Here is a 230,686-nt window from a genome sequence, read left to right as displayed (position 1 = left end):
CCAGACTGGCCGTGACGCTGACGTCGTGGCCGGCAATCGCTTGTGGCAGGCGAATGGCGGCCAGCAGTTTTTCCGCGAGGCCGTGGGTTTGCTGGGGATGGTTGATGTCGCCAAGGATCACCACGAACTCGTCCGAGCCATAACGAAACACCGAGTCGGAATCACGTACGCAGGACAGCAGTTGCCGGGCGACCCGTTTGAGCATCTCGTCGCCCGCCGGATGGCCCAGTGCATTGTTGATGCGCTTGAAGCGATCCAGACCGAGGAACATCACCACCAGTTGCTTGTCATGGCGCCGGCATACGGCGATGGCCTGGCTCAGGCGATCGCCCAGCAGGGTGCTGTTGGGCAGCTCCGTGAGGCTGTCGTATTGCAGCAGATGCGAGACTTTGAGCAATTCGTGCACCCGCGCCTCGATGGTCTGCTCAAGGCTGAGCATCTTCAGCGCCGCGTCCTGCGCCAGCTGCCATTTCCAGGTCAGCGCGTTGGCCATCTGGCGGATTTCCAGACTGTCGAACGGCTTTTTCAGGATCAGCAACTGGTCGCCGAACTCCAGCCGTTCGGCCATCGCCTCCCAGCTGTAGTCGCTGTACGCGGTGCACAAGGCAATCTGCAGGTTCGGATCGACCCGCCATAATTGTTCGATGGTTTCCAGGCCATCCCAGCCGGGTGGCATGCGCATGTCGATGAAGGCGAGGGCATACGGGTTGCCGCTGACCAGCGATTGTTTGACCAGAGCCAGAGCTTCCTGGCCCTGATAAGCGGAGTCGAGCTGGAAGCTCAGGTGCGGCGTCTGCTGGGTGCCGAACAGCGTCTGTTCCAGTTGATTCAGATCGACGGCGTCCTGAACCTGTGGGGCAAGGATCTTGCGAAAGTCGTCGTGAATCGCCGGCGTGTCGTCGATGATCAGGATGCGCCGGTTGGTCTGGGGGAACGGCGTTTTCATCACTCGTCCTCCTTCGGTGCCGGGTGAGCACTGTCCTTGAGCAATTGCCCGGCCTGTTCGGCGTTGACCGCCGCGCTGAAATACAGCCCGCGCGCGCTGGGCAGCGCGGTTGCGGCAGGTGGCGCGCACGGCTGATCCGGCGACGGCTGGCCTTCAGCGATGATGCCGATGTCCAGGTCCCGGGCGAAGTTGACGATGGCGCGCAAGGCGTTGGCGCCGGCCACATCGTGGGCGGCATTGTCGATGACGCTCTGGGCCAGCTTGAGCTGATTGACCCGGTAGGTTTTCAGGTAATCGAACGAGGAATACTCGGTGCCGAAATCATCGATGGCGATGGTCACGCCCAGTTCACGCAGGCGCGGCAACGCGTCGTTGTGCGTCCACTTGGTCTGGGCCAGTGTGGCCTCGGTGACATCGAACCGCAGGTCCCAAGGGGCGAGCTCCCAGCGGGCGGTGGTGCGCAGCACGGTGTAGATCAGTTCCGGGCCGCTTTTGAGTTGCGCCAGGGAAATCTTGATCGCCATCACGGGCGGCGCCACCCCTTGATTACGCCACAGATGCATCTGATGACAGGCGTGATCCAGCACCCAGCGTCCGAGCGGAATGATTGCGCCGGTTTTCTCCGCGATCGGCACAAAGTCCGCTGCCGGCAGCAGGCCGCGCCGGGGATGCTGCCAGAGGACTTGTGCCTCCATGCCCAGAATCCTGCCGCTGTGCAGATCAACTTCCGGTGCGTAATGCAGCCGCAGTTGATTGCCTTCAAGGGCGGTCATCAATTCGCTGACCAGGGTCATGCGCTCGGCCACTTCCCGTGAGATGTCCTCGGAGTGGAAGTGATACTGGTTGCGGCCCATTTCCTTGGCGCGGTACAGCGCCATGTCGGCCTGCCCGAGCAGGCTGTCGGCGTCGAGGCTGAGCTCGCTGTAACTGCTGATGCCAATGCTCACCGAAATGTGCAGTGCATTGCCGGCCAGGTTATACGGCGCCAGCAACGCGTCGCGGATGTTGGCGGCCATCGCCGCCGACTGGGTCGGGTCACTGACGTCCAGTTGCAGGACCGCGAATTCATCGCCACCCAGACGCGCCACCACGTCGCTTTCGCGGACACCGGACTTGATGCGCCGGGCGACCTCCTGCAGCAGCAGATCGCCAACCGGGTGACCCAGCGTGTCATTGATCCGCTTGAAGTGGTCCAGATCCAGGTAAAACACCGCAAACGGCATCGCGCCGCGTCGCGCAGCGGCAAACGCCTGGTGCAGGCGTTCGATCAGTGTGGCGCGATTGGCCAGGCCCGTCAGGCCATCGGAGCGGGCGAGCAAGGCCAGTTTGTCCTCGGCCTGACGACGTTCAGTGATGTCGAGGATGATGCCTTCGACTTCCAGCAGACGGCCGTCCTGATCGCGTACCGGGATGTAGCGGTTCTCCACCCAGCGCCAGGTGCCCTGGCCGGTGCGCATGCGGAATTCGATGGACGCGCCCGACGCATGCCGATCCAGTACCCGGGCCATTGCCGCGTCGACGCTGGCCTGATCATCCGGGTGAATCAGGACCTTCGCCCAGTCGGGCGAACCCACCAGGTCGGCGGCGACATGGCCGTAGCGGGTGATGTTGTGAGAGATGTACATCAGCGCGAATGAGGGCTCGCCTCGCAAGCGGTAAAGGATGGTCGGACTGTTCTGCACGATCACGTTGGCGTCCGACAGCTCCCGGGTCCGCTCCTGCACTGCGTGCTCCAGCAGGCTCATTTTCAGCTCGGCGTCTTCGGTCATTTGCCATTTGACCGTGAGGGCGCTGGCCATCTGCCGAATCTCGATCGCGTCGAAAGGCTTTTTCAGAATCAGGAGCCGGTCGTTCAGTGCCAGGCGTTGGTCGATGTCTTCCCAGGAGTAGTCGGAATAGGCCGTGCACAGTGCGACTTGCAGCTTGGGGTCGACTTGCCACAGCCGTTCGATGGTCTCCAGGCCATCCCAGCCTGGCGGCATGCGCATGTCGATGAAGGCCATGGCGTAGGGGCGGTTTTCAGCCAGCGCGGCTTCGAGTTTTTCCAGGGCTTCGTGGCCCTGAAAGGCCGAGTCCAGTTCGAAGTGTGGGGTGTGCCGGACAGACGGGGTGCCGAACAACAGATTCTCGGTTTCGCCCAGGCCATCGTCGCCGGGAACGACAGGGCTGAGAATCTTGGCAAAGTCGTCATGGATCGCCGGACTGTCGTCGACAATGAGCACGCGGCGATTGACCGGCGCGGTGGGCGGGTTCATGCCGCGCCCTCCTCGGGAAGGCGTGTTGTGATCATCCGGGGCATCCTTTTCCCTCGCCATTGCCTGTTTTGTAAGCCGATGGAGTTCTTTGCCGTGTACAGCATAGTCGGCCCCTCGGTACTGCGCTGGCGGCGCCGGACGAAGATTTACGTGAATGCACGGAAAAATCATCTAGCCTTGGACTCAGGCGCGGGCCAGTGGGGCGGTCGGTCGGTGTGTCGTTAACCCTGTTTTCGCGTGAGGCCATGCCATGCAAGAGCAATCCGCGCCGATGCCGTCGCATCGCCCCACGGTGCTGCTGGTCGATGATGAGGAAGCGATCCTCAACAGCCTGCGCCGCCTGTTGCGGGGGCAACCCTATGACGTCCTGTTGGCGACCAGCGGTGCCCAGGCGCTGGAGATGCTGGAGCAGCAGCCCGTGGACCTGGTGATGAGCGATGCGCGCATGCCGAACATGGATGGCGCCTCGTTACTGGCGCATGTCCGCCAACGCTATCCGGCGACCGTGCGCATCATGCTCACCGGTTATGCCGACCCTTCGGCCATCATCAAGGCGATCAACGACGGGCAGATTCATCGCTACATCAGCAAACCGTGGAATGACGAGGAGTTGCTGCTGATCCTGCGCCAAGCGCTCGACCATCAGCATTCCGAGCAGGAGCGTCAGCGTCTGGAGCGCCTGACCCAGGTGCAGAACGACCAGCTCAAACTGCTCAACAGCACCCTGGAAAAGCATGTCGCGGCGCGTACCGCCGAACTGCAGCAGACCGCCGACATGCTCGATCTGGCGTACGAAGAGCTCAAACACAGTTACGTCACCGGCACCGAAGTGTTTTCGCTGCTGGCCAATCTGCGTCTGCCGCCTGCCAAGCAGACCAATCGGCAGATCATCGAGCTGGTGCGCAGCTACTGCAAACAGCATGCTCTGGACGAGGCCACCAGCCGCGACCTGACCATGGCCGCCGCGCTGTACAACATCGGCAAACTGAGCTGGACCGACGGCATGATGACCACGCCTTCGGATTTGCTGCGCCATACCGATCGCGAGCGTTATCGCAGCTACCCCAAGCAGAGCGAATCGCTGCTGATGACGCTGGACCCGATGAAGGACGCGGCCCGTCTGATCCTGCATCACCAGGAGCGCTGGGACGGCAGCGGCTTTCCCGACCGGCTCAAGGGCGAGGCCATTCCGTTCGGTTCGCGCCTGCTGAAACTGGCGGTGGATTTCGTCGAGTTGCAGCGCGGCCTGATCCTCGAACGGCATTTGAACAGCGATGAAGCGCTGCTGTACCTGCGGCAGTACGCCGGGCGTTTGTATGACCCGCAACTGATCGAAGATTTCATTCAGGTGTGTGCGGCATTCCTGGGCGACATCACCCTGGTCGACCCGACGGTCAAGGTTCTGACCACCCGGGACCTGGCAGCGGGGATGATTCTGGCGCGCAACCTCAATGCCGATAACGGCATGTTGCTGCTCAACGCCGGCAAAGTGCTCAGCGCGCTCTTGGTGGAAAAGCTGATTGCCTTTGAAGCCATGGAGGGCGGCAAATACCAGATTTTCGTCAAGCTGCCGGAGGCGGATGAAACTGCGCTCAAGGCGTTGGGGGAATGACCTGTGAGGTGACGTGATCAGCCCGGGCATGGGATCCTTGCGCTTTTTCCAGGCCGGTGGCTGACCCATGACCTCTGCATCCGTTGTCGCTCCAAACCTCATTCGTATTGCCGCTGCGCTGTTGCTCAACCCTCAAGGCCAGACCCTGCTGGTGCGCAAGCGTGGCACCACGGCGTTCATGCAACCGGGCGGCAAGATCGAGGCGCATGAGTTGCCGGTGCACGCGCTGGCCCGCGAGCTGGAAGAAGAGCTGGGGCTGACGATCGATCCGGCGCAGGCGTCTTTTCTCGGCCAGTTCTCGGCGCCGGCCGCCAACGAGCCGGGGTTTGTGGTGCAGGCGGAGATTTTTCAACTGACCATCGATGCCGATGTGACGCCCGCTGCCGAAATCGAGGAAGTCATCTGGATCGATCCGGTCAGTGATCCTGCTGTCGTTCTGGCGCCATTGACACGCGACCTGATCCTGCCGTTTTATCGCCACTCGCTGACCGCGATCGCCTGATCCCCCACGCACAGGACGTCCACCATGATCCCGCTTCAAGACCTGCTGATCTTCGCCGCCGCCGCGCTGTTGATGGTACTGACACCGGGACCGAACATGATTTACCTGATCTCGCGTTCGATCTGTCAGGGACGCAAGGCCGGGGTCACCTCGTTGCTCGGTGTGGTGGGTGGTTTCTTCGTGCACATGTTTGCCGCGGCTGCCGGTTTGAGCGCGGTGTTTCTGGCGGTGCCGATGGCCTACGAGGTGCTGAAGTGGGCTGGTGCGCTGTATTTGTTGTGGTTGGCCTGGCAAGCACTCAAACCCGGCGCGCGCTCGCCGTTCGAGGCGCAGCAATTACCCCCGGACTCGTCGCGCAAACTGATCACCATGGGCTTTCTCACCAGTGCGTTGAACCCGAAGATTGCGGTGTTCTACCTCTCGGTGTTTCCACAATTCATCAGCCCCGAACACGGCTCGGTATTCACCCAGAGCATCCTCCTTGGCCTGACCCAGATCAGCGTCAGTTTCAGCGTCAATCTGCTGATCGCGCTGTTCGCGGCAGGCATTGCTTCCTGGTTCGTGCGCAACCCGACATGGCTGGCGCTGCAACGCTACTTCATGGGTTTTGTACTCGCCGGTCTGGCGGTGCGCCTGATGCTTGAACAACGCAGGAACGCCTGAGCATGTGGATCGAACGCCTCGACGCCAGCCATGCGCTGGCTTACCGCGAGCTGATGCTCGAAGCCTACGACCGCCATCCGCAGGCCTTCACCTCCAGCGTGCGCGAGCGCGCGGTGATGCCGCTGAGCTGGTGGGAGGCGCGGCTGACCAGCAAGCTGGATGTGGTGCTCGGTGCGTTCGAGGCAGGCACACTGGCCGGCATCGTCGGCCTGGCGTTCGAACCGCGAGAGAAGGCCCGCCACAAGTCGACCTTGTTCGGCCTGTACGTCTCAGCCGATTTTCGCCAGCACGGCCTGGGCCATCAGCTGGTCGAGGCTGCCATCGCTGAAGCCCAAATCCATCCCGAACTGAAAGTCCTCCAGCTCACCGTCACCGCCGGCAACGACGCCGCGTTCAACCTGTACCAGCGTTGCGGCTTCATCCAGTTCGGCCTTGAGCCATTGGCGGTGCGGGTGGGCGAAGACTATTTCGACAAGATTCACATGTGGCGCGAACTCTGATGCCACACTGAACCGGCGCTCACAAGTGGATGTGAATCAACGCACCGCACTGACCCCATCCAGTGTCGAGAACGAGGTGTCCTTGGCGGTCAGCAGGAAATCGCGCATGTACGGCGCATCGAGCATGTCGGCGCGGATCGCCGCGTACAGCGTGGCAAACAGACCTTTCTCGCCCAGGCGCTTGGCTTTCACATAGCCGCGCGAGCTGTATTCGTGCAGTGCCCAGTGCGGCATGCCGCACACGCCACGGCCACTGGCGACCAGTTGCATCATCATCACCGACAGCTCAGAGGTGCGAACCTGTGCCGGTTCGATGTCGGCCGGTTCGAGGAAGCGGGTGAAGATGTCCAGCCGGTCGCGTTCCACCGGGTAGGTGATCAGCGTTTCAGTCAGCAGGTCCTCGGGAACGATGTACGGTTTGCTCGCCAGTGGATGCTGGTTCGCCACTGCGAGCATCGCTTCGTAAGTGAACAGCGGCACGTAGGTGATGCCGGCGATGTCCAGCGGATCGGAGGTCACCACCAGATCCAGGTCACCGCGGGCCAGCGCCGGCAGCGGGGCGAAGGCGAAACCCGAGGCGAGGTCGAGTTCGACTTCCGGCCAGGCGTCACGGAACTGGTCGATGGTCGGCATCAGCCACTGGAAACAGCTGTGGCATTCGATCGCCATGTGCAGGCGTCCAGCGGTGCCGCCGGCCAGACGACTGATGTCGCGCTCGGCGGCGCGCAACAGCGGCAGGGTCGCGTCGGCCAGTTGCAACAGGCGCAGACCGGCGCTGGTGAAGCGTACCGGTTTGGTCTTGCGCACGAACAACGGCATGCCCATGCGCTCCTCCAGTTCCTTGAACTGGTGCGACAGCGCCGATTGGGTCAGGTGCAGACGGTCGGCGGCATCGACCAGACTGTCGGCCTCGCGCAGGGCATGCAGGGTTTTCAGATGACGGATTTCAAGCACGGCATGGCCCCATGAGGAAAACTTGTGACAAATTCAAAGGCGGTGAGTTTGTCTCATGTTGACAGTGCTGTCGACCATTCGAGCAGAAGCGGGGCATCGCCATGCCCCGCTGCTTTTTGCCCTAGAGGTCTGCGAAATGCCGGATACCCAGCGGTTTACCGATATCGCCGCGCCAGATCGCCTCGACCTGTGCCCCGCTGGCGGCCTGAACCTGCTGCCATTGCAGGCCGAGGTTGCGTTGCTCCGGCAATTTCAGGTGCGCCTTGACGAAGTCAGCGAACGGCACCTTGTCCGAGGTGTAGTGAAAGTGCGCGTACCACAGCGTGCGCGGCGGCGAGGAGGTGAGGTCGCGCACGGCGTATTCCTGAAGGAAATCCTTGCGCCCGTCAGCCCTTTTGCCCAGTGCCCGCAGCGGACCTTCGCGGCGGATGTCCACCACTTGTTGTTGCAGCAGATAATCCAGATAGCCTTCGGTGGGCGTCTTGCTGCGCAGTGACTGATCAATGCGCAGCGTACGACCGGTACGACGCAGTTCGCGGGCCTTGTCGTGCAGTTGCAGTACCACCGGTTCGGTCGGCGACAGTCGCTCGATGGCCTGGGCACGGGTGCTCAACTCCGTCGCTTCGCTGTTGAACATGTGTTCCAGATCTACCGGCAGCATGTCCTGGCGGGCATAGCTCTGTACCTTGTTGCTGTAGGCCGGAACAGCTGCCAGACGTCTGCGCGCTTCGACCAGCAGCGGCTGAACGTCAGTTGGCAACGTTGCTGCCGTCGGGGCGGTGCGCACTTGCAGATGGTATTTGCCACTGGAGCGCGGCAGCCAGGTTTCGCGGAATCCGTCGATGCCTTCGATGGTGATGCGTTTTTCCCGGGTGCCGGCGTCGATGCTTTCCGTGCCGATCAGCAACTGGTTGTCCTCGGTTTCGAACAGTTGCTTGCCGCCTGGCTCTTTCGGCTTGATTGGCGCACGGTGCCTGATCGCGTGCCGCGCCTGCGCTTCGACCTGGGTCAGCCCCTCGAGGAACAAGCCGACCTGTTCCAGATCCAGATGCTGTGCATAACCCAGCATCCAGGCGTTGAGCTGACGACGAAAACCGGCATAGATCTGCAGGCAATCTTCGAGGATCCGATTGTGCTGGACCACGCTGGCGCTGACCTCTGGCAGGTGATGCTGGGTCAGCAACGCGCGCCCGACCTTGACCCGGGCGTCTTTGAGCTGGGTATGGAAATACGCCCAGGACAGGTCAGTGACCGCGTCGTAGCGGGTAATGATTTCCAGCAGATGCGCAGTCCTCAGGTAGTGATGGGTGTTGTCACCCAGGTTGCGGTTGATAGCGGCCATGTCTTTCGCCATCCGGGCTTTCTGCGCGCGGTTGCTGATGCGGTTGTTCCACAGTCTGGCCTGCTCGGTGATCGCGTGCAGTTGATCGAACTCCTTGAGGAAATCCTCGCGCACCCGCTTGCGCCGGGCCATGAGTGTGATATGGACAGCGGTCTGGTCGGAGGGGACAGCATCGGACTCGGCGACCAGTGCGTCGATCCGGTTCAAGTGCTCCAGCAAGCGATCGCGGGCAACGGTGACGCGCTGCACGGCGCGGTCGACCACGATCCAGGCGCAGCGGCTCTGGATGGCTTCAATCTGCAGACGTTTGCGGCCGTGGCTCAGGGGCAGCAATTCGACAAGGTTGTCGTATTGGGCGATCGCGACGTCGATATCATTCAGGCAGGCTGCGTCAACGGCTGTCTGTAGAGGCTTGCGCCCGGCAAGATCGAGGTTCTGGTAGTTTTCCAGCAACTGGTTGGTGGCGCGGGTCTGAGCATCGAGGCGGCGGGTGTAGTTGTCGGCGGTGTTGGTCAGGGTCATTTGCCGGCGCAGTTGCCGATCGGTCCACCAGCGCGGTAACCACTGGCGGATCGGTGCAGGCCAAAGCGGTTCCAGGCCGTCGGCCAGATGCCCGAGTACCGCGCCGCCGCCAGCACCGCCACCGTCCATTACAGTGCCATGCACCGCATAGTGAGTGTTCCACTGGCCGCTGTCGTCGAGGGCGATCGGTTGTTTGTAGCTGCGCAGCCGTGTGCCGTAAAGCCTCCAGCCACGCGGCAGATCGCTGAGCTGAACCCGATAGATGCGCCCCTGACGAACAATGAAGTCGCCATCGGCGTGACGATAGACGTTGCGATAGACACCGTGGGTGGCCGGGTGCAGGCCGGCCAGGGAAATGTCGGATTCGTACTCGTAACCCTTGAAGCGGTCGAGCCATTGCCGGGCCCGTTGCCAGGACGACGACATGGTGGCGAATCCGCCCAGTGCCGTGCGTTGTCGCTGACGGGTGACCAGACGTGCTGCTGCGGGGGCCGAGACGGTTCCGGGCAGCACATCCATTGCCGCGTCGATCAGTGACAGCAGCACCGCCTCCACTTCCGCCAGACCATGCCCGAGCTCGCCGCGCAAGAACGCCGCGACGGCCAGATTGGCGCTGTTCCAGGCGTCATACAGGGCCACTGCCGTACCCACGAACGGCACCATGCCGATGGCCATTTTCAGGTAGTTGAACAATGCCCCGGATTTCAGTGCGCAGCGTTCCAGATACAACGCATCGTTGGAACGCGAACTGCTGCGATGGGCCTCCAGCAACCGGCCCATGTGCACGTTCAGTAGATGAATGGCCAGCGATGTAGTCGCCGGCCAGGCCATTCCGACGCCGATCAGGGCATCGAAATTGCGCAATTGCGCCTGGTTGATGCGACTGACATGGCTGGCAAAATCGCCGCCCACGGCACGCCCGGCCAGGTAATTGACCATGTTGCTGTCCACACAACGCCTGAACAGATCCACCCGTGCCTGCTCCAGCGATTCGTACTGCCGCAGGAAGAGAGCGTCGGTGCTGTCAGGCAGGTAGAGCAGGGTCAGGCCACTGTTTTGCTCGACAATGAACGTCAGCCCGGCAAGCGTGCTCGGTCCCTGATGCGCGGTGTCTGCGCCACCGACCTTCAGGTGCACCGGCCGCAGCGCGATGCGTTGTCCATCAACGGCATACGCCTGGGGTGAAGTCGCATCAATGGCAACCTGCAACACGGCATGGCCGGCACTGTCGATGTGCCGTTGCAGCAGGGCGCATTCACCTTGCAACCGGAGCATCAGCCGCCACGGTTCGCTCAGGCATTCGCGGCGCCAGGCCTGCTGAAACGCAGGTTCTGTCGACGCGCCGAAAAACACCTGGCGAATCTGTTCTTCGTAACGTCCGGGCAGATCGAGCTCTGTCACCAGTTTGCGCAAGTAGACCGGGTTGAGACCGGCCTCGACACGCTGCCGATCGGTTTCGTCTTCGGCGCTGATCCTGGCCTGCATGAACGACAGGCGCCACCACATGGCTTGATCGATGTTGTTCAGGGCCAGTTGTTCGAGGGCGAGATCGCTGCGCTTGTCGCTCGCGGTCAGGACATTGCGTTGCGGCGTGCCAGACGCGGCGCCTTCCATCACGGTTTTTTGCCAGACCGTCGAGTCGGGCAGATCGAGGTTCACGCTCACGCTTTGTTTGAGTGCGAAGTCCGTGCGCAAGCGGGCGTCGATGCGTTTTTCGGCGAAGGCCTGACGCGACGGCAACTCCCGTTCGAGCAACGCATTGGCGCGATGCATGGCGCCGAGGAAGTGGCTGATCAGCGCCTTGAGCGTGGTACGGTGCGCCGCGTCGAGGTTGTCGAGCCACTCGGGCAGGCTGCCGGCCAGCGCAGCGCTGCGATCTTGCGCCTGACGTTCGGCAACTGCCCGTTCGCGGGCCTGCGCGATCGGCACGGTCAGGCGTGGCAAGTGTTGTTCGCGCAGCTTCTCCATCTCGGCCTGGCGCTCGCCGGCACGGCCGGGCAGCGGGTTGTCGCGCAGGATCTGTGCGGCCTGTTGTTCGCATTGATAGAGCTGCTGATCGAGTGACCAGGCGAGCGGGTCATCGGTCAGTGGTGTCAGGTGCAGGGTCAGCCCGCCGTCATGGAGCGAGCGTTTGAACACGTTCTGCTCCAGTGCCGCACGCGAAGCAAAACGTTGCAGGCCGCCGAACTCGCCGGGCCAGTAAAGCAGCAGGCTGTCGGTGGAACCGGGGGCCAGCGCTGCCGGGGGGGCGATGATCAGTACACCTGGCAGCTCCTCGACGGCGCTGATGTTGTCATCTGAAGTGGCCAACGATATGCAGGCGATGACCCCCTCCGTTGGCGGCAGGTGGTGTCCCGGTGCGTCCAGCATTGCGATGACTCGCCGATGTTCGGCGACGGACAGTTGCTCCAGCGTCCGTTGCAGTTCGACCTCCGCGCGCAGTCCTGCGATGCGGGCCTGCAGCAGGGCCCGGTAAGGCTCGTTCGAGCGGCGGCGTAATTCGAGCAGGGTCAGCGGAGTGGGGCTGTCGAGCAGGGCCGATGCGGCGTCATGACTGGCCTGCTGAGCCTCGCTCAAGGCGTCGAGTCGTTGTGCCAGTTGTTGACGCTGCGGACTGTTCGGCTCGGCGTCGCCGAACAAGCGGTCAAGCGCATGCCGTTCAAGCGCCAGCGTCTGCCGGCGCAGATCCAGGGGAATGTCGGCCACCAGCAAGCCGAAGGGCGCAACTTCATCGATGCTTGGTCCGGCGCTCTCCGGCTGGGCGGGCGTGATGGGGAAAAACCTGTCGAGTGCGATTCCGTTGTCGCCAGTGACGGGCGAACCCGACAGCAGCGGTTCAACGCCGCGCTTGAGCGGATCACTACCGAATTCGATGAAGTCCAGCGAAGAGACTTGCAGTCGCTCCGGTTGCTGATCCGTCAGCCAGCGCTCAAGGTCGGCTTGTTTTTCGAAGCGGAGCAACGGTTGTGGGTGCACGGGCAGGTAGAGCAGCAGCGTTTCCTCCAGTTGAAGCAGCAACGTGCCGTGCAGGCGCAGCCGGCTTTTATCGACACGATTGAGTACCGGTTGCGCGACCCGCAGATCCGCCGCGACCTGGCTCGACGGGGTGAGAAGCGGCTCAAGCCTGTGGCGTTGTGAGGTGTCGAGCTTGCCTTCGGCAGCCGCCCATTGAAGCGCGGCCTCAAAGTGCAGTTGATAGAGACTCAAGGCATGCTCGCGCCGTGACAGCGCAGTGCCGGGCGCGCGGGCATCCCACCAGGCGCTTTCGGGTTGCCCGGGATGCCGGGCCATGAGGTCCAGCCATTGCCGGTGACAGTCGTTCAGACGAGCCGTGGCCAACAGGTGCAGATGTTGATCGACGTTGGGCTGTAGCCGCTGATCAAGGCCGAAGTCGGCGGTTACAAGGGGAGGCGAATGGGTCATGCGACAGGGCTCCAGAGGGCATGCGGTCCGGGTAATTCCGGTTTTCATGCCTATTAGAGGCGCGCTGTCACGAGCCCATGCGGTACATGGTTATCGCTGGTTAATGGTTTTGTTGCTGAGGATGTACAGACCGTTACGGCCTGATTCGTTGTCGGAGAATGACCGCTCGGCAAACTTCATCAAACTGTCACGCAACTGTGGCAGCGCGCTTGAACAAACTTCATCAGACTCGCGCTCTACTGGGGTTCTGCGTTTCGGTGTTTCTTCATGCGTTTATTTTTTCTGTTGGCCGCGCTGTTGTTCGGCCTGCCGTCGATGGCGGCTTCGCGTTGTGACGTCAATGTACCGACTGAACGGGTCGATCTGGCCCAGGTGAGCCTGGCGTACCAGAGCATCGGCCGTGCTTCGGATCCGGCGCTGTTGCTGGTCATGGGTTTGGGCGGCCAGTTGATTCACTGGCCGGACGAGGTGGTGGTTGCGCTCTGTCAGCAGGGTTTTCGGGTGATCCGTTATGACAACCGCGATGTCGGTCTGTCGACCTGGCGGCAGGCCCCGGCCGACGCCAACCTGACCTTTGAAGTGCTGCGCTACAAGCTCGGATTGCCGGTGTCGGCACCGTACTCGCTGAGCGACATGGCCGACGACGCGCTGGGTTTGATGGACGCGCTGCACATCGAGCAGTTTCACGTCCTGGGTGCCAGTATGGGCGGGATGATCGCCCAGCACCTGGCGGCAATGGCGCCACAACGGGTGGAGAGTCTGACACTCATCATGACCAGTTCCGGCGCCGAAGGTTTGCCGGCACCGAGTGCGGCGCTGGTGCAACTGCTGGCGCGGCGTGGCGCGCCGAATCGCGAAGTGGCGCTGGAGCAGCAGGCCGATCTGCTGGCAGCGCTTGGCAGCCCGGCCGTCGCGGATGACCGCCAGGCGTTGCTGCATCAGGCAGCGGTGGCCTACGACCGGGCGTTCAACCCGGAAGGCGTGAAGCGCCAGATCATGGCGATCCTTGCCGAGCCGAGCCGGGTGGTGCTGCTCAATCAGCTGCGGGTGCCGACCCTGGTGGTGCACGGCACGGCGGATCCGCTGTTGCCGGTGATGCACGGCGTGCATCTGGCGGCGCATATCCGTGGCAGTCAGCTGAAGCTGATTCCGGGGCTGGCCCATCGTTTTCAGGAAGCGTTCAAGGCGCCGTTGCTGGCAGCGGTGTTGCCGTATTTGCAAGCGCGTCGTGAAGACACATCGCACTGGGCGCAGATCGAACCGGCGGCGAGCGGTAACCTGCTGTAGCTGAGGTTTTAAGGGTGTTGATTCGGGCCTCTTCGCGAGCAAGCCCGCACACAAATTGGCAGGCATTCTCTGTAGGAACTGCCGAAGGCTGCGATCTTTTGCTTTTGAAGATCAAAAGATCGCAGCCTTCGGCAGCTCCTACAGGTGTATCTTTCGGACTTCTGTCCGCGAGGTGTGTGATGAGTTCCGCTTTGAAAATCGATTTTGTCAGCGACGTCTCCTGCCCGTGGTGCGTCGTCGGTCTGTATGGCCTGCTGCAGGCACTGGAGATTCTGCGCGATGAAGTGCAGGCCGAGATTCATTTCCAGCCGTTCGAACTGAACCCGAAAATGGGCCGGGACGGGCAGAACATCACCGAACACATCAGCGAAAAGTACGGTTCGACCCCGGAGCAGTCACAGAAAAACCGCGAAGCGATTCGTGCCCGTGGCGCCGAGGTCGGGTTCGCCTTTCGTACCGATGGTAACAGCCGCATCTACAACACCTTCGATGCTCATCGTCTGTTGCATTGGGCCGGGCAGGAAGGTGTGCAGCTGCCGTTGAAAGAAGCGTTGTTCAAGGCCTATTTCACGGATGGCGGTAATCCGTCCGATCATGCGCAACTGGCGCAGATTGCCGAAAGCGTGTGGCTGGATCGACAGCGTGCCGAAGCGATTCTGGCCAGCGACGAATTTGCCGATGAAGTGCGCGAAGAAGAGCAACTGTGGCTGCAACGCGGCGTGAGCTCAGTGCCGACCGTGGTGTTCAACGGTCAGTACGCGGTGACGGGCGGGCAACCGGTGGACACCTTTGTCGGAGCGATCCGGCAGATCATGAGCGAAACCCGGGGCGGCAGCGTCAACAACTGAATGCCAATTCGGGGCACCGTCAACAACTGAATACCAACCCTGTAGGAGCTGCCGCAGGCTGCGATCTTTGCCTTTAAAGAGCAGGATCAAAAGATCGCAGCCTGCGGCAGCTCCTACAGGGATCAAGTGTGCAGGCGCACCCACACCGAGACCAATACGCTGGCGGCAATCAACCACGCGACAACCGCCACCGCCAGTGACGCCTCCAGGCGCATGCGGTCAACCATCACGTACAGCGTCGCCAGATAGATGAAGTACGGAATGATCGACCACATGCCGAACACGATGGTCGCCTTCAGATCATCGACCGAACGGCCCTTGCCGACGATGTAGTGGGCAATCAGCGCAAAGGTCGGAAACAGCGGCACCAGCCCGGCGATGTAATAGTTTCGGGTCTTCGACAGCGCGGCGAGAATCACCACCACTGCTGCGCCGAGGGCGGCTTTGAGAATCAGATCCATCAGTGGCTCAACCCGTATTTTTTCACTTTGTCGAACAGCGTGGTCTTGGCCATGCCCAGCTCCAGACTGGCTTGAGTCAGGTTGCCGCCGCTGCGTTGCAAGGCATCGTTGAGCAGGTTGCGCTCGAAGGCTTCCACCGCTTCGGCGAACGCCAGCCCCTGACCGCCGCTGCTGGCGCCGGACTTCTTGAACGCCGGCAGGCCGAGGGCAAAGCGCTCGGCGACGTTACGCAGTTCGCGCACGTTGCCCGGCCAGTCGTGGCTCATCAGGTTTGACAGGGTCTGGTTGTCCAGCTCGGGCAACGTGCGGTCGAAGCGCAGCGCCGACTGCTGGGTGAAGTGTTCGAACAGTTGCAGGATGTCCTCACGGCGCTCGCGTAGCGGCGGCAGTTCCAGCGTCACCACGTTGAGGCGGTAGTACAAGTCGCTGCGAAACTCGCCGGCCTTGCTCGCTTGGTCGAGGTCGGATTTGGTCGCCGCAATCACCCGGCAATCCACCGCGACGCTCTGGTTCGAGCCGAGGCGTTCGAGGGTGCGTTCCTGCAATACACGCAGCAGTTTGATCTGCAACGGCAGCGGCATGCTTTCCACTTCATCGAGGAACAGCGTGCCGCCGTCGGCGTGTTCGATCTTGCCGATACGCCGTTTGCCGGCACCGGTGAAAGCGTTGGCTTCGTGGCCGAAAATCTCGCTTTCGAACAGGTTCTCCGGCAGGCCGCCACAGTTCAGCGCGACGAATTGCTTGGTGTGGCGGCGGCTGAAATCGTGCAGGCAGCGCGCGACCAGTTCCTTGCCGGTGCCGGTCTCGCCTTCGATCAATACGTTGGCCGAGGTGTCGGCGACGTTGGCGATCAGCTCGCGCAGGTTCTGCATCGCGGGGGAACGACCGATGATCCGGCCTTCGAGGGAGTCGCGTTCGGCCAGTTGCCGACGCAGCGACGAGACTTCGCGGGCGAGGCTGCGTTGCTCCAGTGCGCGGCGGGCGACGTCGACCAGACGCTCCGGCGAGAACGGTTTCTCCATGAAATCGTAGGCGCCTTTCTGCATCGCACCGACCGCCATGGAAATATCACCATGACCGGTGATCAGCACCACCGGCAGACTGCGGTCGCGTTGCTTGAGGCGGGTCAGCAGCTCCAGGCCATCGATGCCCGGCAGGCGGATGTCGCTGATGACGATGCCGGCGAAGTTGTCGCCGACCTGCTCCAGCGCTTCTTCGGCGCTGCCGACACCGATGCAGGGAATGTCTTCCAGGGTCAGTGCCTGCTGGCAGCCGAGCAGCACATGGGGGTCGTCTTCGACGATCAGCACACTAAGGTCGTGGTTCATATTGGCTCGGCAGGAGTAGGGCTTACCAACGGTAAACTGAGGACGAAGGTGGTGCCACCGCTGGCCGGATGTTCGACACCCAGGTGCCCGCCGGTGGCGGCAGCGAGGCTGGCGGAGAGGGTCAGGCCGAGGCCCAGGCCCTGTTCGCCGGGTTTGGTGGTGAAGAACGGCTCGAACAGATGCTTGCGCGCCTCGGCATCGACGCCGTGGCCGTTGTCGCGCACCCGCAGACGATATTTGCCGTTGAACTCTTCGCCCTCCAGCCACAGTTCCGGCTGCGGCTGCGCCTGCATGGCGTCGAGGGCATTGCCGATCAGGTTGACCAGAATCTGTTCGAGGCGGGTCTGGTCGATTTGCACTTGCACGTCGATGAATTGCCGATGCAGTTGCAGTGACGCGCTCTCGACCCTGGCACCCAGCACCTGCAGCGCGGCGTCCACCGCTTTGCCGAGACTGGCCTGGCCCTTGTCGTCCCCGCGTCGGGCGAACGAGCGCAGGCTGGCAGTGATCCGGCCCATGCGGTCGATCAGGTCATTGATGGTCTTGAGGTTGGTGCTGGCGACGTCGAGCTGGCCGCGTTCGAGGAATCGAATGGTGTTGCCGGACAGGGTGCGCATCGCCGCCAGCGGCTGGTTCAATTCGTGGGCGATGCTGGTCGACATCTGGCCGATGGCTGCGAGTTTGCCGGCCTGCACCAGTTCGTCCTGAGCGCGGCGCAGGGTTTCTTCGGCCTGCCGTCGTTCGCGGATCTGGCTCTTGAGGCGTTCGTTGCTGGCGCGCAGGTCGCCGGTGCGTTCGGTGATCCGCCGTTCGAGTTGACTGTTGGCTTCCTGCAAGGCTTCGCGGGCGGCGAGGCGGGTGGCGATGACCTTGCGCCGCTCGTTCCAGGCAATCAGCAAAAACGCCACCAGAGCGAACGCCACGGCCACCAGAATGCCTTGGTTGATCGCTTCGCGGCGCAGGTCCTGCAACGGCGTGAGCAAAGTGAAATTCCACGGTGTGTCGCTCAGTGGCCGGGTCTGGGCCAGATAGCTGATGCTGTCGTCATCGGCGCTCACTTCGCTGTTGGCAGGAAAGGTCAGTTTCTCCACGCCTTCGGCCAGGGTTTCGCGGGCCAGGGGTTGCAGTTCGTTGAGCGGGAACCAGTAATACTGCAGGCTGCGGGCGAGCTTCTCTTTGGTTTCATCGCTCAGCGGGACCACCGATTTCAGGCGCCGCGCCGGATCGCTGGAAAGAATGATGATGCCGTTCTCGTCGCTGACGAAGGCTTCCAGACGGGCGCGCTGCCAGCGTTCTTCCAGGGCTTCGAGACGCACTTTGACCACGGCGACGCCGATGATCTTGCCGTGCTCTTCCAGGCCGTGGGCCAGGTAATAACCGGGTTCGCCGCTGGTGCTGCCGATGCCGTAGAAACGTCCGGGCTCGCCGCGCACGGCTTTCTGGAAATAGGCGCGGAACGACAGGTCTTCACCGAGGTAACTGTCGACGTCGCGCCAGTTGCTGGTGGCCATCACGCGGCCGGTGGTGTCCATGACATAGATGGCCCGACTGCGGCTGCGCCGGTTCAGGCCTTCAAGGTAAGCATTGACCGTTTGCCGGTGTTCCGGGGTTGGATCGGCCAGCAATTGCGGGACGCTGGTTTCCAGTTCCAGCAGGCTGGGCAGGTAGGTGTATTTGCTGATCTCGCTTTCGACGGTGCGCGCGTGCAGTTCAAGCTGACGTTGGCCGTTTTCGCTGAGGCTGCGGATGCCGAAATGTTCACTGGTCCAGAAACCGGCGTAACCCAGTCCGATCATCAGCACGATGATCAGCGGCGGCAGAAACAGATGGCGAATCAGACGAGGCTTCACGGCAAGTGATGGCGGCGCTGCGCGATAGAGATTGGGGTCGCATTTCATCACAGTTGCCTTGGGTCAACCAGCATGGTTAAAGCATCCTGGTTTGTTCGAGCGCGGAACCTGTGGTGAGGGGATTTATCCCCGATCGGCTGCGAAGCAGTCGTCAAACCGGCAGATGCGGTTCGAGTTTGAAATGCTGGGGCCGCTTCGCGGCCCATCGGGGATAAATCCCCTCGCCACAAAGCTCCCTCGCCACAGAGTTCAGTGTGTTGCTTTTAGTGCTGCAGGATTTTCTCGAGGAAATGCTGCGCGCGTTCGGAGCGGGCGCTGATGTCGCCGAAAAACTCCTCTTTCGGGCAGTCTTCGATGATCTTGCCGGCATCCATGAAAATCACCCGGTCAGCCACTTTGCGGGCGAAACCCATTTCGTGGGTCACGCACATCATGGTCATGCCTTCCTGGGCCAGTTGCACCATCACGTCGAGCACTTCGTTGACCATTTCCGGATCGAGCGCCGAGGTCGGTTCGTCGAACAGCATGACGATCGGGTCCATCGCCAGCGCGCGGGCAATCGCCACACGCTGCTGCTGACCGCCGGACAGTTGCCCCGGGTGCTTGTGGGCATGCGCCGACAGGCCAACGCGTTCCAGCAGTTGCAGACCTTTTTTGGTCGCTTCTTCCTTGCTGCGGCCCAATACCTTGATCTGCGCAATGGTCAGGTTTTCGGTAATGGTCAGGTGCGGGAACAGCTCGAAATGCTGGAACACCATGCCGACGCGCGAGCGCAGTTTCGGCAGGTTGGTCTTCGGGTCGGCAATCGAGGTGCCATCGACGACGATGTCGCCTTTCTGGAACGGCTCCAGCGCGTTGACGCATTTGATCAGGGTCGACTTGCCCGAGCCCGACGGGCCGCAGACCACGATCACTTCGCCTTTCTTGACCTCGGTGCTGCAATCAGTCAGCACCTGGAAGTCGCCATACCACTTGTTGATGTTCTTGATGGAGATCATACGGCAAACCTTTTTTGCAGACGCTTGACCAGCAGCGAGGCGGAAAAGCTGATGATGAAGTAAACGACACCGGCAAAGATCAGGAACTCGTTGGAACGACCGATGATGTCGCCGCTGGAGCGGGCGGAGTTGAGGAAGTCCACCAGGCCCACGGTGTAGACCAGCGAGGTGTCCTGGAACAGGATGATCGACTGCTGCAGCAGCAACGGGGTCATCTTGCGGAACGCCTGGGGCAGGATGATCAGACGCATGGTCTGGCCATAGGTCATGCCCATCGCTTGTGCAGCGGCCATCTGGCCTTTGGGGATCGACTGCACGCCGGCACGGACGATTTCACAGAAGTACGCGGCTTCGAACATCATGAAGGCCACGACGCAGGACGTGAACGCGCCGATCGGGGTGTCTTCGCCGGTGATCCAGCGCAGCACGAACGGTACCGCCAGGTAGAACCAGGTGATCACCAGCAGCAGCGGGATCGAGCGGAAATAGTTCACATAGGCGCCGGCCACGCGAGACAGCAGTTTGCTGGACGACAGGCGCATCAGCGCGAGGATCGTACCGAGCACGATGCCGCCGATCACGCCCATGAGCATGAGCTTCAAGGTCATGAGCATGCCGTTCCACAGGCCCGGGATCGCGGGGATGATGCCGCTGAAATCGAAGTCCATTATTTACCCCCCACGGAGATCAGGCCAGGCACCGCGACTTTCTTCTCGACCATGCGCATCAGCAGCATCAGGCTCATGTTCAGGGTGAAGTAGATCAGCGTGGCCAGGGTGAACGCTTCAAACAGATTGGCCGAGAATTCGGCGGTCTGTTTGGTTTGCGCCAGCAGTTCCATCAGGCCGATCAGGGACGCCACGGAGGAGTTCTTGAAGACGTTGAGGAATTCCGAGGTCAGCGGCGGAATGATGATGCGGTAGGCCTGGGGCAGCAGCACGTTCCAGTAGATCTGCGGCAGCTTGAAACCCATGGCGCGGGCGGCGGATTCCTGGCCCCGCGGCAGCGCCTGGATACCGGTGCGCACTTGCTCGCAGACCCGGGCGGCGGTGAACAGGCCCAGGCACACGACGACGCTCAGGTAGGCCGAGGTGGTCGGGTTCAGATCCTGTTTGTACCAGTCCTGCAGGTTCTGCGGCAGCAGGTCGGGCACCAGGAAGTACCAGATGAACAGCTGAACCAGCAGCGGCACGTTGCGAAACAGCTCGACGTAGCACGTCGCGATGCCCGACACGAGGCGGCTCGGCACGGTGCGCATGACCCCCAGAATGGAGCCCAGCAGCAAAGCGATGATCCAGGCCACGACGGCGATGGCAATGGTCCAGCCCAGACCGGAAATGAACCAGTCGAGATACGTCTCGCTGCCCACGCCGGTGGACTTGAAGAACACGCCCCAGTCCCAGTTGTAATTCATTAGGGTCTCCCCTCGAAATCGATCGATGTACAAGCACCCGCTTGGGGAAGATCCTTTCCCGTCCGACGTTGAACGTCGGGCACACGCGATCGGCTCGGAAACCGCCTGGTCGAGTGTTCCACAGTAAAGCCAGCAGGTAGTAACAGGCGTCTGAGGGAGGTTGCTCCCTCAGACGACAGGTTAGTCAGGAATCAGATTTTTACGTCAGGTGCAGGCTTGTCGCTCGGATTGGCGATCAGCTCTTTCACCTTGTCGCTCATCGGGAAGTTGAGGTTCAGGCCTTTCGGTGGGATCGGGCTTTCGAACCACTTGTTGTAGATCTTGTTGATCTCGCCGGACTTGTACAGGCCAACGATGGCGTCATCCACCGCTTTCTTGAACGCCGGGTCGTCTTTACGCACCATGCACGCGTAGGCTTCGAAGGACTGTGGCGTACCGGTGATGACCCAGTCAGTCGGCTTCTTGGCCTTGGCTTCTTCACCGGCCAGCAGGGCGTCGTCCATCATGAAGGCAACGGCGCGGCCGCTTTCCAGCATGTTGAAGGATTCGCCGTGGTCCTTGGCGGAGATGATGTTCATGCCCATCTGCTTGTCGGCGTTCATCGCTTTGATGATGCGCTCGGACGTGGTGCCAGCGGTGGTCACGACGTTTTTGCCCTTGAGATCGGCGAAGTCTTTGTAGGACGGGTTGCCATCCTTGTCTTTCTTGACCAGCAGACGAGTGCCGATTTCGAAGATGTTGACGGTGAAGTCGACCTGTTGGGCGCGTTCGGCGTTGTTGGTAGTAGAGCCGCACTCGATATCCGCGGTGCCGTTCTGGATCAGCGGGATACGGGTTTGCGAGGTCACCAGGTTGTACTTGACCTGCAGGTCTGGCTTGTTCAGGTCTTTTTTCAGGGCTTCAACGATGGCCACTTGAATGTCGTGGGAGTAGCCCACTGGCTTGCCGGAAGCATCCGCGATATAGGAAAACGGGATGGAGCTGTCGCGGTGAGCGAGGGTGATGGTGCCGGAATCGTTGATTTTCTTCAGGGTGCCGGTGAGTTCGGCGGCGAAAACTGGTGTGCTGATCAGAGCGGCCGCAATGGCTGCGCCCAGGATAGGGGGAACGATGCGCATCAAATTTTCCTCGAATTGTTTTTTTTATGGAGCCAGTTCGTCGGCCCTTTTGTGCTTCGAATGCCTGACGGCTCCTGAAGTGTTGGCACGGCAGGCATTCGTCGAGAGAGTGTAGAGCATGAGTCGTGCCAGACCAGTCGATAGTGGCTAATGGCTTGATTTATAAGGTGATTAAAGTTTTGTGTCGGTGTTTTTCGATGAAACTGATCCGGTTATCCGAATTGACCGAGAGGTCGCGTTCGGAAATCCGAACGATCTTTAATCGCTGCTCTCGTATAGATGATCGCTCGAACCCGCATAACCTTGTAGCGAGGGGATTTATCCCCGATAGGTCGCGAAGCGGCCTTCTTCAAACGCGAGGACCGCTTCGCAGTCCATCGGGGATAAATCCCCTCGCCACAGGGTTAGTGTCAGGCAAAGTAAGTCACGCAGCAAAAAGCCCCTGAATCTCTCAATTCAGGGGCTTTCGTTTAAGCGAGGTTCAATTCACGCCGCTTCAGTCTTGCGGTTCTGCTCGACCTTGCCCAGGTAGGCCGCCAGTTTCTCCTGCTCGGCCGGGGTGGTGAACAGGCCCAGTTTGCTGCGACGCCACAGAATATCGTGCGCCGTGGTCGCCCATTCTTCGCTGCACAGGTAGTCAACCTCACGGGTATAGAGCCCGCCGCCGAGGTGTTCGCCCATGTCGGCCAGCGTTTCCACGCCTTCGAGCATGCGCCAGGTGCGGCTGCCGTAGGTGGTGGCCCAGCGGCGGGCGATTTCGCTCGGGACGAAGTCGAACTTGTCGCGGATCTGTGCGCTCAAGGCTTGCGGGGTGGTCATGTCTTCACCGCCGGGCAGGGTCGCGGTAGCGGTCCAGCTTGGGCGCATCTGGGTGAAGTACGGCATCAACTGGGCCATCGCCGACTCTGCGAGCTTGCGGTAGGTGGTCAGCTTGCCGCCGAACACCGACAGCAGCGGTGCCTCTTCACCGCCGCCAGACAGGGCCAGGGTGTAGTCGCGGGTCACGGCCGACGGGTTGTCGGATTCGTCATTGCACAGCGGGCGCACGCCCGAGTAGCTGTGCTGGATGTCGTCGCGACTGATCTGCTTCTTGAAGTGGGCGTTGACCACTTTCAGCAGGTAATCGGTTTCGCCGTCGGTGATTGCCACTTTCGCCGGATCGCCGGTGTACTCACGGTCGGTGGTGCCGATCAGAGTGAAGTGGTTCAGGTACGGAATGGTGAAAACGATGCGCTGATCTTCGTTTTGCAGGATATGCGCGTGATCGCCTTCGTACAGCTTCGGCACAATGATGTGGCTGCCCTGAATCAGGCGAATGCCGTACGGCGATTCCATTTTCAGGTCGTCACGGATGAACTTGGCGACCCATGGACCGGCGGCGTTCACCAGCGCTTTGGCGGTGATCGAAAACAGGCTGCCATCGGCGCGTTCCAGGTTCAGGTGCCACAGGCCCTTGGCGCGGCGGGCGCTGACACAACGGGTCTGGGTGTGAATGTGCGCGCCGTGTTCACGGGCAGCCATCGCATTCAACACAACGAGGCGGGCGTCATCGACCCAGCAGTCGGAGTATTCGAAGCCTTTCTTGATTTCGCTTTTCAGTGCGCTGTCGGCGCCGAACTTCAGGCTTTTCGAACCTGGCAGCTTTTCGCGCTTGCCGAGGTTGTCATAGAGGAACAGGCCCGCGCGGATCATCCACGCCGGACGCAGGTGCGGGCGATGCGGCAGCACAAATCGCATCGGCTTGACGATGTGCGGCGCCTTGGCCAGCAGCACTTCGCGCTCGGCCAGCGCTTCACGCACCAGACGGAATTCGTAATGTTCGAGGTAGCGCAGGCCACCGTGGATCAGCTTGCTGCTGGCCGACGAAGTGTGGCTGGCCAGGTCATCCTTTTCGCAAAGGAACACCGAAAGACCGCGACCGGCGGCATCCGCTGCAATCCCCACGCCATTGATCCCGCCGCCAATCACGGCAACATCGTAAATCTCGGCAATCGGGGGCGTACGCAAGGTAGAGGTGGACATCGGCTGGCCTCGGGCTCTTTTGATTTTCTGTCTTGGAAATCGAACATAAATGTTCATTTGCGAAAATGGTAGCCCATAAAGACGCGCGCAGCCAGTCGCCTTCGATTGAAAAAACTCATCGAAGGGCGGCTAAAAGAAAATTTCCGAACATTATTGAGGCAGGGATGCTCTCTGTGGCGAGGGGATTTATCCCCGATGGGCCGCGTAGCGGCCCCTCAATGTTGGATATCAGGCACACCGCATTGGGTGGTTTTGGGACTGCTTCGCAGCCCATCGGGGATAAATCCCCTCGCCACAGGGGAATGTCGACGGGGTTAAACGACTTCCAGACGAATCTTGTGCTGGCTCAGCAACTGCGCCAGCGCCGGCACGGGTTGCTGATCGGTCACCAGGCAGTCAATCAGGCTGATCGGACCGAGGCGGATCATCGCGTTACGCCCGAACTTGCTGGAGTCCGCCGCCAGAATCACCTGCCGCGCGTTGGCGATGATCGCTTGCGACACGCGCACTTCCTGATAATCGAAGTCGAGCAGGCTGCCGTCTTCGTCGATGCCGCTGATGCCCACCAGCGCAAAATCGACCTTGAACTGATTGATGAAATCCACGCTCGCCTGACCCACCACGCCGCCGTCACGGCGCACGTTGCCGCCGGTCAGCAGCACATCGAAATCATCCTTGGCACTGAGCATCGAGGCGACGTGCAGGTTGTTGGTGATGATCTTCAGATGGTTGTGATTGAGCAGGGCGCGGGCAATCGATTCGGTGGTGGTGCCGATGTTGATGAACAGCGAAGCGTGATCGGGGATCTGCGCGGCGATGGCTTCGCCGATGCGTTGTTTCTCGTCGCGCATCTGATCGGCGCGCATCGCATAGGCGGTGTTTTCGACGCTGGAATCGTAGGCCGCGCCGCCATGGTAGCGACGCAACAGATTGGCTTCCGCGAGCTGATTGATGTCGCGGCGGATGGTTTGCGGGGTGACAACGAACAGCGTGGCCATTTCCTCGATGCTCACATAGCCGCGTTCGCGGACCAGCTCGAGGATTTGCTGCTGACGGGGAGGCAGATTCATGGGGCTTCCTTTGGGCTGCCGTGCAAAATTTGCCCATGATGACGCAGGAATCTCCTCCCGACCAGTTTCCAAACAACGTGAAAGCTACTGCGCTCGGCAATCCTGCGTTAAAAACAGGCTCGGACTGCTCATTTACAAACCCGTAAACTCCGCGTCCTCGCCTGTTTTTGCCTTGTCTTGCCTTCGCTCGCTACGCTTTCACGCTGTTTGGACAGCTTAAGTCAGTCCTCAGACTGGCTTATTCAGCGTCTTCACGCGCCCAGTCACGGGTGCGGCTGACGGCTTTTTTCCAGCCTTTGTACAGTTTCTCTTTCTCGACTTCGTCCAGGCTCGGTTCGAACTCGCGCTCGATTACCGCTTTGCCGCGCAGTTCTTCCAGGCTGCCCCAGAAACCGCACGCCAGACCGGCCAGATACGCCGCGCCCAGTGCCGTGGTTTCGCGCATTTGCGGGCGCTCGACCTGGGTGCCGAGGATGTCGGCCTGGAACTGCATGAGGAAGTTGTTCGCCACCGCGCCGCCGTCCACGCGCAAGGCCTTGAGGCGTTCACCGGAGTCCTGTTGCATGGCGTCGAGCACATCGCGGGTCTGGTAGGCGATCGATTCCAGCGCGGCGCGGATGATGTGATCCACGCGTACGCCGCGCGTCAGGCCGAACAGTGCGCCACGGGCATACGGGTCCCAGTAGGGAGCGCCCAGACCGGTGAACGCCGGTACCAGGTACACGCCGTTGCTGTCCTTCACTTTATTGGCGAAGTATTCGGTGTCATGAGCGTCGTTGACGATCTTCAGTTCATCGCGCAGCCACTGCACGGTCGAGCCACCGTTGAAGACTGCGCCTTCCAGGGCGTAAGCCACTTCGCCACGCGGGCCGCAAGCGATGGTGGTGAGCATGCCGTGCTGCGATTTCACCGCTTTGTCGCCGGTGTTCATCAGCAGGAAGCAGCCAGTGCCGTAGGTGTTTTTTGCCTGGCCCGGCTCGACGCACATCTGGCCGAACAGTGCCGCTTGCTGGTCACCGGCGATCCCGCCGATGGCGATCCCGCTTTTGGTGCGACCGTAGATTTCCGAAGACGCTTTCACTTCCGGAAGCATCTCGCGCGGGATGTCGAGGATTTCCAGCATCTTCGAATCCCACTCCAGCGAGTGGATGTTGAAGAGCATGGTGCGCGAGGCGTTGGTGTAGTCGGTGACGTGCACTTTGCCGCCGGTGAATTTCCAGATCAGCCAGCTGTCGACGGTGCCGAACAGCAGTTCGCCGTTGCGCGCACGTTCGCGGCTGCCTTCGACGTTGTCGAGGATCCACTTCAGTTTGGTGCCGGAGAAGTACGGGTCGGTGACCAGACCGGTGTTGTCGCGGATGTAGTCTTCATGGCCATCGCGCTTGAGCTGCTGGCAGATCTCGGTGCTGCGGCGGCACTGCCAGACGATGGCGTTGTACACCGGACGACCGGTGGTCTTGTCCCAGACCACAGTGGTTTCACGCTGGTTGGTGATACCGATGGCGGCGACCTGATCGTGATGCAGACCGGCCTGGGCCAGCGCTTCGACCATCACCGCGCTCTGGGTGGCAAAGATTTCCATCGGATCGTGTTCGACCCAACCGGCTTGCGGGTAATGCTGGGCGAATTCGCGCTGGGCGGTGCAGACCACGTTCGCGTCGCGGTCGAAGATGATCGCGCGGGAGCTGGTCGTACCCTGATCGAGGGCAATGATGTAGTTCTTATTCTGAATGTCGGTCATGTCGATTGCCTTGGACGAAATAAGGGAGAGTGGGCCGTGGCGCGGGTTCTGAATGGGCAGGAATCCGCGCCGACTGTTTCAAGAAGTTCTTGGTTTGCCGTCAATGGCCGGTTCTGCATCCTTTGTAGCAGGTGTGGCGCCGGTCAGGTGACGGGCAATGAGCCCGCGATACCCGGCAGCGCCGAGGCAGGCACCGACAATCGGTGCAAAAATCGGTATCAGGAAGTACGGAATATCGCGGCCGCCAGTGAAGGAAATTTCACCCCAGCCGGCGAAGAAAGTCATCAGTTTCGGACCGAAGTCACGGGCCGGGTTCATCGCAAAACCGGTCAGCGGGCCCATCGAACTGCCGATCACGGCAATCAGCAAACCGATCAGCAGCGGGGCCATCGGGCCTTTCGGCAGACCGTTGTTGTCGTCGGTCAGGGCCATGATCACGCCCATCAGGATTGCGGTGATGATCATCTCGACCAGGAACGCCTGGGCGGTGGACAGCACTGGATTGGGGAACGTCGAGAACACCGAGGCCAATTCGAGGCTGGCAGCGGTGCCACGCGCCATGTGATGGGTTTGTTCGTAATCGAAGAACAGGTTGCTGTACAGCGTGTAAACCAACAGCGCGCCACAGAAGGCGCCAGCGATCTGCGACAGGATATAGAACGGCAGTTTGCGCTTTTCGAAGTCGGCGAAAATGCTCAGGGCGATACTCACGGCAGGGTTCAGGTGCGCGCCGGAAACACCGGCGGTCAGGTAGATCGCCATGCTCACGCCGACGCCCCAGATGATGCTGATTTCCCACAGACCGAAGCTGGCGCCCGCGACTTTGAGCGCGGCGACACAGCCGGTGCCGAAAAAGATCAGAAGTGCAGTCCCCAGAAACTCGGCCAGGCATTGGCCGGAAAGCGATGGTTGCTGTAAAGCAGTTGTCATTGAAAACCTCGGTTTTTGTTGTTGTCTGGCGCGTTTGCCGTCAGGGCAAGGCGCGATTTTCCCCGGGGCAGGATCCCCATCCTGTTCCCGGTTTACTGCTGGGTGCTGCGGTGACGATAATTCTTACATTATTCAGATTCGAAAAAATATAGACAAGAAACAAACCTGTCAAAGGTCGAAAGTGAACCGTCGGTCACAATTCAACTATCAACCTGCTGAATGGTGCTGCCGATGGCGGCGGCGATAGCCTGGCGGCTCACGCGCAAAGCCCGGAAAACGGGGCTTGCGCTAGAGCCTTTTGCGCTGTGATGACCTAGAATCCGGCGCAGGATTTTTCTGTTGATGCCGAGCCTGGAGCTGCCATGACCCCTGCGTTGGACTTGTTGAAAAAAGTTCGTGCCGAACATCGCGTGCACAGTTACGAACATGACCCAAAGGCTGCGTCCTACGGGCTGGAGGCCGCAGAGAAACTGGCGCTGGAGCCGGCGCAGGTGTTCAAGACGTTGCTCGCTGCCAGCGAAAAAGGTGAATTGCTGGTGGCGGTGGTACCGGTCGTCGGAAGCCTTGATCTCAAGGGGCTGGCTCACGCGGCGGGCGTGAAGAAAGTCGAAATGGCTGACCCGGCGGCGGCGCAGCGCTCCACCGGTTACCTGCTGGGCGGGATCAGTCCGCTGGGGCAGAAGAAGCGTCTGCGCACCTTCATCGATAACTCGGCTCAGGGTTTTGCGACTATTTATGTCAGTGCTGGCCGACGCGGCCTGGAGGTCGAGTTGGCGCCCGCCGTACTCGCCGAGCACACCCAGGGCAAATTTGCCGACATCGGTCGGGTGTAACGCTGAATTCTGTATGAAGAAAATTGGCCGGTTCTGTCACTGGCGCTGATCCGGCCCGCGCCGCATGCTCTGCCCACGGACTTAGGGAGAAGGTTATGCAGCTTGAGTTTCATCAGGTCGACGCGTTCAGCGACCGACCGTTCAGTGGCAATCCGGCGATGGTGTATCGGCTCGACGCATGGCTTGCGGATGAGTTGATGCAGAAGATCGCCGCCGAACACAATCTGGCGGAAACCGCGTTCGTGGTGCGCGAAGGCGCCGCGTGGCACATCCGCTGGTTCACTCCGACCACCGAAGTGCCGTTGTGCGGGCATGCGACGCTGGCCAGTGCCTACGTATTGTTCGAGGTCTACAAGGAAAACGTCGAGCGTCTGGACTTCACCTGCAAGTCCGGGCCGTTGAGCGTCAGCCGCGAAGGTGATCGCCTGTGGCTGGACTTTCCGTCGATCGTGCCATCAGCGATTGGCGTGACGCTGGATGTCGAGCGGGCGCTGGGTGTCGAGGCGGTGGATGTGCTCGGTTCCAACGAGTTGTTCGTGGTACTGGAGTCGGAGCAGGCAGTGCTCGACTGCAAACCGGACATGGTCGCGCTGGCGAAACTGCCGTGGCTTGGCGCCATCGTGACGGCGCGCGGCAATCAGCATGATTTTGTCTCGCGTTATTTCGCCCCGGCAATCGGCATCAACGAAGATCCGGTGACCGGCTCGACGCATTGCAGCTTGATTCCGTACTGGTCGAAACGTCTGGGCAAGTCCAGTTTGACCGCATGCCAGCGTTCGGCGCGGGGCGGGGAGTTGTTCTGTCGGCTGGAGGGGGAGCGGGTGAAGATCGGCGGCAATGCGACGCTGGTTGCCAGCGGCACGCTGATCCTCGGTTAACGCAAAACTTTGTTGGAGTGAGCCTTTGTAGTGAGGGGATTTATCCCCGATGGGCTGAGCAGCAGCCCCAAACCATTACTTGCACAGTGCCAGGCACTCCGCGGTGCAGGCTAAAGGGCCGCTTCGCGCCCCATCGGGGATAAATCCCCTCACCACAAAAAACCTCCACACTCCGATGTTCTGTTTGATCAGAGGGCGGTGCTGTAGCGGCGGACGCCGTTTTCCACTGCCGGGATTTGTGCGGCGGTGCTGCCCGATGCCTGGAACAGGACCAGGTGTTCTGCAGCAACCCGGATCCCGACATCCGCGCCCATCTGATGGTCGGCATGGCTGGGGAAGATCGATTCCAGCTGCGCGCCGGTCGGCAATTGCAGGCGATACAGGGTCGAGGCACCGAGGAAGGTCTTGCCGACGATGCGTGCTTTCAACGCGCTGTCCGGCGCATAAACTATGTCATCCGGACGCAGCAACACATCCACCGCGCCGCCTACTGGCCAGGTATAGGCCCGGTTGCCGCGCAGTTCGCCGAGTTCGGTCTGCACCGATTCCGGGCTGCCGAGCTGGCCGCGAATGAAATAACCCTGACCAATGAAACTGGCTACAAACGGCGTCGCCGGCTCGTGGTAGAGATTGTAGGGTGTGTCCCACTGTTCCAGCCGACCTTCCTTGAATACGCCAACGTGATCGCTCACGGCGAAGGCTTCTTCCTGGTCGTGGGTCACCAGAATCGCACTGGTGCCACGGGCCTTGAGAATGTCGCGCACTTCGTGGCTAAGCTTGCGCCGCAGTTCGCCATCGAGGTTGGAGAACGGTTCGTCGAGCAGCAGCAGTTGCGGTTCCGGCGCCAGGGCGCGGGCGAGGGCGACGCGTTGTTGCTGGCCGCCGGAGAGCTCGTGCGGGAAGCGTTTGCCGAGGTTCTTCAGGTTGACCAGTTCCAGCAGCTCTTCGGTAACGCGCGCCTTGTTCGGGTGCTTGCGGATGCCGAAGGCGATGTTGTCCGCGACGCTGAGGTGCGGGAACAGTGCGTAGTCCTGGAACACCATGCCGATTCGGCGTTTCTCCGGGGCCAGAGTGAAACCGGCGCTGGAAATGGTTTCGCCGCCCAGAGTGATTTCCCCTTCGTGCACCGGTTCAAAACCGGCAATCGCGCGCAGGGTGGTGGTCTTGCCGCAGCCCGAGGAGCCGAGCAGGCAGCCGATGTCGCCGGCGTTGAGGTGCAGATTGAGGTTCTGCACCACGCGTTGATCTTGGTAGCCGCAAGCGAGGTTGCGCAGGTTCAGCAGTAATTCATGACTCATGCGTGGTGATATGCCGGTTCGACGAGGAACTCGAGCAGGGCCTTCTGTGCGTGGAGACGGTTTTCTGCCTGATCCCAGGCAACGGAGCGCGGGTCATCGAGCAGGTCGAGGCTGATTTCTTCACCGCGGTGCGCTGGCAGGCAGTGCATGAACAGCACATCTTCAGCCGCCAGATCGAGCAGGGCGCGGGTCACCTGGAACGGTGCAAACAGCTTCAGGCGCTTGGCAGTTTCCTCTTCCTGACCCATCGAAGTCCAGACGTCAGTGCTCACCAGGTGCGCACCGCGCACGGCGTCTTGCGGATCACGGACGATGGTTACGCGATCGCCGGCGCGGGCGACGAACTCAGGATTGGGCTCGTAGCCTTGCGGGCAGGCAACGCGCAACTGGAAGTCGAACTGGATCGCCGCTTCTATATAGCTGTTGCACATGTTGTTGCCGTCGCCGATCCACGCCACGGTCTTGCCCTGAATCGAGCCACGGTGTTCGAGGAAGGTCTGCATGTCGGCCAGCAACTGGCACGGGTGCAGGTCATCGGACAGGCCGTTGATCACCGGCACGCGCGAGTTGGCGGCGAATTCGGTCAGGGTGCTGTGGGCAAAGGTACGGATCATCACCGCATCGAGCATGCTCGACATGACGATGGCGCAGTCGCCAATCGGTTCGCCACGGCCCAGTTGGGTGTCACGCGGCGACAGGAAGATCGCCTGGCCACCGAGCTGGATCATGCCGGCCTCGAAGGAGATCCGGGTACGGGTCGAGGATTTCTCGAAAATCATCCCCAGGACGCGGTTTTTCAGCGGCTCGAACAGTACGCCGCGGTTACGCAGGTCCTTGAGCTCAACGCCTCGACGGATCACGCTGACCAGCTCTTCGGGCGTGCAATCCATCAGGGAGAGAAAGTGCCTTGCGCTCATCATTGACTACCTTTTTGTTACAAACCGCAGATGCTCAAAGCCTTGTTTAACGGAACAACGGGCGAGACCTGCGGCGTAAGCCGCACGGGGCGACGAAATAGGGGAAGGCGCGATATTGACACTAAATGTCGCGTTACGCCAATAGGCTACGGATTTTGCGGGACTCGGAGGATGTTTCGTATCTTGCTGGCGGACATTTGAAGACTGGTTCAAGGCCGCAGCGAGGCTCTTTGTACACCGGCCTTGCAGGGCTTGGCAATTGAGTGTGGCGGGGATCGAGTCGCCTGAGTCGGTTTACGACCGTGGCGCCATGCCATCACTTGGTCGGATGCTCGGACTGAAACATTTGCTAAAGCAAAGTGCTGGGTTATAAATAAGTTTCGAGCGACGCAGGAAGCCTCCGCATGGAATCGAAAGAAAAACTGTTAATGGAACTGCTGGGTCACACGGCTCGCTCATTGACCCATCTCACCGCGTCGGTGACTTCAATGTCCTTCGAACTGCTGCGCAGCGAAGACGAAGTGGTCAAGACCGCCGGCCGTCACATGATCGATCGCATGGCGACCATCAGTGCCGGGCTCGACGAGCACTGGCGGCTGATCGGCGAACTCACCGGCGTGCACGTCGCTCACGAGCAGATCGAGACCATTCAGGAAATCCAGTTGCAGGCGCCGCCGCAGCTGCCGTCGAATTGATCATGGCGGCTTATCGGCTCGCCTGATAACCGTCGATTCACAGGACAAACGTCGCTGGCGCAGGATCTGCGCGGGGGCCATAGTTTTGTTCCCGCAGGCATGCCCGTTGCCTGCCCAGAACAAGACAGAGACTGGCCATGACCAAGACTCTCCATCACCGTGCCTGCCACCTGTGTGAAGCCATTTGCGGCCTGACCATCGAGACCACCGAAACCGATGGCAACGTTGCGATCACCTCGATCAAGGGTGACGCGCTCGACACCTTCAGTCGCGGGCACATCTGCCCCAAGGCCGTGGCCCTGCAAGACATCCAGAATGACCCCGATCGCCTGCGTCAGCCGATGCGCCGGGTCGGCAGCGAATGGCTGCCGATCGAGTGGGACGAGGCCTTTGCACTGGTGGCCGAGCGTCTGGCGGCGATTCAGGAGCGTCACGGGCAGAATGCGGTGGCGGTCTACCAGGGCAACCCGAGCGTGCACAACTATGGGCTGATGACTCACAGCAACTACTTTCTCGGCCTGCTGAAGACGCGCAACCGCTTCTCGGCGACTTCGGTCGATCAGTTGCCGCATCACCTGAGCAGTTACCTGATGTACGGCCATGGCTTGCTGCTGCCGATCCCGGACATCGATCACACCGATTTCATGCTGATCCTCGGCGGCAACCCGCTGGCGTCCAACGGCAGCATCATGACCGTGCCGGATGTCGAGAAACGCCTGAAGGCGATTCAGGCCCGCGGCGGCAAAGTGGTGGTGGTCGATCCACGGCGCAGCGAAACGGCGGCCATCGCCGATCAGCACCTGTTCGTGCGTCCCGGTGGCGACGCGGCGTTGTTGTTCGGGGTGCTCAACACCTTGTTCAGCGAAGGCCTGACCCGTGACAGCCACTTGCCGGTTGATGGCCTTGATGAAGTGCGCGCAGCCGTCGCAACCTTCACCGCCGAAGCCATGAGTCCGCTGTGTGCGGTGCCGGCCGAGCAGATCCGCCAACTGGCGCGGGATTTCGCTGCGGCGCCGAGTGCCGTGTGCTACGGGCGCATGGGCGTTTCGACCCAGGCGTTCGGCACCTTGTGTCACTGGGTGGTGCAGTTGATCAATCTGGTCACCGGCAACCTTGACCGGGTGGGCGGCGCGTTGTGCACCGAGCCGGCGGTGGATCTGGTGGCGTCGACCTCGGGCGGGCATTTCAACAAATGGCAGAGCCGGGTGTCCGGACGGCCCGAATACGGCGGCGAACTGCCGGTGTCGGCGCTGGCCGAAGAGATGCTCACCGAAGGCGAAGGGCAGATTCGCGCGCTGATCACGGTGGCCGGCAATCCGGTGTTGTCGACGCCCAACGGCCGGCAACTGGAGCAGGCGCTGGACGGTCTGGAGTTCATGCTCAGCATCGACCTGTACATCAACGAAACCACGCGTTACGCCGATTTGATCCTGCCGTCGACCTCGGCGCTGGAGAACGATCACTACGACACTACGTTCAACCTGTTCGCGGTGCGCAACGTCACTCGCTTCAACCGGGCGATTCTCGCCAAACCAGAGGGAGCGTTGCACGATTGGGAGATCTTCGTCGGCCTGGCCAAAGCCTTTGCCGAAAAGACCGGCAAGGAACTGAAGCCGACCCTGCCGCCGGCGCAGATGATCGATATGGGCCTGCGCATGGGGCTGTATGGCGATACGTCCGATCGGAAGCTGTCGTTGGCGACATTGTTCGATCATCCGCACGGGATTGATCTTGGGGCGTTGAAACCGAATCTTGCCGCCCGCCTCAAGACGCCAGATCAACGGGTGCAGGCTGCGCCGCCGGAGATCCTCGCTGATCTCGCACGCTTTGCGGCCTTGCAGGCGCCGGCAGCCGATGAGCTGTTGATGATCGGCCGGCGCCATGTGCGCAGCAACAATTCGTGGATGCACAATTACCATCGTCTGGTGAAGGGCAAGCCGCGTCATCAACTGCTGATGCACCCCGACGATCTGGCCAGTCGCGGGCTCGACGACGGGCAATTGGTGCGCGTCAGTTCGCGGGTCGGACAGATCGAAGTGGAGGTGCTCGGCAGCCTGGACATGATGAAAGGCGTGGTCAGCCTGCCCCATGGCTGGGGGCACGCGCGCCCGGGCGTGCAGATGGCGATTGCCAGTGGTCAGCCGGGGTCGAGCGCCAACGACCTGACCGATGAATGCCAGCTCGACGAGCTGTCGGGCAACGCGGCGCTCAATGGCGTGCCGGTGACGGTGGTGGCGGCTTGAATATGCCTGTCGGGGAGACCGAGCAGCGCGCTCGGGATTCCGTTACAATGCGTCACCGTGCCGACCCATGAGTCGGAAAGTTCAGCCGAGGTGCTCCATGGATATCATCGAAACGATTAAAGAGCAGATTGCCAACAACACCATTCTGCTTTACATGAAAGGCTCGCCGAATGCCCCACAGTGTGGCTTTTCCGCGAAAGCTGCGCAGGCTGTAATGGGCTGTGGCGAGAAGTTCGCCTACGTCGACATCCTGCAGAACCCGGAAATCCGTGCCAATCTGCCAAAGTACGCCAACTGGCCGACTTTCCCGCAACTGTGGGTTGGCGGTGAACTGGTCGGCGGCAGCGACATCATGGCTGAAATGTTCGCCAACGGTGAGCTGCAGACTCTGGTCAAGGAAGCATCGGCCAAGGCGGCTGCGGCCAAGTCCGAAGCCTGATCCGGCTTTCACTCGGCACATGCTTCTGCTGTAGGAGCTGTCGAGTGAAACGAGGCTGCGATCTTTTGATCTTCAGCCAATAAAAAGCCCCGCACCTCGAAAGAGGGCGGGGCTTTTTAGTGCGCTGGAAAAGTTAACGCGAGTTGCCGGTGCAATCTGAAAAGATCGCAGCCTGCGGCAGCGCCTACTCTTCGCCCATCTGCGATTGCAGATAGTTCTCGAGACCGACTTTATCGATCAGGCCCAGTTGGGTTTCCAGCCAGTCGATATGCTCTTCTTCGGATTCGAGAATGTCTTCAAGCAGTTCACGGCTGCCGAAGTCGCCAACCGATTCGCAATGGGCGATGGCGGCTTTCAGGTCGGCGTGGCCGGTCTTCTCGATGCGCAGGTCACACTCCAGCATTTCCCGGGTGTGCTCGCCGATGTGCAGCTTGCCCAGGTCCTGCACGTTTGGCAGGCCTTCGAGGAACAGGATGCGCTTGATCAGCTTGTCCGCGTGTTTCATCTCGTCGATGGATTCGTGGTACTCGTGCTTGCCCAGCTTGTTCAGGCCCCAATCTTCATACATGCGGGCATGCAGGAAGTACTGATTGATCGCGACCAGCTCATTGGCAAGGATCTTGTTGAGATGCTGGATGACTGTAATGTCGCCTTTCATGATGGGAGTCCTGCCCTGTAATAGCTGTATATACGGCGGAGTTTGAGCCGGGTACTTATAAGTGTCAAACCTAAGTTATTGAATAATAAATGAAATTAAATCTGAATAAGAATGTTTGTGTTCCGCGTCTGGCACCTAAGCACTTGATTTGCGGACATAAAAAAACCGGACATAAGTCCGGTTCTTCGAAATCTGGGTAATTACGCAGCTGTAAATTCTACCGGATAGGGGATCGCAGCCTGAGCGGTTTGCAGCTTGGTCAGGGTTTCGCGAACCACTTCCTTGGCCAGGCAGGCACATTTGCCGCATTGGCTGGCGACGCCGGTGGCCTGGCGGACTTCTTTATAGCTGCAGCAACCTTCATAGATCGCTTCGCGGATCTGTCCGTCGGTGACGCCAGTGCAGAGGCAAACATACATAAGTGAGAACCGTCGCTGGTTGTGACTCAATTGCGATGGATCTTAATGTTAACGAGAATGATTGTCAAAGTGCTTTCTGAATGGTTTTCGATCGAAAGGCGGGTGACTGACGAACGGTGATTAATGGCGAATTGCCTGGCCCCGAAAATGCGGGTCCGTTACCTGCATTGGGCAAAAAACCGTTAAGGACAGGCGAAAAACGCAGTGTATGATGGTCAGCCCTTGCGAAGAGGGTTCGTGTCACAGGGCTGTCGCCTGAGGGTGGCAGGCTGGCCCGGACCCTGAACTTCAAAGTTATTCACCAGGAGATATCCATGAGCGTACTCGTAGGCAAACAAGCCCCTGACTTCACCGTCCCGGCCGTACTCGGCAATGGCGAGATCGTTGACAGCTTCACCCTGTCCTCGGCCATCAAAGGCAAATACGGCCTGGTGTTCTTCTACCCGCTGGACTTCACCTTCGTCTGCCCGTCCGAGCTGATCGCTCTGGACAACCGCATGGCTGACTTCAAGGCGCGCAATGTGGAAGTGGTCGCCGTGTCGATCGACTCGCACTTCACCCACAACGCCTGGCGCAACACTCCGGTCAACAACGGCGGCATCGGCCAGGTGAAATACACCATGGCTGCCGACATGAAGCACGAAATCGCCAAGGCCTACGACGTTGAATCCGAAGGCGGCGTGGCTTTCCGTGGCGCGTTCCTGATCGACGACAAGGGTGTCGTCCGTTCGCAGATCATCAACGACCTGCCGCTGGGTCGTAACATGGAAGAGCTGATCCGTCTGGTCGACGCTCTGCAATTCCACGAAGAGCACGGCGAAGTTTGCCCTGCCAACTGGAAGAAAGGCGACAAAGGCATGAACGCTTCGCCAGAAGGCGTCGCGGCTTACCTGACCGAGAACGCTGCTGCCCTGTAAGGCGCAACGTCGAGGTACAAAAAAACCGGCCCAAGTGGCCGGTTTTTTCATGCGTAGGAAATACCCGACGAGGATCAGTCGTCGAAGTCTTCCCAGCCGCCCATCTGCTTCCAGCGGTTGACGATGCCGCAGAACAGCTCGGCGGTCTTCTCGGTGTCGTAACGCGCCGAATGCGCTTCACGGCCATCGAAGTCGATGTCGGCGGCCTGACAGGCTTTCGCCAGAACGGTTTGCCCGTAAGCCAGGCCGGCCAGCGTCGCGGTGTCGAAGCTGGAGAACGGATGGAACGGGTTGCGCTTCATGTCCAGACGCGCCACGGCGGCATTCAGGAAGCCCAGATCAAAACTGCTGTTGTGGCCGACCAGGATCGCCCGTTTGCAGCCGTTGGCTTTCAGTGCCTTGCGCACGCCACGGAAGATGTCGGTCAGCGCGGTTTCTTCGCTGACCGCCATGCGCAGCGGGTGATCGAGCTTGATCCCGGTGAACTCCAGCGCGGCTGCTTCAATGTTCGCGCCTTCGAATGGCTCGACGCGGAAGAAGTAGGTGTGGTCCGGGTAAACGAAACCCTTTTCGTCCATGGCGATGGTGGTCGCAGCAATCTCCAGCAGAGCGTCGGTGGCCGAGTTGAAGCCACCGGTCTCTACGTCGACGACAACCGGCAGGTAGCCGCGAAAACGCGCTGCCATTGGATGACGGGAACCGCCGCCGCCACCTTGACCGTCCAGTTCGTCGTCGAAATGGTCTTCACTCACGCGTGTTCCTCCAGCAGGCGCCAGCGCAGTTTTTCACCGGCGCGCAGCGGGATAACGTTCAGCTCGCCGAATGGCAGGCTGGTCGGGGCGGTCCATTCTTCGCGAACCAGGGTGATGCGATCGGTGTTGGCCGGCAGACCGTAGAAGCGCGGGCCGTTGAGGCTGGCAAACGCTTCGAGCTTGTCCAGCGCATTACGCTGTTCGAACGCTTCGGCATACAGCTCGATGGCGGCGTACGCGGTGTAGCAGCCGGCGCAGCCGCAGGCAGCTTCCTTGGCGTGCTGGGCGTGCGGCGCCGAATCGGTGCCGAGGAAGAACTTCGCGCTGCCGCTGGTGGCGGCGTCGAGCAGGGCTTCCTGATGGGTATTGCGCTTGAGGATCGGCAGGCAGTAGAAGTGCGGCCGGATCCCGCCCACCAGCATGTGGTTGCGGTTGTACAGCAGGTGATGCACGGTGATGGTCGCGCCAACGTTGGCCGAGGCTTCGTTGACAAACTGCACGGCGTCGCCGGTGGTGATGTGTTCGAACACCACTTTGAGCGTCGGGAAACGCTCGACCACACGGCGCATGTGTTCATCGATGAAAATCTTTTCGCGGTCGAAGACATCGACATCGCCACGGGTGACTTCGCCGTGGATCAGCAGCGGCATGCCGACTTCGGCCATGGCTTCCAGCGCCGGGAAGATCTTGTCGATGCTGGTCACTCCGGAATCGGAGTTGGTGGTGGCGCCAGCCGGATACAGCTTGGCAGCGTGCACGAAACCGCTGGCCTTGGCCTCACGAATTTCTTCGGGCTGGGTGCGGTCGGTGAGGTACAGCACCATCAGCGGTTCGAAACGACTGCCGGCCGGGCGGGCAGCGAGAATCCGCTGGCGATAGCCATCGGCTTCAGCGGCGTTGCGCACCGGTGGTACCAGGTTGGGCATGATGATGGCGCGGCCAAAGGTGCGCGCCACATCGGCAACGGTATTGGTCAACACGGCACCATCGCGAAGATGAATGTGCCAGTCGTCGGGACGCAGCAGGGTCAGGCGGTCGGACATGAGGGGATTCCAGGCGGGTCAAACTGAGGGGAATGCTACCGGAAAAGACTCTTGCAGGCACTCGCTATCAAGTTTTGCCGGAACCTTCCGATAGCCCGTAGGTATGCCGTAAACATAGTGTGAATCGGTCTTTGTGTGACAGAAGCCAATGGAGCCTCCCGTGCGCCAGCGATATTTAGCCTTGCTCAGTGTGTTTGCCAGCCTCCCCGCGATGGCGCTCACCTACCAGACGCGTCTGGAGAACATTGAGTGGACGGTCGAGGGCGACAAGTTCGAGTGCCGTCTGACCCAGCCGATCACCGATTTCGGCTCGGGCCAGTTCGTGCGCAAGGCCGGCGAGCAGGCGATCTTTCGTCTCAATGCCTACAACGCCATGCTCGGCGGCGGTTCGGCGACGTTGCTCGCGGCGGCCGCGCCCTGGCAGCCGGGGCGTAACGACATCAATCTGGGCAGCGTCAGGATCGGCACCGGCAACGTGCTGTTCAACAGTTCGCAATCCCAGGCCGGCGGACTGATCAGCGGTTTGCTCGACGGTCGCAGTCCGGTGGTGCGTCGTGCGTCCGGCGATGGCCGGGTTTCTGAAGTGCGTCTGTTGCCGGTGAAGTTCAGCAAGGCGTTCAACGAATACCAGACCTGCGTGGCGAAGCTGCTGCCGCAGAATTTCGATCAGGTCAAACACTCGCAGATAGGCTTTCCTGGCGAAGGCACCGATCTGGATGCCGACGCCAAGGCCAGGCTGCAGGTGATGCTCGAGTTCATGAAGGCCGACCCGACGGTCAATCACATCGAACTGGATGGCTATTCCGACAACAGCGGTAATCGCCTCACCAATCGTGAACTGTCACGCCGGCGCGCGCTGGCGGTGGTCGACTTCTTCAAGGCCAACGGCATCGCCGAATCGCAGATCACCGTGCGCTTCCATGGCGAGCAGTACCCGCTGGTGCCGAACAACAATGCGGCTAACCGGGCGAAGAATCGCCGGGTCAGCGTGAAGCTTGCACGAGTGGCGCCGACCACCGCGCCAGCGCCGCAAGCCAGCACACCCGCCAATGCTGCGGCGACTTCCTGACCCGCCGGTCATCGTCGCGCTCTCGACAGATTCTGTCGCTTTGTCGTCTTAAGCTGTCGCGCCTCTGTAAATTATCGGATTTGAGCGGTAGACTCCTCGGCTTTCCGTAGAACCCCGTGGAGTGATGGCATGGCGGACGTAAACAAGGTCGTTCTGGCGTATTCCGGCGGCCTGGACACTTCGGTGATCCTCAAGTGGCTGCAGGATACTTATAACTGTGAAGTGGTGACTTTCACCGCCGACCTGGGTCAGGGCGAAGAGGTCGAGCCGGCTCGCGCCAAGGCTCAGGCCATGGGCGTCAAAGAAATCTACATTGACGACCTGCGCGAAGAATTCGTGCGTGACTTCGTGTTCCCGATGTTCCGCGCCAACACCGTTTACGAAGGCGAGTACCTGCTGGGTACTTCCATCGCACGTCCGCTGATTGCCAAGCGCCTGATCGAAATCGCCAACGAAACTGGCGCCGACGCCATTTCCCATGGCGCCACCGGCAAGGGCAACGACCAGGTGCGTTTCGAACTGGGTGCCTACGCCCTCAAGCCAGGCGTGAAAGTGATCGCGCCATGGCGTGAGTGGGACCTGCTGTCGCGCGAGAAGCTGATGGACTACGCCGAGAAGCACGCGATCCCGATCGAGCGTCACGGCAAGAAGAAGTCCCCGTACTCGATGGACGCCAACCTGCTGCACATCTCCTACGAAGGCGGCGTGCTGGAAGACACCTGGACCGAGCACGAAGAAGACATGTGGCGCTGGACCGTCTCCCCGGAGAAGGCTCCCGACACCCCGCAATACCTGGAACTGACCTACCGCAACGGCGACATCGTTGCCCTCGACGGCGTCGAAATGACCCCGGCCACCGTATTGGCGACACTGAACAAGATCGGTGGTGCTCACGGCATCGGCCGTCTCGACATCGTGGAAAACCGCTATGTCGGCATGAAGTCCCGTGGTTGCTACGAAACCCCGGGCGGCACGATCATGCTGCGTGCACATCGCGCCATCGAATCGATCACTCTGGACCGCGAAGTCGCTCACCTCAAAGACGAGCTGATGCCGAAATACGCCAGCCTGATCTACACCGGTTACTGGTGGAGCCCGGAGCGTCTGATGCTGCAACAGATGATCGACGCTTCGCAGGTCAATGTGAACGGTGTGGTTCGTCTGAAGCTGTACAAAGGCAACGTGATCGTTACCGGCCGCAAGTCCGACGATTCGCTGTTCGACGCCAATATCGCGACCTTCGAAGAAGACGGCGGCGCATACAACCAGGCCGATGCGGCGGGCTTCATCAAGCTCAACGCGCTGCGCATGCGCATTGCAGCCAACAAGGGCCGCAAGCTGTTTTAAGTCACGCAGGCCTGTATGAAAAATGGCGGCTTGTCTCTGGACAAAGCCGCCATTTTTTTGTGCTCGTCTGGCGCTCTCCTGGATTGTCTGTCGCTACGGCCCATTCCGGGGTTTTCTTGAATACCCATTTCAGGCATCTGCCTTGCGTTTCATAGTTCTCTCAGAACCGTAGTGCTTTGCGTACTCACGTTATAGGCGACAAAGAGTTTCGCGCCGCCGCTTTTCTTCGACTGTCTGATAAGGCTGAGCGTCCTTTGCTTGAGCAAAACTTCGGATACGGGATCGGTCAAAAACAGCACTGCCTTGGTTGATTGCTTGCTCAGGCGCGGAAAGTGTTCGACCAGAATATTGAACGCCTGTGAATTGTTCATCGGACGTACATCTATGGCACGCAACGTGCCCACGGGTTTAGGGAACTGAATGTTGTGTTCAATCCACGGTTCCTCCGGGCAGGCTATTTCAGCAGACCGATGGGAGTGCGTCTGGTCAGTACCTTGTTTTGGTAGCGTTCGTTCTGGCTTATTCGAATTTGATTTCTTGCCGCTTGCAATTGAAGTGTCTGTCGGAGACAAATCAGGGGTGCTCTCGGTGGTCTTGAGTTCCTCAAAGGTTTTTAGAAAGCTGTCATCTTTCTCGAAATCCGAGGGGGCGTACAGAGAGCGGTAGTTGAAGTTCAGTGTTAGAAAAAACAGCAGCAACAAGTAAAACGGGAAGCTGATCAGAAACCAGACATAGACCTCCCTTTCGTTGTTATCTAAAAAAGGCAAGGAAATGGCGGCTGATGATTCGGAAATAAATGCAAATATCGCAATTATAGTCATGGGGTTGGTTATCTTTTTTCTGACTTTTATCATGGGAAGTGCTCATTAAATGTGTGTTTCCGATAGGTGGAGTGGTTGGCTGTGGGTTGAAGTTTATGCTTGAGGCTATTTTTATATTAAAGAAAATCAATTGGGTAGAAGTATCTTGTTTCAGACATTGATTGTTAAAGTGCTCTGAATGGTTTGTATGTTGTTTTTTACAATTGGTCATCTGCCAAGTGCCGATGGCGGGCGAGTCAAAGGTACTCATCGAACAGGAATATTCTGTCTGCATTCGATGAGCAACTTGCTCTTAAAGCGAGTGCGCAAGGGCTTCAGGGCGTAGTATTTTTCACGTCGGTGCAGGGGGTGGAAAAACAGTCGTGTCATGGAAATAGTGCGTCAGTGGGTTTTTTTGTAGGAATAGTCTTTATTTGTTGTAGGGAATGTCTTTCGCTGGGAGTGCGATGGAACTCTCTTGTGCCATGTCGGAAGTGACTGGGCTATTGTGCGTGCTCTAAAAATTCGAACAGCGAAACTGGACTTGCCCATGAATAAAGTGCTGATCGTGGATGATCATCCCGTCATTCGTCTTGCTGTGCGTATGCTGATGGAACGTCATGGCTACGAAGTCATTGCAGAAACGGATAACGGTGTAGATGCTTTGCAACTTGCGCGTGAACAGATGCCGGACATCGTTATCCTGGATATTGGAATACCGAAGCTCGATGGTCTTGAAGTTATTGCGCGCCTGAACTCGACACCGATGCCCCTGAAAGTATTGGTGTTGACTTCCCAGGCCCCAGGGCATTTTTCAATGCGCTGCATGCAATCGGGGGCGGCAGGGTATGTCTGTAAACAGCAGGATCTGACGGAGCTGCTCAGTGCGATCAAAGCCGTACTGTCCGGATACAGTTATTTTCCCAATCAGGCCCTGCATACCGTACGTACCAGCCTCGGTAATGCCAGCGAGGCCGATATGGTAGACCGCCTGTCAGGGCGGGAAATGATGGTGTTGCAGCAGTTGGCGCGGGGTAAAACGAACAAGGAAATCGCCGATGGCATGTTTCTCAGCAACAAGACGGTCAGCACTTACAAGACCCGCCTGCTATTGAAACTCAATGCCCGGTCGTTGGTGGATCTGATTGAACTGGCGCAACGCAACGGGCTTGTCTGATGTTCCTGAAGCCCGGGGCAGCGTGGGCCGCGCCATGTCAGATGCTGCAGAAAGTAAAAAGCCTCCGGTCAGGGAGGCTTTCAGGTGTCAGAGATCAAAATCGTAATCGGCCAATTGCTTTTGCAGTCGGCGCTCCTCAAGCAGGTTGTCGATGGTGCGGCGTTTGCTCAGATTGGTCTTGGCGACTTCGACCACCGGTTCGGCGTCGTCGGTTTCTACAGCGGTGAAATCGTCATCTACATCCAGTTGTTCTTTGCTGTCAGTCATAAGGTGAACTCCAGGCTAAGACTGCCTTTGGCGCTCCTTATATCGATATTCCTGCTGCGGGTAAAAAAGATTTTTTCAATCGGTAAATCAATTATTCCAATAGCCAATCAATCGTCCGAGGTTTTGTGTTTGTACTCGCACAAATCTTCGATCCGGCAGCTGCCACAGCGTGGCTTGCGCGCCAGACACACATAGCGACCGTGCAGAATCAGCCAGTGGTGAGAATCCAGCAGGTAGTCTTTTGGCACAAATTTCATCAGCTTCTTTTCAACTTCAACGACATTTTTACCCGGGGCAATACCGGTGCGGTTGCTCACACGAAAAATGTGCGTGTCGACCGCCATGGTCAACTGACGGAAAGCGGTATTCAGGACCACGTTGGCCGTCTTGCGGCCGACGCCGGGCAGCGCTTCCAGTTCTTCGCGCGTCTGCGGGACTTCGCCATTGTGCAGTTCGACCAGCATGCGGCAGGTCTCGATCACGTTTTTCGCTTTGCTGTTATAGAGACCGATGGTTTTGATGTATTCGGACAGCCCTTCGACGCCCAGTGCGTGGATCGCAGCGGGGGTGTTAGCCACCGGGAACAGTTTGGCCGTGGCCTTGTTGACGCCGACGTCGGTTGATTGCGCCGAAAGAATGACCGCGATCAACAACTCGAACGGCGAGGAATAGGCCAGCTCGGTCTTCGGCTCGGGATTGTCTTCATGAAGTCTGCGGAAGATTTCCAGACGTTTTGCGGCATTCATGGATGATGTGTTTCCTTGGAGAGAGCGTTCGAACGGGTCCAGGCCTGGCGGGCGGCGAGCAGAAGCCCAAGCACGATAAAGGCGCCGGGAACCAGGGTGAACAGGTGCAGCCCTTCGTTGAGCAGCACCAGGCCTTGCCAGTGCTCAGGCAGGCCATGGCCGATATGGCCCTGACCGAACAGTTCACGCAGTCCAGCCAGCGCGATCAGCAACCCGCTCGACAGGCCAAAAAACTTCAGGCGCAGGCCAAATGCCTGGGCAAAGAATCCATTGTATTCCAGCACCACGCATTGCAAGGCGATCAGCCCGGTATAGATTCCGAGTGACTGTTGCCACTGCAACGCCCAGCGTTGCGCGAGGATATTGGCGCAACTGGTCAGGGTGGCGGCCAGCAGCAGACTGGCCAGCATCCGGTCGCGGTCAGACAGTCGCGAGCGCAATGCGCCGAAACAGACACCGTAAACCGCCACGACGACGCCCGACATCAGCAGCATGCCCAGTGCGCTAGCCAGTGTTGTACTGGTGCCAAGCAGCACAACCAGCATCAAAGCATTCGTCAGGTTTGTCGGCCGGTTCATGATCCGATCCCCAGCAAGGTTGCCCGGTGCTCATCAAAGTAGCGCAGGGCGTCGTGGATGGCATTGACGGTGGCCCGGGAGGTGACGGTTGCGCCCGCCAGTTGATCGAACTGTCCCTGATCCTTTTTCAGCGCCCAGCCTGCGTCGTCAGGCGCGTGACGCGATTGCCCGGTAAATGTCGCCAGCCAGTGGTTCGGCCAGTCACCAATAAGTCCGCCGAGCGCAGGCGTTTCGTTGTGCCGCAGGGTTTTTATCCCCAGCAGTCTGCCGTTGGCATCGATGGCGATCAGCAGTTCGATAACGCCGGCATAACCCTCGGTCTGCGTGCGCAACAGCACGGCCACCGGCTGCCCGGCTTTGCTGGCGCGGTAACCCGCCAGCAGTTTGCTGTGGCTCAACGTCGCATCAGTCAACGCCAGTGGCTGCTCCAGCGGCTGATTGTCGTATGCATCGGCCGCGAGCACATCGAGCAGCTTGCGGCTGTCGAGCAGGGCTTGCTCGCTGGCAATCTGCGGCGCACTGGCGCGTTGCACCACATAAGTCAGGCCGAGCCCTGCGCCGGCCAGCAGCGCAAGCATCACGACAGAAACCGTGCGGCTCATGATTGCACCTGCGTCTGGCGGGCGGCGGCAAAACGTTCCAGCGCTGGCACGCAGAGATTCATCAGCAACACCGCAAACGCGACACCGTCGGGGTAGCCGCCCCATGTGCGAATCAGGTAGGTGAGCAAGCCGACGCCAACGCCGAACAGCAGCCGGGCCAACGCACTTTTGGCGCCGGATACCGGTTCGGTAATGATGAAAAAGGCACCGAGCATGGTTGCCCCGCTCAACAGATGAAACAGCGGTGAGCCGTGGGAATCGGAACCCGAACCGTTCCAGCAGAGCAGGCTGACAACAAACAGGCTGGCCAGCATGCCGACCGGCGCTTGCCAGGCGATTACCCGGCGCTGCAACAGCCACAGCCCGCCGGCGAGAAACGCCAGATTGATCAACTCCACGCCACGTCCGCCGAAGCGGCCGAACGCCGGGTTGGCGGCGAACAACTCATCCATGGTCAGGCTCTTGTTGATGCGCAGACTGTCCAGCGCAGTGGCCTGCACCCAGGCGTCCGGGGCCTGGCCCAGATTCAGGACTTGGGCAAAAGCGGCCTGCAGATTCATGCCGTGTGCCGGCCAGTGGGTCATCGGTTGTGGGAACAGCAGCATCGCCAGGGCGAAACCGAGCATGGCCGGGTTGAACGGATTCTTGCCGACACCACCGTACAAATGCTTGCCGAACAGCAGACCCGAAGCCACCGCGGTCACGGTCAGCCACCACGGGCAGTAAGGCGGCAGGGCAGCGGCCAGCAGTGTCGCGCTGACCAGCGCGCTGCCATCGCTGAGCGTCAGTTGCAAAGGTTGGCGCCGCAGGCGGGTGACGCCGGCCTCAATCAGCAGCGCCGTGCTCGCCGCCAGAATCAAATTGATCAGCACGCCCCAGCCGTAACACCAGAACAGTGCCAACAATCCCGGCAGCGTGGCCAGCAGCACCTGCTTCATCGCCTGTTGCAGGCGATCATCCGGTGCCTCACGGGGCGACATGGTCTTGCACCTGACGCTCGGCGGCCAGCAGGCGAGCGCGGGCCTTGTCGAGGATGTCATTCGGTGTGTCGGCGCGGCGTTCGAGTTTGCTCAGGTCGGCGCGGGCGTAGGCCAATTCGGTTTTCAAATGGCGGAGTTGGTTGTCGATCGGGCGCTTTTCCACCCGGACCCGATCAGGCACAGGCTGCTCACTGGCCGCCTCGGCCACATGCAGGGCTTGCTCGGCATCACGCAGGGCCTGTTCCAGCGTGGCAATCTGCTGCGCGTGTGCTTCGGCGGTCTGAGCCTTTTTCAGTTCGGCGCGACGCATGGCCAACTGGATTTTTGCCCGTTTCAGATCCGCGTCTTTCGCTGGAGCCGGAGCCGGAGCCGGAGCCGCAGCGGCTGGAACGGCGGCGCTGCTTTCGAGTTTCGCCAGCGCCTGTTCTGCCGCTTCGAACTGCTGCTGCAGCACGATCAGTTGCGATTGCTGTTCGAAGGTCGGTGGATGGCCGAAGGCTTTCAGCGATTTATGCAATTGCGCGCGGCTCATGGCGACATCGATCTTGGCTTTCTTCAGCGCCGCATCGGCGGTTGCGGCTTTCTGCGCGCGCACCCGTTCCAGAGCTGCCTGCACCGGGTCGAGAGTGGTCGCCGCCGGTTGCGCCGCCCGTTGCGCGCGGGCTTCGCGCTCGGCCTGTTTGTGCTGTTCTTCACGTTGCAGGCGGACGTGGCGGCGTTCAAAACGCTGGCGCGCATGATCGCGTTTGGCCGTGCGTGCGCGTAGCTCTTCAAGGCTGGTCGCCAGACCACCGACCACCGGCAAGGTGCCGAGCGGCAGCGGGTGCATCTCGATGCAATCCACCGGACACGGTGCCACGCACAGGTCGCAACCGGTGCATTCGTCGATCAGCACGGTGTGCATCAGTTTCGCCGCGCCGACGATGGCATCGATCGGGCAGGCCTGGATGCACTTGGTGCAGCCGATGCACTCGGCTTCGCGGATGTAGGCCACTTGTGGCGGTGCCGCGCCGCGGCTGACGTCCAGTTCCAGCACCGGTACTTTCAACAGTTCAGCCAGGGCGGCGATGGTTTCGTCGCCGCCGGGCGGGCACTTGTTGATCGGTTCGCCGTCGACGATGCCTTGCGCATAGGGCTTGCACCCGGGGTGGCCGCATTTGCCGCACTGGGTCTGCGGCAGGAGGGCGTCGATGAGTTGAATCAGACTCATGTTTTGATCAGTCCACTGAATCCGAGAAAAATCACTGCGATCAGTCCGGCGCCGATCAGGTCGATCGGCAAGCCGCGAAAGGGCAGGGGAATGTCGTTGTCCGCCGTGCGTTCACGCAAGTCGCTGAACAGGCTCAGCACCAGCCAGAAACCTAGCCCGGCGCCGAGGCTCAGTGCCGCCGCCTGCAACAGGCCATGATCATTTTGCGCATTGATCAAGGCCAGCCCCAGCACGCCGGCATTGCCCAACAACAATGGCCATAGCCCATCGAAGGGCCAGTCAGGCAGCGCACGGGTCAGCAGTTTCAATACTGGCGCGATCAGCAGCACGTTGAGCGGCAAGAACACGAACAGGTGCAGGGCCTGCAGTTGCAGCGGTACCAGCAGCCAGTGCCAGATTGCGTAACCGAAGATGCCGACGCTCAGCATCAGGCACCCCGTCGCCAGCCCCAGCGCATGCACCAGGCGCCGACTGCCGGCCAGCAACGGATCGACACCCAGCGGCCAGTGCAACACGAAGTTGTTGAGCAGGGCGGCACTGATCAGCGTAAGCGCAAGTTCGGTCATGGTTCTGCCGGCAGCAACGGGCGGGTGTCACTTAAGGTTAGGCATTATCCGGCACCCGCGAAGGGTGGGCCAGATATGAAAAATCCCACAGGCCTGCAGAACATGCCTGTGGGATCGTTTTACCGCTGGGTCTTACTTGATGCGTTGACCCGGCTTGGCGCCGCTGTCCGGGCTCAGCAGGTAGATTTCTTCACCGCCAGGGCCGGCGGCCATCACCATGCCTTCGGACATGCCGAACTTCATTTTCCGGGGCTTGAGGTTGGCGATCATCATGGTCAGGCGACCGTCGAGTTTCGACGGGTCCGGGTAGGCGCTCTTGATTCCGGAGAACACGTTGCGCTGCTCATCACCGATGTCCAGGGTCAGGCGCAGCAGCTTGTCCGCGCCTTCCACGTGTTCGGCCTTGACGATCAGGGCCACGCGCAGGTCGACGGCGGCGAAGGTGTCGAAGTCGATTTCCGGCGACAGCGGATCCTTGGCCAGTTCGCCATTGCCCGCAGGTGCGGCAGCGCCGGTGTCGGTCTGGCTGGCGGTCAGGTCTTCTTTCGAGGCGTCGGTCATGGCTTGCACCTTTACCGGGTCGATGCGGGTCATCAACGGTTTGAATTCGTTCAACTGATGGTTGGCCAGCAGGGTGGTGTGGTCGTTCCAGGTCAGCGGGGCGACATTGAGGAATGCCTCGGCGTCGGCGGCCAGCAGCGGCAGCACCGGTTTGAGGAAGATCACCAGCTGGCGGAACAGGTTGATGCCGGTGGCGCAGATCGCCTGGACTTCATCCTGCTTGCCTTCCTGCTTGTTCAGCGACCATGGCGCCTTGTCGGCGATCCAGGCATTGGCGCGGTCGGCCAGGGCCATGGTTTCGCGCATGGCGCGGGCGAAGTCGCGGGCTTCATAGGCGTCGGCAATGCTTGGCGCCGCGGCGAGGAAGGCCTCGGTCAGCTCTGGCGCAGCATTGTTGTCGACCAGCAGGCCGCCGTTGCCCTTGTGGATGAAACCGGCACAACGGCTGGCGATGTTGACCACTTTGCCGACCAGGTCGGAGTTGACCTTCTGCACGAAGTCTTCGAGGTTCAGGTCGAGGTCATCGACACCACGGCCCAGTTTGGCCGCGTAGTAGTAACGCAGGTATTCCGGCGACAGGTGATCCAGGTAGGTGCGCGCCTTGATGAACGTGCCACGGGACTTGGACATCTTCTGGCCGTTAACGGTCAGGTAGCCGTGCACGTTGATCCCGGTCGGTTTGCGGAAACCGGCGCCTTCGAGCATGGCAGGCCAGAACAGGGCGTGGAAGTTGACGATGTCCTTGCCGATGAAGTGGTACAGCTCGGCGGTCGAGTCCTTGCCCCAGAACGCGTCAAAGTCCAGCTCCGGCGTGCGGTTGCAGAGGTTCTTGAAACTCGCCATGTAGCCGATCGGCGCATCCAGCCACACATAGAAATATTTGCCCGGCTCGTCCGGAATCTCGAAACCGAAGTACGGCGCATCGCGGGAGATGTCCCACTGCTGCAGGCCGGCGTCCAGCCACTCGGCGATCTTGTTGGCCACGGCGTCCTGCAGGGTGCCGCTGCGGGTCCAGGTCTGCAGCATCTGCTGGAAGTCTGGCAGCTTGAAGAAGAAGTGCTGGGAATCCTTGAGCACCGGAGTGGCGCCAGAGATGGCCGACTTTGGATCCTTCAGGTCGGTCGGGGCGTAGGTCGCACCGCATTTTTCGCAATTGTCGCCGTACTGGTCTTCAGTGCCGCATTTCGGGCAGGTGCCCTTGATGAAGCGGTCGGCCAGGAACATTTTCTTTTCCGGGTCGAAATACTGGGTAATCGAGCGCTGGGCAATGTGCCCGGCATCGCGCAGTTTCAGGTAGATCTGGCTCGACAGCTCACGGTTTTCTTCGGCGTGAGTGGAGTGGAAGTTGTCGAAGTCGACCAGGAATTCGGCAAAGTCGGCGCTGTGTTCAGCCTGCACATTGGCGATCAGTTGTTCCGGAGTGATGCCTTCCTTTTCCGCGCGCAGCATGATCGCCGAACCATGGGCGTCGTCGGCGCAGACATAAATGCATTGATTGCCGCGATGCTTCTGGAAGCGCACCCACATATCGGTCTGGATGTATTCCAGCATGTGGCCAAGGTGGATCGAACCGTTGGCGTAGGGCAGGGCGCTGGTGACGAGGATCTTGCGTGGTTCGGACATGTGGGGCTTCGCTACTTGATGAAACGGAGGTCGGCCACTATAAAGCGCTGGCGCATATTTTTCACCCTGTGCCGCTGGGTACTTTGAGAGCATTTGTGGCGAGGGGATTTATCCCCGATGGGTGGCGAAGCCGCCCCCAAACCCGATATCAGGGCCTGTCAGACACACTGCGGGTGATGGTTTTGCGACTGCTGCGCAGCCGATCGGGGATAAATCCCCTCGCCACAGGGGTTAACGGGTTGAAGTAATCAGTTCGCCACAAATCAGCGTCCAGCGTACGATACCCGCCATCTTTTCCCAGTCTTGTTATCGGAGTTGCCCATGAGTGCCGTCACTCGCGCAGCGGTGGAAGCCGTCCTCAGCCAATACACCGACCCCTACCTGAACCAGGACCCGGTCAGCGCCGGTTGCGTGAAACACATCGAGATCGATGGCGACCGCGTCAAGGTTCAGCTGGAAATCGGCTACGCCGCCGGCCTGTTCAAGAGCGGCTGGGCGCAGTTGCTGCAACTGGCCATCGAAAACCTCGATGGGGTGACGATCGCCAGGGTCGAGGTCGACAGCGTGATCGCCGCGCACAAGGCCCAGGCCCAGATCCCGGGCCTGGCCAACGTCAAGAACGTGGTCGCCGTGGCGTCGGGCAAGGGCGGTGTGGGCAAGTCGACCACTGCGGCCAACCTCGCACTGGCGCTGGCCCGCGAAGGCGCCAGGGTGGGGATTCTCGACGCCGACATCTATGGCCCGAGCCAGGGCATCATGTTCGGCATCCCCGAGCGCACTCGCCCCGAGGTCAAGGATCAGAAGTGGTTCGTGCCGCTCAAGGCCCACGGTGTCGAAGTCATGTCGATGGCGTTCCTGACCGACGACAACACGCCGATGGTCTGGCGCGGGCCGATGGTCTCCGGCGCGTTGCTGCAACTGGTTACGCAAACCGCGTGGGGCGACCTCGATTATCTGGTCATCGACATGCCGCCAGGCACTGGCGACATCCAATTGACCCTGGCGCAGAAAGTCCCGGTGGCCGGTGCGGTGATCGTCACCACCCCGCAGGATCTGGCGCTGCTGGACGCACGCAAAGGCGTGGAAATGTTCCGCAAGGTCAACATCCCGGTGCTGGGCGTGGTGGAAAACATGGCGGTGCACATCTGCTCGAACTGCGGACATGCCGAGCATCTGTTCGGTGAGGGCGGTGGCGAGAAGCTGGCGACTCAATATGGTGTCGAACTGCTGGCCTCGCTGCCGCTGTCGATGCTGATCCGCGAGCAGGCCGATGGCGGCAAGCCAACGGTGATCGCCGAGCCGGACAGCCAGATCGCCATGGTCTATCAGGAACTGGCCCGCCACGTCGGCGCGCGCATTGTGTTGCAGGAAGCGGCGACGCCGGCAATGCCGAATATCAGCATCAGTGACGATTGATCGGCGTCGTTTGCTAAAAGATCGCAGCCTGCGGCAGCTCCTACAGAAAAGCTCTGTGTAGGAGCTGCCGCAGGCTGCGATCTTTTGATCTTGCTTTAGATGCGCAACCCGCCATCCATCTCCAGAATCCGCCCGGTGTAGTAGTCGTTTTCGAAGATGTACGCGGCCGAATGGGCGATCTCTTCCGGCTTGCCCATGCGCTTGAGCGGAATACCCGAGGTCATTTTTTCCAGCGCTTCGGGCTTCATGCCCAGGGTCATCTCGGTTTCGATGAAGCCCGGCGCAATGCCCGCCACGCGAATGCCGTAACGCGCCAGTTCCTTGGCCCAAGTCACGGTGGCTGCGGCCACGCCTGCCTTGGCGGCGGAATAGTTGGTCTGGCCGACGTTACCGGCGCGGGAAATCGAGGAAATGTTGATGATCGCGCCGCTGGTCTTCAGCTCGACCATTTTCGCCGCCACTTCACGGGTGCACAGGAACACGCCAGTCAGGTTAACGTCGATCACCGCCTGCCACTGGGCCAGGCTCATTTTGCTCATTTCGCCGTCTTTGACCTTGAGCAGCAGGCCATCGCGCAGGATTCCGGCGTTGTTGATCAGGCCGTGGATCGCGCCGAAATCTTCGGCAACCTGCGCGACCATGTGTTCAACCTGTTCTTCATTGGCCACGTTGCACAGATAGCTGCGCGCCTCGACACCCTTGGCCTTGCAGGCTGCCACCGCGTCATCGAGTTTTTCCTGATTGAGGTCGACCAGTGCAAGCCTGGCGCCTTTGCCGGCGAAATACTCGGCCATGGAACGGCCCAAACCCTGGCAACCGCCGGTGATAATGATTACTTTGTCGTTGAGTTGCATGCGCATGCCCCGATAGCCGGTCTGAGTGGTTTTTGTTATTGGCGACGCTCGATCCGTACCGGTATGGCCAGATTGCACATGAGCATTGCCCGATGGCGTTACAGGGACTTATCCCCAGGCGCCTGTCCGTTTTTTTGACGGATTCTATTTAAGGAGTCATAAATTGAGCGTTGAAGCGGCCAAGAATGCCCGAGAATTGCTTCTCAAGGAATACCGTGGCGTATTGTCGACCCACTCCAAATCGATGCCCGGTTTCCCGTTCGGCTCAGTGGTGCCGTATTGCCTGGACGAGCAAGGCCGCCCGCTGATCCTGATCAGCCGCATCGCCCAACACACTCACAACCTGCAGAAGGACCCGAAGTGTTCGCTGCTGGTGGGCGAGCGTGAGGCCGACGACGTGCAGGCCGTTGGTCGCCTGACCTATCTGGCCGAGGCGCAAAAGCTCGAAGATCCGGCGGCTATCGAAGGCGCCGCCGAGCGTTACTACCGTTATTTCCCCGATTCGCAGAACTACCACAAGGCCCACGATTTTGATTTCTGGGTGCTCAACCCGGTACGTCACCGCTACATCGGCGGTTTCGGCGCGATTCACTGGGTCGATCAATTGACCCTGGCCAATCCGTTCGCCGGCAAGGCGGAAATCAGCATGGTCGAGCACATGAACAGCGATCACGCCAAAGCCATCGCGCATTACGTGGAGCTCAGCGGGTTGCCGCAAACCGTGCCGGCGCAACTGGCCGGAATCGACAGCGAAGGCATGCACCTGCGCATCGGTCAGGCACTGTACTGGTTGCCCTTTCAAGCGCCTTGTCATACGCCGATACAAGTGCGCGAAGCCTTGGTTTCTCTGGCTCACGCCGAGGTCTGGCCAAAAAATGCGGTGGCCGACGCTTGAATTCACGAAAGGGCGACGTCATCTAAGGCTTACTGCAAGGCATTTCTTGCGTTGAGGAATCTTTGATGCGCCCTTTTTTGTTGCTCTTTCTGCTGTTTCCGGTGCTGGAGCTGTTCGTATTCGTCAAAGTGGCAGGGGCGATCGGGTTTTTCCCGGCCCTGCTGCTGATCATTCTCGGCTCGATGTTCGGTGTGTTCGTACTGCGCGTCGCCGGTCTGGCAACTGCGCTGCGTGCCCGTGAAAGCCTGAATCGCGGTGAGTTGCCCGCACAGACCATGCTTGAAGGCTTGATGCTTGCCTTGGCTGGCGGCCTGTTGATCCTGCCGGGTTTCGTCAGTGACGTGGTCGGTCTGGTGATGTTGTTGCCGTTCACCCGTCGTCTGCTGGCCAATAAAATGCGTCAGCGCGCCGAAGAGCAGGCGATGCGTCAGCGGGCCTTTGCCGATGACCTGCAACCCCGTGGCGGTCCTGCACCGCGCCAGCCTCTGGGCCGCGAGGGTGATGTGATCGAAGGCGAGTTCGAACATCGCGACAGCCAGTAACCCCTGCATTGACACGGCACCTTCGGGTGCCGTTTGTTTATGCGCGGCATTCAAGGGGCACATGATGAAAAATTTTCTGTCCCCGCCCTTGTAATCAGCTTATGCGCCCTTATGTATCGGTCACCGAAAGGTTTCCGGCATTCAAGCCGGACAGACTTCCGCGGTTCGCTCGACGAACCGCAACCGGCGCAGGCCGGATTTGTTAAACCCGCCGGGACTACACCGGCCGATGAAAACCACAATTAGGAGAGATCGACAATGAAGCTTCGTCCTCTGCATGACCGCGTCGTCATCCGTCGCAGCGAAGAAGAAAAGAAAACCGCTGGCGGTATCGTCCTGCCAGGTTCGGCTGCTGAAAAAGCCAACCACGGTGTGATTCTCGCTGTAGGCCCGGGCAAGGCTCTGGAAAACGGTGAAGTGCGTGCACTGTCCGTGAAGGAAGGCGACAAGGTTGTGTTCGGTCCTTACTCCGGCAGCAACACTGTGAAAGTTGACGGCGAAGACCTGCTGGTAATGAGCGAGAACGAAATCCTCGCTGTTATCGAAGGCTGATACCCCCGTTCATTTTCCCGTTACTACAAAGTATTTAAGGAATATCGATCATGGCTGCTAAAGAAGTTAAGTTCGGCGATGCCGCTCGCTCCAAGATGCTCAAAGGCGTCAACGTTCTGGCTGACGCGGTAAAAGCGACCCTGGGCCCGAAAGGCCGTAACGTGATTCTCGAGAAGAGCTTCGGCGCTCCGACCATCACCAAGGACGGCGTTTCCGTCGCCAAGGAAATCGAACTCGAAGATCGCTTCGAAAACATGGGCGCGCAGCTGGTCAAAGACGTTGCCTCCCGTGCCAACGATGACGCTGGTGACGGTACTACCACTGCGACCGTTCTGGCTCAATCGATCGTCAACGAAGGCCTGAAAGCCGTCGCTGCCGGCATGAACCCGATGGACCTGAAGCGCGGTATCGACAAAGCGACCATCGCCATCGTCAAAGAGCTGAAAGCCCTGTCCAAGCCATGCGCTGACACCAAGGCCATCGCTCAGGTAGGTACCATCTCCGCCAACTCCGACAACTCCATCGGCGACATCATTGCCGAAGCCATGGAAAAGGTCGGTAAAGAAGGCGTGATCACCGTTGAAGAAGGCTCGGGCCTGGAAAACGAACTGTCGGTTGTAGAAGGCATGCAGTTCGACCGTGGCTACCTGTCCCCGTACTTCGTCAACAAGCCGGACACCATGGTGGCCGAGCTCGACGGCCCGCTGATCCTGCTGGTCGACAAAAAGATCTCGAACATCCGCGAAATGCTGCCAGTGCTGGAAGCCGTTGCCAAAGCCGGCCGTCCACTGCTGATCGTTGCCGAAGACGTTGAAGGCGAAGCCCTGGCGACGCTGGTCGTGAACAACATGCGTGGCATCGTCAAGGTTGCAGCCGTCAAGGCGCCAGGCTTCGGCGACCGTCGCAAGGCCATGCTGCAGGACATCGCCGTTCTGACCGGCGGTACCGTGATCTCCGAAGAGATCGGCCTGAGCCTGGAAAGCACCACCCTGGAGCACCTGGGTAACGCCAAGCGCGTGACCCTGTCCAAGGAGAACACCATCATCGTTGACGGTGCTGGCGTACAAGGTGACATCGAAGCACGTATCGCTCAGATCCGCGCCCAGGTTGCCGAAACTTCCTCGGACTACGACCGTGAAAAACTGCAAGAGCGTCTGGCCAAACTGTCCGGCGGTGTTGCAGTGATCAAGGTTGGCGCTGGTTCCGAAGTTGAAATGAAAGAGAAGAAGGCCCGCGTTGAAGACGCCCTGCACGCAACCCGTGCAGCCGTTGAAGAAGGCGTGGTACCTGGCGGTGGCGTTGCGCTGATCCGTGCTCTGGAAGCCCTGACCGAACTGACCGGCGACAACGCTGACCAGAACGTCGGTATCGCTGTACTGCGTCGTGCTGTTGAAGCACCGCTGCGTCAGATCGCTGCCAACTCCGGTGACGAGCCGAGCGTAGTGGTCAACGAAGTGAAGAACGGCAAAGGTAACTTCGGTTACAACGCCGCTTCCGGCGAATACGGCGACATGATCGAGATGGGCATCCTGGACCCAACCAAGGTCACCCGTTCCGCTCTGCAAGCTGCAGCCTCGATCGGCGGTCTGATCCTGACCACCGAAGCAGCTGTTGCTGATGCACCGAAGAAAGAAGGCTCGGCTGGCGGCGGTATGCCAGACATGGGCGGCATGGGTGGCATGGGCGGCATGATGTAAGCCAGCCTTACCCTGTAACGAAAAACCCCGCCTGCGATGAGCAGGCGGGGTTTTTTATTGCCTTCGATTTGTCGTTGGCGCTATACCGAGGTGCGCCCATCGCTGGCAAGCCAGCTCCCACAGGTTTAGCGCAATCCTTGTGGGAGCTGGCTCGCCAGCGATGGCGTCATGTCAGTCAACACAGAGGCTGACTGACACAACAACGTCCGTCTTCAGTTAACGATCACTGACCTGCGGAGCCTCTTCTTTCACAGGCTTCCAGCTCAGCAACTGCTGTTTGAAGCCATAACTGGCGGTCTGGTAATAGGTGATCGCGCGAGTAATCAGCGGGTCGTCGCTGCTGACCCGCGACTCGCGGCTTTCGGTCAACGCATCGTCATGCCGGCGCAAGCCCTGGCGTGGGCTGAGGATCGCCAGATCCTTGCCATCGAACAGGCCCAGATGCTGGTAGTTGCCGACCACCACGCGCGGTGGCAGCGGGTTGTCCTGCAACAGGTTGCGGCCGAAGAACGTCGAGGTGTAATCCAGGTTCAGCAGGCCCAGCAGTGTCGGGGCCAGATCGATCTGGCTGGCCAGTTGCGCGCTTTCGCGAGCCTCGATCATTTTCGGCGCATAGATGAACAGCGGGATCTGATAGTTGCTGATCGGCAAGTCTTCCTTGCCGGCGCTGCCCGCGGTGTGGTCGGCGACGAAAATGAAGATCGTATTGTCGAACCACGGCTTCTGCCGCGCCTGCTCGAGGAACTGGCCAATCGCATAGTCGGTGTACTTCACCGCGCCATCGCGGCCGTTACCGGACTTGATGTCGATGCGGTTGTCCGGGTAGGTGTAAGGGCGGTGATTGGAGGTGGTCATCAATTGCAGCAGAAACGGCTGTTGCCTGGCGTAATCGGCGTCCGCCAGCTTCAGGGTCTGGCGATACAGATCCTCGTCAGCCATACCCCAGGCGTTTTTGAAGTGGATTTCGGCTTCATCGACGCTGCTCTGATCGACGACGCGATAGCCGTTGCCGCTGAAGAACGCGTTCATGTTGTCGAAGTAACCGCGTCCGCCGTAGACGAACACGCTGTCGTAACCTACGGCGCTGAGCTGTTGGCCAAGGCTGGCGAAACCGCTCTCACGACCGATGCGCTTGACGATCGAGCGGCCCGGCGTTGGCGGGATGGCCAGGGTGATGGCTTCCAGACCGCGGTCGGTGCGGGTGCCGGTGGCGTAGAAGTTATTGAAGTACAGGCTCTGCTTGCGCAAGGCGTCGAGGTTCGGCGTCAGGTTGCGACCGTCGCCGTTGCTGCCCAGGTACTTGGCGCTCAGGCTTTCGATGGTCACCAGCACGATGTTCGGCTTGCGCGGGGTGCCCGGGTTGTCGATCACCCGGCGAATGTCCTGTGGATCTTTGCCAATGAAGCGCGCGTCGCTCTCACTCAGCTCGGAACGGATCTGGCTGGCGACTTTTTCAGCCGGCAGGCTTTTGTAGAACTGGGTGTAGTCCAGTTCATTATTACGGAACGCGGCGAAGAACTGATACGGACCGTTGCTGGCCAGCTCGTTCTGGTAGGCGTTGCCGCCCTGGGCACGTGGGGCGTCCTGACTGAGCAGTTGCAGACTCAGACCCGCGACGATCAGCAGGCCCAGTGCACTGAGCAGACGTCCGCGCAGCGGTGGCAGCGGGGCATTCATGGCGGCATTGAACGGCTTGCGCAAAGCGAAACTGATGACCACGGCCAATACGGCGAGAAGGCTCAGCAGTTTGCCGATCGGGTAGGATTCAAGGACGTTGTTCAGCACTTCGTCGGAGTACACCAGGTAATCGACGGCGATGAAGTTGAAGCGCACGCCGAACTCGTCCCAGAACAGCCATTCGGCCACCGCCACGAACAACATGGCGAACAGGCTGATCGTCAGCAGGACGCGCAGGAACCCGCGATGTCCGCGACGGTGCCACATGCCCGGCGGGCAGAGCAGCAAGTACAGGCCCATTGGCAGTGCCGCGTAGGCAAGAAACCCCAGGTCATACAGCGCGCCGATGCCGAACGCGGAAAGGGCGAAGCCACCGGCCTCATCCAGGTGAGTCAGCAACAGAACCGCGCGCGTCAGGAGAAAAATAACCAGCCAGGCACCGGTGATCAGCAGCAGAAGGCGCACGGGCGCTGTCTTGAAAGAGTCCATCGTCTCGTTTTCCTCATAGCAATGGCGCGCGAGTGTCGCGATGCCACTGTGATCAGGTTGTGAATCGATAGTGAAAACCTTGTTAATGAATTAATTTGCCTGGGCAAATGGACTTGCGCGCGTGCCGGCCCTAGCCCTGAACCGGCGTAGGCCTTAAGCTGCGCGGGCCAAGACGGCCGTCACCGTGTACGGAGGAAATGCCAATGCGAATTCTATTGGTCGAAGACAACCGCGACATCCTGGCCAATCTGGCCGATTACCTGGGGCTCAAAGGCTATACCGTCGATTGTGCCCAGGACGGTTTGTCAGGCTTGCATCTGGCGGCCACCGAGCATTACGACCTGATCGTGCTCGACATCATGCTGCCCGGGATCGATGGCTACACCCTGTGCAAGCGTCTGCGTGAAGACGCGCGGCGCGACACGCCGGTGATCATGCTCACCGCCCGCGATCAACTGGATGATCGTCTGGAGGGCTTCAAGTCCGGGGCCGACGATTACCTGGTCAAGCCGTTTGCCCTGTCCGAACTGGCGGCGCGCGTCGAGGCCGTCATGCGCCGGACCCAGGGTGGCGGACGCCGCGCGTTGCAGGTCGGCGACTTGAGCTACGACCTCGACACCCTGGAAGTGACCCGCGAGGGCAAGCTGCTCAAGCTGAATCCGGTCGGCCTCAAACTGCTGGCGGTGCTGATGCAGAAAAGCCCCCACGTCCTGCGTCGGGAAATTCTCGAAGAAGCATTGTGGGGTGACGACTGCCCGGACAGCGACAGCCTGCGCAGCCATGTCCATCAATTGCGTCAGGTGATCGACAAGCCCTTCGCCAAACCGTTGCTGCAAACCGTGCACGGTGTGGGTTACCGCCTGGCCGAGGGGCGTGATGGAGTTTAAGCAAAGCCTTTCCCAGCGGATCATCATCGCCTTTGCGCTGATGAGTGCGCTGGTGGCCGGGGCCTTCGCCATGGGTATTGTGGCGACCGTGCACCTGGTGGAGGAAAAACTGATTTCGGCGGGGCTGGGCGGCGACCTGCAGCGTCTGTTGCTGATGGACAACGTCTCGGACTGGAGCCATCGCCCGGAACCGGATCAGTTGTTCTATTTCAGCGGTGGGCCAGGCGATTTCGAGCTGCCCAAGGATCTGCGTCACCTTGATGCGGGCTTCCACGAAGTGTTCCGCGAGCAGTTGTCTTATCACGCGATGGTCGAGATCGTCGACGGCCGTCGTTATGTCCTGCTGCAGGATCAAAGCGATTTCGAAGAACGTGAACGCGTGCTGTTTGCCGTGGTGCTGGTGGGTTTTGTACTCAGTCTGGCGCTGGCGGTGTTTCTCGGCTGGGTGTTGGCGCGCAAGGTCATGGCGCCAGTGGTGCGCCTGGCGCGGCAAGTGCGCCACCGCGATCAATTGCTGGGGCTGGCGCCGCCCCTGGCGCCGGACTATGCGGCCGACGAAGTCGGCGAACTGGCGGTGGCGTTCGATGCCACGCTCGGGCGTCTGCGACAGGCACTGACCCGCGAGCGGCTGTTCACCAGCGATGTCAGCCATGAACTGCGTACGCCGTTGATGGTGTTGGCCAGTTCCTGCGAGCTGCTTCTGGAAAACCCCGGGCTGGATCAGCGCGGTCGGGCCCAGGTCGAGCGAATTGCCCGAGCCAGCGAGGAAATGCGCGAACTGGTGCAGACCTTCCTGATGCTCGCCCGCGCTCAGCGGGAAGACGCCGGTTCCGCGCCGCAGCAGACCCTTGCCCAAGTGGCTGACGGACTACTGGGTATCTGGCGTGAACCGATCGAGTCGAAAGGGCTGCGACTGATGTACGAGTCGGGCAACCCGCCGGACACCTGTTTCAATGCCACCCTGCTCAGCGCGGTCATGGGTAATCTGTTGCGCAATGCCTGTCACTACACCGAACACGGATTCATTCGCCTGACACTCAACGACAACGGTTTCATCGTCGAAGACTCTGGCGTGGGCATTCCCGAGGAAAAACGCGAGGCCATGTTCCAGCCCTTTGTGCGTGGCAATGAAAAGCGCGGTGAAGGCTTGGGGCTGGGCTTGTCACTGGTGCAGCGAATCTGTGAAAACCAGGGCTGGGAGGTGACGTTGAGTACCATGGAGCCTAATGGTTGCCGCTTCGAGGTCACGCTGGGCAAGCGTTGAGAATCGTTGACCGGCCCGCGCTATTGCTTTTCGCTTGTAAAACCCTGTAATAATTTGCCGGTTTACCTGACGTAATTTTCACATAGGGACGACCTGACGCTGACATGCCACTACCTATGGTAAGGGTATCAGTCAATCAGGAGCCCCCATGATGAGCAGACCGATCAAGCTCGATTTTTCCGAAAAGTATGATGACCAGCATGCACAAAAATATTTGCGCAAGCATCAGGACGGTCTAGGTCGTCGGTTGTCTCACTGGCGGGACGAGCAGTTGGCCCGCAAGGCGTTGACGCTGGCCGGCGAGCCGGGGCTGGTTCTGGATCTGCCGTGCGGTGCAGGGCGTTTCTGGCCGTTGCTGGCGGAAAAGCCCAACCGGGTGATCATTGGTGCGGACAATTCCGAGTCGATGATCAAGACCGCGATGCAAGCGCAACCGGCTGACGTCGTGAAACGGGTACAACCTTTGCACACCTCAGCGTTCGACATTGCTTTGCCCGATAACGCCGTCGACAGCATTTTCTGCATGCGATTGCTGCATCACATCGGTGAAGCCGAGCACCGGCGGGCGATTCTGCGCGAGTTCGAGCGCGTCACCCGTGATAGCGTCATCATTTCGTTGTGGGTGGACGGTAATTTCAAGGCCTGGAAACGCAAGCGCGCCGAGCGGCGTCGCGGGCAGGAAGGTTACCAGAACCGGTTTGTGTTACCGGCTGTGACAGTTGAAAAAGAATTCGAAGAAGCAGGTTTTCGCATTCAGGAACAACTCGATTTTATCCCGCTCTATGCCATGTGGCGGGTTTACGTATTACGCAAGAGGTAACAGGATGGTGGTGCAAACAGCAGCAGAAACGGAAGTCGCTCCCCAGGATCGCTTCGATTACTACTGGAACCAGCGCGGTGAATGGGTGGAAGAGCCCAACGTACGCCGTGGCGGGGAAAGTGGTGTGCAACGGGTCGTGGGCCGTGACGGCCAGTTACTGTATGCCAAGCGCCAGACCGGACATATCTATCGCAGCTGGCTGCATCCTTTCGGCCGTCCGACGGTCTTGCGCGAGCTGGATGCACTGACCGGCGTCAGCCGTCTCGGTGTCCGCGTCCCGCAAATCGTCTTCTGCGGCGCGCAGCCCGATCCGCAATACAAGTGGCGTGCGCTGTTGGTGACCAAGTCACTGGACGGCTTCGACGAACTTGAAAAGTGGGAAGCCGCCGGTGGTCGTGCGCAATACGGCGAAGCCGTCTACGAGCGCGTGCTCAAAGACCTGGCAGAAAACCTGGCGCGCATGCACAAGGGCCGCTGGCAGCACAGCTGTATCTACATCAAACACGTATTTGTACGGGTGACCGGTGAGGGCGACGCGGCGCAGGTCGAAGTGGCATTGATCGATCTGGAAAAATGCCGCCAGCGTCTGACCGCTTATCGCGCGGCCTCCCATGACATGAAGCAATTGCGTCGCCATTCGTCGTTCAGCGACACGGACTGGAAAAAACTCGTCTACTTTTACGAGACGGCGTTTGGCAGCGCTATCAAAGGTTTATAGCGATGAAACTCGAAATTGCACGAGGTTTGTTTTTGGTTGGAGCCTTGGCAGTTGCTTCATTGGCGGTGGCGGCCTGGGAGCAGCCCCGCATGCAGGTGATCGGTGCCACGACCGGCGATGCTCACTGCGCAGTACCACGGGTGGCGAAAGCCACCGTGGCGACTAAACCCGACCATGATCTGTTGTTGTTCATGTTCGGACTTTCTCAAGGGATGAGGCCACAGAGTTGAACCGATTGAAGCCAAAATGAAAGGCCTCGCAGATGCGAGGCCTTTTTTATGCATGAATGAAAATCCCCTGTGTAGGAGCTGCCGCAGGCTGCGATCTTTTGATCTTGATCTCGGCTTTTAAAAACAAAATCAAAAGATCGTCCGAACGCGGCCCGAACCTTCGGCAGCTCCTACACGGACATGGTCATGATTTGGGATCGGGCTTTGCCAGCAGGGTGTAGATGCACGGCAGCACAAACAGGGTAAACAAGGTGCCGATCGACATCCCCGTGGCAATCACCATGCCGATATCAAACCGGCTCACCGCACCGGCACCGGTCGCCAGAATCAACGGCACCATGCCGAACACCATCGCCGCCGTGGTCATCAACACGGGGCGCAAGCGGATTGCCGCGGCTTCCTCGACCGCTTCGCGCGCGGTCAGGCCTTTGTCCTTGCGTAACTGGTTGGCGAATTCGACGATCAGGATCCCGTGCTTGCTGATCAACCCGATCAATGTCACCAGGCCGACCTGGGTGTAGATGTTCATGCTCGACCAGCCAAGGAACAGCGGAATCAATGCACCACAGATCGACAGCGGCACCGTCACCAGAATCACCAACGGGTCGCGGAAGCTTTCGAACTGCGCCGCCAGCACCAGGAAAATAATCGCCAATGCGAGGGCGAAGGTTACCCACAGGGCGCTGCCTTCCTGCACGTACTGGCGCGAGGCGCCGCCATAGTCGAAGGCGAACCCGGCGGGCGCTTCTTCCCGGGCGATCTGCAGCACGGTGTCGATGGCTTCGCCCATGCTGACCAGCGGGAACCCGGAGATCTTCGCCGCGTTGAGTTGCTGGAACTGGTTGAGCTGGCGCGGCCGTGCCCGGTCGCTGACCTTGATCAGGGTCGACAGCGGCAGCAGCTCGCCCTGAGTGTTTTTCACGTAGTAATTGTTCAGCCAGCCGGGGTTCTCGCGAAACGGTCGCTCGACCTGGGCAATCACCTTGTAACTGCGGCCTTCGATGGTGAAACGGTTGATTTCCGCCTCGCCCAGCAGCGTCGCCAGTGTTCCACCGAGGTCCTGCATCGACACGCCCATCTGCGCGGCTTTGGCGCGGTCGATATCGACCACCACTTCCGGCTTGTCGAACGCCAGATCGAGGTCGACGAAGGCGAACTTGCCGGACTCCATGGCGCGTTTCTTGATCCGGTCAGCGACTTGCAACAGCAACTCGTAGTCGTTGGCCGTGTTGACCACAAACTCGAACGGCAGGCCTTCGCCGGTGCCAGGCAGGGAGGGCAGGTTGAAACCGAAAATCTGCAGGCCGGGGATACTCGCCAGTTTGCCTTGCACCTCGGGCAGGATCTGCATCTGAGTGCGGCTGCGCTCGTTCCACGGCTTGAGCAGGAAGCCGCCGATGCCCGCTTGCACACCGTTGTAGCCATTGATCTGGAACGAGGAGTAGTACTCCGGAAACTCTTTGAAGATCTTGATGAATTCGTCGGTGTAGGTGCTCAGGTAATCGAGGTTGGTCGGCTGGGGGGCCGTGGCCATCATGAAGATGATGCCCTGATCCTCATCAGGAGCCAGTTCCGACTTGGTGAACTTGAGAAACACCGGGATCAGGCACAGCACGATCACTGCGAACACCAGCACCACCGGCCGCGTGTTCAATGTGCCGTGGAGCATGCTCTGGTAGCGGCGTTTGAGACTGTCGAAAATACGGTCGAGGCGGTGCGCCAGGCCACTGGGGTTTTCTTCGTGGCGCAACAGCAGGGCGCACATCATCGGCGACAGGGTCAGGGCGACAATCCCGGAAATCACCACGGCACCGGCCAGGGTCAGGGCGAACTCCTTGAACAAGGCCCCGGTCAGTCCGGTGAGGAAGCCGATCGGCGCATACACCGCCGCCAGGGTGATGGTCATCGACACCACCGGCATGGCGATTTCCCGTGCGCCTTCCAGTGCGGCCTCCAGCGGCGTCTTGCCTTCCTCGATATGCCGGTGGATGTTCTCAACCACGACAATCGCGTCGTCCACCACCAGACCGATGGCCAGCACCATTGCCAGCAGGGTCAGCAGGTTGATCGAATAGCCCATCATCTGCATGAAGAACATCACGCCGATCATCGACAGCGGGATGGTCACCACCGGGATCACCACCGAGCGCAACGCGCCGAGGAACAGGAACACCACCACGATGACGATCAGCACCGCTTCGAACAGGGTTTTCACCACTTCGTCGATCGAGGCCTGAATAAACAGCGTGGCGTCGTAGGCAATCTCGCTCTTGAGGTTGGGCGGCAACTGCGCTTCCAGTTCCGGCATCAGCTTGCGCACTTCCTTGATCACATCCAGCGGGTTGGCCCCGGGCGTGGCCTTGATGCCGATGTACACCGACGGCGTGCCGCCGAACGAGCTGATCGAATCGTAGTTTTCCGCGCCCATCTCGACCCGCGCCACATCACTGAGCAGCACGCGGCTGTCGCCACTGACCTTGAGCGGAAGCGCCGCGAAGGCTTCGGCGGATTTCAGTTCGGTGTTGGCGTTGATGCTGGTGACCACGTATTCGCCCTTCACCTCGCCGGCGGCGGAGAGGAAGTTGTACTGGCGCACGGCGTTGGTCACATCGCTGGCGCTGAGGCCGAAACCGGCGAGCTTCACCGGGTCGAGCCACAGGCGCATGGCGAACACTTGATTGCCGAGAATCTCCGCCTCGGCCATGCCCGGCAAAGTCGCCAGTTTCGGCTGGATCACCCGCGACAGATAGTCGGTGATCTGCGGGTTGCTCAAATCCTTGCTGAAGAAACTGATGTACATCAGCGCCGAGGCGTCGGCCGATTCTTTGCTCAGCACCGGGTCTTCAGCGTCCTGCGGCAGTTTGTTCTTCACCTCGTTGGCCTTGGCCAGCAGTTCGGTGAACAAGCGGTCGGTGTTGGAGCCGATGCGCGCGTAGATCGAGATCACCGAGAAGTTCTGGCGGCTGACCGAGGTCATGTAGTCGATGCCTTCGGCGCTGGCCAGGCTTTGCTGCATCGGTTGGGTGATGTAGCCCTGAATGGTCTCGGCGTTTGCCCCGGGGTAGGCGGTGGTCACCGTGATCAGGGCGTTTTCCATTTGTGGGTATTGGCGCAGCGGCAGTTTGCTCCAGGCCTGGAAACCCAGCAGCACAATCAGCAGGCTGACCACGGTGGCGAGCACCGGGCGGCGGATGAACGGATCGGTAAAAGCCATGGGGATTCCTTGATCAGTCGGCGCGGGGCGGACTGTTCTGCTCGCCGAGGGTCTTGTCGTCGCTGATGGCAATGTGTGCGCCGTTGTCCAGTTTGATCTGGCCGGCGGTCACCACTTGTTCGCCGCTCTGCACGCCCTTGTTGATCATCACCAGGCCATCGCGGCGTTCACCGGTCTCGATGAAACGGCGTTCGGCGATCAGCACCGGCTGGCCCTGGTCGTCCTTGACCACGCTGCCATCTTCGGCCTTCTGTTGCCCGACCACGTACAGCGAGTTGCCGTAGAGGGTGTAGGTGATCGCGCTTTCCGGCACCACGATGTGTTGCTGTGGATCGGGCAGCAGCACGTCGAGGCTGGCAAACATGCCCGGCAGCAATTTGCCGTCGGGGTTGGCCAGGGTCGCGCGCACCAGAATATTGCGCGTGGTGCTCTCGACAATCGGGTTGATCGCGCTGATGGCGCCGGGGAAGGTCTGTCCGGGATAGGCCGCAACTGCGATCTGCACCGGTTGGCCGATGGCCAGTTTTGGCACCGATTGCTCCGGCACATAGAAGTCGGCGTAGAGGCTGCTCAAATCCTGCAGGGTAGCGATTTTAGTGCCGCTGGCGAGGTAGTCGCCGATGTCGACCTGACGAATCCCGATGGTGCCGCTGAACGGCGCGACGATGCGCTTTTTCGCCAGTGCTGCATTGAGCTGATTGACCGTGGCCCGCTCCTTTTGCAGCACGGCCGAGAGCCGGTCGTATTCACCTTTGGAGATGGCCCGGCTGTCGATCAGCTGACTGCCACGACCGAAATCCAGTTGCGCCAGGCCCAGGTCAGCCTTGGCGGTTTCCAGCAGGGCGGCTTCGACGGCACTGTCGAGTTGCAGCAGTGGCTGCCCGGCCTTGACCTTCTGTCCGGATTCGAATTTCAGTTCAGTGACGGTGCCGGCGACTTCAAGACTCAGCTCGACGCCTTGCAAGGCCTTGAGCGAACCGACGGTGGGCAAACGCATCTGCCACGGCTGTTCGGTAGCGCGAGCCACGGCGACGCTGATCGGCGGTTTCGGTTTGGAGAAGCCCTGGATCATGGTGTAGATCGAAAAGGCTTTGTACCCGCCCAATACCAGGACGACCAGCAAGACAACACCCAACATGATCAGCATGCGGCGACGCAGCATTTTTCCAGTTCCTTGGATAAATCAGGTGAGACAGGCGGGCACATTACCCCGAGTCAGGTGGGGATTCCAACTGCCAGTTATTACAGGGGAGTATGAAGTGAAGAAGTCTGAACACTGAACCTGTGGTGAGGGGATTCATCCCCGATGGGTGGCGAAGCCGCCCCAAAACTTGCAACCGCGGACTGTCAATTGAACCGGGTGCGATGGTTTTGCGACTGCTGCGCAGCCGATCGGGGATAAATCCCCTCGCCACAGGTTATGAGTCGTACTCAGAACAGGTGGGTTACGCCATCAGATGAAGATGGTTGTCCCAGAGCCCCGCCGGCAGTTCCAGCGGCTTGGCCAGCAGCTCATCCTGGCGGCAATCGTAGTAGCGGCAACGGCCTTGACCCGAGGTCACGACGAAGCCGTCCTGCACCGCACCGACGCCGGCGCAATCGGGCAGCGGCGCGTCGAGGCGCACTTCGCCGCTGTCCAGATCCCAGATGAAGAAGCGGTTGCCGCGCGGTGCGGTCAACGCCACCAGTCGCAGTTCACTGTGCACCGCAACGCTGGCGGTGTAATGCCCCATCGACTGCAACTGATGCTCTGGCACCGGGAATGCCACGAAGGGCTGGCCCGGACGCTTGATCGCCAACAGCTCGGAACGCTCATGCGAGGCGCCCATGAACTGCTGGCCGGCGACGATGGTGCCGTCGCTGGCAATGCCCAGGTGGCGCACGCTGTTCATCTGCTGCGCAAGGGTTTCCTTGCTCAGCAGCGTGCCGTCGCGCTGCATCAGCACCAGGCTCGGTTCCATGGCGTTGAGGTTCATGTCGACGCGGCTCTCGGCCTCGGTGCGGATCCCGCCGTTGGCCACCACCAGGGTTTCGCCATCGGGCATCCACGACACTTGATGTGGTCCGAGGCCATGGGTGGAGATCTCGCCGCTGTGCACCAGCCGCTCGCCTTCGAACCTGTACACCCCGAGCAGGCCACGCCCCGGATCAGTGGTGTCGTTCTCGGTGGCGTACAGGTATTCGCCGTCCTTGTGCACCACGGCGTGGCCGTAGAAATGCCGGTTCGGCTGCGAGGTCACGGTTTGCAGCAAGGTCCCGTCGCGCAGGTCGATCAGGTAACTCTCGGTGCCCGGGCGGCGGGCGACGAACAGCGCGATCGGCAGCGTCGGGTGGTTGATGATGTCGTGACAACGCTGGCCGACCTGGGTGGCGAACACCCGAGTACCGTCCAGCCGATAACCGACGGCGTAATGCTTGCCGTCGGTGTCGTCGCGCGCCGAGAGCAGCAGCGGGCTCTGATCCTTGCGCTTGAACAGCGTCCAGCCGCCCAGTGTCACTGCTCCCAGCAGCAAACTACCTAAAGTCAGAGCCTGGCGTCGCAGCATGGCACTTGCCCTCATCAGTCACCGTCGTTGGCGTTGAAGCCCAGTTGGATGCCCAGCGCCTTGGCCAGTTCGCCTTCGTGCAGGCGATGGACGACGTTGAGGCTGTCGTAGAGATCGTTGAGTTGTTGACGACCGGCGTCGTCCTGGAGCATTTCGGTCAGCGAGCGCTGCGTGCTGCCGAACAGCTCCAGCGATGCGGCGTAAGCGGCGTCGATTTTGTCTGCCAACGGTTTCTGCTCGGCCGGCAACAGACCGCGCAGGCCCTTGTTGTCGACGCCTTCCCAGACGGTTTTGGCGGCAGCGAGGCTGGCTTCCAGCGCGGTCAGCGACGACTGGCTACGCCATGCATCGGCCTGGAACGGTTGCGGCACCCCCTTGCTCTGACGGCCCATTGGCGTGCCGAGTTTTTTCTTCAGGGTATCGAGGGCGGTGACCTGCACACGCAGCAGATCGGCGATCGCTTCGTGGGAGTCGGCGTAGCGCTGGTTGGGGAATTTGCTCATTTGCGCGAGCATGCCGTCGGTGTTGTTCCAGCTCTGCAGAATCTCTTCGGCCAGTTGCTTCTGGCGCTCGCCGATGGCGATCAGCAACGGGCAGTATTTGGCTTTCTGCTCGGCGTTGGCGACGTCCGGTTTTTCATCGAAGAGGATGTATTCGTAAGCCGACAGGCCCTGCACCACCACGCTGGATTTGGCCAGTGCGGCGGCGTCGATCTGCGGCTGGGCGGTGACCAGTTGCTCGACTTGACGGCCAACGAGGTTTTTCTTGTCCGGCCAGAACTGCACCTGCCACGAACGGTTGCCCTCGGCCAGTGGCCCGATCAGCAACGGTTGCAGCTCTGCCCAGGCTTTCTGCGCGTGCAGGAAGTCGGCGCGGGCGGTTTCCAGGGTTTCCTTGCCTTGGCAGTAGGCGAGGGCGCTGACCGCCAGTTGCTTGTCGGCTTCGACCCAACGGGTGTAGGTCGGCAGGATCACCGATTTGGCGATGGCCGCCGACGTGACTGCTTGCGGGTCCTGCGGCGAGCAGGCGCCAAGAGCAAGCGCGGCAAGGCTGGTGAACAACAACTTGGGACGGAACATGTCGGGCTCCCGATTCTTTTAAGTGTTTAAAGTGAGTTCAAGAACGCCAGCAGCGCGGCACGCTGTTCGGCGTTGAAAGACAAAACCTGTTGCTGCGCCTGCTGCGCTTCGCCGCCATGCCAGAGCACGGCTTCGAGCAGGTTGCGGGCGCGGCCGTCATGCAGAAACTGGGTGTGACCACTGACTGCCTGCGTCAGGCCGATGCCCCACAACGGCGGGGTGCGCCAATCGCGGCCGGAGGCTTGGAATTCGCTGCGGTGGTCGGCCAGACCCTCGCCCATATCGTGCAGCAGCAGATCGCTGTACGGGCGAATCACTTGATTGGCCAGTTCGGGTTCGGCGGCGTTGGCGGCGGTGGTGTATTTCGGGGTGTGGCAGGACTGGCAACCGGCCTGGAAGAACAGGTTCTTGCCGGCCAGCACTTGCTCGTCGTTGACGCCACGGCGCGCCGGCACCGCCAGGTTGCGCGTGTAGAACAGCACCAGACGCAGGATGTTGTCGCTGACTTCCGGCTCGCCGTCCGGGCCATTGCCGTTCGGTGCCTGTTTGCACGCGGTTTGCGCGTCGGTGCAGTCATCGAAGGGGCGCAGGCTGGTCGTGAGGCCCATGTCTCCGGAAAACGCGTGGACATTCTGCTGATTGAGATTGGGTTGCCCGGCTTTCCAGCCGAATCGACCCATGACGGTCTTTTGCTGCGCGTCATCCCAGACCCGATTCGCTCGGCCGTTGATGCCGTTGTTCTCTTTGGCTTGCGCGGCGGCGTTGGCGAGTATCGCGTCCTCGGGAATCGCTTCGAGCAGGCCGAGGCCGATCATCGGCGGCGCAACCCGGGCCGAGAAGCGCGTGTCCGGGTGCATCGGGCCGTAGCCCAACTGAGTGAATTGCAGCACCGGTTTGCGCAGCTCGACTTCGGTGCCGTCCTTGAAACGAATCGGCACCGGGGTGTATTCGACGCGCACCTTGCCCTCGGGCGTAACTCCGGGTACGGCCATGTCCTGGAACTGCCCGCCGTAGACCGGCTCCGGCACTACGCCGAGTTGCTCGATGACGTTGGCATAGGCCGGCGAATCGGGAATCGACAGGCGCACCAGCATCGACACCGCGTTCGCCGCATCCGGTGCCGGCGGGTGGCCACGGCCGTCCTTGATGTGGCAGTTCTGGCAGGCGTTGGTGTTGAACAACGGGCCGAGGCCATCGCGGGCGGTGGTGGTCGACGGCGCGATCACCCACGGACTGCGGAAGAAACTGTTGCCGACACTGAAGTCGACCCGACGCGACGGCGGCAGATTGGCCGAAGGCAGCGAGAACGCATTCTGATCGGTCTTGCGCACAGTCGTCGCCCCGCCCGAACGCGCTTCACCGGGCTCAGCCTTGGTAAAGCGCGGGGCGTCATCGCAGGCACTCAGGCCCAGGGCCAGAAACAGTGCGGACAAGCGAAGCGGCAGCGAGGGCATCAGACATCCTGCGGGCGGGCGAAAACAAAGGCGCAAAGTCTAACAGGGCGGGGGAGTTTGAATAAGAGGAATTATCGTTTGCTTGATTTGCGGCAGGGTTTCACTCGAGACCGAGGCGCAGCCATCGCTGGCAAGCCAGCTCCCACAGTATTTGTGTTGTACTCGGAGTGTGTGAACGCCGCGAAACCTGTGGGAGCTGGCTTGCCAGCGATGAGGCCATCAGCATCACCGCAAAAAGCAGGCATGAAAAAGGCGACCCGAAGGTCGCCTTTTTTGACGCAGACGCGCGTGATCAGAACTCGTGATCAGCGTTGTCCGGGTTCAGGTCGCTGATGCCCAGCTTGCCGGCAGCGGCTTCGATCGAACCGGTCTGCTTGACCAGCGCGGCGATGGCGTCACGCACGATCTGATTGCCGGCGGTGTTGCCCGCAGCGATCAACTGGTCGTAGTGCTCACCCTTGTTGGCGTGATCGACCATGACCTGGATCTTGGCTTCGGTAGCGGCCAGATCGGCTTTCAGCGCGGTGTCGGCAGCCGGGTCAGCCTTGGCCACCAGCGACGACAGGCTGGCGCCGCTCATCTTGGTCCCGTCAACCCGGGTGTACTCGCCCAGGTACACGTTACGAATGCCTTTGGCATCGTAGAAGTGCGAGTTGTGGGTGTTGTCGCTGAAGCAATCCTGTTCGTCTTCCGGCGAGTTGGCTTCCAGCGAAACCTTCATGCGCTCGCCCGCCAGTTCACCCAGGGACAGGCTGCCCATGCCGAACAGCATTTTGCGCAGACCGCTTTCAGCCGGCTCGGCTTCCAGGGTGGCGCGGTAGTTGTCAGCCACGTTCGGCTTCCAGTTGCCGACCATTTCTTCCAGGTCGCTGACCAGCAGTTGGGTCACGGCTTTGAGATAGGCACGGCGACGATCGTTGTGACCGCCAGTGGCGCCGGCGCCTTCCAGGTAATCCGACGCCGGACGGTTGCCGGCGCCCGGGCCGGTGCCGTTCAGGTCCTGGCCCCAGAGCAGGAATTCGATCGCGTGATAGCCAGTGGCGACGTTGGCTTCGGAACCGCCCAGCTCGTTGAGGCTGGCGAGTTTTTCCGGAGTGATGTCCTTCACGTCGACCTTGTCTTCGCCGACCTGCACTTCAGTGTTGGCGATGATGTTGGCGGTGGCACCCGGGTTGCCCAGTGCGTGTTCGTAGGACTTGTCGACGTAGTCGATCAGGCCTTCGTCCAGCGGCCAGGCGTTCACCTGACCTTCCCAGTCGTCGATGATGGTGTTGCCGAAGCGGAACACTTCGCTCTGCAGGTAAGGTACGCGCGCAGCGACCCAGGCAGCCTTGGCGGCTTTCAGGGTGTCGGCGTTCGGCTTGGCGAGGAACGCGTCGACCGCGGTTTGCAGGGTTTTCGCAGTGGATTCGGCATCGCTGTAGACGGCGAAGACCATGTCCGCGTAGTGCGCAACCACAGCCTTGGCGGCGGCTTCATCGACTTTACCGGCAGCGGCGGGGGCCGGTGCAGCGGCGGTGCTGGCGGCCGGCGTCGGCGCGGCCGGAGCGGCAGCCTTGTCTTTGCCTTCGCCGCAACCGGCGAGGGAAATAGCGATGGCCAGCAGACTGGCGGTAGCCAGAGGCATACGAATCATGGCGAACATCCTGCTTCGGTAATGGAATGGACAGGGCGCGGGGGTGCGCAAAGCTGCGACATAATGCAAATCTTTCGCATTATGTGTAAAGGGTTGTGGCTGGAAATATTTCTTATTTACGCCGGTGTGATGGCGCAGATCAAAAGATCGCAGCCTCGTTTCACTCGACAGCTCCCACAGGGGAATGCGATCCCTGTAGGAGCTGCCGCAGGCTGCGATCTTTTGACTTTATAAAATAGCCGCGTTGCTGCGTTGGGCTTGCTTGAGGTAGGCAGTCAGCTCCCGGGCCGGCAGCGGCTTGCTGTAGTGGTAACCCTGACCTTCGTGACAGCCTTCGGAGATGATGTAGGACTCTTGCTCGGCGGTTTCCACGCCTTCGGCGATCACCTGCATGCCCAGGCTCTTGCCCAGCTGGATGATGGCGCGAACGATGGTCGCATCGTCGTCGTCATCCAGCAGGTCCTGAACGAAGCTCTTGTCGATCTTGATCTTGTCCAGCGGCAGGCTTTTCAGGTAACTCAGCGATGAGTAGCCGGTGCCGAAGTCGTCGATGGCAATCAGCGCCCCGGAGCGGCGCAGGCTCAGCAGGTGTTGGGCGGCGGTGCTGATGTCTTCCATCAGGCCGGTTTCGGTGACCTCCAGCTCCAGGCTGCGCGGTGGCAGGCGGTAGATCTGCAGCAGGTTGTTGACCACCCGCGGCAGCTCGGCGTGGTGCAGTTGCACGGTGGACAGGTTGACTGCCATGCGCAGGTCGACGAAGCCCTGATCGTGCCATTCCCTAAGTTGTTTGCAGGCCTGATCGAGCACCCATTCGCCGATGGCGATGATGGTGCCGTTCTGCTCGGCCAGCGGGATGAACAGGTCCGGCGGCACCAGACCATGCTCCGGATGCTGCCAGCGAATCAGTGCTTCGACCCCGACCACGCGGTGATCGCGGTAGCTGATCTGCGGCTGATAGACGAGGTAGAACTGGTCGCGAATCAGCGCGTCACGCAGGTCTTTTTCCAGTTCGCGACGGCGGCGCATCTCGCTGTCGACGCTGGCGATGTAGAACTGATAGCGATTGCGCGAGCGGGTCTTCGCCAGCGTCATGGTCTGCTCGGCTTTCTGCAACAGTTTCTCGGTGCTGTCGCCGTCTTCGGGGAACAGGGTAATGCCGATGGTCGCGCGCAGGCGGATCTGCTGATGATCGAGGTCAAACGCCGCTTCCAGATCATCGAGGATGCTTTGCGCCAGTTCTGCCGCCTCGTAAGGCTGCTCGATATCGGCCTGCACCAGGGCAAACTGGTCGCCACCCAGACGAGCAAGGGCGCCAAGGCGACCGCTGTGGGCGCGCAGGCGATCGGCCAGTGCCAGCAATAACTGGTCGCCGGTCTGGTAGCTGAATTGCTCGTTGATGCCCTTGAAATCATCCAGCCCCACGCACAGTACCGCGACCCGGCGTTGCAGCTTGCCGGCGTCCACCAGAATCTTGTCCAGTTGCTGCTGCAATTGCTGGCGGTTCGGCAGGCCGGTGAGGAAGTCGTACTGGGCCATGCGCAGCAGGCTGTTTTCCGCTTCGTGGCGCAGGTGGGTGTTGCGCTCGATGGACTCGAGCAACTGGTTGGCGGTGTTGATCCAGATCCCCAGTTCGTTTTTCTCATGGCCCTTGAGCTGCGGAATCTTGTGCTCGCTGGGTCGATCGGGATTGATTTCAGTGAGGTGCTCGATGATCCGCGACAGCGGCTTGGTCAGCAGCCAGTGATAGACCAGATACAGCACCAGGCCCATGGCCAGGGCGCGCAGTACGCCGGAAATGAAAATGATCACCGAACTGACGATGAAACTCTCGCCATAGGTGGCGGTGTCGAGGGTGATGCTCAGGTCGCCGTAGTATTCGCTGTAGGGGCCACGACCGACCAGTTGGGTGGTGAAGGTGCGTTCCTGGCCGAGGATCAGATCGGTCAGCCAGCGGCTGTTGGAGTGCTGCAACTCACGGGATTTTTGCGCGAGCATCGCTTCGTTCGGATGGCCGATGGAGGCCTGGCGCACGGCGTCGTCCTGGAACAGGCCTTCGATCACCTGCATGCCCATTTCCCGGTCCAGGCTGTAGACCGCCTGAGTCGAGGGATCACGGAACATGTCGAGGATGCGCTGCGCGTCGCCGGCCACCGCCTGGCGGGTTTTATAGGCATCGAAAACAATCTGGGCGCAGCTCAAGACCACGCCGACGATCAATGCCGAAAGGAGCACGACCCGGAGCAACTTCACCGACAAGCTGTTCTTGAGTTCCAGCTTCAAAGGGTTATTCCTTGTTCCGTGCGGGTAGCGTCAAGTTGCCATGAGTATTGGCAATCCCGTGTTGGCAGTCAAAGGGACAATCAAGCCCAAGGATATTTGCCTGTGGCGTTGGCCGAAATGCTGCTGTCTGGAGTGTCAGCTCTATTTGTACTGTGTCGGTAGTTTCGGCCCTCAACTTGAGCGGTGCGGGACAATTTTTCCTCTGTTTGATGTTAGTCCGATGTGCTGCCCCGGCAAGCCGCCGCAGACAACGGTTATCGTGAGAAAAACGCTATTCCCTGTAGGAGCTGCCGCAGGCTGCGATCTTTTGATCTTGCTTTAAAAAATCAAAGTCAAAAGATCGCAGCCTGCGGCAGCTCCTACACAAAGCAAAGGCATAAAAAAACCCGGCAATAGCCGGGTTTTTTGACTGGCGCGCAGCTTAAGCGGTGAAGGTTTTGCCTTCGAACTGCTCGGCAACGAACTTCCAGTTGACCAGGTTCCAGAACGCTTCAACGTACTTCGGACGCAGGTTGCGGTAGTCGATGTAGTAAGCGTGTTCCCAGACGTCGCAGGTCAGCAGCGGGGTGTCGCCGCTGGTCAGCGGGTTACCGGCGCCGATGGTGCTGGCCAGGGCCAGGGAACCGTCAGCCTTCTTCACCAGCCAGCCCCAGCCGGAACCGAAGGTGCCGATCGAGGTTTTGCTGAACTCTTCCTTGAACTTGTCGAACGAACCGAACGCTGCGTTGATGGCTTCAGCCAGTGCGCCGGTTGGTTGACCGCCGGCGTTTGGCGCCAGGCAGTTCCAGTAGAACGTGTGGTTCCAGACCTGAGCGGCGTTGTTGAAGATGCCGCCCGAGGAAGTTTTGACGATCTCTTCCAGGGTCTTGCCTTCGAACTCGGTGCCTGGCACCAGGTTGTTCAGGTTCACGACATAGGTGTTGTGGTGCTTGTCGTGGTGAAATTCCAGGGTTTCCTTGGAAATGTGCGGCTGCAGGGCATCGTGTGCGTAAGGCAGCGGCGGCAATTCGAAAGCCATGATGATTCTCCTAATCAGGTCTGTTGCGGTGAGCGCAAGGCCGATCACGGGCGGCCAGAAATGCACCGACGAGTTTTTACTCTTTGCGGCGCAGGGTTCGGATCATAGCACCGGGGTCAAGGCTTAACCACGCAACAACTGTGTGGGATAGAGGTTCCAGAGCCTTTTGGAATAAATCACGAGGCCAGGATCAACTGACCGGCTACGGTGAACATCATCACTGCCACGAGAAGATCGAGAATCCGCCAGGTACTCGGCCGCGCCAGCCACGGCGCGAGCCATGCGGCACCGAGGGCGAGGGTGAAAAACCACAGCAGTGACGCGCTCGCGGCGCCCACTACATAAGCCCCCGGCACCGACTGCTGCGCACCGAGCGAACCGATCAGCAATACGGTATCCAGATAAACGTGCGGATTGAGCAGCGTCACTGCCAATGCGCTGAGCATTACCGCGCGCAACGAGCGCACGGTGTGGTTTTCGCCCTGATCCAGACTCTGTTTCGAAAACGCCCGGCGCAGCGCCTGGCTGCCGTACCAGATCAGAAAGACGGCGCCGCCCCAGCGCGCCACCGCGAGCAACGTCGGGTTCTGCGCCAACACAGTGGCCAGACCGAAGACCCCGGCCGCCACCAGCAGCGCATCGCACGCCACACACAGTGCCGCCACCGGCAGGTGATGTTCGCGGCGCAGGCTCTGAGCCAATACGAAAGCATTCTGGGTGCCGATTGCCATGATCAGCCCCAGGGCCACCAATAGCCCGTTCACGTAGCTTTGCCACATCAATAATTACTCCGCGTTGGCTGCGAGATCGCGCAGCACGTGCATGGCGCGTTCGGCGTCGGCCTGTCCGACAAACAAATGATCGTGGTAGTAACCGGCGATCACGTTGCAACTGATCCCGGCCTTGCCCAATGCCGTGGCGAACGCAGCAGTGAGGCCGACCGCTTCCAGTGCCGAATGCACGTTGAGGGTGATCCACGCCGCGACATAATCGAATCTGAACCCGGCATGTTCAGCTTGGGAACGCTCGAGAATCACGGTCAGGCCTTCCTGCTCGCGGAAGCTGCCGACAATTTCCAGACCATTGGGCAACGGCGCGTCGCGCAGGGTGCAGAACACGTATTCGCCGGCATTGAGCTGTGGGCTCATGCTGCGCAGCAGAGTCGTGAGAGAGGTTTCGCCAGCCATTGCCGTGTTCCTTGATAAAGAGTGCTTGCTGGCTATTCTCCGGTCGAAAGCTGTATAAGAAAAACCAATAGTGCTGATCGCTCATTAGGAAAACTGATGTTCGACTACAAATTGCTTTCCGCGTTGGCCGCCGTGGTCGAGCAGGCCGGATTCGAACGTGCCGCGCAGGTGCTGGGCCTGTCGCAATCGGCGATCTCCCAGCGGATCAAACTGCTGGAAGCGCGGGTTGGCCAACCGGTGCTGGTGCGCGGTACGCCGCCGTCGCCGACCGAGATTGGCCGACGTCTGCTCAACCATGTGCAGCAGGTGCGCCTGCTTGAGCGGGACTTGCAGACCCTGGTCCCCGCACTCGACGAGGAGGGCCTGCCGGAGCGTTTGCGCATCGCCCTCAACGCCGACAGCCTCGCCACCTGGTGGGCCGAAGCGGTGGGCGATTTTTGCGCCGAGCAGCATTTATTGCTGGATCTGGTAGTGGAAGATCAGACCGTCGGCCTCAAGCGCATGCGGGCCGGGGAAGTGGCGGCGTGTGTCTGCGCCAGCGAACGCCCCGTGGCCGGTGCGCGCAGCGTGTTGCTCGGGGCGATGCGCTATCGGGCGCTGGCCAGTCCGGCATTCATCGAGCGGCATTTCCCTGACGGGGTACGCGCCGAACAGCTGCCGCGCACCCCGGCGCTGGTGTTTGGCCCGGACGATTTCCTCCAGCATCGCTATCTCGCGTCGCTGGGTGTCGATGGCGGATTCGAGCACCATTTGTGTCCGTCCTCCGAAGGATTTGTGCGCCTGACCGAAGCCGGTTTTGGCTGGGGACTGGTGCCGGAACTGCAAGTGCGCGAGCAGCTGCAACGCGGCGTATTGCGCGAACTGTTGCCAGATAAACCGATCGATGTGCCGTTGTACTGGCATCATTGGCGCAATGGCGGTCAGCTGCTGGCCTTGCTGACCGAACAATTGCTGCGTTCTTCATCGCGCTGGCTGGTGCCCTTGGGCTGATGATCAGCGTCAAGACAGACGTATCAGGTAAACGAAAGTCATCGGAGCGTTACATGAAAATTCTGGTCACCGGCGCAAGCGGCTTCATCGGCGGGCGCTTTGCGCGTTTCGCCCTGGAGCAAGGCCTGGACGTGCGGGTCAACGGTCGCCGGGCCGAAAGCGTCGAGCATCTGGTGCGCCGTGGCGCCGAGTTCGTCCCGGGCGATCTCACCGATGCGGACTTGGTGCGCGAACTCTGCGCCGACGTCGAAGCCGTGGTGCACTGCGCCGGTGCCGTCGGCTTGTGGGGGCGCTATCAGGACTTTCATCAGGGCAACGTGCAGGTCACTGAAAACGTCGTCGAAGCCTGTCTCAAACAACGCGTGCGGCGCCTGGTGCATCTGTCGTCGCCGTCGATCTATTTCGATGGCCGCGATCACCTCGGTCTGACCGAAGAACAAGTGCCCAAGCGTTTCAAACATCACTACGCGGCGACCAAATACCTGGCCGAACAAAAGGTCTTCGGTGCGCAGGAGTTCGGTCTGGAAACCATTGCTCTGCGTCCGCGCTTTGTCACGGGTGCCGGCGACATGAGCATCTTCCCGCGGCTGTTGAACATGCAGCGCAAGGGGCGTCTGGCGATCATTGGCGACGGTCTGAACAAAGTCGACTTCACCAGTGTGCAGAACCTCAACGAAGCGCTGCTCAGCAGCTTGCTGGCGGCCGGCTCCGCGCTGGGCAAGGCCTACAACATCAGCAATGGCGCGCCGGTACCGTTGTGGGATGTGGTCAATTACGTGATGCGCAAGATGGAAGTGCCGCAGGTCAGCAAATACCGTTCGTACGGCCTGGCCTACAGCGTTGCGGCGCTCAATGAAGGCGTGTGCAAACTCTGGCCGGGCCGTCCGGAGCCGACGCTGTCGCGGCTAGGCATGCAGGTCATGAAGAAAAATTTCACCCTCGACATCAGCCGCGCCCGGCATTATCTGGACTACGATCCGAAAGTCAGCCTGTGGTCGGCCCTCGACGAGTTCTGTGGCTGGTGGAAAGCCCAGGACATCCGTTGATACAAGTCGCCCGGCCAGCAATGAACCGCACTGCCGCTTGAGGGTCAATCCCTGCGGCTGCGGCGGTTATACTTCGCAGCATTTAGCTATCACCGCGTTCCACAAAGGTTGCCTCAATGTCCATGCGTAACGATGCCAACGACGATTTCGACGATGTACCGAGCCTGCGGGCCGACACCTTTGACGACGATGACATTCCGCCCAGCGCCCGCACCTCCGTGCACTCGCGCACACCGCCGGTGGTCAAGGTCAAGGCTGCGAGCACCGGGCCGTTGTGGGCACTGGTCGGCGCGCTGTTTTTCGCCTTCATCGGTCTGGCCTGGTGGAGTTTCCAGCAGATTTCGCTGATGGAGCAGCAGTTGGTGGCGACTCAGGAAAGCTTTGCGCGCATCAGCGAGGAAGCGGCGGGGCGGTTGCAGGACATTTCCGGCAAGGTGGTGGCCAGCCAGAGCAACGTCAACAGCGACAGCGAAGCCTTGAAGCTGCAGATCAAACAGCTGGAAACCCAGTTGCTGGATCAAAGCAAGCAGCAGCAAGGCGTGGTCGGTCAGGCCAGTGATCTGGACAAGCGTCTGGCGCAAATGACCGCGCAGACCACCGAGCAACAGAACGCCAATACCCAGTTGCAGGCTCAGGTCAAAGCCTTGAGCGCGGAACTGGTGGCCCTGAAAGGCGCACCGGCGGATACCAGCAAGGTCGACGCCCAGCTCAAGAGTTATGACGCTCAACTGAAAAGCCTCGGCGCTGATATCACGGCACTGAAGAAGCAGGGCAATTCGAACGCGGCGATCGAGCGTCTGGAGCAGGAAATTGTCGTCCTCAAAAGCGAACAGGACAACCGTCCGGCCGCTGCGCAGGGTGGCGGCAATACCGCCGAGTTCGACGCATTTCGTGGCCAGATGACCCGCAACCTCAACACCCTGCAGGCGCAGATCCAGAACCTGCAACAGCAGATCAATGCCCGGCCGTAGGGCCTCATGAACTGTAGCCAGGGACCTTTGTGGTGAGGGGATTCATCCCCGATGGGGCTGCGCAGCAGCTCCCAGGTATCAGCTCGGTGTGTCAGAAAATATGTGTTCTCTCCATCAGGGCTGCTGCGCAGCCCATCGGGGATAAATCCCCTCGCTACAGGATGTGGCGCCCCGTCCGAGCCCAAGCCGTCTACGCTCTTGAAACACCAACAGGAACGAGGGATGCGTTATGGGGTTTCTGCATAAAGTGGCGTGGCTCGGGGTGATGCTTTTTGTGGGGGCAGGGCAGGTCAACGCTGCCGCCTCACAAAAGGACGACAGCAAGGCCGCCATCGCTTTGCTGGAAAAGGCCCTGGCCTATTACCACGACAACGGCGACAAGGCCTTCGCCGCGTTCAGCCGTCAGGGCGAGTTCGTCGACAAGGATCGCTACGTGTTCGTGGTCGACACCAAGGGCGTGATGCTCGCCAGCGGCGGGCCCTCTTCAGCCTTGATCGGCCGTGACGTCAGCGAGGTGCTCGCGCCGGATTTGCAGAAAGCCTTCAAGGACGCTCTGCTGGTGCCTGAAGGCAACGGCATTCAACAGGCCGAATACCGCTGGCAGAACTGGGCCGACGGCAAGGTCGAGCGCAAGCATGTCTACTACCAGCGCATCGGCCAGCGGATTCTGGCAGTCGGTTATTACCTGCCGCGTGCTTCAGCCGAGCAGGCCAAGGCACTTCTCGACAAGGCTGCAACCGATCTGGGGAAAAACGAGAAGGGCACCCTGACCGCCATCAACTCGCTCAAGGGCGGTTATCTGCAGGATGACTTGTATGTGTTCGTGGTCGATCTGGACACCCAGCGCTACGTTGCCCACGGCACCAACCTGCGCCTGATCAACACCGACTTCAGCAAGATCAAGGATCCGGAAGGCAAACCGGTGGGCGAGCCGATGCTGGCGCTGATCGCCAAACAGGATGACGGTGAATACGAATACCGCTGGAAAAACCCGGTGACCGGCAAGGTCGAGGACAAGCATGCGTACCTGAAGAAGGTCGGGCATTTTCTGGTGGCGGTGGGTTACTACAGCCCCTGAAAATCAAAAGATCGCAGCCTTCGGCAGCTCCTACATGGGAATGCATCTCTGTAGGAGCTGCCGCAGGCTGCGATCTTTTGCTGTTATTTGGCGCCGTGCTCGCGCCCGCGCAGCAGGTTGTTCGGCATCGCAATCGCCGCCGCCAGCCCCAGCAGCGACACCGCCGTACTCACCCACAGCAAATGGCGGAACGTGACCGAAAGCTCGGCGCGCAGGGCGTTCTGGGCATCGCCCGGTGCGGCGTTCAAACCGTCGAGCAGCACGTTGCCTGAATGTCCTTCGCTGAGCAGCGAGTTGCTCGCCAGATGGGCGAAACTCGAATCCTGCAACAACGCCAGCAACAACGCCGACATCAACGCCACACCCACCGCGCCGCCCAGCGAACGGAACAGATTGGTGGTGCTGGTGGCGACGCCGATGTCGCGCTGATCCACCGAGTTCTGTGTGCCCACCAATGAAGTCGGGAACTGCATGCCGCCGGCAATCCCGCTGAGCAGCATGAACAGACTGCTGACCAGCGTCGCATCCGGTGGGCTGAACGCCATGCCGAGAATCGAAATCGGCATCAGGATCGCACCCGTCAGAATCTGGGGTTTGTAACGACCGGTCACCGAGGTGCGACGTCCGGCGAAATAGGCGCCTATCGGCAGGCCCATCGCCAGCGGCAGCAAGTGCAACGCCGCCGCATCGGCACCGGCGCCGGTGACGCTCTGAAAGCGCAGCGGCATCAGCACGATCAGCGAGATCGCCTGAAAACTGGTGAAGAAAATCGTGCACCAGCACAGCAACGCGTTGCGGTTGGTGAACAAATGCATCGGCAGCAGCGGCTCGCGCGCCCGGCGTTCATGCCAGACGAACACCGCCAGCACCAGCACCGCACAGGCGAACAAGCCAAGCACTTCGCTGCTGCGCCACGAATGGCCCTGACGGACCTGAGTGATGGCCAGCAGCAACGCGGTCAAACCGATGATCATCAACAGCGTGCCGAGGTAGTCGATGATCGGTTTGCGCTGCGGAATCGGCAGCCCGCGCAGGTTGCGATTGGCCACCCACCAGGCGCCCAGCCCCAGCGGCAGGTTGATCAGGAATACCCAGCGCCACGACAGGTATTCGGTCATGTAGCCGCCGAGCACCGGCCCGGCGACGCTGGCCACCGCATACATGCTGCTGAAGTAACCCTGATAGCGCCCGCGTTCGCGGGGCGGGACGATGTCGCCAATGATCGCCTGACTCACCGAAATCATCCCGCCGGCGCCGATGCCCTGGAGAATCCGCGCCAGCACCAGTTGTTCCATGCTCTGCGCCATGCCGCAAAACAGCGAGGCGAGGGTGAACAGGCCCATGCCGAACAGCATCAATTTGCGCCGTCCGTACAGGTCGCCGAGCTTGCCGTAGATCGGCACGGCCACGGTCATTGCCACCATGTACCCGGAAATCACCCAGGCCAACAGGCTGACGTCCTTGAACTGTGCGGAGATGGCGGGCATCGAGACGGCGACGATGGTCTGGTCCAATGCCCCGAGAAAGATCGCCAACATCAGCGCGACCAGCACGCTGCGAATGGCCGGTTTGGGAGTTTCAGGCTGGTGAAGATTGGTCACGGGCGGAACCTGCGGGCAGTGAGAATCCCGCAGGCCATCGAGCGAGCGGGGATGCTCGCCAGTGTAAGTCGGTAGGAAGCTATTCGATAGCCTCATAAGGAAGCCCGACGTAATTTTCTGCAATGGTTTTCCGACCCGCTTCTGAACTGACGAAATAGTCCAGTTCCGAGGCGCTGATCCGTTGGCTGAAAGCATCATGCTCGTCGAAGCGGTGCAGCATCGAGGTCATCCACCAGGAAAACCGTTCGGCCTTCCATACCCGGCGCAGGCAGATTTCCGAGTATTTCTCCAACAGATCCGTGCGCCCTTCGCGATAAACCTTCAGCAGGATATTGAACAGCGTACTGACATCGCTGGCGGCCAGGTTCAGGCCCTTGGCGCCGGTGGGCGGCACAATGTGCGCGGCATCGCCGAGCAGAAACATCCGTCCGTACTGCATCGGCTCAACGACAAAGCTGCGCAGCGGCGCGATGCTTTTTTCAATCGACGGGCCGGTGACCAGTTTTTCGGCAAGCTCGGCGGGCAGACGGGTTTTCAGCTCAGCCCAAAAGCGCTCGTCGGACCAGTCGGCAACGTTCTCCTCGGCCGGCACTTGCAGGTAATAACGGGTACGGGTGGCCGAACGCATGCTGCACAGGGCGAAGCCGCGTTCGTGACGGGCGTAGACCAGCTCTTCGTGCACTGGCGGGGTGTCGGCCAGAATCCCCAGCCAGCCGAACGGATAGACTCGTTCGAAAATCTTCAGGCAGTCCTCGGGAATCGACTGCCGGGACACGCCGTGGAAGCCGTCGCAACCGGCGATGTAATCGCAATCGACGCGCCAGGTTTCGCCGTCCTTTTCGAAGGTGACAAACGCTTCGTCGCTTTTCATGCCGTGAGGAACGACATGGCTCGCCTCGTAAATCGTCGACGCACCGGCCTCCCGACGAGCGGCCATCAGGTCGCGCGTGACCTCGGTCTGGCCGTAGACCATCACGGTTTTGCCACCGGTCAGACCCTGCAGATCGATGTGGGCCAGACGCCCATCCAGGGCCAGATCGAAACCGCCGTGCACCAGTCCTTCGGCGTCCATGCGCTGGCCGACTCCGGCCTGGCGCAACAGCTCTACCATGCCTTGTTCGAGCACGCCGGCGCGAATCCGCCCGAGTACGTAATCGGGTGTCTGACGTTCAAGAATCAGGGTGTCGATGCCGGCGTTGTGCAGCAACTGACCGAGGAGCAATCCGGAGGGACCGGCGCCAATGATGGCGACTTGGGTTTTCAGCGTTTTCATTGTTTTTATGACTCGCAAGCTTCACGCGACGTGAGTCGGTGAATGATTTTTATGGATCGAGTGCTTGCATTTTTCCCTTGCGGGTCTGTCAATTGAAGGTGAAAACTGAGCCGATACCTGTACATTCTGCCAATCGGTGCGATTATCGCCCGCAAACCTCGAGGCCTGGATTGAAGTGATGAACAAGCCTGACCTGCCTTCGATTCCGGTGTTCAAGCTCTACGGTGAAAGCCTGGACTGGCCGACCCCTGACTTGCTGCACTGTGAAACCATTTCCAAACGCAGCCGCGAACATCAATGGGAAATCAAACCCCACCGCCACGCCGATTTGTGCCAGTTACTCTTCGTTTTCAAAGGTCAGGCAGAGCTTGAAATCGAAGGTCAACGCACGCAGCTCAACGAACCCGCAATTCAAGTCCTGCCCCCGTTGTCGGTGCATGGCTTTCGCTTTTCCGAGGACGTCGAAGGTTTCGTCGTTACCCTCGCCAATCCGTTGATCAACCACCTGCAGGCGCAACTGGGCAATTCGGTGCATGCCCTGGCGCAGGCCGAGCACTATCCGGCGGGCAAGGATGCGGAATACCTGCACAGTCTGTTTTCAGCATTGCAGGCCGAGTACAACGGCCATCAACCCGCGCGGGAAATGCTCATGCATTCGCTGGTCAGCGTGATCATGGTCTGGGTCAGCCGTCAGGCGATCGTGCGCCATAACGCCAGTCAGCGCCCACAACGCCAGCGCGAATACCTCAATGGGTTCATTCAATTGGTGGAGGAGACGTACCGCCAGCATGTGAAGGTCGAAGACCTGGCGCATCGCCTGGGGATTTCGGTGTCACACCTCAACGGTACTTGCCGGGAGCTGGCAGGGCAGCCAGCGCTGCAGATCATGCACGAACGCCAGTTACTGGAAGCCAAACGTTTGCTGACCTACACCAGCATGACCATTTACGAGATGTCGGAGCTGTTGGGGTTTTCCGATCCGACCAACTTCACGCGCCTGTTCCGGCGCAGGGTGGGGATTTCGCCAAAGGCGTTTCGCGACCGGCTGAAGGCCGAGCAGTGATCGGGTAAAACACCACCGCCCCCTGTGGGAGCTGGCTTGCCAGCGATTGCGTCCTGTCAGTCAGCACTGAAGGCGTCTGGGCTACCGTCATCGCTGGCAAGCCAAGCCCCCACAGGGTTGATAGCAAGCCGAATCAGCGCAATGCGTTCAGCGTCGCATTGTGCGGAATACAACGCTCGAAATTGCAGCTCGCATAATCGCGGGGCAGTTGTCGCAGTTGCTCGACCCGCCAGGCCGCAGTGCCGTATAACGCAAGCGTGGCGGCGCAGGTGATGAAGATCGCGAAGTACCTTCTTGTTCTAATGTTCATGGCGTAGACCTCTGAACGCATACCCTGCGGTATTACTTTCAGCATAGAACAAGATCAAAAGATCGCAGCCTGCGGCAGCTCCTGCATTTGGAAAGCATTTCCTCTGTAGGAGCTGCCGCAGGCTGCGATCTTTTGCTTTTCTACAACCCCACATCCCACTCTGGATGCTCGGGAAACCGTTGCACCAGAAAATCCAGCATGCTGCGCAGCGCCGCCGGCATGTGCTTGCGCGAGGCGTACACCGCGTAGATGTTCATCTGCCGTGGCTCGGCATCCGGCAGCAGACGCACCAGTTCTCCGGCATGCACATGCACCCCGGCCTGATAGGTCGGCAGCATCGCCACGCCCGCACCGGCCAGGGTCGCGCGCAACAGGGTGCTGGCTTCGTTGGCGCTGATGTTGCCTTGTACCGGCACCGACACCGGTTCGCCGTCCTCTTCGAAATGCCACAGGCTCTTGCCGAAATACGAATGCGTCAGGCAGTTGTGCCGGCTCAGGTCCTCGACCCGCTGCGGTGGCGGATTGTCGCGCAAGTAGGCGGGCGCGGCGCAGACCACCGAACGGCACACCGTCAGGCGGCGGGCGATCAGGTTCGGGTCCAGGTCATTGCTTGTGCGGATCGCCAGATCGATGCGTTCATCCACCAGATTCACCGTGCGGTCGAGCATTTGCAGATCGATGCTGACCCCGGGGTAGCGCTTGACGTACGCCGCCATGGCATCGGCCAGTTGTGCCTGGCCAAACGAGGTGCTGACACTGATGCGCAGCAGTCCGCGCGGCGCATCGTGGGGTTCGCTGACAGCGGCCTGCATATCGCTTGAGAGTTCGAGCATCTGTCGGCAGCGCGGCAGGATTTCGCTGCCGGCGGCCGTCAGGCTCAATTTGCGTGTGGTGCGGTGCATCAGGCGCGCGCCGACCCAGTCTTCCAGCTCCGCCAGATAGCGCGACACCACCGGCCGCGACAGCTCCAGATGATCGGCCGCCGCCGACTGGCTGCCCAGATCCACTACGGTGACAAACACGCGCATTGCTTGAAGACGATCCATGATTTGCCCGCTTTCAGAAACAAACTATGTTCAAGCATCGCATTTTTTGTACCGAGTCAGGCAACTAAGCTCTGTCCCATCGCCAAACACGGCATTCGGATCACGGAGCAACAGATGATCGGCTTCACCACCCTCAAGCGCGTTTTGCTGGCCACCGCCACCCTCGGTTTTGCGGCCCACGCCGCTGCCGCCAACCTGACCCTGGACGTTTACAACCCGGGCACCAACGCGATTTTTCCGGTGACCTCGGTGCTGGTCAGCGGCGAGAAAGACGCGATCCTGGTCGATGCGCAATTCGGCAAGGCCCAGGCCGAACAGGTGGTGGAAAAGATCCGCGTCAGCGGCAAACACCTGACCACCATTTACATCAGCCACGGGGACCCGGATTACTACTTCGGCCTCGACACTCTGACCCAGGCCTTCCCCGACGCCAAGGTGCTGGCGTCGCAGCCGACTGTGGATCACATCAACAAAACCGTCGCCGGCAAACTCGCCTTCTGGGGCCCGAAAATGGGCGCCGACGTGCCGGCCAAAACCATCGTGCCGGGCGTGCTCAAGGGTGACAGCCTGATGCTCGAAGGGCAGAAACTGCAGGTGGTCGGTCTTGAGGGCAAACAACCGGATCGCAGCTTCGTGTGGATTCCGTCGCTCAAGGCTGTGGTCGGTGGCGTGGTGGTCGCCGAGAACATTCATGTCTGGATGGCCGATACCCAGACCGCGCAATCCCACGCCGACTGGCTGCAAACCCTGCACTCGATCGACACCCTGAAGCCGAAAACCGTGGTGCCCGGTCACTATCTGGGCGAGAGCAGCCGCTCGCTGGCCAGCGTGAAATTCACCGCCGACTACATTAAGGCTTTCGACGAAGAAACCGCCAAGGCCAAGGATTCCGCCGCACTGATCAAGGCCATGCAAAAGCGCTACCCGACACTCGGCGAAGAAAGCTCGCTGGAACTGAGCGCCAAAGTCGCCAAGGGCGAAATGCAGTGGTAACCCGATTGATCTGAAACACAGGTCGAGAGGACTTTTGTGGCGAGGGAGCTTGCTCCCGCCCGCCTGCGCAGCAGGCGTAAAACCTGCCAATGCGTTGTAGCTGAAACAGGCGGGGAGTGCTCCGCCCTCCAGCGGGAGCAAGCTCCCTCGCCACAGGGAATACCGCTTCAAGATTAGATTTATGCCGTCGTTGAAACTCTCAAGCCAACTGGAGAATGTCATGAGCAAGATCGCAATCATTGGTGCCACCGGTCGTGCCGGTAGCCAACTGCTGGAAGAAGCCCTGCGTCGCGGCCATAGCGTCACCGCCATCGCCCGCGATACCTCGAAGGTCGGCGCACGTGCCGGCGTGGTCAGCAAGAATGTCGATGTGCTTGATTCGGCGGCGCTGCAAGCCGCCGTCGCCGGTCACGACGTGGTGATCAGCGCCGCGCATTTCGCCACGGTACCGGCCAGTGCCGTGGTTGGCCCGGTGAAGCAGGCGGGCGTGAAACGTCTGCTGGTGGTCGGTGGTGCCGGTTCGCTGCTGCTGCCGGATGACACCCGAGTGATCGACAGCGCCGGTTTCCCGGCCGAGTACAAAGCCGAGGCCAGCGCCGGGGCAGCGTTTCTCGATGCCTTGCGTCAGGAGAAGGAACTCGACTGGACCTTCCTCTCGCCATCGGCCGAGTTTGTCGAAGGTGAGCGTACCGGCAGCTTCCGCGTCGGCAAGGATCACTTGCTGGTGAGTGCCGAAGGTCGCAGCTGGATCTCCTTCGCCGACTACGCGATTGCGTTGATCGACGAAGTGGAAACGCCGAAGCATTCGCGTCAGCGGTTTACCGTCGGCTACTGACCTGCAAACGCCCCCTGTAGGAGCTGCCGCAGGCTCGGGCCGCGATCGGACGATCTTTTGATCTTGTTTTTTTAAATCAAAGTCAAAAGATCGCAGCCTGCGGCAGCTCCTACAGGGGAATGTGGTGTTTCAGCGGGTGTGCGCCTGCTCCACCAGCCAGATCATCAGTTCTTCCAGCTGCGGCGACGCCCCTGCACCCTGCGGCTTCACCACGTAGTAGCCCAGCCCCGTCTTCACCTTCAGCTCAAACGGCATCACCAGCCGCCCGGCGCGCAGGTCATCGCCGATCAACGACCAGTCGCCAATCGCCACACCCGTCCCGTGGGACGCCATCGACATCGCCTGATCCAGCGTCTCGAAATGCTGGCCCGTGTTGACGTTGTTCAACTGCAATTCGGCCGCCGTCAGCCATACCGTCCAATCCTGCGTATCGCGGGTCGGATGCAATAGCAGATGTTGTTGCAGGTCGGCCGGTTCGCTCAGCGCCGGTGGGCCTTTCAATAATGCTGGCGAGCAGACCGGCGTCAGTTGCTCATCGAACAGATGCAGGGCAGTGGATGAGTTGTCCGGCGGCGTGCCGTAGATCACCGCCGCATCGAACTGCTCGCGCTGGAAGTCGACACCGTGGGCCAGCGTGGTGGTCAGTTTGACCGGTACGTCCGGGCGTTCCTTTTGCCATTGCAACAGACGCGGCACCAGCCAGCGCATCACGCAGCTGGGCGCCTTGAGTTGCAGGGTCTGACGCTTGCGACCGATCTGCTCGGTGGCCTCGCTGATCAACCCGAAAATCTTCTCCACCCGCGGCAACCATTCGCGCCCTTCGGCGGTCAGCTCCAGGCCTCGGGCCAGACGGATGAACAGCTCATACCCCAGATGATCTTCCAGCCCGGCGATCTGCCGGCTCACGGCGCCCTGAGTGATGTGCAACTGCTCGGCCGCCCGGGTGAAGTTGCAGCACTGCGCAGTAATCAGAAACGTGTGCAGGGCGGGCAGGGGAGGCAGTCGTTTCATGTGGATCCAAGGTATGACGTGAGGACATGGCTAGTATGACTTTTAATCGATTGTTGCCGCTACCTGCCACCCGTTCAATGAGCTCATTCCACCCGGATCGATGTGGGAGCGAGCTTGCTCGCGAATACGGTTTTCCATTCAGCATCAATGTGGCTGATACACCGCTTTCGCGAGCAAGCTCGCTCCCACACTGGCACGGCGTATTGAACAACAAGAAGGGCAATCGACATGGCGACGTGTGGCGAAGTACTGGTCAAGTTACTCGAGGATTACGGGGTCGAGCAGGTGTTCGGTATTCCCGGGGTGCACACCGTGGAGCTGTATCGCGGGCTGGCCCGTTCGAGCATCAACCATGTCACCCCACGGCATGAACAGGGCGCCGGTTTCATGGCGGACGGCTACGCGCGCACCAGCGGCAAACCGGGGGTGTGCTTCATCATCACCGGCCCGGGCATGACCAACATCACCACCGCGATGGGCCAGGCGTATGCCGACTCGATCCCGATGCTGGTGATCTCCAGCGTGCAGACCCGCAGCCAGTTGGGCGGCGGTCGCGGCAAGCTCCATGAGTTGCCGAACCAGAGTGCGCTGGTCGGCGGCGTGGCGGCGTTCTCCCACACTTTGATGTCGGCGGCAGAATTGCCGGCCGTGCTGGCCCGTGCCTTCGCGCTGTTCCAGGCCGGGCGTCCGCGTCCGGTGCACATCGAGATTCCGCTGGATGTGTTGGTGGAAGAGGCCGACGAACTGCTCGCCAGCATCCCGGTCAATATCGACCGCGCCGGGGCTGCACCGGCTGCCGTAAGGCGCATGAGCGAACTGCTGGCCGGCGCTCAGCGTCCGCTGATTCTCGCCGGTGGCGGGGCCATCGATGCCGCCGCCGAACTCACCGAACTGGCCGAGTTGCTCGACGCTCCGGTGGCGCTGACCATTAATGCCAAAGGCATGTTGCCGGCCAGCCATCCGCTGCTGATCGGCTCGACGCAAAGCCTGGTCGCGACCCGCGCGCTGGTGGCCGATGCCGACGTGGTGCTGGCAATCGGCACTGAACTGGCCGAAACCGATTACGACGTGACCTTCGCCGGCGGCTTCGAGATTCCCGGCAAGCTGCTGCGCATCGACATCGACGCCGATCAGACCGTGCGCAATTATCCGCCGCACGTGGCCTTGGTCGCCGACTCGCGCAACGCTGCGCAAGCGCTGCTCGCTGCGCTATCGCAGCAGGCGCTGGCCGAGCGGCGCAACGATTGGGGCCAGGTGCGGGCAGCGCGTCTGCGCGATGAGCTGGCCGCGACCTGGGATGCATCCACCCTGGCCCAGACCCGTTTTCTGGAAACCGTCCTGCACGAGTTGCCGGACGCGGTGTTCGTCGGCGACTCCACGCAACCGGTGTACACCGGCAACCTTACCTTCAACCCGGAGCGACCGCGGCGCTGGTTCAACTCGTCCACCGGTTACGGCACCCTCGGTTACGCCTTGCCGGCGGCGATTGGCGCGTGGCTCGGTGGCAACCTCGAGGGTGGCGCTCGTCCGCCGGTGGTGTGCCTGATCGGCGACGGCGGCTTGCAGTTCACCCTGCCGGAACTGGCCAGCGCGGTTGAAGCGCGCACGCCGGTGATCATCCTGCTGTGGAATAACCAGGGTTACGAAGAGATCAAGAAGTACATGGTCAACCGCGCCATCGAGCCGGTCGGCGTCGACATCTACACCCCGGATTTCATCGGCGTCGCCAAGGCCCTGGGCTGTGCCGCCGAAGCGATCAGCTCGGTTGAACAACTGCGCGGCGCGCTGCGTGCCGCCACTGATCGTCAGGGCCCGACCCTGATCGAAATCGACCAGACCCAATGGATGCAGGCGGTGGCCCAATGATCAATTTCCCGACCACACTCGATGGCCTGTACATCAACGGCCAATGGTCGGCCGGGCGTGAACACCTGCGGGTGATCAACCCGGCCACCGAAGCGCTGCTGACCACGGTCAATGGCGGCGATGAAAGCGCAGTTGATCTGGCCGTCAGCGCGGCCACTGCAGCGTTCAAGCGTTGGTCGAAAACCACTGGCGCCGAACGCGGCGCGATCCTGCGCAACATTGCCAACGGTGTGCGCAACGGGCGTGACCACTTGATGAAGTTGCAGTCGAGCAACAACGGCAAACCGCAATTCGAAGCGGCCATCGACGTCGATGATGTGATCGCCACCTTCGAGTATTACGCCGGTTTGGCCGAAGGCCTCGACGCACAACTCGACAGCAACGTGGCGCTGCCCAGCGACGATTTCAGCGCGCGTCTGCGCCGTGAACCGTGCGGTGTGGTCGGGCTGATCGTGCCGTGGAATTTCCCGATGGTCACCACTGCGTGGAAGCTCGCACCGGCCTTGGCCGCCGGTTGCTGCGTGGTGCTCAAACCTTCGGAAGTCACGCCGCTGCCGGAGCTGGAACTGGCGGCGATCATTGCTGAATCCGGTCTGCCCGACGGCGTGTTCAACCTGGTCTGCGGCACCGGTCTGGCGGTGGGGGCACCGCTGTCGGCGGATCCGCGCATCGCGAAGATTTCCTTCACCGGCAGCAACGCTGTCGGCGTGCAGGTGATGCAGCGCGCCGCCGAAACCGTGAAGGGCGTGAGCCTGGAGCTGGGTGGCAAATCTTCGTTGTTGGTGCTCGAAGACGCCGATCTGGAACTGGCGGTGGAACTGGCTTGCGGCGGCGGTTTCTTCAATGCCGGGCAGATGTGTTCAGCCACCAGTCGCGTGCTGGTCGCCGAGGAGCTGGCCGATGAATTTCTTGAGCGTCTGCAAAAGCGCGCGCAAGCGATTCGCGTGGCCGACCCGTTCGACCCGGACGTGGAGATGGGCGCACTGGTCAATCAGGCGCAATACCAGCGTGTGCTCGGCCACATCGACCGTGGTTTGAGCGCCGGGGCGAAGCTGGTGTGCGGCGGCAATCGTCCGGCGCATCTGCCGCGCGGTTATTTTTTGCAGCCGACGGTGTTCACCGACGTGCCCCTCGACAGTGCACTGTGGTGTGAAGAGATCTTTGGCCCGGTGCTCTGCGTGCGCAGTTTCAGCAGCGAAGCCGAGGCGATTGCCCTGGCCAACGACAGCCAGTTCGGGCTGGTCGCCAGTGTGGTGACGCGTAACGCCGAGACCGCTGACCGGGTCGCCAATGCCCTGCAGGCGGGGCTGGTGTGGCTCAACGCGCCGCAAGTGATCTTCCCGCAGACGGCGTGGGGCGGCTACAAGCAGAGCAGCATCGGCCGCGAATTGGGGCCGTGGGGCCTGGCTGCGTTTCAGGAAATCAAACACGTGATCCGGGCGCTCTGAACGCCCGAAAAAGGTGAGCGCATGCCTCGCAACGAGGCATGCGTTGGTGTCATGGCTTCGATGAGTTTTTATCGATAGTCAGGTGTATTGCACGACCTCAGGATGAACCCGTCGGCTGCGCTGCAGGCCTTTGAATACAAGGCCTGCAGCGGATCCGGCCGCGCGGATGCAACGGTTGCGACCAACCTCATACTTAAAAGAACAAAGGGAGTCCTTCATGGGCGAGCATGATCTGAACAGGCGTCAATTCATTAAAACCGTCGGCGTCGCCTCGGTAGCAGCGGCGGCCCTGAGCATGCCCTTCATCCGGGCCAGCGCCAGCGACACACGGTTTGCCGGCAAGACCCTGCGTTTGCTGACCTGGTCGGATGACACCGGCCTCGCCGCACTGCGCAACATCGCCGCCACGTTCGAGGCCAAGACCGGCGCCAAGGTCATCGCCGACCGCACCGGCAGCACCTCGGAAATGGTCGCCAAACTCAAGGCCGGCGGTGACCGTCCGCAGTACGACATCATCACCCTGGCCGGAGTCGGTGCTGAAGGTCTGGCCGCCGCCGGACTGCTGGAAAAACCCGACCTCAACCGCATTCCCAACCTGATCGATGTACCGGAAAAATACCGCACCGGCGCCAACGGGCACGGCATCGGTTACCTGCTGTGGTGCAACAGTCTGGTCTACAGCACCCGCACCCTCAAACAGGCTCCGGACAGTTACGCCGCGCTGTGGGATGCCGATCTGGCGCCGAACATTTTCCTGCCGCCGCCGAACTGGACCGAGGCCATGGACCTGATCATTATCGCCGCGAAACTCGCCGGCGGTGATGAACACAACATTGAGCCGGGCTTCAAGAAACTCGCCGAGCTCAAGGATCGCGTGGTCACCCTCGGCGAGAACCCGAACCAGATCGCCGAGCTGTTCCGCACCGGTTCCCTGGACATGGGTGGTTTGTACGCCCCGGCATTCTTCCCCAAGCAGATCCGCGATCCGAACTACGGCCTCGGTGCCACGTTTGGCATGAAGGAAGGTTTCTACACCGACCTGATGCTCTCGGTGATGCCGAAGAACCGTCCGGGCGACACCGATCTGGCCTACGCCTTCATCGATCACTCTCTCGATCCGCTGGTGCAGGGCAAGATGGCCGAAGACATCTTCAACGGCCCGGTCAACGCCAAGGCGATCATCTCCGCCGAAGCGCGCAAGAGCCCGTACATCCTCACTCCGGAGCAGATTGCCGAGAAGGCGATCATGCACGACAACGCCTTCCTGGCGACCGTGCATGACCAATGGATTCGTCGTTATACGGAAATCTTTTCTTCCTGACGCCGGCCTCCCGAACACCACGGCCCCCCTGTGGGAGCGAGCCCTGTGGTGAGGGGATTTATCCCCGATGGGCAGCGCAGCTGCCCCAAGATCAGCAAATACGGTGCATCAAATGTACCGCGTACGATGGTTTTGCGACTGCTTCGCAGCCGGTCGGGGATAAATCCCCTCACCACAAAAAATGACTCCCACAGGAGACAGAGGTGTTTGGCAGATTCGCTTTCCATTGACGAGATCATTGCTATGGAACATCAATCCCTGACCCAACCGGTCGGCGCAGGTGACGTGCGTCCGGCGCGCGGTGTTTCGCCGACCGCCCGGGCGTGGTTTTTCCTCACGCCGTCGATGCTGTTTCTCGGTGTGCTGATCGCCGCCAGTCTGCTGGTGCTGCGCATGAGTGTCGGCACTAAAGGCGCGGAGTGGAGCGGGTTCAGCCTCGCCAGCTACGCGCAATTGCTCGAACCCTATTACCTGAAATCCCTGCTGCTGACCCTGCGTCTGGCGTTGATCAGTGCGGTGATCGCCGTGCTGCTGGCGATCCCGGTGGCGTACACCATGTCACGCCTGACCTCGCCGTTCGTGCGGCGGATCTTTCTCGCGGCGGTGCTGTTGCCGCTGCTGGTCAACCTGCTGCTGCAAAGCTACGGCTGGCTGGTGATTCTCGGCCCGGGCGGGATGCTCAACCAGACGCTGATGGGCCTGGGCCTGATCAAGCGCCCGATCATGTTGCTGTACAACCAGAACGGCGTGCTGATGGGCCTGGTGCAGACTGCGTTTCCACTGGCGGTGTTGCCGATTGCCAGCGCCATGCGCGGTGTCGCGCGCACCTACGAAGAGGCCGCCGCAACCCTGGGCGCCAGCCGTTTTCAGGTGTTCCGCCAGGTGGTGTTGCCGATGAGTCTGCCGGGGATCATCACCGGGGCGACGCTGGTGTTCGCCTACAACGCCAGCAGTTTTGTCGTGCCGTTGCTGCTCGGTGGTCGCCGTGTGCCGATGCTCGCGGTGATGGTGCATGACCAGATCGCGCCGCTGATGAACTGGCCCGCCGCATCGGCGGCCGGGGTGGTGCTGATCGTCACCACGCTGGCGATCATGACCCTGTCCGAATACATCACCGGCCGTCGTCGGCGCCTGCTGGAGGCTTCGCAATGAGTTCCCTGACCAACAAGCGCATGGCGCTGCTGCCCGGCGACACCGGCAAGTTCGCCGGGATCCTTTCCGGGGTCATTCTGCTGCTGGCGGTATTGCCGATCCTGACCATGATCGTCATGTCGTTCAGCGGTGCGTCGAACCTCGACTTCCCGCCGAGCAGCTACAGCCTGCAATGGTACAAGGCGGCCTGGCACACCTTCGTCTCGCCGGACGCCAGTGATGTGTTGAGCCTCGGCCAGGCCATGGCCACCAGCCTGCTGGTGTCGTGCCTGACCATGGTCTTCGCCACGCTGATCGCGGTGCCCGCCGCCTATGCGCTGACCCGCTGCGAGTTCCGTGGCAAAGCCGTGGCGCTGCAACTGATGTCGCTGCCGCTGGTGTTTCCGATGGTGGTGTTGGGTTTGGCGTTGTTGCTGGTGTTCGACAGCCTGCCGTTTCACCTGACCACCTCGCGGCTGGTGATTGCCCACGTGATTCTGGCGCTGCCGTTCGTGGTGAAAAACTGCACCGCCGCGATGCTCTCCATCGGCAGTGAAGTCGAAGAGGCGGCGCGGATGCTCGGCGCCTCACCGCTGCGGGCGATTGTCGATGTGGTGGTGCCGTTGATGAAGTCGGGGATTCTGGCGGGGATGCTGCTGGCGTTCATCGTCTCGTTCAACGAATTCACCGTGACCTATTTCCTCTACACCATCGACGTCATGACCGTGCCGATCTGGATGTACAGCCGCACCGTGTCATCGCTCGACCCTACCGTGTTCTCGTTTGCCGTGCTGATCGTGCTGATCGACTTCGTCCTGATCTGGGCGCTGGAGAAGCTGGTGGGCGAGGGCGGCGTTTCCTTTTGATTTGAGGTGCAACATGACTGGTCTGATTCTGGAAAACGTCGAGAAATTCTACGGCTCGGCTTGCGCGGTACAGGACGTCAACCTGCATTTGCCGGAAGGCAAACTGGTGTGTTTTCTCGGCCCGTCGGGCTGTGGCAAAACCACCTTGTTGCGGATGATCGCCGGGCTGGAAACCCTCACCGGCGGCGAGATTCGCCTCGATGGCGAGGACATCGGTCGCACCCCGGCGCACTTGCGCAACTTCGGCATGGTGTTCCAGTCGCTGGCGCTGTTTCCGCACATGACCGTTGGCGAGAACATCGCCTACCCGCTGAAACTGCGCGGCGTGAGCAAGGCCGAGCAGCAGACGCGGGTAGTGGAGTTGCTGGAGCTGATCCAGTTGCAAGCGATGATCGACCGGCCGGTGGCGAAGCTCTCCGGCGGGCAACGACAGCGGGTGGCGATTGCCCGGGCCATCGCCTCGCGGCCGAAAATCCTCCTGCTCGACGAACCGCTGTCGGCGCTGGACGCCAAGTTGCGCGAGTCGATGCAGGTGGAAATCCGCCAGTTGCAGCAGCGTTTGAACATCACCACGATCATGGTCACCCATGATCAGCGCGAAGCCATGACCATGGCCGACATCGTCGTGGTGCTCGGCGAGCACAAGGTGCAGCAGGTGGGCACGCCGATCGAAATCTATCGGCACCCGGCCAACGAGTTCGTCGCTGACTTCATCGGTTCGGGCAACATCTTCCCGGCCACGGCGCTGGGCGACGGCAAAGTCAGCCTGCCGGGCGGTGATGCGCTGCAAGTGCCGATCTGCAGCAGCATCGAGGCGGGGCAGAAGGTAAAGATGCTGATTCGTCCGGAAGACCTGCAACTGTCCGCGCCACAGGCGACGGCGGGCAATCGCTTGCTCGGGAAGGTGACGTTCGTGAGGGATATCGGGGCGACCATCGAGACCACGGTGGAGTGTTCCGGGGTGACGTTTACCGCATTGAGCACGCCGTGTCAGGGGATCGGTTTGGGAATCGGGCATCCGGTGTCGGTGACGTTGCCGAGCGAGGCGTGTCGGGTACTCGGTGCCTGATTCTGGATTGAGGTTGTCTTGACTGGCCCCATCGCTGGCAAGCCAGCTCCCACAGGTTTTTCGGGTGTGTACACATTCTGTGTTCAGCACAAAACTCTGTGGGAGCTGGCTTGCCAGCGATGGCGTCAGTCGATACAACACAACACCTTGATCAGACCGACTGCCGCAACCGCGCCAGATCCCTTAACGGCGGCGCACCAAACAAGCGGCTGTACTCACGGCTGAATTGCGACGGGCTTTCATACCCCACGCGGTAGCCTGCCGCCGACGCTTCCAGCCCTTCGGCCAGCATCAGGCGCCGCGCCTCTTGCAGGCGCAGTTGCTTTTGATATTGCAGCGGACTCATCGCGGTCATCGCCTTGAAACGGTGATGCAGGGTCGAGACGCTGAGGTTCACTTCTTTCGCCAGATCATCGATGCGCAGCGGCTGTTCGAAGTTGCCGTTGAGCCATTTGATCGCCTGACTGATGCGATGGCTCTGACTGTTGGCAATCGCAATCTCATACAAACGGTGGCCCTGCGGACTGCGCAGCAGGCGATAGAGAATCTCCCGGCGAATCAGTGGCGCGAGCATGGCGATGTCTTTCGGCGCATCCAGCAGTCGCGCCAGACGCAACACCGCGTCGAGCATCGCGCTGTCGATCTTCTCCACATACAGGCCGCGCCCGGTCGGCCGGGTCGGCACGCCCATGGGGCCGGCGTCGGCGATCAATGCCGTGATTTCCGCCGGGTCGATGTCCAGGCGCACGGCGAGGATCGGCTCCTCCGGCGAGACATTTACTACCCGCCCGCTGAGCGGCATCGAGACCGAGACCACCAGGTAATTCAGCGGGTCGTAATTGAAGAACTCATCGGCCAGCCGTACCTCTTTGCGACCCTGGGCCATGATGCACAGCGCCGGTTGCGCGAGCACCGGGGCGAAGTCATGGGATTTTGTGTGGCGCGACATGAACAGTGAGCCGATGGCGGTCTGGTAACTGCCGTCGTCCGTGGTGTTGCGGCGGATGATCGCCGCGAGTTCTGCGCGCTGTTTTTCCATGTCGGCATCGGGCGGGGACTGGAAACGATCGAATGACGTCATGCGCGGCATCCTCTGCTAAGACGGTGGAATGGGGCAGAGACTATATTTGTGCAAGCGCCAGCGGTAGACACATCCTGTCAAATGCTTGCCTGATTCTGCATCGGCTGCTTTTGCGTGCCGGCCATCGCCCGGTCATCGCCTACTTATTGCTTGCGGCGAAGACCCCTGTAGAAGCTGCCGAAGGCTGCGATCTTTTGATTTTAAAAACAAAATCAAAAGATCGCAGCCTTCGGCAGCTTCTACACAAAAGCGGTGTGACAGCGGTGTGACAGGTTTCTACCCATCGATGCAGGGCGATTGTGCAGTCTCGCAGGATTGTGCAACAGGGCGGCAGGAATCGACTAACGGCACCTTGCGCGCGGCCCTTAACCTTGGATCCTGTCGCAGCCCGTCCCCCGGCTGCCACGCGACTCCCTGGGAGGGTTGAACATGTCCAAGCAGATTCCCGTCAGTCATATGGCCTTCGTTCGAGCGCGCGCCGGACGCTCCGCCGAACTGGGTGTGCGCCTCAGTGCCTTGATCGAACCGTCACGCAACGCCCCCGGTTGCCTGAACTTCGCCTTGCAGCAGTCGCAATGCGATCCGGAGCTGTGGCTGGTCTCCGGTTTCTGGAGCCATCAACAGGCGATGACCGCGTATTTCAACAGCCCGTCGATGCAGATTTTTGCCGAGCTGGTCCAGGACCTGGTGGTCAACAGCCTGGATTTCCACACCTTCAAAGAGGTGTCAGCGGTGCAGGCGCTGGGACAATACCCGGCACCGATACACAAACTCGCCGGTTGAGGGTTTAATGTCCGGCTTATTGGTCTGAGCCAGGATGTGTGCCATGGCACGTAAAGAGTTCGAACATTTCGAAGCAGTCTCCGCAGTCGTCCCCGTCGAGTTGGGCGGCAACAAGGGTTATCACGCGGCAATCGCGGTCAAGGCCCTGGTCGATGGCGGTGCGCCACGTTTCCATAAACTGCTGGGTGATCAGGTGTTCCCCGGCGCCATCGCTGCCGATGACGCGGCGACCCAGGAGCTGGAACGTCTGCAGGGCGTCACTGATGACGCCGAGCTGATCTGGTAACTGCGCTTACTTGCCCGCCCCCGGGCGCCACATTTTGAACAGGGCTTCAGGCCCCAACTGGAAATAATCCGCCGGCCCGCCGCCGCGCAGAATCGGTTCTGCCGCGGCGGTGTCGTAGATCCCGTCCTTCAACAGCCACTTGGCGATATGCACGGCAACCACTTCGCCGAGAATCAGCCAGCTCGGCACGGTTTCGCCATCGGCGCGCTGCAACTGAATGATCTGCGTGACCTTGCATTCGAAGGACACCGGGCTTTCGGCTACCCGTGGCACTGCAATCAGCTTCGACGCCACGGGCGTCAGCCCGGCCAATTCAAACTCGTTGACCTCGGGCGCGACCATCGCGCAGCTCTGGTTCATCTGCTCGGCCAGCGGCCGGGTGGCGAGGTTCCAGGCGAATTCGCCGGTCTGCTCGATGTTGTTCAGGCTGTCTTTGCGCCCGACGCTGGAAAAACCAATGATCGGCGGAATGTAGTTGAACGCGTTGAAGAAGCTGTAAGGCGCAAGGTTCAGCCGGCCGTGGGCATCCTGCGAAGAAATCCAGCCGATAGGGCGCGGGCCGACGATGGCGTTGAACGGATCGTGGGGCAGGCCGTGGCCGTGAGCGGGTTCGTAGAAGTGGATGTCATCGGACATGGCTGGGGTTCCTCAAGAGGGCATTCTGAAAGACGCCATAGTGTAAGAGCGCACCGCGTATTTCCAGTCAAACGCTGATCCCACTGTAGGAGCTGCCGAAGGCTGCGATCTTTTGATCTTGCTCTTAAAAACAAAATCAAAAGATCGCAGCCTTCGGCAGCTCCTACAGGGGATTTTGGTGGATTTGAGAATTGTGCGGCTTCAGAAATGACTAAGCCCGGCCGAAGCCGGGCTGTGGAAGAGCTGCTGATATTCAGCTGATGGCTGCAGCAGTACCGGTTTTATCGAAGCCGTCAGCCGCGATGGCGTTGGCAGTACCGGTCTTGTCGAAGCCATCGGCAGCCACGGTTTTGCCGATGTTGGTTTTATCGAAACCGTCAGCGGCGTAAGTGCCCGAGTGGCTGGTTTCGATGGCGGCGCTGGCGCCGGAAATGAAGTCGGCCGATTTGGTTTTGTCCGAACCATCGGCAGCGAAAGTGTTGGCGGCCAATACGGACAGGGTCAGGGCGAGGATCAGTTTGGTTTTCATGTCAGTTACTCCAGATGCGTTGGCGATGTGTCTTGCTTGGATCTAATGCTACGCCAACTAAATTGATTAAAAAGCGCAAATAAATGCTAAAAACAATCGATTAACTTGATATTAAGGGCGGCGCATTCAATTCGCTTTCATCGTTAGAGCGAGCGCCGCGCAGGTCATCGATCAGGTAGGTGCAGGATGCGGGAGATGCATTAACCGCTAATTAATGGCCTCCTTCGGGCTGTGTGACAGATTTTTCATACATTCCCGACCGGTTTTTCACCGGTGCAACGCCAGTCTGCCCACGGCCAGAAAACCAAGAACCGGCCGTCTTACACTGGAGCTTTGCTTGCGATGAACAAACTGCCTCAAATCACCCTGGCGTTCTGGGTCATGAAAATCTGCGCGACGACCCTGGGGGAAACCGCGGGGGACTTGCTGTCGATGACCCTCAACGTCGGTTACGCCCTCAGCTCGCTGATCCTGATCAGCGTGTTCGTGCTGACCCTGATCACCCAGTTGATGGCCAAGACCTACAAGCCGCTGCTGTACTGGATCGTGATTCTGTCGACCAGCACCGCCGGCACCACCATGTCCGACTTCATGGACCGCACCCTTGAACTGGGCTACGCCACCGGATCGATGATCCTGATTGCGATTCTGCTGGCGATCTTCGCGGCCTGGCGCCTGAGCGGCGATTCGCTGAACGTCAGCAAGGTGCAGACCTTTCGGGGCGAGATGTTCTACTGGATGGCGATTCTGTTTTCCAACACCCTGGGGACCGCGCTCGGCGACTACCTGGCCGATGATTCGGGCCTGGGTTTTGCCGGTGGCGCGCTGCTGATCGGCTCGACCATTGCCGTGGTGGTTGCGCTCAAATACTTCACCAGGATTTCGACCGTGGTCTTGTTCTGGGTGGCGTTCGTGCTGACCCGGCCGTTCGGTGCGACCTTGGGTGACCTGATGACCAAATCCCATGAAAAGGGTGGCCTGGACTTCGGCACCATCGGCTCGTCGGCGGTGCTGGCGGGGATTCTGCTGGTGATGATTGCCGGCGCGTCGTATGCGCAGAAGCGTTATGGCAAGCCGCCGGTGGCCGAGTTGACTTGATAATCGGTTGAAGCGAAAAGATCGCAGCCTCCGGTGTAGTGGTTCAGTTTTTTTAAACCACTCCTTAGGAGCATTAGGCCGCTTGTTGCTCAAACAGCGCAGGCGGCAAGTGGTTCGAGGCAGAGTGGCAACGACGATGGTTGTAGTGATGAACAAAATCCATCACATCCTTCTCCGCTTCGAAATGGTTTCGGTAGCCGTTTTCCGGCATCCAATCGTGTTTCAACGTCCTGAAATAGCGCTCAACAACTGCGTTATCCCAGCAGTTCCCTCGACGACTCATGCTCTGAACGATCCGGTTTTCTGCCAAGCAGCCAACAAATCGATCAGCGGTGTACTGGCAGCCTTGGTCTGAGTGAAATAGCAATGCAGGCATCGGACGGCGTAGTGACACTGCTAACCTTAGCGCCCTTGCAGACAGTTCAGCATCGGCAGTTCGGGAACAGGCCCAACCCACAATTCTGCGTGAAAACAGATCCATCACCACCGCCAGATAAAGCCAGCTATTTCCGACTCGGATGTAGGTAATGTCACCGGCCCAAAGGGTGTCTGGCTGGGTCGGATTAAAACGACGATCAAGTATGTTCGGTGCAACAATCGCTGGTTTCGTAGCTCGTCGATAGTGGGCATAACACGGTCTGCGTCGGTGCAGGCCAAAGGTGTTGATCAGCGTGCGCATTCGACAGCGCCCAATAAAAATCCCCTCTTTTCTTAGCTCCCTGGAAAACCCACGAGTACCCAACGCCTCACGATGTTCTTTATGCATCGCACGAAGTTTACGCCTCAGCAAGCGCAGTTCAGGCTTCAGGCGCTTGGGTTTACGCTGGGTGTAATAGCTGCTTCGGGCAACGCCAAGCACTGAGCACATGCGCCGAATCGACATTGCACCTCGAACGCCATCAATCACTTGGTTCGACCGAACAGAACCTTTAGATGAGAGGGCAATTGCTTTTTTAGCACTTGGTTCTCGGCTTCAAGCAGTGCCAGCTTTGACTGGAGCGATTCGATCAGCTCCTGATCCTGCAATCGCGGTGGCTGCGACATGCCTTCCTGCTCTCGACGCCAGCGCGAAACCCAGCGACGCAGGGCCGTAGGACCCACACCAGTAGCTTCACAGGCTTTAGGGATGGAGTAATTCATCTCCACGACCAAGCGAATGGCTTCTGCTTTTTCCTCTGACGTAACAACCCGATATCCCATGATGCTTCCTTAAATCGACGCTCCTACATCATGGTCTAAAAAAATTCGACCACAACACACGGCAGCTCCTACATTGGAATACGGTCCCTGTAGGAGCTGCCGCAGGCTGCGATCTTTTGCTTTTAACGCCCGATCAGTCAGTCACGATCCGCGAGTGTTTCTGCGTGTCTTTCATGGTGATGTACACCAGCAACGACACTGCGATGCACGCGGTCACGTACCAGTAGTAACCGGTTTCCATGCCGATGCTCTTGAACCACAGTGCGATGTATTCGGCGGTGCCGCCGAAGATCGATACGGTCAGTGCGTACGGCAAACCGACGCCCAGCGCGCGGATTTCGGTCGGGAACAGTTCGGCTTTCACCACGGCGTTGATCGAGGTGTAGCCGCTGACAATGATCAGTGCGGCCATGATCAGGAAGAACGCGCCCCACCAGGTCTGGATGGTGTGCAGGGTCATCAGGATCGGCACGGTGAAGATCGTACCGAGCACGCCGAAAGCGATCAGGATCGGACGTCGACCGATTTTATCGGACAGGCCACCGATGATCGGTTGCAGGCACATGAACAGGAACAGCGTGGCGGCGGAAATGGTGGTCGAGTCGGAGATGCTCATGCCGACCGTGTTCACCAGGTATTTTTGCATGTAGGTGGTGTAGGTGTAGAACGCCAGCGTACCGCCCATGGTCAGGCCGACCACGGTGAGCAGCTCTTTCGGATGGCGCAGCAAGGTGCGCATGGCGCTTTCCTTGGACTTCTCTTTTTTGGTGAACGACTCGGTCTCTTCCATGCCGCGACGCAGGTACAGCGCGACGACCGCGCACAGTGCGCCGATGGCGAACGGAATACGCCAGCCCCACGCGTACAGCTGTTCGGTGGTCAGCAGGTTCTGCAGCACGATCAACACACCCAGCGCGATGAGCTGACCGGAGATCAGGGTCACGTACTGGAAGCTGGAGAAGAAACCGCGACGTTCCTTGGTCGCCATCTCCGACAGGTAGGTGGCCGAGGTGCCGTATTCGCCGCCCACCGACAGGCCCTGCAGCAGACGGGCAAACACCAGCAGGATCGGCGCGCCGATGCCGATGGTTTCGTAGTTCGGGCTGAGGGCGATCAGCAAGGAGCCGAAGCACATCAGGTAGACCGAGGCCATCAAGGCTTTCTTGCGACCGACCTTGTCGGCGTAGAGGCCCATCAGCCAGCCACCGATCGGACGCATCAGGAAGCCCACGGCGAAGATCGCGGCGGTGTTCATCAGTTGCGCGGTGGTGGAACCGGCGGGGAAGAAGGTTTTGGCAAAGTACAGCGAGAAAGCGGCGTAGACGTACCAGTCATACCACTCGACCATGTTGCCGACCGAGCCGCTGAAGATCGATTTGATCCGGCTGGCGGTGGTTCTTGCTTTGGCGGGCGCGGCAGCCGACCCAAGGGGCAGGGCGTTGGAGTTATCCATTGAAGGATCCTTCGTTTAATTGTTTTTGTGGAGCGCGTTAAAACGCAGCCTGCCGGGGCTATAGCAGGAGCTGTGCCAACGGCGAGAGGGGCGGTTTAGACGGGGTGGCGGGATTTAATGAGCGGAAATCCGCTTATGGCTGGATTGTGGTGAGCGGAAAATTGCTCATTCAGACCCGTGGATCATCGTTGGCTGTGCCGGCCCCTTCGCGAGCAGGCTCGCTCCCACAGTGGTCGGTGGTGTTCACACATTCTGTGTTCAGCACAAAACCCTGTGGGAGCGTGGCTTGCCCGCGAAGAGGCCCGATCAGACACTGCAAAACTCAGCTGCCCGAAACAAACATCTCCCGACTCAGCCCATGCCGCTGCAGCTTTTCATTGAAGGTCCGGCGCGGCAGCTGCAACTCCTCCAGCACCGCTTTCACATCGCCCTTGTGCCGGGTCAGCGCTGCGCGCAGGCACTGCGCTTCAAACGCTTCCTGCTGCGCGGCGAGGGACTGGCCGGGGTCGATGCCCTGCACCGGCTCATCCAGCCCCAGTACCTGCCGCTCGGCAACGTTGGCCAGTTCCCGCACGTTGCCCGGCCAGTCGTGGCTGAGCAGGTGACTCAATTGCGCTCCGGAGAGTGGCGCAAAGGTGCGGCCCAGACGCTGGGCGGCGCTGAAGGCGAAGGATTCGAACAGCAGCGGGATGTCTTCGCGCCGATCACGCAGCGGCGGCAGACGCAGCTCGGCGACGTTCAGACGATACGCCAGGTCTTCGCGAAAACGTCCGGCCCGGGCCTCGTCCAGCAGATCAGGTTTGGTCGCGGCAACGATGCGCAAGTCGACACGAATGCTCTGATTCGACCCGAGGCGCTCCAGCTTCTGTTCCTGCAGCACTCGCAGCAATTTCACTTGCTGGGCCATTGGCATGCTTTCGATTTCATCAAGAAACAGCGTGCCGCCGTCGGCGTATTCCAGCTTGCCGATACGCTTGCCGGAAGCCCCGGTGAACGCGCCACTTTCGTGACCGAACAATTCGGCTTCGAACAACTGCTCGGGGATCGCCGCGCAGTTCAGCGCGACGAAGGGCTTGTCGGCGCGCGGGCCGAAATCATGCAGGCAACGCGCGATCAGTTCCTTGCCGCTGCCGGTTTCGCCACGGATCAGCACGTTGACCGGCAGCGCCGCCAGATCCAGCACCTGGCGGCGCAAGGTCTGCATGCCACGGGACACGCCGAGCAGCGTCGCATCGAGGCGGGCGCGGTGGTCGGCTTGCTCGTGCAGGGCGCGGTTTTCCAGGACCAGCCGACGCTTGTCGAGTGCGCGGCGCAGGCTGCCAAGCAGGGTCTCCGGGCTGAACGGTTTTTCCAGGAAGTCGTAGGCACCGTCACGCATGGCTTCGACCGCCATCGGCACATCGCCGTGACCGGTCAGCAGAATCACCGGCAGATCGGCATCACGTTTCTGCACTTCGGCCAGCAATTGCAGGCCACTGAGCCCGGGCATGCGTACATCGCTGAGGATCACCCCGGGAAAGTGCGCCGGCAGGGCCGCGAGGCAATCTTCGGCGCGGCTGAACAGCTGCACTTCGAACCCCGAAAGACTCAGCCATTGCTCGACGGCATTGCGAATGCTGCTTTCGTCATCGACGACCATCACTGAATTGAGCATCAGAGGTGTGCCTCCAGATCGATCGGCAGGGTCAGGGCAAACACCGCACCGGCTTCGCCATTTTCCACACTCAGACGCCCGCCGGATTCGTGCACGATAGCGAAGGATACCGCCAGCCCCAACCCCAGACCGTCGCCGACCGGTTTGGTGGTGAAGAACGGGTCGAACACCTGATTCAGGTGTTCTTCGGCAATCCCGCCGCCATTGTCGATCACACTCAGGCGCCACAGCTGTTCGTCGGCCTCCAGACGGATTTCCAGACGCTTGCACGGTTTGCCTTGCATCGCATCGAGGGCGTTGCGCAGCAGGTTGATCAGCACCTGTTCGAGGCGGATCGCATCGCCGCGCACCCACGCCGGGCGCGTCAGGTGCAGCACCAGGCTGACCTGTTCATCGCGCAGACGGGCGTCGAGCAATTGCAGCGATTGATCGACCACCGTCGCCAGATCCAGGCGTTCGCGCAGGCCGCTGGGGCTCTTGCGGGCGAAGGTTTTCAGATGGCCGGTGAGCGACGCCATGCGCGTGAGCATGTCGTCCACCGGTTTGAGCGCCTTGTAGGCGTCATCGACACGGCCATGCTCGAGCAGCAGGCGCAGGGTCGCCAGTTGCATGCGTTGCGCAGTCAGCGGTTGATTGATTTCGTGGGCCAGGGCGGCGGACATTTGCCCCAGCGCCGCCAGTTTGGCCGATTGCACCAGACCGTCCTGCGCGGTGCGCAGATCGCGGGTGCGTTCCTCAACCAGTTGTTCGAGTTCTTCGCGGTTGCGCTGGCGGACTTTCGACAGACGCCAGCGCTGATTGAGAAACAGCAACAGAAACACCAGCGCCAGCCACACTCCCGCAGCGGCCAGCCCGGCGTTGCGCAAGTCCTCGAAGGCCACTTGCGGGCGGCGCAGCAGGTGCAGGGTCCAGCCTTCGGTGGTCAGCGGCAGCGATTCCCACAAGTAATCCGCCGTTCCGTCCGGGCCTTCGACCCGGCGCAAGTCGCTATTGTCGTCGAAGTGACGCAGCGACAGATGCGTCAGCGGGACCAGCGATTGTTTGTCGTACTGCCGCGTACGCTTGATCTCGGCCATGTCGCGGCTGTCCAGCGGCCTTAATGAGCGATAGCGCCAGCCGGGCTGGTTGGCGATGAAGATGATCCCGCGCGCATCGCTGACCAGTAACGTGTCACTGCCCTGGCTCCATTCGCGCTCAAGCTCGGGGAACTCCAGTTTGACCACCATCGCCCCGAGGAACTCGGCGTTGTCGCCCAACACGGCGCTGGACAGAAAATAACCGGGGATGCCGCTGGTCACGCCCACCGCATAAAAGCGCCCGCTGCCCTGAGTGCGGGTCTGGCTGAAGTACGGACGAAAACCGTAGTTGTGGCCGACGTAACTGCTTGGCAGGCGCCAGTTGCTGGCGGCCACCGCGAGGCCAGTGTGATCGAGCAGTTCGAGGGTCGAGGACTGCGCCGCGCCGTTGATCTGCTCCAGCTTCAGGTTCAGCGCGTTCTGTTGCTCAGCACCCACTGGCCCGGCCAGCGCGCCGCGCAATTGCGGATCCAGCGCCAGCACGGCGGGCAGGGCGCGGTAGCGGTCGATCAGGGTATGCAGTGAATTGGCATACAACGCCAATTGCTGGCTGGCGCGGGTAGCGTCTTCCTCCAGCGCCTGACGCTCGGCGTGGCGGATGGCGAGGGTCGCGGCGATGGCCGCACCGGCAATGATCAGCAGGGTGTACAACGACAAACGCAGGGTACGAGAAGTCGGCAGCATGCTGGACTAATGGATAAGGGGACGGGCGGGCACGATAGCATGGGGCCGGCGATCCTGTTCGCTTCATGTGTCAGCGGATCAGACCGTAGTGAACTGACGGGATCTGGAACGCAATATCGTGCGCGTGTATTCCAGCTCGTTGATCACGGCCGCCGTGGCCTGCCATAGATTTTGCGGAGTATCGCCTTCGTTTCGGCCCAATAGCCCATAGGTATTGATTGCCGTCAAACCTGCGCTCTCGAAGGCTTTTTCGATATCCAGCATGTTGGCAGACAAATAATCGATCAGGCCGCTCGCATTGGCGATGCCCTTGGCCATTTTTTCAGCGCTGAGCTCATGACTTGCTCCGGCGATTTCATGGCCTATTTCAATTGCACCCAACAGTGCCCCCGCCGTGGCGCTGATTTCAGCGGCAGCTTGCGGCAGCATTTCCTTGGCGCCAACACTGATCAGAGTGGACGCCACTTCCTTGGAGCCCTTGAGCACGCCCTTCTGCGTATCGGGGATCATTTTCGCGTACTTTTGCTGCAGGTAATTGATCGGTGCCATGGTTTTATATTCGGCTTTCTCGACAATTTTTTCTTTGGACAGACGGCTGGCCTTGAATTTGACAGACGCGCTGGTGCCAGTGCGTTCTGCGGCGTAATCCCACAATCCGCTGATCAGTTTCTTCGCGCCAATGCCCATTGCAATCCCTACGACGTTACCTGCGCCGGGAGCGACGGCGCCCAGCGCCTGGGCGCCGATACCGACCAGAATGCCGCCGCCGTAGGCCACGACCTGGCCGGTCAGGTGTACACCGGTGCGGCGCAGGACGGCCCCGGCAAATTGCCCCGTCGAGCGCTGGTTGAGTACCTGTTGCTGGGCATCCAGACCGCGACGCAGCGACAGCGCCAGAATGTTCAGATGACGATCGACCTGTTGTGACAGGCTGACCCGATCCCGGTAACGCTGCTTTTTCTCTTTGCTCAGTGCCTTTCTCTGATCGCGCTGAGCGGGGGTTTCGATAAACCTGTCCAGGGTCTGGCCGTCGGTGTCGATGTGGCCAATCGGATTGTTGGCGACAAAGGCATACAGGTTCAGCCCGTCGATATCCAGGGCCGGATCAGCGCTGACCCAGCGTTGCAACCACGGTGCGTAATAGCGTGCGCCATAGTAATAAAGGCCGCTGCTGTCCATTTCCCGGGCTGAATAGCGAATGGTTTTGTAGCCGACTTCCAGTGCCGAGCGAGTCGCCAGCCAGGCGGTTCCACCAAATGCGTAGTAATGCTCCAGGCTGATCACGTCAGCCTGCCGGTCAAGCTCCAGTGTGCAAGAACCAAGATGGTCATCAAGGTTATAGCGCAGTTGATCGGCTTCGATGCCGGACGGTCGGCCATTGAGCCAGTGCAGGCAACGTGCGCCTGGAAGATTGATGACATGCAGTTGCTGCCCGTCACTGCGGCTGTGGATTTCCAGGCCTGGCAGGTAGCGTACCTCGTGACGGTGGGTGACGGACGGGGTGTGGCTCAGCGAGCACTTGTAGATGCGCTCACCTTGGCTGTAACGGTAGGTTTCAACGTCGTCGGGCAAGCCGTTGCTGTGTTGCAGCAAGGTAACGCGAGTCAGTTGATCACGACTGTCCCACGCCAGAGGCTGAGCGCCGGGTTGCAGTTTCAACTGGTTACCGTGCTCGTCGAAGTGATCGCTGAACACCGGGTCGGGATCAGCGGATTTGCAGCGCACCCCGCGATTACTGTTCGGGTCGATCTTCATCAGCTGAGTGAAATTGTGGCCTTCGCGCACATGCACAAGCTCGACGAGGTTGTTTCCCGCGTCATATGCATAATGTTCGGTGTAGTTGTAGCGTCGTCCCGGATCCACAGGCTGGATCGGTTGCGGTAAACCGGGCGACTGCTGCGGGATCTCGCCTTCGAAGCCGCGACTTTCGCTCAGCCGATACAACGAGTCGTAGACAAAGTGGCGATCACCCTCGACGCGCTGATTGGCAAAATACACCGTGGCCAGGGTGCGGTCCTCGATACGCAGGATATTGCCGACCGGGTCGTAGGTGTAGCGCAAGTCTTGCAGCGGTTTTTCCTGATCCTTGCCGGCCAGCAGATGCAGCAGCCGACCGTCAGCAGGATCGTAGACGCGGCGGCTGCGAACACCATTGCCGGCAAGTTGTTCCAGCGGCTGGCCCGAGGCGTTGTATGCGGCAACGTCGAGCACCGGTTGCGCTGCGTCAGCCCCGGCTATCCACAGTGATACCCGACTTGACTGGCCGGCGACATCGTAGCTGGAGCATTGTCGGTGACCACCGGCATCGGTGACTTGCACCACATTGCCGCGTGCGTCGAAATCCATACGCGTGATGAACGCCGTCGTCTCGCCAGACAGCGTACGGGTTTCACCCACGGCCTTGCCATGCAGGCTGTATCCGTCGACCACCACCGTGGCGCCCGGGTCGGCGCTTTCGCTCAGCTCACCGCGCAGGTTATGTCCGGGGTCGGCATTGTGGTCGGCATAGCTGTAGCGCTCGACGTCGACTTGCGCATTTTCAGTGACGGCGATCAACCGCATCATCGGGTCGTATCGATAGCGCCATTGCTTGCCGCGCTGGTCGTGGCGTTGCAACACTTCATTGGCCAGACCGGGCAGATTGACGCGCCAGCCGGAATCGACGCTGTCGACTTTCAGTGGTTCGCCGTCCAGGCGGTAGGCGGTGGTCAGACAGGGCATGGGGAGCCGTGGGTCATATTGTTCGATCAGACGGCCGTTGGGGTCGTAGCATTGGCGGGTGATCTGGCATTGGACTTCGGCGTCCACCACCGTCCGCAGATAAGCAACGTTTCTGGCCGGCAGCCCCCTGGGATCGTGAGCCGACAGGGTGGGCGTTCGCCAGTGCACTGAAGGACTCATGCCCGTCCCTCCGAGAAACGGATCATTCAGGCTGCCTTTTTCCGGGTTCGGCGCTGCGCCAGCAAGAACTGATTGTCAGTAGTGCCCATCGCTTTGTACGCCGTCATCATGTCTTGAGAGCGCTTGATGGTGGACAGCGTAAAACGGGTCAGACGACGCAGGTCCGAGCGAGCGATGGGGGCCAGGGTCTCTACCGATGTCATGTGGTTGATGTTCGGCAGTGAGTTGGCCGGGTAAACGATGTCGGTGCCCAGCGCATCGAATGCATTTTCTGCCCAGCCGGCACGTTGTTCTACCGCCGATTTCCAGTCATCGAGCATTGTGTCTATTTTCTGGATCTTTACCGGATCAAGGCGGTTTTTGATGTCTTCTGCTTCTATTGCCCGGGCAAACATGTTCTGTGCTGCGGGGATGATCGAGATCCACGAAGCCATGAGCCGGCCCATGATGAAGGAGGGGTTGAGTACCGCATCCAGGCCCGGATGAATCAGCTCGTCCTTCACGTTTCGCCAGGAGCTGATGTCCTTGGCGCCTGCTCGGATGCCCAGCTCGTGATCAATGGCCTTGACCGAGATCTGCGAGGTTTGCGGAATCAGTGGGCCCGTTCTGAGACCGGCGCTGTTGGCGATCGGATCTATCATGGCCGTGGCGGAGTCGCCGCCAATATTGCCGCCGATCACCCCCCCGGTCGTGGTGTAAGGCGTGGTGCCAGGCATATTGGGAATCACCAGGTCAACCAGCTTGCCGCCTGCGACACCGCCCTCATAGCCGACGACCCCTCTCACGACTTCGCCTGCCATGTTCAGTGCCAGATTCATTGCCACACCCTCCTCATGGAGAATGTTGTGGATTTGCCCCGCCACCTGCGTGGAATGTCCCTGGACGCTGGAAAGAAAGGCTGAATACAACATGATCACACTTTCCGCCTTGTTGTTTCCGTCAGGATCCACATAGCGCAGCGGATTGTTACCCACGAACGCAAACCGGTTTGGCCCATCGACATCTCCCGCCGGATCCGCACTGAGCCATCGTTGCAACCACGGCGCGTAATACCGCGCGCCGTAGTAATACAAACCGCTGACATCCATTTCCTTGCCTGAATAGCGCAGCGTCTTGTAGTCAATCTCAACCGCCGAATTCGCGCTCATCCACGCGGTCGCACCGAACGGGTAATAGCCTTCGTGGCTGATCAGGCGCGCCTGCTGGTCCAGTTCCATCACGCATGAGCCCAAGTGGTCATTGAGGGTGTAACGCAACTGGTTGTCGGCAACGCCCGGCGGTTTTCCGCTGAGCCAATGCAGGCAAACGACATGGCCGCCGCCGGTGGCGAGACTGATGACGTGCAGTTGCTCCGTGTTGTCCTTGCTGCGGATTTCCAGTCCGGGCAGGTAGCGCACTTCGTGGAAATGCCGGGTAGAACCGCTGTAGGTGTCGTGGCGTTTGTAGACGCGCGCGCCTTGGCTGTAGTGATAGAACTCGGCGTCATCCGGGCCGTTTTCGCGTTGGACCAGAGTCACCGAAGCCAGTTGATCGCGGGCGTCCCAGCGTAATGTCAGTCCCGGTTGCAGGGCCATCAGGTTGCCGTGGCGGTCGAATAACCGTTCGAAATCCGGTGCGGGATCACCTTCTGTCCAGCGCACACCGCGATTGCTTGCTGCGTCGATATGCATCAACCGGGTCTGGCAGGCGCCTTCGCGCACATGACGCAGTTGCGTCAGGTTGCCGCCGTGATCGTAGCGGTAGGTCTGCAGGTAATTGCGCCGATCCCTGGGATCGCTGGGCTGCGGTCGGCCGGGAATGTCGCCGGGGGTGGCATCGTCGTAACCGCTGGCGCTGATCAGCCGATACAACGAGTCGTAATGAAACGCGCGTTCGCCGTCGACCCGCTGGTTGGCGAAATAGCTGGGAGTGAATACGTTGTCGAGGATGCGTGTCGGGTTGCCGACCGGATCGTATTCATAACTGATGTCCTGCAGGGGTGGCTGCGCACCTTTTCGCGCCCATTGCCGCTGCAGACGCCCTGTGCCTGGCTCGTAGTCCCAGTCGCTGGCAATGCCATTGCCGGCCTGTTGTTTGATGATTTGTCCGACGGCGTTGAACTGCGTGTCGAGCAACACCTCCTGCCAGGTGTGGTCGCCGGCCAGTTGCAGTTGCAACTGTTTGAGTTGACCGGCGACGTCGTAGCGCAATTGCTGACGATGGCCGCCAGCGTCGGTCTGTTCCAGCATCGCGTCCAGCGGGCTGAAAATACGCTGGGTGACAAACTCCCGGGCATCGGTAAAGGTGCGGCTTTCGCGCAGTGGCTGACCGGCCAGGCTGTAGCTGTTCAGGTGCAGGCTGCCGGACGGGTCGATTTGCTCCAGTAATCGGCCGCGCTGGTTGTGCTCGGGCGGAGCACTGGCATCGGCATAGGTAAAGGTGCCACTGAGCGTGTCGGCGCTGTTGCTGATCGCCACCAGGCGCAGCAGCTCATCGTAACGGCTGCGCCAGTGCACGCCGCGCGCGTCCCAGCGCTGCACGGTTTGCCCGGCCAGCCCGGGCAGACTCAGGCGCCAGCCGGCGTCGACGTTGCTGACCTTGAGTGGCTGGCCGTTGAGGTCGTAGAGGTGAGTAGTGCTCGGGCCGCTCAGGCGTGGATCGAACTGCGCCACCAGACGCCCGGCCATATCGTGCTGTTGGCGAGTCACCAGGGCCTGGGCCGTCTCATCGGCCCGTGCGCGCAGATAGCCAACCTGACGCAGCGGCAAGCCGCGACCGTCGATCACGACGAGCGATGGCGTGCGCCGATGGAGATTGGCGCTCATCAGTGCAGCATCCGTGGTGAAGCCGACGCCTGCTCAGCGGTTTCGTCGGTGTCGTTGAAGTCTTCGCTGGTCTGATACCACGGATGATAGGTCTCGCGAGAAAAGTAGCCTTTGGCGTTGATCAACTTGACCGGACGCCCGAGCGGGTCATAGAACAGCTGATCGAAGTAGCCGTACCGTCGCAGCGATTGATCATTGACGTAGCCGTGAGTATCGGCAAAAAACGGCCGGAACTGCCGCACCGCCAGGCCCTTGTTGTTGTATTCGACCCGGGCGCTGACCCGCCAGCGTGACTCGGCGTGTTCCTCGCGCAGCTGTCCGCGATCGACGATCAGCGACCCATCAGCGGCCACCGCACAGGCGATGCCGGGTTCGACCCGTTGCAGGGTTTGCAGCGCGCGGCCAAAACCGTCCATGTAGCTGATGATGATCTGCACTTGTGCCGCCACCGGATCATCGGGATAGCGGTCGGCACTCAGCGTCGCGCTGTGCACCGGTGTGCGCGCAACCGCGTTGATGAGTTCACGCAGTGCCTGTTCGGCGGGTGTCGGCGCCGTCAATTGCGCCAGCCGTCGGCGCGCGCTGGCGCGAATGTGCAGGCTCGGCAAGACATCGCCGCTGGCCAGCCATTGGTCAAGCAGTTGCGGCGTTGTGTTGACCTGTGTCGGCAACCGTCCCATCCAGCTGAACAAATCCCTGTGCAAGGTGCTGGCCGCTTTTTGTACGGTCGCCTGCGGGTTGGCAATCGCGGCGTCCGGGCCTGGATCTACTGGGCGAACGTATTCGTCGAGCGGTCGAAAACCGGCAGCGACAGCGTTTTCTGTGCCATGGAAGCTGGTCGCAAAAGGTTGGCCGGAAGGTGCATAGAGCGCTTCCTGAATGTTCTCGTTGGCATCGATGATGCGCACTGGCTGCAGAGCATGGCGATCGTATTCGCAGCGGGTGATGCAGCCATCCGGCAGTTCGACGCTGATGACCAGCAGGCGATACTCGTCGTATTGCGCCTCGGTCCAGCCGTGGCTCAGGGTTTCGCGATACGCAAGGACCCGGAAGAAATCCTTGGCCTCGGCGTACTTCGCGTAGTTGTAATGCGCGGACCAAAGGCTTTCGGCGTTCGCGTTTACCGCCGTGTCGTCGAACAGTAGCGGCATGGGTGTGTAACCGATGTTCGCCAGCTCCTGCAGGATATCGAACGGTGGCGGCAGAACGTCGTAGGCGGCGAGGGCCGTCTTGTCAAAGCTGGCCATTTCCAGCGGCCCTGTCAGCGCTTCAAATTCTGCCGAGCCGTCGGGCAGCAGACTGCCGTCTTCTGTCTTGATATAGCGCTGCACGGTTTGTCCGGTCAGCACCCGCAGGACATTCCACTCGAGCGAGCGGACATGTTCCTTGAGTGACTCCCAGTTTGTCTCTTGCGGGTTGAGACCCGATGGCAAGTCGCCGTTGGGCAATACCAGGGCATTGCGGCGTTGCTGCCAGGGCAGGTGGAGGCGCCATTGTTGCGGGTTCTTGTCCAGATTGATCGAGCGTGCGCGTGTTTCGTCGAGATAAAAAAAACGCTGCGCCGGGTCATGCGCGTCCCGCCACCACTGTTGTTCGTCGGGGTCGCTGAAAGGCGGGGGATCGCCCGGCAGGCGCCGTCGTGCATAACTGATGGTCAGGCTGTGAGTGGCGTGGCCGTATTCGCTGCTGGCGAGCAAGATTTCATGACGGCACAACGGGTCGTCAATGTAACCATCGTACTGATAACTGATTTTTTCCAGGGGCTGTACCAGCAACACGGCTGCCGATCCCCGCTGCCCCGCGGGCAAGACATCTCGTACCCGATAACGAAACTCCTCTACCGCACAGAGCCGTGTATTGGCCGGCTCGTCAGTGCCGTTCCAGGTTTCGATACGGGCGACGGCGCCGACCAGCGCACGCGCGATTGCACGGCGTACGCCTTCGTCCTCTGGCGTTACGGGTTCATCGTATTCATCACCGGGGTGATAGCGACTGAAGACGGTGGGTCGCAAGTCAACTGCGTCACGGTCACCGTCGAAGTAACCCTGCCTTGATCGATCCATCGCCTGCCCGGTCAAGAACCAGGTACAGACCCGCACCGGTGCTGTGAAGCCAGCTTCGTCATCGCCCGCCGAACGTTCGCTGTCGGTCTGCTGCAGGTGACCGAAACCACGAAATTCACGCTCGGTGCTGTCGTAGACGCCTTCGCGATAGACGCATGATTGCGTCAGGCAATTGCCGGTAATTTCATCCAGTTGGCGTTGCCGGCTGACGACTTGAACCGCGAACGGTAAATGGCACACCGGTATTTCCCCGGGATGCTCGACTCGCCACTGCTGCTTTTCATCCAGCCATTCCTGGGCAGAGCTGCGGTAGACCACCTGCGTGGCGCAGCCCATGTTGTTGTTGGTCGCGGTCAGCAAATAAGGCTTGGCTGCGACGAAGTCGTAGCGCCAGTGCTGCGGGGTCATGTGGGGCACCGTCAGGATCAGGCTGGCACAACCCAGGCCTTGCAGGTCGGCGAAAGTGACCTGACACAGACGGTCGTAACTCACGCCTGGCGGCCACGGCACGAAGACGGGCGTCTGTTCCAGGCCATTGCCGCCGCGATTGAGGTAGATCTCGAAGCCGGCGGTTTTCAGATAAATCAAGGCCGGTGCGCCGGAGCCGTCGAGGTCGGCGATCCGCAGTTGCTCGACGTTGAATTCGTCGTACAGGAAGGGCAGGGCACTGATCACCCGGCCTTCGCCGAATTTGCCATGCCCCAGATTGGGCCAGCATTTGATTTCGTTGTGCCGGATCCGGCACAGCTCGCTCATGTCACTGCCGAGCATGTTGCCCAGAAACACCAGTTCTGTGGGGGCGTTGCCGAACAGCGGCAGACTGTCCTCATTGTCTTCGCGAGGCACCTCTTCGGCGCTGGAAAATCCCTGCTCCCGGCGATTGGCATACAAGCGCACCGCGCGCGGACCGATCAGTGCCAGCGAGTTGAGGCCATCACCGACCAGGTCGCCGAGCTGCGAAAGTGTGTTGAAAAATTCCAGCGGCATGCCGTTAAACGCGATGAATGGCGCCCAGCTGCGGTCGGCATTCAACGTGCGATATCCGCTGATGCCCGGTTCGGCAACGCTCCAGTCCAGTCGCCCGTTGCCGGTCAGGTCGAGCAAGATCTGCCGGGCGGCGCCGTCGCGTCTGGCCACCGGGATCTGTTCCAGTTCAGTCCAGGGCGCATAGGTGATGGCGTCAGGTCCCGCCATTGCACGAAGCGGTTCGCGGTAATACCAGCACTGATCGTAGCGGCAGAGAAATCCCGGTAGACCTTCGCCGTACAGGTCGAGGCACTGGTAAAACTGGCCATCCTCAACGCCCGGCATATTGTCTTCGGCAAACATCCGGGTCGGGATTTTATTGATCGCGAAGGGCGAGTAATCAAACTCCACCGGCGGTGTCGTCTCCAGCGCGCCGCTGGCATCGAAGGCCTGATAGTGAGCGGCGTTGATCCGGTTGTAAGTCCACGGATCGGAGGGTGACGGGTATTCGAGCAGCAGCCGCCGCACCAGCAGTGGATCCGCACCGGCAGGCCGCGAGAAGTTGTGGAACATCAGGATTTGTCGGCACAGGCGCCGCGTACCCAGCTCGAAACCCTGACCGAAGGTGGAGAACGGATCCCGGCGTTTATCCCAGACAGCCAGGCTGTCGCCAGCGTACACCGGAGCCTCTGTCAGTGAACGGGTGCGCTCGCCGTAATCGAACAACAGATGGAAATGCCAATCCAGTTCGGCCGGATCCTCCACGATCCAGCTGTACAAATGCTGGCTGGCCGTGACGTTGCCATAGAACACCGCGCGCAAGTAGCGCTGGGCGCGGTAATCGTGAATCGGGTCGAGGTCCTGATCATCGGCCAGATAGGCAAAGCAGATGTGCTCGCCAAGCGGGTTCATGCTCTCGCACAGCAACCAACTGCCGACGCGAAGTGCATCGTCCGGATCGGCCCGGCGCGAGGCGCGGGTCTTGCCGTATACCTGCAGTGAACCGTCCGCGCCGTGGATCAGCCAGAAGGGTGGCTCCTCTGGTTCACCCTGCGCAGAGACGGGCTGCCAGCGTTCGCGCAGGGTAAAGTCGCTCTCTACCCGTGGCCAGAAGCGCACCACGTTATGAGCGCCGACGGGAATGGCGTTGTAGCTGTCTTCTACACGTGATTTTGGTGTGCCATCACTGTTCAGTTCAGGGTGCCAGACTTCACCGTCGTCACCGATGATTTCATCGAGATCGCTATAACGCGGTACACCTTTTTGAATACTGCGGCTGATCTGTCCAATGCCCAGGCTCCAGCCGATGCCGAATGGCCCGTTGCCGGTCTGACTGCTGTAAGTCAGCGACAGTTGCGGATCCCAGCCACGTCCGGCGGACAGCGGCAGTGGCAGTTCAAATGAAGCCGCGCCAGTGGCACCCACTGCCCCCCAGCTTTTGCCGATCGTTGTGATCGACGCGCTGCTGGCGATGGACGGGGTGATGATGCTCAGCTCTTGATCGGCCATGGTCGGATCCATTGCACACGCGAAGCACGTGCGTGGACAGACGCTACCAACAAGTGAGAAGTACGTAACCTGTCAGATCTGACAGGTGCCAAAGGGCTTTGAATGTGCAGGGCACAAAAAAGGCCGGCCCGTCAGATGACGGGCCGGCCTTGTCCATGCTGCGAAGCGCTTACTGCACTTCTACCGCCAGGCTTTCGGCGATCTTCTGCTGCCAGATCGCCGGGCCGGTGATGTGTACCGACTCACCGTTGCTGTCCACCGCGACGGTGACCGGCATGTCCTTGACCTCGAACTCGTAGATCGCTTCCATGCCCAGTTCGGCGAAGGCCAGCACCTTGGACTTCTTGATGGCCTGGGCCACCAGATAAGCGGCACCGCCCACGGCCATCAGGTACACAGCCTTGTTGTCCTTGATCGCTTCGATCGCGGTCGGGCCACGCTCGGACTTGCCGATCATGCCCAGCAGGCCGGTCTGCTCCAGGATCTGACGGGTGAACTTGTCCATCCGCGTCGCGGTGGTCGGGCCTGCCGGGCCCACCACTTCGTCACCGACCGGATCCACCGGGCCGACGTAGTAGATAAAGCGACCTTTCAGATCCACCGGCAGGGTTTCACCCTTGTTCAGCATCTCGACCATGCGCTTGTGCGCCGCGTCGCGACCGGTGAGCATCTTGCCGTTAAGCAGGACGGTTTCGCCCGGCTTCCAGCTCTGCACTTCTTCCGGGGTCAGGGTGTCGAGGTTGACGCGACGGGCCGACGGGCCGGCTTCCCAGACGATTTCCGGGTAAGCATCCAGCGATGGCGCTTCCAGCGATGCCGGGCCAGAACCGTCGAGCACGAAGTGCGCGTGACGGGTGGCGGCGCAGTTCGGGATCATGCACACCGGCAGCGAGGCGGCGTGAGTCGGGTAGTCCATGATCTTCACGTCGAGCACGGTGGTCAGTCCACCGAGGCCCTGGGCGCCGATGCCCAACTGGTTGACCTTCTCGAACAGCTCCAGACGGATCTCTTCGATACGGTTCTGCGGGCCACGGGCTTTGAGTTCGTGGATGTCGATGGATTCCATCAACACTTCCTTGGCCATGACCGCGGCTTTCTCGGCGGTGCCGCCGATGCCGATGCCGAGCATGCCTGGTGGGCACCAGCCGGCGCCCATGGTCGGAACGGTCTTCAGCACCCAGTCAACGATCGAGTCGGACGGGTTGAGCATGGCCATTTTCGACTTGTTCTCGGAACCGCCGCCCTTGGCCGCCACGTCCACTTCCACGGTGTTGCCCGGGACGATGGAGTAGTGGATGACCGCCGGGGTGTTGTCCTTGGTGTTTTTGCGAGCGCCCGCCGGGTCGGCGAGGATCGAGGCTCGCAGGACGTTTTCCGGCAGGTTGTAGGCGCGGCGCACGCCTTCGTTGATCATGTCGTCCAGGCTCATGGTCGCGCCATCCCAACGTACGTCCATGCCCACACGTACGAACACGGTGACGATGCCGGTGTCTTGGCAGATCGGGCGGTGGCCGGTGGCGCACATGCGCGAGTTGATCAGGATCTGTGCGATCGAATCACGGGCCGCTGGCGATTCTTCGCGCAGGTAGGCTTCGTGCATCGCCTGGATGAAATCCACGGGGTGGTAGTAGGAAATGAATTGCAGGGCGTCGGCAACGCTCTGAATCAGGTCATCTTGCTTGATCACGGTCATGAGTCGCGCTCCTCTAAAAGACGGGAACATTCAATAAGGTGCTTGCAGCTTGGGTGCATCGGTCGGTTGCAAGCACCTTTCAAGGCACGCCGGGGCTGCTGGCGCGACGCTAAAAAGGCGCGGCAGTATACCGCGCCTCGGTGGTGGGCACACATTGGCTTTTGGTCGGATAAACATTGTGGCGAGGGGATTTATCCCCGATCGGCTGCGCAGCAGCCGTAAATCTTGTGCACCCGGTTTGTCTGAGGGATTACAGGGGGCCGCTTCGCGCCCCATCGGGGATAAATCCCCTCACCACAGGTCTTCATGGGGCATTGATGGGTCATGCATTTGACGTCAATTTTTGGCGCCGAAAATCGGTGGTCATTTATCGACCGCCCCTCTAAAGTGGCATCCGGTCTGTAGAGTAGGACACTCGGTCAGCCTCCTATCGCACGGTGAGTCAACGATTGACCCATAACGCCATTCAACGTCTTTTGCTCAAACGCTTCGCCCTCGCTGCGGCCACCTATGGATTGGCTTTGCTGTTGTTGTGGCTGGCATTTTTCACCGGACATTACCCGCAATCACTGAACAGCGTGGCCATCGGCAGTGCGCTGGTGGTGATCTGCCAGGCCACGTTGTTTGCGCTGTTCTGGTCCGGGCACAATCAGCGCTTTGCCGACCCCAGCCTGACCGAAGCGCAAGTGCTGCTCGGGCTCGGCTGGCAGACCTGGCTGATCGCTCATCTGGACGAAGCACGCGGCGCGTTTCTGGTGTTCTACGTGCTGATCCTGCTGTTCGGCCTGTTTCATTTAACCCGTCGCGCATTCATTCGTTGCGCGCTGCTGGTGTTCTTCAGTTTTTGTGCGATCACCCTCTGGGATGGCTACCACTTCCGTCTGCCGGATCCGGCGCTGGCGGCGTTGCAGGTGTGCATTCTGGCGATGGTGCTGGCCTGGCTGGTGATCTACGCACGCTTTGTCCAGGTGTCACGGCAACGCATGCGCCAGCGCCGGTTTGCCCTGCAGGCGCATCAGGACACCCTGCGCGGGATGATGCGCCAGCTCGAAGATCTGGTGGCCACCGATGAGTTGACCGGGCTGTTCAACCGCCGGCATTTTCTGCGTCTGGCTTCCCGCGAACTCGACGACATGGAGCCGGGTGTGGTTCACGGCCTGGCGCTGATCGATCTCGACCATTTCAAGCGCATCAACGATTTGCACGGTCATGCCGCCGGCGATCAGGTGTTGCAGGCCTTCGCCGGTGTGGCGGGTGCCTGCCTGCGTGACGGCGACGTACTGGCGCGTTACGGTGGCGAGGAATTCGTGGTGTTGCTGCCCGACTGCGATGCCGAACGCCTGACGGCTTGTTGTGAACGCCTGCGCATTGCTTTCACTGATGTCGAACTGGTGGGGCTGAACGTGCGCAACCTCAGCCTGTCGGCAGGCATGACCCTGCTGGAACTGGGTGATGATCTGGACGACGCCTTGCAGCGCGCCGATCAGGCGCTGTACCGGGCCAAGCGCGACGGGCGCAATCGCTGTGCAGCGGCGTGGGAGAATGTAGATGCCTGAACTTAGGGTCGGTGACCGGCAATGGTCGGTGGCGGCGGGCAGCAATTTGCTCGACGCGCTGAATCAGCACGGCGTCGCGGTGCCTTACAGTTGCCGCGCCGGCAGTTGCCATGCCTGTCTGGTGCAGTGCGTGAACGGCTTGCCCACCGACAGTCGACCGGACGCCTTGAGTGCCGAACAGCGCCAGGAAGGCTGGCGACTGGCCTGTCAGTGTCAGGTTACGCAAGACTTGCACGTGCACACGTTCGACCCGCTCACTGACGGTCGCCCGGCGCTGGTCGAGGCGCTGGACTGGCTCAGCGACAACGTACTGCGTTTGCGCCTGACCCCGCAACGACCGCTGCGCTACAGCGCCGGGCAGCATCTGGTGTTGTGGATCAAGCACATCGCCCGGCCTTATTCGCTGGCGAGCCTGCCGCAGGAAGACCGCTATCTCGAATTCCACCTCGACTGTCGCCAGCCCGGCGAATTCAGCGATGCGGCGCGGCGCCTGCAGATCGGCGACCCGATCCGCCTCGGCGAGCTGCGCGGCGGCGCCCTGCATTACGACCCGGACTGGCACGCGCGCCCGCTGTGGCTGCTGGCTGCCGGCACCGGGCTGGGGCCGTTGTTCGGCGTGCTGCGCGAAGCCTTGCGTCAGGATCACCAAGGCGCCATCCGCCTTATTCATCTGGCCCATGACGCGCGTGAGCACTATCTGGCCAAACCTCTGGCGGCGCTCGCTGCGCAGCGCGAAAACCTCAGCGTCGAGCTATGGACGGCGGCCGAGTCAGCCGCCGCTTTGGCGCAACTGCGCCTTGTTTCCCGGCAGACCCTGGCCTTAGTCTGCGGCTCGACTGCCAGCGTCGAGGCCTTTGCCAAGCGTCTGTACCTGGCCGGACTGCCGCGCAATCAACTGCTGGCCGATGTGTTTTTGTCCCGCCGTTAAGCGCTGAAACTTTTGGGGCACGGCGCAACCCTGTAGTGAGGGGATTTATCCCCGATGGGCTGCGTAGCGGCCCCAGGATTTTGTGAGCGCTGCGCACTCAATCGGGGATAAATCCCCTCGCCACAAAAGTTTTGCATCACCAAAAAAGAACTTTGTCAGCCCTTTTTAATGTTGAGTAACGCTGATGACCGAAGCCATTCTGCTGGAACGCGAACGCGGTTTGCTCACCCTGCGCCTCAACCGCCCGGACAAGAAAAATGCCCTGACCCGCGCGATGTACAGTCGCCTTGCCGAGGCCCTGAAGCAGGCCGACAGCGATCCTGAAATCACTGCCGTGCTGATCTCTGGCAGCGCCGAATGCTTCACCGCCGGCAACGACATCGCCGACTTCATCCAGCAACCGCCGAGCGACCTCGACAGCCCGGTGTTCCACTTCATGCTCAATCTGCTCGAATGCCGTAAACCAGTGGTTGCCGCCGTGGCCGGTGCTGCCGTGGGCATCGGCACCACGTTATTGCTGCATTGCGATCTGGTCTACGTCAGCCGCGATGCGCGGTTGCGCATGCCGTTCGTCAATCTGGGGCTGTGTCCGGAGTTCGGTTCCAGCCTGATCCTGCCGCGTTTGCTCGGGCAGGCCAAAGCGGCCGAGTTGTTGTTGCTCGGTGAAGGTTTCAGCGGTGAGCAGGCCGCGCAGTGGGGCATCGCCAGCGAGGCGCTGGGCAGTGGCGAAGCGGCGCTGAACAAGGCCCGGGAAATGGCTCTGCGTTTCGACGAATTGCCGCCGGACGCGGTGCGCATCAGCAAGCAATTGATGAAGGCGCCGGATCGCGAATTGATCCGTAAGGTGATCGAGGAGGAGGGCGCGCTGTTCACCCAGCGCTTGCGCTCGCCGGAGGCGTTGGCGGCCTTGACCGGGTTTATCAAGCGGCATTGAGATTTTCGCCGGCCGGGCTGGCCTCATCGCTGGCAAGCCAGCTCCCACAGTTTTTGTGGTGGATGCAAGATCTGTGATCACCGCCTGGCCCTGTGGGAGCTGGCTTGCCAGCGATGAGGCCGGAGCCGATACAAAATCTGTTGGAGCAGAATGCAAAAAGCCCCGGCACTCACATGCCGGGGCTTTTGGTTTTCAGCGAATCACTCAGACCTGCGGGTCGCCTACGTGCAGGATCTTCATGCCGTTGGTGCCACCAGTGGTGTGGTAGCTGTCGCCCTTGGTCAGGATGACCCAGTCGCCTTTTTCCACGACGCCGCGCTTGACCAGCTCGTCGATGGCTTTCTGGCTGACTTCGTTCGGGGCCAGCGAAGCCGGGTCGAACGGCACGGTGTACACGCCACGGAACATCGCCGCGCGGGCCTGGGCTTCGCGGTGCGGGGTGAAGCAGTAGATCGGCACCGACGAACGGATACGCGACATGATCAGCGGGGTGTAGCCGCTCTCGGTCAGCGCGATGATCGCCTTGACGCCCGGGAAGTGGTTGGCGGTGTACATGGTCGCCAGCGCAATGCTCTCGTCGCAGCGCTCGAATTCCTTGCCGATGCGGTGGCTGGACGTCTTGCTGGTCGGATGCTTTTCAGCGCCGACGCAGATGCGCGCCATGGCCTGCACGGCTTCCAGCGGATAAGCGCCGGCAGCGGATTCGGCAGACAGCATCACGGCGTCGGTGTAGTCGAGCACGGCGTTGGCCACGTCGGACACTTCGGCGCGGGTCGGCATCGGGTTCTGAATCATCGACTCCATCATCTGGGTCGCCACGATCACCGCTTTGTTGTGGCGGCGTGCATGCAGAATGATTTTCTTCTGAATGCCCACCAGCTCGGCGTCGCCGATTTCCACACCGAGGTCGCCACGCGCAACCATGACGGCGTCGGAGGCCTTGATCAGACCGTCGAGGGTTTCGTCATCGGCCACGGCTTCGGCGCGCTCGATCTTCGCCACCAGCCAGGCAGTGCCGCCAGCTTCATCGCGCAGTTGACGGGCGTAGTTCATGTCCGCCGCATCACGCGGGAAAGACACGGCGAGGTAGTCGACTTCCATTTCGGCGGCGAGCTTGATGTCGGCCTTGTCTTTTTCAGTCAGGGCCGGAGCAGTCAGGCCGCCGCCGCGACGGTTGATGCCTTTGTGGTCGGACAGCGGGCCGCCGATGGTCACGATGCAGTGCAGTTCGGTGGCGGTGGCGGTTTCAACGCGCATCACCACGCGGCCGTCGTCGAGCAGCAGCTCGTCGCCCACGCCGCAGTCCTTGACCAGATCCGGGTAGTCGATGCCGACCACTTGCTGGTTGCCTTCGGTCAACGGATGGCTGGTGGAGAAGGTGAACTTGTCACCGATCTTCAGCTCGATGCGCTTGTTGGCGAATTTGGCGATACGGATTTTCGGGCCTTGCAGGTCGCCCAGCAGGGCGACGAAGCGACCATGCTTGGCCGCGAGGTCACGCACCAGCTTCGCACGAGCCTTGTGCTCGTCGGGGGTGCCGTGGGAGAAGTTCAGACGGGCGACGTCCAGACCAGCCAGAATCAGCTGTTCGAGAACTTCCGGCGAGTTACTGGCCGGGCCAAGGGTAGCGACGATTTTGGTACGACGGACGGACATGCAAAGACTCCTCAGGTTCAAGCGCTCGCAGAGGCTACTACGCTCTTTGGGTGTAGTCATTGTTCGTTTGCACTACTTATTGTTTTCTTTATTGAACGCGACAATCGGAACAAAGGACTCTGAAGATTTCTCGCCCGAGGTCGATAATGATCACAAGACAGGAGAATACCCCATGCGATTCGTGCCCATTGCCGCCCTTGCCCTCAGCGTCCTCGCCGTCACGGGCTGCACCCGTTGGTCGATGAACCATCATCTGAACAACGCCTACAGCGCCTATGACCGGGGCAATTGCGAGCAGGTGATGCTCGAACTGTCCAAGGTCGAACGCGCCAGCCGTGCCCGCCCGTATGTGTGGCCGGAAGTGTCGATGATGCGCGGTCAGTGCCTGGAACGGCAAAAAATGTACATCGACGCGGCGCAGACCTACCAGTTCATCATCGCCTCGTACCCCAACAGCGAATACGCCTTCCGCGCTCGCGCGCGCCTGGAAACCCTGCAGAGCCTGGGTCATTACCCGACGCGTAGCGCAGCGGCCGTGCCAGGTCCGCAACGCTTCTGATGCCGGGTGTCATACAAACGCTGGCCGACTGTACAAGCTGAGCTATAGTCCATTGATCCGGTTCGGCGCCTGGCGCCCAAACCGAGGCAACACCTGCGACTGGTAGAGGTTGAGGTGATGGCGTATTGGCGACCGTCACACCGGGAGCGGGGAGAGCGTGTCTGCGAGACGGGCCCGTTCCGAAGCAAAGGTGCGGCTCTGTAGTGGAGCCTTGCATGGCGTACTGCGCATGTTTACTGACCGCCGAATCGAACGGCATCAACTGCCGTACTTCCTCCGGGTGTACAACAGCGTCACCGACAAACCCATCGGTTTTCTGGGCAACGTGTCCGAAGACGGGCTGATGCTCATCAGTCAGTTGCCGATGATGATCGGCGCCGAATTCCATCTACGCCTGAAAATCCCTGCCAGCGATGGTTGCCAGCAGGTGATCGACCTCAACGCGTGTTGCCTGTGGTGCCAGGAAGATGCAACACCGCTGCATTACGACGCCGGCTTCAGCCTGCAACGCCCGCCTCCGGAATACGGGCAATTGGTCGAGGCGCTGCGCCAGTACTTCAGCTTCCAGCCATTGCCGGCTTCGGCCTGACTTCGGCGGCGCTCGCACGATTGCCTTCGCGGGCAAGCCCGCTCCCACAGTGTCCGGGGTTGATCAAGGAATGTGTGCACACAACAAATCCCTGGGGGAGCGGGCTCGCCCGCGAAGGCGTCAGACCCGACAACGTCTATCTACGGGCTAACCCACAGCAATCGCCCGTTCACTGTCCAGCGTCTTCTCCGCCAGCAACAACCCCATCTCGCTCAACTGATAAATCGCCATCGCCAGATGCCGTGGTTGGTCTTCCAGGCTGTCCGCCAGATCCAGCAGCAGAGTGCTCACCGACTAAACGAGAGGTGGCGGCTGGACGCAGGTTAGTCGACCGGGAGGACTACGAAAAAACCGGCGCGCCCGAGGGCGCCCTGCGCACAGCCACCATTGAGTGCGGGGATAGGGAATACCCGACTTAATGACGCTTATGCACCTTTCGCAGTACCTCCCGGGCGACTAAACCCGACCACTGATTGGCAGCGGCACGGATCACGTTACGGGGCATCGGCAAGGCGCACAAGCCGGCGGATTCTGGCGGATCTGTAGGCAAAGGCGCAAGGCGTTGTAGTTTGCTGCGCGTGTCGAAGTAGGGCGGGGAATCGTTAGCTATTTTAGTGTCTATAAAATATTTTTTTAGAAGTATTTGATCTTTTTAACTGTCAGTTCTGACAGTAGGCGGGTGAGCAGCGGGGAAGTAAATTAAAACTTCACTTGAGGAGAATGTTATGAAGGACGCGAAAATTGATTTGAGTGAAGTTGAGCTTTGGGCGAAGTTCCAAGCTGAAAGGTCAGGAACTATTTATCATGGGCGAGGTGAATTTTTTGATACTGATTTTACTTATTCTGATGGCTGGGATAACGCAGTAACCAGAGTGGCTTATCTTAATCACAGGATTCCAGAGTTGCATGCCTGGTTGTATTATCAATATAAAAAATCTGCCGACGGAAGAACGGTTGATGTCAGGACTAATATGTACAAAATGACTACGCGTCCAATAGATAAGCCGTGGTACAGAGGGAATTTGAATCTTGAATTTCATAATTTCAGTGTAATGCGAACTATACCTTCTCCCGATGCAATGTGGCAGGAAGTACAGCCTTCAGAATTTATTGCCTATGTACGATACGGATCAATTCCGGTTCAATCCGCTAATATACAATTCCGTATCGCATGCAACTTTGATGGTACTCATAATGATGGGTGGGAGCATTCTTCATGGGAAGTATTTCCAATAAATGCTGTTCAGGGTGATGAGGTAGTTGATGAGAGTCTCGGCAATCCGCGAAGCGTTGTCGAGCGATTTTTTGCAGGGCGAAAGAATAAACAGGGTGAATGAGCGAATGGATTTTAATAGTTCCCCAATGAACTATATACAGATGTTCAATTCTTGGGGGTGGAACCGGAGGGAGTGTTCATGGTTCAGGAATATGATGGCGAAACTGGTCCAGCCAGCGCTGTAATTATCACGCCTGCAAATAATGGAACTATCCCTCCTGTTCCGATTTCCGTCACGGGCACCACAAGCCTTCCGATGAATATAGTATTGCACTTGTACCGGGGGCAAGAATCGGTTCAGATAAGTAGCGGAATAATCAACGGGAATACATGGTCCCGCATCCTGAATGCTCATCCCCCTGGTAGTTATCACCTGGAAGCGATTCAGGCTTCGACATCAAGAGTGTCGTTCACTATCGAAGTTACTACACCAATTATTAATGAGCCTTCCGGTGACGTAACGTCACCCCAATTCACAGTGCAGGGTAGTGGTGGTTTATTTAATGATGGTGTAATCACTCTCTATAATGCTGCGGATAATGCCTCGCTGGGTAACGCCACTATTCGGGTCGGTGGCAGTTGGACGGCTAATATCAGTCTGCCTGTTGAAACACAGCCACTGACTTATTATGCCATTCAGAAAGTCGGCACATACTCATCCTCTAGATCCAATTTGATGACTGTGGTTTTGAAAGTGGCTCCGGTCATCGATTCCCCGTCACCAGGAGCAGTGGTACGCGCCAGTGCTCAACTATTGATTACCGGACGGGGTACGCCGGGAACAACAATTGACGTGATGAAACCCGGCGGTGTTTTACATGCAACGGCACTTGTTAAATCCAACCGCACATGGGAGGCCCCGTTCAACCAGGATAATTATCCTAACGGTGGTCTGGTCGAAATGCAGGCTGGTCACCGCGGGCTGAATGACTGGACTGCAACGCAATATTTCACCTTGCTTCTGCGGCCGACAATCACGACGCCATCCGAATCAGCAGTGACCGATCCGAGAGGTCCGATAGCGGGGGGGAGGGCTGTTTCAGGTGCCGTTGTCGAAGTCCTAAAGGATTTGGAACATTCATTCAAGATTGGCCAGGGCACAGCAGAAAGCAACGGACAATGGCAGGTCACTGCGTTCACTCAAGACATGCCGCCGGGCAGCTTTACGATTGTTGCGCGGCAGACGCTGTCAGGCGTCACTTCCGATGTAAGTTCGCCGCGCTCGTTCAAAATCCGCCCCCCTGCACTGACCTCCGTCAGCGTCACCTATCCAACCCTCACCACCATCGAGTTTTCCGGCGCAGGTTTTACCGGCGCCACGGTTGAGATCACCATCGTCAACGGCCCGGAAGAGGCGACACCGCCACCTGTCGTAGTCGTGACCGCAGGCAGTTGGAGAACGACCTCACAGAAATGGCCCTTCGGCGTTTACAATTTGAAGGTCGTGCAGAAAGTTTCCGATAACGCCGGAGGCTGGATTCCCTCCCACGAGTACCTGTTCAGGACTTCATCAGAGTTGCCGGCGCCCACAGAGGTGACTCACACCGTTTCCAATTACACCCCGACCTTCACCGGAAAGGGCTTTATCAACGCTTCGGTCGAGGTTACCGACAAGGCCGATGGCAGTGCGGTTGCTCCGGCAACCACCGTCACGGCGCAAGGCTGGTTGACCCGGGCTACTCAGGCTTGGGCGCCCGGTTCGACGCGCACGGTGAAAGTCGTGCAAAAACTGGGTGATGCGGTGTCGGATGCGGTGGAGCGGATCATCAATATCGACCGTTTTCCGGCGCCGACTGAGCTGGCTTGTACGGTGGTCGATTACACGCCGGTCCTGACTGGCAAGGGGGTCAGTGGCGCGACGGTGCACGTGACGGACAAGGCAACCGGCGCGCCGATTGCACCGCCTGCACCGGTCACGGCGCAGGGGTGGTCGGCACGGGCCTCTGCAGTCTGGGAGCCGAACACCACCAAGGTTGTGTTGTTGGTGCAGAAGGACGGTGCGCTCGTTTCCGACCCGGTGGAAATGACAATCACCGTGCCGCTGCTGGCTCCCGTTATCACTGATGTCGAGGACGATGGACTGTCACCGAAAATCTCCGGCACCTGCTGGCCCGGCGCGACGCTGAGCCTGAAATACAGCGACAGCGCGAACGAGCACCGGCCGGTCGGCACCAGCGGCACATGGACCTTCAAGCGCGACGCCGGCTTCGCTCCGGACAGGGAGCACAGGGTGACCGTGATCCAGAGCGTTGCCGGGCGCCCATCGCCGCCCGCTTCGCAAGCGTTTTCAGTCAGCCCGGAGCAGTTGGTGATCACCGAGCCGACTGAAAACACAGACACCCACTACGACATGACCGTGCGCGGAGTCAACGGCTACAACGGTGCGACGTTGCAACTGCGGGATGCGCAATTCGGACGGAACCTGGGTGAACCGAAACGGCTGACCAATCATAACTCTTGGTTCGTCGAACTGAAAAAACTCGAGTTTCGCAAATACCAGATCGAAGCCGTGCAAACCATTGCTGGCAGACCTTCTTTGCCCAGTGCCGTGCGCAGCTATTTTGTCGTGCTGGTGCCGCCGGTCATCAGGGTGCCGGCGCCGAATCAATCGCTGGCCCGGACCTCGACGCTTTCGGGCACCGCCGAACCCTTTGGTCAAGTGACGATCTGGCGTGAAAATCCCAGTGAAATCCTGCTCGATAAAGTCCCGGTCAACTTTGTGGGCGAATGGCGTGCCGAGGTAACGTTGCCGGTCGGCAACTACACCGTAAAGGGCCGGCAATTCTTCGAGACTCACGCGTCCAGGGAAAGTCCTCCGCGCACTTACAAAGTGGTGCCTGCCGCCCCGGTGATCGAAAGCCCCGGACGCGGCGTGCACATCGGTCGTCAGGTCGTGGTGTCCGGCTTTGGCTATCCGGGCGACACCGTGCTTGTGACGTTGACAGGCAGCAGGGGCACGACGCGCGCAAGCGCCCCGGTGCTTGAGGACCGTACCTGGTCACTGACGCTGGAAACGGGGCAGTCCGTCGGCCCTGCGAATCTGGTGGCGGTGGCTTCGCGTGATGATTTCGACTCTGCCGCCTCGGCTGCACTTCCAGTGGTACTGGGCACCTATTTGCCAGCTATCGATGAGCCGGCACCGGGATTCCGGGTAGAAAATCCGCTGCGTTTCGTCGGCAAGGGACGCACGGGTGTCGGGCGCGTGGTGCCCTGGTTCAACCCTGACACCGTGCTGAGCGCAGGCATTGCCGTCACTGCTCAAGGCTGGAGCGGCGAGGCAACGCAGCCCCTGCTGCCAGGCGGCCAGTGGTGTCGATTCCAGCAGACCATCACTGACGCTGCGGATGGCTCGACCGTATCCGACTGGGTTGAAAGCGAGCGTTTCGAGATCAAGTCGATTGCTCCGGGAGCCCGACCATGACCGAGCCTTTGATCCGCCCGGTGCAGCAGTGGCTGAGACAGGTATTCAGTGACGAACAGCGCGAAACCTACGCCGATTTTTGTGATCACCTGGAAAACGGTGGTTCGGTTTTTCCGCTGGTCGAACAAGGCGTTCAGGGGCTGGTCAGGCATTACCGGTTGAGCCCCGACGATGCGCAGACCTTTTTACGCAGGGCCAACAGCCTGGCGGTGTTTGTCCGGCGCCAGTTCATTGAACATTCGTTGAGCGGTTCGAACGCCCGGGTCACCCGCCCCGGGAGCGGTCTGTTGTCGAGGGTCGATGGGCCAAGCTACGAGCAGCTGTTCTCGCCAGATTTCGATGCCATGTGCCCGCCGCAGGCACTGGAGTCAATCGTCTCCCCGGTGGCCTACCTGATTGAGCTGTTGCGCTGGATCGAAGAGAAAATACTCCCCGTTGGCAGCGCCGATAAGCTCGATTTGCATGAGCGTCGGCAGGATCTGAAGAGGCTGCGGGTTGACTTCAATGCCGTGCATCAGGCGGTGTCGGCGCTGGACATCATCGTCCCGGTACTCGAAACGTTCATCGAGGAAAACGATAACGCCACTGACCTCGAAGAGGCGTTGATCCAGACCCGTTATCCCAACGGTCTGCCGTACTACCAGCACTGGGTCACGCTTGATTTTGTCGCCCGGGAACATGGCTTGTCGGTGGGCAATATCGTCCAGATGGTGGATTTGGCCTATCCCTACTTCCTGCAGCCCGAGGCGTGGGACAACGATGCCGGTCGCGCCTTTACCCATGCGTCGCGGTTGGGGCCCTACCAGCGTGAACTGTTGACGGAGGCGCCCACTGACGAGGCAAACAAACTCGAATATTACCAACGCAACTTTGGTACGACCGTAGAAGATTGGCAGGACCTCAATCAGGTGAAGTTCTTTGGCCAGCAAACAGGGCTGGACACCCGTGATATCGAGTCGTTGCTGTCGATTCGCGAATTCGCCCCGACGCGTTCGGGCAACGTCACTGTGTATGAAAGCGAGCAACCGGGCGCTGACGAGAGCCAGCGATCCGGCTCGGTGTACCTCAATGCCGCGACCAGCCCGGCACTCGGCATTGTTTACAGTGAAGACAGCACAACTTTTCTGCATCGTTTTACACAAGACCCGGCCACCATTGACCGCTACGAACGAATGAATCGCAAGTTGCGTCTGGATCGATGGCTGGAACTGCCCAGCGAGCAGGTGGATGCGTTGTTGACGGCGGCGATCAGGGCAGAGACACGTCAGGCGCAACGGGCAGACCCGTGGTGGATTTCCACCCATCAGGTGCAGGCCCTCGGCTTGTTTCAGTCGCTGCGTGAACGCTATGGCTGTTCGGCAGAGGACTTCGCGGCATTTCTCGATGAAATCCCGATTTACGGCCGTGCCGATGCCCTGTCACTGTTCGATCGTACCTTCAACAGCCAGGGCAATTATCGTCAGCCCCTGGTGCTGGACGGCGAAGCATTTGCGACGCTGCCGGCACAGTCCGGGGCGGAGCTGACGATCAGCCAGTTGTGCAGCGGATTGGCTATCGATCTGCAGACATATGCCTACCTTGCGGTCGCGATCGAACGGGCACACGGGTTCAACGGCACGCTCAGGCGCACCCCGGCAGTCATTTCGAGTTTCTACCGATTGGTGAAGTTGCCACGGTTATTGGGCATTACCCCGGTCGAAGGGGTGTTGATGCTGACCCTGCTGGGTGGCGAGCGCTGGGTCGACGGGCTGGCAGGTGTACCGCGCCTGTACACACGACTCGAAAGCCAAACCCCACCGGACGTACTCAATCTGATTGATGCCCTGCACGCCTGTGTATCCTGGTGCAGGGATCGCGAAATCCCTGTGCTGTGGACGTTGAACCACGTGGCACCGCTGCAGGCGCTGGCGGTAGCCACGCAGGCTGAGCGTTGGTTGTTTGAGCAGATTCTCAACCTGCTGCCGGCGACGCTGTTCAACAATGCCGGGTTGTCGATGGCTGGCGTGCCCTCGCTGGAAGGGCTGGACTGGCTGCATTTGCTGACCGAGCTGGTCGACGATAGGGGGTTGATCATCGATCTGCAATTACCCGAGGCCCAATACCTGAGCCTGGCCAGGGAAATCTTCGACCAGGCCATCAGGGAAGGGCTGGGCGAGAGCGAAGACGCCGTTCGGAGCGTTCTTGTCGAGCGCATGCTCGGCGTGCTGTTGCAGGCGCGGGAAGCGCAGGTCTCGGTCGTCAGGGAGTGTCTGGTGGCGTACACCGGCCTTGATATCGAACGCGGATTGCTGATGCTGACCTGGGCACAGTCCACCGTTTATCAATTGCTGTCTCAGGTCAGCGCGCGTGCCGATCGTGATGCGGCTGATGCGCTCAGGCGCGCTGCACGTGCTTCTGAACAACCCGACCCGCTGCTGAGCTTGTTGGCTGACGTGCGACGTCGCAGCGCCGTGACGAACCAGCTGGATCTGTCTGCGGTGTTGCTCGAAGACTTTCTGCAGTACGGCCATAAGGCCTGGATGGCTCAGAACGATCGACATCTGCTGTCTATCCGTACCCTGTATTACCTGAGCACACTGGGTCGGGCCTTCGAGCTGAGCGCGCAACCGGCCGGCAAACTGCTCGATTACCTGCGTCAGGTCAATGCATTGCCCAGCCCTCTGACAGGCGACGCGTTGCGCCTGGCACAGGAAGCGGCCGCGTTGCGACTGGCGGCGTTTTTCGACTGGAGCGTGCAGGAGGTGCGTGAGTGTGTCAGCCGTATCGACCCGACGTTGAACATTCTCAAGACACTGCCCCAGCTCGATTTGCTGATGCGCATCCGCGTCTTGGCCCGGGACAGCGGCATGGACGCCCTGACGATTTTCCTCGTGGGCAGTCTGCCGGAAGACGTCAACAAGGATGCGTACCGGTTCGCCGCCGAGCGTGCGCTGCTCAGCCTTTCAGACAGCCGCGAGTCGGTGGTGACCTTCGCCGATGAGGTGACGCAACCGCTGGTCACCATGACTTGTGTGGTGGACAAGACTGAGGCGGTGGCCGGCAAGGACGACGAGAAAGTGATGTTTACCGTGACGCTGCGCGATGCCGACAAGCGGCCACTGAGTGGCGTCAATGTGTACTGGCAAGTGAGCCTCGGCACGATTGTGCCCAAGGCCACTGAAGTCGATGGAACGGTAACGGTCGAGTATCTGCCGGGCAAGGTCATGGGGCAGGAAACGCCGCTGTTCTGGCTTGACCTGATCGACGCGCAACAGGCCCCGACCATCAACATCGCCGATGACCCCGATACGCTTTTCTTCCCGGCACCATTAACGTCTCTGGTGCCGTTGGAGCCGGTTCCTGCGGGGCAGGAAATCGCGTTGTACGCCACGCTGCGCGACAACTATCGAAACCCCGGACGCAATCGTCTGGTGCGCTGGTTTGCCAGACCGGCCAGCGGCAGCAGCGGCACGGCGGTGATCCGTCCCGAACAGAATTATGCCGATGCCGAGGGGGTTACACGGGTGTACGTGTCGAGTCCGTCCGGTGGCACGTTCATTTTCAGCGTGCGCTGCGAAGCCAATAACCACCAAATAGATTTTGACCCGGTCACTTTCACCGAAGCCCCGATTCTCCAATGACAGCGTTGGTTGACGCAGCGTTAACCCCACGACTCAGGACAAGACCATGACCCAGCGCAAATTGTCTCCCTTGTTGGAAAAACGCCGCGCAGCATTGGTCGAGTACTGCATCGGTCAGGCTGCCAGAGAAAATTACTCTTTCGTGAAAACGCCGCAGGATCTGTTCGAGTTATTGCGCATGGATCCGCTGGACAACTACCCGGTGCAAAGTTCGTGGGTCGCCGAGGCGACCAGTTGCGCGCAGCAATTCATCCATGCGGCCTATCGCAAGCTTGAGCCGGGTTACAAAGACACGGTTTTCCCGACAGAACACTTGAAACTCTGGGAGCTGTACAGCAATTACCCCGACTGGGCGGCACTGACGTTGATCGCATACTATCCGGAAAACTTCATCAATCCCTTTGTGCGGCAACGCAAGACCCGTCTGTTCAAGGCACTGGAAAATGACTTGAACCAAACGCGTCTGACCGACGATTCGGTGCGGCGTGCGTTGCAGGAATACCTCAAGGCATTCGAACAGACCTGCAATCTGGACGTCATCAGCGCCTGCCTGGAGGGCGATTCGGCAAGCCGTGCAACTTACTATTTCGTCGGTCGTCAGCGGGTGCAGCCGTTGCAGTATTACTGGCGCAAGGCCGACATCGACCTCACCACTGCCGGCAATCCGGTCAACCCGGCGACATGGAATGAATGGCAACCCGTCGACATGGAATGAATGGCAACCCGTCGACATTCCGGTGGGCGGCCGGGTTCTGGATATACGGCCGCTGGTCTGGGCGGGACGCTTGTGTCTGGTGTGGGCCGAATGGTCTGATCAGGTAGGTGAAAAAGGGGCGAACGGCTATGTGCCCCCCAAGCTGGATATCAACCTGGCGTTCATGAGCCAGAACGCGGAATGGTCCGCACCACTGAGCCTGTACAGCGCTGATCAGGACAGCGATACCAGCGCGGATGCCCGGTTGCTGGCGATGACGTTGGCCGATGACCTGATTCACCCCAAGGGACGGCTGGGTGTATTGCTCACCAGCCCGGCGGGTCTGGAAGTACGCGCCACGCGTGATGTGCTCTTTCGTCCGCTGGCCGAAGACAACGGCACTTGGCTCGATCATCTGGCCAATGAACGCTTCACCGATATTCTGACCTTGCAGCATTCGCTGACGCCGAAGAATCAGCCAGTGGTCGCGATCAAGAGTGAGACCTCGGGACCGCTGACGGGTTATTACGGGCTGCAGGCGGTGTTTTCGGAGAAGGGTACAGAGGATTTTCTCTGGGTCAGGGGGCTGTGTCGGGCAACGGGCGGAAACACCGGCGAGCGCGCCGAGTTTGAGTTGGCACTGAGCAATGGTGCAGAAGGCGACCCTGTACCTGTCAAGGCATCAGAATCGGTTGCAGGGGGGTGGGCCACTCAATGGATGGAACTCAAGCGCTTGAAAGGAGGATTCACCGGGCTGGTCGAGTTCTCCTTGAGCAACGCCGAACAAGGCAGCAGGCAATTTACAGTCTCGCTGACCAAAATCACCCGTTTCGTGCCGCCGACGCTGGAAAAAAATACGCTGGATCCCGCGCAGTTCATCGGCTTCAGGCAGCATGGTGTGTTGTCCCGCACGCGCTTGAATTCGCTGTTCGGCCCGGAGCTGGTGCAGCGCAGCAATGTCTCCGTGGATGCCGTACTGGACTGGGACACCCAGTTCCTGACCGAACCACCTCCAGCTGCGGGACCGATCGATGAGCCGAACGGGGCGTTCGACGGGGCCAATGGTCTGTATTTCTGGGAGCTGTTTTTTCATCTGCCGCATCTGGTGGCGACCCGTTTGCGGGCTGAGGATCGCTATCTGGAAGCGCAGAACTGGCTGCACTATGTGTTCGATCCGCAAGCCGTTGAAACGTCGGTGGAGCCGAAAAAACCTCGTTTTTGGCGCTGCCGTCCTCTGTACAGCGAGGGGAAAGTCGGGCACGAAGCACAGATGCCCACCGATCCTGATGCGATCGCCTATGCCGCGCCACAGCACTATCAGATTCTGTTGTTCACCGATTACGTGAGAAACCTGGTCGCTTGGGGCGACTGGTACTACCGTCAGCTCACCCGCGATGCGCTGGTGGCGGCAAAACTGTGTTACGTACAAGCCGAGTTTCTGATGGGCAAGCCACCCTCTGTTCGCGCGGTGACTCGTTGGCAAGCGCAGACGGTAGACGACTTGTTGAGACAGAGCACGAACCGCCCTGCGCTCGAACAGTTCGAGCAGGAACTGCAGTTTTCTCCGGCAGACATTCCCCCGGCTGCCGAAGCGTCACCGTTGATGGGCCTGCTGGCGAACGAGCCGTTCAAACTGCCGATCAACGAACAGTTGCTTGATCTGTTCGACTGGCCGGGCCAGCGTCTGAACAACTTGCGCAACAACCTGACCCTGGATGGCAAACCACTGGACGTTGCGCTGTTCAGCCCGCCCACCGATCCCAATCAATTGTTGCGCGATCTGGCCGCTGGCGGCGTTGGCCTGCCGCGACCGATGGGCGGACGTCTGGTGGTGGGCGCCTTCCGCTGGCGGGTCACCTACGAGGCGGCATTGCGCGCCGTGCAGACCTTGCAGGAGTACGGCAGCCAGGTTTTGCGCCTGCTGGAACAGCGCGATCGGGCCGAGCAGGAAGAACTGCAGCAAGAGCATCTCAAGGAACTGGGCGATTACGCCCGTGCGGTTCAAGAACAATCCATTGCCCAGCTTGAAGCGGGGCTCACGGCCCTGAGTCAGAGTCAGACCATGGCCAGGCAGCGGGCCGAACGATACAACGCCTGGTACGACGAACACATCAGCGATGCCGAATACCAGGTCATGGAAAAGCTGCAGGCCGTCAAATGGATGAATGCAGGGACGCACGCGATCAAGACCGGAGGCGCAGTCGTGGGGGCCCTGCCGAATATTTTCGGCGTGGCCAACGGTGGTCATCGTCCAGAAAAAATCGCCGATGCCGTGGTCTATGGTCTGGAGCTCGGCGCGATGATTGTGCAGGTCGACGCAGATAAACAAGCCCTCACCGAAAGCTACCGCCTGCGCCGCAGGGAGTGGGAATTGCAACGCGATCAGGCATTGGCCGAAGTCGCGGCGCTGGCCGGGCAGATCACCGCGCAAACATTCGCCGTGGAAGCGGCCAGGAAGAGTCTGGAGCAAACCCTGCGGGCCAACGGTCAGGCGCTGACGCTCTACAACTACCTGAAAAAACGTGCGACCAACGCCGAATTGTTCGGTTGGCTCCTGGGCCAGCTCAAGGCCTTGCACTATCAGGCTTACGATGCGGTGGTCAGTCTGTGCCTGAGTGCCCGTGCGTCGTTGAGTGCTGAAACCGGCAATTACGACACCGTTGAGGCGTTACCACAGGTCTGGCTGGACAATCGTCACGGATTGACCGCCGGTGAGCACTTGCGCGAATACCTGCTGCGCATGGACCGCCTGTACCTGCAAAGCCATGAACGCCGTCTGGAGCGGGTCAAGACCGTTTCGTTGCGACGCTTGTTCGATGACCGGAAAGATCCGCAGCCGGGATTCTCCGACTGGACCCAGGCACTGAAAGAGCTGACCGACAAGGGCACGCTGGAATTTCAGCTGACGCAGCTGTCATTCGATCGCGATCACCCCGGCGAGTATTGCCGGCTGATCAACCTGGTCGAGGTCCATACGCCCGGACTGCTCGGCTCTTATCAGGACCTACAGGCAACGCTGCTGCAGATCGGCAGCATGATCGCTACCCAGGCTACGGCGCAGTCCGTCGAGTACCTGCATCGTCCCGCGGGCAAGGTGGCGCCGGACGAGGTGCTGTTCAATCTGCGCAGTGGTCAGCAGATCGGTTTATCGGCAGGGATCGCCGACACAGGCATGAACGCCTCTAAACCGGATGAGGGCTTGCTCAACCCGTTCGAGAACACCGGCGCGGTTTCGCGCTGGCAGTTGCACTTTCCCTGGCCCACATGCGAGCGGCAAGCGTCGATGCTCAACTCGCTTACCGACATCATTGTGCGCGTGCGGTACACGGCCAAGGCCGGTGAGCCGACGTTTACCCTCGCCGTCAAAGACCTGGTCACCCGGGCGCTGACGTCCCGCTCACGTAATAACCAAGGAGCAGACCAACATGTTTGAACCCGTGATTCAGGCCAATGACAGTCTGGTGCTCAATGGGGATTTCCGTGAGGGTCTGGAGTTCTGGAACAAGGGCAACAATGGACGTGAGATCTCAGTCATAGGCGAAGTGTATGAAGATGTGCAGATTAAAGTGCTTGCTGCGGGAAACCTTGCCTCTGTCCATCAAACGTTCACTTTACCTTTGCAACCAAGTGACAGTGCCCGGTATGTGCTGAGTTTCATGTATGAAACGCGGCACACCGAACCGGGAAACATACTCATCACGGCTGAAGATGGCACCCCGTTGAGAGAAATACCGTTGCCGCCGGGCAGCGCTCGCGACGCTGCAGAGGAGCAGGTCCGGATTGCCAATGGGCAGCCGCTGGATTTCAAACCGACGTTCTGCAGCACTTCGCTGGAATTTCCGGGGCAGCGCGAGGACAAGATTCGCCTCACAATCGTCGCTCCGGAAAATGCTGATCCCGAGGACTATCACCTGCGGGTTTTGATCACCCGCATTCGCCTGGAATTGCACCTGGCGCTGCCGCAGGTGCGCACGGTGAAGGTAGACGCAGAGCATTTGTTACCTGACGAGCCGGTTCACTTGTGTCTGGGCGCGATGGGGGACTTGCAGCACCGGCTTGAGTTCATACTCGCCCCCGACAGTCCCTGGTTGCACACCAGCGCTGCGTTGGTGAGCGATGACAATCCACAAGGCGCCATTATTGCGACCCCTGCCTGGGGCGTGGATCAACCACTGGATTCAGCGTGGCTCCTTCAATGTCCATTGATCGGTGATCAGGAACCTTACTTGTTCACGCTGCAACTGGTGAACCAGTTCACCGCCGAGCCTTACTCGATGCAGGTCTCGCTGGGGCATCACCGGCTGATGTTCGATGAGGTGCTGGAGGCTGCGTATTTCCCGGTGCTGGAGTTGGGGCAATCAGTGCGTCTGGGGGTGCGCGTAGCGTCCTGGTACACCGGTCAGTTTCTGGCTGGACGCACGGTGACCTGGGCCACAGAAGAGCAGGGTGTGCTGAGTACGACCCCCACTGACCCGGAAGGCTGGGCGTATGTCGATTATCTGCCCGTTGCGGCAGGCGACATTGCCATTCTGGCCTCGGTGGCGAGCCCTTACTACGCCAGCGGTGTCGAAACCACGAAGCTCGACGTTCGAGTGCTGGCGACCGATCCATGGAAGGACGTACTGGCCGTGGTAGAAGACGTTACCTCGCCTTGGGCGCAAAAGACCGGTTATCCCAATCGGGGTTCGACTTATCAGCTGAGTGTGCGGCTGCCTGAGGCGTTACTTGGCACTGAGCTGGCCATGCACTGGGAAGGCGATAGCGCGGCACAGTTGGGTGTGGAGGTACGTCCCGAGCTGGAAGAATGGGTGCCCTCCAGCGCCGCCGACCTGAGCTGGGAACTGGACTGCCGGGACGAGCTTGACGGGCGTTTTCAGTTGCAGCTTTCGTGCTCGAAGTTATTGCTGCGTTCGGACAGAAAACCGATGTCACTGGCACGCAATCTGGTGCGCATTGGTGACGTTCAGGAGGCCAACAAGTTTCCCGTGGTGGACGAAGGCGAAAGTGTTCTGTTGCGGGTACAGGTGGTGCATGTGGTCACCAGTGGCGACGGCGATCCGGTCAACAATGCACGGGTGGACTGGCAGACGCCCGAAGGCACGATTGTCACCCGATCGGGGATCGGCGGCTGGGCCAGTGTGCTGTATCAACCAGGCCACGCCGGTGAACGGGTGGTGACCGCTCGCGTGCTGGCCCACGATGAAGCGGTGCCGATAGAGCGAACGTTTGCAGTGACGGCGCTGGCCAGCAGTCCGTGGAAGGATCAGGTCAGGATTGTGTTCGACGATGTAGACGTCGATCTGGCCGAGCTGGGGTTGCTGTGCTGGCGCGGAGCCCCCCACACACTGAAAGTCGAACCCATGGCCGGCAGTGTGCTGCTTGACCAGATGGTGACACTGCAATGGCGAGGGGCGTCGCCGGGAATCGGGTTGACCGTCACGTCTATCGGCGAGCCGCGCAAGCTTGAGGCAAGCGGGCTGGAGTGGACGTTCAGTTCGCAAGTCGACTCGAGTACCAGCAGTCTGTTCAGCCTGACCTTGAGCAGTCCGGTGCTGGCCGCGCCCCGGGAGTTGTTCGGGCGGCTGATCTCTACAGCGCTTGTGGATGAACTGACGGTGATGCTGGATCAGGTGACTGCGACCATCGCCAGTCAGAGAATGTTTCCCTGCATCGGGGCCACGCACACTTTGCGTTACCTGCCCAATGCCTTGAGCCCTCTGGTGGGATTGCAGGCCATATTGATATGGCAGGGAACGCCGGCCGATGAGCTGGGTGCGAAGATCGAGCCGGCGCCCGATATTGCCCGACCACTTGCTGACGGCGGTCTCGAATGGACACTGGACCTAAGTTTGAGCAAAGCGACTGGCAACTTCACGCTTGAGCTTTATCTACCTGCGTTGAGTCGGCCCATGAGCGCGACTCCGATGCAGCTCGGCCATAACAAGTTGCGAATCGAAGACTGGCATGAGTCCGCAGTCGATGCTGTTGTTGGCAAGGACAAAGCCTGGAGCTGGATCCGGGTGGTCTCGGCTTTCACCCGCCAGGCAGTCGCGCAGGTGGCGGTGCAGTGGAAGAGCGCAATCGGCTCCGACACCGTCGCCAGCGATGACCTCGGCTGGTCGGGGTTTGGCCTGCTGCCGGGCACGGCGGGTCAGCAGGAGGTGGTGGCCCATGTGCACAGCCTGTTCGATGGCTATGAGGAACAGCGTGCCCTGTCTTTTACGGCACTTGCCCGTGACCCTTGGGAAGATGTGCGGGTGCGGTTCGATGGACATGATGAACATTCATGGGGCAAACACACGTACTTTCCACGACGCAATGGCTCACATGCCATCGAGGTACTGTTCCCGGAGGGCAGCCCGTTGCTCGAGCAGAAACTGACCCTGGGTTTGACCGGCATTGGCCCAGTGGAACTGGGGCTGAGTTTCGAACCCGCGCTCGGCGCGCCACGCCAGCCTTCAGCCTTCGGTTTTCTGCGCTATTCCTTGCGCTGTGCCGACTTGAAGGACGGTGGCTTCGCCTTGCGTCTCGGGGCTGAGCGTCTGGCCAGCCTGTCGCCGGCCAACGCGATGTCGCTGGGGGAGGGCGAGCAAGTGTGGAAACTGCTCACCAGTACCAGCGTTCAGCAAGTGCTGGAATGGGAGGAGGAACTGGTCGAGCAGGTGAAAGTGGTGTCGTCCGTTTCCGGTCAAGGTATCGCCGGCGTATTGGTGACCTGGCGCAATGAGGATTTGGGGACGACCACCCGTCTGACCGACTTTTATGGTGTTGCCACTGTGCGCTTCAAACCGCAGACGCCGGGCCCGGCGGTAGTGACGGCGACGGTGGGAGAGACGGCGCATTCGGAGTCGGTCGAGCTGCCCTATACGCTTGAAGAACCGCGCGTCATCAGCGAGTTGTACGAACCGGAAGATTCTCGTTTGCCACCCAATGAGGACCGCGCGCAAGCCATTGCCAGAGTGGTGTCGGCACGCACCGGTTTGCCGCTGGCGAGGGTGCAGGTGCGCTGGGATTTTGCCGGCAGTGCCTTGACGCCGTCGGTGACGGATGAGGAGGGGATTGCGCGTTTGACCTTTAATTATCCGGCTGAACAGGATGACGTATTGTCTGCCACGGTCAGTGGTGGAGTAGGCGGTTGGGATATGGCGCAGTTGGTGTATGGCGGGCTGGTGCCGGTGATTGAGTCGTTGACCAGTTTGTACACTGACATCAACTTGGGGCAGTCAGTCAGCGCGGTTGTGCGTGTAGTCTCCCGGAATGATGGCAAGCCGCTGGAAGGGATTAAAGTCCGGTGGCGGATCCCCGGCCTGGACCTGCTTGTCACCACTACAGATATGGATGGCAAGTCGACACTGCAACTGAGCCCGATCGAGTTGGGGCCGAACAGGCTCGAAGCGAGTGTCGGTCTTGGAAGTTCCAAAACATGGACTTTTTACGTATTCGATCCTGCACAAATTCCCATGTTTGAGCGCATCACTAATCTTTCACCGCGAAATGTTGTCGGCAGCGAGGCGCATGTCGAAGTCAGAATCATTGACCAGCAGACAGGGCAGCCTGTAGCCAACAGAAATATTGCGTGGTTCTATTCGAATTCGTCGCTGGGCTCGATGAGGTCCGACGCTGACGGGATCGCGTACGTCAAGTTCATCTTCCCGCGAGCAGGTCGGGAAAAGCTGAACGCCCAAACCTTTTTGGCCTACGAGGAGTTGTTTATTACCGTAACTGAGAACGTGTGAGGGAACGGCAGCCGGGCTCAGAGCGTTCCGGCCTTCTTCCAGTTGAGGTACTCAGTCACTAATGCGGCGCTCAACTCTCCGGGCTGTACATCGAGCACCTGAACTGCCTGCGCATTCAACCGCTCATGCAACTCTGCCCGGGCATTGAGGTAATCCACCGTGCCGCAATAAGCCAGTGCTTCGGGCAGCGTTTGTACCGGGGCATTGCGCACGCGATCGAGGGTTTCCTCGCGCAGGCTGACCACCAGCACTTGATGCTGCTGGCTCAGACGTTTGACGCTGGCGAGCAGGTCTTCGGTGTCCTCGTCACGCAGGTTGGTCAGCAGCACGATCAGCGCCCGGCGCTTCTGCCGCGCCAACAGCTGATTGATCGCGGTTGAATAGTCGGCAGGACGCTGACTGCTGTCCAGATCATAGACGGCGTTGAGCAGGACCTTGAGCTGACTTGAACTTTTGATCGGTGCGAGAAAACGCGGTTGCGCGGCGGCGAATGTGCTCAGCCCCACGGCATCACCCTGACGCAGGGCCACGTGGCTCAGCAGCAGACACGCATTCAGGGCATGGTCGAAATGCGACAGCTCGCCATCCTGGCTGCGCATTTGCCGGCCGCAATCGAGCATGAACATGATCTGCTGGTCGCGTTCATCCTCGTACTCGCGGGCAATCGGCGTGCGCTGACGGGCGGTGGCTTTCCAGTCGATCTGGCGCAGGCTGTCGCCCTCGCGAAATTCGCGCAACTGATGAAATTCCTGACCCTGTCCGCGACGCTGGCGTTGGCGCACACCGAGTTGGCTGAGCCAGTTGTCCACCGCCAGCAACTGCCCACCGTAGAGTTTTGCGAAGTCCGGATAGACGCGGATCTCACCGCTCACGTCGAGCAGGCGTTTGCCTGTCCACAGACCGAACGGGCTGGGCAGATTGATTTCGCAATGCTCGAAGCTGAAGTGGCCACGCTTGAGCGGGCGCAGGCGATAGCCGACCTCGCTGTATTGCCCGGGTTGCAGTTCGACCACCTGCGGCAGGTTTTCGAAACTCAGCCCCTGTGGCACATGGTCGAAAATCTCCACCGCGACCGGCCCGTTGAAGTCATGGCTGAGCTGCAGCCGTACCTCACTCCAGCGTCCGAGCGCCAGGCTGCCGGGCGTCTGGCGCTGTAGGCGCGGCGACGGCAGGTGGCTGAGGCGCAGCGCATCAATGATCGCCAGTACCAGCAGCGCCAGGAGCAAGCCCCAGTTGATCGCCGACAGCGTGGCGGGCACGTCGATGTCGAGGGCTTGTAGCGTGCCCTTGAGGATACCGATGAGGCACAGCGCGGCGAGCCAGATCAATAACAGACGTGAGGGTTTCATGGCGCTGCACCGGTTTGTCTGCTGAAAAGATCGCAGCCTGCGGCAGTTCCTGCATAGAGCGCGATCCCCTGTTGGAGCTGCCGAAGGCTGCGATCTTTCGATCTTTTCTGGATCCTCACAGGCGCGGCGCCGGCACTTGGTCGAGCAACTGCTGCAGTACCTGATCGACCTGCAGACCTTCGATGTCCAGCTCCGGCGCTACTCGCACTCGATGGCGCAGCACCGAGAGCGCGCAGCCCTTGATGTCATCGGGAAGCACAAACTCGCCGCCACGCAGCAGCGCACGGGCGCGGGCGCATCGCACCAGCGCAATCGAGGCTCGCGGGCCGGCACCGAGGGTCAGGCCGGGCCAGGAGCGGGTGCTGCGTGCCAGTCGTACCGCGTAATCCAGCACTTGGTCGTCAATCGGCAGGTCGCTGGCGATGCGTTGCAAGGCCTGCACGTCCTTGGCCTGCAAGACCGTGCGCAGCGGCTGTACATCAAGCATGTCGGCGCGGGTCGAGCGGCTGACCTGACGCACCATGTTCAACTCCTGCTCGGCCTCCGGGTAATCCATGCGCACCTTGAGCATGAAACGGTCGAGCTCGGCTTCCGGCAGTGGATAAGTGCCTTCCTGCTCGATCGGATTTTGCGTGGCGAGCACCATGAACGGCTGGGCGATCGGCAGCGCCCGGCCTTCGAGGGTGACCTGGCGTTCCTGCATCGCTTCGAGCAAGGCGGCTTGAGTCTTGGCCGGGGCGCGGTTGATCTCGTCGGCCAGCAGCAGGTGGGTGAACAGCGGCCCTTTGCGCAACTTGAATTGTTCGCTTTGCAGGTCGTAGACCGCGTGGCCGGTGACGTCGCTGGGCATCAGGTCCGGGGTGAACTGGATGCGCGCGAACTCGCCGCCGAAGCATTTCGCCAGGGCGCGAACCAGCAGCGTCTTGCCAAGTCCGGGGACGCCTTCGAGCAGCACATGGCCGCCAGCGATCAACGCGGTCAGCACGTCGTCGATCACGCTGTTCTGGCCGATCAAGGCCTTTTGCAATTCGCCGCGCAGCGCTTGCGCCAACTGGCTGGCACGCTGGCGTTGCTGGGCGGCGTGGGTGGCGCTGCCGGGCTCGATCTGTTCACTCATAGCGTGTTCCTCAAGGTTTGCAGGTGGGCCACCTGGCGACTGAAATCAGCGCTGCTCATGCGCTGTTTCGGCAGCGGGCTCAGGGCCTGGCTGATGGCGCGGGTCGGCTGTCGGGTCAGGCGCGACAGCACCAGCCATTGCTCAGCCACGTTCAACTGGTCGAAGCCGGGATAGCGGCGGCGAGCGCGGCGCAGCACGTCCTGTTGCAGGGCTTGCAACAGCGTGTGCTGACCGTTGTGGCGCAGGATGAAATCGGCACTGGCGCGCAAGTGTTCCTGCAACTGGCGACGGCCACTCGGGGCAGGTGCCTGCAGTGGCCCATGGCGCACAGCAACATGCCACAGGCCCAGACCGATCAGCGCCAGCAGGGCGACGATGGCGTGCGGGAAGTAACGCCAGAGCAAGGTCAGCAGACCATCGTGCGCCGTGCTGTAAATCAGCGTGACGTCGGTGTCGGCGCTCAGGTACCAGAGCAGCCAGGCATTGTCGTGCTTGGCGATGGCCGGGGTTTTCCACAGCTCGGCATCGGTGACGACCGTGATCGAGCCGACACCGTAGGGCAATTGCATCATGTGCGTGGCCCTGGCGCTGTTGGCCCAGGCCTGGGCGAGATTCTTCGGGTCGTCCAGATGGAACGCGGTGTCGAAACCGGCGTAGGCCGGCGCGTCCTCGTCTTCGAGGTAGAGTTTGGTCAGGCTCGGGTACGGGTCATCGGCCAGGTCCGCCGGCGGTTCCTTGAGATCCTTGCTCAGCGACTGGTGCAACTGCACCCGGTCCAGCAACAGGTCATCGCTCTGTTTGGCCTGCTTGTCCCACAACGCTTCGGCCACGAACACGATTCGCCCGCCGGCGCGAGCCCAGTTCAACACTTGATCAACCTGCCGTGGTGTCATCCGCGAACGCTCGCCAAACAACAGCAGGGTGTGCCGGCGCGGATCAATATCGGGCAGCACCGCCAGCGTTTCAGCATGGCTGACGTTGAGGCCGTGCTCGCGCAAAAACATTTCTGCCGCCAGATAAGGATTGGCTTGCGCCTGGGGCGACGGGCCGTGATCGATCACTTCCTGATAGGGCCGGGCCTTGACGTACAGATAAACGCTCAACGCGGCGAGCAGGGCGACGATCAGCCCGCCGAGCAGCCACGCGCTGCGCCGGCTCAAGCGTGCGCTCCATGGTCGAACAAGGCGCGCCAACCGTCACACAGTTCCTGTCGCAGATGGGCCGCCGGCATGCGGTGCCCATAGGCCATGTTCTGCCAGTGCAGCGTCAGGCTGCGACTGAACGCCAGCAGTTCAGGGTGCTGCAATTGCTCAACCCGCAGCAGTACCTGATGCTCGGTGTCGGCGGGTTTCAAGGTCAGGGCAAAATCGTGCAGCAGACGGCTGAGCAATCCGCGATAGAGCAGGCCCAGCGCGGCGCGCGGCTGGGTTTGCCAGAGTTGTTCGGCGCTGGCGGCGATGTCGTCGGGCAGGGATTGCGGGTTCAGGTCAAGGCCGAATGCTTGTTGTGGAGCAGGTGGCCGGACGCGGGCGGGCGGCTTCGGCCGACGGCTGACGAAGGTGCGCAGGAATTCGCGGTATCGCCAGATCAGCCAGCCGATAGCCGCGAGCAACGCGCCCCACAGCAGCACCTCGATCAAGACCGCCACAGCATTGAAGCGTTGACCGTCGAGCCAGCCGAGCAGGGTTTTCAGCCATTGTGGGGCCTCGCCGGGTTTGCCCTCCGCCGGGGCTGCCGGGTCGTCACCCAAGCGATAGCGCGTCACGCTTTCCTTGTTCTTGAACGGTGGTTGTTCGAGCAGCGCCTTGATGCTGTCGTGCGAAGCCTGACTGGTCAGCGGTTGATTCAGCAGGCGAGGTGCCTCCGGGGCGTTGGCCGGCGCATTCGCCCACGCCGGCGGCACTGTCGGCAACCATAGACAGACGGCCAACAGCAGGCCCAGAGCGCTGCCGTTCAGGCGTTGGCGCAAACGGCGGAACACCAGTTCGATGTCCCACGCCTCCAGTACAGTGCGTCGGTTCAGATACAGACTGAAACCGCAGGCGACATACATCGGTTCCCAGACCACCAGTACCAGCGCGTAGAAAGCGTTGGTCAGGTGCTCCAGCCAACGCCAGTGGTGATCGCTGTCGAGGATCAGCGATTGCCAGTCCCAGTCGGTTTCGATCTGCTGTGGCAGGAGCATGTAGAACAGCACCATCAGGCCGATCCACAGCGCGGTCTCCAGGTGCATGCCGATGATCGTCAGCCATTGCGCGGCGCCGGCATTGCGTTGCAGCAACACCTGCAAGCGTTGCTGACGCGCCGTGCCGTCGAGGCCTTCGAGTTGCACCACCGGCAGCAGGAAGCTGCGACTCAGGCTCAGGCGGCGCCAGGTCAGGCTGGCCAGCAGTTGTGGTTTCAACAGCCGTGGAAATTCGCGCAGGGCCTGTTTCAGCGTGGGCGTTTCGCCGAACAGGGCCTTGGACAGGATGTACAGCGGCAGGCGCTCGTACGCCGGTTTCAGCCACCAGAAAATCAATACCGCCAGCGACGGCGAATCCCACAGCAACAAGGTCAGCATGGCGAACAACGGCAAGGTGACGATGGCCCAACTGGTCATCAGCAGGCGTCGATGCTGCTGGCTCATGAGCACGCCCAGGTCCATGGCCTCCCAGCTGCTGCGCGGGCGGATCGCCACGGTGGCATCACTCAGGCGCATGGCGTGTCCTTCCGGCGAGCAGCAGATAAGCCGCGACGGCGATCCACAACGCAGCGCCGACCGCGTATTTGATCTGCGGTGTGACCCCGGTCTTCGACGACCAGTACGCTTCGATGAACGCCGCGATCAACAGGAACAGCATGACCCCGCACACCAGCAGCACACTTTTGCGCGCGGCCTCCACCAGCGCCTCGCCGCGCGTCAGGCGCCCGGGCGCAATCACGCTCCAGCCGAGTTTCAGCCCCGCCGCCCCCGCCAGGGCAATGGCCGTCAGCTCGAAAGCGCCGTGGCCGATCACGAACGACCAGAACGTCTGGCCAAATCCGATCTCGGTCAGGTGCCCGGCGACCGCACCGATGACCAGCCCGTTGTAGAACAGGAAAAATGCGCTGCCCACGCCCAGCAGCAAACCGCTGGCGAAGGTCTGGAAGGCGATGCCGATGTTGTTCATCACGTAATAACCGAACATCACCCAGTCCTCACTGGCCGCCCGTTCGGCCGAGCGCCCGAGGTGCCCGGCCACCGGGTCGTACATGGTCTGCATTTCGCGCACCTGTTCGGCGGGGATCAGGTTGTAGATCAGTTCGGGAAAGGCATGCACCAGCAAGGCGAAGCCGATCAGGCTGCCGAAAAACACCAGGCCAGCGGCCAGCACGAAGGGCCACTCGGCGCGCACCAGCCGGGGGAAGCCTGCGAGGATGAAACCGAGCAGGTTAGCGGCGAAGCGACTGCGGTGCCGATACAGCTGCTGGTGGCCGCGCAACACCAGTTGTTGCAGCGAGTCGATCAGAAAACTGCTGTAACCGCGCTCCTGCGCCAATGCCAGATGCTGGCAGAGGCGTCGATAAGCCTTGGGGAAACTGGCTGCCTGCGAGGTGTCCTTGCCATGTTCGAGGCGTTCGAGGGCGAGGGTGAAGCGCTCCCATTCGGCCTTGTGGCGAGCTTCGAAAAGACTCTGCTTCATGTCGGACCCAACAGGCCGCGGGCGATGCCATTGAGCTCGCTGACCGCTTTGGGCGTCGGGATGTGCAGCGGCTGGGCGAGCAGCGCGGCCAGCTCATTGACCCGCGCCGGCGACAGTTCGGCCTGGCGTTCGGCGAAGGCGAGCAGGGCCCGTTGTTCACTGAGGTTGAGCGGTACGGGCGAGCGGCGCGGCTGGACGTCGGGTAATTGCGGGCGAAGCAGGGCCGGTTCGCTGTAGACCACCAGAGTGCCGGCGGCGATGTCGCCCAGGCGTTTGAAGGTGGGATGTTGCAGGCAACTGATGGCGCCGAAGGCGTAACCGAACGGCAGCAGATCGACAGAACGCAGCAGGTTGCGCAGCAGCGACGCCGACCAGCCGACCGGTGTACCGTTGTCGTGGATCACTCGCAGGCCCATCCACTGCTTGCCTGGCGAACGGCCCTGACGCAGCACTTCGAACAGCACCATGTACCACCAGCTGACCGCAAACAGCAGCAACGAACCCAGGCCCATGCCGAGCTGGCCAAGAAACGCCAGCACCAGGAACAATCCGCCGAGGATGGCGCCGCGAATGCCCAGGTCGATGCCGAAGGCGAGGCTGCGCACCATCAGACCGGCCGGGCGCAAAGGCAGGTCGATGCCCTCCGGGGTTTCCACTGGATGGCGGGTATCGAGTGGCGGGTTCAGCGGTGCTTTCCGTGGCAGTGCTGTGTTCTCGAGCATGGGCTACCTGATGGGGCCGGATCGGGATACGAGGTTTGTCCGATGCTAGCAGCCTCTTGGGGGAAAACGACATAACTATGTATTGCACCGCGTGTGGCGCAGGCTGGCCGAATGACACGGCGCTGGCCGCAATGGCGGTTGAACGCCTAGACTTTGCCGATCTCAAGTTCAGGAACCGCCCGTGACTTCAATCTTCTGGTACGACTACGAAACCACCGGCATCAATCCGCGCAATGACCGCCCGCTGCAGGTCGCCGGGATTCGCACCGACCACGATCTCAATGAAATCGACGAACCGGTCAACCTCTACTGCCAGCCCAGTGAAGACATCCTGCCGCACCCGGCGGCGTGCGCCATTACCGGTATCACCCCGAGCCGTCTCGCCGAACAGGGTTTGAGCGAAGCCGATTTCATGACTCGGGTGCATGCGCAACTGGCGGCACCCGGTACTTGCGGTGCGGGTTACAACACCCTGCGTTTCGACGACGAGATGACCCGCTACAGCCTCTATCGCAATTTCTTCGACCCGTATGCCCGTGAATGGCAGGGCGGCAACAGTCGTTGGGACCTGATCGATGTGGTACGCGCCGCGTATGCGTTGCGCCCCGACGGTCTGGTCTGGCCGACCGATGACGCAGGCAAGGTCACCCTCAAGCTCGAACGCCTGACAGCCGCCAACAACATTGACCATGGGCATGCTCACGAAGCGCTCTCGGACGTGCGCGCCACCATCGCCCTGGCGCGGTTGATCCGCGAGAAACAGCCGAAGTTGTATGACTGGCTGTTTCAACTGCGCAGTAAACAGAAAGTCATGGATCAGATTCGCCTGTTGCAGCCGCTGGTGCACATCTCCGGACGCTTCTCGGCGGCGCGCCATTATGTCGGTGTGGTATTGCCATTGGCCTGGCATCCGCGCAATCGCAATGCCCTGATCGTCTGTGACCTGCACCTTGACCCGCAAGGTCTGCTCGATCTGGACGCCGAAACGCTGCGTCAGCGCCTGTACACCCGTCGCGATGATCTCGCCGAGGGGGAGTTTCCGGTGCCGCTCAAACTGATTCACATCAATCGCTGCCCGGTGGTGGCGCCGTTGTCGGTATTGCGTGCAGACGATCAGCAGCGCCTGGGCCTGGACATGGCGCTCTACCAGGCGCGTGCGCTGCGGCTAAGTGACGCACAACAAGTTTGGAAAGATAAAGTTACGGCAATTTATGCCAGCGAAGACTTCAGCCCGAATGAAGATCCGGAACAGCAGTTGTACGATGGATTTATCGGTGATCGTGATCGGCGTCTATGCGAGCAAGTGAGGACAGCGGATCCGGCGCAATTAGCGCAAGAGCAATGGCCGTTCGATGACGAACGTCTGCCGGAATTACTCTTTCGATATCGCGCACGCAACTTTCCCGATACGTTGAATTTTGCCGAGCAAGAGCGCTGGAGAATATTCTGCCAGCAGCGTTTGTCCGAGCCGCACATGGGCGCACCTAATACCCTGCAATCTTTCGCCGAGGCCGCGCAGCAATGGGCGCTTAATGCGACGCCGATACAGAATCAAGTGCTCAATGAGTGGCAGAATTATGTCCAGGCATTGCGCAAACGTTTGAATCTTTGAAATCGAACATAGTGTGCCCATGAAATACCGGGCATAAAAAAACGCCAGCGTAAGCTGGCGTTTTTCATGGGCCGCAGAATCAGTCTGCGACAGGCATTGCGGCTTAGCCCAGCAGGGTAGCCCAGCCTTCAACCACGTCACCGCCCCACTTGGCTTTCCACTCTTTCAGGGTCTTGTGGTTGCCACCTTTGGTTTCGATGACTTCGCCGTTGTGCGGGTTTTTGTATTGTTTAACTTTGCGTGCGCGCTTGGTGCCAGTAGTTTTGACTGCGACGCCACGGGTGCCTTTGGTTTTCGATTCCGGATCCAGCAGGGCGATGATGTCGCGCAGGGATTTGGAGTATTCGCCCATCAGGGTGCGCAGTTTACCTTCGAATTCCAGCTCGGCTTGCAATTTGTCGTCTTGCGACAGATTTTTCAAACGCGCTTGCAGCTCTTTGATAGCTTCTTCGGTGGCGCGATATTCGTTGATCAAGGACATGGTAACTACCTTATGCGGATGTGTTGAATGGCAGGGGACAGTGCCGCAATAATAGTCAGGCTGTTTCATCAAGTAAACATTTAAGCGTATTTTTTATTTGAATTAGTTACGTGAAATAACCGGTAAATTGAATGGTCATCTAAATAATGTGATGCAGTCATCACGATTATTCACAATTATCTGGCCGAACAGCTTCACCGGCGCATCATCGCTTCGTCGTACAGTGCGCTCAGGCGCCATGAACCGCGCCCTCTCCGGCAAGTGCTCATCATTACTGCAGATTTCGCGCACAGTCGCTAGAATGGCCGCCTTTGCGAAGTTCTGGAGTTTCCCCCTCATGCGCACCTTTCGGTTGGTGATTTCCTGCCCTGACCGCGTTGGCATCGTTGCCAAAGTCAGTAACTTTCTGGCATCCCACAACGGCTGGATCACCGAAGCGAGCCACCACTCGGATAATCAGAACGGCTGGTTTTTCATGCGTCACGAGATCCGTGCCGATTCGCTGCCGTTCGGTATTGAAGTGCTGCGCGAGAAGTTTGCGCCGATTGCCGAAGAGTTCTCGATGGACTGGCGCATTACTGACACCGAGCAGAAGAAACGCGTGGTGCTGATGGCCAGCCGCGAATCCCACTGCCTGGCCGACTTGCTGCACCGCTGGCACAGCGACGAGCTCGATTGCGAAATCTCCTGCGTGATTTCCAACCACAATGACCTGCGCAGCATGGTCGAGTGGCACGGCATTCCTTATTACCATGTCCCGGTCAATCCGCAGGACAAGGAGCCAGCGTTCGCCGAAGTCTCGCGTCTGGTCAAACAGCACGACGCCGAAGTGGTGGTGCTGGCGCGCTACATGCAGATCCTGCCGCCGGCGCTGTGCCGCGAATACGCGCACAAGGTGATCAACATTCATCACAGCTTCCTGCCGTCGTTCGTCGGTGCCAAGCCGTACCATCAGGCGTCGCTGCGCGGCGTGAAGCTGATCGGCGCGACTTGCCACTACGTGACCGAAGAGCTGGACGCCGGTCCGATCATCGAACAGGACGTGGTGCGCGTCAGCCACAGCGACAGCATCGAAGACATGGTGCGTTTCGGCCGTGACGTCGAGAAGATGGTGTTGGCCCGTGGCCTGCGTTATCACCTCGAAGACCGCGTGCTGGTGCACGGCAACAAGACCGTGGTGTTCTGATCGAACCCACGCGTACTTGAATAATGAAGGGCCTGGGCGTTCAATCGTCCCAGGCCCTTTTTTCGTTTCAGCCCTTGAGGAACTGCCGTGAGCGACCCACTGGACAAAGCCACTTCGAAAGCGCCGGCCACCCTGGGTGAGGGCTGTCTTAGCCGCTACGACCCGGATGACCTGAGCCCGGAAGACGGCACCGAGTTTCCCGGCGCCGCCGAGTTGTGGGAGCAACTCAAGGAGCAGGCGGACGAACCTGAGAAGCCTGCCTGATCTTCAGCAGCTTCTTGAGCAGCGGCCGCCCGAGCATCAACAGAAACACCGGGCCGCCCACCACCAGATAGAAATAGAACGTCACCACCCGCCAGATCAGAATCGCTGCCGCCGCGGTGGATTTACCGACCATCGGCGCCAGCAGCGCTGCCGAGGTCAGTTCCGCCGCCCCCGCGCCACCGGGCAACAAGCTCATTTGACCCGCCCCCAGCGACAGCATCTGCACCAGAAAACTCCAGGCCCACTGCAGGTCCGCGCCCAGCCCGCGCAAGGCCAGGTACAACACGCTGTAACGCAGCAGCCAGTGCATGCAGGTCAGGGCGAAAACCTTGATCAGCGTCTGCCACGGCAACTTGAGCGTGTCGATGAACGCATCGAGAAAATGCAGCAGCTTGCGTGCCCAGCGCCGGCGCGTGGCCGGTTGCACGTTGAGGCGGGCGAGCAGGCGTCCGCTCAGAAGAATCAGGCGACGGTGGTAGCGCGCCAGCAACACGCAACTGAACAACCCACCGAACAGTGACACGGCGCTGACCATCAGCAGCCACTCCAGACGATCGCTGAGGTGCTGAAACAAGGCGTAAATCAGGATGCCGCTCAAGGCACAGAGAAAGAACAGCAGATCGCTCAACTGATCCATGGCAAACACCGCACTGCCACGGGCCGGGCGCACACCGCAGCGCGCCAGCAAGGCCATGATCGTCAGCGGCCCGCCACTGCCGCCGGGAGTGGCGCAGTAGGCGAACTCCGCGGCCATCACCACACCGAGGCTTTTCAGCGGCGTGACCCGATCGCGCTGATCGCCCAGCAGCAGGCGCAAGCGCAGGGTGTTGATACCCCAGCAGAACAGAATCATGCCGAACATGATCAGCAGCCAGTGCAGCGGAAAGTTCTGCAACCGCGCGCCGATCTCGCCGCCGCCGAGCAGCACCGGGATCAGTACAGCGGCGAGCAGGCCGATCAACAACACAATGCCGCGACTCATGCAGCGCGCTCCATTCGCCCGCGGTGCTGGGTGAGCCAGTCGATTTTGCTCATGGGCGTGCGTCCTTCTGCCAGCAGCCGTTCAAGGGTTCGTAGCCAGTAATCACGCGCGAAGGCGTGGCGCATGTCTACCGGGTGCAAGCCTAGACGAATCACCGCGGCGTCGCGCCAGTGCTGTTGGCGCTGTTCGCTGACGATTTTTGACAAACCCCGGCGCCAGGCACTGCGCGCGCTCCAGACCAGACCCGGGGCGTTGATGGCGGTGAAATCCGGCAATTGATAAAGATGTTGCGGGTCGCTGGTGTAGCTCAATGGGGTTTCACGAAGGGCCTGGCGGGTGCCCTCACTCATCAGCCAGGCCGGGGCGACGAAGCCGTGCAACGGCCAGCCATTGCGCCGGAACAGTTCGATGCCATGGCGCAGGCGAGCCTGCGCCGCTTCCCGGGACAGCCGATAAAACTCACCCTCGTTGGTGTAGATTCGGCGCATGAACCAGTCACGGGGCGTGGTCGGGGCTGGCTCGCGGTCGTCATGGTAATAGCCGTGCAAGGCCAGTTCATCGCCACGGACAAGCCGCTCGCCGAGCATTCGGCAGAACGCGGGATGATCCTCAAGCGCATCGTGACCATGAAAATCCGGAACGACCAGCCAGGTCATCGGTACGCCACCCATTGCGTCGACCGCCTCGACAAATGGCCGATAATCCGCCCACGTCGACGGCGCCACGTCGTGCAGCACCAGCAACACTGCGCGGTCATTCAAGGAATCAGCCATTGGCCACTCTTTGCCGCGAGTGACCGAGCACCGCGTGGTAATGACCGAGCAGGCTGTCGACCACGCTGTCCCAGGAGTAACGTCGTTCGACATGTTGTCGCGCTTGTTGGCCGAGTTTCAGACAGCCGCGACTGAACAGCTCGCGCACCGCATTTGCCATGGCTTGCGGGTTGTTCGGTGCACAGAGCAAGCCGCAGTCTTCGGCGACGATTTCTTCAAACGCACCGGCCGCCACTGCGAGCACCGGAATCCCGCAGGCCATGGCTTCGAGGATCACCAGACCAAAGGTTTCCTGATCGCCGGCATGGATCAGGGCATCGGCGCTGGCCATTAATCGCGCCACGGTGGCGGCAGGGCAGAACCCGTCGATCACGCTGACATTGTCCGGAACCACGGCGGGCATCGATGAACCGACCAGCAACAGGTGATAGCGCGGGCCGAGGCGTTGCATGCATTTGAGCAGCACTGGCAGGTTTTTCTCTTTGGAGCCGCGTCCGGCAAAAATCAGCAGACGGGTGTCTTCGGCAATTCCCAGTTCGGCGCGCAAACCCTTGTCGCGGGCGCCAGGATGGAAAGTTTGCAGATCCACCCCCAGCGGCTGCACGAACACGTTGCGCACCCCCAGGCCCCGAAGTTTATTGGCCATCACCTGACTCGGCGCCAGCACCCGGTCGAAGTTGCCGTACAGTTTGCTGACGTAAGCCTCGACATTCGGCGTGAGCCAATGGCCCATGCGATTGCTCACCAGCAACGGCAGATCCGAGTGATAAAAGCCGATCACCGGCACATCCAGGTGACGCCGCGCGTCGAGCGCCGCCCAGGCAGTCAGGTACGGATCACCGACTTCGATCAGATCCGGTTGCAAGTCCTGCAGGACATTGCGCCACGGCGCAAGACGCACGGGGAAGCGATAACCTTTGCCAAAGGGCAGGGCAGGTGCGGGCACTGTGTAGACGCCATCGTGTTCACCGAAGTGCGCACCGGGGATCAGCAGGCTGTGGCGAATGCCCGTTTTAACGCCCAGTCGGCGGTGCTTGGCGTCCAGGTAAGTGCGTACGCCGCCGCTGGCCGGGGCGTAGAACATGGTGATATCGGCGATGTGCACAATGATGAGCCCTCCGCTGTGCTGCTCTCCCTTGGTTGACCTTTATCCAGAATAGATGTTCGGTCGGGAATACGCGGAGGGGGTTTTTGCGAGGTGTTGTGGTGTTTGACAGGATGCCTTCGCGAGCAAGCTCGCTCCCACAGGGATCTGCAAACGACACAGATACAATGTGGGAGCGAGCCTGCTCGCGAAGAGGCCAGTGGCAGCGCCCTAGATGCGGAAACTGCCGACCAATTGCTGCAGCCGCGAAGCCTGCTGCTCCAGATCCGAACAGGCGCGCAAGGTCGCCTGCAGGTTTTCGACGCCTTCCTGGTTCAATGTGTTGATCTCGGTGATGTCGACGTTGATCGACTCGACCACCGCTGTCTGCTCTTCGGTCGCGGTGGCCACCGACTGGTTCATCCCGTCGATCTCGCCGATGCGCTGGGTCACGCTGTTCAGGCGTTCGCCGGCAAGGTTGGCGATTTCCACGCTGTCCTGGCTGTGGCGCTGGCTGTCGCTCATGGTGCTCACCGATTCACGGGCGCCGACCTGCAGCTCTTCAATCATGGTCTGCACTTGCTGCGCCGATTCCTGGGTGCGGTGCGCCAGGTTGCGCACTTCGTCGGCGACCACGGCAAAACCACGTCCGGCCTCACCGGCACGCGCGGCTTCGATGGCGGCGTTGAGCGCCAGCAGGTTGGTTTGCTGGGAGATGCTGGTGATCACTTCCAGAATCTGCCCGATGTTCACGGTTTTGCTGTTCAGCGACTCGATGTTGGTGCTGGAGGCGCTGAGCATGCTCGACAGTTGATTCATCGCCTTGATGCTGCGATCCACCACTTGCTGGCCGTCTTCGGCGAGGCCGCGGGCGTCGCTGGCCTGGTTCGAGGCTTGTGCGGCATTGCGCGCGATTTCCTGGGCGGCAGCGCCCAGTTGATTGATCGCGGCGGCGACGCTGCTGGTGCGCGAGGCTTGCTGGTCGGAGTTGTACATCGACGAGTTGGACGCGGCGACCACGCGCAGCGCGACCTCGTTGACCTGGCCGGTGGCCGATGACACTTCGCGGATCGAGCCGTGGATGCGCTCGACGAAGCGGTTGAATGCGGTACCCAGCACGCCGAATTCATCGTTGTTGACGATAGTCAGGCGCTTGGTCAGGTCACCCTCGCCATCGGCGATGTCTTCCATGGCGCGGGTCATGACGTGCAGCGGCTGAATCAGCAGGCGAATCAGCATGCCCAGCAGCGCAATGATGATCACCACCGCAATCACGGTGGCAATCACCGCCGAGGTGCGGAACTCGCTGAGCATCGAGAAGGCTTTGTCCTTGTCCACCGACAGACCGATGTACCAGTTCACCGATGGCAGGCCTTTGATCGGGGTGAAGCTGACGATGCGCGTCTTGCCGTCGACCGTGATTTCACTGAAGTCGCTGCTGATGCGCGGGGTGTCCTGCGGATAGGCTTCTTTCAGTGACTTCATCACCAGCGCCTTGTCCGGGTGCACGAGGATCTTGCCGTCGGCGCTGACCAGGAACGCATAGCCCATGCCGGAGAAGTCCCGGGCGGTGAGCGTGTCGACCAGGGTTTGCAGGCTCAGGTCGCCGCCGACCACGCCAACGCTCTGACCGGCTTTTTTCGAGGCGGTGGCGATGGAGATGATCAACTGGCCGGTGGCGGCGTCGATGTACGGTTCGGTCAGGGTCGAGGCGCTGCTGCTCTCGGCACCTTTGTACCAAGGGCGCACCCGTGGATCGAAGCCGTCCGGCATCTTTACGTCCGGGCGGATGGTGAAGTGACCGGTGGCATCGCCCAGGTAAGTGGCCATGAACGTCGAGGTCAGGGATTTCTGCTCCAGCAGGCTCGCGACGTTGGCCGGTTCCGGGTTGATGGCGATGTTCTGGGCCGCGTTCTCGACCAGCAGAATGCGTCCGTTGAGCCAGGTCTGGATGTTATCGGCGGTGACTTCGCCCATCTCGTTGAGATAGTTGTTCAGGTCATCGCGGATCGCGTTGCGTTGCAGCCAGTCGTTGTACAGCGTGAACGAGGCGAAAGCGGCGATGACGATGAGGGCGGCGGCAAGCAAAATTTTATGGCTGAAGCGCAGGTTTTTGTTCATGGCTTGGGGTTCCGCTAAGGTCTTAATGTCCTGGGCGTGCTTTTATAAAGACGCGCAATATGGGCAAGGGTGAAAAAAACTGATATTTCCGGCTCTCCTTAGGGAAATGTCCGACCGACTTTTCAGTCAGGTTCTCGCCCTTAGCTATCGGCCACAGCGGATTAAAGATTAACCATAGGTGACAAAATGCCTGACACATCGCAACTCGTTATCGGCGCCGATCTGGCGGGGCAACCGATTGCTCAGGCCATGCGCCTGGCCAACCGCCACGGGCTGATCGCCGGTGCGACCGGGACCGGCAAGACCGTGACTTTGCAACGTCTCGCCGAAGCGTTCAGCGACGCCGGGGTCGCGGTGTTCGCCGCCGACATCAAGGGCGACCTGTGCGGCCTGGGCGCTGCCGGCAATCCGCAGGGCAAGGTCGCCGAGCGCATCGCCGGGATGCCCTGGCTCGACCACAAGCCGCAGGCTTATCCGGTGACGCTGTGGGACATTCACGGCGAATCCGGTCATCCGTTGCGCACTACCTTGAGTGAAATGGGCCCGCTGCTGATCGGCAGCCTGCTGGAACTGACCGACAGTCAGCAGGCGGCGCTGTACGCGGCTTTCAAAGTGGCGGACCGCGAAGGTCTGTTGTTGCTGGACCTGAAAGACCTCAAGGCGCTGCTCAACCACCTCAAGGACAACCCGCAGTTGCTGGGCGAAGATGCCGCGCTGATGACCACCGGTTCCAGTCAGGCGCTGTTGCGCCGGCTGGCGACTCTGGAGCAGCAGGGCGCTGAAGCCTTGTTCGGCGAGCCAGCATTGCAACTCGAAGACATTCTGCAACCGGCGGCGGACGGCCGTGGGCGCATTCATTTGCTCGATGCCAGCCGTCTGGTACACGAGGCGCCGAAGGTCTACGCGACGTTCCTGCTGTGGTTGCTGGCCGAGCTGTTCGAGCAGTTGCCGGAGCGCGGCGACGCCGACAAACCGCTGCTTGCGCTGTTCTTCGATGAAGCGCATTTGTTGTTCGGCGATACGCCAAAGGCGTTGCAGGAACGTCTGGAACAGGTGGTGCGGCTGATCCGCTCGAAAGGGGTCGGCGTGTATTTCGTCACCCAGTCGCCGGGGGATTTGCCGGATAACGTGCTGGCGCAGCTTGGCCTGCGCATCCAGCACGGTTTGCGCGCGTTTACCGCCAAGGAACAGAAATCCCTGCGCGCGGTGGCCGATGGTTTCCGGCCTAATCCGGCGTTCGATACGTTGTCGGTATTGACGGAGCTGGGCATCGGCGAAGCGCTGGTCGGGACGCTGCAGGAAAAGGGCACGCCGGAAATGGTCCAGCGGGTGCTGGTGGCGCCGCCGCAGTCGCGGATCGGGCCGCTGAGCGAGACCGAACGCACGATGCTGATCGCCGGGTCGCCGTTCAAGGGACGTTATGACAAGCCGATCGATCGTGAATCGGCGTATGAAATCCTGATGGGCCGCAAGGATCTGGCGCCGGAGGCAGAAATGCCGACCGGTAAGGCCGCGCCTGAAGAACCGAGCCTGGCCGATCGTGCCGGGGAGTTTCTGGGGACGGCGGCGGGGCAGGCGCTGAAGTCAGCGATGCGCCAAGCGGCGAACAATCTCGGCAAACAACTGGTAAGAGGGCTGATGGGCTCGTTGCTCGGCGGCAGCAAACGCCGCTAAAAGCAAAGATCGCAGCCTTCGGCAGCTCCTGCAGGGGAACGCATTCTCAATGTAGGAACTGCCGCAGGCTGCGATCTTTTGCTTTTGCTTCAGGTCTTGTCTTTGGCGTGCGCCGCCAGACGCTCAAGCGCTGCACGCAGGCCAGGATCGCTGATCCCGTCGGCCGTCGACTGAATGGTCTGCGCCGCATCTGTGGACAGATCCATTGAGTGTCCGCCTGGCCGATGCTGGACCAGCGGCGGTTGCACGCGGAACAGGATGCGCGTCAGGTTGGCGAACTCTTCGAACAGCTGCAGTTGGCGTTGCAGGCGTTTTTGCTGGTAACGCAGGCGCGTCGCCCAGTGCCCGTCGGTCACCACCAGCGTCAATTGGCCTTCACGCCACTTGGCCACATGGCAATGCGTGCGGGCGGCCGGTTGCAGCTGGCTTTCAAGCAGACGTTGCAGATGAGCGAGGCGTTGGGCATGGCCGAGAATGGCTTTGAGCGGCTTGGCTTCGCGTAGCAGAGCGGCGGGCGCTCTGGCTGTGAGAGGGCGAAATGCCATGATCGAACACCTGAAGTTACAGACGCGCCATGGTAGCAGAAAGCGACGGAACCACTCGCCCATTGCTTTTGTCCCTGCTTTACCCATTAAATCAACAACTAACTTCTTGCCTTGATGGGTTGAAGTTGAGCAAAACGCCCTTATTTTAAGTGAGCCCCGTCAAAGCGCAGTGCCAGCATCGTGGAATATCGCCACTTTCCTCACCACCGTTTCCGGGTAGAATGCTCGTTCGCATGCGGCCATGAGGGCTGCACGGGCGACTCACGGGGCCGCCCTCCATCCCTTTAGTGTGGAAGATCCTGCCGATATGTTTGCGCCTTTGTTAAAGAAACTTTTTGGAAGCAAGAACGAGCGTGAAGTCAAACGCATGCTCAAGACGGTGCAGCTCGTCAATGCCTTCGAAGAGCAAATGGTGGCCCTTTCGGACGATCAATTGCGTGCCAAGACCAACGAGTTCAAGGCCCGTATCGCCAAAGGGGAATCCCTCGACAAGCTGTTGCCTGAAGCCTTCGCGGTCGCCCGTGAAGCCGGCAAGCGCGTCATGGGCATGCGCCACTTCGACGTCCAGTTGATCGGCGGCATGACCTTGCATGAAGGCATGATTGCCGAGATGCGTACCGGCGAGGGTAAAACCCTCGTGGCCACCCTGGGCGTTTACCTCAACGCGCTGTCCGGCAAGGGCGTGCACGTTGTGACCGTGAACGACTACCTGGCCCGCCGCGACGCCAACTGGATGCGTCCGCTGTATGAATTCCTCGGCCTGACCGTCGGCGTCGTGACGCCGTTCCAGCCGCCGGAAGAGAAGCGCGCCGCCTACGCTGCCGACATCACCTACGGCACCAACAACGAATTCGGTTTCGACTACCTGCGCGACAACATGGCGTTCAGCATGGAAGAGAAATTCCAGCGCGAACTCAATTTTGCCGTGATCGACGAAGTCGACTCCATCCTCATCGACGAAGCCCGTACCCCGCTGATCATTTCCGGTCAGGCCGAGGACAGTTCCAAGCTGTACATGGAGATCAACAAACTGATCCCGCAGCTGGAACTGCACGTCGAAGAAGTCGAAGGCCAGGTCACCAAGGCCGGCCACTACACCATCGACGAGAAGACCCGTCAGGTCGAACTCAACGAAGCCGGTCACCAGTACATCGAAGAAATGCTCACCGGCGTCGGCCTGCTGGCCGAAGGCGAGAGCCTGTACTCGGCGCATAACCTGGGCCTGCTGACCCACGTTTATTCGGGTCTGCGTGCGCACAAACTGTTCCACCGCAACGTCGAATACATTGTGCAGGACGGTCAGGTCGTACTGGTCGACGAACACACCGGTCGTACCATGCCGGGTCGTCGTCTGTCCGAAGGCCTGCACCAGGCCATCGAAGCCAAGGAAGGTCTGAACATCCAGGCCGAGAGCCAGACCCTGGCCTCGACCACGTTCCAGAACTACTTCCGTCTGTACACCAAGCTGTCCGGCATGACCGGTACCGCTGACACCGAAGCGTTCGAATTCCACCAGATCTACGGCCTGCAGGTCATGGTCATTCCGCCGAACAAGCCGTTGGCGCGTAAAGACTACAACGACCTGGTGTTCCTGACCGCCGAAGAGAAATACGCGGCGATCATCAACGACATCAAGGAAGGCATGGCCCAGGGCCGTCCGATCCTGGTGGGTACCGCGACCATCGAAACCTCCGAGCACGTGTCCAGCCTGCTCAACAAGGAAGGTATCGAACACAAGGTACTGAACGCCAAGTTCCACGAAAAAGAAGCCGAGATCATCGCACAAGCCGGTCGTCCGGGCGCCCTGACCATCGCCACCAACATGGCCGGTCGTGGTACCGACATCCTGCTGGGCGGCAACTGGGAAGTGGAAGTCGCGGCGCTGGAAAACCCGAGCCCCGAGCAGATCGCCCAGATCAAGGCCGACTGGCAGAAGCGTCACCAGCAAGTGCTGGAGTCCGGCGGTCTGCAGGTGATCGCCTCCGAGCGTCACGAATCCCGTCGTATCGACAACCAGCTGCGTGGCCGTGCCGGCCGTCAGGGCGATGCCGGTTCCAGCCGCTTCTACCTGTCGCTGGAAGACAGCCTGATGCGCATCTTCGCCTCTGACCGGGTGAAGAACTTCATGAAAGCCCTGGGCATGCAGCCGGGCGAAGCGATCGAACACCGCATGGTGACCAACGCGATCGAGAAGGCGCAGCGCAAGGTGGAAGGTCGCAACTTCGACATCCGTAAACAACTGCTCGAGTTCGACGACGTCAACAACGAACAGCGTAAAGTGATCTATCACATGCGTAACACGTTGCTGGCCGCCGACAACATCGGTGAAACCATCGCCGATTTCCGTCAGGACGTGCTCAACGCCACCGTCAGCGCGCACATTCCGCCGCAATCGCTGCCCGAGCAGTGGGACGTGGCCGGTCTGGAAGCGTCGATTGCCAGCGACTTCGGGGTGAAATTGCCGATCCAGCAATGGCTCGACGAAGACGATCACCTGTACGAAGAGACCCTGCGCGAGAAGCTGATGGTCGAGCTGATGGCGGCGTACAACGAGAAAGAAGATCAGGCCGGTGCCGAAGCACTGCGCTCGTTCGAGAAACAAATCGTTCTGCGCGTGCTGGACGATCTGTGGAAAGACCACCTGTCGACCATGGATCACCTGCGTCACGGCATTCACCTGCGTGGCTACGCCCAGAAGAACCCGAAGCAGGAATACAAGCGCGAGTCGTTCACGCTGTTCTCCGAGCTGCTGGATTCGATCAAGCGCGACTCGATCCGTGTGCTGTCGCACGTTCAGGTACGCCGCGAAGATCCGGAAGCCGAAGAGCAACGCCTGCGTGAGGAAGCCGAAGCACTGGCCGCGCGCATGCAGTTCGAACACGCCGAGGCCCCGGGTCTGGAGCAGCCGGAAGTGTTGGGTGAAGAGGTCGATGTAGCCCTTGCCACCGCGCCGGTGCGCAACGAGCAGAAGCTGGGCCGCAACGAACTGTGCTACTGCGGTTCGGGCAAGAAATTCAAGCATTGCCACGGGCAGATCCAGTAAACCCCGTTTCAATCGCTGAAATACCCGCGCCGCGACCGGCTCCTGCCGTCGCGGCGTTTTGCCATTTACACCACCGCCATCCCTGTGAGCGGTGCTGACATCATTGAGTAAGGAGCGCATTCATGGCTGTTGGTCTTGGTCCTTTGCCAACGTTGCACCCGGTTGCCGGTTTTGAACTCGGTATCGCCTCGGCCGGCATCAAGCGCCCCGGGCGCAAGGATGTGGTAGTGATGCGCTGTGCCGAAGGTTCGACCGTGGCCGGTGTGTTCACGTTGAACGCCTTTTGCGCCGCGCCGGTGATCCTGGCGAAAAAGCGTGTGCAGAACGCCGTGCGTTACCTGCTGACCAACACCGGTAACGCCAACGCCGGTACCGGTGAGCCGGGTCTGGCGGCTGCCGAGCGCACCACCGCCAAACTGGCCGAGCTGACCGGTGTCGATGCCAGCCAGATCCTGCCGTATTCCACCGGTGTAATCGGTGAGCCGCTGCCGGTCGAGAAGATCGAAGGCGCGCTGCAAGCGGCGCTGGATGATCTGTCGGAAAACAACTGGGAAGCGGCCGCCACCGGCATCATGACCACCGATACCCTGCCCAAGGGCGCCAGTCGCCAGTTCCAGCATGACGGCGTGACCATCACCGTTACCGGCATCAGCAAAGGCGCCGGCATGATTCGCCCGAACATGGCGACCATGCTCGGCTACATCGCTACCGACGCCAAAGTCTCCCGCGACGTGCTGCACAACCTGATGCTGGACGGTGCAAACAAGTCGTTCAACCGCATCACCATCGACGGCGACACCTCGACCAACGACTGCTGCATGCTGATTGCCACCGGCAAGGCTGCCCTGCCGGAAATCACCCGCGCCGAAGGCGAGCTGTTCGCCAAGCTGAAACAGGCGGTATTCGAAGTGTGCATGGACGTGGCCCAGGCCATCGTGCGTGACGGCGAAGGCGCGACCAAATTCGTCACCGTTGAAGTCAACGGTGGCGGCAATCATCAGGAATGCCTGGACGTCGGTTACACCGTGGCCCACTCGCCGTTGATCAAGACCGCGCTGTTTGCTTCCGACCCGAACTGGGGCCGTATTCTGGCCGCTGTCGGCCGTGCCGGCGTGCCGAACCTGGATGTGAGCAAGATCGACGTGTTCCTCGGCGACGTGTGCATCGCCAGCCGTGGCGCCCGTGCCGAGACCTACACTGAAGCACAGGGCTCGGCGGTGATGCAGCAGGAAGAGATCACCATCCGTATCGAGCTGGGTCGCGGCGATTGCAGCGAAACCATCTGGACCACCGACCTGTCGCATGAGTATGTGAAGATCAACGCCGAGTACCGCACCTGATCCAAAGGGTGAGGGTGGGCTGCCGGCCTCTTCGCGGGCAAGCCCGCTCCCACAGGGTTCTGTGGTGTACACGAGATTTGTGCACGACCGAAACTACTGTGGGAGCGGGCTTGCCCGCGAAAGCGTCGGTCCAGTCACTACAAGTCTTGAAGCTTTCCACTGACGAAAAGGCGCCACACCATGTCCCTGCACCTGATCATCGGCGACAAACTGCTGTCCTCCTGGTCCTTGCGCGCCGCCCTGGCGCTGGAACTGACCGGCGCCCCTTACAGCGAAGAACTGATCAAGCTCGGCAGGCCCGACACCCGCGAGCGGCTGCTCAAGCATTCGCCGACCGCCAAGGTGCCGTTGCTGCAAACCTCTCGCGGCACCATCGCCGACTCTCTGGCGATTGCCGAATACCTGGCCGAACAGTTCCCGGCCGAACAGCTCTGGCCGAGCGATCTATTCGCTCGCGCGCAGGCCCGCTCTGCGTGTGCGCAGATGCACAGTGGCTTTTTCGCCATGCGCAATCACATGCCGTTCAACCTGAGCCACGATGCTCCGCTCAACCCGGTACCGCCGGAAGTGAAGATCGATATCGAGCGCATGCTCGCGTTGTGGGCTGAATGCCGCGCCGCCGCCACGGAGCCCGGGCCGTATCTGTTTGGCCGGGTGAGCCTGGCTGACGCGTTCTTCGCGCCGATTGCCGTGCGTCTGCGAACTTACCAGGTGCCGTTACCAGCGGTTGATCAAGCCTATGTTGAAACCGTCTACCAATGGCCCGCCTTCAAGGCGTGGCAAATGGCTGGACTGGAGGAGTTGAATCCGTGAAACGCGTACACGTCGCCGCTGCCGTCATTCGTGACGACAGTGGCAAAATCCTCATCGCCCGCCGTGCCGATATCCAGCATCAGGGAGGTCTGTGGGAGTTTCCCGGTGGCAAGGTCGAGGCCGATGAATCCGTCGAAAGCGCCCTGGCGCGCGAGCTGCACGAAGAGCTGGGCATTGTTGTCGGCGCTGCTCGTCCGCTGATCAAGGTCCGCCATGATTACCCCGACAAGCAGGTGTTGCTGGATGTCTGGGAAGTGTCGCAGTTCAGCGGCGAACCGCACGGTGCCGAAGGTCAGCCACTGGCCTGGGTCAGCGCCAAGGATCTGCTGAACTACGAGTTCCCGGCCGCCAACCAGCCGATTGTCGCTGCTGCGCGTTTGCCCGGCGAATACTTGATCACCCCGGAAGATCTGGAAGCCCCGGCCTTGCTGCGCGGCATCCAGAAGGCAATTGCCGACGGGATCAAACTGATTCAACTGCGCGCACCGAACGGCTATGACCCCAAGTATCGAGACCTGGCGGTGGATGCGGTCGGCCTGTGTGCTGGCAAGGCGCAGTTGATGATCAAGGGGCCGTTCGAATGGCTTGGCGATTTCCCGGCCGCCGGCTGGCACATCACCGCCGCGCAACTGCGCAAATATGCCGAAGCGGGGCGACCATTGCCGGCGGAGCGCTGGCTCGCGGCTTCGTGCCATAACGCTGAAGAGCTGGCGCTGGCCGAACAGATGGGCGTGGACTTCGTCACCCTGTCGCCGGTACAGCCGACCCTGACCCATCCGGATGCGCAGCCGTTGGGTTGGGAGCAGGCGTCGACGTTGATCGAGGGCTTCAGCAAGCCGGTGTTCTTGCTCGGTGGCGTTGGCCCGGCGGAGCGCGAGAAGGCTTGGGGTGTTGGCGCTCAAGGTGTAGCGGGGATTCGCGCATTCTGGCCGGAAGCTTGATTATGTGCTGAGGCCACTGGCCTCATCGCTGGCAAGCCAGCTCCCACAGGTATTGGATGCACCGCAAATGCGGAGAACGACACAAAACCTTGTGGGAGCTGGCTTGCCAGCGATGGCGGCCGATCAAACACTACGTTCCTGAAGGCTTCGCCGCCGGCTGCCACAGAATCTCCGCAATCCCCTGCCGCCGTGCAACCAACCTTGCGGCCACAAACAGCAAATCCGACAACCGATTGATGTACGCCAACCCCACCCCGGCCAATGGCTCGATCGCATTCAAATGCTGACAACGCCGCTCGGCACTGCGCGCCAGACTGCGGCACACATGGGCCTGGGCGATCAGCGTTGAGCCACCGGGCAGTATGAAATTCTCCAGTGGCCCCAGTTCCTCGTTCCACACATCGATTGCCGCTTCCAGGCGTTCGATTTCCGCCGCGTTCAGCGCCTGATATTCCGGCATCGCCAGTTCACCGCCCAGATCGAACAAACGATGCTGGCAGGGGGCGAGCACGTCGATCAGTTCATCCAAGCCCGGAAACGCTTCACGCTCGGCGATCAGCCCGGCCAGCAGCACACCGACCTGACTGTTCAGTGTGTCGACTTCGCCAATGGCTTCGATGCGCGGGTGATCCTTGGGCACGCGGCGGCCATCGCCCAGGCCGGTTTCGCCTGTGTCGCCGGTGCGGGTGTAGATCTTCGACAAGCGAAAGCCCATGAGTTACCTCGTTGATTGATTGGTTTCGGCGGCGATGGCTGCCGGTTGTGTCAGCGGCAGGCGCAGGGTGAAACAGGTGCCCTGGCCGGGCGCCGATTGCACTTCCATCTGGCCTTTATGGTTGTTGGTAATGATGAAGTACGACACCGACAGCCCCAGTCCCGTGCCCTGGCCGATTTCCTTGGTGGTGAAAAAGGGCTCGAAGGTGCGTTTGCGCACGCTCTCGCTCATGCCGATGCCGTTGTCCTCGACCTGAATCTCGGCCCATGGCGGATTGAGTCGGGTGCGCAGAATGATCCGTCCCGGCTCGCTGTCATCGTCGCGCTGATGAATGGCTTGCGCAGCGTTTTTCAGCAGGTTGAGCAGCACCTGCTCCAGTTCGTTGGCGGTGCCTGGCACCGGGCCGAGCGCCGGATCGAACTGGCGGATGATCGCCTGACCCTTGAAGTCGAAACCGATCGCCAGATCGAAGTCGTTGCCGGCAATTTCCACTGCTTGATCGATTAGCGCGGGCAAATCGCACGGGGCCATTTGCCGGGTGCTGCGCCGGCTGAAACTGAGCATGTGGGTGACGATTTTTGCTGCGCGGGCGCCGGCCTGCTGGATGCCGTCGAGCAACTTCGGCACTTCACGGCTTTGCAGGTAGCGGTTGACCGTGTCCAGCTCGATGCCGAGCTGTTCGGCGGTTTCGAGGTTCTTCGGCAGATCTGCCGACAGCCGCCGGCGAATGTTCTGCACGTTGTGCAGGATCGCACCGAGCGGGTTGTTGATCTCGTGGGCCATGCCGGCGGCGAGGCCACCGACCGAGAGCATCTTTTCCGATTGCACCATCATTTCTTCCAGCGACAGGCGCTGGGTGATGTCGTCGATGCGGATCACCACACCGCGCCCGGCACCGCCCATCAGCGGGTAGAAGGTCAGGGCGTAATGCTTGGGTTCGTCGTCCTTGAACCAAGTCACCCGCTCGATCTTCGCCACCGTGTGTTCTTCCACGGTCTGCTTGAGTTGCGGCAGAAACGGCTTGAGCGGTTCGAAGGCGAGGAAGATCGGCTGGTTCAACGCTTCATCCAGGCGCGTGCCGGAGAGGGCGCTGGCTTCCTGGTTCCACTGGGTCACGTAGAGCTGCTCGTCGAGGGCGATCAGCGCCGAGGGCATGGAGTCGATGATGCTGTTGAGGTAGTTCTGGAAACCGGTGAGCTTCTTCTCGATCTTGCTGCGAACCTGGACTTCCAGTTCCAGCTTGCGGTTGGTGTGGCGGGTTTCTTCGGCCAGGCCCTGAGCCTGATCGTAGGCGGCCTGCGAGTCATCGCGGGCGCGCTTGAGTTGCTGCTCGCGAGCTTCGATGCGCGAGAGCATGGTGTTGAATGCCTCGGCGAGGCTGCCGATTTCGTCATGATTACCGCGCGAGGCGCGCAGGGCGTAGTTCTCTTCACGGGTGACCTGACGCGACAGCTCTTCAAGTTCATGGATCGGGCGGGTGATCAGGCGTTTGATCTGCCGCGCGATCACCAGCCAAAGCAGCACACTGAAAATCAGAATGCCGAGGCTGGCAGTCAGAGTGCCGGTGTAAAACGCCATCGGCAGTTCACTGCTGGCCACCAGCAGCAGATGACCCGGTGCAGTGCCCGGGCGAGGCAGGGTGATCAACTGGTTGCTGCGAAACTCGGTGAGTTGCCAGGCTTCGATGTGCCGATAGCGTTCCGGCAGATTGAGTTTGTCGCCACGCTGCACCTGGGCGAGTCGGTCACCCTTGCCGTCGTACAACGCCGCCGCACGCAGCGGCGAATAGCTGTCGAGTTCCTTGAGCAGGCGTTCGGCGCTTTGTGGCGACTCCAGGGCTTGTGCGACCAGGCTCGGGTTGGAGATCAGCCGGCCAATGGTCTGCAGCGCCTGTGGCGCCATGCTTTCCTGGGAGATGTAATAGGCGGCGCTGATAAAGGTCAGGTTGGCGACCAGCAGAACGGTGGTCAACAACACCAGCAGGGCGGCCAGCAGTTTCTGGCCGACCGGCAGGTTTTCAAGGCGCTGGCGCAATGGCATCAGGTTTATCGCAGCAGAGGAACAAGTGGGCAGCGTAGCCGCTGCTCAGTCGCTGGGCAATCCAAGGCTGCGCAGATGCTCGACCAGACGCTGCTGCAATTGCGTGAGGTGCGGCAGGTTCAGTTGATGACGGGCGGCGACTTTGCAGGCGTGGCCCAGCAGGTAGGTGATTTCGGTGCGGCGCTGGTTCGCCACGTCCTGATACATCGACGAGTAGTTGGCCGCCGTGGCGTGGATCACCCGTTCGACTTCCTGTTGCAGATCGAGCGCGGCTGCCGGTTGACCGCAACGCTCCAGCAACTCGGCCAGTTCCGCGCACAGCGTGGCGACTTCGCATTGATGCTGCTCCAGTCCGCCGTTACGGCAATCGTGAAGCACGGTCAGTGGATTGATCGCGCAATTGAGCGCCAGTTTGCGCCACAGCCGGGTGAGGATGTCGGTGCTCCATTCATGGGGGATGTTCGCCGCTTGCAGGTCGTCCAGCCAGATCGGCGCCACCGGATGACCGGCATCGCCCAGCCAGGTGAAACCGTGGCCGGCAAACACCACGCGCCAGTCGCCGTCGCGGAACGCGCCTTCGGTGCTGGAGGCGCTGATGCAGCGTGCCTGCGGAACCACCGCTGCGACCGCGTCCTGACTGCCGAGGCCGTTCTGCAGCAGGATCAGCTCGGCATCTGCGCTCAGGCGCGGGGCGAGGCGGGCGACCGCGCTTTCGGCGTCATAGGCTTTGCAGGCGACCAGCAGGCGACGGATCGGCTCCGGGTCATCCGCCGTTTGCGCGGGGACGGTATAGGTGGTGGCTGCGCCATGCTCGACCAGGGTCAGCCCGCCGGCCGCCTGATAGCTGCGCAAACGCTCGGCATCACGCACGATCAGCCGCACCGGCAGACCCGCGCGGGCCAGACGCGTGGCCCAGAGGGTGCCGAGGCTGCCGGCGCCGAGAACGTGCCAGGGGATGGACATCAGTATTTCACTCGGTAAGGTACTGGCATGCAAGGCTCGCCGTATTGGTGGGAAAAGACCCGTTATAATGAGCCGGATTTTAACCGCAAGCCAAGCGCGCTCCCTCCTGATCGAGCGCGCCTTTTTATTGGAGAGACTACATGCCGTCGTTCGACGTGGTATCCGAACTGGACAAACACGAGCTGACCAACGCGGTCGAGAACGCCGTGAAGGAACTCGATCGTCGCTATGACCTGAAAGGCAAAGGCAGCTTCGAGTTCAAGGAAAAGGACCTGACCGTCAACCTCACCGCTGAAGCCGGGTTCCAGCTGGAAGCGATGATCGAGATCCTGAAGCTGGCCCTGACCAAGCGCAAGATTGATGTGCAGTGCCTTGAAGTCAAAGACGCTTACGCCTCGGGCAAGCTGATGAAGCAGGACGCGATCCTCAAGGAAGGCATCGACAAGGAGCTGGCGAAGAAAATCGTCGCGCACATCAAGGATGCCAAGCTCAAGGTGCAGGCCGCCATTCAGGGCGAACAGGTGCGTGTGACCGGCAAGAAACGCGATGACCTGCAGGAAGCCATCGCGGCCCTGCGCGCCAAGGAATTCGGCATGCCGCTGCAGTTCAACAACTTCCGCGACTAAGCGTCCCCATGCGGAACCTCTCGGCGTTTTCAGCGTCCGAGGCCCCAACAACGGCAGAAACGATTGAGCCTCAATGGACTCGGTCTTTCTGCCGCTGATTTTTTACAGCCCGGGTAGCCGGACATCAGGAGATGGAAGATGGATTTGAATGCTGAGGTAGACAACCTGGTCAAGGCGTCCCAGGCGTGGATTCCGATGATCATGGAATACGGCAGCCGTGTGTTGCTGGCGGTGATTACCCTGGCCATTGGCTGGTGGTTGATCAACAAGGTCACGCAAAAGCTCGGCGGTCTGCTTGCGCTGCGTAATGCCGACCTGGCGCTGCAAGGCTTTATCAGCAGCCTGGCGAACATCATCCTCAAGGTGCTGCTGATCGTCAGCGTCGCCTCGATGATCGGCGTGGAAACCACCTCGTTCGTGGCCGCGATCGGTGCTGCCGGCCTGGCCATCGGTCTGGCGTTGCAGGGCAGCCTGGCGAACTTCGCTGGCGGCGTGCTGATTCTGCTGTTCCGTCCGTTCCGTATCGGCGACTGGATCGAAGCGCAAGGCGTGGCGGGTACTGTCGACAGCATCCAGATTTTCCACACCGTGCTGCGTACCGGTGACAACAAGACCATCATCGTCCCGAACGGCAATCTGTCGAACGGCATCATCACCAACACCAACCGTCAGCCAACCCGCAAGGTGGTGTTCGACGTGGGTGTGGATTACGAAGCGGATCTGCAGAAAGCCCGTCAGGTACTGCTGGATCTGGCCAAGGATGAGCGCGTATTGCAGGACCCTGCGCCACAAGCGGTCATTTCGACGCTGGGTGACAGTTCGATCACTGTTTCCCTGCGTGTATGGGTTAAAACTGCGGACTATTGGGACGTGATGTTCATGTTTAACGAACAGTCGCGTGATCGTTTGAAGACGGCCGGTATTGATATTCCGTTTCCACAGCGGGTGATTCGTGTGGTTCAGGAAACAGCTACACAATGATAGGTTGCTAATTAAATGCCTGACTTGTTGGTCAGGCATTTATGACAAGTGACAGGCAATAAAAAAGGCCCATCCGAAGATGGGCCTTTTTTTATGCTTCCAAACTAACCACTGACAATTACAGGATGTTCAGCGGGTATTCGGTGATCAGGCGGAACTCTTTAACGTCGCCTTCGCCTTCGTCAGCGTTAGCAGTGTGCCAGGCTTGACGAATACGGAAGGACAGGTCTTTTGCCGGGCCGCTTTGAACAACGTACTTGGCTTCAAAGTTGGTTTCGTGGTGCTTGCCATCTTTGCCGTACACGTTGACGTAGGAACCGCCAGCCGGTGCGTTGGTACCGTCGATGTTCCAGCCGTTCACGTAACGAGCCATGAAGCTCAGGCCTGGAACGCCGTACTCGGCCATTTTCAGATCGTAACGGATCTGGGCGGATTTCTCGCCAGGGCCGTTGAAGTCAGAGTACTGGATGGAGTTGGCGAGGAAGATCGAGTCGCCACCACGGTTGGATGGGCCGTGGCCACCGACACCGATGTAGTCGAACGGAGTGTCGCCGTTAACTTTCTGGAAAGCCAGAGTGACGGTGTGGGCTTTCAGGAACGAATAGGCGGCTGCCAGGGAGAACGCGGTGTTGCTGATCTCGCCCGCTTCGGCACGACCGGTATCGGTGGTGCGGTAGATGTTGCCGTCCAGGTTCACCGACTGATCGCCACCCAGCGGGATGGTGTAGTTCAGGTTGGCGTAGTACTGGTTCCAGATGTCTTCCAGCTTGGCGCCATACAGAGAGGCGGAGAGGTTGTCAGTGATGCCGTACTTGCCGCCGAAGTAGTCGATCGAGTCAGCCTTGACGTTGGCGTAAGTGGCCCACAGCTCGCCGTCGCGGGCGTTCTTGTCCTGGCTGGTCGCCGAGTAGAAGTGACCGGCTTCGAGGTCGAGGTCTTTGACTTCGCTGCTCTGCAGCTGGAAGCCGCTGGCAGTTTGCGGGATGAGGCGGGAACCACCGACAGCGAACACTGGCGCAGTGCTTGGCTGTTGGTCACCGATTTTCAGCTCGGTTTTGGAGACGCGGAACTTGATGGCAGCGCCGGCCTTGCCTTGGCTGTCATTGACGTCGCGAGAGCCATTGTTTGGATTGACGAAGTCGCTACGACTCATGTTGCCCGAACCGGAGGTACCGTCACCGCCGTCCAGTTTGATAGCCAGATAACCGAAAGCGTCAATGCCTACGCCGACAGTACCCTGGGTGTAACCAGAGGTGAAATTACCCAGAAAACCTTGTGTCCAGTCTTTCTGGTCAGCGCCGCCGTTCTTGTTGTCGCGGTTGAAGTAGTAGTTCTTCAACGTTTCGGTGAGTTTTGCGTCTTCAACGAAACCTTTGGCTTCTGCCTGGTCACTAACAAACGGGGCGGCCGTAGCCAACTGAGTGCTGGCTGCTGCTGCAACTGCCAGTGCGATTGTGCTCCACTTCATCACGCGCATCGTGATTTGCTCCTTTGGTTTTAGAAGAGTACTGCCGTCCCACCTGTTTTATTATCTGGGCGGCTCTTTCTTTTTGTGTCGGCGCAAACTTATATCACGCCGACAATGTTGGCGATACTTGCTCATACAACCTTTCATGATCTTTACGACGACGTCGCAAACAGCTGGGTTGATGTCGCAAATTCACGTTACCCATGCAGCCGGGCTGACAACTTTATCGCTGTTTCTGGGCCTTTTTGCATCGGTAAAAAAGAGTCCCTGGCAAAACACTTGAATCTCCATTGGGGCAACCCTGCCACCGTATTTGTTTGGTCTCAAGCTGCCACTTCCCGTGGTGCGCTTATAGGCCATGTGTGTCTTAATGCAACAAGCGTGCACAAAGTGCAGGGTTGCCACGTTTATTTTTCTGCACACCCGCCTTTCGCTGTAAAAACCGCATAAAAACGGGGGTTCAAGCCCTTTTGTATCAGGGGCTTGACGCATACCTTTGCATCGTGTTGTCAGGTTCGCGTGGGGCCATGACAACCAAAAACGTTACCGGTTCACCCCGTCAGTGAGTATTTGGCGGATGCCCGACGCACTGAGCGTAGACGCACTGTGCGGTTTTGGTGCAAAAAATTTACAGGCTGTACCGGATTCATACAGCTTGTGACGAGCCTGGTGTCGAATGGACCTGCCCATTTCGGGTGTTTGCCCGTGTCCGGGCACCGTCCTGGCGCTGTAATGGTGCGCAGTCTCTGCAAATGTCCTTTGTCTGGGCTGTGATGGCCATGGCGGCACGGCGCTCGTGAAGCCTGATGGATTCGCAGGTATGCTGCCTGCCTGTCGCTTGGTGTGTCGCCTGTCTTTCACGGCCGCTAAGCTTGAATTATGTCGATCAGCCGGGAGTGCACGCAGTGTTTGCTTTAGATTCACGACTTCAACAGGACACCCTGACCATCGGTGACTTCCCGCTCTGCCGGCTGCTGCTGTCCAACGATGCCAATTACCCGTGGTTCATCCTGGTGCCACGTCGCGACGATATCAGCGAGTTGTTTCAGTTGGATGTCGCCGATCAGCAGCAGTTGTGGCAGGAGACTACGGCGCTGGCCGAGCTGCTGAAGGGTCTGTTCGACGCCGACAAGTTGAACGTTGCGACGCTGGGCAACGTTGTCAGCCAGTTGCACATGCATGTGATCGTGCGCAAGCGGGATGACGCGGCATGGCCGGCGCCGGTCTGGGGTAAACACCCGGCAAGACCCTACAGCGCCGAAGAGGTTGCGGGCATTCGTGAACGGCTGCGTCTGGTGCTGACCGAAGACTTCACGTTTCTGGAGGGTTGAACCATGAACCTTGAAGAACGCGTTACCGATCTGGAAAGCCGCCTGGTTTTTCAGGATGACACCATTCAGACATTGAACGATGAGCTGGTGGCGCAGCAGCGCGTGATCGAACGCCTGCAACTGCAGATGGCGGCTTTGATCAAGCGTCAGGAAGAGATGGTTGGGCAGTTCGACTCTTTCGAGGAAGAAGCGCCACCGCCGCATTACTGATGCCAACACATTTGTGCAGGCGTAAAAAAACCGCGAGCAGCGTGGCTGCTCGCGGTTTTTTGTTGCCTCGAATCAGCGACGCGGCAGGGCGGCGATCACGTCCTCGGCTTGCAGGCCTTTGTCCCGGTTCATCACCGAGAACTCCACGCGTTGGCCTTCAACCAGGACGCGGTGGCCTTCGCCACGGATTGCACGAAAGTGCACGAAAATATCATCGCCGGAATCCCGGGAGATGAAGCCGAAGCCTTTGGAGGTGTTGAACCACTTGACGGTACCGGTATCGCGGTTGCTCATGTCATAGGTAGTCGGTGCGGCGGCCGGTGAAGACTTGTAGAAGCTGATGGCCAGATGCAGGATCACGGCAACCAGGGCGATTACCAGACTGAACAACACGGCCGGTTGACCGGCGATGACAGGCATCGGTGCAATCAGGGTCAGGGTTTGCAGGACGACAGTCAGCACGAGAAGAGCGCTGACCAGATTTTGCAAATGTTGGCGCGGGCCTTTGTTCCAGTAAGGAATCACTGGAGCGATGACCAGGTTCAGCAGGCCGAAAAAGGCCAGGTAAAGTGCATCGGGTTGTTGCAGGTAAGGAACGGCTTCGGCTTTCAAGCTGGGTATGAACGACAGCAGCAAGGCCGCTGCGCCCATTAGCAGGTGGACGATTTTCAACATTTTGATTGGCTCACGTTATGACGGCTCACAAGGAAGAGCTGAAGGCGCACGGTTCGCTTCGGAAACAATAAAGAGGCGTTGGACACGTGCCCGGCATCAGCCTATGCGCGAGGCCCCGAAAAATGGGGCATGGCGACACACTGCCTATTTAACAGCAAAGCCTGCAGCGACTCAAATCACCCCGGCCAGCGGCACCTGCCCGGTCGATTTGTCGCACGGCGAGCGAAAATTGCCGGCTGCGAGGTCGCGGCTGCCTTGCTAGAGTGGGTCTGCACCTGTTGGATGAATTCAATCGCCTTAGGGGGTAAACATGGCAATCGATATCGGTATCAGTGAAGAAGACCGCAAGTCCATCGTCGAGGGGCTGTCGCGGTTGTTGTCGGACACCTATGTGCTGTATCTGAAAACCCATAACTTCCATTGGAACGTCACGGGTCCCATGTTCAGGACCCTGCATCTGATGTTCGAAGAACAATACAACGAGCTGGCGCTGGCGGTGGATCTGATCGCCGAGCGTATCCGGGCCCTGGGTTTTCCGGCGCCGGGTGCCTACGCGACTTACGCGCGACTCTCCTCCATTAAAGAGGAAGTCGGGGTGCCAAGCGCCGAGGACATGATCAAGCAGTTGGTCGAGGGCCAAGAGGCCGTGACTCGCACCGCTCGCGGGATCTTCCCGCTGCTGGACAAGGTCAGTGACGAGCCGACAGCCGACTTGCTGACCCAGCGCATGCAGGTGCATGAGAAGACCGCATGGATGCTGCGCGCGTTGCTTGAGACCTGACAAGCCTTTGCGCGGATGTCCGGGGGGATGTCCGCGTGCTGTTTCAAATCTTACTGAACATGTCGGCTTATCCTACGTTGCTGGGCAACTAGTCATCTGGCGCTGACTTTGCGTCTGCGTTTTTATGAAGGCACAGGATGTTGTCTTTATTACAAGCAGCGATGGCAAAGGAGTGTCAGCGATATGGTAGGTGGAGACAGGCGATGCGAGCATGTCGGTTCGCAACGGGAAATGAAGGTCGATCCGTTTGTCGGCGATTTTGATTTTGAGTTGATCCGGCCGCTGGCAAGGTCAGTGCGTTTGAACGGGTTTGCCACTTGCTTGAGGCTCGAGCAGGTTTACTGGAACATTCTTGGTGACATGGCCGGGCACAACGGCTGTTCGGTCAGCACGCTGCTGTCACATGTGGACCGTGAAGTGCACCTGCGCCACGGCGGGGTCAAAAACTTCAGCGGTCTGGTGCGGGTGGTGTGTGTGATGAATGGTCTGCGGGATACCCCGGCGGCCGTCATGCCCGGAACGACCAATACTTGAAATGACGTGGCGGGCTGTGCAGTCTTACGGCTGCACAGCCCGCATTTAATGGATATAATCCCGCTCTTTCGCCGCAAAGCCCTGCGCGCGGTGGCAATCTGATCGCCGAGACACCCCCATGCCGATGTACGATTACCAATGTGCTTCCTGTGGTCATCAGTTGGAAGCCATTCAAAAGATCAGCGAGGCACCGCTGGTCGACTGCCCTGCCTGTCAGGCGCCAGAGCTCAAAAAACAGCTGTCCATGCCGGGTTTCCGCCTCAGCGGCAGCGGTTGGTACGAGACCGATTTCAAGACCGGAGCCAAGAAGAATCTGGCCGGTGGCGACAAATCTGACTAGGGTTCAGGCCCAGGTCGAACGACACGCGTGAGATTCCGCAGTGCTTGAGTGCGACGGGATCTCCACCGAATTTCGAATTACGAGAAGCGAAACCACTACCATGATGCGCAGCCATTATTGCGGCCAACTGAACGAAAGCCTGGAAGGCCAGGAAATTACCCTTTGCGGATGGGTTCACCGTCGTCGCGACCACGGCGGGGTGATTTTCCTCGATATCCGTGATCGTGATGGTCTGGCGCAGGTGGTGTTCGATCCGGATCGCGCCGAAAGCTTCGCCGCCGCCGATCGCGTGCGCAGCGAGTACGTGGTGAAGATCACCGGCAAGGTACGTCTGCGTCCGGCCGGGGCAACCAACGCCAACATGGCGTCGGGCATGATCGAAGTGCTGGGCTACGAGCTGGAAGTGCTGAACGAAGCGGAAACCCCGCCGTTCCCGCTCAACGAATACTCCGACGTCGGCGAAGAAACCCGTCTGCGCTACCGCTTCCTCGATCTGCGTCGTCCGGAAATGGCCGAGAAGCTGCGTCTGCGTTCGCGTATGACCACCAGCATCCGTCGCTTCCTCGACGAGAACGGCTTCCTCGACGTGGAGACGCCGATCCTGACCCGCGCGACCCCGGAAGGTGCTCGCGACTACCTGGTGCCGAGCCGTACCCACGCCGGTTCCTTCTTCGCCTTGCCGCAATCGCCTCAGTTGTTCAAGCAACTGCTGATGGTTGCCGGTTTCGACCGTTACTACCAGATCGCCAAGTGCTTCCGCGACGAAGACCTGCGTGCCGACCGTCAGCCTGAGTTCACTCAGATCGACATCGAGACCAGCTTCCTCGACGAAAAAGACATCATGGGCCTGACCGAAGGCATGATCCGCAACCTGTTCAAGGAAGTGCTGGATCTGGAATTCGGCGAATTCCCGCACATGACCTTCGAAGAAGCCATGCGTCGTTACGGTTCCGACAAGCCGGACCTGCGTAACCCGCTGGAGCTGGTCGACGTTGCCGATCAGCTCAAGGAAGTCGAATTCAAGGTCTTCAGCGGCCCGGCCAACGATCCGAAATGCCGTATCGCTGCACTGCGTGTTCCAGGCGGGGCGAGCATGCCGCGCAAGCAGATCGACGACTACACCAAGTTCGTCGGCATCTACGGTGCCAAGGGCCTGGCGTACATCAAGGTCAACGAGCGCGCTGCCGGTGTTGACGGTCTGCAATCGCCGATCGTGAAAAACATCCCTGAAGCCAACCTGAACGTGATCCTTGATCGCGTTGGTGCAGTTGACGGCGACATCGTGTTCTTCGGCGCCGACAAGGCCAAGATCGTCAGCGAAGCCCTGGGCGCGCTGCGTATCAAGCTGGGCCACGACCTCGACCTGTTGACCTGCAAGTGGGCGCCAATGTGGGTCGTCGACTTCCCGATGTTCGAAGAAAACGACGACGGCAGCTTCTCGGCGCTGCACCACCCGTTCACCGCGCCTAAGTGCTCGCCTGAAGAGCTGGAAGCCAATCCGGCTGGCGCTCTGTCCCGTGCCTACGACATGGTACTGAACGGTACCGAGCTGGGTGGCGGTTCGATCCGTATCCACCGCAAGGAAATGCAGCAAGCGGTGTTCCGCCTGCTGGGCATCAACGAAGCGGAACAGGAAGAGAAGTTCGGCTTCCTCCTCGACGCGCTGAAGTACGGTGCGCCGCCGCACGGTGGTCTGGCCTTCGGTCTGGACCGTCTGGTAATGCTGATGACCGGCGCCCAGTCGATCCGTGAAGTGATCGCCTTCCCGAAAACCCAGAGTGCTGCGGACGTCATGACGCAAGCGCCGGGTGTGGTGGATGCCAAGGCACTGCGCGAGCTGCACATTCGTTTGCGCGAAACGCCAAAGGCTGAGTAAGACGGGCCTGAAGGCGCATCTTCGGATGCGCCTTTTTTCTTTGTATAGAGAGCAGGTCGAGATTTTTTGTTGGCTGGCCGCTGCGTGAGCAGGGCGGGCAACGTTTCAAGAGAATTCGGAGCGAGTTATGGCAGGTCATTCCAAGTGGGCGAACATCAAGCACCGCAAAGAACGTCAGGATGCCAAGAGAGGCAAGATCTTCACCAAGTGGATCCGTGAACTGACCGTTGCGGCCCGTCAGGGCGGCGGCGATCCGGGATCCAACCCGCGTCTGCGTCTGGCTCTGGACAAGGCCCTCGGCGCGAACATGAGCCGCGACATCATCGACCGCGCCGTGGCGCGTGGCGCCGGTGCGACCGAAGCGGACAACGTTGAAGAGCTGACCTATGAAGGTTACGGCCCGGGTGGCGTGGCGGTGATGGTCGAATGCATGACCGACAACCGCAACCGCACCGCTGCAGCGGTTCGCCATGCATTCAGCAAATGCGGCGGCAACCTCGGCACCGACGGGTCGGTCGCGTACCTGTTTGAGCGCAAGGGTCAGATCAGCTTCGCCCCGGGCGTCGATGAAGACGCCTTGACCGAAGCGGCGCTGGAAGCCGATGCCGACGACGTGGTCAGCCATGAAGACGGCTCGATCGACGTGTTTACCTCGTTCACCAGCTTTTACGCGGTGCGTAACGCGCTGGAAGCGGCCGGGTTCAAGGGCGACGACGCGGAAATCGTCATGCAGCCGACCACCAGCGCCGAACTGGATCTGGAAGGCGCGGAGAAGGTGCTCAAGCTGATCGACATGCTTGAGGATCTGGATGACGTGCAGAACGTCTATTCCAACGCGGACATTCCGGAAGACGTGGCGGCTCAGCTCGGTTAACGCAAAATAGAAAGGTCGCAGTTTTTGATGGCTCTACAATTCACGTAGGAGCTGCCGAAGGCTGCGATCTTTCTGCTTTTAAAAGACCAAAAGATCGCAGCCTTCGGCAGCTCCTGGATGTACCCTCAGCTTTCGCATCAATTTCTGCAGGCGTTATGACATTAATTCTGGGTATCGACCCCGGCTCGCGCATCACCGGTTACGGGATTGTTCGCGATACCGGACGTGGCGGCTGCATCTATGTGGCCTCGGGCTGCATCCGTACCGGCGCCGGCGAGCTGCATGAGCGGCTGCAGATCGTTTATCGCGGCGTGCGTGAAATCATTCAGACCTATGGCCCGGTGACCATGGGCATCGAAAAAGTGTTCATGGCGAAAAACGCCGATTCCGCCCTCAAACTCGGGCAGGCTCGCGGCGCCGCCATTGTGGCCGGCGCCGAGGAGAGCCTGGAGATTGCCGAGTACACCGCTACCCAGGTCAAGCAAGCCGTGGTCGGCACCGGCGCCGCCAATAAAGAACAGGTGCAGATGATGGTCATGCACATGCTCAAGCTGACCAGCAAGCCGCAGATCGATGCCTCGGATGCCCTGGCCATTGCGATTTGTCACGCGCATACCCGTTCCAGCCTGCTGCCGCATGGTTTGGGAACCGCACGCAGTCGTGGCGGGCGCCTGCGTCTCTGATAGCATCAGCAATCATTTTTGCGGAATGCGGATTTCGCGCCTGGGTCGTCGGCCCGATTCCCGCCTTCCATCTGTCGCCAGCCCACGGCTGGCCAACGCTCAAGGATCTGAAACGTGATTGGACGCTTGCGCGGCACCCTGGCTGAGAAACAGCCGCCGCACCTGATTCTGGATGTAAACGGCCTCGGGTATGAGCTGGAAGTGCCCATGACCACCCTTTATCGTCTGCCGTCGGTCGGTGAACCGCTGACGCTGCACACCCATTTGGTCGTACGCGAAGACGCGCAGTTACTCTATGGTTTCGCCGGCAAGCGTGAGCGAGACTTTTTTCGTGAGTTGATCCGTCTCAATGGTGTCGGGCCGAAACTGGCCCTGGCCCTGATGTCGAGTCTGGAAGTCGATGAGCTGATCCGCTGCGTGCAATCGCAGGATACCTCGGCGTTGACCAAGGTCCCGGGAGTCGGCAAGAAAACCGCTGAGCGCCTGCTCGTCGAACTCAAGGATCGCTTCAAGGCCTGGGAAACCTCGCCGGCCATGTTCGCTCTGGTGCCGAACCAGCCGGACGGCCCGGCGCCGGTCAACACTGCCGAGAACGATGCCGTCAGTGCGCTGATTTCCCTGGGCTACAAGCCGCAGGAAGCGAGCAAGGCGATTACCGCCATCAAGGACAAGAATTTGAGCAGTGAAGACCTGATCCGCCGCGCCCTGAAGGGAATGATTTAAGTGATTGAAGCTGATCGTCTGATCGCCGCCGCGCACAGTCCGCGCGAGCGCGAAGAAGTCCAGGATCGGGCCATCCGCCCGGTCAGTCTGGCCGACTATATTGGCCAGCCGACCGTGCGCGAGCAGATGGAACTGTTCATCCAGGCGGCGCGTGGCCGTAGTGAATCCCTCGACCACACGCTGATTTTCGGCCCGCCGGGGCTGGGCAAAACCACGCTGGCCAACATCATCGCCGAGGAAATGGGCGTGTCGATCAAGAGCACGTCTGGCCCGGTACTTGAGCGTCCGGGCGATCTGGCGGCTCTGCTGACCAATCTTGAACCACACGACGTGTTGTTCATCGATGAAATCCATCGTCTGTCGCCCATCGTTGAAGAAGTGCTGTACCCGGCGATGGAAGACTTCCAGCTCGACATCATGATCGGCGAAGGGCCGGCGGCACGCTCGATCAAGCTTGATCTGCCACCGTTCACTCTCGTGGGCGCCACAACCCGTGCCGGCATGCTGACCAATCCGTTGCGTGACCGCTTCGGTATCGTCCAGCGTCTTGAGTTCTACAGCACGGCGGATCTGGCGACGATTGTCAGTCGTTCGGCGTCTATTCTCGGACTGCCGCTGGATCCGGAAGGCTCTTTTGAAATTGCTCGTCGTGCCCGCGGTACGCCGCGGATCGCCAACCGTCTGCTGCGGCGGGTACGCGATTTTGCCGAAGTGCGGGCCAAGGGCCACATCACCAAGTCGGTGGCCGATCTGGCGTTGAACCTGCTGGACGTCGACGAACACGGTTTCGATCACCAGGACCGGCGCTTGCTGCTGACCATGATCGAGAAGTTCGATGGCGGTCCGGTGGGCATCGACAGTCTGGCGGCGGCGATCAGTGAAGAGCGCCACACCATCGAGGACGTGCTGGAGCCGTACCTGATTCAACAGGGCTACATCATGCGTACGCCACGGGGCAGGGTGGTGACACGGCATGCGTACCTGCATTTCGGTTTAAACATTCCGTCACGAATGGGCGAGATGCCCGTGGCAGACGAGTTTCTCGATGCCGTGGACGATTGATACACATTTTTTGGCGATTTATTCAGCGTTTGTACTGTCACAGGACGGTACTTTTGCGGTAAAGCCTTAAACACTGAAAAAACAGTTGCCTGGCCGGATTGGCAACCCGAGGAGTAAGCACTAGAGTATGCGCGCGCAAAACGGGCTTGGGCCGTTCGCACATCGTTGTCGCGTTTATTACGAGGACACCGATGCGGGCGGCATCGTGTATTACGTTAATTACCTCAAGTTTATGGAACGGGCTCGAACCGAGCGGCTCCGGACGCTGGGCTTTGCCCAGTCGGAACTGGCCGGAGAGGACCTGTTGTTTGTCGTGCATTCCAGCGAAGCGCGCTACCACGCGCCGGCGCGACTGGACGACGAACTGCTGGTAAGCGCTGATGTAATCGAATTGAACCGTGCCAGCCTGCGCTTCAAACAGCAGGTCAGGCGGGCCACGGATAATGTGCTGCTCTGTGAAGGGCAGTTTCTGGTGGCCTGCGTGCGCACCGACAGTTTGAAACCCCGGGCCATGCCCGAATCCTTGCGTACGGCCTTTGCCGACGCGGGCGGCACGGGTACACACTCAAAGCAGGAGATAAAGCGTGGAAGCTAACGTCGTCGACCATTCCTCCATGTGGAGCCTGGTCAGCAATGCCAGCATCGTGGTGCAGTTGGTAATGTTGACCCTGGTGGCCGCATCGGTGACCTCATGGATCATGATCTTTCAGCGCAGCAATCTGCTGCGCGCCGGTCGACGCGCCCTGGAGAGCTTTGAAGAGCGCTTCTGGTCGGGTATCGACCTGTCCAAGCTGTACCGTCAGGCCGGCAGCAACCCGGATCCGGATTCGGGTGTGGAGCAGATCTTCCGTGCCGGCTTCAAGGAATTCTCCCGTCTGCGTCAGCAGCCAGGCGTCGATCCGGAAGCGGTGATGGAAGGCGTGGCCCGTGCCATGCGTGTTGCCATCTCCCGCGAGGAAGAGAAGCTGGAGCAGAGCCTGCCGTTTCTCGCCACCGTGGGTTCGGTCAGCCCGTACATCGGTCTGTTCGGTACCGTGTGGGGCATCATGAACTCCTTCCGTGGTCTGGCCAGTGCCCAGCAGGCGACCCTGGCCACCGTGGCCCCGGGTATTGCCGAAGCCCTGATCGCCACCGCGATCGGCCTGTTCGCCGCGATCCCGGCCGTTATCGCTTACAACCGTTTCTCTGCCCGCAGCGAAACCTTGCTGAGCCGCTACTACACCTTCGCCGATGAATTCCAGGCGATCCTGCACCGCAAAGTGCACACCAGCGAAGAATAAGCAGGTATTTCCCGATGGCTTTAATCGCTCGAGCCCGAAACAAGCGCAAGCCGGTCGCCGAGATGAACGTGGTGCCATACATCGACGTGATGCTGGTGCTGCTGGTTATCTTCATGGTGACCGCGCCGATGCTCAATCAGGGCGTGAAAGTGGATCTGCCCAAGGTTTCCAGCGAAGCCTTGCCGCAGGACAACAACACTCAGGTGCTGACCATTTCGATCAAGGCTGACAAGACCTACTACTGGAACCTTGGCAGCGAAGTCGATACTGAAAAGCAGCAGGACAGGGCAATGACGTTGCCACAGATGACTGACGCAGTGACCAAGATCATCCGCGCCGGCACCGAAGGCGGCAAGCGTACCCAGGTCTTTATCCGTGGCGACAAGTCGGTCGACTACGGTGCCGTCATGGGTGCCATGGGCGGGTTGCAGAAAGCCGGGGTCGGTAATGTTGGTTTGATTACCGAGGCCCCCTGATGCAGCAACAGCGAGAGCCGTCCGCCTCGGAAAGCTACTTCTGGCCCAGTGTTCTGGCGATTGTCCTGCACGTGCTGGTGTTCGGCATGCTGTTCGTCAGTTTCGCCTTCACACCCGAGTTGCCGCCGGCCAAGCCGATTGTCCAGGCGACCCTGTACCAGCTGAAATCGAAAAGTCAGGCAACCACCCAGACCAATCAGAAGATTGCGGGTGAGGCGAAGAAATCCGCCGCGCGCCAGACCGAAGTCGAGCAGATGGAGCAGAAAAAGGTCGAGCAGGAAGCGGTGAAGGCTGCGGAACAAAAGAAAGAAGAAGCGGCTCAAAAGGCCGAGGAAGCCAAGAAGGCCGACGAGGCGAAGAAAGCGGACGAGGCGAAAAAGGCTGATGAAGCCAAGAAAGCCGACGATGCGAAAAAAGCCGAGGCCAAGAAGGCAGAAGAGAAACAATTGGCTGATATAGCCAAGAAGAAAGCCGAAGAAGAAGCCAAGAAGGCGGCTGAAGAAGAGGCCAAGAAAGCGGCCGCTGAAGAAGCCAAGAAGAAGATCGTCGAAGACGCGAAGAAGAAAGCCGCCGAAGACGCCAAGAAAAAAGCTGAAGCTGAAGAGGCGAAGAAGAAAGTCGCCGACGAAGCGAAGAAGAAAGCTGCTGCCGATGCTGCGAAGAAAAAATCGCAGGAAGCGGCACGTAAATCCGCCGAAGAGAAAAAGGCTCAGGCCCTGGCAGATTTGCTTTCCGATACGCCACAGCGTCAGCAGGCCTTGGCCGATGAGCAGGGTGATGAAGTCGCGGGCAGTTTCGATGACCTGATTCGTGCACGGGCAGCGGAAGGCTGGGCGCGTCCTCCTTCGGCACGCAAAGGCATGACGGTCGTGCTGCAAATCGGCATGTTGCCGGACGGTACGGTGACTTCGGTCAGCGTGGCCAAATCCAGTGGCGACGGTCCGTTCGATGCTTCGGCAGTCGCGGCAGTGAAGAATATTGGACGTTTGACGGAAATGCAGGGAATGAAGCCGAGCGATTTCGCTCCGTATCGTTCATTCAAGATGACATTCACACCTGAGGATCTAGCCTTGTGAGAAACCTTCTTCGAGGAATGCTGGTCGTGATCTGCTGCATGGCAGGGATCGCGATGGCTGATGAAAAGAACATTCTGGTCACCAGCGGCAGCGATCGGGCCACCCCGATTGCCGTCGTACCGTTCGGCATGCAGGGCGGTGCCGTGTTGCCGGACGACATGGCTGAAATCATTGGTAACGATTTGCGGAACTCGGGCTACTACTCGCCGATTCCAAAGCAAAACATGATCAGCCAGCCAAGCCAGCCGAGCGAAATCATCTTCCGTGACTGGAAGGCGGTGGGCGCTCAATACATGATGGTCGGCAGCATTGCGCCAGCGGGCGGTCGTCTGCAGGTGCAGTGGGCACTGTTCAACGTGGCCACCGAGCAGAAAGTGGCTGACGGCAGTGTTTCCGGTACCACCGAGCAACTGCGTGACATGGCGCACTTCATCTCGGACCAGTCGTTCGAAAAACTCACCGGTATCAAAGGTGCGTTTTCGACCCGTCTGCTGTACGTGACAGCCGAGCGTTTCTCCGAGAAGAACACTCGCTACACCCTGCAGCGTTCGGACTACGACGGTGCCCGTGCCGTGACTCTGCTGCAATCGCGCGAGCCGATCCTGTCGCCGCGTTTCGCACCGGATGGCAAGCGCATCGCCTACGTGTCGTTCGAGCAGAAGCGTCCGCGGATCTTCATGCAGAACATCGACACCGGTCGCCGTGAGCAGATCACCAATTTCGAAGGCCTGAACGGCGCGCCAGCCTGGTCGCCGGATGGCAATCGCCTGGCGTTCGTACTGTCGAAAGATGGCAACCCGGACATCTATGTGATGAACCTGGGTTCGCGTCAGATCACTCGTGTGACGGCAGGCCCTGGCATCAACACCGAACCGTACTGGGGCAAGGATGGTTCGACCATCTACTTCACCTCGGACCGTGGCGGCAAGCCGCAGATCTACAAAACCAGCGCCAGCGGCGGTGGTGCCGAGCGTGTAACCTTCATTGGCAACTACAACGCCAACCCGAAGCTTTCGGCTGATGAAAAGACGCTGGTGATGATCCATCGCCAGGACGGTTTCACCAATTTCAAGGTGGCGGCCCAGGATTTGCAGCGAGGCAGTGTAAAGATCCTCACTGATAGCACTCTGGACGAGTCACCCACTGTTGCGCCCAACGGCACCATGGTAATCTACGCCACCCGCCAGCAGGGCCGGGGAGTCTTGATGCTCGTGTCCATTAATGGACGCGTGAGGCTCCCGCTTCCTACCGCACAAGGCGAAGTCAGAGAACCGTCCTGGTCCCCTTACCTGAACTGACGCGGCGCTTTACGTTTTACTTAACACACTGGGGTTCATTAGGAGTTTCACGATGGAAATGCTGAAGTTTGGTAAATTTGCTGCGCTGGCTCTGGCCATGGCTGTAGCTGTAGGTTGCTCGTCCAAAGGCGGCGACAACGCCGGTGAAGGCGCTGTTGATCCAAACGCTGGTTACGGCGCAAACACTGGTGCCGTTGACGGTTCCCTGAGCGAAGAAGCTGCTCTGCGCGCAATCACCACCTTCTACTTCGAATACGACAGCTCGGACCTGAAGCCAGAAGCCATGCGCGCTCTGGACGTTCACGCCAAAGACCTGAAAGCAAACGGCGCTCGCGTTGTTCTGGAAGGCAACACCGACGAACGTGGTACTCGTGAGTACAACATGGCACTGGGCGAGCGTCGTGCGAAAGCCGTTCAGCGCTACCTGGTACTGCAAGGTGTTTCCCCAGCTCAGCTGGAACTGGTTTCCTACGGCGAAGAGCGTCCAGTTGCTACCGGCAACGACGAGCAGTCCTGGGCTCAAAACCGTCGCGTCGAACTGCGTAAGTAATTCGATATGCGAACGTGCCGTCGTGCTGTAACTGTTCTGGCTCTCAGCCTCGCGCCGCTTGCGGCGTGGGCTGCGGTTCCTGTGGTCGATGACAACTCCGGTTATAACAATAGCGGGAGCAGTTATCCGCCTGCGGGTTACGGTACGAACGGCGCCTATGCCGGGGGAGCGGCTTCGGCCCCTGCCTCGGCACAGGGCATGCTGTTCAACCAACTGCAACAGATGCAGGATCAGATATCGCGCCAGCAAGGTGTGATCGAAGAACTGCAGAATCAGGTTGCGCGCATGAAACAGGAATCCCTGGAGCGATACCAGGATCTTGATCGGCGCATAGGATCCGGTGTTGCACCTGCCGCGACTCCTGAGAATTCTTCTGCCGGTGGCGATGCAAGTGCTGCTGCCGGCGCTGCCGCTGGCGCCGGGGCTACTGCCGCCCAGGCACCTGCTGCCAGTAGCGAACCGGGTGATCCGGCCAAGGAAAAGCTGTATTACGATGCGGCTTTCGACCTGATCAAAGCCAAGGATTTCGACAAGGCCAGCCAGGCTTTCTCGGCATTCCTGCGCAAATACCCGAACAGTCAATATGCGGGCAATGCCCAGTACTGGTTGGGCGAAGTGAACCTGGCCAAGGGCGATCTGCAAGGTGCGGGTCAGGCTTTTGCCAAGGTTTCACAGCTCTATCCCAAGCACGCCAAAGTGCCGGATTCGCTGTACAAGCTGGCTGACGTAGAACGCCGCCTCGGTCATACCGACAAGGTCAAAGGCATTCTGCAACAGGTGGTTTCCCAATACCCGGGGACCTCCGCTGCTCAGTTGGCCCAACGCGATCTGCAACGCATGTAAGTGTGTTTGACCCGTTTGGAAGAAACCCGCGCTTGTCGCGGGTTTTTTCGTTAGAATTCACGCCCTTTTTCTGAAACACGCTTCTGGTGATCTACGCGTTGGCGGGGTTGCCGGAAGTGCCTGACGGAGGCGGACAGCCTGTTTAGCTGTTACGCCCGTGGCGACTATGCAAGACACATTGAGAATTACCGAAGTTTTCTACTCGTTGCAGGGGGAAACGCGGACTGCCGGGCTGCCCACGGTTTTTGTGCGCCTGACTGGTTGCCCATTGCGTTGCCAATACTGCGACAGCGCCTATGCATTCAGCGGCGGCACGATCCGCACCCTCGACGATATCCTTGAACAAGTGGCCGGGTTTCGCCCACGCTACGTCTGTGTGACCGGCGGTGAACCGCTGGCGCAGCCCAATGCCATCCCTTTGCTCAAGCAGCTGTGCGATGCCGGTTATGAAGTGTCACTGGAAACCAGTGGCGCGCTCGATATCTCGGCGGTGGATTCGCGCGTCAGTCGCGTGGTCGACCTGAAGACGCCGGATTCCAAAGAGGCGCACCGCAACCGCTACGAAAACATCGAACTGTTGACGCCCAACGATCAGGTGAAGTTTGTCATCTGTTCGCGGGACGACTATGACTGGGCGGTCTCGAAGCTGATCCAGTACGGTCTTGATCGCCGTGCGGGTGAAGTGCTGTTTTCCCCAAGTCATCATGACCTCAATGCCAGGGATCTGGCGGACTGGGTGGTGGCAGACAACCTGCCGGTGCGGTTGCAATTGCAGTTGCATAAATATCTATGGAATGACGAGCCGGGGCGCTGATATGACTGAACAACTGAACACTCACGAAAAACGTGCGGTCATCCTGCTGTCGGGGGGCCTCGATTCGGCCACTGTGGTCGCGATGGCCCGGGCTGAAGGTTACGCCTGCTACACCATGAGTTTCGATTACGGCCAGCGCTCTCATGCGGAGCTGCATGCTGCCGCGCGCGTCGCTCGCGATCTGGGCGTGGTCGAGCACAAAGTGATCGGCCTGAACCTCAACGGCATGGGCGGCTCGGCGCTGACCGACACCAGCATCGACATCCCGGAAGAACTGGGCGAGGGCATCCCGGTGACCTACGTGCCGGCGCGCAACACGGTGTTTCTGTCACTGGCACTGGGCTGGGCCGAAGTACTCGGCGCGCGTGACATCTTTATCGGTGTCAACGCGGTGGACTATTCCGGTTACCCGGATTGCCGTCCCGAGTTCATTGAATCGTTCGAGCGCATGGCCAACCTGGCAACCAAGGCGGGCGTGGAAGGCAACGGTTTCCGTATCCAGGCGCCGCTGCAGAACCTGAGCAAGGCGCAGATCGTCCAGGCGGGCGTGAAGCTGGGCGTCGATTACGGCCTGACCGTTTCCTGCTATCAGGCGGACGATGACGGCCGTGCGTGCGGCAAATGCGACAGCTGCCGCCTGCGTGCAGAGGGCTTCGCAGCGGCCGGTGTAAGCGATCCAACACCTTATTTTTGATTTTTTTCAAAAAGGTGTTGAATAGTCCTTAAAAATCAGTATTATACGCGCCACCACACAGCGGGTCGTTAGCTCAGTTGGTAGAGCAGTTGGCTTTTAACCAATTGGTCGTAGGTTCGAATCCCACACGACCCACCATATTTGGCGGTTTAGAAAATCCGGAAGGCCCACGAAAGTGAGGATTTCCGGGTTTTTTTTTGCCTGCGAATCAGGCACCGCTCCTTTCATCATTGCCTGCGCTGACACAGGTCAGAATCATCTTTTGTATCAACGGGATATTCTGTAGCCTTGCGCAGCTTCAATGCTGTCCGTGCCTGATAATACTCACTCTCCCGGCGGTACCCTCAAGTGGTCCGGAGCCGGGTGTATACTCGACTTTCGCGCGAAAGCGCCTGCAGGTCTTGCGAACATGACGCAGATTTCCGAACGCCTTCTGGTTCAAGCCCACCTCGATGCCAAACAGCCCAAACCGCTGACTGCCGAGGAAGAGGCCTACTACCGTTCTGCCATCGCCGCCGAGCTCAAGGCTCAGGACGCGGTGCTGGTGGCCCACTTCTATTGCGATCCGGTGATTCAGGCCCTGGCCGAAGAAACCGGCGGCTGTGTGTCCGACTCCCTCGAAATGGCGCGCTTCGGCAACGCTCACCCGGCCAATACCGTGGTGGTCGCCGGCGTGAAGTTCATGGGCGAGACCGCGAAGATCCTCAACCCGGAAAAACGTGTGCTGATGCCGACCCTGGACGCGACCTGCTCGCTGGACCTGGGTTGCCCGGTGGACGAGTTCTCGGCGTTCTGCGATCAGCACCCGGAGCGCACGGTGGTGGTGTACGCCAACACTTCGGCCGCAGTCAAAGCCCGTGCTGACTGGGTGGTGACGTCGAGCTGTGCGCTGGAGATCGTCGAAAGCCTGATGGACAACGGTGAGACCATCATCTGGGGCCCGGACAAGCACCTGGGCACTTATATTCAGCGCAAGACCGGCGCCGACATGCTGCTGTGGGACGGTGCGTGCATCGTCCACGAAGAGTTCAAGTCCAAGCAGCTGGAAGACATGAAGGCGTTGTACCCGGACGCCGCGATTCTGGTGCACCCGGAGTCGCCGACCTCGGTGATCGAGCTGGCCGACGCCGTCGGTTCCACCAGTCAGTTGATCGCTGCCGCGCAAAGCTTGCCAAACAAGACCCTGATCGTTGCCACCGACCGCGGTATTTTCTACAAGATGCAGCAGTTGTGCCCGGACAAGGTCTTCATCGAGGCGCCAACCGCCGGTAACGGCGCCGCGTGCCGCAGTTGCGCACATTGTCCGTGGATGGCCATGAACACGCTTGAGCGCACGCTCAAGAGCCTGAAGGAAGGGACGAACGAGATCTTTGTTGATCCGGCGCTGATTCCGCAGGCGATACGTCCATTGAAACGCATGCTGGATTTCACCCAGGCGGCGCGGATGAAGCTGGCGGGTAACGCCTGAGGTCCTTAACAAACACCCCAAGACCTGTGGGAGCGAGCCTGCTCGCGAAGGCGGTGAATCAGCAAACATAAATGTCGGCTGATGCTACGCTTTCGCGAGCAGGCTCGCTCCCGCAGTGGTATTCGGTGTCAGGAAATTATTTAGTCTTCTTCGGAATCCGCACCACACGGGTATCGGAATAGATGTCGTGCCAGGTGCGCTTCTGCTTGTCATACAGTGACCAGAAGAATCCAAGCCCTGCGCACAGCCACGACGCGATCGACACCATGAAGCGCAGCAGGGCCTGCCACAGGCTGATCGCGCTGCCATCGGCGTTCTGCACTCGAATCCCCCACACCTGCATGCCCAGTGTCTGCCCGCCGTGCGTCCAGAACTTGGCGAAGAACGCAAACAGCACCAGCAACAGCACCGTGGAATACAGCGGATCGCCATCCATCTTGCCGGCATCGGTCAGTGCACGCAGGCGTTCTTCACCGATGATCGCTGCCTGGATCAACTTGTAGACGAAGCCGGTGACGATCAGCAGGGCGGTGCACAGCAGGAAGTCATAGAACATTGCTGCCAGGCGCCGGCCAAGGCCAACAGCAGGAAAGTCGCCCTGGGGAGTGAGCAGGTTTTTCGACATGGCAGCCTCTGGACGCAAAATGAAGCGCCATTTTACGGATTCGCGCGCACAAAAAAGCCCCTGATATCAATATCAGGGGCTTTTTTGTGACAGAAAATCAGGCTTCGGCGATGACTTCGTCAGCCTGCATGCCTTTCTGACCTTGCACAGCAACGAAGGTCACTTTCTGGCCTTCTTTCAGGCTCTTGAAGCCGTTGCCCTGAATGGCGCGGAAATGCACGAACAGATCCGGACCGCTTTCTGGAGTGATAAAACCAAAACCTTTCTCGTCGTTAAACCACTTGACGGTACCGCTCTGACGTGTCGACATTTCTTATTTCCTTTGACGCATAAATTGATGACAGTCTCTTTCTCATGAAAGAGTACTGGGGCTGGTTGCAGGAGAGTAAGAAGACGTCGAGCGGGATGTAGCTAACTTTGTAGGCTACTGCCCAGGTCACGATTCCAAGCTGACCCATGCAAACACAGTGGACAAACTCTACGCCAACTACGGGAGAAAAAACAAGCCCCGCGAAGGCCCGGTTTTCCTGCGCTTACTGGCAGTTAGTCAATTCACTAGTGTTGGCTTAGACGATCGCCGGGTTCAATTGTTTTCGATCGTTATAAGCAAAGTTCATATTCGAATCAGATGTTAGAAAATGCACTTTTTTGTGGCGATTGCGTTACACATTAGTGCACGCATAACGCAATCGCGTTACTTATAGAAACAGCCAATCAACCACGATAGTAGCGTTGTGGAACAAATGGCATTTTGCTTACAAGCATTTGCACCTTTTTCCCACGAACGATGGCCCAGACTGGCGTGTCCAGTGCGACATAAGCGCTGTCGAGATAACCCATCGCCAACGGCCCGCCCAGGGTCGGACCAAAGCCACCGCTGCATACGCTGCCGATGATTTCGCCGGCTTCGTTGACGATTTCCGCACCTTCACGCACTGGCGTACGTTCTTGCGGCAGCAGGCCGACACGTTTGCGTGCCACGCCGTTGTGCTGCTGAGCAAATACTTGCTCTGCACCCGGGAAACCGCCGGCCCGTGCGCCGTCGGCGCGGCGTGGCTTGGAGATCGCCCACAACAGGCTGGCTTCGATGGGGGTGGTGTCGGTGTTCATGTCGTGCCCGTACAGGCACAGGCCGGCTTCCAGGCGCAGCGAGTCGCGGGCGCCGAGGCCAATGGCCTGGACTTCCGGTTCGGCCAGCAGGGTACGGGCGAGTTTTTCTGCATCGGCTGCCGGTACGGAAATCTCAAAACCGTCTTCACCGGTGTAACCCGAACGGCTGACGAAGCAATCGATGCCCAGCAGCTGCACACGGTTGAACTGCATGAACGTCATCTTCGCCACCTCTGGTGCAAGACGCGCCAGTACGGTGACTGCAGCCGGACCTTGCAACGCCAGCAACGCGCGCGCTTCGAACAGCTCCGTAATGGTGCACTGATCACCGATGTGCTTTTGCAGATGCGCCAGGTCCTGATCCTTGCACGCGGCGTTGACCACCAGGAACAGCCCGTCGTTACCGAGGTTGGCGACCATCAGGTCGTCGAGGATGCCGCCGTTGTCGTTGGTGAACATCGCGTAGCGCTGCATGCCCACCGGCAGGTCGATGATGTCCACCGGCACCAGGGTTTCCAGGGCCTTGGCGGCATTGGCGCCGGTCAGACGAATCTGGCCCATGTGCGAGACATCGAACAGCCCGGCCTGTTCACGGGTGTGTTGGTGCTCCTTCATCACGCCGAGCGGGTATTGCACGGGCATGTCGTAGCCGGCGAACGGCACCATGCGGGCGCCGAGTTCGAGGTGCAGAGCGTGCAGCGGGGTTTTCGACAGTTGTTCGGTGGACATGCGTGACTCCTTGATTCATGCCAGCTCTCTCTCGGAGGAAGAGGGGACTAATTAGCATTCGATAATGTTGACTGCCAGACCGCCACGGGCGGTCTCCTTGTATTTGCTTTTCATGTCGGCGCCGGTCTGGCGCATGGTGCGGATGACCTTGTCGAGCGAGACGAAGTGTTGCCCGTCGCCGCGCATGGCCATGCGCACTGCGTTGATCGCTTTCACCGAGCCCATGGCATTGCGCTCGATGCACGGCACCTGCACCAGCCCGCCAATCGGGTCGCAGGTCAGGCCGAGGTTGTGTTCCATGCCGATTTCCGCGGCGTTCTCTACTTGCTGCACGCTGCCGCCGAGCACTTCGCACAACGCGCCGGCGGCCATCGAGCAGGCCACGCCGACTTCGCCCTGACAGCCGACTTCAGCGCCGGAGATCGAGGCGTTTTCCTTGTACAGAATGCCGATCGCGGCGGCGGTCAGCAGAAAACGCACCACGCCGTCATCGTTCGCACCCGGGATAAACCGCATGTAGTAATGCAGCACCGCCGGAATAATCCCGGCCGCACCGTTGGTCGGCGCGGTGACCACGCGCCCGCCGTTGGCGTTTTCTTCGTTGACGGCGAGGGCGTAGAGGTTGACCCAGTCGAGCACTGACAGCGGATCGCGCAGCGACGATTCCGGGTTCTTGCACAGTTGTCGATGCAGTGCCGCCGCCCGGCGCTTGACCTTCAGCCCGCCCGGCAGAATGCCTTCGTTGCGACAGCCCGCGGCGACGCAGTCCTGCATCACTTGCCAGATTTTCAGCAGACCGGCGCGGGTCTCGGCCTCCGGGCGCCAGGCGCTTTCGTTGGTCAGCATCACCTGGCTGATCGACAGACCGTAGGTGGCGCAATGGCCGAGCAAGTCCTTGGCGCTTTTGAACGGGAAGGTCAGCGGTGTGGCGTCTTCGACAATGCGGTCAGCGCCGGCGGCATCCTCATCGACGACGAAACCACCGCCGACCGAGTAGTACTCGCGGCTGCGGATCTGAATACCGGCTGCATCGAATGCGCGAAAGATCATGCCGTTGGGGTGATAGGCCAACGGTTTGCGGATCATCGCCAGGTGTTCTTTCTCATTGAAGGCAATGCTGTGTTCGCCGAGCAGATTCAGCCGGCCATTGCCGCGAATGTCCTGCAGGCGCGCGGCGACGGTTTCGGTGTCGACGGTGTCCGGGTGTTCACCCTCAAGACCGAGCAGCACGGCCTTGTCGCTGCCGTGACCCTTGCCGGTGGCACCGAGCGAGCCGTACAGCTCGACTTTGACGGTGCTGGTGGCCGACAGCAGGTCATCGCGGCGCAGGCCTTCGGCGAAACGCGCAGCGGCACGCATCGGGCCGACGGTGTGGGAGCTGGAAGGGCCGATGCCAATCTTGAACAGGTCGAACACGCTTAACGACATGAGTGGTTCTCCGGTTTCTTGTTATAGGAATTGGCGGAATATCAGGCTTGATGCGTTTCTTGTGGGAGCTGGCTTGCCAGCGATGGCGGTGTGTCAGGCAACAGAGATGGAGACGATCCACCCTCATCGCTGGCAAGCCAGCTCCCACAGGGATTTGTGGTGTTCTGAAGAAAGGGGCAGGTGACCTGCCCCTCCTTCGTTTAAGCGTAGCTTTCGATCGACGGGCAGGCGCAGACCAGGTTGCGGTCGCCGAACACGTTGTCGACGCGACCGACCGGTGGCCAGTATTTGCCTTCGATCAACGACGCCACTGGATATACCGCTTGTTCGCGGCTGTACGGGTGAGTCCACTCGCCGACCAGCTCCGCCGCCGTGTGCGGGGCGTTCTTCAGCGGGTTGTCGTCCTTGTCCAGCGTGCCGTTTTCCACTGCGCGGATTTCTTCGCGGATGCGGATCATGGCGTCGCAGAAGCGGTCCAGTTCTTCCTTGGATTCGCTTTCGGTCGGCTCGATCATCAGCGTGCCGGCCACCGGGAACGACATGGTCGGGGCGTGGAAGCCGAAGTCGATCAGGCGCTTGGCGACGTCATCGACGCTGATGCCGCTGCTGTCTTTCAGCGGGCGCAGGTCGAGGATGCATTCGTGCGCCACCAGACCGTTGCTGCCGGTGTACAGCACTGGATAGTGCTCTTCGAGACGACGGGAAATGTAGTTGGCGTTGAGGATTGCCAGTTGCGAAGCCCGCTTCAGACCGGCGCCGCCCATCATGCGAATGTACATCCAGGTGATCGGCAGAATGCTTGCGCTGCCGAACGGCGCTGCGCAGACCGCGCCTTCCTTGCGTTGCATCTGACCGTGACCCGGCAGGAACGGGGTCAGGTGCGACTTGACGCCGATCGGGCCGACGCCAGGGCCGCCACCGCCGTGCGGAATGCAGAAGGTCTTGTGCAGGTTCAGGTGCGAGACATCGCCGCCGAACTTGCCCGGTGCGCAGAGGCCGACCATCGCGTTCATGTTGGCGCCGTCGATGTACACCTGGCCGCCGTTGTCATGAATGATCCCGCAGATTTCGCGGATGCCTTCTTCGAACACGCCGTGGGTCGACGGGTAGGTGATCATCAGCGCTGCGAGGTGTTCGCGGTGCTCGATGGCTTTGGCGCGCAGGTCTTCGATGTCGACGTTGCCACGGGCATCGCACGCGGTCACGACCACGCGCATGCCGGCCATGTTGGCGGTGGCCGGGTTGGTGCCGTGGGCAGACGACGGGATCAGGCAGATGTCGCGGCGCTCATCGCCACGGCTCTGGTGGTAAGCGCGAATCGCCAAGAGACCCGCATATTCACCCTGCGAACCGGCGTTCGGTTGCAGCGAGATCGCGTCGTAACCGGTGGCGGCGCAGAGCATCGCTTCCAGTTCATCGGTCAGTTGCTGGTAGCCGGCGCTTTGCTCGGCAGGAGCGAACGGGTGCAGCGCGCCGAACTCGGCCCAGGTCACCGGGATCATTTCGCTGGCGGCGTTGAGTTTCATGGTGCACGAGCCCAGCGGGATCATGGTGCGATCCAGTGCCAGATCCTTGTCCGCCAGTTTGCGCAGGTAGCGCATCAGCTCGGTTTCCGAGTGATAACGGTTGAACACCGGGTGGCTGAGGATCGGCGACTGACGTACCAGCGCCGCCGGGATGGTGCTGTGCACCGAAGCGGCCAGTGCAGCGAAGTCCGGCAGGGTCTTGCCGTCGGCGAACAGGCCCCACAGGGTTTCGATGTCAGCCTGGGTGGTGGTTTCGTCGACCGACAGGCCCAGACGCTGAGTGTCGATTACGCGCAGGTTGATCTGTGCAGCGTGCGCCTTGTCGTGCAGCGCGGCAGTGTGCGCGCCGGTGGCGAGGGTCAGGGTGTCGAAGAAGCTTGCCTGCTCGACGGTCTGGCCCAGTGCGCTCAGGCCCTTGGCGAGAATCGCGGTCAGGTGATGCACGCGGTTGGCGATCTGGGTCAGGCCTTTCGGGCCGTGGTAGACCGCGTACATGCTGGCGATGTTGGCCAGCAGCACTTGCGCGGTGCAGATGTTCGAGGTGGCCTTCTCACGGCGGATGTGTTGCTCGCGAGTCTGCATCGCCAGGCGCAGGGCCGGCTTGCCGAAGCGGTCAACCGAAACACCGACCAGACGGCCCGGCATGTCACGCTTGAATGCATCCTTGGTGGAGAAGTAAGCGGCGTGCGGGCCACCGAAGCCCAGCGGCACACCGAAGCGTTGCGCCGAACCGATGGCGACGTCGGCGCCGAACTCGCCCGGAGCGGTCAGCAACGTCAGGGCCAGCAGATCGGCAGCCACCGCAACCAGCGCGTTGGCGGCGTGGAAGCGCTCGGTCAGTTCGCGGTAGTCGAACAGGTCACCGTTGCTCGCCGGGTATTGCAGCAGCGCGCCGAAGAACGGCGTGACGTCTGTCAGTTCACGCTCATCGCCAACCACCACTTCGATGCCCAGCGGCTCGGCACGGGTGCGCAGCACGTCGAGGGTTTGCGGGTGGCTGTGGATCGAGGCGAAGAATTGGTGGCTGCCCTTGTTCTTGCTCAGGCGTTTGCAGAAGGTCATGGCTTCGGCAGCGGCGGTGGCTTCGTCGAGCAACGAGGCGTTGGCGATCGGCAGGCCGGTGAGGTCGCTGATCAGGGTCTGGAAGTTCAGCAGCGCTTCGAGACGGCCCTGGGAAATTTCCGGCTGGTACGGGGTGTAAGCGGTGTACCAGGCCGGGTTTTCCAGCAGGTTGCGCAGGATCGGCGACGGCGTGTGGCAGTTGTAGTAGCCCTGGCCGATGTAGGTCTTGAACAGCTGGTTCTTGCCGGCGATGGATTTGATCATCGCCAGGGCGTCGGCTTCGCTCAGGCCGTCGTCCATGCCGAGCACGCTGGTGCCCTTGATGCTTTCCGGAATGACGCTGGCGCTCAGCGCTTCGAGCGAGTCGAAACCGAGGCTGTTGAGCATGGCTTGCTCGTCACCGGCGCGCGGGCCGATGTGACGGGCGATGAATTCGTTGGCAGTGCCGAGGTTTACTTGGGTCATGTCGCTACTCCTCAGGCTTCGGCTTGGGCTTTGATCAGACGGTCGTAGGCGTCTTGATCGAGCAATTTGCCGACAGCGGCGGCGTCACTTGGCTGAAAGCGGAAGAACCAGCCTTCGCCCAGCGGATCTTCGTTGACCAGTTCCGGGCTGCCGTCCAATGCCGGGTTCACTTCCACAACTTCACCGTCGAGGGGCATGTACACGCCGCTGGCGGCTTTCACCGATTCCACAGTGGCGGCTTCGGCGCCTTTTTCGTAAGCCTGCAGCTCAGGCAGTTGCACGAACACCACGTCGCCCAAGGCGTTCTGCGCGAAAGCGGTGATACCGACAGTAACGCTGCCGTCAGCTTCGGTGCGCAGCCATTCGTGATCTTCAGTAAAACGCAACTCGCTCATGGAAACTCCTAAGGGGCCAGACTCGTCTGGTGGACGCGGTGGAAGGCGGGGCATGAAAGCCCTGATTTTATGAGCGGTTACTTAGCAAGAACGCGGCCATCTTGGATTTATCTATATAAATCAAATAGTTATGCTTTTATGGTTGTGATGGGGATAAGGCTTCTGTAGCGAAATCGCTACAGCTTGGGGCGGGGAAAAAAGCTGAAGCGGATCAAAGCCTTGCGCAGCGGTCGCTGGCGAAGGGTGTAGCGATATCGTTCCGCTGTAGCGCTTTCAGTACAGATGGAGGTCGTTTTTGAACGGATTTCGAATCCGTCACAGAGCTCTGTGGGAGCTGGCTTGCCAGCGATAGCGCTGGATCAGTCACCATCAAGGGTGCATGTGCCGACGTCATCGCTGGCAAGCCAGCTCCCACAGGGAAATTTACGGTGAATTTAAGACTTGCCCGGAATGCCGTACTTGCGCAGGCGATGGGCGATTGCCGTGTGCGAAGTCTGCAGGCGGCTGGCCAGTTGGCGGGTCGAGGGGTAGCTGACGTAGAGTTTTTCCAGCAGCGTTTTTTCGAAGGACTCGACGGCTTGTTCAAGGCTCTCGACGTCGCTGTCGGTCTGCCGCGCCACCGAGGTACCGGCAATGTCGAGGTCACCGATGTCCACCAGACTGCTTTCGCAGATCGCCGCCGCGCGGAAGATCACGTTCTGCAACTGCCGCACGTTGCCCGGCCAGCGGTTGCCGAGCAGTGCCGGATAGGTACCGGGCGCGAGGCGGCAGACCGGCCGCTGAATCTGTGCACAGGCCTGCTGCATGAAGTAGCGCGCCAGCAACAGGATGTCCTGACCGCGTTCGCGCAGCGGCGGCACTTCGACGTTGAGCACGTTGAGGCGATAGAACAGGTCTTCGCGGAACAGACCTTCGCTGACCATTTTTTCCAGATCACGGTGGGTCGCGCTGAGGATCCGCACGTTGACCTTCACCTCGCGGTCGCCACCCACGCGGCGGAAGCTGCCGTCGTTGAGAAAACGCAGCAGTTTGGCCTGCAAGTACGGCGACATCTCGCCGATTTCGTCGAGAAATACCGTGCCCTGGTTCGCCAGTTCCATCAGCCCCGGTTTGCCGCCACGTTGTGCGCCAGTGAAGGCGCCGGGGGCATAGCCGAACAGTTCGCTCTCGGCGAGGTTCTCCGGCAGGGCCGCGCAGTTCAGGGCGAGGAACGGCGCACTGTGTCGCGCACTGATCGCATGGCAGGCGCGGGCCACCAGCTCTTTACCGGTGCCGGTTTCGCCCTGAATCAGCAGCGGCGCATCAAGGGCGGCGACCCGTTGCGCGCGGGCCTTGAGGGTACGGATCGCCGGGGATTCGCCGAGCAGCGCATCGAAACCTTCGGCATGGTCGTGGTGCAACGCCGAGAGCTGTTCGCCGATACGGTTCGGTTGATACAGGGTCAGCAGCGCGCCGGCGTCGGTGATCGGCGTGGCGTCCAGCAACAGGGTCTGGCCGTTGACGGTGATCTCGCGCAGCGGCAGACGGAAGCCTTGTTCGAGCAGGGCGTCCAGCAGTCCCGGATCGTTGAACAGTTCAGAGACGCTTTCACCCGCCGGTTCGCGTCCATACAGCGCGATCAGTGCCGGGTTGGCCAGCAGCACTTTCCCGGCGCTGTCGAGGGCGAGCACCGGATCGGTCATCGCTGCGAGCAATGCATCGAGCTGCAGGTGCCGACGCTGGCCGGGGAGGATGTCGACCACCGTGACCGCTTCGACACCGCGCACCCGGAACAGCGCATCTTTGAGTTCTTCGAGCACTTGCGGGCTCAAGGTCGGGGCGTCGATGTAGACGTTGGGCGGAATCATCTCCACCGCATCCAGATTGAGATTGCGCCCACCGAGGATCGCCAGGACTTCCTGGGTGATGCCGACGCGGTCGATGAAGCTGACGTGGATACGCATGGGGCGGTTCAGTGTTCTGGAATGCGGAGGGGGGCAAGTATGCCTTGGGGCGGGGCAATGGTGAAATCAGATCAAAAGATCGCAGCCTTCGGCAGCTCCTACAGAGAAACGCGATAAATGTAGGAGCTGCCGAAGGCTGCGATCTTTTGATTCTGGGGTTATTCGAAGTGCTCGGGATTGACCGGATCCCCGGATTGCATATTCAACTTCTTCCGGATGTCCTCAAACATCAGATCGTAATGCTTGTGCACCGAGCCGATCTGGCTGTGAGTTTTGGGAATCCCGTACTTCTCGGCAATCCGGGTCACGTCGCGGGCGAAGTTGTAAGCCTCTTCCTTGGGCAGGAAAAACGTTTCCTTCATGTCCTTGCCCTGCATGCTGCCGTGCAGGGTGAACTGTATCCCTTTGCGGTTTTGCGGATCGGTGAACACTTCATAGTCGAGGTGCACGTTGTAATTGACGTCATCGTCGGTCAACGCATGCCGCTCGATGTGCAAATGTCCGGGTTCGAACTGGGCCATGGGTTTCTCCTTCTCAAGGCATGGGAGAAGGGCAGACCCTGGGCCTGCCCCCGGAGTTTCTGATTATCGATAGCTGATGCCCGGCTTCGCGGTGCTGACACGGGTTCCGGCGGTGCCCTGAACGATGGCTTCGATGTCCGCCAGCGAACCGATCACCGCGACCTTGCCAGTATGGCGCGCGAACTCGCAGGCTGCCTGTACCTTCGGCCCCATGGAACCGGCGGCAAAACCGAGGCGTTCCAGTTCGTCCGGGTGCGCTTCGGCGATGGCTTTCTGGGTCGGCTTGCCGTAATCGATGAATGCCGCGTTGACGTCCGTGGCGATCACCAGCAAATCGGCCTCCAGTTGCTCGGCCAGCAGCGACGAGCACAGATCCTTGTCGATCACCGCCTCGATGCCCTTGAGGTTGCGGTGCTCGTCGTACATGGTCGGAATGCCGCCGCCACCGGCGCAAATGACGATGCTGCCCTTGTCCAGCAGCCACTTGATCGGACGGATTTCGAAGATGCGTTTTGGCCGAGGGCTGGCCACCACGCGGCGGAATTTGTCACCGTCCGCAGCGATGGCCCAGCCTTTTTCAGCGGCGAGCTTTTCTGCTTCGGCTTTCTCGTAGACCGGGCCGATCGGTTTGCTCGGGTTCTGGAAGGCCGGGTCCTTGGCGTCGACTTCAACCTGGGTCAACAGGGTGGCGAACGGCACCTCGAAGTCCAGCAGATTGCCCAGTTCCTGTTCGATGATGTAGCCGATCATGCCTTCGGTTTCGGCACCGAGCACGTCCAGCGGGTAAGGGGTGACGGAGGTATACGCCGCTGCTTGCAGCGACAGCAGGCCGACTTGCGGGCCATTGCCGTGGGCGATGACCAGTTGGTTGCCGGGATGGATCTTGGCGATTTGCTCGGTGGCGATGCGGATGTTGGCGCGCTGGTTGTCAGCGGTCATCGGCTCGCCACGGCGGAGCAGGGCGTTACCGCCCAGAGCTACGACGATACGCATGGTGCATGTCCTTCTGGAAAACAGTGAAAGCTCGCAGGACGAATGCGATCCCTGTGGGAGCCGGGCTTGCCCGCGATGGCGGTGGATCAGGCAACATTGTCGCTGGCTGACATACCGCAATCGCTGGCAAGCCAGCTCCCACAGTGACCGTGTCGTGTCAGTGAGAGCTGTATTGGTTTACAGATCCGCCAGGGTCGAGACCAGAATCGCCTTGATCGTGTGCATGCGGTTTTCCGCTTGCTCGAAGGCGATGCAGGCGGGCGACTCGAACACGTCGTCGGTCACTTCGATGCCGTTGGCCAGGTGCGGATACTGTTCGGCGATCTGTTTGCCGACCTTGGTATCGCTGTTGTGGAACGCCGGCAGGCAGTGCATGAACTTGGTGCGCGGGTTGCCGGTGGCTTTCATCAGTTCGGCGTTGACCTGATACGGCAGCAGTTGCTGGATGCGCTCGGCCCAGGCTTCCACCGGTTCGCCCATCGACACCCAGACGTCGGTGTGGATGAAATCGACGCCTTTGACCGCCGCTTTCGGGTCTTCGGTGAGGGTGATGCGTGCACCGGATTCTTCCGCGTATTTCTTGCAGCGATCCACCAGATCGTCATGCGGCCACAGGGCTTTGGGTGCGCAGATGCGCACGTCCATGCCGAGTTTGGCACCGACCAGCAGCAGCGAATTGCCCATGTTGTTGCGCGCATCGCCGAGGTAGGCGTAGCTGATTTCGTGGATCGGCTTGTCGGCGTGTTCACGCATGGTCAACACGTCGGCGATCATCTGTGTCGGGTGATATTCATCGGTCAGGCCGTTGAACACCGGAACCCCGGCGAACTTCGCCAGCTCTTCGACAATTTCCTGTTTGAAGCCGCGGTACTCGATGGCGTCATACATGCGACCCAGCACGCGTGCCGTGTCTTTCATGCTTTCCTTGTGGCCGATCTGCGACGAGTTCGGGTCGATGTAGGTGACGTTGGCGCCTTGGTCATAGGCCGCCACTTCGAACGCGCAGCGGGTACGGGTCGAGGTCTTTTCGAAGATCAGGGCGATGTTGTTGCCCTTGAGGTGTTGCTGCTCGGTGCCGGTGTATTTCGCGCGTTTCAGATCGCGGGAAAGGTCGAGCAGGTAACGCAGCTCGCGCGGGGTGTGGTGTTCCAGGCTGAGCAGGTTACGGTTGTGGATGTTGAACGCCATGATGATTCTCCTTGGATTCGGTAATCGGCCCGGCCGCTACGGGGTGGGTGCGGCCGGGGAGATGGTCGTTTAGTAATCGATTGGGTCGCGGATGATCGGGCAGGTCATGCAGTGGCCGCCGCCGCGACCACGGCCCAGTTCGCCGGCGCTGATGGTGATGACTTCGACGCCTGCCTTGCGCAGCAGGGTGTTGGTGTAGGTGTTGCGGTCATAGCCGATGACCACGCCCGGTTCTACCGCGACCACGTTGTTGCCGTCGTCCCATTGCTCGCGTTCGGCAGCGAAGCTGTTGCCGCCGGTTTCCACCACGCGCAGCTTCGGCAGGTTGAGGGCTTTGGCCACGGTGTCGAGGAAGCTGCCTTCTTCGCGGCGGATGTCGATGCCGCCCTGTTTGCTTTCGTCAGGGCGCAGGGTGAACGCGACGATCTGGTTCACCACTTCCGGGAAAATCGTCACCAGGTCGCGGTCGCAGAAACTGAACACGGTGTCCAGGTGCATCGCCGCGCGGGACTTCGGCAGGCCGGCGACGATGACTTTCTCCACGGCTTTGTTCTTGAACAGGTTCAGCGCCAGTTGGCCGATGGCCTGTCGGGAGGAGCGTTCGCCCATGCCGATCAACACCACGCCGTTGCCGATCGGCATCACGTCGCCGCCTTCCAGCGTCGAGCTGCCGTGATCCTTGTCCGGATCGCCGTACCAGATCTCGAAATCGGCGTTGGTGAATTGCGGATGGAATTTGTAGATGGCAGTGGTCAGCAGGGTTTCCTGACGGCGCGCCGGCCAGTACATCGGGTTCAGCGTCACGCCACCGTAGATCCAGCAAGTGGTGTCGCGGGTGAACTGGGTGTTCGGCAGCGGCGGCAGGATGAAGCTGGAGTGGCCGAGGAAGTCGCGGAACATCTGGATGGTCTTGCCACCAAAGCTGTCCGGCAGATCGTCGGCGGACACGCCACCGATCAGGAATTCGGCGATGTGCCGTGGCTCAAGGCTTTTCAGCCAGGATTTGACTTCGCTGATCAGGCCCAGGCCCACCGAGTCGGCAGTGACCTTGCGCTCGAGGATCCAGTCCAGTGCTTCCGGGATGGCGACGATGTCGGTCAGCAGGTTGTGCATTTCCAGCACGTCGATCCCGCGTTCACGCATTTTGGTCACGAAGTCGAAGTGGTCGCGCTTGGCCTGGGCGACCCACAGCACGTCGTCAAACAGCAATTCGTCGCAGTTGTTCGGGGTCAGCCGCTGGTGGGCCAGACCTGGGGAGCAAACCATGACTTTGCGCAGTTTGCCGGCTTCGGAATGGACGCCGTACTTAACTTTTTCCGTGGTCATTGCAGTGATCCTCCAGAGGTAAAAACTTGGGCAATTACAGGGTCAGGAAGCCGTCGTAGAGACCGTAGGCTGCCACCAGGGCACCGACGACTACCGCGGCGAAAATCAGCTTCTCGACGTTGGTGAAAACCGCTTGTTTGAGTTCGAGCTTGGCCTTGGCGAACAGGATCGCGCCGGGTGCGTAGAGCAGGGCCGAGAGCAGCAGATACTTCACCCCACCGGCATACAGCAGCCAGACCGCGTAGATCAGGGCGATACCACCGATGATCAGGTCCTTGCGCCGCTCGGCTGCGAAGCCTTCGTAGGTTTCGCCGCGTACCGCGAGCAGCAGGGCGTAGGCCGCCGACCACAGGTACGGCACCAGAATCATCGAAGTGGCGAGGTAGATCAGCGACAGGTAAGTACTGGCCGAAAACAGGGTGATGATCAGGAACAACTGAACCATCGCGTTGGTCAGCCACAACGCATTGACCGGTACGTGGTTGGCGTTCTCCTTGCGCAGGAACTCCGGCATGGTGTGGTCTTTGGCGGCGGCGAACATGATCTCCGCACACAGCAGCACCCACGACAGCAGCGCGCCCAGCAGCGAGATGATCAGACCGACGCTGATCAGCACCGCGCCCCAGTGACCGACCACGTGCTCGAGCACGGCAGCCATCGACGGGTTCTGCAGTTTGGCCAGTTCCGGTTGGGTCATGATGCCCAGCGACAGCACGTTGACCAGCACCAGGAACAGCAGCACGGTGATGAAACCGATCACGGTGGCCTTGCCGACGTCGGAGCGTTTTTCCGCCCGGGCCGAGAAGATGCTCGCGCCTTCAATGCCGATGAACACCCACACGGTGACCAGCATCATGTTGCGCACCTGGTTCATCACGCTGCCCAGATCCGGGTTTTTCACGCCCCAGATGTCAGCGGTGAAGATGTCCAGTTTGAAGGCGAAGACCGCGATCAGGACGAACAGCAGCAGCGGCACGACCTTGGCGACGGTGGTCACGAGGTTGATGAACGCCGCTTCCTTGATTCCGCGCAGCACCAGGAAATGCACGGCCCACAGCAGCACCGAGGCGCCGATCACGGCGGCCACCGTGTTGCCTTCGCCGAAAACCGGAAAGAAATACCCGAGGGTACTGAACAACAGAACAAAGTAACCGACGTTACCCAGCCAGGCGCTGATCCAGTAGCCCCAGGCGGACGAGAAACCCATGTAATCGCCGAATCCGGCCTTGGCGTAGGCGTAGACGCCGCCGTCCAGGTCAGGCTTGCGATTGGCGAGGGTTTGAAAGACAAAAGCGAGGGTGAGCATGCCGACAGCGGTGATGGCCCAACCGATCAGCACTGCACCGACGTCGGCGCTGGCGGCCATGTTTTGTGGCAAAGAGAATATCCCGCCACCGATCATTGAACCGACTACCAATGCAACCAGTGCACCGAGTCGTAGTTTTCCGGGAGCTTCAGACATTGCATGACTCCATTGCAGGAGAGAAGAGTTCACAGCGTAGTGCCGTTGTCTGTTCAAACAGCTGACTTAGATCAGTTCATGGCCACATTCCATTGTTAATGAATGACTTATGAAAAGGCTGATGGCATAAAGCTGCTGCCCGAAGAGGCCCATTCCAGAGGCTTGCGGCAGATGTGGTTGGGAATTTCTCCTATTACTTTGGAATTATCACGCTAGTTGGTTTTCAGCTTTTGGCAAATTTTTCACATCTGTTTTCAGTACAGAATTGATTTATCAGGATCAGCGCACAAAACTGTCTCAACGTGCTATGCGTTAGCGTCAGTCGCTATATATAAGTGGGTATTGCTCGGCATTACCTGATAAGCATCATTCGGTATCAGACATTTAGTTAATAGTTGTTACAAAATGAATTAAGGGAGACAAGAATGTCGCAACCGACGCAAAAGCTGCGCCTTGGTGCGTTGATCGCCCTGGTTGTAGGTTCGATGATTGGCGGGGGAATTTTTTCCCTGCCGCAGAACATGGCCGCGCGCGCCGATGCCGGGGCGATCCTGATTGGCTGGGGAATCACCGCCATCGGCATGCTGACCCTGGCGTTCGTGTTCCAGACCCTCGCCAACCGCAAGCCTGAGCTGGACTCCGGCGTCTACGCCTACGCCAAGGCCGGGTTTGGCGACTACATGGGTTTCTCGTCCGCCTGGGGTTACTGGATCAGCGCCTGGCTGGGCAACGTCGGTTATTTCGTGTTGCTGTTCAGCACGCTCGGTTATTTCTTCCCGGTGTTTGGCCAGGGCAACACGCCGGTCGCCATCGGCTGTGCGTCGGTGCTGTTGTGGGCCGTGCATTTTCTGGTGATGCGCGGGATCAAAGAGGCGGCCTTCATCAATCAGGTGACCACGGTCGCCAAGATCGTGCCGCTGATCATGTTCATCGTGATTGCGGCGGTGGCGTTCAAGGCCGATATCTTTACCCGCGACATCTGGGGCCGCAGCAACCCGAGCTTCGGCGGGGTGATGGATCAGGTGCGCAACATGATGCTGGTGACGGTGTTCGTGTTCATCGGCATCGAGGGCGCCAGCGTGTACTCGGCACGGGCGGAGAAACGCACCGATGTCGGCCGCGCCACGGTGATCGGTTTTCTCGGCGTGCTGGCGCTGCTGGTGCTGGTCAATGTGCTGTCGCTGGGGATCATGAGCCAGCCAGAACTGGCGACCCTGCAAAACCCGTCGCTGGCGGCGGTGCTGGAACACATCGTCGGGCCATGGGGCGCGTTGTTGATCAGCCTTGGTCTGGCGGTGTCGCTGCTCGGCGCGTTGCTGTCATGGGCGCTGTTGTGCGCCGAAATCCTGTTTGCCACGGCGCGGGACAAGACCATGCCGGCGTTCCTGAAAAAGGAAAACGCCAACCACGTGCCGGTCAATGCGCTCTGGCTGACCAACGTGATGATTCAGATTTTCCTGCTGATTACGCTGTTTTCCGCCGGCACCTACACCAGCCTGATCTACCTCGCCTCATCGATGATCCTGGTGCCGTACCTGTGGTCGGCGGCGTACGCGGTGTTGCTCAGCGGGCGTGGCGAAACCTACGAACATGCCTCGGCCGAGCGCACCAAGGACCTGCTGATCGGCGGCATCGCCCTGTGCTACGCGGTATGGCTGTTGTATGCCGGCGGAGTGAAATACCTGCTGCTGTCGGCGTTGCTGTATGCGCCGGGGGTGGTGCTGTTTGCCAAAGCCAAGCGTGAGCAGGGCGAGCCGTTGTTCACTCATGTCGAGAAGGTGATTTTCACCGGCGTGATCATCGGCGCGGGGCTGGCGGCGTATGGGTTGTACAGCGGGGTGTTGTCGTTGTGAGGTTGACGCTCGCCTTTCGGTGACCCGGATTATGTGTTGTCAGTTGTTGCCACATCGCTGGCAAGCCAGCTCCCACAGTGTCCGTGTCGGGCACAGGGTTTGTGAACATCCCTGAACCTGTGGGAGCTGGCTTGCCAGCGAAGAGGCTTCCATGGTTTCACCACAGCGGGCGATGTGAACCCAATTCTGTGGCCGGCAACTGCCATTGCAGCGGCGTCCCGCTGATCTTCACCGGTACCAGCAAGCGATGCGCCGGCCCCCATGGAGTCTGCTCCAGCGACAGACTTTGATCCTGCGCATCTTCAGCCCGCAACGCTTCGCTCGACCCCGGCCCCTGTTCGATCAACAGCTTGGCGGTGCGCGCCAGCGACAAGCGTGCCGAGCCACCTCGACCCGTCTTCAAACGTTGCGTCAACAGCCGGAGCGCACTCGCCGCCATCAAATACCCGGTTGCATGGTCCAGCGCCTGCACCGGCAGCGGCGTCGGTTGATCCGCGTGCTTCCAGCGCTGCCCGGCCTCGGCGATGCCGCTGCTCATCTGCACCAGACTGTCGAAGCCACGGCGGTTCTGCCACGGGCCGCTCCAGCCGTAGGCGTTGAGGCAGACGTCGATCAGCCCCGGCGCCAGTTGCCGCCGACGCTCGCTGCCGAAGCCGAGGTGTTCCAGCGCGTCGGCACGGTAACCGTGCACGAGGATGTCGGCGTCCTGCAACAGGTGTTCAAACACCAAGCGATCTGCCGGTTGCTGCAGATCCAGCCGCGCGCAGCGTTTGCCAAGGGTCATGTCCGGGATAACGCCCGGTTCGTTCCAGGTCGGCGGATCGATGCGCAGCACATTGGCGCCGAGGCCGGCAAGGAAACGGCTGGCGGTGGGGCCGGCAAGCACGCGGGTCAGGTCCAGCACCTTGAGGCCGGCCAGCGGCTGCGCTGCCGAGCCTTGCCACGCGTTGCTGTGTTCATCCTGCGCATCGAAGAAATGCACCAGCGGTTCGGCATTCACTGCCAGCCCCTGCGGATGCTGCTGCCACTGCGCCCAACTGCGCATTTCGGCGGCGCAGCCGTTGGCGTCGACGACTGCTTGTTCCAGATCGGCACTGCGCCATTGCGCGACGTTCGCTGCCATGGCGGCACGGTCGGCGCAGGCACCCAGCACGCGTTCGGCGGCGGCGCGGTGATGCGGGGCGTTGGTGTGCAGGCGGATCCAGCCGTCCTCGGTTGCGTAGTCACCGGCCACCGGATCCCACAGCGGCGGAACGTTCCAGCCCATCGGACGCAGCGAAGTGGCGAACCAGAACGAGGCCAGACGTCGATCGACCTCCATCGCGGGCAAGTGCCCGGTCTGTTGCCGGAGCAGTTCGCTGACGGCCTGCCCGGCAGCGCCGATGCTGGCGCAGGCCAGGTCGGTCACGGCGAATGCCGAGGGCAGTGCGCCATGGCCCGTGAACGGAATCGGCGTGTGGGGCAAGCCGAGTGCGGCTTGAATGGACGTGAGTAGATCAGTCATCGAAGGCCCTCCGGGAGAGAGGGCGATGATAGTGCAAAAAAATCTCGGGCCAGATGAAATTCCGGACAACCCACGCTGCCCCCTGTGGGAGCTGGCTTGCCAGCGATGACGGTGGATCAGTCAGTACATGAGTGACTGACACACCGCAATCGCTGGCAAGCCAGCTCCCACAGGGACGGTGGTGATTATCAGACGCGGAACTGGTCCATCAGCTTCATCTGCTGGCTCGCCAGGGCATTCAACTGACTGCTGATCGCCGCCGACTCAGTCGCTTGCTCGGTCAGCGTTTCGGTCACGGTGCGAATCGCCGAGACGTTGCGGTTGACCTCTTCGGCCACGGCGCTCTGTTGTTCGGCGGCGCTGGCGATCTGCAGGTTCATGTCGCTGATTACGGTGACCGCGTCGCTGATCTTGCCCAGCGCGTCCACGGCCTGACGGATCTGCCCGGCGTTGTTGTGTGCCTGGGTCTGGCTCGAATGCATGGTCGCGACCACGCCACGGGTGCCGGTCTGGATGCGCTCGATGACGATGCGGATTTCTTCCACCGAATCCTGAGTGCGCTTGGCGAGGTTGCGTACCTCGTCGGCGACTACTGCGAAACCACGACCGCTTTCCCCGGCGCGGGCCGCTTCGATGGCGGCGTTGAGCGCCAGCAGGTTGGTCTGTTCAGCGATGCTGCGGATCACTTCCAGCACCGAACCGATCTGCTCGCTGTTGACCGCCAGTGCTTCGACTTCGGTCACCGCTTTGCTGACTTCGTCGGCCAGTTGATTGATGTCGCGGGTGCTGCGTTCGATGATCGACATGCCGTCGCGGGCCGACTGATCGGCGCCCTTGGCGGCGTTGGCTGCGTTCGACGCGCTGTTGGCGACGTCGTGGGCGGTGGCGCTCATTTCGTTGGACGCGGTGGCGACCTGATCGATTTCGCGGAACTGCACCTGCATGCCTTCGCTGGTCTGGCGGGCGATTTCCGAGGATTGATCAGCAGTGCCACGCGCTTCGGTGATGCTCTGTTTGATCTGGGCGATGGTCGGTTGCAGCTTGTCGAGGAAGCGGTTGAACCAGTTCACCAGTTCGCCCAGTTCATCTTTCTTGGTGTAGTTCAGGCGCTGGGTCAGATCGCCTTCACCGCTGGCGATGTTTTTCAGCATTTCAGCGACGCTGTTGATCGGTCGGGTCACGCCCGAGGCGGTGAGCCAGATCAGCAGCAAACCGACCAGACCTGCGACCACGGCCACCAGCAACGCGGTGATGACACCGGTTTTCTGAGCATCGTCGAGCACCGCTTGCAGCTTGACCGAGTCGGCCAGCAGCACCTGTTTCGGCAGGTCGATGACCACGCCCCAGGCCCGCGAATTGCCAATCGGATCGACCGGGTACACCGCCCGAATCAGCTCGCCTTGTTCAAGGATCTTCGGCGTGCCGCTGCTGACCAGTTGCAACAGATCCTTGCCGTCGGCGCCGAGGGTATCGCTGATTTTTTTGCCGACCTTGGTTGCGTCGGAACTGTCGGCACCGAGCACGCCGCTGCCGGAGACGATCAGCATGTGCCCGGCGTTGTTGAACAGGTTGCGCTGGGAATCCACCGCCGCCGCTTGCAGGGCATCAAGGGCGATGTCGACACCGACCACGCCGATGGCCTTGCCGTCGACAATCAGCGGCACGGAAATGGTGGTCATCAACATTTCCTTGCCGCCCACGGTGTCGGCGTACGGGTCGAGCAGGCAGGTGCGCTTGTTGTCGCGAGGGCAGGTGTACCAGCTGTTGTACGGCGTGCCGCTGACGCTGAGGGTGGTCTTGGTCATGTCTTCTTCGACCATGATCGTGTTCAGCGCGGACCCGGCAGCGCGGCTCCAGTAGGTCGCAAAGCGCCCGGCTTCGTTGGACTGGCGCGCGGCATCGTTGACGAACTCGCTGTCCTTGCCATCAAGGCCGTTGGGTTCGAAAGCGAGCCAGATGCCGAGCACCTTGTCGTTGCGCTCAAACGCGGTTTTCAGGCTCTGGTTCAACTCTTCACGCAGGGCACCGGCGTCCAGCGAACGCTTGGCGGCCATCACCCGCATGTCCTTAATCTGGTCGGCCAGGGCAGTGATCACCGTCAGGCTTTCGCCGAAGGTCTTCTGTACCCGCACCGCTTGCTCGGCTGCCTTGGCCTGCAACAGGTTCTGCACACTGGCCGTGAGCAACTGGTTGCTGGAGTTGCTGACCAGTTCGTCGTTCTGGTTGGTCTGGTAAATGTTCATGCCGACGATCAGCGCGACCACACCGAGCAGACACAGACCGGAGAGCAGGACGATTTTCAGGCGAATGGAAAGAGAGTCGAACATGGGGCGATCTCGTGAATGAATGAGCAGGTGGCCGCGGGGATGAACTACCCGGTTCGCCAAATCCATTCAGCGCCATGCATTGCTCATCGGCGCACAGCGACGGCGCATGAGACGCTCGCCGACGAACGGTCAGTGCTAAACGTTTGCGCAGGGGATTGTGCTGAAAAAGCGATTAATTACAGGGAAGTTTCAGCCGGGTGAACACTGAGGAGCTTTTGGTGATGAGGCTTTGTGGTGAGGGGATTCATCCCCGATGGACTGCGCAGCAGGCCCAAAACCTGACAACCATTTTTAACTGAAACTCTGCGGAGCCTGATTAGTGGCTGCTGCGCAGCCATCGGGGATGAATCCCCTCACCACAAAAGCTCATTTGCCAAAAATAGCGGACGGTCAGGCGGGAGGCGGGATCACTTCCGGGCGCGACCAGATCCACAGATTGCCCAGGCTCATTCCGGCAATCGCCAGATACACCGGCCAGCCGTGGTCGAGCATCACCAGCATCAATGTCGCGCACAGCAGCATGCTGACGGTGGCGCTGACCTTGGCCTTGCGCGCGATGATCTTGCCGTTGCGCCAGTTGCTCAGGATCGGCCCGAACAGCCGATGGTTTTCCAGCCAGGCGCTCAGGCGCGGCGAGCTGCGGGTCGCAGCCCAGGCGGCGAGCAGGATGAACTCGGTGGTCGGCAGGCCGGGCACGACGATGGCGATCAGGCCAATGCCGAGACTGACATAGGCCAGCAGGCCGAACAGCAGGCGGGCGAGTTTTGAGGTGGCGGGTTGCGGCATGGGCTCGGGGAGTACAGTGAGACGAAACGGGAATCTTACAGACTTGTCGAGACCCCTGTGGGAGCTGGCTTGCCAGCGATAGCGATGTATCAGTCGAAATAGATCTTGTCCGACCCGCCGCCATCGCTGGCAAGCCAGCTCCCACAGGGTTTTGTATTGTGCCGGTAAATCAGGCCGGTTCGGCTTCGGTGGCGTAAGCCTGTTCCAGCAGCACGGTGAAGCGGTTGAACGCGTCGATTGCGCCTTGCTCGACTTCGGCTTCCTCTTCGGCGGTGAACGGCAGGGAGTCGAGAATACGCACGAAGCTTTTCCAACCCTCGGCGCGGCCACCTTCCGGTTCACCCAGGTGGCGGGCGCCGAAGGTTTCGCTCAGCTCCAGCGCCACCGCGCGTTTGATCAGGAACGCAGCGCCCAGCTTCGAGCCTTCGGAGACGAAGATCCAGCCGAGGGCGCGGGCCTTGCTCGGGTTTTTCAGCGCACCGGCCACCGGTGCCGGGATGTCGGTATCGAGGTCCGCCAGGTCAGCCTTGGCCGCTTCGGCGCGGCAACGGGCCGGCAGGTCCGGGACGATGGCCGTCAGTTCGGCGTTGTTATAGAGGTCGACCAGTTCCGACTGAAACAGGTACTGCGCGACCACGAAACGCGCAAAGTTGGCGCGGGTTTCGAACGGCGCGTGGGCTTTGACCAGCGCGTCGAGCTTGCTGTGCGGCTCGTGGGTGATCTGGTTCAGGCGTTGTGAACGCAGGGCTTTTTCCGAAGTGGTCATGGGGTGTCCTTGATAAAAGAGGCGCTTGATAACGAGACGAACGGGCAGGTGCCAAACCGTAAAAAAAGCCCCGCGACGCGTCGGTCAACGCGCGCCGCAGGGCCGTGCGGATCAGATGTCCCAGACCAGATTGATCGCGAAGTTGCGGCCCGGCTGGGTCAGGCGATCGAGGTTGGCCGGTTGCGTCACCGAAGCTTCGCCGACGCTGTCGTAACCGCGCACGTCATCCCACAGCCAGTACTTCTTGTCGGTGAGGTTGTAGATGCCGCCGCTGACGGTGACGTCGTCAGTGACTTTGTAATAACCGGCCAGATCCAGAATGCCGAAGCCCGGGGTCTTGAACTGGCTGCTGACGCCATCCGGCGACTTGAAGTTGCTGTCGTCGACGCGGTCCTTTTTCTTCACCAAGGTCCAGCTCAGCAGGCCGCCGTAGTGGTCCTGGTCGTAACCCAGACCGAATACGCCGGTCAGCGGATTGACGCTGTTGAGCGGCTCGCCATTGTCGTTGTTGCGACCGTAGGCGTAAGCAATTGATCCCTGGGTGTAGAGGCCTTGCGGCGCGCCGAACGCATCGAGGTTCAGGCGACCTTTGACTTCGGCACCCTTGATGGTCGCGTGCTTGATGTTGCTCGACTGGAAGGTCAGCTCGTCGTAGCCAGGCGTGACGGCGTCTTCGTTGATGAAGTCGCGGTACTTGTTATAGAACACCGCCACGTCGAACGAGCCTTGCTCGAAGTTGCCGCGCAGACCGGTTTCATAGCTTTTGCTTTTTTCCGGTTCCAGGTTCGGGTTCGGCGCCACGTTGTAGCCGGTGGTGCTGTTTTCAAAGCGCCCGTACAGCGCTTTCGCAGTCGGCGTGCGGAAGCCTTCGGCGTACTGGCCGTACCAGGTGTAGTTGTCGGTCAGGGCGTAGGTCAGGCCGAATTTGGGCGAGACTTTGTGCCAGGTCTTGTTCTCGTCGCTGACGGTGCCGTTGCCGTCGGCGGCCACGGTGTTGAGGAATTCTTCAGTGATGTGCGGCTTGAGCTGGGTGTAGTCGTAGCGCAGGCCCGGCAGGAAGGTCCACTTGTTCCAGCTGATCTGATCCTGGGCAAACAGGCTGTAGGTGTTGATGGTCGGGTCCGGGAAGTCGCTGGATTTTTTCAGCACATCCGCCGCGCTGGTGGCGCCGATGGCGGTGCAACCACGGCCGACAGCCAGGCATTTGCCGTCGCCACTGCGCGAGCCGGTGACTTTCTGCTGTTTGATCGTGGTGCCGTAGGTCAGCACGTGATCGGTGTCACCGATGGCGAAGGCCTTGTCCAGTTGCGCATCGAATACCCACTGTTTTTCCTCGTAGACCGTGTCGCGGGTGCGCAGCACTTTACGGGTCATCGGGTAGTAGAACTCTTCAGTGCTCTGGTCGGTCTTGGCGATCTGGTGGTTCAGGCTCCACTTCACGTTATCGGCCAGCAGGCTGTCGAGGGCGAAGCTGTGTTCGAGGCCGAAACGCTCGCGGGTGATGGTGTCGTTGCCGGTACGCCACTGGTACATGCCGCCGGGCAGCACGCTGTTGGGGATGGTCGGGGCGCCGTTGAAGTACGGGCCGCCGTAAGCGCTTTTCTGATCGGTGTCGCGGTCGTCCTTGTACTTCTCGTAGGTCAGGCCCAGACGCGAATCGTCGTTGTAGTTCCAGCCGATTTTCGCCAGCACGTTGGTGGCTTTGACGTCTTCCGGGTTGGCGGCGGTGCGGGCGAGGCCAGTGCCGTTGTTGCTGCCGTAGGAGTCGGTTTCGTGACCGTCGCGCTGGCTGAAGTGCAGCAAGCCGTCGAACTGCTCGGCACGCCCGGCAACGGTGGCGGATTTCAGCCAGCTCTCATCGGCGGAGCTATAGCCGGTCTTCAACCGGGCACCGACATCGTTGCCGGGCTTGATGATGTCGTCCGGGTCGAGGGTGTAGTAGCTGACGGCGCCGCCGATGGCGTTGCTGCCGTAGAGCACCGACGCCGGGCCCCGGAGGATTTCCACGCGTTTGACGATCTCCGGATCGACGTAATTGCGCTGGGTCTTGGCGTACGGGCCGTTGAAGAAACCGTCCGGCACTTCGACACCGTCGACCTGAGTGAGGATGCGGTCGCCGTCGATGCCGCGAATGTTGTAGCCACTGATACCGCCGCGCTGACCGGCGCCGCCGACGGACACGCCCGGCTCGTAGCGCACCAGATCCTTGAGGGTGTTGACGTTGTTGCGGTCCAGATCCTGGCGGGTCTGCACGGTGACTGTGGCCGGCACGCTGTTGACCGACTGTTCCTGGCGGGTGGCGCTGATGGTCACCTGATCCAGATTCAAGGTGCCGCTGGTGCTGCGTTTTTCCAGCACCACGTTGTTGTTGCTCAGCTTGCGGAAGCTCAGGTTGGTCCCCACCAACAGGCGTTCCAGGGCTTTCTCCGGCGGCAGCGAACCGCGCACGCCCGGCGACGACACGCCCTGACCCAGTTCCGCCGGCAAGCCGACCTGCCAACCGGTGACGCTGGTAAAAGCATTGAGCGCCGACACCAGCGGTTGCTGGCCGATCGAGAACGAGTAATCACCCATGTTGCGTGCCGGTTGCTCGGTGGCAGCCATCAGCGGTGCGGTGCCGGCCATGAGGATGGCAGCCGTCAGCAGCGACAATACGCGGGAAGGGGAAGCAGTCTGGCGGGTAAGGCGAGAGGACATCGATAGCGCTCCGTGTCGCACGAATCTTTATAGGTGCTGATCCGCCTCCGAAGATGCGAATCAATTGCATTGGCTATAACGAGACGAACGGGGTTTCGCTATCGAGTAAAAATAATTCTCATTTAGTTCAGGATCACCAGCGCCGGGAATTCCTGCAGGCGCGCCGAGGTGATGTGGGCGAGGGAACGCACGACGTCCAGCGGTTGGTCGAGACGGTAATTGCCGGTGACGTTGACGTCGGCCAACTGCTCGTTGGTGTTGATGATCCAGCCCGGGTAGTAGCGGCGCAGTTCGGCCAGCACCTTGTCGAGCGGACAGTTTTCAAAGATCAACCGGCCCTGGACCCAGGCCAGGTCGGTGGCGGCATCGAGTTTGGCCGGACGATCGAAACCGTTGGGGCCGATACGGATGCTTTCGCCGGCGCTCAAACGCACGCGCGCGTCATTGTGGGTGGCACGCAGATCGACATCGCCGCGTTGCACATTGACCTGCGCCACGCCGTCCAGATAGCGCACGGCGAACGCGGTGTCGCGCACGCTGGCCTGCACCGGGCCGGCATCGATTTCCAGTGGCTGAGCCCGGTTGGCCGCTACCTCGAAAAACGCTTCGCCCTGATACAGTCGTGCCACACGCTGGCGCTCATTGATGGTGCTGGAGAATGCCGAGTTGGTGTTGAGCAGCACCCTGGAACCGTCCTCCAGTTGCAGGCGCTGACGCTCGCCGACCACGGTCAGATGATCGGCCTGCAGGCGCATCGGCAGATTGCTGAAACTGAACAGGCCGAGGATCAGCACCGCAGCAGTCGCCAACGGTTTCCAGTGCGGGCGCAGACGTTTGATGAGCGTCACTTTCGCGGGTTTCGCAGCGAGACTCTGCGCGCATTGCACCACTTGCGGCCCGTCCCAGATCGCCTGGGCCCTGGCGAACGTCTCGGCATTCAACGGATCGGCAGCCAGCCACGCGTGAAATTGCCGGGTCTGCTCTTCGTCCGCACTGCCGAGCACAATGAGCCAGTCCAGAGCCTGGTCCATTGCACGGGCGGCGTCCTGCGCCGTGTCGGGCGAAGGCGGGCGGTGGGTGTCCGTCACGGTGTTTCCTCGGCAGTGTCTGTGCACGGCTGTTGTTTTAGTGAAGCGTAAAAGTCGGGCAAGGGTAGCAAAGCCCGCTGATCAGTGCAGTCGATGCTGATGCTGACAGAAATCGCCTGCGACCTCAGGCGCCATTCAAGCGCTCGGCGACACCGATGCAGATCGACATGATCAGCTTGAGTTCCTTCTGCACGGTGCTGAGCGACACGTTCAACTCGTCGGCGATTTCCTGATAGCTGTGCCCGTGCAGGCGGCTGAGGATGAAAATCTGCTGCTGACGCGGGCTGAGTTGACTGAGGCTCACGTTCAGACGCTCCAGCAGTTGTTCGGCATGGGCGGCGTCTTCGGCGCTGCTGGCAGGGGCGGCGACGCTGTGCACCACGTCCTGCGGCACGTCATCGACCATGGTTCGCGAATGGATCTTGCGCGCACGCAGGTGATCCAGCGCCAGATTGCGCGCGGTCTGGAACACGAAGGGTTCAAGGTGATCGATGGCGCGCTCGCTCAACGCCCGCGTGACGCGCAGGTAGGTTTCCTGCAACAGGTCTTCGGCGGTGCTGTGATTGTTGACCATCCGCTCGATCGTACGCAGCAGGGATGTGCGCTGAGAGAGGAAGACGTGATTGAAGCGCGATTGACTCACGGGGGAACCTGATCCATTTCGAGCGAATGATAATGCTTATCATCTAGTCGAGTGGTCAAGTGTTGTTTTGAACGAAGCAAATGTAGGAGCTGCCGAAGGCTGCGATCTTTTGATCTTGATTTTGATTTTTAAAAACAGAATCAAAAGATCGTCCGAACGCGGCCCGAGCCTTCGGCAGCTCCTACAGGGGGCGGGACAACTTATTCGGCGTTGCAGAGCGCCAGGCAGTTATCCAGCATGCGGTTGGAGAAGCCCCATTCGTTGTCGTACCAGGCCAGCACCTTCAGCAGTTTGCCGCTGGCTTTGGTGTGGTTGGCGTCGAAGATCGACGACAGCGGGTTGTGGTTGAAGTCGCTGGAAACCAGCGGCAACGTGTTGTAACCCAAAATTTTCGAGTGCTGGCTGGCCGCTTTCATCAGCGCGTTGACCTCGTCGGCCGTGGCTTCCTTCTTCAACTGCACGGTCAGGTCCACCAGCGACACATTGATCACCGGCACGCGCACGGCCATGCCGGTCAGTTTGCCCGCCAGTTCCGGCAATACCAGGCCTACCGCTTCGGCGGCGCCGGTCTTGCTCGGGATCATGTTCTGCGTGGCCGAACGCGCGCGGTACGGGTCGGTGTGATAGACGTCGGTGAGGTTCTGGTCGTTGGTGTAGGCGTGAATCGTGGTCATCAGACCGCTTTCAATGCCCAGTTCGCGGTGCAGCACCTGCGCCACGGGCGCCAGGCAGTTGGTGGTGCACGAAGCGTTGGAGATGATCTGGTGCGACTGGCGCAGAATGTCGTGGTTCACGCCGTAAACGACGGTAGCGTCGGCGCCTTTGGCCGGGGCCGAGATGATGACTTTGCGCGCGCCGGCAGTAAGATGCGCGGCCGCTTTGGCGCGGTCGGTGAACAGACCGGTGCATTCGAACACCACATCGATCTTTTCCGCGGCCCAAGGCAACTCGGCCGGGTTGCGGATGGCGCTGACCGCAATGCGGTCGCCGTTGACCGTCAGGCTCTCATTGTCATGGGCCACTTCGGCGTCGAATGTGCCGTGAACGGTGTCGTATTTGAGCAGATGGGCATTGATGGCGCTGTCGCCCAGATCGTTGATGGCGACGATCTGCAAATCCTGTCGATAGCCTTGGGTATACAGTGCGCGCAGGACATTACGGCCGATGCGGCCAAAACCATTGATTGCGATTCGAAGAGTCATTGAACAGCGCCGCCGTCGTTTTGTTGTTGGAATTACAAGATTATTCGCATAAAAATAGAAAACAAGCCTTTTTAGTGGCAATATTTTGTTTTATCTACAACGAGTGACCTGAATCAACTGGTCCGAATGGTCAAAAAAGCCGTCTGTCATTCCAACAACAACGGCGTTTGATCAGCATAGACAATCAGGTCGCCACATCCGTTAGCCTGGAGTTCTACACATGCATCCCCGCGTTCTTGAGGTCACCGAACGGCTTATCGCCCGCAGCCGCGCCACGCGTCAGGCTTACCTTGCACTGATTCGCGGCGCCGCCACTGACGGGCCGATGCGCGGCAAGCTGCAATGCGCCAACTTCGCCCACGGCGTGGCCGGATGTGGCAGCGAAGACAAGCACAGCCTGCGGATGATGAACTCGGCGAACATCGCCATTGTTTCTTCGTATAACGACATGCTCTCGGCGCACCAGCCGTACGAGGTCTTTCCCCAGCAGATCAAAACCGCCTTGCGCGAAATCGGCTCGGTCGGTCAGTTCGCCGGTGGTACGCCGGCGATGTGCGATGGCGTGACCCAGGGCGAGCCGGGCATGGAGCTGAGCCTGCCAAGCCGTGAAGTGATCGCCATGTCGACGGCGGTGGCGTTGTCGCACAACATGTTCGACGGCGCGCTGATGCTCGGCATCTGCGACAAGATCGTCCCGGGCCTGATGATGGGCTCGCTGCGCTTCGGCCATCTGCCGACGATCTTCGTCCCGGGCGGGCCGATGGTCTCGGGGATTTCCAACAAGGAAAAAGCCGACGTGCGGCAGAAGTACGCCGAAGGCAAGGCGACCCGCGAAGAGCTGCTGGAATCGGAAATGAAGTCCTACCACAGCCCGGGCACCTGCACCTTCTACGGCACCGCCAATACCAACCAGTTGCTGATGGAAGTCATGGGCCTGCACTTGCCGGGCGCCTCTTTCGTCAATCCGAACACCCCGCTGCGTGATGCCCTGACCCGCGAAGCCGCGCATCAGGTCACGCGTCTGACCAAGCAAAACGGCAACTTCATGCCGATCGGCGAAATCGTCGACGAGAAGGCGCTGGTCAACTCGATCGTCGCGCTGCACGCCACCGGCGGCTCGACCAACCACACCCTGCACATGCCGGCCATCGCGATGGCTGCGGGCATCCAACTGACCTGGCAGGACATGGCCGACCTCTCCGAAGTCGTGCCGACCCTGAGCCACGTCTACCCGAACGGCAAAGCCGACATCAACCACTTCCAGGCCGCTGGCGGTATGTCGTTCCTGATCCGCGAACTGCTCGAAGCCGGCCTGCTCCACGAAGACGTCAACACCGTGCTCGGCCACGGCTTGAGCCAGTACACCAAAGAGCCATTCCTCGATAACGGTGAGTTGGTGTGGCGCGAAGGCCCGACCGAAAGCCTCGACGAAAACATCCTGCGTCCGGTCGCCCGTGCATTTTCCGCCGAGGGCGGTCTGCGGGTGATGGAAGGCAACCTCGGTCGCGGCGTGATGAAAGTCTCCGCCGTGGCGCTGGAAAACCAGATCGTCGAAGCGCCAGCCATGGTGTTCCAGGATCAGCAGGACCTGGCCGACGCGTTCAAGGCCGGTTTGCTGGAGAAGGATTTTGTTGCGGTGATGCGCTTCCAGGGCCCGCGCTCCAACGGCATGCCCGAGCTGCACAAGATGACGCCGTTCCTCGGCGTGCTGCAGGATCGCGGCTTCAAAGTCGCGCTGGTGACCGATGGGCGCATGTCCGGCGCGTCGGGGAAAATCCCGGCGGCGATTCACGTCAGCCCTGAAGCGTATGTCGGTGGTGCTTTGGCGCGGGTGCAAGAGGGCGATATCATCCGCGTCGATGGCGTCAAAGGCACTTTGGAACTCAAGGTCGACGCCGCCGAATTTGCAGCGCGTGAACCCGCCAAAGGCCTGTTGGGCAACAACATCGGCAGCGGTCGCGAACTGTTTGGCTTCATGCGTTTGGCCTTCAGCTCGGCGGAGCAGGGCGCCAGCGCCTTCACTTCTGCCCTGGAGACGCTTAATTGAAACTGGCTTTGGTCGGTGATATCGGAGGCACCAACGCGCGGTTCGCGTTGTGGAAAAACCAGCAACTGGAATCGGTTCAGGTGCTGGCCACAGCCGACCACGCCAGCCCGGAAGAGGCGATCAGCCTGTACCTGAGTGGCCTCGGTCTGGCGCCGGGTTCGATCGGTTCGGTGTGCCTGTCGGTGGCGGGGCCGGTGAGTGGGGATGAATTCAAATTCACCAACAACCACTGGCGCTTGAGTCGCACGGCGTTCTGCAAGACCTTGCAGGTCGAACAACTGCTGTTGATCAACGATTTCTCGGCGATGGCGCTGGGCATGACCCGTTTGCAGCCCGGGGAATTTCGTGTGGTCTGCGAAGGCACGCCGGAGCCGTTGCGCCCGGCGGTGGTAATCGGTCCGGGCACGGGGCTGGGCGTCGGCACCTTGCTCGATCTGGGCGAAGGCCGGTTTGCCGCGCTGCCGGGCGAGGGCGGGCACGTCGATCTGCCGCTGAGCAGTCCGCGTGAAACCCAGCTCTGGCAGCACATCCACGACGAAATCGGACACGTCAGCGCAGAAACGGCGCTGAGCGGCGGTGGCCTGCCGCGCGTCTACCGGGCGATCTGCGCAGTGGACGGACATGAACCGAAGCTTGAGACGCCGGAAGCGATCACGGCAGCCGGTCTGGCTGGCGATCCGATCGCCCTGGAAGTGTTGGAACAGTTCTGCTGCTGGCTCGGCCGCGTGGCCGGCAACAACGTGCTGACCACCGGGGCTCGTGGCGGGGTCTTCATCGTGGGTGGGGTGATACCGCGCTTTGCCGATTTCTTCGTCAACAGTGGTTTTGCCCGCAGCTTCGCCGACAAGGGCTGCATGAGCGATTACTTCAAGGGCATTCCGGTGTGGCTGGTGACGGCGCCGTATTCCGGGCTGGTGGGTGCCGGTGTGGCACTGGAGCAAGCAATCCCGGCCTGAAATGCAATCAAACTGTAGGAGTGAGCCTTTGTGGCGAGGGGATTCATCCCCGATGGCCTGCGAAGCAGGCCCGGTTTTTCCAGGGTCGCTGCGCAACCCATCGGGGATAAATCCCCTCACCACAGGTTTGTTCCCACAGGTGTTTTGTGGTGTTTGTAAAATCAGTGCTTAAGGCATAATCCGCCCCAATTCCAACAACAAGGATGCCTTCGAAGTGAGCTCAGTCAACAAGTCGATATTGTTGGTCGATGACGACCAGGAAATACGCGAGTTGCTGGAAACCTACCTGACCCGCGCCGGGTTTCAGGTGCGGGCCACCGCCGATGGCGCCAGTTTCCGCCAGGCCCTCAACGAGGCGCCGAGCGATCTGGTGATCCTCGATGTGATGCTGCCCGACGAGGACGGTTTCAGCCTCTGCCGCTGGGTGCGCCAGCATCCGCGTCAGGCGCAGGTGCCGATCATCATGCTCACCGCCAGTTCCGACGAAGCCGACCGCGTGATCGGTCTGGAGCTCGGCGCTGACGACTACCTCGGCAAACCCTTCAGCCCCCGCGAGCTGCAAGCCCGAATCAAGGCGCTGCTGCGACGGGCGCAATTCGGTCAGGAACGCAGTGGCAGCGACGTGCTGGCCTTCGATGAGTGGCGGCTGGACATGGTCAGTCATCGACTGTTCCACACCGACGGCGAAGAAGTGATTCTCTCCGGTGCCGACTTCGCATTGCTGAAGCTGTTTCTCGATCATCCGCAGGAAATCCTCGACCGCGACACCATCGGCAACGCCACCCGTGGCCGTGACCTGATGCCGCTCGACCGGATTGTCGACATGGCCGTCAGCCGCTTGCGCCAGCGCCTGCGTGACACGGAAAAACCGCCACGGCTGATCCGCACCGTGCGCGGCAGTGGCTACCAACTGGCAGCCAATGTGGTTGCCGGCAATGGTCACTGAGTCGCTGCGCAGGCTCGCCAACACAGTACCGGTGCCGCGTTCGCTGCTCGGGCGCATGCTCCTGCTGACTCTGTTGGCGGTGCTGTTCGCACAGACCTTGTCGAGCGTGATCTGGGTTTCGCAATTGCGCGCCACCCAGCTTGAAGGCCTGGTTACCAGTGCCCGCAGCCTCGCCCATTCGATGACCGCCAGCGTCAGTTATTTCCGCTCGTTGCCGGTGGCGTATCGACCGCTGGTGCTCGACCAGTTGCGCAGCATGGGCGGCACCCGTTTCGTGGTGACGCTCAATGACAAACCGCTGGGCATGGACGTGCTGCCGATCACCCCGCGCAAGGCTGCGGTGATTCAAGCGGTGGATGAAGTGCTGCGTCAGTCGCTGGGCCATGACACGGATATTTCGGTGACTTTCGTCAGCCCCGAGGATCTGCGGATCTTCAATGCCGGGCTGAAACTCGATGAGCTACCGCGCTCGTGGGCGCATTACGCGTTGACCCTGGAACCGGTGAATCCACCCGTGCTGGTCACGCAGATTCAAATGGCCCCGGGCGAGTGGCTGTACATCGCCTCGTTGCTGCCCGAGCCCTACACCAGTCTTGAAGAGCAAGGCCTGCCGGCGCAGCAGGTGTGGTTCATCGTCCTCACCAGCGGCTTTTTGCTGCTGTTCATCGGCTTGCTGGTGCACTGGCAGAGCCGGCCGCTCAAGCGTCTGGCGCGGGCGGCGCGGGATCTGTCGCTGGGCGCCGATGTCGAGCCGGTGGCCGAGGGCGGCGGTAGTGAAGTGGTGGAAGTGGGCCGTGCGTTCAACACCATGCGCGAACGCATCAGCCGCTACCTGACCGAGCGCAGCCAATTGTTCAGCGCGATTTCCCATGACCTGCGCACGCCGATCACTCGCCTGCGTTTGCGCGTCGAGCTGCTCGAAGACGAGCAGTTGCAAGCCAAGTTCGGTCGCGATCTGGATGAGCTGGAGTTGCTGGTCAAGGGCGCGCTGCAATGCGTGAAAGACACTGACATCCACGAGAACATCGAGCCGGTGGATCTCAACCATGTACTCGACTGCCTCGTAGAACCGTACCTGGCGCCCAACGGCAATGGCCGCGTGACCCTGCAAGGCAAGGCGCTGGCGGCGTATCCGGGCAAGCCTTTGGCGTTGAAGCGCTGCATCGGCAACCTCATCGACAATGCCCTGAAGTACGGGCAGAACGCGCACCTGCACATCGATGACGATGAGCGCGCGTTTGTCCTGCACGTAGACGACGAAGGCCCGGGCGTGCCGGAGCAGCGGTTGGAGCAGGTGTTCGAGCCGCACTTTCGCTTGGCCGGGCAGCAGCAAGGCTATGGTCTCGGTTTGGGCATTGCGCGCAACATCGCCCACAGCCACGGCGGTGAGGTGACGCTGCAGAATTTGCGTGAGGGCGGGTTGCGGGTGACGTTGCAGTTGCCGCGTTCAGTAGACTGACGATCAAAAGATCGCAGCCTTCGGCAGCTCCTACACCGTACTCTGTAGGAGCTGCCGAAGGCTGCGATCTTTTGACTTTGCTTTTCTAATGTCACGGCTTGGTGACAAACCCCGTCCCCTTCGTTACAAGCCCACCCCGGCCCGTTGTTTAGACTTCCCGCAGTCATAACAACAAAAAAGGCCACTCATGGATCTTTTCCACCCAGGCTTCAGCAGTTGGCTGAACGCCCCTGCCCACCAGCAATGGCTCGCCGACGAAGGTCTGCGCCTGCTGGCATTCGCCAAGGCTGCCAGGTTGCCCGAAGGCTTCGGCACCCTCGATGAGCGCGGCCACTTGCCCGCCAACGCGCAGGCCGAAACCATGAACACCGCGCGCATGACCCACAGCTTCGCCATGGCCCACATTCAGGGCCTGCCGGGGTTTGCCGAACTGGTTGATCACGGCATTGCGGCCCTGCGCGGGCCGTTGCGGGATGCGCTGCACGGCGGCTGGTTTGCGGTCGCCGAACATCGCGATGGCAACACCGGCAAGAACGCCTATCTGCATGCCTTTGTTGCGCTCGCGGCCAGCTCGGCGGTGGTCGCGCAGCGTCCCGGCGCCCAGGCGCTGCTGGATGATGCGATCGACATCATCGACACGTATTTCTGGAGCGAAGAAGAGGGCGCCATGCGCGAATTCTTCAATCGCGACTGGCGCGAAGAAGAGGCCTATCGCGGCGCCAACAGCAACATGCACGCCACCGAAGCGTTCCTTGCGCTGGCCGATGTCACTGAAGATCCGCGCTGGCTGGTGCGCGCGCAACGCATCGTCGAGCGGGTGATTCATGGTCATGCAGCAGCTAACGGCTACATGGTCATCGAACACTTCGACCGCGACTGGCAACCGCTGCGCGAGTACAACCACGACAATCCGGCTGACGGCTTCCGCCCTTACGGCACCACCCCGGGCCACGGTTTCGAGTGGGCGCGACTGTTGCTGCACCTCGAGGCGGCGCGGGTCCAGGCCGGGATGCTCACGCCGGGCTGGCTGGCGACCGATGCGCAAAAACTCTTCGAGCAGAACTGCCGACACGGCTGGGACGTCGATGGCGCGCCGGGCATCGTCTACACCCTCGACTGGGACAACAAAGCCGTGGTGCGACATCGTCTGCACTGGACCCATGCCGAAGCCAGCGCGGCGGCCAGCGCCTTGCTCAAACGCACCGGTGATGCGCAATACGAAACCTGGTACCGGTTGTTCTGGGAATTTTGTGAAGGCCATTTCATCGATCGCTGTGACGGCAGCTGGCACCACGAACTCGATCCGCAAAACCGCCCGAGCGCCGATATCTGGCCGGGCAAACCCGATCTCTACCACGCGTGGCAAGCGGTACTGATCCCTCGTCTACCCTTGTCACCGAGTATGGCAACCGCTCTGGCGCAAATATCCCGGGCTGTTCCTGTGTAACCATGTGGTGACATTTGCGCGTCCCTTCGTTACCTGCGAAGGGAATCGCCCTGTTTAAACTCCTGTGCAGCGCAAGCACCAGACTTGCATGCATAACAACAAGAAAGGTACATCTCAGATGAATGCGATTTCTCGCCTCGCTACTGTCATTTCTGTCGCCTCCCTGTTCCCGCTCGCAATTCTGCCTCTCAGTGTGTCCGCTGCCGAATCCAAAGGTTCGGTCGAAGTCGTGCACTGGTGGACGTCCGGTGGCGAAAAAGCCGCTGTCGATGTGCTCAAGGCGCAAGTTGAAAAAGACGGTTTCACCTGGAAAGACGGCGCTGTCGCCGGCGGTGGCGGTGCCACGGCCATGACCGTGCTGAAGAGCCGCGCCGTGGCCGGCAACCCGCCGGGCGTGGCCCAGATCAAAGGCCCGGATATCCAGGAATGGGCCTCCACCGGTCTGCTCGACACCGACGTCCTGAAGGACGTGGCCAAAGAAGAGAAGTGGGACAGCCTGCTCGACAAGAAAGTCTCCGATACCGTGAAGTACGACGGTGATTACGTGGCCGTACCGGTGAACATTCACCGCGTGAACTGGCTGTGGATTAACCCGGAAGTCTTCAAGAAAGCCGGCATCACCAAGAACCCGACCACCCTCGAAGAGTTCTACGCCGCTGGCGACAAGCTCAAGGCTGCGGGCTTCATCCCGCTGGCTCACGGCGGTCAGCCTTGGCAGGACAGCACCGTGTTCGAAGCCGTGGTGCTCTCGGTCATGGGCGTTGATGGTTACAAGAAAGCCCTGGTCGATCTGGACAACAAGGCGCTGACCGGCCCGGAAATGGTCAAGGCGCTGACCGAGCTGAAAAAAGTCGCGACCTACATGGACGCCGACGGCAAAGGTCAGGACTGGAACCTGGAAGCGGCCAAGGTCATCAACGGCAAGGCCGGCATGCAGATCATGGGTGACTGGGCCAAGTCCGAATGGACCGCTGCCAAGAAAGTCGCCGGCAAGGATTACGAGTGCGTAGCCTTCCCGGGCACCGACAAAGCGTTCACCTACAACATCGACTCCCTGGCGGTGTTCAAGCAGAAAGACAAAGGCACTGCGGCCGGTCAGCAAGACATCGCCAAAGTCGTGCTGGGGGAAAACTTCCAGAAAGTCTTCAGCATCAACAAAGGCTCGATCCCGGTACGTAACGACATGTTGAACAACATGGACAAACTCGGTTTCGACTCCTGCGCGCAGACCGCTGCCAAGGACTTCCTGGCTGACGCCAAATCCGGCGGCCTGCAACCGAGCATGGCGCACAACATGGCGACCACGCTGGCGGTGCAGGGCGCGTTCTTTGATGTCGTGACCAACTACATCAACGACCCGAAAGCCGACCCGGCTGATGCGGCCAAGAAACTGGGCGCGGCGGTTCAGGCGGCCAAATAACCGTCAGTAGCGCAGGCCCTTCTTTGTGGGAGCGGGCTTTGTGGTGAGGGGATTTATCCCCGATGGGTTGCGTAGCAGCCCCGGAAAGTTGCAGCGGTGGAGTACCAGAAAGACCGCGTGCAAAGGTTTTGCGACTGCTTCGCAGCCGATCGGGGATAAATCCCCTCACCACAGAGCTCGCTCCCACAAGGGATCTCACTGTAGTTTTTATTCCCTGTACTGGATTTCCCCATGAGTTCTGTTGCTGTGTTCAGCAAAGCCTCGCCGTTCGATGCACTGCAGCGCTGGCTACCGAAACTGGTGCTGGCGCCGAGCATGTTCATCGTGCTGGTAGGCTTCTATGGCTACATCCTGTGGACGTTCGTGCTGTCGTTCACCACCTCGACGTTCCTGCCCAACTACAAGTGGGCCGGACTGGCGCAATACGCCCGGCTGTTCGACAACGACCGCTGGTGGGTGGCGAGCAAGAACCTCGCGGTGTTCGGTGGCATGTTCATCGGCATCACGCTGGTGATCGGTGTGCTGCTGGCGGTGTTCCTCGACCAGCGCATCCGTCGCGAAGGCTTTATCCGCACCATTTACCTGTACCCGATGGCGCTCTCGATGATCGTCACCGGTACTGCTTGGAAATGGCTGCTCAACCCGGGCATGGGCCTGGACAAATTGTTGCGTGACTGGGGCTGGGAAGGCTTCCGTCTGGACTGGCTGATCGACCCGGATCGCGTGGTGTACTGCCTGGTGATCGCCGCTGTGTGGCAAGCCTCGGGCTTCATCATGGCAATGTTCCTCGCCGGCCTGCGCGGGGTTGATCAGTCGATCATCCGTGCCGCACAGATCGACGGTGCGAGCATGCCGACCATCTACTGGAAAGTCGTGCTGCCAAGCCTGCGTCCGGTGTTCTTCAGTGCGGTGATGATCCTCGCCCACATCGCGATCAAGAGCTTCGACCTGGTCGCGGCGATGACGGCGGGTGGCCCGGGGTATTCCTCCGACCTGCCGGCGATGTTCATGTACTCCTTCACCTTCAGTCGCGGCCAGATGGGCATGGGCTCGGCCAGTGCGATTCTGATGCTCGGTGCGATTCTCGCGATCATCGTGCCTTACCTGTACTCCGAGCTGAGGACCAAGCGTCATGACTAGTCTCGCTGCCAAACCCGCGTTCAGCCTCAGTCGTGTGGCGATCTACGCGGTGCTGATCCTCGCGGTATTGCTGTACCTGATCCCGCTGGTGGTGATGCTGCTGACCAGCTTCAAGACCCCGGAAGACATCAGCACCGGCAACCTGCTGAGCTGGCCGACCGTGGTCAGCGGCATCGGCTGGGTCAAGGCCTGGGCCACGGTTGACGGTTACTTCTGGAACTCGATCAAGATCACCGTGCCGGCCGTGGTCATCTCCACCGCCATCGGCGCGTTGAACGGTTACGTGCTGTCGTTCTGGCGCTTCCGTGGTTCGCAGCTGTTCTTCGGTCTGCTGCTGTTCGGTTGCTTCCTGCCGTTCCAGACCGTGCTGCTGCCGGCCTCGTTCACCCTCGGCAAGATGGGCCTGGCGAGTACCACCACCGGCCTGGTCTTCGTGCACGTGGTCTATGGTCTGGCGTTCACCACGCTGTTCTTTCGCAACTACTACGTGAGCATTCCCGATGCGCTGATCAAGGCTGCACGGCTGGATGGCGCGGGTTTCTTTACGATCTTCCGGCAGATCATTCTGCCGATGTCGACCCCGATCATCATGGTCTGCCTGATCTGGCAGTTCACCCAGATCTGGAACGACTTCCTGTTCGGTGTGGTGTTCTCCAGCGGTGATTCGCAACCGATCACGGTGGCGCTGAACAACCTGGTCAACACCAGCACCGGGGCCAAGGAATACAACGTTGATATGGCAGCGGCGATGATCGCCGGGCTGCCGACCCTGCTGGTCTATGTGGTCGCAGGCAAGTATTTCGTGCGCGGGCTGACGGCCGGCGCAGTCAAGGGGTAATCATGGCAACGCTCGAACTTCGCAACGTCAACAAGACCTACGGTGCCGGCCTGCCGGATACCCTGAAGAACATCGAACTGTCGATCAAGGACGGTGAGTTCCTGATCCTGGTCGGCCCGTCGGGCTGCGGCAAGTCGACCCTGATGAACTGCATCGCCGGCCTGGAGACCATCACCGGTGGCGCGATCATGATCGGCGACCAGGACGTCAGCGGCATGAGCCCGAAGGATCGTGACATCGCCATGGTGTTCCAGTCCTACGCGCTGTACCCGACCATGAGCGTGCGCGAGAACATCGAGTTCGGTCTGAAAATTCGCAAGATGAGCCAGTCGGCGATCGATGAAGAAGTCGCCCGCGTGGCCAAGCTGCTGCAGATCGAACACCTGCTCAACCGCAAACCGGGCCAGCTCTCCGGTGGGCAGCAACAGCGCGTGGCAATGGGCCGTGCGTTGGCACGTCGGCCGAAGATCTATCTGTTCGACGAACCGCTGTCGAACCTCGACGCCAAGCTGCGCGTCGAGATGCGCACCGAAATGAAACTGATGCACCAGCGTCTGAAAACCACCACCGTTTACGTGACCCACGACCAGATCGAAGCGATGACCCTGGGCGACAAGGTTGCGGTGATGAAGGACGGGATCATTCAGCAGTTCGGCACGCCGAAAGAGATCTACAACGACCCGGCCAACCTGTTTGTGGCGAGCTTCATCGGTTCGCCGCCGATGAACTTCATCCCGCTGCGTCTGCAACGCAAGGACGGTCGCCTGCTGGCGCTGCTCGACAGCGGCCAGGCCCGTTGCGAACTGCCGATGAGCATGCAGGACGCAGGGCTTGAAGATCGCGAAGTGATCCTCGGCCTGCGCCCGGAACAGATTGTCCTGGCGAACGGCGAGGGCAATGGCCTGCCGAGCATCAAGGCCGAAGTGCAGGTTACCGAGCCGACCGGTCCGGACACCCTGGTGTTCGTCAACCTGAACGAAACCAAGGTCTGCTGCCGCCTGGCACCGGACGTGGCGCCGCAGGTGGGCGAAACCCTGACCCTGCAATTCGATCCGTCGAAAGTGTTGTTGTTCGATGCCAAGACTGGCGAGCGTCTGGGCGTTGCGGGCCAGGCGCAGACCGAGGCGCGGTCGGCGAACGTCGCGCAATTCAAAGGCCGGTAAAAGATCCGTGCAGGAATAAGGTTCATGTGGGAGCTGGCTTGCCAGCGAAGGGGCCGGCACATCCAGCATGGATGTCGCCTGAATCACCGCCATCGCTGGCAAGCCAGCTCCCACAGGGATCGGATTCCAATCAGGAGCACGCGCTGGATTGCCTGTAATCCAGTGCAATTTATGTAAACCGCGTTGGAAAAAAACAGTTAATAACAATAAAGACGAGGATGTAGGGATGAAAAAGAAACACGTCAATGCCCGGTTGATCTGCCAAGTGTCAGCCGCGGCGGCATTGGTGCTGGCCGGCAATGCAATGGCCGCGGATGCGTTCAGCTCCGATTCGAAATGGATGACGGGCGACTGGGGTGGCGAGCGGACCAAGCTGATCGAGCAGGGTATCGACATCAAGGCTGACTACGTTGGGGAAATGGGCGCCAACCTGCATGGCGGCTACAACGACGACAAGACCGGTCGCTACAGCGATCAGTTCGGTCTGGGCGTGGCGCTGGACCTGCAAAAACTCTGGGGCTGGGACAACACTCAGGCCAAGATCCAGTTGACCAATCGTAACGGTCAGAACATCTCCAACGATCGTGTTGGCGATCCGCGTGCCGGCACTCTGTCGTCTTCTCAGGAAGTCTACGGCCGTGGCCACATGGTGCGTCTGACCCAGTTGTGGATTCAGCACCAGTTCTTCGACAACAAGCTCGACGTCAAGGCCGGTTACTTCGGTGAGGGCGAAGACTTCAACACCTTCCCGTGCGACTTCCAGAACCTGGCGTTCTGCGGCTCGCAAGTGGGTAACTGGGCGACCAACATCTGGTACAACTGGCCAGTCAGCCAGGCCGCGATCCGCGTGAAGTACAACATCAACGACGAGCTCTACGCGCAGATCGGTGCGTACAACCAGAACCCGTCGCAACTGGAACACGGTAACGGCTTCAAGCTCAGCGGCAGCGGCACCAAAGGGACTGTTCTGCCAGTCGAATTGGTCTGGTCGCCGAAGGTCAACAGCCTGCCGGGCGAATACCGCGTCGGTTACTACAAGAGTACCGCTGATGCCAGCGACGTCCGCGAAGACGTCAACGGTTTCGACGCGGCAACCACTGGTGACGCGTACAAAACCCACAGCAGCAAACACGGTTACTGGTTCGTCGCGCAGCAGCAACTCACCAGCCACAACGGTGATGCCAGCCGCGGTCTGAACATCGCTGCCAACGCGACCTTCCACGACAAGGACACCAACTTCATCGATAACTACCAGTCGGTGATGTTTGTCTACAAAGGCCCGTTCGACGCCCGTCCGAAGGATGACGTCGGCATTGGCGCGGCGCGTATCCACGTCAACGATGACGTGAAGAAAAACGCCGAACTGCTGAATGCCT

190 protein-coding genes, 1 tRNA gene and 4 pseudogenes (2 of these 195 running past the window's edge) are annotated in these 230,686 nt (G+C 60.4%); 95 read left to right on the top strand and 100 right to left on the bottom strand.

Features of this window, described 5'->3' with window-relative positions:
* On the bottom strand, nucleotides 1–946 hold the 5' portion of the coding sequence (locus AC193Q_RS14375) for a GGDEF and EAL domain-containing protein (RefSeq protein ID WP_121186999.1). Its footprint begins 926 nt before the window's first position; only the first 946 of its 1,872 coding nucleotides appear in the window; its start codon is at nucleotides 944–946; the stop codon falls past the left edge of the window.
* Nucleotides 946–3,201 (bottom strand): EAL domain-containing protein, encoded by a 2,256-nt coding sequence (locus AC193Q_RS14370; RefSeq protein ID WP_183082863.1) that lies wholly within the window; start codon nucleotides 3,199–3,201, stop codon nucleotides 946–948. The genes AC193Q_RS14375 and AC193Q_RS14370 overlap by 1 nt, the downstream gene beginning before the upstream one ends.
* Nucleotides 3,202–3,451: 250 nt before the next feature.
* Between AC193Q_RS14370 and nosR the strand changes: the two genes are divergently transcribed.
* From nosR to AC193Q_RS14350, 4 genes are all read left to right on the top strand, one after another.
* On the top strand, nucleotides 3,452–4,813 hold the full coding sequence (nosR, locus tag AC193Q_RS14365) for a response regulator c-di-GMP phosphodiesterase, NosR family (RefSeq protein ID WP_121186995.1): 1,362 nt from the start codon (nucleotides 3,452–3,454) through the stop codon (nucleotides 4,811–4,813).
* Between the two features lie 67 nt (nucleotides 4,814–4,880).
* Complete coding sequence (locus tag AC193Q_RS14360; protein ID WP_041068318.1) at nucleotides 4,881–5,315, top strand: NUDIX hydrolase; 435 nt, start codon at nucleotides 4,881–4,883, stop codon at nucleotides 5,313–5,315.
* Nucleotides 5,316–5,339: 24 nt separating this feature from the next.
* The gene (locus tag AC193Q_RS14355) at nucleotides 5,340–5,978 is read left to right on the top strand and encodes a LysE family translocator (protein ID WP_483878562.1); all 639 of its coding nucleotides are present in this window, start codon (nucleotides 5,340–5,342) and stop codon (nucleotides 5,976–5,978) included.
* 2 nt (nucleotides 5,979–5,980) lie between these two features.
* Nucleotides 5,981–6,478, top strand: a complete 498-nt coding sequence (locus AC193Q_RS14350; protein WP_095668407.1) for a GNAT family N-acetyltransferase — start codon at nucleotides 5,981–5,983, stop codon at nucleotides 6,476–6,478.
* Between the two features lie 36 nt (nucleotides 6,479–6,514).
* Here the strand turns inward: AC193Q_RS14350 and metR are convergent, their stop codons facing one another.
* On the bottom strand, nucleotides 6,515–7,432 hold the full coding sequence (gene metR / locus AC193Q_RS14345; protein ID WP_047296309.1) for a transcriptional regulator MetR: 918 nt from the start codon (nucleotides 7,430–7,432) through the stop codon (nucleotides 6,515–6,517).
* 121 nt (nucleotides 7,433–7,553) lie between these two features.
* On the bottom strand, nucleotides 7,554–12,719 hold the full coding sequence (locus AC193Q_RS14340; protein ID WP_483878561.1) for a dermonecrotic toxin domain-containing protein: 5,166 nt from the start codon (nucleotides 12,717–12,719) through the stop codon (nucleotides 7,554–7,556).
* A 267-nt stretch (nucleotides 12,720–12,986) separates the two neighbouring features.
* Here AC193Q_RS14340 and AC193Q_RS14335 point away from each other — a divergent pair, with 267 nt between their 5' ends.
* Together AC193Q_RS14335 and AC193Q_RS14330 are read left to right on the top strand one after the other, a co-directional pair.
* A complete protein-coding gene (locus AC193Q_RS14335; RefSeq protein ID WP_483878560.1) occupies nucleotides 12,987–14,006 on the top strand; it encodes an alpha/beta fold hydrolase in 1,020 nt (339 codons plus the stop codon).
* A gap of 179 nt (nucleotides 14,007–14,185) precedes the next feature.
* Complete coding sequence (locus AC193Q_RS14330; protein WP_483878559.1) at nucleotides 14,186–14,854, top strand: DsbA family oxidoreductase; 669 nt, start codon at nucleotides 14,186–14,188, stop codon at nucleotides 14,852–14,854.
* Between the two features lie 122 nt (nucleotides 14,855–14,976).
* On the opposite strand, the gene AC193Q_RS14325 is transcribed toward AC193Q_RS14330, so the two are convergent.
* The 11 genes from AC193Q_RS14325 to AC193Q_RS14275 all read right to left on the bottom strand — a co-directional run bounded on the left by AC193Q_RS14325 (nucleotide 14,977) and on the right by AC193Q_RS14275 (nucleotide 27,786).
* Nucleotides 14,977–15,306 carry a GlpM family protein gene (locus AC193Q_RS14325; protein WP_179295015.1) on the bottom strand — a complete coding sequence of 110 codons (330 nt, stop codon included), beginning with the start codon at nucleotides 15,304–15,306 and terminating at the stop codon, nucleotides 14,977–14,979.
* Nucleotides 15,307–15,314: 8 nt separating this feature from the next.
* Nucleotides 15,315–16,595, bottom strand: coding sequence for a two-component response regulator AauR (gene aauR, locus AC193Q_RS14320; protein WP_182402286.1), 1,281 nt, complete (start codon nucleotides 16,593–16,595; stop codon nucleotides 15,315–15,317).
* A gap of 44 nt (nucleotides 16,596–16,639) precedes the next feature.
* Nucleotides 16,640–18,541 carry a two-component sensor histidine kinase AauS gene (gene aauS / locus AC193Q_RS14315; protein ID WP_047296219.1) on the bottom strand — a complete coding sequence of 634 codons (1,902 nt, stop codon included), beginning with the start codon at nucleotides 18,539–18,541 and terminating at the stop codon, nucleotides 16,640–16,642.
* Between the two features lie 215 nt (nucleotides 18,542–18,756).
* Entirely contained in the window at nucleotides 18,757–19,491 is a 735-nt protein-coding gene (locus tag AC193Q_RS14310) for an amino acid ABC transporter ATP-binding protein (protein WP_042560754.1), read from the bottom strand.
* Nucleotides 19,488–20,159: an ABC transporter permease subunit gene (locus AC193Q_RS14305; RefSeq protein ID WP_476286079.1), complete on the bottom strand. Its 672-nt coding sequence runs from the start codon at nucleotides 20,157–20,159 to the stop codon at nucleotides 19,488–19,490. Before AC193Q_RS14305 ends, AC193Q_RS14310 begins: the two co-directional genes overlap by 4 nt.
* The gene (locus AC193Q_RS14300) at nucleotides 20,159–20,905 is read right to left on the bottom strand and encodes an amino acid ABC transporter permease (protein WP_041068336.1); all 747 of its coding nucleotides are present in this window, start codon (nucleotides 20,903–20,905) and stop codon (nucleotides 20,159–20,161) included. The genes AC193Q_RS14305 and AC193Q_RS14300 overlap by 1 nt, the downstream gene beginning before the upstream one ends.
* 191 nt (nucleotides 20,906–21,096) lie before the next feature.
* On the bottom strand, nucleotides 21,097–22,023 hold the full coding sequence (locus AC193Q_RS14295; RefSeq protein WP_483878558.1) for a glutamate/aspartate ABC transporter substrate-binding protein: 927 nt from the start codon (nucleotides 22,021–22,023) through the stop codon (nucleotides 21,097–21,099).
* Nucleotides 22,024–22,509: 486 nt separating this feature from the next.
* Nucleotides 22,510–24,045: a glycerol-3-phosphate dehydrogenase gene (gene glpD / locus AC193Q_RS14290; RefSeq protein WP_047296214.1), complete on the bottom strand. Its 1,536-nt coding sequence runs from the start codon at nucleotides 24,043–24,045 to the stop codon at nucleotides 22,510–22,512.
* A 314-nt stretch (nucleotides 24,046–24,359) separates the two neighbouring features.
* Nucleotides 24,360–25,115, bottom strand: coding sequence for a DeoR/GlpR family transcriptional regulator (locus tag AC193Q_RS14285; protein WP_007916700.1), 756 nt, complete (start codon nucleotides 25,113–25,115; stop codon nucleotides 24,360–24,362).
* A 238-nt stretch (nucleotides 25,116–25,353) separates the two neighbouring features.
* Nucleotides 25,354–26,856, bottom strand: coding sequence for a glycerol kinase GlpK (gene glpK / locus AC193Q_RS14280; protein WP_047296213.1), 1,503 nt, complete (start codon nucleotides 26,854–26,856; stop codon nucleotides 25,354–25,356).
* Between the two features lie 78 nt (nucleotides 26,857–26,934).
* A complete protein-coding gene (locus AC193Q_RS14275) occupies nucleotides 26,935–27,786 on the bottom strand; it encodes an MIP/aquaporin family protein (RefSeq protein WP_095668412.1) in 852 nt (283 codons plus the stop codon).
* 362 nt (nucleotides 27,787–28,148) lie between these two features.
* On the opposite strand from AC193Q_RS14275, the gene ybaK reads away from it, so the two are divergent.
* The gene (gene ybaK / locus AC193Q_RS14270; RefSeq protein ID WP_047296209.1) at nucleotides 28,149–28,619 is read left to right on the top strand and encodes a Cys-tRNA(Pro) deacylase; all 471 of its coding nucleotides are present in this window, start codon (nucleotides 28,149–28,151) and stop codon (nucleotides 28,617–28,619) included.
* Nucleotides 28,620–28,714: 95 nt separating this feature from the next.
* On the top strand, nucleotides 28,715–29,497 hold the full coding sequence (locus AC193Q_RS14265; RefSeq protein WP_182402277.1) for a PhzF family phenazine biosynthesis protein: 783 nt from the start codon (nucleotides 28,715–28,717) through the stop codon (nucleotides 29,495–29,497).
* Nucleotides 29,498–29,685: 188 nt separating this feature from the next.
* Here the strand turns inward: AC193Q_RS14265 and AC193Q_RS14260 are convergent, their stop codons facing one another.
* Both AC193Q_RS14260 and argF read right to left on the bottom strand, forming a co-directional pair.
* The gene (locus AC193Q_RS14260; RefSeq protein ID WP_483878557.1) at nucleotides 29,686–30,795 is read right to left on the bottom strand and encodes an ABC transporter ATP-binding protein; all 1,110 of its coding nucleotides are present in this window, start codon (nucleotides 30,793–30,795) and stop codon (nucleotides 29,686–29,688) included.
* The gene (argF, locus tag AC193Q_RS14255) at nucleotides 30,792–31,712 is read right to left on the bottom strand and encodes an ornithine carbamoyltransferase (RefSeq protein WP_047296204.1); all 921 of its coding nucleotides are present in this window, start codon (nucleotides 31,710–31,712) and stop codon (nucleotides 30,792–30,794) included. Before argF ends, AC193Q_RS14260 begins: the two co-directional genes overlap by 4 nt.
* A 404-nt stretch (nucleotides 31,713–32,116) precedes the next feature.
* Here argF and AC193Q_RS14250 point away from each other — a divergent pair, with 404 nt between their 5' ends.
* The 3 genes from AC193Q_RS14250 to grxD all read left to right on the top strand — a co-directional run bounded on the left by AC193Q_RS14250 (nucleotide 32,117) and on the right by grxD (nucleotide 35,089).
* On the top strand, nucleotides 32,117–32,407 hold the full coding sequence (locus tag AC193Q_RS14250) for a hypothetical protein (protein WP_102354941.1): 291 nt from the start codon (nucleotides 32,117–32,119) through the stop codon (nucleotides 32,405–32,407).
* Nucleotides 32,408–32,544: 137 nt separating this feature from the next.
* Nucleotides 32,545–34,650 (top strand): molybdopterin oxidoreductase family protein, encoded by a 2,106-nt coding sequence (locus AC193Q_RS14245; RefSeq protein WP_483878556.1) that lies wholly within the window; start codon nucleotides 32,545–32,547, stop codon nucleotides 34,648–34,650.
* A gap of 97 nt (nucleotides 34,651–34,747) precedes the next feature.
* Nucleotides 34,748–35,089 (top strand): Grx4 family monothiol glutaredoxin, encoded by a 342-nt coding sequence (gene grxD, locus AC193Q_RS14240; protein ID WP_003227729.1) that lies wholly within the window; start codon nucleotides 34,748–34,750, stop codon nucleotides 35,087–35,089.
* Between the two features lie 184 nt (nucleotides 35,090–35,273).
* Here grxD and bfr read toward each other — a convergent pair whose 3' ends face one another.
* Both bfr and AC193Q_RS14230 read right to left on the bottom strand, forming a co-directional pair.
* Nucleotides 35,274–35,747 carry a bacterioferritin gene (bfr, locus tag AC193Q_RS14235; RefSeq protein ID WP_007963971.1) on the bottom strand — a complete coding sequence of 158 codons (474 nt, stop codon included), beginning with the start codon at nucleotides 35,745–35,747 and terminating at the stop codon, nucleotides 35,274–35,276.
* Nucleotides 35,748–35,947: 200 nt separating this feature from the next.
* On the bottom strand, nucleotides 35,948–36,166 hold the full coding sequence (locus tag AC193Q_RS14230; RefSeq protein ID WP_003227725.1) for a bacterioferritin-associated ferredoxin: 219 nt from the start codon (nucleotides 36,164–36,166) through the stop codon (nucleotides 35,948–35,950).
* Between the two features lie 314 nt (nucleotides 36,167–36,480).
* Here AC193Q_RS14230 and AC193Q_RS14225 point away from each other — a divergent pair, with 314 nt between their 5' ends.
* Entirely contained in the window at nucleotides 36,481–37,083 is a 603-nt protein-coding gene (locus tag AC193Q_RS14225) for a peroxiredoxin (protein ID WP_007963972.1), read from the top strand.
* Between the two features lie 74 nt (nucleotides 37,084–37,157).
* Here AC193Q_RS14225 and rnt read toward each other — a convergent pair whose 3' ends face one another.
* Nucleotides 37,158–37,835 carry a ribonuclease T gene (gene rnt / locus AC193Q_RS14220; RefSeq protein WP_003227721.1) on the bottom strand — a complete coding sequence of 226 codons (678 nt, stop codon included), beginning with the start codon at nucleotides 37,833–37,835 and terminating at the stop codon, nucleotides 37,158–37,160.
* On the bottom strand, nucleotides 37,832–38,878 hold the full coding sequence (pyrC, locus tag AC193Q_RS14215) for a dihydroorotase (protein ID WP_433588558.1): 1,047 nt from the start codon (nucleotides 38,876–38,878) through the stop codon (nucleotides 37,832–37,834). Before pyrC ends, rnt begins: the two co-directional genes overlap by 4 nt.
* Before the next feature lie 160 nt (nucleotides 38,879–39,038).
* Here pyrC and AC193Q_RS14210 point away from each other — a divergent pair, with 160 nt between their 5' ends.
* Together AC193Q_RS14210 and AC193Q_RS14205 are read left to right on the top strand one after the other, a co-directional pair.
* Complete coding sequence (locus tag AC193Q_RS14210) at nucleotides 39,039–39,947, top strand: flagellar protein MotY (RefSeq protein ID WP_086791774.1); 909 nt, start codon at nucleotides 39,039–39,041, stop codon at nucleotides 39,945–39,947.
* A gap of 129 nt (nucleotides 39,948–40,076) precedes the next feature.
* Nucleotides 40,077–41,294, top strand: a complete 1,218-nt coding sequence (locus AC193Q_RS14205) for an argininosuccinate synthase (protein ID WP_027612065.1) — start codon at nucleotides 40,077–40,079, stop codon at nucleotides 41,292–41,294.
* A 149-nt stretch (nucleotides 41,295–41,443) separates the two neighbouring features.
* On the opposite strand, the gene AC193Q_RS14200 is transcribed toward AC193Q_RS14205, so the two are convergent.
* Nucleotides 41,444–42,148, bottom strand: coding sequence for a hypothetical protein (locus AC193Q_RS14200; protein ID WP_047296195.1), 705 nt, complete (start codon nucleotides 42,146–42,148; stop codon nucleotides 41,444–41,446).
* A 496-nt stretch (nucleotides 42,149–42,644) separates the two neighbouring features.
* On the opposite strand from AC193Q_RS14200, the gene AC193Q_RS14195 reads away from it, so the two are divergent.
* Nucleotides 42,645–43,271: a response regulator transcription factor gene (locus AC193Q_RS14195; RefSeq protein ID WP_003227711.1), complete on the top strand. Its 627-nt coding sequence runs from the start codon at nucleotides 42,645–42,647 to the stop codon at nucleotides 43,269–43,271.
* Nucleotides 43,272–43,358: 87 nt separating this feature from the next.
* Here the strand turns inward: AC193Q_RS14195 and AC193Q_RS14190 are convergent, their stop codons facing one another.
* The 8 genes from AC193Q_RS14190 to metG form a co-directional block, all read right to left on the bottom strand.
* Nucleotides 43,359–43,538: a PA3496 family putative envelope integrity protein gene (locus AC193Q_RS14190; protein ID WP_041068377.1), complete on the bottom strand. Its 180-nt coding sequence runs from the start codon at nucleotides 43,536–43,538 to the stop codon at nucleotides 43,359–43,361.
* Between the two features lie 107 nt (nucleotides 43,539–43,645).
* Nucleotides 43,646–44,284, bottom strand: a complete 639-nt coding sequence (gene nth / locus AC193Q_RS14185) for an endonuclease III (protein ID WP_003227707.1) — start codon at nucleotides 44,282–44,284, stop codon at nucleotides 43,646–43,648.
* Nucleotides 44,281–44,862, bottom strand: a complete 582-nt coding sequence (locus AC193Q_RS14180) for an Rnf-Nqr domain containing protein (RefSeq protein ID WP_483878555.1) — start codon at nucleotides 44,860–44,862, stop codon at nucleotides 44,281–44,283. Before AC193Q_RS14180 ends, nth begins: the two co-directional genes overlap by 4 nt.
* Nucleotides 44,859–45,464, bottom strand: coding sequence for an RnfABCDGE type electron transport complex subunit G (locus AC193Q_RS14175; protein WP_483878554.1), 606 nt, complete (start codon nucleotides 45,462–45,464; stop codon nucleotides 44,859–44,861). Before AC193Q_RS14175 ends, AC193Q_RS14180 begins: the two co-directional genes overlap by 4 nt.
* Nucleotides 45,461–46,444, bottom strand: a complete 984-nt coding sequence (locus AC193Q_RS14170) for an RnfABCDGE type electron transport complex subunit D (protein ID WP_483878553.1) — start codon at nucleotides 46,442–46,444, stop codon at nucleotides 45,461–45,463. The genes AC193Q_RS14175 and AC193Q_RS14170 overlap by 4 nt, the downstream gene beginning before the upstream one ends.
* On the bottom strand, nucleotides 46,431–47,654 hold the full coding sequence (gene rsxB / locus AC193Q_RS14165; protein WP_483878552.1) for an electron transport complex subunit RsxB: 1,224 nt from the start codon (nucleotides 47,652–47,654) through the stop codon (nucleotides 46,431–46,433). The genes AC193Q_RS14170 and rsxB overlap by 14 nt, the downstream gene beginning before the upstream one ends.
* The gene (locus tag AC193Q_RS14160; RefSeq protein WP_121186961.1) at nucleotides 47,651–48,220 is read right to left on the bottom strand and encodes an electron transport complex protein RnfA; all 570 of its coding nucleotides are present in this window, start codon (nucleotides 48,218–48,220) and stop codon (nucleotides 47,651–47,653) included. The genes rsxB and AC193Q_RS14160 overlap by 4 nt, the downstream gene beginning before the upstream one ends.
* A 132-nt stretch (nucleotides 48,221–48,352) precedes the next feature.
* Nucleotides 48,353–50,404, bottom strand: a complete 2,052-nt coding sequence (metG, locus tag AC193Q_RS14155; RefSeq protein ID WP_047296182.1) for a methionine--tRNA ligase — start codon at nucleotides 50,402–50,404, stop codon at nucleotides 48,353–48,355.
* Nucleotides 50,405–50,725: 321 nt separating this feature from the next.
* Between metG and apbC the strand changes: the two genes are divergently transcribed.
* Entirely contained in the window at nucleotides 50,726–51,820 is a 1,095-nt protein-coding gene (gene apbC / locus AC193Q_RS14150) for an iron-sulfur cluster carrier protein ApbC (RefSeq protein WP_182402265.1), read from the top strand.
* 95 nt (nucleotides 51,821–51,915) lie between these two features.
* Here the strand turns inward: apbC and AC193Q_RS14145 are convergent, their stop codons facing one another.
* The gene (locus tag AC193Q_RS14145) at nucleotides 51,916–52,674 is read right to left on the bottom strand and encodes an SDR family oxidoreductase (RefSeq protein WP_047296308.1); all 759 of its coding nucleotides are present in this window, start codon (nucleotides 52,672–52,674) and stop codon (nucleotides 51,916–51,918) included.
* Nucleotides 52,675–52,837: 163 nt separating this feature from the next.
* Here AC193Q_RS14145 and AC193Q_RS14140 point away from each other — a divergent pair, with 163 nt between their 5' ends.
* From AC193Q_RS14140 to groL, 4 genes are all read left to right on the top strand, one after another.
* On the top strand, nucleotides 52,838–53,569 hold the full coding sequence (locus AC193Q_RS14140) for a HugZ family pyridoxamine 5'-phosphate oxidase (RefSeq protein WP_047296178.1): 732 nt from the start codon (nucleotides 52,838–52,840) through the stop codon (nucleotides 53,567–53,569).
* Nucleotides 53,570–53,634: 65 nt separating this feature from the next.
* The gene (locus tag AC193Q_RS14135; protein ID WP_095668424.1) at nucleotides 53,635–54,111 is read left to right on the top strand and encodes an FxsA family protein; all 477 of its coding nucleotides are present in this window, start codon (nucleotides 53,635–53,637) and stop codon (nucleotides 54,109–54,111) included.
* 258 nt (nucleotides 54,112–54,369) lie between these two features.
* On the top strand, nucleotides 54,370–54,663 hold the full coding sequence (locus AC193Q_RS14130) for a co-chaperone GroES (protein ID WP_007916610.1): 294 nt from the start codon (nucleotides 54,370–54,372) through the stop codon (nucleotides 54,661–54,663).
* A gap of 50 nt (nucleotides 54,664–54,713) precedes the next feature.
* A complete protein-coding gene (groL, locus tag AC193Q_RS14125) occupies nucleotides 54,714–56,360 on the top strand; it encodes a chaperonin GroEL (protein WP_007964008.1) in 1,647 nt (548 codons plus the stop codon).
* 216 nt (nucleotides 56,361–56,576) lie between these two features.
* On the opposite strand, the gene AC193Q_RS14120 is transcribed toward groL, so the two are convergent.
* On the bottom strand, nucleotides 56,577–58,526 hold the full coding sequence (locus tag AC193Q_RS14120) for an LTA synthase family protein (RefSeq protein ID WP_483878551.1): 1,950 nt from the start codon (nucleotides 58,524–58,526) through the stop codon (nucleotides 56,577–56,579).
* Between the two features lie 203 nt (nucleotides 58,527–58,729).
* On the opposite strand from AC193Q_RS14120, the gene AC193Q_RS14115 reads away from it, so the two are divergent.
* The 5 genes from AC193Q_RS14115 (at nucleotide 58,730) to AC193Q_RS14095 (ending at nucleotide 62,445) form a co-directional block, all read left to right on the top strand.
* Nucleotides 58,730–59,413, top strand: a complete 684-nt coding sequence (locus tag AC193Q_RS14115) for a response regulator transcription factor (protein ID WP_047296172.1) — start codon at nucleotides 58,730–58,732, stop codon at nucleotides 59,411–59,413.
* The gene (locus tag AC193Q_RS14110) at nucleotides 59,403–60,677 is read left to right on the top strand and encodes an ATP-binding protein (RefSeq protein ID WP_476286055.1); all 1,275 of its coding nucleotides are present in this window, start codon (nucleotides 59,403–59,405) and stop codon (nucleotides 60,675–60,677) included. Before AC193Q_RS14115 ends, AC193Q_RS14110 begins: the two co-directional genes overlap by 11 nt.
* A 151-nt stretch (nucleotides 60,678–60,828) precedes the next feature.
* On the top strand, nucleotides 60,829–61,497 hold the full coding sequence (locus AC193Q_RS14105; RefSeq protein ID WP_047296170.1) for a class I SAM-dependent methyltransferase: 669 nt from the start codon (nucleotides 60,829–60,831) through the stop codon (nucleotides 61,495–61,497).
* A gap of 4 nt (nucleotides 61,498–61,501) precedes the next feature.
* Nucleotides 61,502–62,215: a lipopolysaccharide kinase InaA family protein gene (locus AC193Q_RS14100; RefSeq protein WP_047296168.1), complete on the top strand. Its 714-nt coding sequence runs from the start codon at nucleotides 61,502–61,504 to the stop codon at nucleotides 62,213–62,215.
* A gap of 2 nt (nucleotides 62,216–62,217) precedes the next feature.
* Entirely contained in the window at nucleotides 62,218–62,445 is a 228-nt protein-coding gene (locus tag AC193Q_RS14095) for a hypothetical protein (RefSeq protein WP_041068407.1), read from the top strand.
* Nucleotides 62,446–62,629: 184 nt separating this feature from the next.
* Here AC193Q_RS14095 and AC193Q_RS14090 read toward each other — a convergent pair whose 3' ends face one another.
* The 10 genes from AC193Q_RS14090 to AC193Q_RS14045 all read right to left on the bottom strand — a co-directional run bounded on the left by AC193Q_RS14090 (nucleotide 62,630) and on the right by AC193Q_RS14045 (nucleotide 76,859).
* The gene (locus AC193Q_RS14090; protein WP_121186953.1) at nucleotides 62,630–65,659 is read right to left on the bottom strand and encodes a multidrug efflux RND transporter permease subunit; all 3,030 of its coding nucleotides are present in this window, start codon (nucleotides 65,657–65,659) and stop codon (nucleotides 62,630–62,632) included.
* Between the two features lie 13 nt (nucleotides 65,660–65,672).
* The gene (locus AC193Q_RS14085; protein ID WP_047296165.1) at nucleotides 65,673–66,821 is read right to left on the bottom strand and encodes an efflux RND transporter periplasmic adaptor subunit; all 1,149 of its coding nucleotides are present in this window, start codon (nucleotides 66,819–66,821) and stop codon (nucleotides 65,673–65,675) included.
* A gap of 283 nt (nucleotides 66,822–67,104) precedes the next feature.
* Nucleotides 67,105–68,205, bottom strand: a complete 1,101-nt coding sequence (locus tag AC193Q_RS14080) for a DUF1513 domain-containing protein (protein ID WP_131671121.1) — start codon at nucleotides 68,203–68,205, stop codon at nucleotides 67,105–67,107.
* 14 nt (nucleotides 68,206–68,219) lie between these two features.
* The gene (locus tag AC193Q_RS14075) at nucleotides 68,220–69,284 is read right to left on the bottom strand and encodes an imelysin family protein (protein ID WP_108183658.1); all 1,065 of its coding nucleotides are present in this window, start codon (nucleotides 69,282–69,284) and stop codon (nucleotides 68,220–68,222) included.
* A 26-nt stretch (nucleotides 69,285–69,310) separates the two neighbouring features.
* Nucleotides 69,311–70,738 (bottom strand): di-heme oxidoreductase family protein, encoded by a 1,428-nt coding sequence (locus AC193Q_RS14070; RefSeq protein WP_047296160.1) that lies wholly within the window; start codon nucleotides 70,736–70,738, stop codon nucleotides 69,311–69,313.
* 292 nt (nucleotides 70,739–71,030) lie between these two features.
* A complete protein-coding gene (locus tag AC193Q_RS14065; RefSeq protein ID WP_483878550.1) occupies nucleotides 71,031–72,374 on the bottom strand; it encodes an imelysin family protein in 1,344 nt (447 codons plus the stop codon).
* Nucleotides 72,375–72,602: 228 nt separating this feature from the next.
* Nucleotides 72,603–74,654, bottom strand: coding sequence for a putative bifunctional diguanylate cyclase/phosphodiesterase (locus tag AC193Q_RS14060; RefSeq protein WP_041068421.1), 2,052 nt, complete (start codon nucleotides 74,652–74,654; stop codon nucleotides 72,603–72,605).
* 421 nt (nucleotides 74,655–75,075) lie between these two features.
* Nucleotides 75,076–75,672, bottom strand: coding sequence for a superoxide dismutase (locus AC193Q_RS14055; RefSeq protein ID WP_003227660.1), 597 nt, complete (start codon nucleotides 75,670–75,672; stop codon nucleotides 75,076–75,078).
* A 176-nt stretch (nucleotides 75,673–75,848) separates the two neighbouring features.
* A complete protein-coding gene (locus AC193Q_RS14050; protein ID WP_047296156.1) occupies nucleotides 75,849–76,451 on the bottom strand; it encodes a LysE/ArgO family amino acid transporter in 603 nt (200 codons plus the stop codon).
* A gap of 6 nt (nucleotides 76,452–76,457) precedes the next feature.
* The gene (locus AC193Q_RS14045) at nucleotides 76,458–76,859 is read right to left on the bottom strand and encodes an ACT domain-containing protein (RefSeq protein ID WP_483878549.1); all 402 of its coding nucleotides are present in this window, start codon (nucleotides 76,857–76,859) and stop codon (nucleotides 76,458–76,460) included.
* A 96-nt stretch (nucleotides 76,860–76,955) separates the two neighbouring features.
* Between AC193Q_RS14045 and AC193Q_RS14040 the strand changes: the two genes are divergently transcribed.
* The 4 genes from AC193Q_RS14040 (at nucleotide 76,956) to AC193Q_RS14025 (ending at nucleotide 80,944) form a co-directional block, all read left to right on the top strand.
* Entirely contained in the window at nucleotides 76,956–77,849 is an 894-nt protein-coding gene (locus AC193Q_RS14040) for a LysR family transcriptional regulator ArgP (RefSeq protein WP_041068427.1), read from the top strand.
* Nucleotides 77,850–77,902: 53 nt separating this feature from the next.
* Nucleotides 77,903–78,895: an NAD-dependent epimerase/dehydratase family protein gene (locus AC193Q_RS14035; RefSeq protein WP_027612479.1), complete on the top strand. Its 993-nt coding sequence runs from the start codon at nucleotides 77,903–77,905 to the stop codon at nucleotides 78,893–78,895.
* A 116-nt stretch (nucleotides 78,896–79,011) separates the two neighbouring features.
* Complete coding sequence (locus tag AC193Q_RS14030) at nucleotides 79,012–79,866, top strand: ATPase (RefSeq protein ID WP_483878548.1); 855 nt, start codon at nucleotides 79,012–79,014, stop codon at nucleotides 79,864–79,866.
* Between the two features lie 229 nt (nucleotides 79,867–80,095).
* Nucleotides 80,096–80,944, top strand: a complete 849-nt coding sequence (locus AC193Q_RS14025; protein WP_483878547.1) for a cache domain-containing protein — start codon at nucleotides 80,096–80,098, stop codon at nucleotides 80,942–80,944.
* 83 nt (nucleotides 80,945–81,027) lie between these two features.
* Here AC193Q_RS14025 and AC193Q_RS14020 read toward each other — a convergent pair whose 3' ends face one another.
* A complete protein-coding gene (locus AC193Q_RS14020) occupies nucleotides 81,028–82,545 on the bottom strand; it encodes an MDR family MFS transporter (RefSeq protein WP_483878546.1) in 1,518 nt (505 codons plus the stop codon).
* A 79-nt stretch (nucleotides 82,546–82,624) separates the two neighbouring features.
* Entirely contained in the window at nucleotides 82,625–83,809 is a 1,185-nt protein-coding gene (pobA, locus tag AC193Q_RS14015) for a 4-hydroxybenzoate 3-monooxygenase (RefSeq protein WP_483879634.1), read from the bottom strand.
* Between the two features lie 187 nt (nucleotides 83,810–83,996).
* On the opposite strand from pobA, the gene AC193Q_RS14010 reads away from it, so the two are divergent.
* A complete protein-coding gene (locus AC193Q_RS14010; protein ID WP_041068438.1) occupies nucleotides 83,997–84,881 on the top strand; it encodes a helix-turn-helix domain-containing protein in 885 nt (294 codons plus the stop codon).
* 133 nt (nucleotides 84,882–85,014) lie between these two features.
* On the opposite strand, the gene AC193Q_RS14005 is transcribed toward AC193Q_RS14010, so the two are convergent.
* Entirely contained in the window at nucleotides 85,015–85,191 is a 177-nt protein-coding gene (locus tag AC193Q_RS14005) for a hypothetical protein (protein WP_174376820.1), read from the bottom strand.
* Between the two features lie 140 nt (nucleotides 85,192–85,331).
* A complete protein-coding gene (locus AC193Q_RS14000) occupies nucleotides 85,332–86,237 on the bottom strand; it encodes a LysR family transcriptional regulator (protein WP_218833145.1) in 906 nt (301 codons plus the stop codon).
* Nucleotides 86,238–86,351: 114 nt separating this feature from the next.
* Here AC193Q_RS14000 and AC193Q_RS13995 point away from each other — a divergent pair, with 114 nt between their 5' ends.
* Both AC193Q_RS13995 and AC193Q_RS13990 read left to right on the top strand, forming a co-directional pair.
* Nucleotides 86,352–87,230 carry an MBL fold metallo-hydrolase gene (locus AC193Q_RS13995; protein ID WP_095668433.1) on the top strand — a complete coding sequence of 293 codons (879 nt, stop codon included), beginning with the start codon at nucleotides 86,352–86,354 and terminating at the stop codon, nucleotides 87,228–87,230.
* A gap of 220 nt (nucleotides 87,231–87,450) precedes the next feature.
* Entirely contained in the window at nucleotides 87,451–88,065 is a 615-nt protein-coding gene (locus tag AC193Q_RS13990) for an NAD(P)-dependent oxidoreductase (RefSeq protein ID WP_483878545.1), read from the top strand.
* Between the two features lie 129 nt (nucleotides 88,066–88,194).
* Here AC193Q_RS13990 and AC193Q_RS13985 read toward each other — a convergent pair whose 3' ends face one another.
* Complete coding sequence (locus tag AC193Q_RS13985) at nucleotides 88,195–89,076, bottom strand: LysR substrate-binding domain-containing protein (RefSeq protein ID WP_483878544.1); 882 nt, start codon at nucleotides 89,074–89,076, stop codon at nucleotides 88,195–88,197.
* A gap of 228 nt (nucleotides 89,077–89,304) precedes the next feature.
* Here AC193Q_RS13985 and AC193Q_RS13980 point away from each other — a divergent pair, with 228 nt between their 5' ends.
* The 6 genes from AC193Q_RS13980 (at nucleotide 89,305) to AC193Q_RS13955 (ending at nucleotide 96,777) form a co-directional block, all read left to right on the top strand.
* Nucleotides 89,305–90,942 (top strand): 5-guanidino-2-oxopentanoate decarboxylase, encoded by a 1,638-nt coding sequence (locus tag AC193Q_RS13980; RefSeq protein WP_483878543.1) that lies wholly within the window; start codon nucleotides 89,305–89,307, stop codon nucleotides 90,940–90,942.
* Nucleotides 90,939–92,390 carry an aldehyde dehydrogenase family protein gene (locus tag AC193Q_RS13975; protein WP_483878542.1) on the top strand — a complete coding sequence of 484 codons (1,452 nt, stop codon included), beginning with the start codon at nucleotides 90,939–90,941 and terminating at the stop codon, nucleotides 92,388–92,390. The genes AC193Q_RS13980 and AC193Q_RS13975 overlap by 4 nt, the downstream gene beginning before the upstream one ends.
* A 217-nt stretch (nucleotides 92,391–92,607) precedes the next feature.
* On the top strand, nucleotides 92,608–93,711 hold the full coding sequence (locus AC193Q_RS13970) for an ABC transporter substrate-binding protein (RefSeq protein ID WP_027612490.1): 1,104 nt from the start codon (nucleotides 92,608–92,610) through the stop codon (nucleotides 93,709–93,711).
* A gap of 243 nt (nucleotides 93,712–93,954) precedes the next feature.
* Nucleotides 93,955–94,863, top strand: coding sequence for an ABC transporter permease (locus AC193Q_RS13965; RefSeq protein ID WP_121186923.1), 909 nt, complete (start codon nucleotides 93,955–93,957; stop codon nucleotides 94,861–94,863).
* The gene (locus AC193Q_RS13960; protein ID WP_047296126.1) at nucleotides 94,860–95,708 is read left to right on the top strand and encodes an ABC transporter permease; all 849 of its coding nucleotides are present in this window, start codon (nucleotides 94,860–94,862) and stop codon (nucleotides 95,706–95,708) included. Before AC193Q_RS13965 ends, AC193Q_RS13960 begins: the two co-directional genes overlap by 4 nt.
* Nucleotides 95,709–95,721: 13 nt before the next feature.
* A complete protein-coding gene (locus AC193Q_RS13955) occupies nucleotides 95,722–96,777 on the top strand; it encodes an ABC transporter ATP-binding protein (RefSeq protein ID WP_131671131.1) in 1,056 nt (351 codons plus the stop codon).
* A 151-nt stretch (nucleotides 96,778–96,928) separates the two neighbouring features.
* Here AC193Q_RS13955 and AC193Q_RS13950 read toward each other — a convergent pair whose 3' ends face one another.
* Nucleotides 96,929–97,858, bottom strand: a complete 930-nt coding sequence (locus AC193Q_RS13950) for an AraC family transcriptional regulator (RefSeq protein ID WP_047296122.1) — start codon at nucleotides 97,856–97,858, stop codon at nucleotides 96,929–96,931.
* On the opposite strand from AC193Q_RS13950, the gene AC193Q_RS13945 reads away from it, so the two are divergent.
* The 3 genes from AC193Q_RS13945 (at nucleotide 97,849) to AC193Q_RS13935 (ending at nucleotide 98,927) form a co-directional block, all read left to right on the top strand.
* On the top strand, nucleotides 97,849–98,127 hold the full coding sequence (locus tag AC193Q_RS13945; RefSeq protein ID WP_483878541.1) for a hypothetical protein: 279 nt from the start codon (nucleotides 97,849–97,851) through the stop codon (nucleotides 98,125–98,127). The two genes, AC193Q_RS13950 and AC193Q_RS13945, sit on opposite strands and share 10 nt — an antisense overlap.
* Nucleotides 98,128–98,287: 160 nt before the next feature.
* A complete protein-coding gene (locus AC193Q_RS13940) occupies nucleotides 98,288–98,641 on the top strand; it encodes an antibiotic biosynthesis monooxygenase family protein (protein WP_095668439.1) in 354 nt (117 codons plus the stop codon).
* Nucleotides 98,642–98,684: 43 nt separating this feature from the next.
* The gene (locus AC193Q_RS13935) at nucleotides 98,685–98,927 is read left to right on the top strand and encodes a hypothetical protein (RefSeq protein WP_047296118.1); all 243 of its coding nucleotides are present in this window, start codon (nucleotides 98,685–98,687) and stop codon (nucleotides 98,925–98,927) included.
* 6 nt (nucleotides 98,928–98,933) lie between these two features.
* Here AC193Q_RS13935 and AC193Q_RS13930 read toward each other — a convergent pair whose 3' ends face one another.
* Nucleotides 98,934–99,563, bottom strand: coding sequence for a flavin reductase family protein (locus tag AC193Q_RS13930; RefSeq protein WP_047296117.1), 630 nt, complete (start codon nucleotides 99,561–99,563; stop codon nucleotides 98,934–98,936).
* A gap of 253 nt (nucleotides 99,564–99,816) precedes the next feature.
* Nucleotides 99,817–100,092 carry a hypothetical protein gene (locus AC193Q_RS13925; protein WP_086791830.1) on the bottom strand — a complete coding sequence of 92 codons (276 nt, stop codon included), beginning with the start codon at nucleotides 100,090–100,092 and terminating at the stop codon, nucleotides 99,817–99,819.
* A 342-nt stretch (nucleotides 100,093–100,434) separates the two neighbouring features.
* On the opposite strand from AC193Q_RS13925, the gene AC193Q_RS13920 reads away from it, so the two are divergent.
* Nucleotides 100,435–101,190, top strand: coding sequence for a COG4705 family protein (locus AC193Q_RS13920; RefSeq protein WP_121186917.1), 756 nt, complete (start codon nucleotides 100,435–100,437; stop codon nucleotides 101,188–101,190).
* Between the two features lie 73 nt (nucleotides 101,191–101,263).
* On the opposite strand, the gene AC193Q_RS13915 is transcribed toward AC193Q_RS13920, so the two are convergent.
* The 9 genes from AC193Q_RS13915 to AC193Q_RS13875 all read right to left on the bottom strand — a co-directional run bounded on the left by AC193Q_RS13915 (nucleotide 101,264) and on the right by AC193Q_RS13875 (nucleotide 119,193).
* Entirely contained in the window at nucleotides 101,264–102,073 is an 810-nt protein-coding gene (locus AC193Q_RS13915) for an IS3 family transposase (protein ID WP_121186915.1), read from the bottom strand.
* A 20-nt stretch (nucleotides 102,074–102,093) separates the two neighbouring features.
* Complete coding sequence (locus AC193Q_RS13910) at nucleotides 102,094–102,390, bottom strand: transposase (RefSeq protein ID WP_446927387.1); 297 nt, start codon at nucleotides 102,388–102,390, stop codon at nucleotides 102,094–102,096.
* Between the two features lie 133 nt (nucleotides 102,391–102,523).
* Entirely contained in the window at nucleotides 102,524–103,843 is a 1,320-nt protein-coding gene (locus AC193Q_RS13905; protein WP_047296114.1) for an MFS transporter, read from the bottom strand.
* Between the two features lie 322 nt (nucleotides 103,844–104,165).
* Nucleotides 104,166–105,497: a sigma-54-dependent transcriptional regulator gene (locus AC193Q_RS13900; RefSeq protein WP_047296112.1), complete on the bottom strand. Its 1,332-nt coding sequence runs from the start codon at nucleotides 105,495–105,497 to the stop codon at nucleotides 104,166–104,168.
* Nucleotides 105,497–107,257 (bottom strand): ATP-binding protein, encoded by a 1,761-nt coding sequence (locus AC193Q_RS13895; protein ID WP_121186911.1) that lies wholly within the window; start codon nucleotides 107,255–107,257, stop codon nucleotides 105,497–105,499. Before AC193Q_RS13895 ends, AC193Q_RS13900 begins: the two co-directional genes overlap by 1 nt.
* 78 nt (nucleotides 107,258–107,335) lie before the next feature.
* Nucleotides 107,336–110,158, bottom strand: coding sequence for an RHS repeat domain-containing protein (locus tag AC193Q_RS13890; RefSeq protein WP_483878540.1), 2,823 nt, complete (start codon nucleotides 110,156–110,158; stop codon nucleotides 107,336–107,338).
* A 26-nt stretch (nucleotides 110,159–110,184) separates the two neighbouring features.
* The gene (locus AC193Q_RS13885; RefSeq protein WP_121186907.1) at nucleotides 110,185–112,962 is read right to left on the bottom strand and encodes an RHS repeat-associated core domain-containing protein; all 2,778 of its coding nucleotides are present in this window, start codon (nucleotides 112,960–112,962) and stop codon (nucleotides 110,185–110,187) included.
* On the bottom strand, nucleotides 112,962–117,500 hold the full coding sequence (locus AC193Q_RS13880) for a SpvB/TcaC N-terminal domain-containing protein (RefSeq protein ID WP_121186905.1): 4,539 nt from the start codon (nucleotides 117,498–117,500) through the stop codon (nucleotides 112,962–112,964). The genes AC193Q_RS13885 and AC193Q_RS13880 overlap by 1 nt, the downstream gene beginning before the upstream one ends.
* Before the next feature lie 169 nt (nucleotides 117,501–117,669).
* Entirely contained in the window at nucleotides 117,670–119,193 is a 1,524-nt protein-coding gene (locus AC193Q_RS13875; RefSeq protein WP_027612504.1) for a fumarate hydratase, read from the bottom strand.
* Between the two features lie 449 nt (nucleotides 119,194–119,642).
* Here AC193Q_RS13875 and AC193Q_RS13870 point away from each other — a divergent pair, with 449 nt between their 5' ends.
* The 3 genes from AC193Q_RS13870 (at nucleotide 119,643) to AC193Q_RS13860 (ending at nucleotide 122,611) form a co-directional block, all read left to right on the top strand.
* Nucleotides 119,643–120,749, top strand: a complete 1,107-nt coding sequence (locus AC193Q_RS13870) for a GGDEF domain-containing protein (protein ID WP_095668445.1) — start codon at nucleotides 119,643–119,645, stop codon at nucleotides 120,747–120,749.
* On the top strand, nucleotides 120,742–121,677 hold the full coding sequence (locus AC193Q_RS13865) for an iron-sulfur-binding ferredoxin reductase (protein ID WP_121186903.1): 936 nt from the start codon (nucleotides 120,742–120,744) through the stop codon (nucleotides 121,675–121,677). Before AC193Q_RS13870 ends, AC193Q_RS13865 begins: the two co-directional genes overlap by 8 nt.
* 184 nt (nucleotides 121,678–121,861) lie before the next feature.
* Entirely contained in the window at nucleotides 121,862–122,611 is a 750-nt protein-coding gene (locus AC193Q_RS13860; protein WP_047296097.1) for an enoyl-CoA hydratase-related protein, read from the top strand.
* 204 nt (nucleotides 122,612–122,815) lie between these two features.
* Here AC193Q_RS13860 and pyk read toward each other — a convergent pair whose 3' ends face one another.
* Nucleotides 122,816–124,267 carry a pyruvate kinase gene (gene pyk, locus AC193Q_RS13855; RefSeq protein WP_041068487.1) on the bottom strand — a complete coding sequence of 484 codons (1,452 nt, stop codon included), beginning with the start codon at nucleotides 124,265–124,267 and terminating at the stop codon, nucleotides 122,816–122,818.
* 172 nt (nucleotides 124,268–124,439) lie between these two features.
* Here pyk and AC193Q_RS13850 point away from each other — a divergent pair, with 172 nt between their 5' ends.
* Both AC193Q_RS13850 and AC193Q_RS13845 read left to right on the top strand, forming a co-directional pair.
* Nucleotides 124,440–124,826, top strand: coding sequence for a tetratricopeptide repeat protein (locus AC193Q_RS13850; protein ID WP_047296095.1), 387 nt, complete (start codon nucleotides 124,440–124,442; stop codon nucleotides 124,824–124,826).
* A 229-nt stretch (nucleotides 124,827–125,055) separates the two neighbouring features.
* The gene (locus AC193Q_RS13845; RefSeq protein WP_047296093.1) at nucleotides 125,056–125,415 is read left to right on the top strand and encodes a PilZ domain-containing protein; all 360 of its coding nucleotides are present in this window, start codon (nucleotides 125,056–125,058) and stop codon (nucleotides 125,413–125,415) included.
* A 147-nt stretch (nucleotides 125,416–125,562) separates the two neighbouring features.
* Here the strand turns inward: AC193Q_RS13845 and AC193Q_RS13840 are convergent.
* Nucleotides 125,563–125,709: pseudogene (locus AC193Q_RS13840) on the bottom strand (DUF6124 family protein); the annotation flags it as partial.
* Nucleotides 125,710–126,140: 431 nt separating this feature from the next.
* Between AC193Q_RS13840 and AC193Q_RS13835 the strand changes: the two are divergent.
* From AC193Q_RS13835 to AC193Q_RS13810, 6 genes are all read left to right on the top strand, one after another.
* Complete coding sequence (locus AC193Q_RS13835) at nucleotides 126,141–126,752, top strand: hypothetical protein (RefSeq protein WP_147438976.1); 612 nt, start codon at nucleotides 126,141–126,143, stop codon at nucleotides 126,750–126,752.
* A gap of 78 nt (nucleotides 126,753–126,830) precedes the next feature.
* Nucleotides 126,831–130,112, top strand: coding sequence for a hypothetical protein (locus tag AC193Q_RS13830; protein ID WP_147438975.1), 3,282 nt, complete (start codon nucleotides 126,831–126,833; stop codon nucleotides 130,110–130,112).
* A complete protein-coding gene (locus tag AC193Q_RS13825) occupies nucleotides 130,109–133,732 on the top strand; it encodes a Tc toxin subunit A (protein WP_121186896.1) in 3,624 nt (1,207 codons plus the stop codon). The genes AC193Q_RS13830 and AC193Q_RS13825 overlap by 4 nt, the downstream gene beginning before the upstream one ends.
* A gap of 46 nt (nucleotides 133,733–133,778) precedes the next feature.
* Nucleotides 133,779–134,447, top strand: coding sequence for a neuraminidase-like domain-containing protein (locus AC193Q_RS13820; RefSeq protein WP_483878539.1), 669 nt, complete (start codon nucleotides 133,779–133,781; stop codon nucleotides 134,445–134,447).
* Nucleotides 134,419–137,859 carry a Tc toxin subunit A-related protein gene (locus AC193Q_RS13815; RefSeq protein ID WP_483878538.1) on the top strand — a complete coding sequence of 1,147 codons (3,441 nt, stop codon included), beginning with the start codon at nucleotides 134,419–134,421 and terminating at the stop codon, nucleotides 137,857–137,859. The genes AC193Q_RS13820 and AC193Q_RS13815 overlap by 29 nt, the downstream gene beginning before the upstream one ends.
* The gene (locus AC193Q_RS13810; RefSeq protein WP_483878537.1) at nucleotides 137,852–142,162 is read left to right on the top strand and encodes an Ig-like domain-containing protein; all 4,311 of its coding nucleotides are present in this window, start codon (nucleotides 137,852–137,854) and stop codon (nucleotides 142,160–142,162) included. The genes AC193Q_RS13815 and AC193Q_RS13810 overlap by 8 nt, the downstream gene beginning before the upstream one ends.
* Nucleotides 142,163–142,179: 17 nt before the next feature.
* On the opposite strand, the gene AC193Q_RS13805 is transcribed toward AC193Q_RS13810, so the two are convergent.
* The 6 genes from AC193Q_RS13805 to AC193Q_RS13780 all read right to left on the bottom strand — a co-directional run bounded on the left by AC193Q_RS13805 (nucleotide 142,180) and on the right by AC193Q_RS13780 (nucleotide 149,015).
* Complete coding sequence (locus tag AC193Q_RS13805; RefSeq protein WP_483878536.1) at nucleotides 142,180–143,511, bottom strand: DUF58 domain-containing protein; 1,332 nt, start codon at nucleotides 143,509–143,511, stop codon at nucleotides 142,180–142,182.
* 115 nt (nucleotides 143,512–143,626) lie between these two features.
* Entirely contained in the window at nucleotides 143,627–144,628 is a 1,002-nt protein-coding gene (locus tag AC193Q_RS13800) for an AAA family ATPase (RefSeq protein ID WP_483878535.1), read from the bottom strand.
* Nucleotides 144,625–145,788: a DUF4350 domain-containing protein gene (locus AC193Q_RS13795; protein ID WP_483878534.1), complete on the bottom strand. Its 1,164-nt coding sequence runs from the start codon at nucleotides 145,786–145,788 to the stop codon at nucleotides 144,625–144,627. Before AC193Q_RS13795 ends, AC193Q_RS13800 begins: the two co-directional genes overlap by 4 nt.
* Nucleotides 145,785–147,329: a DUF4129 domain-containing protein gene (locus tag AC193Q_RS13790; protein ID WP_483878533.1), complete on the bottom strand. Its 1,545-nt coding sequence runs from the start codon at nucleotides 147,327–147,329 to the stop codon at nucleotides 145,785–145,787. The genes AC193Q_RS13795 and AC193Q_RS13790 overlap by 4 nt, the downstream gene beginning before the upstream one ends.
* On the bottom strand, nucleotides 147,316–148,293 hold the full coding sequence (locus AC193Q_RS13785; protein WP_483878532.1) for a stage II sporulation protein M: 978 nt from the start codon (nucleotides 148,291–148,293) through the stop codon (nucleotides 147,316–147,318). The genes AC193Q_RS13790 and AC193Q_RS13785 overlap by 14 nt, the downstream gene beginning before the upstream one ends.
* On the bottom strand, nucleotides 148,290–149,015 hold the full coding sequence (locus AC193Q_RS13780; protein ID WP_121186884.1) for an RDD family protein: 726 nt from the start codon (nucleotides 149,013–149,015) through the stop codon (nucleotides 148,290–148,292). The genes AC193Q_RS13785 and AC193Q_RS13780 overlap by 4 nt, the downstream gene beginning before the upstream one ends.
* Nucleotides 149,016–149,196: 181 nt before the next feature.
* Here AC193Q_RS13780 and sbcB point away from each other — a divergent pair, with 181 nt between their 5' ends.
* Nucleotides 149,197–150,627 (top strand): exodeoxyribonuclease I, encoded by a 1,431-nt coding sequence (sbcB, locus tag AC193Q_RS13775; protein ID WP_483878531.1) that lies wholly within the window; start codon nucleotides 149,197–149,199, stop codon nucleotides 150,625–150,627.
* Between the two features lie 103 nt (nucleotides 150,628–150,730).
* Here sbcB and mvaT read toward each other — a convergent pair whose 3' ends face one another.
* Nucleotides 150,731–151,108 carry a histone-like nucleoid-structuring protein MvaT gene (gene mvaT, locus AC193Q_RS13770; protein WP_041068510.1) on the bottom strand — a complete coding sequence of 126 codons (378 nt, stop codon included), beginning with the start codon at nucleotides 151,106–151,108 and terminating at the stop codon, nucleotides 150,731–150,733.
* Between the two features lie 337 nt (nucleotides 151,109–151,445).
* Between mvaT and purU the strand changes: the two genes are divergently transcribed.
* Complete coding sequence (gene purU, locus AC193Q_RS13765; RefSeq protein WP_003227580.1) at nucleotides 151,446–152,294, top strand: formyltetrahydrofolate deformylase; 849 nt, start codon at nucleotides 151,446–151,448, stop codon at nucleotides 152,292–152,294.
* Nucleotides 152,295–152,381: 87 nt separating this feature from the next.
* Complete coding sequence (locus AC193Q_RS13760) at nucleotides 152,382–152,558, top strand: hypothetical protein (protein ID WP_167797083.1); 177 nt, start codon at nucleotides 152,382–152,384, stop codon at nucleotides 152,556–152,558.
* Here the strand turns inward: AC193Q_RS13760 and gpgF are convergent.
* From gpgF to AC193Q_RS13735, 5 genes and pseudogenes are all read right to left on the bottom strand, one after another.
* Nucleotides 152,521–153,540: a glucosaminyl phosphatidylglycerol flippase gene (gene gpgF / locus AC193Q_RS13755; protein ID WP_483878530.1), complete on the bottom strand. Its 1,020-nt coding sequence runs from the start codon at nucleotides 153,538–153,540 to the stop codon at nucleotides 152,521–152,523. The genes AC193Q_RS13760 and gpgF overlap by 38 nt on opposite strands.
* Nucleotides 153,537–154,313, bottom strand: coding sequence for an N-acetylglucosaminyl phosphatidylglycerol deacetylase (gene gpgD / locus AC193Q_RS13750; protein WP_483878529.1), 777 nt, complete (start codon nucleotides 154,311–154,313; stop codon nucleotides 153,537–153,539). The genes gpgF and gpgD overlap by 4 nt, the downstream gene beginning before the upstream one ends.
* Nucleotides 154,306–155,418, bottom strand: coding sequence for an N-acetylglucosaminyl phosphatidylglycerol synthase (gene gpgS, locus AC193Q_RS13745; protein WP_483878528.1), 1,113 nt, complete (start codon nucleotides 155,416–155,418; stop codon nucleotides 154,306–154,308). The genes gpgD and gpgS overlap by 8 nt, the downstream gene beginning before the upstream one ends.
* Nucleotides 155,419–155,628: 210 nt before the next feature.
* A complete protein-coding gene (locus tag AC193Q_RS13740; protein WP_371260380.1) occupies nucleotides 155,629–156,393 on the bottom strand; it encodes a methyl-accepting chemotaxis protein in 765 nt (254 codons plus the stop codon).
* Nucleotides 156,394–156,534: 141 nt separating this feature from the next.
* Nucleotides 156,535–157,374 (bottom strand): annotated as a pseudogene (locus AC193Q_RS13735) (HAMP domain-containing protein); the annotation flags it as partial.
* Nucleotides 157,375–157,704: 330 nt separating this feature from the next.
* On the opposite strand from AC193Q_RS13735, the gene AC193Q_RS13730 reads away from it, so the two are divergent.
* The gene (locus AC193Q_RS13730) at nucleotides 157,705–159,192 is read left to right on the top strand and encodes a helicase HerA-like domain-containing protein (protein ID WP_483878527.1); all 1,488 of its coding nucleotides are present in this window, start codon (nucleotides 157,705–157,707) and stop codon (nucleotides 159,190–159,192) included.
* Nucleotides 159,193–159,281: 89 nt separating this feature from the next.
* On the opposite strand, the gene AC193Q_RS13725 is transcribed toward AC193Q_RS13730, so the two are convergent.
* A complete protein-coding gene (locus AC193Q_RS13725) occupies nucleotides 159,282–159,737 on the bottom strand; it encodes a DUF721 domain-containing protein (RefSeq protein WP_483878526.1) in 456 nt (151 codons plus the stop codon).
* 307 nt (nucleotides 159,738–160,044) lie between these two features.
* Between AC193Q_RS13725 and secA the strand changes: the two genes are divergently transcribed.
* The 4 genes from secA to AC193Q_RS13705 all read left to right on the top strand — a co-directional run bounded on the left by secA (nucleotide 160,045) and on the right by AC193Q_RS13705 (nucleotide 165,874).
* The gene (gene secA / locus AC193Q_RS13720; RefSeq protein WP_041068523.1) at nucleotides 160,045–162,780 is read left to right on the top strand and encodes a preprotein translocase subunit SecA; all 2,736 of its coding nucleotides are present in this window, start codon (nucleotides 160,045–160,047) and stop codon (nucleotides 162,778–162,780) included.
* A 122-nt stretch (nucleotides 162,781–162,902) separates the two neighbouring features.
* Nucleotides 162,903–164,120 (top strand): bifunctional glutamate N-acetyltransferase/amino-acid acetyltransferase ArgJ, encoded by a 1,218-nt coding sequence (argJ, locus tag AC193Q_RS13715; RefSeq protein WP_047296069.1) that lies wholly within the window; start codon nucleotides 162,903–162,905, stop codon nucleotides 164,118–164,120.
* A 180-nt stretch (nucleotides 164,121–164,300) separates the two neighbouring features.
* Nucleotides 164,301–164,933 carry a glutathione S-transferase family protein gene (locus AC193Q_RS13710; protein WP_121186870.1) on the top strand — a complete coding sequence of 211 codons (633 nt, stop codon included), beginning with the start codon at nucleotides 164,301–164,303 and terminating at the stop codon, nucleotides 164,931–164,933.
* Nucleotides 164,930–165,874 (top strand): Nudix family hydrolase, encoded by a 945-nt coding sequence (locus AC193Q_RS13705; RefSeq protein ID WP_483878525.1) that lies wholly within the window; start codon nucleotides 164,930–164,932, stop codon nucleotides 165,872–165,874. Before AC193Q_RS13710 ends, AC193Q_RS13705 begins: the two co-directional genes overlap by 4 nt.
* 130 nt (nucleotides 165,875–166,004) lie before the next feature.
* Here the strand turns inward: AC193Q_RS13705 and AC193Q_RS13700 are convergent, their stop codons facing one another.
* Genes AC193Q_RS13700 through AC193Q_RS13690 form a run of 3 tightly spaced genes read right to left on the bottom strand, consistent with a single transcriptional unit; the run spans nucleotide 166,005 to nucleotide 169,592 of the window.
* On the bottom strand, nucleotides 166,005–166,589 hold the full coding sequence (locus tag AC193Q_RS13700) for a cob(I)yrinic acid a,c-diamide adenosyltransferase (RefSeq protein WP_483878524.1): 585 nt from the start codon (nucleotides 166,587–166,589) through the stop codon (nucleotides 166,005–166,007).
* 3 nt (nucleotides 166,590–166,592) lie between these two features.
* Nucleotides 166,593–168,629 (bottom strand): sensor histidine kinase, encoded by a 2,037-nt coding sequence (locus tag AC193Q_RS13695; RefSeq protein ID WP_483878523.1) that lies wholly within the window; start codon nucleotides 168,627–168,629, stop codon nucleotides 166,593–166,595.
* 45 nt (nucleotides 168,630–168,674) lie between these two features.
* On the bottom strand, nucleotides 168,675–169,592 hold the full coding sequence (locus AC193Q_RS13690; protein ID WP_121186862.1) for a putative 2-dehydropantoate 2-reductase: 918 nt from the start codon (nucleotides 169,590–169,592) through the stop codon (nucleotides 168,675–168,677).
* A 140-nt stretch (nucleotides 169,593–169,732) separates the two neighbouring features.
* Between AC193Q_RS13690 and AC193Q_RS13685 the strand changes: the two genes are divergently transcribed.
* Both AC193Q_RS13685 and AC193Q_RS13680 read left to right on the top strand, forming a co-directional pair.
* Nucleotides 169,733–170,218, top strand: coding sequence for a YajQ family cyclic di-GMP-binding protein (locus tag AC193Q_RS13685; RefSeq protein WP_003227548.1), 486 nt, complete (start codon nucleotides 169,733–169,735; stop codon nucleotides 170,216–170,218).
* Between the two features lie 138 nt (nucleotides 170,219–170,356).
* A complete protein-coding gene (locus AC193Q_RS13680; protein WP_041068538.1) occupies nucleotides 170,357–171,199 on the top strand; it encodes a mechanosensitive ion channel family protein in 843 nt (280 codons plus the stop codon).
* A 118-nt stretch (nucleotides 171,200–171,317) separates the two neighbouring features.
* Here the strand turns inward: AC193Q_RS13680 and AC193Q_RS13675 are convergent, their stop codons facing one another.
* Nucleotides 171,318–172,676: an OprD family porin gene (locus AC193Q_RS13675; protein WP_121186860.1), complete on the bottom strand. Its 1,359-nt coding sequence runs from the start codon at nucleotides 172,674–172,676 to the stop codon at nucleotides 171,318–171,320.
* 896 nt (nucleotides 172,677–173,572) lie between these two features.
* On the opposite strand from AC193Q_RS13675, the gene AC193Q_RS13670 reads away from it, so the two are divergent.
* Both AC193Q_RS13670 and AC193Q_RS13665 read left to right on the top strand, forming a co-directional pair.
* Nucleotides 173,573–173,998 (top strand): HIT family protein, encoded by a 426-nt coding sequence (locus AC193Q_RS13670; RefSeq protein ID WP_121187812.1) that lies wholly within the window; start codon nucleotides 173,573–173,575, stop codon nucleotides 173,996–173,998.
* Between the two features lie 3 nt (nucleotides 173,999–174,001).
* Nucleotides 174,002–174,208 carry a SlyX family protein gene (locus tag AC193Q_RS13665; RefSeq protein ID WP_121186858.1) on the top strand — a complete coding sequence of 69 codons (207 nt, stop codon included), beginning with the start codon at nucleotides 174,002–174,004 and terminating at the stop codon, nucleotides 174,206–174,208.
* A gap of 72 nt (nucleotides 174,209–174,280) precedes the next feature.
* Here AC193Q_RS13665 and AC193Q_RS13660 read toward each other — a convergent pair whose 3' ends face one another.
* Complete coding sequence (locus AC193Q_RS13660) at nucleotides 174,281–174,883, bottom strand: cold-shock protein (protein ID WP_121186855.1); 603 nt, start codon at nucleotides 174,881–174,883, stop codon at nucleotides 174,281–174,283.
* Nucleotides 174,884–175,193: 310 nt separating this feature from the next.
* Here AC193Q_RS13660 and AC193Q_RS13655 point away from each other — a divergent pair, with 310 nt between their 5' ends.
* The 19 genes from AC193Q_RS13655 (at nucleotide 175,194) to nadA (ending at nucleotide 190,255) form a co-directional block, all read left to right on the top strand.
* A complete protein-coding gene (locus AC193Q_RS13655) occupies nucleotides 175,194–175,664 on the top strand; it encodes a Dps family protein (RefSeq protein WP_003227537.1) in 471 nt (156 codons plus the stop codon).
* 183 nt (nucleotides 175,665–175,847) lie between these two features.
* Nucleotides 175,848–176,198, top strand: coding sequence for a ribbon-helix-helix domain-containing protein (locus AC193Q_RS13650; protein ID WP_047296052.1), 351 nt, complete (start codon nucleotides 175,848–175,850; stop codon nucleotides 176,196–176,198).
* Nucleotides 176,199–176,316: 118 nt separating this feature from the next.
* Nucleotides 176,317–176,538 (top strand): FmdB family zinc ribbon protein, encoded by a 222-nt coding sequence (locus AC193Q_RS13645; protein ID WP_003227532.1) that lies wholly within the window; start codon nucleotides 176,317–176,319, stop codon nucleotides 176,536–176,538.
* Between the two features lie 100 nt (nucleotides 176,539–176,638).
* Nucleotides 176,639–178,414 (top strand): aspartate--tRNA ligase, encoded by a 1,776-nt coding sequence (gene aspS / locus AC193Q_RS13640; protein WP_095668473.1) that lies wholly within the window; start codon nucleotides 176,639–176,641, stop codon nucleotides 178,412–178,414.
* Between the two features lie 127 nt (nucleotides 178,415–178,541).
* Nucleotides 178,542–179,288 (top strand): YebC/PmpR family DNA-binding transcriptional regulator, encoded by a 747-nt coding sequence (locus AC193Q_RS13635; RefSeq protein WP_003227527.1) that lies wholly within the window; start codon nucleotides 178,542–178,544, stop codon nucleotides 179,286–179,288.
* 155 nt (nucleotides 179,289–179,443) lie between these two features.
* The gene (gene ruvC / locus AC193Q_RS13630) at nucleotides 179,444–179,971 is read left to right on the top strand and encodes a crossover junction endodeoxyribonuclease RuvC (RefSeq protein WP_007951206.1); all 528 of its coding nucleotides are present in this window, start codon (nucleotides 179,444–179,446) and stop codon (nucleotides 179,969–179,971) included.
* 114 nt (nucleotides 179,972–180,085) lie between these two features.
* Nucleotides 180,086–180,694 carry a Holliday junction branch migration protein RuvA gene (gene ruvA, locus AC193Q_RS13625; protein WP_003227522.1) on the top strand — a complete coding sequence of 203 codons (609 nt, stop codon included), beginning with the start codon at nucleotides 180,086–180,088 and terminating at the stop codon, nucleotides 180,692–180,694.
* The gene (gene ruvB, locus AC193Q_RS13620) at nucleotides 180,695–181,756 is read left to right on the top strand and encodes a Holliday junction branch migration DNA helicase RuvB (protein ID WP_041068559.1); all 1,062 of its coding nucleotides are present in this window, start codon (nucleotides 180,695–180,697) and stop codon (nucleotides 181,754–181,756) included. It begins immediately after the preceding gene.
* A gap of 127 nt (nucleotides 181,757–181,883) precedes the next feature.
* Nucleotides 181,884–182,351 (top strand): tol-pal system-associated acyl-CoA thioesterase, encoded by a 468-nt coding sequence (gene ybgC, locus AC193Q_RS13615; protein WP_121186853.1) that lies wholly within the window; start codon nucleotides 181,884–181,886, stop codon nucleotides 182,349–182,351.
* The gene (gene tolQ / locus AC193Q_RS13610; RefSeq protein ID WP_007912733.1) at nucleotides 182,341–183,036 is read left to right on the top strand and encodes a protein TolQ; all 696 of its coding nucleotides are present in this window, start codon (nucleotides 182,341–182,343) and stop codon (nucleotides 183,034–183,036) included. Before ybgC ends, tolQ begins: the two co-directional genes overlap by 11 nt.
* Nucleotides 183,037–183,059: 23 nt before the next feature.
* Nucleotides 183,060–183,512 carry a protein TolR gene (gene tolR, locus AC193Q_RS13605; RefSeq protein ID WP_161794900.1) on the top strand — a complete coding sequence of 151 codons (453 nt, stop codon included), beginning with the start codon at nucleotides 183,060–183,062 and terminating at the stop codon, nucleotides 183,510–183,512.
* Nucleotides 183,512–184,588 (top strand): cell envelope integrity protein TolA, encoded by a 1,077-nt coding sequence (gene tolA / locus AC193Q_RS13600; protein ID WP_041068568.1) that lies wholly within the window; start codon nucleotides 183,512–183,514, stop codon nucleotides 184,586–184,588. Before tolR ends, tolA begins: the two co-directional genes overlap by 1 nt.
* A gap of 17 nt (nucleotides 184,589–184,605) precedes the next feature.
* Nucleotides 184,606–185,886: a Tol-Pal system beta propeller repeat protein TolB gene (gene tolB, locus AC193Q_RS13595; protein WP_164747834.1), complete on the top strand. Its 1,281-nt coding sequence runs from the start codon at nucleotides 184,606–184,608 to the stop codon at nucleotides 185,884–185,886.
* Nucleotides 185,887–185,938: 52 nt separating this feature from the next.
* Nucleotides 185,939–186,436 (top strand): peptidoglycan-associated lipoprotein Pal, encoded by a 498-nt coding sequence (pal, locus tag AC193Q_RS13590; RefSeq protein ID WP_003178634.1) that lies wholly within the window; start codon nucleotides 185,939–185,941, stop codon nucleotides 186,434–186,436.
* Between the two features lie 6 nt (nucleotides 186,437–186,442).
* Nucleotides 186,443–187,279: a tol-pal system protein YbgF gene (gene ybgF, locus AC193Q_RS13585; RefSeq protein ID WP_121186850.1), complete on the top strand. Its 837-nt coding sequence runs from the start codon at nucleotides 186,443–186,445 to the stop codon at nucleotides 187,277–187,279.
* A gap of 166 nt (nucleotides 187,280–187,445) precedes the next feature.
* A complete protein-coding gene (gene queE / locus AC193Q_RS13580) occupies nucleotides 187,446–188,093 on the top strand; it encodes a 7-carboxy-7-deazaguanine synthase QueE (protein WP_047296033.1) in 648 nt (215 codons plus the stop codon).
* A gap of 1 nt (nucleotide 188,094) precedes the next feature.
* On the top strand, nucleotides 188,095–188,787 hold the full coding sequence (queC, locus tag AC193Q_RS13575) for a 7-cyano-7-deazaguanine synthase QueC (protein WP_047296030.1): 693 nt from the start codon (nucleotides 188,095–188,097) through the stop codon (nucleotides 188,785–188,787).
* A gap of 62 nt (nucleotides 188,788–188,849) precedes the next feature.
* Nucleotides 188,850–188,925 (top strand) — tRNA-Lys (locus tag AC193Q_RS13570).
* 271 nt (nucleotides 188,926–189,196) lie between these two features.
* Complete coding sequence (gene nadA / locus AC193Q_RS13565) at nucleotides 189,197–190,255, top strand: quinolinate synthase NadA (RefSeq protein WP_121186848.1); 1,059 nt, start codon at nucleotides 189,197–189,199, stop codon at nucleotides 190,253–190,255.
* Between the two features lie 136 nt (nucleotides 190,256–190,391).
* Here nadA and AC193Q_RS13560 read toward each other — a convergent pair whose 3' ends face one another.
* From AC193Q_RS13560 to arcD (AC193Q_RS13505), 12 genes are all read right to left on the bottom strand, one after another.
* Complete coding sequence (locus AC193Q_RS13560; protein WP_047296028.1) at nucleotides 190,392–190,880, bottom strand: RDD family protein; 489 nt, start codon at nucleotides 190,878–190,880, stop codon at nucleotides 190,392–190,394.
* A gap of 97 nt (nucleotides 190,881–190,977) precedes the next feature.
* Entirely contained in the window at nucleotides 190,978–191,190 is a 213-nt protein-coding gene (locus AC193Q_RS13555; protein WP_007951194.1) for a cold-shock protein, read from the bottom strand.
* A 404-nt stretch (nucleotides 191,191–191,594) separates the two neighbouring features.
* A complete protein-coding gene (gcvT, locus tag AC193Q_RS13550; protein ID WP_121186846.1) occupies nucleotides 191,595–192,719 on the bottom strand; it encodes a glycine cleavage system aminomethyltransferase GcvT in 1,125 nt (374 codons plus the stop codon).
* A 51-nt stretch (nucleotides 192,720–192,770) separates the two neighbouring features.
* Nucleotides 192,771–194,147 carry an L-serine ammonia-lyase gene (locus AC193Q_RS13545; RefSeq protein WP_047296024.1) on the bottom strand — a complete coding sequence of 459 codons (1,377 nt, stop codon included), beginning with the start codon at nucleotides 194,145–194,147 and terminating at the stop codon, nucleotides 192,771–192,773.
* A 200-nt stretch (nucleotides 194,148–194,347) separates the two neighbouring features.
* Nucleotides 194,348–197,200, bottom strand: coding sequence for an aminomethyl-transferring glycine dehydrogenase (gene gcvP, locus AC193Q_RS13540; RefSeq protein WP_121186844.1), 2,853 nt, complete (start codon nucleotides 197,198–197,200; stop codon nucleotides 194,348–194,350).
* Between the two features lie 11 nt (nucleotides 197,201–197,211).
* Complete coding sequence (gene gcvH / locus AC193Q_RS13535; protein WP_027612543.1) at nucleotides 197,212–197,595, bottom strand: glycine cleavage system protein GcvH; 384 nt, start codon at nucleotides 197,593–197,595, stop codon at nucleotides 197,212–197,214.
* 434 nt (nucleotides 197,596–198,029) lie between these two features.
* Nucleotides 198,030–199,538 (bottom strand): sigma-54-dependent transcriptional regulator, encoded by a 1,509-nt coding sequence (locus tag AC193Q_RS13530; protein ID WP_095668479.1) that lies wholly within the window; start codon nucleotides 199,536–199,538, stop codon nucleotides 198,030–198,032.
* A gap of 158 nt (nucleotides 199,539–199,696) precedes the next feature.
* Nucleotides 199,697–200,059: a DUF5064 family protein gene (locus tag AC193Q_RS13525; RefSeq protein ID WP_121186842.1), complete on the bottom strand. Its 363-nt coding sequence runs from the start codon at nucleotides 200,057–200,059 to the stop codon at nucleotides 199,697–199,699.
* Between the two features lie 63 nt (nucleotides 200,060–200,122).
* On the bottom strand, nucleotides 200,123–201,052 hold the full coding sequence (gene arcC / locus AC193Q_RS13520; protein ID WP_041068605.1) for a carbamate kinase: 930 nt from the start codon (nucleotides 201,050–201,052) through the stop codon (nucleotides 200,123–200,125).
* A 177-nt stretch (nucleotides 201,053–201,229) separates the two neighbouring features.
* Entirely contained in the window at nucleotides 201,230–202,240 is a 1,011-nt protein-coding gene (locus AC193Q_RS13515; protein ID WP_047296014.1) for an ornithine carbamoyltransferase, read from the bottom strand.
* Between the two features lie 69 nt (nucleotides 202,241–202,309).
* The gene (gene arcA / locus AC193Q_RS13510; protein ID WP_047296012.1) at nucleotides 202,310–203,566 is read right to left on the bottom strand and encodes an arginine deiminase; all 1,257 of its coding nucleotides are present in this window, start codon (nucleotides 203,564–203,566) and stop codon (nucleotides 202,310–202,312) included.
* Between the two features lie 34 nt (nucleotides 203,567–203,600).
* Nucleotides 203,601–205,028: an arginine-ornithine antiporter gene (arcD, locus tag AC193Q_RS13505; protein WP_041068609.1), complete on the bottom strand. Its 1,428-nt coding sequence runs from the start codon at nucleotides 205,026–205,028 to the stop codon at nucleotides 203,601–203,603.
* A 425-nt stretch (nucleotides 205,029–205,453) separates the two neighbouring features.
* Here arcD (AC193Q_RS13505) and arcD (AC193Q_RS13500) point away from each other — a divergent pair, with 425 nt between their 5' ends.
* On the top strand, nucleotides 205,454–206,881 hold the full coding sequence (gene arcD, locus AC193Q_RS13500) for an arginine-ornithine antiporter (protein ID WP_121186840.1): 1,428 nt from the start codon (nucleotides 205,454–205,456) through the stop codon (nucleotides 206,879–206,881).
* Nucleotides 206,882–207,038: 157 nt separating this feature from the next.
* On the opposite strand, the gene AC193Q_RS13495 is transcribed toward arcD (AC193Q_RS13500), so the two are convergent.
* The 9 genes and pseudogenes from AC193Q_RS13495 to gap all read right to left on the bottom strand — a co-directional run bounded on the left by AC193Q_RS13495 (nucleotide 207,039) and on the right by gap (nucleotide 217,894).
* On the bottom strand, nucleotides 207,039–208,385 hold the full coding sequence (locus tag AC193Q_RS13495) for a CoA transferase (RefSeq protein WP_121186838.1): 1,347 nt from the start codon (nucleotides 208,383–208,385) through the stop codon (nucleotides 207,039–207,041).
* 188 nt (nucleotides 208,386–208,573) lie between these two features.
* Nucleotides 208,574–209,101: pseudogene (locus tag AC193Q_RS13490) on the bottom strand (methyl-accepting chemotaxis protein); the annotation flags it as partial.
* Between the two features lie 378 nt (nucleotides 209,102–209,479).
* Nucleotides 209,480–210,439 (bottom strand): annotated as a pseudogene (locus AC193Q_RS13485) (methyl-accepting chemotaxis protein); the annotation flags it as partial.
* Between the two features lie 663 nt (nucleotides 210,440–211,102).
* Nucleotides 211,103–211,498: a YbaN family protein gene (locus tag AC193Q_RS13480; protein ID WP_121186834.1), complete on the bottom strand. Its 396-nt coding sequence runs from the start codon at nucleotides 211,496–211,498 to the stop codon at nucleotides 211,103–211,105.
* Between the two features lie 169 nt (nucleotides 211,499–211,667).
* Complete coding sequence (locus tag AC193Q_RS13475) at nucleotides 211,668–212,264, bottom strand: biliverdin-producing heme oxygenase (protein WP_047296003.1); 597 nt, start codon at nucleotides 212,262–212,264, stop codon at nucleotides 211,668–211,670.
* 111 nt (nucleotides 212,265–212,375) lie between these two features.
* Complete coding sequence (locus tag AC193Q_RS13470) at nucleotides 212,376–214,961, bottom strand: TonB-dependent receptor (protein WP_121186832.1); 2,586 nt, start codon at nucleotides 214,959–214,961, stop codon at nucleotides 212,376–212,378.
* A 122-nt stretch (nucleotides 214,962–215,083) separates the two neighbouring features.
* Nucleotides 215,084–216,049 carry a FecR family protein gene (locus tag AC193Q_RS13465; protein WP_095668489.1) on the bottom strand — a complete coding sequence of 322 codons (966 nt, stop codon included), beginning with the start codon at nucleotides 216,047–216,049 and terminating at the stop codon, nucleotides 215,084–215,086.
* Nucleotides 216,050–216,173: 124 nt separating this feature from the next.
* Nucleotides 216,174–216,692, bottom strand: coding sequence for an RNA polymerase sigma factor (locus AC193Q_RS13460; protein ID WP_041068631.1), 519 nt, complete (start codon nucleotides 216,690–216,692; stop codon nucleotides 216,174–216,176).
* Nucleotides 216,693–216,892: 200 nt separating this feature from the next.
* The gene (gap, locus tag AC193Q_RS13455) at nucleotides 216,893–217,894 is read right to left on the bottom strand and encodes a type I glyceraldehyde-3-phosphate dehydrogenase (RefSeq protein WP_095137054.1); all 1,002 of its coding nucleotides are present in this window, start codon (nucleotides 217,892–217,894) and stop codon (nucleotides 216,893–216,895) included.
* Between the two features lie 220 nt (nucleotides 217,895–218,114).
* Here gap and edd point away from each other — a divergent pair, with 220 nt between their 5' ends.
* The 10 genes from edd to AC193Q_RS13405 form a co-directional block, all read left to right on the top strand.
* Complete coding sequence (edd, locus tag AC193Q_RS13450) at nucleotides 218,115–219,941, top strand: phosphogluconate dehydratase (RefSeq protein ID WP_047295993.1); 1,827 nt, start codon at nucleotides 218,115–218,117, stop codon at nucleotides 219,939–219,941.
* Entirely contained in the window at nucleotides 219,938–220,897 is a 960-nt protein-coding gene (locus tag AC193Q_RS13445) for a glucokinase (RefSeq protein WP_047295991.1), read from the top strand. Before edd ends, AC193Q_RS13445 begins: the two co-directional genes overlap by 4 nt.
* Before the next feature lie 214 nt (nucleotides 220,898–221,111).
* Nucleotides 221,112–221,843 carry a response regulator gene (locus tag AC193Q_RS13440; RefSeq protein ID WP_003227460.1) on the top strand — a complete coding sequence of 244 codons (732 nt, stop codon included), beginning with the start codon at nucleotides 221,112–221,114 and terminating at the stop codon, nucleotides 221,841–221,843.
* Nucleotides 221,833–223,302 carry an ATP-binding protein gene (locus tag AC193Q_RS13435; protein WP_047295988.1) on the top strand — a complete coding sequence of 490 codons (1,470 nt, stop codon included), beginning with the start codon at nucleotides 221,833–221,835 and terminating at the stop codon, nucleotides 223,300–223,302. The genes AC193Q_RS13440 and AC193Q_RS13435 overlap by 11 nt, the downstream gene beginning before the upstream one ends.
* A gap of 187 nt (nucleotides 223,303–223,489) precedes the next feature.
* Nucleotides 223,490–224,749, top strand: coding sequence for a D-mannose isomerase (locus tag AC193Q_RS13430; protein ID WP_095668493.1), 1,260 nt, complete (start codon nucleotides 223,490–223,492; stop codon nucleotides 224,747–224,749).
* Between the two features lie 118 nt (nucleotides 224,750–224,867).
* On the top strand, nucleotides 224,868–226,169 hold the full coding sequence (locus tag AC193Q_RS13425; RefSeq protein ID WP_047295984.1) for an ABC transporter substrate-binding protein: 1,302 nt from the start codon (nucleotides 224,868–224,870) through the stop codon (nucleotides 226,167–226,169).
* Nucleotides 226,170–226,400: 231 nt separating this feature from the next.
* The gene (locus tag AC193Q_RS13420; protein WP_003227452.1) at nucleotides 226,401–227,309 is read left to right on the top strand and encodes a carbohydrate ABC transporter permease; all 909 of its coding nucleotides are present in this window, start codon (nucleotides 226,401–226,403) and stop codon (nucleotides 227,307–227,309) included.
* Nucleotides 227,302–228,147 (top strand): carbohydrate ABC transporter permease, encoded by an 846-nt coding sequence (locus AC193Q_RS13415; protein WP_007969317.1) that lies wholly within the window; start codon nucleotides 227,302–227,304, stop codon nucleotides 228,145–228,147. The genes AC193Q_RS13420 and AC193Q_RS13415 overlap by 8 nt, the downstream gene beginning before the upstream one ends.
* 2 nt (nucleotides 228,148–228,149) lie before the next feature.
* Nucleotides 228,150–229,310, top strand: coding sequence for an ABC transporter ATP-binding protein (locus tag AC193Q_RS13410; RefSeq protein ID WP_027612564.1), 1,161 nt, complete (start codon nucleotides 228,150–228,152; stop codon nucleotides 229,308–229,310).
* A 226-nt stretch (nucleotides 229,311–229,536) separates the two neighbouring features.
* Nucleotides 229,537–230,686 carry the 5' portion of a carbohydrate porin gene (locus AC193Q_RS13405; protein WP_047295980.1) on the top strand. It continues 200 nt past the right edge of the window, so 1,150 of the gene's 1,350 nt are visible here — the first part of the coding sequence; the start codon lies at nucleotides 229,537–229,539; its stop codon lies off the right edge, out of view.

Source organism: Pseudomonas sp. F2 (genome assembly GCF_057174385.1).
This window is presented reverse-complemented; position numbering and strand designations above follow the sequence as displayed.

Coding starts and splice junctions, on each gene's coding strand:
- AC193Q_RS14370 (WP_183082863.1), bottom strand. CDS start 3,201: ATGAACCCGCCCACCGCGCCGGTCAATCGCCGCGTGCTCATTGTCGAC.
- nosR (WP_121186995.1), top strand. CDS start 3,452: ATGCAAGAGCAATCCGCGCCGATGCCGTCGCATCGCCCCACGGTGCTG.
- AC193Q_RS14360 (WP_041068318.1), top strand. CDS start 4,881: ATGACCTCTGCATCCGTTGTCGCTCCAAACCTCATTCGTATTGCCGCT.
- AC193Q_RS14355 (WP_483878562.1), top strand. CDS start 5,340: ATGATCCCGCTTCAAGACCTGCTGATCTTCGCCGCCGCCGCGCTGTTG.
- AC193Q_RS14350 (WP_095668407.1), top strand. CDS start 5,981: ATGTGGATCGAACGCCTCGACGCCAGCCATGCGCTGGCTTACCGCGAG.
- AC193Q_RS14340 (WP_483878561.1), bottom strand. CDS start 12,719: ATGACCCATTCGCCTCCCCTTGTAACCGCCGACTTCGGCCTTGATCAG.
- AC193Q_RS14335 (WP_483878560.1), top strand. CDS start 12,987: ATGCGTTTATTTTTTCTGTTGGCCGCGCTGTTGTTCGGCCTGCCGTCG.
- AC193Q_RS14330 (WP_483878559.1), top strand. CDS start 14,186: ATGAGTTCCGCTTTGAAAATCGATTTTGTCAGCGACGTCTCCTGCCCG.
- aauS (WP_047296219.1), bottom strand. CDS start 18,541: ATGAAATGCGACCCCAATCTCTATCGCGCAGCGCCGCCATCACTTGCC.
- AC193Q_RS14310 (WP_042560754.1), bottom strand. CDS start 19,491: ATGATCTCCATCAAGAACATCAACAAGTGGTATGGCGACTTCCAGGTG.
- AC193Q_RS14305 (WP_476286079.1), bottom strand. CDS start 20,159: ATGGACTTCGATTTCAGCGGCATCATCCCCGCGATCCCGGGCCTGTGG.
- AC193Q_RS14300 (WP_041068336.1), bottom strand. CDS start 20,905: ATGAATTACAACTGGGACTGGGGCGTGTTCTTCAAGTCCACCGGCGTG.
- AC193Q_RS14295 (WP_483878558.1), bottom strand. CDS start 22,023: ATGCGCATCGTTCCCCCTATCCTGGGCGCAGCCATTGCGGCCGCTCTG.
- glpD (WP_047296214.1), bottom strand. CDS start 24,045: ATGTCCACCTCTACCTTGCGTACGCCCCCGATTGCCGAGATTTACGAT.
- AC193Q_RS14285 (WP_007916700.1), bottom strand. CDS start 25,115: ATGAATCTGCCTCCCCGTCAGCAGCAAATCCTCGAGCTGGTCCGCGAA.
- glpK (WP_047296213.1), bottom strand. CDS start 26,856: ATGACCGACATTCAGAATAAGAACTACATCATTGCCCTCGATCAGGGT.
- AC193Q_RS14275 (WP_095668412.1), bottom strand. CDS start 27,786: ATGACAACTGCTTTACAGCAACCATCGCTTTCCGGCCAATGCCTGGCC.
- ybaK (WP_047296209.1), top strand. CDS start 28,149: ATGACCCCTGCGTTGGACTTGTTGAAAAAAGTTCGTGCCGAACATCGC.
- AC193Q_RS14265 (WP_182402277.1), top strand. CDS start 28,715: ATGCAGCTTGAGTTTCATCAGGTCGACGCGTTCAGCGACCGACCGTTC.
- AC193Q_RS14260 (WP_483878557.1), bottom strand. CDS start 30,795: ATGAGTCATGAATTACTGCTGAACCTGCGCAACCTCGCTTGCGGCTAC.
- argF (WP_047296204.1), bottom strand. CDS start 31,712: ATGAGCGCAAGGCACTTTCTCTCCCTGATGGATTGCACGCCCGAAGAG.
- AC193Q_RS14250 (WP_102354941.1), top strand. CDS start 32,117: ATGGAATCGAAAGAAAAACTGTTAATGGAACTGCTGGGTCACACGGCT.
- AC193Q_RS14245 (WP_483878556.1), top strand. CDS start 32,545: ATGACCAAGACTCTCCATCACCGTGCCTGCCACCTGTGTGAAGCCATT.
- grxD (WP_003227729.1), top strand. CDS start 34,748: ATGGATATCATCGAAACGATTAAAGAGCAGATTGCCAACAACACCATT.
- bfr (WP_007963971.1), bottom strand. CDS start 35,747: ATGAAAGGCGACATTACAGTCATCCAGCATCTCAACAAGATCCTTGCC.
- AC193Q_RS14230 (WP_003227725.1), bottom strand. CDS start 36,166: ATGTATGTTTGCCTCTGCACTGGCGTCACCGACGGACAGATCCGCGAA.
- AC193Q_RS14225 (WP_007963972.1), top strand. CDS start 36,481: ATGAGCGTACTCGTAGGCAAACAAGCCCCTGACTTCACCGTCCCGGCC.
- pyrC (WP_433588558.1), bottom strand. CDS start 38,878: ATGTCCGACCGCCTGACCCTGCTGCGTCCCGACGACTGGCACATTCAT.
- AC193Q_RS14205 (WP_027612065.1), top strand. CDS start 40,077: ATGGCGGACGTAAACAAGGTCGTTCTGGCGTATTCCGGCGGCCTGGAC.
- AC193Q_RS14200 (WP_047296195.1), bottom strand. CDS start 42,148: ATGATAAAAGTCAGAAAAAAGATAACCAACCCCATGACTATAATTGCG.
- AC193Q_RS14195 (WP_003227711.1), top strand. CDS start 42,645: ATGAATAAAGTGCTGATCGTGGATGATCATCCCGTCATTCGTCTTGCT.
- AC193Q_RS14190 (WP_041068377.1), bottom strand. CDS start 43,538: ATGACTGACAGCAAAGAACAACTGGATGTAGATGACGATTTCACCGCT.
- nth (WP_003227707.1), bottom strand. CDS start 44,284: ATGAATGCCGCAAAACGTCTGGAAATCTTCCGCAGACTTCATGAAGAC.
- AC193Q_RS14180 (WP_483878555.1), bottom strand. CDS start 44,862: ATGAACCGGCCGACAAACCTGACGAATGCTTTGATGCTGGTTGTGCTG.
- AC193Q_RS14175 (WP_483878554.1), bottom strand. CDS start 45,464: ATGAGCCGCACGGTTTCTGTCGTGATGCTTGCGCTGCTGGCCGGCGCA.
- AC193Q_RS14170 (WP_483878553.1), bottom strand. CDS start 46,444: ATGTCGCCCCGTGAGGCACCGGATGATCGCCTGCAACAGGCGATGAAG.
- rsxB (WP_483878552.1), bottom strand. CDS start 47,654: ATGAGTCTGATTCAACTCATCGACGCCCTCCTGCCGCAGACCCAGTGC.
- AC193Q_RS14160 (WP_121186961.1), bottom strand. CDS start 48,220: ATGACCGAACTTGCGCTTACGCTGATCAGTGCCGCCCTGCTCAACAAC.
- metG (WP_047296182.1), bottom strand. CDS start 50,404: ATGTCCGAACCACGCAAGATCCTCGTCACCAGCGCCCTGCCCTACGCC.
- apbC (WP_182402265.1), top strand. CDS start 50,726: ATGAGTGCCGTCACTCGCGCAGCGGTGGAAGCCGTCCTCAGCCAATAC.
- AC193Q_RS14145 (WP_047296308.1), bottom strand. CDS start 52,674: ATGCAACTCAACGACAAAGTAATCATTATCACCGGCGGTTGCCAGGGT.
- AC193Q_RS14135 (WP_095668424.1), top strand. CDS start 53,635: ATGCGCCCTTTTTTGTTGCTCTTTCTGCTGTTTCCGGTGCTGGAGCTG.
- AC193Q_RS14130 (WP_007916610.1), top strand. CDS start 54,370: ATGAAGCTTCGTCCTCTGCATGACCGCGTCGTCATCCGTCGCAGCGAA.
- groL (WP_007964008.1), top strand. CDS start 54,714: ATGGCTGCTAAAGAAGTTAAGTTCGGCGATGCCGCTCGCTCCAAGATG.
- AC193Q_RS14120 (WP_483878551.1), bottom strand. CDS start 58,526: ATGGACTCTTTCAAGACAGCGCCCGTGCGCCTTCTGCTGCTGATCACC.
- AC193Q_RS14115 (WP_047296172.1), top strand. CDS start 58,730: ATGCGAATTCTATTGGTCGAAGACAACCGCGACATCCTGGCCAATCTG.
- AC193Q_RS14110 (WP_476286055.1), top strand. CDS start 59,403: ATGGAGTTTAAGCAAAGCCTTTCCCAGCGGATCATCATCGCCTTTGCG.
- AC193Q_RS14105 (WP_047296170.1), top strand. CDS start 60,829: ATGAGCAGACCGATCAAGCTCGATTTTTCCGAAAAGTATGATGACCAG.
- AC193Q_RS14100 (WP_047296168.1), top strand. CDS start 61,502: ATGGTGGTGCAAACAGCAGCAGAAACGGAAGTCGCTCCCCAGGATCGC.
- AC193Q_RS14095 (WP_041068407.1), top strand. CDS start 62,218: ATGAAACTCGAAATTGCACGAGGTTTGTTTTTGGTTGGAGCCTTGGCA.
- AC193Q_RS14090 (WP_121186953.1), bottom strand. CDS start 65,659: ATGGCTTTTACCGATCCGTTCATCCGCCGCCCGGTGCTCGCCACCGTG.
- AC193Q_RS14085 (WP_047296165.1), bottom strand. CDS start 66,821: ATGCTGCGTCGCCGCATGCTGATCATGTTGGGTGTTGTCTTGCTGGTC.
- AC193Q_RS14080 (WP_131671121.1), bottom strand. CDS start 68,205: ATGCTGCGACGCCAGGCTCTGACTTTAGGTAGTTTGCTGCTGGGAGCA.
- AC193Q_RS14075 (WP_108183658.1), bottom strand. CDS start 69,284: ATGTTCCGTCCCAAGTTGTTGTTCACCAGCCTTGCCGCGCTTGCTCTT.
- AC193Q_RS14070 (WP_047296160.1), bottom strand. CDS start 70,738: ATGCCCTCGCTGCCGCTTCGCTTGTCCGCACTGTTTCTGGCCCTGGGC.
- AC193Q_RS14065 (WP_483878550.1), bottom strand. CDS start 72,374: ATGATTCGTATGCCTCTGGCTACCGCCAGTCTGCTGGCCATCGCTATT.
- AC193Q_RS14055 (WP_003227660.1), bottom strand. CDS start 75,672: ATGGCTTTCGAATTGCCGCCGCTGCCTTACGCACACGATGCCCTGCAG.
- AC193Q_RS14050 (WP_047296156.1), bottom strand. CDS start 76,451: ATGTGGCAAAGCTACGTGAACGGGCTATTGGTGGCCCTGGGGCTGATC.
- AC193Q_RS14045 (WP_483878549.1), bottom strand. CDS start 76,859: ATGGCTGGCGAAACCTCTCTCACGACTCTGCTGCGCAGCATGAGCCCA.
- AC193Q_RS14040 (WP_041068427.1), top strand. CDS start 76,956: ATGTTCGACTACAAATTGCTTTCCGCGTTGGCCGCCGTGGTCGAGCAG.
- AC193Q_RS14035 (WP_027612479.1), top strand. CDS start 77,903: ATGAAAATTCTGGTCACCGGCGCAAGCGGCTTCATCGGCGGGCGCTTT.
- AC193Q_RS14030 (WP_483878548.1), top strand. CDS start 79,012: ATGTCCATGCGTAACGATGCCAACGACGATTTCGACGATGTACCGAGC.
- AC193Q_RS14025 (WP_483878547.1), top strand. CDS start 80,096: ATGGGGTTTCTGCATAAAGTGGCGTGGCTCGGGGTGATGCTTTTTGTG.
- AC193Q_RS14010 (WP_041068438.1), top strand. CDS start 83,997: ATGAACAAGCCTGACCTGCCTTCGATTCCGGTGTTCAAGCTCTACGGT.
- AC193Q_RS14005 (WP_174376820.1), bottom strand. CDS start 85,191: ATGAACATTAGAACAAGAAGGTACTTCGCGATCTTCATCACCTGCGCC.
- AC193Q_RS14000 (WP_218833145.1), bottom strand. CDS start 86,237: ATGGATCGTCTTCAAGCAATGCGCGTGTTTGTCACCGTAGTGGATCTG.
- AC193Q_RS13995 (WP_095668433.1), top strand. CDS start 86,352: ATGATCGGCTTCACCACCCTCAAGCGCGTTTTGCTGGCCACCGCCACC.
- AC193Q_RS13990 (WP_483878545.1), top strand. CDS start 87,451: ATGAGCAAGATCGCAATCATTGGTGCCACCGGTCGTGCCGGTAGCCAA.
- AC193Q_RS13985 (WP_483878544.1), bottom strand. CDS start 89,076: ATGAAACGACTGCCTCCCCTGCCCGCCCTGCACACGTTTCTGATTACT.
- AC193Q_RS13980 (WP_483878543.1), top strand. CDS start 89,305: ATGGCGACGTGTGGCGAAGTACTGGTCAAGTTACTCGAGGATTACGGG.
- AC193Q_RS13975 (WP_483878542.1), top strand. CDS start 90,939: ATGATCAATTTCCCGACCACACTCGATGGCCTGTACATCAACGGCCAA.
- AC193Q_RS13970 (WP_027612490.1), top strand. CDS start 92,608: ATGGGCGAGCATGATCTGAACAGGCGTCAATTCATTAAAACCGTCGGC.
- AC193Q_RS13965 (WP_121186923.1), top strand. CDS start 93,955: ATGGAACATCAATCCCTGACCCAACCGGTCGGCGCAGGTGACGTGCGT.
- AC193Q_RS13960 (WP_047296126.1), top strand. CDS start 94,860: ATGAGTTCCCTGACCAACAAGCGCATGGCGCTGCTGCCCGGCGACACC.
- AC193Q_RS13955 (WP_131671131.1), top strand. CDS start 95,722: ATGACTGGTCTGATTCTGGAAAACGTCGAGAAATTCTACGGCTCGGCT.
- AC193Q_RS13945 (WP_483878541.1), top strand. CDS start 97,849: ATGACGTCATGCGCGGCATCCTCTGCTAAGACGGTGGAATGGGGCAGA.
- AC193Q_RS13950 (WP_047296122.1), bottom strand. CDS start 97,858: ATGACGTCATTCGATCGTTTCCAGTCCCCGCCCGATGCCGACATGGAA.
- AC193Q_RS13940 (WP_095668439.1), top strand. CDS start 98,288: ATGTCCAAGCAGATTCCCGTCAGTCATATGGCCTTCGTTCGAGCGCGC.
- AC193Q_RS13935 (WP_047296118.1), top strand. CDS start 98,685: ATGGCACGTAAAGAGTTCGAACATTTCGAAGCAGTCTCCGCAGTCGTC.
- AC193Q_RS13930 (WP_047296117.1), bottom strand. CDS start 99,563: ATGTCCGATGACATCCACTTCTACGAACCCGCTCACGGCCACGGCCTG.
- AC193Q_RS13925 (WP_086791830.1), bottom strand. CDS start 100,092: ATGAAAACCAAACTGATCCTCGCCCTGACCCTGTCCGTATTGGCCGCC.
- AC193Q_RS13920 (WP_121186917.1), top strand. CDS start 100,435: ATGAACAAACTGCCTCAAATCACCCTGGCGTTCTGGGTCATGAAAATC.
- AC193Q_RS13915 (WP_121186915.1), bottom strand. CDS start 102,073: ATGTCGATTCGGCGCATGTGCTCAGTGCTTGGCGTTGCCCGAAGCAGC.
- AC193Q_RS13910 (WP_446927387.1), bottom strand. CDS start 102,390: ATGGGATATCGGGTTGTTACGTCAGAGGAAAAAGCAGAAGCCATTCGC.
- AC193Q_RS13905 (WP_047296114.1), bottom strand. CDS start 103,843: ATGGATAACTCCAACGCCCTGCCCCTTGGGTCGGCTGCCGCGCCCGCC.
- AC193Q_RS13900 (WP_047296112.1), bottom strand. CDS start 105,497: ATGCTCAATTCAGTGATGGTCGTCGATGACGAAAGCAGCATTCGCAAT.
- AC193Q_RS13895 (WP_121186911.1), bottom strand. CDS start 107,257: ATGCTGCCGACTTCTCGTACCCTGCGTTTGTCGTTGTACACCCTGCTG.
- AC193Q_RS13890 (WP_483878540.1), bottom strand. CDS start 110,158: ATGAGTCCTTCAGTGCACTGGCGAACGCCCACCCTGTCGGCTCACGAT.
- AC193Q_RS13885 (WP_121186907.1), bottom strand. CDS start 112,962: ATGAGCGCCAATCTCCATCGGCGCACGCCATCGCTCGTCGTGATCGAC.
- AC193Q_RS13880 (WP_121186905.1), bottom strand. CDS start 117,500: ATGGCCGATCAAGAGCTGAGCATCATCACCCCGTCCATCGCCAGCAGC.
- AC193Q_RS13875 (WP_027612504.1), bottom strand. CDS start 119,193: ATGACCGTGATCAAGCAAGATGACCTGATTCAGAGCGTTGCCGACGCC.
- AC193Q_RS13865 (WP_121186903.1), top strand. CDS start 120,742: ATGCCTGAACTTAGGGTCGGTGACCGGCAATGGTCGGTGGCGGCGGGC.
- AC193Q_RS13860 (WP_047296097.1), top strand. CDS start 121,862: ATGACCGAAGCCATTCTGCTGGAACGCGAACGCGGTTTGCTCACCCTG.
- pyk (WP_041068487.1), bottom strand. CDS start 124,267: ATGTCCGTCCGTCGTACCAAAATCGTCGCTACCCTTGGCCCGGCCAGT.
- AC193Q_RS13850 (WP_047296095.1), top strand. CDS start 124,440: ATGCGATTCGTGCCCATTGCCGCCCTTGCCCTCAGCGTCCTCGCCGTC.
- AC193Q_RS13845 (WP_047296093.1), top strand. CDS start 125,056: ATGTTTACTGACCGCCGAATCGAACGGCATCAACTGCCGTACTTCCTC.
- AC193Q_RS13835 (WP_147438976.1), top strand. CDS start 126,141: ATGAAGGACGCGAAAATTGATTTGAGTGAAGTTGAGCTTTGGGCGAAG.
- AC193Q_RS13830 (WP_147438975.1), top strand. CDS start 126,831: ATGGTTCAGGAATATGATGGCGAAACTGGTCCAGCCAGCGCTGTAATT.
- AC193Q_RS13825 (WP_121186896.1), top strand. CDS start 130,109: ATGACCGAGCCTTTGATCCGCCCGGTGCAGCAGTGGCTGAGACAGGTA.
- AC193Q_RS13820 (WP_483878539.1), top strand. CDS start 133,779: ATGACCCAGCGCAAATTGTCTCCCTTGTTGGAAAAACGCCGCGCAGCA.
- AC193Q_RS13815 (WP_483878538.1), top strand. CDS start 134,419: ATGAATGGCAACCCGTCGACATGGAATGAATGGCAACCCGTCGACATT.
- AC193Q_RS13810 (WP_483878537.1), top strand. CDS start 137,852: ATGTTTGAACCCGTGATTCAGGCCAATGACAGTCTGGTGCTCAATGGG.
- AC193Q_RS13805 (WP_483878536.1), bottom strand. CDS start 143,511: ATGAAACCCTCACGTCTGTTATTGATCTGGCTCGCCGCGCTGTGCCTC.
- AC193Q_RS13800 (WP_483878535.1), bottom strand. CDS start 144,628: ATGAGTGAACAGATCGAGCCCGGCAGCGCCACCCACGCCGCCCAGCAA.
- AC193Q_RS13790 (WP_483878533.1), bottom strand. CDS start 147,329: ATGCGCCTGAGTGATGCCACCGTGGCGATCCGCCCGCGCAGCAGCTGG.
- AC193Q_RS13785 (WP_483878532.1), bottom strand. CDS start 148,293: ATGAAGCAGAGTCTTTTCGAAGCTCGCCACAAGGCCGAATGGGAGCGC.
- AC193Q_RS13780 (WP_121186884.1), bottom strand. CDS start 149,015: ATGCTCGAGAACACAGCACTGCCACGGAAAGCACCGCTGAACCCGCCA.
- mvaT (WP_041068510.1), bottom strand. CDS start 151,108: ATGTCCTTGATCAACGAATATCGCGCCACCGAAGAAGCTATCAAAGAG.
- purU (WP_003227580.1), top strand. CDS start 151,446: ATGCGCACCTTTCGGTTGGTGATTTCCTGCCCTGACCGCGTTGGCATC.
- gpgF (WP_483878530.1), bottom strand. CDS start 153,540: ATGAGTCGCGGCATTGTGTTGTTGATCGGCCTGCTCGCCGCTGTACTG.
- gpgD (WP_483878529.1), bottom strand. CDS start 154,313: ATGGCTGATTCCTTGAATGACCGCGCAGTGTTGCTGGTGCTGCACGAC.
- AC193Q_RS13740 (WP_371260380.1), bottom strand. CDS start 156,393: ATGTACAACTCCGACCAGCAAGCCTCGCGCACCAGCAGCGTCGCCGCC.
- AC193Q_RS13730 (WP_483878527.1), top strand. CDS start 157,705: ATGCCTGACACATCGCAACTCGTTATCGGCGCCGATCTGGCGGGGCAA.
- AC193Q_RS13725 (WP_483878526.1), bottom strand. CDS start 159,737: ATGGCATTTCGCCCTCTCACAGCCAGAGCGCCCGCCGCTCTGCTACGC.
- secA (WP_041068523.1), top strand. CDS start 160,045: ATGTTTGCGCCTTTGTTAAAGAAACTTTTTGGAAGCAAGAACGAGCGT.
- argJ (WP_047296069.1), top strand. CDS start 162,903: ATGGCTGTTGGTCTTGGTCCTTTGCCAACGTTGCACCCGGTTGCCGGT.
- AC193Q_RS13710 (WP_121186870.1), top strand. CDS start 164,301: ATGTCCCTGCACCTGATCATCGGCGACAAACTGCTGTCCTCCTGGTCC.
- AC193Q_RS13700 (WP_483878524.1), bottom strand. CDS start 166,589: ATGGGCTTTCGCTTGTCGAAGATCTACACCCGCACCGGCGACACAGGC.
- AC193Q_RS13695 (WP_483878523.1), bottom strand. CDS start 168,629: ATGCCATTGCGCCAGCGCCTTGAAAACCTGCCGGTCGGCCAGAAACTG.
- AC193Q_RS13690 (WP_121186862.1), bottom strand. CDS start 169,592: ATGTCCATCCCCTGGCACGTTCTCGGCGCCGGCAGCCTCGGCACCCTC.
- AC193Q_RS13685 (WP_003227548.1), top strand. CDS start 169,733: ATGCCGTCGTTCGACGTGGTATCCGAACTGGACAAACACGAGCTGACC.
- AC193Q_RS13680 (WP_041068538.1), top strand. CDS start 170,357: ATGGATTTGAATGCTGAGGTAGACAACCTGGTCAAGGCGTCCCAGGCG.
- AC193Q_RS13675 (WP_121186860.1), bottom strand. CDS start 172,676: ATGCGCGTGATGAAGTGGAGCACAATCGCACTGGCAGTTGCAGCAGCA.
- AC193Q_RS13665 (WP_121186858.1), top strand. CDS start 174,002: ATGAACCTTGAAGAACGCGTTACCGATCTGGAAAGCCGCCTGGTTTTT.
- AC193Q_RS13660 (WP_121186855.1), bottom strand. CDS start 174,883: ATGTTGAAAATCGTCCACCTGCTAATGGGCGCAGCGGCCTTGCTGCTG.
- AC193Q_RS13655 (WP_003227537.1), top strand. CDS start 175,194: ATGGCAATCGATATCGGTATCAGTGAAGAAGACCGCAAGTCCATCGTC.
- AC193Q_RS13650 (WP_047296052.1), top strand. CDS start 175,848: ATGGTAGGTGGAGACAGGCGATGCGAGCATGTCGGTTCGCAACGGGAA.
- AC193Q_RS13645 (WP_003227532.1), top strand. CDS start 176,317: ATGCCGATGTACGATTACCAATGTGCTTCCTGTGGTCATCAGTTGGAA.
- aspS (WP_095668473.1), top strand. CDS start 176,639: ATGATGCGCAGCCATTATTGCGGCCAACTGAACGAAAGCCTGGAAGGC.
- AC193Q_RS13635 (WP_003227527.1), top strand. CDS start 178,542: ATGGCAGGTCATTCCAAGTGGGCGAACATCAAGCACCGCAAAGAACGT.
- ruvC (WP_007951206.1), top strand. CDS start 179,444: ATGACATTAATTCTGGGTATCGACCCCGGCTCGCGCATCACCGGTTAC.
- ybgC (WP_121186853.1), top strand. CDS start 181,884: ATGCGCGCGCAAAACGGGCTTGGGCCGTTCGCACATCGTTGTCGCGTT.
- tolA (WP_041068568.1), top strand. CDS start 183,512: ATGCAGCAACAGCGAGAGCCGTCCGCCTCGGAAAGCTACTTCTGGCCC.
- tolB (WP_164747834.1), top strand. CDS start 184,606: ATGCTGGTCGTGATCTGCTGCATGGCAGGGATCGCGATGGCTGATGAA.
- pal (WP_003178634.1), top strand. CDS start 185,939: ATGGAAATGCTGAAGTTTGGTAAATTTGCTGCGCTGGCTCTGGCCATG.
- ybgF (WP_121186850.1), top strand. CDS start 186,443: ATGCGAACGTGCCGTCGTGCTGTAACTGTTCTGGCTCTCAGCCTCGCG.
- queE (WP_047296033.1), top strand. CDS start 187,446: ATGCAAGACACATTGAGAATTACCGAAGTTTTCTACTCGTTGCAGGGG.
- queC (WP_047296030.1), top strand. CDS start 188,095: ATGACTGAACAACTGAACACTCACGAAAAACGTGCGGTCATCCTGCTG.
- nadA (WP_121186848.1), top strand. CDS start 189,197: ATGACGCAGATTTCCGAACGCCTTCTGGTTCAAGCCCACCTCGATGCC.
- AC193Q_RS13560 (WP_047296028.1), bottom strand. CDS start 190,880: ATGTCGAAAAACCTGCTCACTCCCCAGGGCGACTTTCCTGCTGTTGGC.
- AC193Q_RS13555 (WP_007951194.1), bottom strand. CDS start 191,190: ATGTCGACACGTCAGAGCGGTACCGTCAAGTGGTTTAACGACGAGAAA.
- gcvT (WP_121186846.1), bottom strand. CDS start 192,719: ATGTCCACCGAACAACTGTCGAAAACCCCGCTGCACGCTCTGCACCTC.
- AC193Q_RS13545 (WP_047296024.1), bottom strand. CDS start 194,147: ATGTCGTTAAGCGTGTTCGACCTGTTCAAGATTGGCATCGGCCCTTCC.
- gcvP (WP_121186844.1), bottom strand. CDS start 197,200: ATGACCCAAGTAAACCTCGGCACTGCCAACGAATTCATCGCCCGTCAC.
- gcvH (WP_027612543.1), bottom strand. CDS start 197,595: ATGAGCGAGTTGCGTTTTACTGAAGATCACGAATGGCTGCGCACCGAA.
- AC193Q_RS13530 (WP_095668479.1), bottom strand. CDS start 199,538: ATGCGTATCCACGTCAGCTTCATCGACCGCGTCGGCATCACCCAGGAA.
- AC193Q_RS13525 (WP_121186842.1), bottom strand. CDS start 200,059: ATGGCCCAGTTCGAACCCGGACATTTGCACATCGAGCGGCATGCGTTG.
- arcC (WP_041068605.1), bottom strand. CDS start 201,052: ATGCGTATCGTCGTAGCTCTGGGCGGTAACGCCCTGCTCCGCCGTGGC.
- AC193Q_RS13515 (WP_047296014.1), bottom strand. CDS start 202,240: ATGGCGTTCAACATCCACAACCGTAACCTGCTCAGCCTGGAACACCAC.
- arcA (WP_047296012.1), bottom strand. CDS start 203,566: ATGACCACGGAAAAAGTTAAGTACGGCGTCCATTCCGAAGCCGGCAAA.
- arcD (WP_041068609.1), bottom strand. CDS start 205,028: ATGTCTGAAGCTCCCGGAAAACTACGACTCGGTGCACTGGTTGCATTG.
- arcD (WP_121186840.1), top strand. CDS start 205,454: ATGTCGCAACCGACGCAAAAGCTGCGCCTTGGTGCGTTGATCGCCCTG.
- AC193Q_RS13495 (WP_121186838.1), bottom strand. CDS start 208,385: ATGACTGATCTACTCACGTCCATTCAAGCCGCACTCGGCTTGCCCCAC.
- AC193Q_RS13480 (WP_121186834.1), bottom strand. CDS start 211,498: ATGCCGCAACCCGCCACCTCAAAACTCGCCCGCCTGCTGTTCGGCCTG.
- AC193Q_RS13475 (WP_047296003.1), bottom strand. CDS start 212,264: ATGACCACTTCGGAAAAAGCCCTGCGTTCACAACGCCTGAACCAGATC.
- AC193Q_RS13470 (WP_121186832.1), bottom strand. CDS start 214,961: ATGTCCTCTCGCCTTACCCGCCAGACTGCTTCCCCTTCCCGCGTATTG.
- gap (WP_095137054.1), bottom strand. CDS start 217,894: ATGACTCTTCGAATCGCAATCAATGGTTTTGGCCGCATCGGCCGTAAT.
- edd (WP_047295993.1), top strand. CDS start 218,115: ATGCATCCCCGCGTTCTTGAGGTCACCGAACGGCTTATCGCCCGCAGC.
- AC193Q_RS13435 (WP_047295988.1), top strand. CDS start 221,833: ATGGTCACTGAGTCGCTGCGCAGGCTCGCCAACACAGTACCGGTGCCG.
- AC193Q_RS13430 (WP_095668493.1), top strand. CDS start 223,490: ATGGATCTTTTCCACCCAGGCTTCAGCAGTTGGCTGAACGCCCCTGCC.
- AC193Q_RS13425 (WP_047295984.1), top strand. CDS start 224,868: ATGAATGCGATTTCTCGCCTCGCTACTGTCATTTCTGTCGCCTCCCTG.
- AC193Q_RS13420 (WP_003227452.1), top strand. CDS start 226,401: ATGAGTTCTGTTGCTGTGTTCAGCAAAGCCTCGCCGTTCGATGCACTG.
- AC193Q_RS13415 (WP_007969317.1), top strand. CDS start 227,302: ATGACTAGTCTCGCTGCCAAACCCGCGTTCAGCCTCAGTCGTGTGGCG.
- AC193Q_RS13410 (WP_027612564.1), top strand. CDS start 228,150: ATGGCAACGCTCGAACTTCGCAACGTCAACAAGACCTACGGTGCCGGC.